Consider the following 230686-nt stretch of genomic DNA (forward strand, 5'->3'; position numbering starts at 1 on the left):
ATTATATAAAGGGACTGTTGATGTTGATTGGAAATCAAAAGAGATTGAAGAACAGCAATTTGTTACTGATTATATTTTAGAAAAGTTATTACCTCATACTACTAAAATTATCAGCTCTGAGTTGAGAACTATTAAAGCTGGTAATTTGCTTCATTTACAAACTAAAATTGAAGGAATTCATAAAGGAAATATCAAAAAATTAATTAACAGTTTACATCCAACTCCCGCAGTGTGTGGCTTGCCAAAAGAGATTTCAAAGGATTTTATTACAAAAAACGAAAATTATCACCGTAAATTTTATACGGGTTTTCTTGGTGAATTAAACGTTAATAAAACAACAAACCTATTTGTTAATTTACGTTGTATGGAAATCCATAAAAATTCTGCTAACTTATTTATTGGAGGAGGTATTACAATAGATAGCATTCCTGAAAAAGAGTGGCAAGAAACAGTTAGTAAGACTTCAACTATGAAAAAAGTTTTATAGAGAGCATTCCTCTTACAACAACAAAACATCTATAAAGTAAAAAACCACTAACTTAAAATAAGTCAGTGGTTTTTTGGTTGTGTAAATTGAATTTGAATTGAAATCGTGTTTATCAAGCAATAATATTCGTTTATTGCTCAAAGTTTAGATCGTAAAAACGTATCTTAAATATCTTCAAAAGAAACATCTGTAAAGCTATCGGTAGTAACTCCAGCAACTGCTTCTTCTTTTTTGTAGTCTTTTTGATGGCGCTCACTTATTACTTCAGCTCCTTTTTCGTTTACAATAAACTCGGTAGCTTTATTAAGCATCTCTTTAAAGTCAGCAAAATCTTCTTTGTATAAATAAATTTTATGCTTTTGATAGTGGAAAGATCCATCATCGTGCGTAAATTTCTTACTTTCTGTAACTGTTAAATAGTAATCGTCAGCTTTGGTTGATCTAACATCAAAAAAATAGGTTCTTCTTCCAGCTCTTAAAACTTGTGAAAAAATTTCTTCTTGCTCTACTCTCTCGCTCATAATTCTTACTTTAAATACTAGTTGGTTGTTTAATATTTACTCAACAAATCTAACAAAATATTTTTCTTGGCAATAAAATTTGCTAAATTTCTTTTTCTAAAAGCTGCTGTTCGTACAATTCTTTATAAAAACCTTTTTCTTTTATTAACTGATTATGAACCCCTTGCTGAATTATTTTTCCTTCATCTAAAACAATAATTTTATCGGCATTTTTAGCAGAGGAAACTCTATGACTAATTATAAACGTAGTTTTATCTTTTGAAACTCGCTCTAAATTCGACAAGATTTTCTCTTCAGTTTCTGTATCTACTGCCGACAGACAGTCATCGAAAATTAAAATTTTAGGATCTTTAATAATTGCTCTAGCAATAGATGTACGTTGTTTTTGACCTCCAGATAATGTGACGCCTCTTTCTCCCAAAACAGTATCGTAACCATCTTTAAAATCAATTATATTATCATGAATAACAGCATTTTTAGCAGCTTCTATTATTTCTTCTTTGGTTGCATTCTCTTTTCCGAATTTTATATTGTTTTCTATAGTATCTGAAAACAAAAATGGGTCTTGAGGTACAAAACCAATTTGGTCTCTTACACTGTATAAATTACTTTCTTTTATTGGTGTATTATCAATAAGAACAGTTCCTTTTGTAGTATCATATAATCGAGCAACTAAATTAATAATAGAAGATTTTCCACTACCTGTTTTTCCTAAAATTGCTAACGTCTCTCCTTGTTTAACAGAAAAACTAATGTCTTTTAATGCTGTTATATTAGTATCATCATAAGTTAAACTCACATTCTCAAATACAATGTTTCCACCAATTTCAGAAGGCTCTTCCACTCCATTTGTAATTTCTGGCTCTACTTTTAAGAACTCGTTAATTCTTTGTTGAGAGGCTTCTGCTTGTTGAATCATAGATGTTACCCAACCAACCACAGCAACTGGCCAAGTTAAAATATTAACATACATTACAAATGCTGCAATTGCACCAATTTGAATCTCTCCTGCTATAAATTGCATTCCTCCTACGTATAAAACAATAACATTACTTATACCAATAAGTAGAATCATTAATGGAAAAAATAACGCTTGTACTTTGTATAAATCTATATTCTTGTCTTTGCTTTCATTAGCTACTTTATCAAAACTTTCGATTACCTCATTCTCTATAGCATAAGACTTTACTACATTTATACCTGAAAAAAACTCTTGATTAAACGTTGTTAACTTCGATAAATACTGCTGAACAATAACACTCTTTTTATTAATCTGCTTGCTCAACACAAAAATTGAAACCGATAATATTGGAAAAGGTATTAACGTATATAAAGTTAACTTTGGAGATATGTTATACATTTGAGTAAACCCGATGATAAACGATATCAACATGTTCAAAGAATACATTATTGACGGACCAACATACATTCTTACTTTAGACACATCTTCGCTAATACGATTCATTAAATCCCCCGTTCTATTCTTTTTGTAAAAATTAATTGAAAGACGTTGGTATTGCTGATAAATTTCATTCTTTAAATCGAATTCAATCTTTCGAGACATCACTATTATTGTTTGCCTCATTAAAAAGGTAAAGAAACCTCCGAGAAGTGTAACTCCAATTATTAATAATATATTCTGAAGTAAGATAGATTTTACCTCAGACAACTCAGCTATTTTACCTGTTTGATAGTCTTCAACCACATTGAGCGAGTTACCTACAAAATCAGGAATTTTTAAAGTTAAAATCTTAGACAACACTGTTATTAAGACGCCTAATAACAACCTCCATTTATATTTTACAAAGAATTTATTTAAGTATTGTAAAGCTTTCAAATGCTATATTATATTTATCGTAATTATACTTTATTTTATTAAAAAAAACATAATTCAAGCTTGTTTTTTTGATTATGTTTTAGCAATTTCTTACTTTTGCCCTGCAATTTTTGAGATTATGCAAATAACCTCAAATTAAAAAACAACTAAAAATGACATCAGAAATCATTGATACTAAAGACCTTAAGAACGACCCAGTATTTGGTCAATTATCTTTTGACAATCACGAACAAATCGTTTTTTGTAACGACGAAGATACAGGTTTAAAAGCAATTATTGGTATTCATAATACAACTTTAGGACCTGCTTTAGGAGGTACTAGAATGTGGCAATATAAAAGTGAATGGGAAGCGTTAAACGACGTGTTACGTTTATCTCGTGGTATGACCTATAAATCAGCAATTACTGGTTTAAACTTAGGTGGTGGTAAAGCTGTTATTATTGGAGACGCTAAAACTCAAAAGAACGATGCTTTAATGCGTAAGTTTGGAGAGTATGTTAACTCTTTAAGCGGAAAATATATTACTGCAGAAGACGTTGGTATGGAAACTCGCGACATGGATATTATCCGTGAAGTAACTCCTCACGTTACTGGAGTTTCTGAAGCTATTGGAGGTTCTGGAAATCCTTCTCCTGTAACTGCTTATGGTGTTTACATGGGAATGAAAGCTGCTTCTAAATATAAATTCGGAACTGAAAAATTAGAAGGTAAAAAAGTACTTGTACAAGGTGTTGGACACGTAGGAGAAACTTTAGTAAAACACATTACTGAAGAAGGAGCACAAGTAATTTTAAACGATATTAACGAAGCTCGTTTAGAAGAGTTAAGTAAAAAATACGGTGCTAATGTAGTATTAGGTAATGATATCTTTGGTTTAGATATCGATATCTACGCTCCATGTGCTTTAGGTGCTACTGTTAATGACGAAAGCATTTCTCAATTAAAAGCTAAAGTAATTGCTGGTGCTGCTAACAACCAATTAGCTAATGAATTAAAGCATGGTAAAATGCTACAAGAAAAAGGAATTGCTTACGCTCCTGACTTCTTAATTAACGCTGGTGGAATTATTAATGTTTACGCAGAAGTTGTTGGTTACGACAAGGCTGAAAGCTTAAAAAGAACTGAAAACATCTACAATACTACATTAGAAATTTTCGAAATGGCAGAGAAGGAAAACATTACTACTCACCAAGCTGCATTTAACATTGCACAAGCTAGAATTGATGCTCGTAAAAAAGAGCAAAATAGCTAGAAAAAAAATAAAAAAGTTTTACTTTTGCAGAGCGTTAGAAATTATTCTATCGCTCTTTTTCTTTAAAGAGAAAAACGTTAACAAAAACAAATATTACCCAATAAGGTATTTTCAAGTTCTTTATAATGATTAATAGAAGACACATTCGAGTTAAAGTAATGCAATCTATCTACGCTATGCAACACTCAAACAATAGCGATTTAGTAAAAGAAGAAAAATTCTTAAAGCATAGTATTCAAAAAATGTACGATTTGTACGTTACCAACCTTCAATTAATTATTGAAGTGCAAAAATTAGCTCAAAAGAAACTCGAGTTATCTAAAAAGAAAATACTTGCTACGAAAGAAGATTTAAATCCTAACACAAAATTCATCAATAACCGTTTAATTAGTATACTTGCTCAAAGTGTAAGTTTAGAAGGTTATGTAGAATTAAACAAACTTAACTTTTGGGAGTTAGATGATGAATATATTAAAATACTTTGGGATGAATTACAAAAAAGTGATTTGTATCAAAGATATATGAACACTGTTGAAGATTCATATAACGTAGACAGAAGTTTTGTTATTGATTTCTTCAAAGAAATTGTAGCTCCGAATGAAAAGTTATCTGAATACTTTGAAGATAAAATGATTTCATGGTCAGATGATATTCCTTTTGTAAATACTTGGATTGTTAAATCTTTAAATAAACAAAAGCCTACGAATCCATTTATCCTAGGAAGTTTATATAAAGATAATGATGATAAAGAATTTGTTTCTAACTTATTCAACAAAACAATGCTTCATCAACATAAATATGAAGAAGATATTGAAAGTAAAACTCCAAACTGGGAAGCAGATCGTATTGCCGATATCGATATGATATTAATAAAAATGGGAATTACTGAATTCTTACATTTCTCTTCTATTCCTACAAGAGTTACTATTAATGAGTACATTGAATTAGCTAAAGATTACTCAACAAAAAATAGCGGTCAATTCATCAATGGAGTTTTAGATAAACTATCAAAAGAATATAATTCTTCTAAAAGAATGGTTAAAATTGGTAGAGGATTATTATAAATTATTATTTTTACCAACCTTTTAAATTTAATACAATGAAAAAATTAGTTATAGCATTAGCATTTTTAGTAGCTGCAACAGCTTTAATTTCTTGTGGTAAAGGTAACGCTGCCTCAAAAATTAAAAGCGAGAACTTAGAAAATGCAGTAAAAAGAGATAACGATATTAGCAAAGGAGCTCCTGTTGTAAAATTCGATAGAGAAGTACATGACTTTGGTACTGTCCCAGAAGGTGAATTAGTTGAAACTACTTTTACAGTTACAAACACTGGTAATTCTAACTTAGTAATCACAAATGCGCAAGCTACCTGTGGTTGTACAGTTCCTGTTTGGCCAAAAGAACCAATTGCACCAGGTAAAACTGGAGAAATTAAAGTTTCTTTTAACACCGCTGGTAAACCAAACAAACAATCTAAATCTGTTACTTTATACACAAACACAGCAACTGGAAGAGAAGTTGTTAAAATTTCTGGTATGGTAACTCCTAAAGCTAAAAAACCAAACGCATAATGTTCGAATCAATTTTCTTACAAGCAGACTCTAGCACTTTAATGAACATGGTTCCTTTTATTGCTATGTTAGGTGTTTTTTATTTTTTAATTATTCGTCCGCAGATGAATCGTCAAAAAAAGGAAAAGCAATTTCAAACCAACATTAAAAAAGGAGCAAAAGTTGTTACATCAAGTGGAATTCATGGTAAAATTGTAGAAATGAACGATAACGACAATACTGTTGTTATTGAAACTGGAGCTGGAAAAATAAAATTTGAATGCTCAGCAATTTCAATGGAATTAAGTAAAAAGTATCTTACCGAAAAATAAGATATTACTAAAAGATATAAAGTGAGCTTTTTTAGCTCACTTTTTTTTTGGTAGATTGCATTAAAATGTAAAACACTCAATTTACAATTATAGTGAATAAAATTAGTGACATACCTAAAGCTTTTTTCGGATTTCTATTAGCAGCATTTTTAATGTGGCTTTTAATAAATCTTTCTAAAAAGTACACTACTCAAGTAAGTTATACTCTAAATTACATTAATCTTGCTCAAAATAAAATTTTTGAAAAAGAACCTTTAAAAGAAATTCCAATTACAATTAAAGGAACAGGTTTTAAGTTGTTAGCGGCAAACTTTTCTAATAAATCATTAGATGTAAATCTCGATAAAATATATAAAACCAAAAACAACGGATATTATTTACTCTCAAACAATTTGAAAGCTAATTTTCAAAAACAATTAGCAAACGGAATCGAATTACAACAAGTTGATATAGACACACTCCATCTTAATTTAGGATTATTGGCTTCTAAAAAAGTCCCTTTAGTTGCTGATTTAGATCTTAATTTTCAATTAGGTTATGACCTATCGAAACCAATTCTTCTACAACCCGATAGTATTAATGTTTCAGGAACTAAAAAGTTGTTAGACAAACTAACTCATTTTAATTTACAGAAAGTTACACTAGAGAACATTTCAGAAAACTTAACTACAACTTCCAAAATCATTCTACCTGAAGAATTCAATCAATTAAAACTAAATACTACTAACACTACTATTCAACTTTTTGTAGATAAATTTACTGAAGGAGAATTTGAAATTCCTATACTGGTTAAAAACGTTCCAAATTCAATAAAACTTAATATTTTTCCTAAGAAAATTAAAGTTGTGTATAAAGTAGGGTTAAAAAACTTTAATAAAATTACTGAAGATTCTTTTAGTGTTGAATGCGATTATTTACAAACACAAAAAAACAATGTTTCTTACTTAATCCCTAAACTTATTAATAAGCCAGAAATGGTTACTTCTGTAAGAATTATACCTAATAAAATAGATTTTTTAATTAACAAATAAACTTTTAATGATGGTTGTAGGATTAACTGGTGGAATTGGTAGTGGAAAATCTACCGTAATGAAAATGTTTTCTGAATTTGAAAACGTCGCTATTTATATTGCAGATGACGAAGCTAAAAAGTTAATGAACACTTCTTCAACCATAAAAACCGCTTTAATAAAAGAATTTGGGGAAGAAACTTACCTTAAGAATCAACTAAATAGACCTTATTTAGCTAGTATTGTTTTTAATAATAAAGAAAAATTGGCTTTTTTAAATTCTGTTGTACATCCTGTTGTACATCAACATCTTTCAGAATTTATTAAAAATAACAGCGATAAAGACTACATTCTGTACGAAAATGCTATTCTTTTCGAAAACGGTAGTAATAAAATTTGCGATAAAATTATTACTGTAACTGCTCCTATTAAAACTCGAATTTTACGAGTTGTCAATAGAGATAAAACGACAAAAGAAGCAGTTGTTAGTAGAATGAATAACCAATGGAATGATTATAAAAAAATGTTACAATCTCATTATGTGATACATAACATAGATTTAACAAAAACCAAAGCTCAAGTTTTAACTATCCATAATTCTTTAACAAAATAACCTAGTAAATCTATCAACTATTTAACTATTTTCTTAATTTTTTCTTAAAATAAAAGTATCTTTGTTAATGTAAGTTAAAACGAAACTCCCCTTCATTCTAATCACTTATTTTTGAGTAATGGGTAAGAAAATTTTTATTCTTATTGTTATTTTAATGAGTATTTCTTTAATAGGAATTATCTCTGTTCAAGTATATTGGATTAAGGACGCGATTAAGAATAAACAACAACGATTTGAAACTGATGTCCGTATTGCTTTAGCACGAACATCTGAACGTATAAAGGAACGAGAAGACGAAGATATTCTTAGAAAACATCAACCATTTATAGAGAGTAATCTATTTAGAACTCGTACAGGTGTTAAGAATTATTTATATAAATCTATCGACACGACCGGTAGAAAAAAGTTCATTTATGGCGCGTATATAGAAGAAGAACATCAAATTCCTTTAGGAAGTATTGACAATCCAAATTTTGACGAAACTAAGATTGTAAAAACAATTACAGCAAAGAAAGATTATAAGTCAGAATTAGTTATAAAAAGTTCGGAGAATTTTACTAATAAACATTTAAATAATAGGTTCACAACCATTAATGATTTTAGTGATTTCAACAATATGCAAATTATTGATTTCTTTTCAGAAGAGCGTAAAAGATTACCTCTAAGCAAAAGAGTTAGTAATAATGAACTAAACAATACACTAAAAGAAGAGTTTGAAAAACGAAATATAAAACAAGAGTTTAAGTATGGTGTATATGAAGACGGATTAGCAACCAAATTAAAGTCAGGATATTTTAAAATTCAGCCTGAAGATAATTTTTATTTTCCTTTGTTAATGGATAGAAACGGAAATAGTAAATACAAACTATACGTTAAATTCCCTAACAATCGTAAGAATTTATTATCAGAAATGACTCCGATTTTAATTTCATCTTTACTATTCATTGGTATTATTATTGCTGCTTTTTCTGTATCGTTATATCAATTAGTACGTCAAAAAAGAATTTCAGAAATAAAAACTGATTTCATTAACAATATGACGCATGAATTTAAAACACCTATTGCAACAATAAATTTAGCGTTAGACGCGATTAAAAATCCGAAAATAATAAGTAATGAAGATAAAGTAAAACGTTATGTACAAATGATTCGTGATGAAAATAAACGAATGCACGGTCAGGTAGAAAACGTTTTAAGAATATCAAAATTAGAAAAGAATCAAATAGATATAAGTAAGGATGCCATTGATATGCACGACATAATAGAAGAAGCTATCGAACACATTCAACTTATAGTAAACGATAAAGAAGGAAGCGTGTCAACACATTTTAAAGCAATTTCTTCGGAAGTATTAGGGAATCAATTCCATCTAACTAATGTAGTTGTTAACATGTTAGAAAATGCGATAAAATATTCTGAAAATGCTCCTAAAATTGATGTTTATAGTGAAAACACAAACAAATACTTCATTTTAAAAATAAAAGATGAAGGTATAGGAATGAGCAAAAATGCTCAAAAATATGTGTTCAATAAATTCTATAGAGAACATAAAGGAAATATACATAATGTGAAAGGTCATGGCTTAGGTTTAGCTTATGTAAAGGAAATTGTAACAAATCATCAAGGAACCGTTCATGTTGAAAGCGAAAAAGGAAAAGGAAGTACATTTACAATTAAATTACCATTAATATAAAAGAAGGGACAAAATGGGAACAAAGAAAATTTTATTAGTTGAAGACGATCCAAATTTTGGAACAGTATTAAAAGATTATTTAGCATTAAACGATTATAACGTTACACATGCTAAAGACGGAATTGATGGTTTAATTATGTTTAAAAACTCCGAGTACGACTTATGTATTTTAGATGTTATGATGCCTCGTAAAGACGGATTTTCACTAGCAGAAGATATTAGATCAACAAATAAAGAAGTGCCTATTATATTCTTAACCGCTAAAACATTAAAAGAAGATGTTTTAAGAGGCTATCAAGTTGGTGCAGACGATTATTTAAATAAACCTTTCGATTCAGAAGTTTTACTTCATAAAATAAAAGCTATTTTACAAAGAAAGGAAAACGAAAAATCTACAGAAAGTGAAGAATTCGAATTTAAAATTGGTAAGTTCGATTTTAATTCAAAACTACGTCATTTATCTTTCGACGGTGCTGAACCTCAGAAATTATCACCTAAAGAAAGTAAGTTATTAAGAATGTTAGCTATTCATAAAAATGATTTAATGCCACGTGAATTAGCTTTAACAAAAATTTGGAGAGACGATAACTATTTCACATCAAGAAGTATGGATGTTTACATTGCTAAATTACGTAAGTATTTAAAGAGTGATGAAAACGTTGAAATATTAAATATTCACGGAGAAGGATTTAGATTAATAGATAAATCTTAACCAACACTTAAATTAAAAGTTACTACGTTAAGAAGCTAAAGTTTTTAAAAACTTTAGCTTCTTTTATTTTTATTACCTTGTAACATTTACAACTCAAACTCGTCGAATACGTATAAATTAACTTAACCAAAAACGCTTTGGAAACAATTCTATCAATAAAAAACCTCAACAAAAATTTCGGAAAAATCCATGCTGTAAACAACCTTTCATTTGATATAAAAAAAGGGAATGTTTACGGAATTTTAGGTCCTAACGGAAGTGGAAAATCAACTACTTTAGGTATCATTTTAAATGTAGTTAATAAAACCTCTGGGGAATTTAGTTGGTTCGATGGGTCTATGTCGACTCACGAAGCTCTAAAAAAAGTAGGGGCTATTATTGAACGTCCTAACTTTTATCCTTACATGACTGCAGTTCAAAACTTACAATTAATTTGTAAGATTAAAGGAGTATCATACGATAATATTGAAGAAAAATTGAAAACTGTTAATCTTTATGAAAGAAGAAATAGTAAATTCAGAACATATTCATTAGGTATGAAACAACGACTTGCTATCGCTTCAGCTCTATTGAATAATCCTGAAATTTTAATTCTAGACGAACCTACCAATGGTTTAGATCCACAAGGAATACATGAAATTCGTCAAATAATTAAAAATATTGCTCAAAACGGAACTACAATCTTATTGGCCTCTCACCTACTCGATGAAGTTGAAAAGGTGTGTTCTCACGTTGTTGTGATTAGAAACGGTATAAAATTGTATAGTGGTAGAGTTGATGAAATGACAGCTTCAAACGGATTCTTTGAATTAAAATCTGAAAACTCTTCTAAATTAATCGAAACTTTACAAAGTCATAATTCAATTGGTACAATCAAAGAAGAAAATGAACTACTTATTGCTCAATTAAATACTGAAATGTCTTCAGTAGAAATTAATAAGTTTCTTTTTGAAAAAGGTATTGTACTTTCTCACTTAGTAAAAAGAAAACCAAGTTTAGAGCAACAGTTCTTAGATTTAACCAACAATAACAACTAATCAAAAAATTATGCTACGATTAATAAATATTGAATTCCACAAGCTCAAACATAACAGAGCAAGTAAAATATTATCTATTATATATTTCGGTCTTTTAACATCTATTGCATTAATAGCTGCTATAAAGTTCGACATTGGACCTATTAAATTTCACTTAGCCGAACAAGGAATTTTTAACTTTCCATATATATGGCACTTTAACACATATATGGCTGCCATATTAAAATTTTTCTTACTGCTTGTAATTGTTTCAATGATGGCCAATGAATACAGTTATAAAACTCTGAAGCAAAATCTGATTGACGGATTAAGTAAAAAAGAATTTATACTCTCAAAATTCTATACAGTAATTGTATTCGCATTAATCTCAACACTTTTTGTATTTATAGTTTCATTAATATTAGGATTAGTGTATTCCGATTTTAATGAATTATCTATCATTTTTTCTGATTTAGAATATCTTATTGCTTTCTTCATAAAATTAGTTGGTTTCTTCTCTTTCGGATTGTTTTTAGGTATTTTAATAAAACGTTCTGCTTTTGCAGTAGCTGCAATGATTGTATGGCTTATAGTAGAAAGTATTTTCAAAGGATATCTATATTGGACATTTAAAGATTTAAAATCTGGCACAGAAGAAGCAGTAAGTTCAATCATGCAGTTCTTTCCCTTAGAGTCAATGGCGAACCTAATTAAAGAACCATTTACAAGATTAGGAGCGGTAAAATCTGTAGCGAATCAAATAGGAGAAAATTTCACAAAAGACTACTCCGTTAACCTTCTTAATATACTTATAGTGCTATTTTGGACATTTATTTTCATTTATGCATCATATGCCTTGTTAAAAAAACGAGATTTGTAATACTTTTTACATAAATTTGGGGTTTCTTTAAGAAACCCTGAATTATAATGAAAAGAATACTATCATTACTCCTTACATTTTTTACCTTAACTATTTTCTCTCAAAAGGAAGCCAATATTTGGTATTTTGGAGAAAACGCAGGTTTAGATTTTAATACTACACCACCTACAGCTTTAACAAATGGATCATTAAGCACTTTAGAAGGATGTTCTTCTTTTTCAGATGTAAATGGAAACATTTTATTTTATTCAGATGGTACTATAGTTTATGATAAGAATGGTAATATCATGACCTATACTAATGGAAATCCTGCTACTAATTTAAAAGGAAATCCTTCAAGTACGCAATCTGGTATGATTATACCTAAACCAAAATCGACTAGTATTTATTATATTTTCACAGTTGGTGATAATGGTAATCCTACGTTTGATTATTACACTGTAGACATGTCTTTAAATGGTGGATTAGGTCAACTAATAGATGAAGATGGAGACGGTATTTTCTTTACAAATTTATCTGGAACTAATACAGCTAATTGGACTGAAAAAGTAGCCGCTGTTAGAGGAAAAGAATGTAATACTTTTTGGGTAGTATCGCATTTCAATAATAGATATCATTCATATAAAGTTACTGAAACTGGAGTTGATCCAACACCTGTAGTATCTGTTGTAAATCATTTCACAAGTGGTAGTGGTGCAGTAAGAGGGTATTTAAAACTATCTCCAGACGGTTCAAAATTAGCAATGACAAATCAAGGTGACACTGCATTATTGTATAGCTTCGACAATGAACTTGGAACCGTAAGCAATGATGGTGTACATTTGTTAAGCGGCTTTAGTGATGGTCAAGCCTATGGAGTTGAATTCTCTAGAGACTCAAAAAAACTATACATATCGACAACTTCAGGTTTTAGAAACAGTCTATCTGATCCAGAAACAACATACAAACTATTTCAATTTGATTTAACTCAAACCGATATTCCTGCTTCAAAAAGTTTAATACACGAACAAATTGGGTTTAGGGGTGCTTTACAGTTAGGTCCTGATGGAAAAATTTATGCAACTATACCATTAACTTATAGTGACCCTAATGGCTTTGCTACACGCTTAAGCATCATTGAGAATCCATCTGCTAATGCAGCTGATGTTGTTTTTACTCAAAACGGATTAGACCTTAATGGAAGAAGATCCACTCAAGGACTTCCTCCTTTTATTTCTTCTCTATTATTACCTATAGAAATTAAAGACCAAACAAATAATACAGTAGTTAATAACCAGACTATTCAATTATGTGTTGGAGATTCTAAAACTATTGCTCCCGATCCAGTTACTGGTAATAATGTAGATTATTTATGGAGTTTTAACAACGGAACAACCACAACTACAGTTTCAAATACTATTAACTTAGTCTTAACCAATCTTGCAACTACTGATGCAGGTACTTATAAATTAACAGTAACTCTTACTGACGATTGTGGAAATAAAGTTGAACGAGAAGCTGATTTTAAATTAGAAATATATCCTCCAACTGTAGCTACAAAACCATCAGATATATTTTTCTGTGATGTAGATAATGACGGATTTAATGCTTTTGATTTAGAAACTTTAGTTACTCCAGAAGTCTTAAATGGGCAAAGTAATACCACTTACCAAGTAAAATATTTTACTTCTATGGCAGATGCTACTGCTAATACAAACGAATTACCTAACCCTTATACAAACCCGACAACATTTAGTAACCAAACTATTTATGCACGTATGCATAATACTGTAGCACCAAATGCTTGTTTCGATATACAAACATTTACGTTGGCAGTTACAGGAAAACCTATTCCTCAAACTCCTACAAATTATGAAGAATGTGATGATACTTCTAACGGTGGAGACACTGATGGTTTTTTCAATAACTTTATTTTAAGAACGAAAGATAGTGAAATATTAGGAACACTACCAGCTAGCACATATCATGTAAGTTACCATACTACACCAACGGGTGCGCAAACCGATAGAAATACTGACGTTATTGACAAGAACGCTCCATTTAGAAATCAAACAGTAAATTCACAACCCATCTATGTACGAGTTGAAAACAATAACAATGCTGCATGTAATGATACTTCTATAATTTTTAACTTAGTTGTAAATTCGTTACCTGTAATTGCTAATAACCCTGTAGAAATTAGGCATTGTGACACTGATGCTGATTTAAATACAAATATTAATCTAACACTTGCTCAAATTAATATTTCAAATAATCACGCTAACGAAACATTTAAGTATTATCCTACTGAAAATGATGCTATAAACGACTCTAATGAAATTACAAATCAAACAGCTCATCCCGTAACTAACGGAGATTCTGTTTGGGCTCGCACAATTTCTAATAAACAATGTTATAGAATTTCTAGAGTAAACATTGTTGTTGGTTTCTCTGCTGATGTCGCTTATAATAATCAATTTGAAGTTTGTGATGACTTTTTAGATGCTGATGGAAATGACACTACCAATAATAACGACACAGATGGAATCACAACTTTTGATATTAGTTCGGTTGTTGATGATGTAAAAAATCTACCAATCTTCCCTCCTGCATTAAGACCAGATTTAGATGTTTTAATTTTTGAATCAATTGCAGATAGAGACGCTGTACAAAACGCTATTACTAACTTAAGTAATTATAGAAATAAAAATGTACCAGCTAAAACCCCTCAGCCTTTATATATCAAAATAATTAACACTGTTAATAATGATTGTACTGGTATAGGTCAGTTTACTATTTGGGCTCAGCAACCACCAATAGCTAATAAACCATCGGACATTATTGAGTGTGACGACTTTGATAGTGGCTCTTTTGATGATGGAATGAATGTTAATATAAATTTAAGAGATAAAGTAAGTGACATATTAGGTCCTACACAATCTCTAGCAGATTATACTGTTACTTTCTATACTGATGAAAATGACGCCAATACAGGAAACAACCCTATTCCTAATGACACTAATTATACAAATCAAACAAGAGATAAGGAAACTATTTATGTAAGGGTTCAAAATAATGCAACAAATTGTTTTAACGATCATGTCAGTTTTGATATTATTATCAATCCAATACCAGTAATATCTAATACTATACCTCCATTAGCTGTTTGTGATGTACCAACAGCAATTGATAGTGACCCAAGAAATAGAGTTGCGCAAAACATACCGTTAGGCAGTAGAGATGTTGATGTTTTAAATGGAAGAGATGATACTAGATATGTGGTATCTTACCATAGAACTCGACAGAATGCTTTAGATGGAGTTTCTCCTCTTTCTAAAACAAATTATTCTAACGACCCAACTACTACTACTTTCCCAGCTAATTTAGGCGGAGATGATCCTGCTACTGAAATACTTTTCATTAGTTTATTAGACACTACAACTGGTTGTAGAAATGGAATAACAACTTTACAACTTATCATTAATCCAGAGCCAAATATTCCTGTTAACATTACAAATTATGAAGATTGTGATAATGAAACTGATGATCAATTAAGTGATACAAATGGAATTAATGGTGATATTACTTTAAAAAATAAGATTCCAGAAATTCTTGCTAATTATCCAACTGCTGAACATAGTTCATTTAAAGTAACTTTTCATGAAAATCAAGCAGATGCACAATCTAGTAATGCTCCTTTAAATGAAGATAAATATCAAAATACAACTAATAATCAAACTATATATGTAAGGGTTCAAAATTTAAATACATCTTGCGTGTATGATGATTTAACTTTTAGTATTATAATTAATACTCTACCAGATTTTACTGTAGATACTCCTCGTATTGTTTGTAAAGGAGAGCAAATAAGATTAGAAGCTATAAATCCAGCTGCTAATTATGATTATAAATGGATTAAAGATGGAGACCCAACTAATGTAAGAAGTACTGAGGCATTTTATGATATTACAGAAGCTGGTGATTATTTAGTTACCGCTACAACTAAGGATGGAAACAACTGTGAAAGAACATTACGAATCCATGTTGATCCATCAAGTAAACCAACATTAACTGAAGACCACATTATTATTGAAGATGATACTAATAATAACGGGTTAGATATTTATTCTATAAAAATAAACACACAAATAAGCTTAGGAGACGGTGATTATGAATTTGCTATTATTGATGAAAATAACATTCAATCGAGCTTCCAAGATGAACCTGTTTTTGAAAATATAAAAGGTGGTGTTTATACTGTAGTAGTACAAGATAAAAATGGATGTCAACCAAATGCTACTTTAGATATATCAGTAATTGAATATCCTAAATTTATAACTCCAAATGGCGATCCTCATAATAGTACTTGGAAAATTAAGGGAGCCAATTCAAGTTTTTACCCAACAAGTAGTATTCATATTTTCGATAGATTTGGAAAAATTGTAGCGATAATTCCTATTGATAGTGAAGGATGGGATGGTACATTTAACGGTAAAGTTCTTCCTTCTAGCGACTATTGGTTTAAAGCTGTTTTAGTGAACAGAAAAGGAAAAATGTTCCAACATCAAGGACACTTCTCTCTTATTAGAAGATAATTATATCTCAAAATAATTCGAAAAAGCCGACATATTTGTCGGCTTTTTTTATTTAGTTTTTCCACCATAAAAAAATAAGGAAAAACACTGTTTTTCAAAACCTTACACTTTAAATCTTCATAATACGTTCTCTTTTTAAGTAAATTTGTAATAGGGGTTAATTATTTAAAAAATGAAGAATATAATAAACATATTAATTCTTCTTACTTCAATAGTTACAATAGCGCAAAATGAAGCAAACAATTGGTATTTTGGTAGAAATGCAGGTATAAATTTTAGCGCCGGGAATCCTGTTGCCCTTACTAACGGACAATTAAATACTCTCGAAGGATGTGCTTCAATTTCAGATATTAATGGAAACCTTCTATTTTATACTGAAGGAACTCAAGTATGGGACAGAAATAACAACTTAATGCCTAACGGTACTAACTTATTAGGTCATGAATCTAGCTCACAATCGGCATTAATTGTTCCCAATCCAACTAATTCAGATATATACTATTTATTTACGGTAGATGCTCAAGAAGTAGATACCAACGGGTTACGCTATTCTATCATTGATATGAATTTAAATGGAGGTAACGGAGATGTTACAACCAAAAACATTCAATTAGCTCCTTCTGCCTTAGAAAAAATTACAGCAGTTGTTGGTAGAACATGCGATTCTTTTTGGGTAATAAGTGTAGATAGAAGTAACTTTTATGCTTATGAAGTAAATTCTGCAGGTGTTAATACAACTCCTATTACCTCTCCGCTTGGTTTTTCTAGCCTATTTAGTACTAGAGGCTATATAAAACTGTCTCCCGACGGTACAAAATTAGCACTAGCTAGTTCAGAAAGTGGTACTTATATTTATGATTTTGATGCCAGTTCTGGAATTGTTAGCAATCGAAGAACTTTAAATTTAGATGGATTTATAGGATATGGAGTAGAATTTTCAGTTTCAGGAAATAAATTATATGTTGCAACTGGACCAGCGATTAATGATAACACAGGCAATCAAAGAGCTCGTATATTTCAATTCGACCTTAATAATCCAGATATAAATGATATTAACAATTCTAGAGGAGCACCAATTTATGATTATCTCGGTACAAGAGGTGCTTTACAATTAGGTCCAGATGGAAAAATATATTATGCTATTTTTGATAGACCTCAACTAGGAGTAATTAACTCTCCTGAAAGTGATAGAAATAATGTTAATTATGTACATAACGGTGTTAATTTAAGTGGTAGAAGATCTTCGCAAGGTTTACCCCCATTTATTCAATCATTCTTCTTACCCACCACAATATTGAATGCAGATAATAACGAAGTTATTAGTACTTCTAAACAGTTTTTTTGTTCAGGTAGAGATTATATTCTTAAAGCAGGAAGAATAGAACCTGGAGCAACTTATAGATGGGAAAAAGATGGTAACATTATTGGGACGGATTCTATACTAACCACTAACGATGTAAATTTTGGACCAGGAATTTATAACCTAACTATTGAATTAAGCAGTACTTGTAATACTACTTTATCGGCAGATGCTGATATTGAATTCGTTCCTTCTCCAGTAGTCAACACAGTTCCTACTTTCATTCAGTGCGATCAAGATAATAATCCCACAGATAATCAAACTACTTTCGACCTTACCACTCAAGAAGCAGCATTAACTAATAACGTTAGTAATGTAAGTGTTCAGTTTTTCTTACAGTCAGATACTACCTTTTCTAATCCATTACCAAAATCCAGTTACGTTAATACTTCAAATCCAGAAACCTTAGTAGTAAGAGTTAGTGTAAATTCATCTACAAATTCAAATTGTTTTACTTTAGGAAGTCTTACCCTGCAAGTTATTAATTCTGGAATTACGAACACAAATATTACAAATGTTTATGCTTGTGAACTAGATGCAAATGCAAATACTCCAAATGCAACTAATAGTCAAGGTACTGGGAATGGTTATTATGATTTTAATCAAAAGATCAATGAAATTATAAACTTAAACCCATCTATATCCTTAAGCTCTCATGATATTGAATTCTATAGAACTCAAAACGATGCAAATAACCAAACGAACGAAATAACACCTCCTTATGAAGATGATTTATTTGTTAATGATTCTGATGTTTTTGTTCGAATAGTTCCGAAATCTGATACTAGCTGTTTTACAATCATAGGTTTTAAATTATTTGTTGAACCGTTACCAATTCCACAAGGTAGCACCACACCTTTAAACTTATGTACCGCTAATGATTTAACTTCAGAAAGTGTAATTTTAAATGCTGATACTGGGAATGCAAACCACACCTATCAATGGTATTTAAATAATACGGCTATTACAAATGCTACTCAAGCAAGTTATACAGCTACAGAAATAGGCACTTATAAAGTAGAAGCTTATACTAATAATAGTCAAATGACAAACTCTTGTGCTGGTTATAATACATTTCTCGTAACTAAAAATGAAGTTGCCAATGTACCTACGTTTGAATTATGTGACACAGATGCTAATCCTGCAGATCAACAAACTATTTTTAATCTTACAACACAAGAAAATGCTCTAACAAATAATAATTCAAATGCTATTGTAGATTTTTTTCTTGAAAGTGATACTACTTTTTCTAATCCATTAAATAAGACAAATCATACAAATACCACAAATCCAGAAAGGTTAATAGTTCGTGTAAATTTTGATCCAAGCGTACCTAACTGTTACAGTTATGGAAGACTTACGCTACAAGTAACTAATGCAGGAATAACCAATGCAGCTATTAGTGATATTTATATTTGTGAAATAGATGCCAATGCTAATAATTCAAACGCAACAAATAGTATAGGTACAGGAGAAGGTTCTTATAATTTTTCTAACACATTTAATGAAGTTCTTGCACTTAACCCTGCAATTAATATCTCTACTCACAGCATAAATTTTTATTCAAGTATAAACGATGCAAACACACAAAACAATCCTATAGTCCCTCCCTATAGCAATTATCTCTTTACAAATAATTCTCAAATTTTCATTAGAGTAAATGCAAACTTTCTCCCCAATTGTCCAACTATAATTCCTATTACAATTTTCGTAGAACCATTACCGATTCCCCAAGGAAATCTAACCCCAACTCTACTCTGTATAAATTTACCTAAAGGAAGTTTACCTTTAGCTACAGTAACTTTAGATGCATCTACTGGTAATTCATCCGATACGTATCAATGGTATTTAAACAATGAACCAATTGTAAACGCTACAAATGCTATTTATCAAGCAACTGAAAAAGGAACTTATAAAGTGGAGGCTTATCGAAGTCATAATCAGATAAACTCTCCTTGTGCTGGGTACAATACTTTTATAGTTACCGAATCTAGCAAAGCACAAATCATAGAAATTATTCCTTCAGATGATACTATGAATAATAACAGTATTTCAATTACTATTGAAGGTGAAGGAGATTATGAATTTGCTCTTAATTCAGATGGAAATTTTATTAAAGGAACTAACAATTTATCTTATATTTTTGATAATTTACCCATAGGAATTTATACCATTCGTATTCAAGACACAAACGGATGCGGAATTACAATCTCAGATGAAATTCCTATTATTTTTTTCCAACGACATTTTACCCCTAATGAAGATGGTAACTTCGATACATGGAAAATACTCGGAGTAGATAATGATTTTTATCAATCTGTTTTTGTTAGAATTTATGACCGATACGGAAAACAAGTCGCAGAAATGCCTAGTAAAGACCATCCTGGTTGGGACGGAATGTACAATGGAGAACAACTACCTTCTACAGACTATTGGTTTAATGCAACATTACTCGACAAAAACGGAAAAGTGCGAATTAAAAAAAGCCATTTTAGTTTACTACGGAAATAATTACTTATCTTTATGGGATAAATAATCTTTCTGCTATGAGATTTAAACTTACCATTATAATATCTTTTTTCTCTCTATTAACTTTTGCTCAAAATGAAGTATCAAACTGGTATTTTGGTGAAAAAGCTGGGCTAAAATTTGAAAACGGTAGAGTAAATATTCTAAATGATGGAAAAATAAATGCTCCTGCTGGTTGTTCTTCTATCTCAGATGAAAATGGTAATTTATTATTTTACACTAATGGAAATACTATTTGGAATAAAAATCATGAAATTATGGAAAATGGTGAAAGTATTGGTGGTGATATAAATATTTTCCAAAACTCTATTATAATTCCAAAACCAAATGATAACTCTACCTTTTATGTTATATCAACCTTATCTAAACCTTCACAGTCTCCTCTTTTAACTCCAGGACTTTTTATTTCTGAAGTTATTATTAATAATCTATTTCCTTTAGGAAAAGTAATTTCAAAATTTTCTAGAATAAGAGGTAATACAACAGAAAGAGTAACTGCGATTCATAAAAAAAATGGAAAAGATATTCTACTAATATCATTTGGTAAATTATCATCTAGTAGTGAAAAAAATGATACTTTTTTTATTTACGAGATAACAGAACTAGGCTTTAATAGACAACCTAAGATCATTAAAATTGATGATGAAATTTCAGAAAAGGGCTCTATGAAAGTATCTCCTGATGGTAAAACTCTAGCAATAGCTGATTATAATGAAAGATACATCCATCTATATAATTTTAACACAAACACTATTAATCTAGAATTTAGAAAAAAATTTAGTACTGATTTGTTTGGTGTACCATTACCCCCTTTAGGAATAGAATTCTCCCCTTCAAGTAATTCTTTATTTTATTCTGCTTATGGAGTAATAATGCAGCATCCTTTTTATTTAGTTGATCCTAATGACCCTTTCTCAGACAGTAATAGAATTGTTGGTACTTTCCCATTTAATCAATTTGGAGCTTTACAGTTAGGTATTGATAATAGAATTTATGTTTCTACATATCAAGATAATAATGGAGTAATATCTTCTAACCCTAAAATAGGTGCTATTGAAAATAGCGATTCTTTTTCACCTACTCTTAAATTTAATAATACACAAATAGATTTACAAAATGGTAAATCATTAAAAGGTTTACCTAATTTTATAGTTTCTTTTTTTAGAAATAGAATTATCACTGAAAATAAATGTGTATTTGAAGCTTTTGATTTTTCTTTTGATTCGTATGTTGAAGTATCTTCTGTTAAATGGGATTTTGGAGATGGAATCACTTCAAAAGAACGAACTCCCTCACATATTTATACGATAGCAGGTCAGTACACAGTTAAAGCAGTATTAACCACTATTTATAATAAAAAAATACAAATTTTTAAAAGAATAAAAGTTCATCCTTTGCCTGAACTTATTAAAAATCAAGAATTAAATCAATGTGATGATAATGATGATGGAATCAGTATATTCAATTTAAATAATATAACTCCAAAAATTTCAAACAATAACTCCTTAACATATAAATTTTACTCATCACTGAGTGATGCTCAAAATGAAACTAATGAAATTTTAAACCCCGAGAATTATACCAATATATCTAATCCTCAAACTTTATATATTAAAGCTTATTCAAATTATAACTGCTCAGAAATAGAAAGTTTTAGTATTCAAACATTATACAAACCATCAATAAACCTTGACCCTATAATTGTTTGCGAAGATTCAGACTCTGATTTAAATAATCTAAAAGGTGATTTTGATTTAAGAAGAAAGAGAGACGAAATAATAAACCTATTAAACTTACCTAACACTGAAAAGATTTCTTTTTACCCTACCAAAAACGATGCTTTGAAGTCTACTAACAAACTACCTATTAGGTTTAACTCAGGCTCTACAACTATCTGGGTAAAAATAGAAAATAACAATGGATGTTCTGGAATTTCTCCCATAGAGTTAATTGTTAACAACTTACCACCTATAGACCTCAAAGATTTATATACTATTTGTATAAATCCATTTGATCACCCACCAATTATTATATCTGCAGATAATGAAAATAATAGATATGAATGGGTCGATGACAAAAATAATGTTTTGAGTGTAGAAAGAGAATTTACATTAACAAGAGCTGGAGATTTCCGACTAAACATTTATAAAACAGAAAATGGTTTAGAATGTACAAATAGTAAAAAATTCTCTGTTAAATACCCAACTCCTCCTATTTTTCAATCTATAGAAGTTGAAGCTAATAACGAAATAGACAATAGTATATTTATTACAGTTGAAGGAAGTAGTTCGTATGAGTTTTCTTTAGATAATATTAACTATTTTGGTAATGGACAATCACATACATTTAATAACATTTCTCCCGGTCTTTATAACATTTATGTTAGAGATTTAAAAAAGTGCGAAGCCTCTATAAGTTCGCAAGCTAGCATAATTGGCTATCCAAAGTTTTTCACTCCTAACTCTGATGGAAAAAATGATAGTTGGATTGTATATGGTGCCAATGCTAAATTATTTAAAAATATTAATATTCGAATTTTTAATCGTTTTGGAAAAACTCTATATGTAATCAATAATAATAATACGGATTATGGATGGGACGGTACATATAATGGAAAAATATTACCTTCAGATGATTATTGGTTTTATGCAAAACTTATAGATTTAAACGGTAATCTAATAGAAAAAAAAGGACATATATCTTTACAAAGAAATTAGTTATATCTTAACTACACTATCCGTATTTTTGCTCCTATGGATTTTCAAATTGTTTCAGAGTTTCAACCTACGGGTGATCAACCTCAAGCTATCAATCAATTAGCTAATGGAATTACAGATGGAGAAAAGTTTCAAACTTTATTAGGTGTTACCGGTTCAGGTAAAACATTTTCAGTGGCAAATGTAGTCGCTAAAGTAAACAGACCTACCCTAGTTTTGGCCCATAACAAAACCTTGGCAGCACAACTGTATTCGGAGTTTAAACAATTTTTCCCAAACAATGCAGTAGAATATTTCGTTTCATATTATGATTACTATCAACCTGAAGCATATATCCCAGTAACAGGAACTTATATTGAAAAAGACTTATCTATAAATGAAGAAATAGAACGTTTACGAATCAGCACCTCCTCTTCTCTACTTTCTGGACGACGAGATGTATTAGTTGTTGCTTCGGTTTCTTGTTTGTATGGTATTGGAAATCCAACCGAATTTAAAAAGAACGTAATTCCTATTGAAGTAGATCAACAAATATCAAGAACAAAATTTTTACACCAATTAGTTACCAGTTTATATGCACGTACCGAAACGGAAATTAAAAGTGGTACTTTTAAAGTAAAAGGCGATGTTGTTACCATCTATCCTTCTTATGGAGATAGTGGATATCGTGTGCATTTTTTTGGAGATGAAATTGAAGAAATTGAAACTTTTGATATTGAAACTAATAAAGTAACTGATAAGTTAGATCAACTAACTATATATCCGGCGAATTTATTTGTTACCTCTCCTGATGTCTTACAAAATGCCATTCATCAAATTCAAGAAGACTTGATGAAACAGTATGATTACTTTAAAGAGATTGGTAAACATTTAGAGGCAAAAAGATTAAAAGAGCGTACCGAGTTTGATTTAGAGATGATTCGAGAATTGGGCTATTGTTCTGGAATTGAAAATTACTCTCGTTATTTAGATGGACGTGAAGCTGGGACCCGACCTTTCTGTTTATTAGATTATTTTCCAGATGATTACTTAATGGTTATTGATGAAAGTCACGTAACCGTACCGCAAGTTCATGCCATGTATGGTGGTGATAGAAGTCGAAAAGAGAATTTAGTAGAATACGGTTTTAGATTACCTGCTGCAATGGATAACAGACCTTTAAAATTTGAAGAGTTTGAAATGCTACAAAATCAGGTAATTTATGTCTCTGCTACTCCTGCGGACTATGAATTACAAAAAACAGAAGGACTATTTGTAGAACAGGTAATTCGACCAACAGGACTATTAGATCCAGAAATTGAAGTACGCCCAAGTTTAAATCAAATAGATGATTTAATTGAAGAAATTCAAATTCGCGTTGAAAAAGACGAACGTACATTAGTTACTACATTGACTAAACGAATGGCAGAAGAATTAGCAAAATACTTAACACGAATTCAAATTCGTTGCCGATATATACACTCAGATGTAGATACATTAGAACGTGTAGAGATCATGCAAGATTTACGTAAAGGATTGTTTGACGTTCTTATCGGAGTAAACCTTTTAAGAGAAGGATTAGATCTTCCAGAAGTATCTTTAGTAGCTATTTTAGATGCTGACAAAGAAGGATTTCTGCGTTCTCATCGTTCATTAACGCAAACCGTTGGTAGAGCAGCTCGTAATGTAAATGGTAAAGCTATTATGTATGCGGATAAAATTACCAATAGTATGCAAATGACCATTGACGAAACCACTCGTAGGAGAGAAAAACAAATCAATTACAATACGGCAAATAATATAACTCCTAAACAGATTAATAAAAAAATAGATAACACTTTATCTAAATCTGCAATTACCTCATATCATTACGATAATGCAACCCAAAAAGCTGCTGAACAAGATTTAGAATATTTACCAAAAACTGAAATAGAAAAACGTATTCGAAACAAACGTAAACAAATGGAAGAAGCTGCAAAAGCTTTAGATTTTATGGCTGCAGCTCAATTACGTGATGAAATTGAAATCTTAAAAGAAAAACTTTAATAAATATGGAAAATAGAAAATGTAACAAATGTGATTCTAACAAAATAATTGATAAAGTTAATATCACAGATGTTGGTCATTATAACGAAAAACATAATTTATCTATTCAAATTCAAACTACAAATCGTGTATTATTCAACAGATCTGTTAAATCTAGTTTATTAGCAACTGTATGTTGTAATTGTCGTAATGTAGAATTATCAATTGACAACCCAAATGAATTATGGGATGCTTATATTCAAAAACAAAAAAATAATCAACTTTAATACGAAAAAGCCTCTGTTTTAAGACAGAGACTTTTTTATTTCTAAGGATTTATATGGTAATTAAGCTTTCTTTTTATTTAATTCTAAGTTGATTACAAGTTCAACTTCTTCCCCAATAGAACCGCCTTTACCACCTACTTTAAAATCAGTACGTTTAATAGTAGTTTCTAACTTCACTCCTGCTTTCATTCCGTATTTAGTAGCAACTACCCCATTAATTTTTCCTTTTAAAACTACTGGTTTAGTAATTCCTTTAATAGTTAAATCTCCAGAAATTTCCATCTTCTTTCCATCTAACTTTTTAAAGTCTTTTTGAACGAATTGAATACTTGGATAAGTTTCAGCATCAAAAAAATCATTGGCTCTTAAATGCTTATCTCTTCCTTCATTTTTAGTATTGATACTTGCTGTTTTTATGCTTACAGAAAAAACCGGACTTTCAAAATTTTCTTTAGAAATCGCAGAAATATCAAAACCATCAAAAGAACCTGTCGTTTCAGAAATCACTAAGTGAGATACTGCAAAATTAATTGATGAATGTGAAGCATCTACTGTCCATTTTTCTTGTGCATTTACTCCTAATGTTACTAATACAACTAACGCTAATATTACTTTTCTCATTTTATTTAAATTTATATGGGTTTATTGTTATTTATGTTTTAAAATCTTTTTCTCGCTGAATACTCCATAGCCTCTCCTTTTCCAAAGCCATAACTAATTCCAAATGTTACAAAACGACCTCTTTGACGACTGCTACTACTAAAGAAATTAGTCCCTTCTTGGGTAGATTCAAAAATTCTTGATGCAAACAAATCACGAATACCTAAGTTTAGAATTACTTTTCCTTTAATAATTTTCTTTCTCAATCCTAAATTGGCAAAGGCATTTTTTGAAACGGTTCCCTGTGCTGTTTTGTATTTTGAACGATAATTACCAGACACTTCTAAATCAAAACTCTCAGGTAATTTAAACTTGATAGTTGACTTTGTATCCCAACGACTTCCTTCAAAATCAAAATTATTGTTGGCATCAAACTGCCCTTTTCTGTTGAATAAATTGTAGTTGAAATCTCCATTCCAAGAAGCCCACTTTGTCAAATTCACTTTATAGTTTGCTTCGAATCCAGTTATTTTACTGGTACCAAAATTTTGTGGCATTCTGGTAGTAACTCCTGTACTGGTATCAAAACTAGACACATCTTCAATTACATCAGTAGTATTACGATAGTAGACTCCTAAGTTTAGGTTAAGTTTTCCTATTTTATGAATAGAAGTTAACTCATATGAATCTGTAAATTCAGGTTGTAAATTCGGATTTCCAGTAAATATATTGAACTGGTTTCTGATATTAAAAAATGGATTTAAATCCCATAACCTTGGTCTATATATACGCTTTGAATATCCTGCTTGAATAGAAAAATTGTTGCTTACTTTATATGAGGTATGTACACTTGGAAAAAAGTTTGTATAGTTTTGAGCATTCTCCTGACTGGTAGTTTGTAAAACTGTATTTAAGTCTGTGTTTTCTAAACGACCTCCAAGTTTAACACCCCACTCTTCTCCTTCATAGGCCGCTGTTGCATATATCCCAAGTACATTTTGCTTATAATCAAAAATATTTGTCAAACTAGCATCATTCACCCAAGTACCTCCTTGAAAATTGTCTACAGCATAGTCATTTGTTACATCGTTCAGTACATATTGAGCACCAGTTTCAATAGTATACGTTTCGCTTATTGGATGTGTATAATCTAGTTTAAATGTATATTGTGCTTCTTTAAAATCTGTACGTGTTTTTTGATTAGGATCTGCAATTCCTACAATTGCTTCATTTTTAAACTCTGAAGATTGATCTTTACCAAAAAAACTACCTAAAGCACTAAACAACAAGCTTTGCTCTTTATTATTTTTAAAATCCTTTTTATACTGAAGTTCATACTGGTACTTCGGATTTGTTGCTTCAGTAATTTCGAATCGGTTGTATGAGCTATTTAATGTTGCATTATTTCCATCAATTTGATCAAATTGCGTTTTAGAATCTTCATCTTCTATTTCATAAGCAAAGTTTCCAGAAAGTGTAATTACATTGTATTGATTTATATAGTAATCTGTTCCTAAGGTAATGTTGTAAAACTGTTCGTTCTTGTCTCCCTCTCCTTTAGATAAAATCTCGTTATTATTAGTTCTATTTATATTATAACTCTTTGATTCATTCGGAAAAGTACGCTTCCCTACTCCAACCTGACTAAAAATATTAAACTTCTCTGTTCTTTTATTAAGACTTACCCCAATACTATGATTATTAGGGATACCCGTATTCAAACTGATAGAACCATTCCATCCTTTTTTATCATTTTTCTTTAAAACAATATTAATAATTCCTGCGGTTCCCTCAGCTTCATACTTAGCAGAAGGGTTTGTGATTACTTCTATTTTTTCTATTTGATCAGCTACAATTGTTCCTAATGCATTCCCTTCTTGACTGGCAATAACCGAAGGTTTTCCATTAATTAATATTTGCGCTCCTTGTCCACCTCTTAAAGTAATTGCTCCTTCAATACTTACATTAACAGAAGGCACATTATTTAAAACTTCCATCGCACTTGCTCCAGTAGAACTTAGGTCTTTTCCTACATTAAAAACTCTTTTATCTAATTTAAATTCAGTAGAGGACTTTTCTGCTCTCACAACAACTTCATCTAGTTGCTGTGCATCTTCTTCTAATTCAATAGTATTTAAATTAGCAACGTCATTCTCTTTTTTAACAGTATTTATCTTGATGGTTTTAAAACCAATAAAGCTTACTTCAACATTTATATCTTTTTCTTTAGTCTTTAACTCAAAAGTTCCATCAATTCCTGTAGTTACCCCAGTTATAGGTTGATTTGTTTTATTACTATTTATTATTACCGATACAAATTCTAGGGGTTTCTTAGAATTTGCATCAACAATTTTCCCTCTAACTGTCAACGTATTTTGTGCTATACATAATTGTCCTATAAATAGGAATACAACGAGTAGATTTAATTTCATTTGTATATTTTTAGTACAGCAAAAATCAATTTTATAAAGAGCTTGTTATAATATTTTCTTTAAACTACCATTTTTTTAGGGTAAACGTAGAAATGTCGTTTACCTTCTAAAAAGTGTCGAATACAGAATTCTATGAAGATTTTTAACATTTACAGTATATTTTTGATACCAGTTTATTTCATTCACAAAACATAAGAACATGAAAGTCAATTTTAAAGCTAAAGAATTTATATATCAAGCCTTATTTGCTGTTGTTTTGTTTTTGATTTACTCTTTTGACAAACACAATAAAAGCTTTCATTTATATTCTGTTTTTTTCTTTAGTTTTTATCTTTCTGTCTCCTTATTTATTAGTTATGTTTTAATACCAAGGTATTTTTATCAAAAGAAACTCATTACATTCTGGGTACTTATATTAATTATTCTCTTAGGACTATACTATGCTGAAGAATACGTACTTGAGCCTTTACTTGTTGGTGGTGAACGAGCAGAACATGTTTCCAATATTTATTATACCTTATTAAGTATATTCCCTATTGTCTTTATGATGGTTGCCTTTAAAATTGCTTGGGATATAGTGAAAAAACAGCAAGAATTAGAAACCATGCAAACTGCAATAAATGAAAGCGAGCTACGCTTCTTAAAGTCTCAAATAAACCCTCATTTTTTATTCAATAATCTAAACAACCTATACTCTTATGCTTTAGATAACTCTCCTCAAACACCCTCTATTATTTTAGAGTTATCTTCTGTACTACGATATATGTTATACGACTGTAAGGAAGATTTTGTTCCTTTGGAAAAGGAAATTGAACATTTAAAGAACTTTACAGCTTTAAATGAACTTCAAATAGAAGGACGAGGAAAAGTTAGCTTTAATACAAAAAACTGTAGAGGGAGTTACAAAATTGCTCCATTAATTTTAATGGTATTTATCGAGAATGCCTTTAAACATAGTACTGCTAGTCAATCGGAATTAATTGACATTGACATTGATTTAAGTATTAGAAATAATCAGTTAATTTTTGTGTGCAAAAACACCTTTTTAGAAAATACAAATACTCAAAATTTATCGAAAGGTATTGGTTTAGAAAATGTCAAAAAGCGTCTACAATTATTGTATCCCAAAGCACACAAACTTAAAATATCTACAGATAGTAATTATTATATTGTAAATTTAACTCTTAACTTATCTAGCGAATGATTTCTTGTATAATAATTGAAGATCAGGCTCCTGCTCAGCGCATTTTACAGAAGTACATTAGCGATGTCAATTTTTTAGATTTAAAAGGTACGTTTTCGGATGCACTTCAAGCATTTCAGTTTTTAAAAACAGAATCGATTGACTTATTATTTTTAGATATTCATTTACCCAAAGTATCTGGTATTGATTTTATTGAAATTTTAGATGAAAAGCCTCATATCATTCTAACAACTGCATTTAGCGATTACGCCATAAAAGGATATGAATTAGATATTGTAGACTATTTGTTAAAACCATTTTCTTTTGAACGTTTTCTAAAATCAGTAAATAAGGTAAATAGCATTATTCAAAAAAATGAAGTTAGTTTAGATTCTAAAAAGACAGATAAAACCTACATTTTTATTAAGTCAGGTCATGAATTGATTAAACTTCATTATAAAGAACTTTCCTATATTGAAGCTTCTTCTGACTATACCGAAGCATACTCACAAGATAAAAAAACACTTACCTCTTTATCACTGAAAAACTGGTTGCTTAATTTACCTTCCAATTTTGTTCAAATACATAAATCATTTATTATCAACATTGAGTTTATTGAGAAAGTTGCAGGGAACTTAGTGTATTTAACAAATGGTAAACAAATACCAATTGGTAGAGCTTATAAGGACAATTTCATATCGAACTACTTATAAACTACACTTTTAATCTTCACTACCCCAAGGTGCACTTGGAGTTTTAACTTCTTTTGTTAAATCAAATTTTACAGAGAAAAATCTATCTGTTCCTATTCTTCGTAAATTATAGGTAAAACTTGTTTTATCTATGGTTACCCACCAAACATTATTAGATGCGTACGGTATTAAATTTGCCGTCTCTTGATCTGCAGGAAAAAATTGAATATGCGCTAAACCTGTATTAGGATTTGAACCTCCGTATTGTGTTATTTTATCTTCAGAGCCATCTTTATGTCTATGATCATGCTTCAAACCAATCAATTTATTCTCATCCATCGTAAAAACCCAAGTACGAGACTTGTTTTCTCCAACAAAAAATGGAATTCTAATGGTATTTACCCCACAAGAACGAACATGCATTATTAATTTTTCTCCTACAAAACCATCTCCTTCTTTTCCTCCCGCAATAATTTGACCTTCATAAGCTTTTCCGCAATGTTCTTTTAGAGTATTCCAAAACTGTACTGAGTTTGGAGTTTCTTGAGCCATCAACTGTAAAGGCAATAAGAGTAGTATTAAAATCTTTTTCATCTTCTCTATTTATTTAAGTTAACAATATATAAATCAAAAAATAAAAACCTCACTTTAACAGTGAGGTTTTTAAATATATTACTAAGAATTAATTAAAAAGTTTTATGCTTCTAAAACTTCTTGTACTTTATCAGCAGCTTCTTGGAACTCTGTTGCAGAGATAATTTCCATTCCACTGTTATCAATTAATTCTTTTGCTTCTTTAGCATTAGTTCCTTGTAAACGACAAATAATAGGCACATTGATTTTGTCTCCCATATTTTTGTATGCGTCTACAACTCCTTGAGCAACACGATCACAACGAACGATTCCTCCGAAGATGTTTACTAAGATTGCTTTTACGTTAGGATCTTTTAAGATAATTCCAAAAGCAGTTTCAACACGTTGTGCATCAGCAGTACCTCCTACATCTAAGAAGTTTGCAGGATCACCACCAGCTTGTTTAATTAAATCCATAGTACCCATTGCTAAACCAGCTCCGTTTACCATACATCCAACGTTACCATCTAAATCAACATAGTTTAATCCAGCAGCTCTTGCTTCAACCTCAATTGGGTTCTCCTCACGCTCATCACGCATCGCTGCATAATCTTTGTGACGAAATAAAGCATTGTCGTCTAAAGTCACTTTAGCATCAACTGCCATGATTTTATCATCAGAAGTTTTTAATACTGGGTTAATTTCGAATAACGCAGAATCTGACTTGTCATATGCAGTATATAATGCTGTAACGAATTTTACCATTTCTTTAAAAGCAGCTCCACTTAAACCTAAGTTAAAAGCAACTTTACGAGCTTGGAATGGTAATAATCCTGTAGCAGGATCAATTTCTTCTGTAAAAATTAAGTGTGGAGTTTCTTCAGCTACTGCTTCGATATCCATACCTCCTTCAGTAGAGTACATAATCATGTTTCTACCAGTAGCACGATTTAATAAAACCGACATATAAAATTCATTTGGCTCGCTATCTCCTGGATAGTAAACATCTTCAGCAATTAAGATTTGGTTTACTAATTTTCCTTCAGCAGAAGTTTGAGGAGTAACTAACATCATTCCTAAAATATCATTAGAAATACTTTTTACCTCATCTAAGTTCTTAGCTAACTTAACTCCACCACCTTTTCCACGACCACCTGCGTGTACTTGTGCTTTAATTACATGCCAACCAGTTCCTGTTTCTTCAGTTAATTTCTTTGCTGCTTCTACAGCTTCTTCTGGTGTATTTGCTACAATTCCGCGTTGAATACGAACGCCAAAACTGTTTAATATTTCTTTACCTTGATATTCGTGTAAGTTCATTTCAGTTATGAATTTTAAAAGTCGAACAAAAATACAAATTCAAATGAAACTTTAAGTTAATTTAAGGTTTAATTTATTTAGGAATTCATTAGAATAAATTTTTATCACAAATTACTTTCACATTTCTTTAACATTAAAAATGTAACGGTGTAAAAATTAACAGGTCTTTATTGTAATTAACATCAATTTAGCATATAAAATATCTATTTCAGCTATTTTTATATTAAAATTTACACAAACAACTAATAATGTTAAAAATTGCATTAAAACTAACTATTTTTCTACTTTTTGTTTCACTTCAACTTTTTTCACAAGAAGTAAATAAAAACAGGAAAAAAAATCAGGCTATTAGAGTAGAAAATCCACCTACTATTGACGGAGAATTAGACGACAACGCATGGGCAAATGTAAAAGTTTCTAAAGACTTCATTATGATGCGACCAGACAATGGTAAGCCTGAGCAAGAAGGTTATCAAACTGAAGTTAAACTAGTTTATGATAACGATGCGGTTTATATAAGTGCTTTAATGCACACTCCAAATCCTGATAAAATTCCGAAAGAATTTGTAAATAGAGATAATGTTGGAAATGCAGATTTTTTTATGATTCTAATCAACCCAAATGATGATGGACAAAACCCATTTGCTTTTGCAGTTACTGCTGCTGGAGTGCAATTTGATTTTAAAGTTTCTAACGGAGGAAGAGAAGATTGGAACTGGAGTGCAGTTTGGGAAAGTGCCCATAAAATCACAGACAAAGGTTGGGTAGTTGAAATAAAAATACCGTACAGAGCTTTACGCTTTGCAAATCAACCCATTCAAAGTTGGGGTATGAATTTCCACAGAGAAATAAGAAATATAAATGCTCGTTATACATGGAACCATATTGATAACACCCAAGGAAGCTGGACGCAATACGATGGTTTAATAGAAGACTTTAGAGATATTAAACCTCCTACTCGATTATCTTTTTATCCGTATGCATCAGCTACAACTATTACTCACAAAGGAAATACAGATTTTGATTGGAGTGTTGGAATGGATGTTAAATATGGAATTACTGAAAATTTTACTTTAGATGCTACGTTGATTCCAGATTTTAGTCAAGTTGGTTTTGATAATGTACAGTTAAACTTAGGTCCTTTTGAGCAACAATTTACAGAACAACGTCAATTTTTCACAGAAGGAACAGAGTTATTTAACAAAGGAAGATTATTCTATTCAAGAAGAATTGGAGGAAGACCTATTGATGAATTTTCGAACGAACGAGTATTAAGAGATGACGAAGAATTTAATAATAACATTAAGGTTAATGAAAAAATAACAGATAATCCTAATGTTAAAATGTTAAATGCCATTAAAATATCTGGACGTACAAAAAGCGGTTTAGGTATTGGTTTTTTTAATGCAATAACTGATAAAACAGAAGCCACTATAACTCGAACTGAAAAAACTATAGAAGGGTTAGACACAATAACAAGAGTATCTAATTACAAAAGTTTAACGAATCCTATAGCAAACTATAACATTTTAGTTTTAGACCAACAATTCAACCAAAATTCATCTGTATCTTTAATTAATACTAATGTAATAAGAGAAGGACGCTTTAGAGATGCAAATGTAACAGGAGCCTTATGGCATATTGAAGATAAAAAAAGTACCTATAACATAGACGGTTCATTTAAAATGAGTAATATCTATGAACAAAAAACCTCAGAAAATAATGGTCAAACCAATACATATAAAAGCACAACTACTGGATATGCTTTTGATACAAGTATAGGAAAACATGCCGGAAAATGGCGTTGGGAAATAGGATATCAATTCGAAAACAAAGACTACAACCCTAATGATTTAGGAATTCTATTTAGTAACAACGAACAAGGAGTTTATGGTTTCTTTGGTTACAGACTTTTAAAACCCAAAGGAATTTTTAACAATTACGGTGTAAACTGGTATTATAATGTAAACTTTTTACATAACCCAGGAACATTTACAGGGGTCAACTCAGGCTTATCATTTTGGGCAAATACAAGAAACAGATTTAGCTTTGGAGGAAACTTAAACTTAAGCTCTAAGAGAAAGGATTTCTTTGAACCGCGTCAAGGCAGCATGAGTGGTATTTTCTTTGAAAGACCTTTTAGAGTAAACATTAATCATTGGGCTTCTACCGATTACAGAAAAAAACTTGCAATAGATTACAACTGGTATTATACTTTCTTTAAAAATATTTCTAAACAGTCATACGGATTTAGAATTGGACCTCGTTATCGTTTCAATAATCAATTTTCGGTTTCTTATGCTTTTAGATTTAATAATACTGATGACGATTTAGGATATGTAGATAAAGTTAATGGCGATATCATCTTTGGGCAACGAGATAGAAGAACCTATGATAACTCATTATCCGGAAAGTATAGTTTTAGCACCACTTCTTCTCTATCAATTACCTTCCTTCATAACTGGACAAAAGTTCCTTATAAAAGTCAGTTTTTTAAATTGAATACTTCTAACGGACAATTAGAAAACACTTCGTATTCTGATAGTTATGATGTAAACTTTAATAACTGGAATTTAGATATTAATTACGTGTGGCAATTTGCACCAGGAAGCCAATTAATAGCTTTTTACAGAAATTCAATTTTTAGTAGAAACGACAATACTAATGTTAATTTCTTTGACAATTTAGACAACTTATTAAACGACGCTCATAAACACACCTTCTCTCTAAGACTCGTTTATTTTATAGACTATAACAATATTAAGAATATTTTTTAGGGATAATATTCTTAATTAAAATCAGGTAAATCTTCTGTAGATTTATCTGATTTCTTTTTTATACTTTCGTTATACTGAAATATTCACGATGATTGTTGCTAAAAATATTCATAAACACTACGGAGAAGTAGAAATTTTAAAAGGTGTAAATCTTCATATTAAAAAAGGAGAAATTGTTGCTATAGTTGGTCCTTCTGGAGCAGGAAAAACTACTTTATTACAAATCTTAGGAACTTTAGATAAACCTTTAAAACAACAAGATTACGAATTATTTCTTAACGGAATTTCAGTAAAAGATTTAAGCGACAAAGAAGTTTCTGCTTTTAGAAACAAACATATCGGATTCATTTTTCAATTTCATCAATTATTACCAGAATTTACAGCGTTGGAAAATGTTTGTATTCCAGCCTTTATTGGTGGAAAATCAAAATCTGAAACAGAAAAAAGAGCTAAAGAATTACTTTCTTTCTTAGGTCTTTCACATAGAGAGAATCACAAACCAAGTCAGTTATCGGGTGGTGAGCAACAACGAGTAGCTGTAGCCAGAGCATTAATCAACAAACCAGCAGTTGTTTTTGCCGACGAACCTTCTGGTAATTTAGATTCTGCTTCCGCCAAAGAACTTCATGAGTTGTTTTTTAAACTAAGAGATCAGTTTAATCAAACCTTTGTATTGGTTACTCACAATCAAGAATTAGCAGATATGGCTGATCGAAAATTAACAATGAAAGACGGTATTATTATCTAAAATGTAACGTTTTATATTTCTTTACTACTTATATAAAGAATAATAACCAATCTCAAATGCAAGAAACTTTTAACGAACTTATAAGCTATTTAAAAAATCCTGTTTTAGAAAAAGATACAAATACAAATACAGGATATCGATTTAAAAAATTCTTTCATCTATTTGTCATTAGTATTATTACTGGAGCGGTCTTAACACCACTATTTTTTCTTATTGAACATTTAGGGTGGGTAAATATGAACGATCATGCTATGGAAGAGTTAATGAATAGCATGCCAAAAATTGCAATTTTTCTTCTAGCTGTAATTGCTGCACCTTTAATTGAAGAATTAATATTTAGAGCTCCTATCACTCTTTTCGATGATAAAAAAACGTTTAAAATTTCGTTTTATGTATTTGCTATAATTTTCGGATTAGTACATTTAACAAACTTTAAAATTACAACTAACGTTTTACTTTTAGCACCAATATTAGTAGCTCCGCAAATAATTTTAGGAGGTTATTTAGGCTTTATAAGAGTTAAATTCGGTTTAGTTTGGAGTATTTTATTACATGCTTGCTATAATGCTTTCTTCATGTTAATTACCTTTGCTAGCGATTTAACATAAATACTAATACGTGAAAAGAAGCGAACTCAAAGAATTTTTAGACGAAAAGGAACAGAAATACAACACGTTAGATTTTATTTCTAGCGATCCTATTCAAATTCCACATCAGTTTTCTAAAAAAGAAGATATTGAAATTTCAGGATTTTTAGCCGCAACTATTGCATGGGGTAATCGAAAAATGATTATAAATAATGCCACTAAAATGGTTCAGTTAATGGACAATGCTCCTCATGATTTTATAATGAATCATTCTGAAGAGGATTTGAGTAATTTCGACGGATTTGTTCACCGCACTTTTAATGCTGAAGATTTTAAATTTTTCGTTAAATCACTCCAAAACATTTATACAAATCATAACGGTTTAGAAGCTGCTTTACATCCTAAACAAGAGGATAATTACAAATTAGCTATTCATAATTTTAAGAAATTATTTTTTGAAATTCCACATTTAGACAGAACTTTAAAGCATGTTTCCGATCCTGTAAAAGGTTCAGCGTCTAAACGAATTAACATGTTTTTACGCTGGATGGTTCGTGACAATACTTCTGGTGTAGATTTTGGAATTTGGAAAACACATTCACCTGCTAATTTACATTGTCCGCTAGATGTTCATACTGGTAATATTGCTAGAAAACTTCAAATATTAAAACGTAAACAAAACGATTGGAAAGCCATTGAAGAATTAGATATAATTCTTCGTGAGTTTGATAAAAACGATCCTGTTAAATACGATTATGCACTCTTCGGATTAGGTGTTTTTGAGAAGTTTTGATATTTTTAAACTTCAAATCAAACAACCATAATGAAAAAACAAATTTTCGTAATCGCATTTCTATTTATTAGCCTACAAATATTTTCGCAAGACATTCGAGTTCCGTTAGACACTACAGTAGTTACAAATAACACTGTTGTTATTAAAGGAAAACGAATTTCATACAAAGCTCAAACAGGTACACAGCCGGTTTACGATGCTAAAGGAAATCCAAAAGCAACACTTTTTTATACATATTATTATAGAACAGATGTTACTAATAGAGAAAAAAGACCTTTGATAATGTCTTTTAATGGCGGACCAGGTTCTGCCTCTGTTTGGATGCACATTGCTTATACAGGTCCAAAAATATTAAAGATTGATGATGAAGGAAATCCTGTTCAACCTTATGGAATCAAAGACAATCCTTATTCTATTTTAGATGTTGCAGATATTGTTTTTGTAAACCCAGTAAACACAGCTTACTCTCGACCAATTGTGCAACCTAAAAAGAAAGTTGATAAAAAATATTTCTTCGGAATTAATGCCGATGCTAAATATTTAGCTGATTGGTTAAACATGTTTATTACTAGAAACAACCGATGGAATTCACCCAAATATATTATTGGTGAAAGTTACGGAGGAACTCGTGTTATGCAGCTTGCTTACGAATTACAAAGCAAACAATGGATGTATTTAAACGGAGTTATTATGGTTTCTCCTGCCGATTATCAATTATTAAGAACAAAAAGTTCTGAAGATTATGCTATAAACTTCCCTTATTTTACTGCTGCTGCATGGTATCATAAAATGTTACCCAAAAAATTACAGCAGCAAGATTTACTAGATATTTTACCAAAAGCTGAGCAATTTTCAATCAATACTTTATTACCAGCATTAGCAAAAGGCGGTTATATTTCTTCTGCTGAAAAAAATGCTGTTGCAGAAAAAATGGCGTATTATTCCGGATTAAAAAAGCAGGTTATTTTACAACATAATTTAGAAGTTCCTAATAGGTATTTTTGGAAAGAATTATTACGAGATGCTAACGGAAAAACTATTGGTCGTTTAGATAGTAGATATTTAGGGTTGGATAGAAGAGAAACTGGTGATTCACCAGATTATAGCCCTGAATTAGTTTCTTGGTTGCATTCTTTTACTCCAGCTATCAATTATTATATTCAAAATGTATTAAACTTTAAAACAGATGTAAAATATAATATGTTTGGTGCTGTTCATCCTTGGGATTTTAGCAAAAATAATGCTCGCGAAAATCTTCGTAAAGCTATGGCTCAAAATCCGTATTTAAATGTATTAGTACAATCAGGTTACTACGATGGGGCTACAACGTATTCCGCAGCAAAATATACTCTGGGAAAAATTGATCCTAGCGGAAAACTAAAAAACCGTTTAAGTTTTAAAGGTTACAGAAGCGGACACATGATGTATTTAAGAAAGATAGATTTAGAAAAAGCGAACGACGACTTAAGAGAGTTTATTAAGAATAGTTCAAAGAATATAGGACCTGCTAAATACTAATCTTGGTAATGCAAACCTTTGTTCATTATTTTTTACACTTTGGATTTCCAATACTCTTAGCCTATATTTTCTTTAAAAAAGATTGGAAAAAAGTGAGTTTAATTCTGCTGGCTACCATGCTTGTAGATTTAGATCACTTACTTGCTACACCTATTTTTGCTCCAAATAGGTGTAGTATTGGTTTTCATCCTCTACACACAGTTTATGCTATTGTAGTATATGTTTTTCTACTTTTCTTTAAGAAACCTTTTAACATCATCAGCATTGGTTTGCTACTACACATGCTTACCGATTTTATAGATTGTTTATTTATGTATAATACTTGTAAAAGTTGTTTAGAAAATAGCCCTATTAAAGATATTTTAGAAAATGTCAGTAGTTTATTTTAGGTGCAAATCACAATACCAAAAGCTAGTATCATAGCTCTTAACTTTTTCTTTTGTTGAAGTATGGCAGTTTTGAGAATCGTCTTTATTTAGAGTATACGATCTTTTTACCTTCTCTCCTATTTCAAATTTGATTGGAGTTTTAAAAATTGGTCCATCATAACAAAACGTGTGAAACTCTCCATTTTCTCCACAAACATCAATGTTTTCTGGTAAATCTTTAATGAAGTCTTCATCTATAATTCTACCTACAAATTCTTCTCCCAATAATTTAGCATTGACACACACAGTAATAGTTTTAAACCCTAATTCTAAAAATTCGTACAATAGTTTCTTTGTATCCTTTTTCCAAAGTGGATATACTCCTGCTATACCAACTTCCTTTAATTTTGAATCTCGATAATTACGTAAATCTTCTAAGAAAATATCTCCAAAAACTGCATGTTCATATCCTTGCAATTGCAATTCTGAAGTTTTCTCTTTCATTTTTTGATTGTACAAATCCATGGTAACATCAGCAGGAAATTCTATTTTTTCTAAGGCAATTCCAATACTTTTAGCTTGAGCTTCTAACAAACTTTCGTGCAAACCATGCATAGAAACTCGTTGATAGTCTTTATTAATATTGGTTATTAATTTATCTACCTGGTATTCTTTGTATTGTAATACTTTATACAGCGCTAATGAAGAATCTTTACCAGAACTCCAATTAAAATAAGCTTTTTTCAATCCTACTACTTTTTACCATGTAGAAGTGTTTATGTATAAAAACACTTCCGCTGAATTTATGCTTGCTAAAATAAACGTTCTACTTATTCTATGACACTTTTAAACTAATTATCTTTAGTCAACTCTTTTAAAATTGTTGTTATTTTTCTAGCATTTTCTATAGAATTACAATAAACAGATACTTTGTTTGTGTAATTTTTTATTTGTCCGTCTTTGTAGGTTTTAATAATTTTCTCTTGATAATTAGTTGAAAAATCTACCAAAACTTTTTTACTAGAAACCTTCATTTTTATAGAGTTCGGGTCAATATCCGACAGTTTAAACTCTTGTATATTTTCTTCTTCTTTTTTACTTGTTCTTTTTAAAACAGTAAGTTTTACAATACCGTCATCTAATTTTTCAAGCTTTTGATTGTAACTTACATTTCCATAATCTACTTCTTTAATTTCTGCTATTAAACTGTTAAATGTTAGAAGTGTTTTTATAGGTTCATCTTTACAAAAATCTACCATTTGTTGTAAAACACTCTTACAAATAATAGCATCTCCTACCGAATTACAAGCCAAACTTATTTTGTTAACATAGTTTAGTTCTCCATCTTTTAGCTGTTTAATAAAATTACTCTTTGCTTTTGTTTTAAAAGGAACAAATACCTTTCTACCTGATATAGCAATATCGATACTCTGTTTGTTTATATCTTTAAAATTGAACTGATATTCGTAATCTGTTTTCTTTTTTTCAGTAGTAAGAACTTGGGTAAAATCAATCAAACAATCTCCTGTTATTTTTTGACTAATCTCTGTTTTATCTGTATTTATTTTCAAAGATTTTTTATTCAAAATTTCTATTCCTTCAACCAATGACTTTATTTTAGGAATACTAACTTCAAATTCTTTTTCAGCAAGCGGAACAATGTCTTGTAATACTCTTTGAATCTGTCTTGCTTCTTCTATGGAATTGCATTCAATATCTAATAAATTCGAGTAATTCTTTTGCGTTCCATTTTCACTTACCTTAATCATTTTAAGTTTTCTTTTTGTGTAAAAACTTACCACTAAGTTGCTTCCTTTCGTTTTAAACTCAATAGAATTTGAATTAATTTTAGACAAGTTAAAAGCATACTTCTTTTGAATAGATCCTTTTTTATTCTCTACTGTCTTAGTAAAAATAACACTCGCAGGATGTTCTTTATTCTCTGCCAAATTTTGTACGAACTTAGCTTTAGGAGAAGTTACGTTTTTTACATTCTTAATTAACCAATCTAATCGATCATCATAAGACGTTAAAGACAATTTACTTTCAGTAATTTTATCCGATACTTTAATTATTTTTTTGATGGAAGAAACCAATTCTCTAGCATTACTAATATCTTTAGCTATAAGATTAAATTGTTTTTGATAACTAACTTTTTCTGAATTAACCGTTTCTTTTAGTAATTTTTGATTCTTCTTAGTGTTTACAATAACTTTTATAGCATCTTTAGATGTTTTATAATGAACAGTATTTGCATCGATATCTGCAAAATTGAATTGATATTTTTTAATAGTTTCTTTTCCTTTTTTTGAAATCTCTTTTACACTCACTTCAACAACTGGAACTTCTTGAACAATTAAACTTTGTGCAAATGAGCTTTTAGAAGTTTCAACTGTTTGAAGACCTGTTGAAATTTCTTGAATTAAACTATCAAAACTTTGACTGTGACACCAAGTAGTAGCCACAAAAACGTAGAAAAATACACTTAAAAAAAACCTCATAGCTTATAATATTTGAGTTCTATCAAATTTAAGTTTTTTTTATTTATCGATTTCCTTTTTAATAAAACTTGAGGTTTTTTCTTGTATTAACAAACATTTCAAACCAAAATGTTTTTTTTATTTTTTTACATTTACACAGCTATCAAATTAATTACAATGAAATACAAATTATTGCTCCTTTTTTTAACAATAAATATTACACTCTTTGCTCAAAAAATTAAATCTCCAGAAGAGTTTTTAGGTTATAAATTAGGAGAACGCTTTACCAGACATCATAAAGTAATAGACTATTTTAACTATGTTAGTAAAAATTTAAACAATGTGATTCTCGAAAAATATGGAGAAACCAACGAACATCGTCCTTTGAACGTTGCCTTTGTCTCTTCTCAAAAAAACATTGACAATCTAGAACAAATTAGACAAAACAATTTAGCACAAGCAGGAATTTCTAACAACATTAAAAAAGATAATAATATTGCCATTGTTTGGTTAAGTTATAATGTTCATGGTAACGAAGCTTCGAGTACAGAAGCTGCAATGCAAACTTTGTATGAATTGGTTACCAATAAAAAAAGTTATTTAGAAAACACACTTGTTATTATAGACCCAGCAGTAAACCCTGATGGAAGAGATCGCTATGTAAACTGGTACAATCAAGTAAGTAGTTCACCATATAATACCAATCAAGAAGCTAAAGAACATAGAGATCCATGGCCTACGGGTAGACCAAATCATTACCTTTTTGATTTAAACAGAGATTGGGCTTGGGCAACTCAAGTAGAAACTCAACAACGTTTAAAAGTATATAACAAATGGTTACCTCATATTCATGTAGATTTTCATGAGCAGTACATCAACAATCCATATTATTTTGCTCCAGCAGCTGAACCATTTCATGAAATTATTTCCGATTGGCAACGTGATTTTCAAACTCAAATAGGAAAAAATCATGCAAAACATTTCGACAGAAACAATTGGTTGTATTTTACTAAAGAGAGTTTTGATTTATTATATCCAAGTTACGGAGATACCTACCCTACTTTTATGGGAGCTATCGGAATGACTTATGAACAAGCGGGTCACGGAATGGCAGGTCTTGGAATAGATACTGACCATGGTTACGAACTTACTTTAGTAGATCGTGTAAAACATCATAATACAACAGGACTTTCTACTATTGAAATAGCTTCTAAAAATGCGGAAAAACTAAATAGTGAATTCAAAAAGTTTTTCGAAAATAAAAACTTAACCTATAAAAGTTATGTATTAAAAAACACAAATGACGATAAAATTAATCGTTTAACTGAATTGTTAGACAAGCATGAAATTGCATATAATTACGCTAAACCTGCTAAGGTTTCAGGGTTCGATTATACTACTTCTAAAAAAGGAAGTATGCAAACAACTGCTAAAGATTTGGTAATTCATACAGATCAACCAAAAGGAAAAATGGTTAAAGCACTATTTGAACCAAACACTAAATTAGCAGATTCATTAACATACGATATCACAGCTTGGGCTTTACCATATGCGCACGGTTTAAAAGCAATCGCTTCTAAAAACAAAATTGCTTCTGAAAAAAAGAACAAGATTCAAAAGAAAAATAACACCGTATCTCCATCGTCTTATGCTTACATTTCAAAATGGAATAGTTTAGAGGATGCTACTTTCTTGGCAGAACTTCTTCAAAAAAACATTAAAGTGCGTTTTTCTGAAAAACCGTTTTCAGTTGGAGGAAAATCTTATAAAAGAGGAAGCTTAATCATTTTAAGACATGATAATAAAACTGTAAAAGATTTTGATGCAAAACTGATTGCTATTGCTAATGATAACAACCGTGAAATTAATCCTGTTAATACTGGTTTTGTAAGTTCTGGGGTTGATTTTGGTTCGTATAGTGTGAAACCAATCAATAAACAAAAAGTTGCGGTTTTATCAGGAAAAGGGACTTCATCACTAAGTTTTGGGGAAATTTGGCACTTTTTTGAGCAACAATTAAAATACCCAATAACTATTTTAGATTCAGAAAGGCTAGGTCAAATTAACTTAAATAACTACGATGTTTTAATTATTCCGAATGGATATTATGGAAGTATTTTAAATAAAGGAGCTTTGACTAAAATAAAAAAATGGATAAGTTCAGGGGGTACTACAGTTGTTATTGGTAATGCTTTACGCAGTTTCGCAGATAAAAAACAATTCGCATTAAAAACAAAAAAAGGAGATACCACTAAGGTTAAAAAAGCAAATTTAACTCCGTATGCACAATTAGAAAGAGAAAGTACCAACAACTTAATTACTGGAGCTATCTTTAAGAGTAAGGTAGATGCTACGCATCCGTTAGCTTTTGGCTATGACGACACGTATTTTTCTTTAAAACTAGGAAACACAAGCTATAACTATCTTAAAAAAGGAGGAAATGTAGCTTATTTCACAAAAGATGCGAAAAACATATCTGGTTTTGCCGGTAAGAAAGCATTGAAAAACATTCCTAAATCACTATTATTCGGAGAAGAACAAATTGGGCGCGGTAGTATTATTTATATGGTAGACAATCCACTATTCCGTTCTTTTTGGGAAAACGGAAAATTATTTTTTGCCAATGCAGTTTTCTTTAGAAACTCATCTGTAATAAAAAAGTAAACCATATTTCACATAACAAAATAAAAAAATCCTGCTAATGCAGGATTTTTTTATTTTGTATTTTTATTTATTCCTTTGATTCATAGGAACAGGTCTTTCTTGTTTTACCAGCGGAGTTCCGTATAAATCGAAATCACCAGCATCGTATATTTCAATATCAATAAACTCTCCTAGTTTAATATAATGCTCGCGAGCATCTACAATCACATCGTTATCTACATCTGGTGAATCAAATTCTGTACGTCCGTAGTAATATTCTCCATCTTTTCTATCAAATAAACAACGGAAGGTTTTTCCAATCTTTTCTTGATTTAATTCCCAAGATATTTGCGATTGAACTTCCATAATTTCATTTACTCTTCTAAACTTCACATCTGCTGGTACGTCATCTTCCAAAGCATATGCCCCCGTATTTTCTTCATGAGAATATTCAAAAGCTCCTAAACGTTCAAAACGCATTTCTTCTACCCAATCTTTCATTTCTTGAAACTGCTCTTCCGTTTCACCAGGGTATCCAACAATCAACGTTGTTCTGATTGCCATATTAGGTACGTATTCTCTAAACTTATGAATCAATGCCGTAGTTTTTTCATGGGTTGTACCACGTTTCATTGATTTTAAAATTTCTGTATTGATATGCTGTAAAGGAATATCTAAATAGTTACACACTTTAGGTTCTTCTTTCATTACATCTAATACATCCATTGGAAATCCTGAAGGGAATGCATAGTGCAAACGAATCCACTCTATACCTTCTACTTTTACTAACTCTTTTAATAAATCTGCTAAGGCTCTTTTTTTGTACAGATCTAAACCATAATAGGTTAAATCTTGAGCAATCAACATGATTTCTTTAATTCCTTTTTCTGCTAACTTCTTAGCTTCCGTAACTAAATCTTCTATTGGAGTTGACTTGTGTTTCCCTCTCATTAATGGTATTGCACAAAACGAACAAGGACGGTCACAACCTTCTGCAATTTTTAAATAGGCATAATGTTTTGGCGTAGTCGTTAAACGTTCACCAATTAATTCATGCTTATAATCAGCTTCTAAAACCTTTAATAATTCTGGTAAATCATGCGTACCAAAATATTGATCTACATTTTTTATCTCAGCTTCTAAATCTGGCTTATAACGTTCACTTAAACAACCAGAAACAAATACTTTATCTACTTCTCCTCGCTCCTTTTTTTGCGCATAATGTAAAATGGTATCAACACTTTCTTCTTTTGCCTTACCAATAAACCCACAAGTATTTATTACAACGATGTTACCATCATCATTTTCATCTTCATGAACAACATTCTTTCCGTTCGCTTTTAGTTGCCCCATTAATACTTCACTATCGTAAACGTTTTTAGAACATCCTAAAGTAACTACATTAATCTTATTCTGTTTTGTTGTTTTTGTGCGCATATCTTAAAAAAAATCGGTGTGCAAAGATACGTTTTAATTCAGCTTTTTATATGGTTTAAATTGTGAAAATTTAGTTTGATTTTTAAGCTTGTTTTCGATAACTTCACTATCGGTGAATATAAGCCATTGAAACGGCACATATTCGAAAATACGTTACATGCAATCTTAACCACTTAATTAAATATTGAAAAAGAAGATTAAAGGAATTTGCCGAATTTGTAAAGAGGAAAAAGAATTATCATTTGAACATATACCTCCAAGATCATCTTTTAATAAAGGAAGATGGCAATCCATTCCTTCGTCTAAATACTATCAAAATCTTGAAAATTTCTTAAAAGAGGATTTCAAATATAAAGGAAAGATAAAACAAGGAGGAATTGGTGAATATTCTCTATGTATTGAATGTAATAATCAATTAGGAGCTAATTATGTAAATGAATATAAAAAGTTTTCACATATAGCAATGTCTATAATCTCAGAAGAAAAACATTCAAAAGTGAAATGCTTCCAGTTTGATATTTCAGATATTAATCATTTATATTTTTTGAAACAAATAATCGCAATTTTTGTGAGTGCTAACTCTCCTGAGTTTACAGAAAGCTATCCTGAATTATTAGACTTCATAAAAGACAAAGAATCTAATCTACTACCTAACAGGTATCGAATTTATATGTATTTGAATAATGAGGGACAAATCAAAAACGGAAAGTTTTCTTTTACTAACAAACATGGAGTTATATGTGAATTCACTTATCCTCCTTTTGGTTTTGTCTTGAGTATTGATAACCCTAATAGAATCATGGAAGTTAGTGAAATAACTAATTTTAAATATTATAATGAATATATCAAAAAACTCGAAAAGGCACCGATAATGTTAAATAAATACCCAACTTACTATCCATTTCCTTTAGATTTTAGAGAATTAAACGAAAGCATGTAACAACGGCTAAACTTAATGTGAGATTTTAGGTTTTCTTGAAGTTTAGTTCTTATTTATTTTGTCTGATTAAACTTATTTGATTGGTTTTAAGCTAATAAATAAAAATCATAAAATAAGTCTAAGCTAAGTGGCTAGTCCGATAATTAGCTGACATTAAGCTTAGCCAAACCGATAGCTAAACATTTGAAAAAGCCATAAAAAAAAAACTCCACTAAATAAATAGTGAAGCTTTTTTATATATCAAACTGTAGCTTCTTATTTAAAAAATGAATCTACAAACTCGTGTTTATTGAAAACTTGTAAGTCGTCTATTCCTTCTCCAACTCCAATATACTTTACAGGTATTTGAAACTGATCTGAAATACCAATTACAACTCCTCCTTTTGCTGTTCCGTCTAATTTGGTTACTGCTAATGAGGTTACTTCTGTTGCTTTGGTAAATTGTTTTGCTTGTTCGAAGGCATTTTGTCCTGTAGAACCATCTAACACTAATAATACATCATGTGGTGCATCTGGCACTACTTTTTGCATTACTCGTTTAATCTTAGACAATTCATTCATTAAGTTTACTTTATTGTGTAAACGTCCTGCTGTATCTATGATAATAACATCTGCATTTTGGTTAATTCCTGATTGTACTGTATCAAAAGCTACCGATGCCGGATCAGATCCCATTTCTTGACGCACAATAGGAACATCTGTTCTATCTGCCCAAACTTGTAATTGATCAATTGCTGCTGCTCTAAACGTATCAGCCGCTCCTAAAACTACCTTTAAGCCTTTCTTTTTAAATTGAGAAGCTAACTTACCAATAGTAGTTGTTTTTCCAACTCCATTTACTCCTACTACCATTAACACATAGGGTTTGGTATTCTTTGGAATGGTAAAATCAGTTTCGTCTCCTGTATTGGTTTCAGAAAGTAATCCTGCAATTTCTTCTCTAAGTATTTGATTTAATTCATCAGTTCCTAAATACTTATCACGAGCAACACGTTCTTCTATTCTATCTATAATTTTTAAGGTAGTATCTACTCCTACGTCTGAAGAAACCAAAACTTCTTCTAAATTATCTAGTACATCATCATCAACCTTAGCTTTACCAGCTACCGCTTTTGATAATTTTGAGAAAAAACTTGTTTTGGATTTTTCTAAACCTTTGTCTAAGGTTTCTTTTTTTTCTTTTGAAAAGATTTTTTTAAAAAAACTCATTCTTAACTTTTATAATCGTTTGGTATACGTTAAAAATTGTACCATTTTTTAAATACAGTCAAATTGTCATTTAACCTTTATATTTGCGTTAGGGATTGCAGCTAGCTACCATGTAGCGTGTAAAGCCCGCCCCAAAGGGTAATGCCCAAAAATACAGTTTTTTAAAACATAAAAAAAGCTACTCTCATTAGAAAGTAGCTTTTCTTTAAACTGTATACAAGAATTACTTTTTAGCTAAAAAGTCGTTTACTTGTGTAGGATCCATAATAGCTTCAACAAATGTATAAGCTCCTGATTTTGGAGACTTTACCATTTTGATAGCTTTAGTTAATCTTTTCGAACCTGTTTGTAACGTTGCTACTGATTTCTTTGCCATTTTATATAAAATTTACGCCGTAGCTAATTATTTAATTTCTTTATGAACTGTCATCTTCTTTAAGATTGGATTAAATTTCTTTAATTCCATTCTATCAGGAGTATTCTTTTTGTTCTTTGTTGTGATATAACGAGAAGTTCCTGGTTTACCAGTCGCTTTGTGCTCAGTACACTCTAATATAACTTGAACTCTGTTTCCTTTTTTTGCCATCTCTCTAAAATTTTATCTAGTAAGGAATTACTTAGTTAAGAAACCTTTTTCTCTAGCTTCTTTAAGAACTGCAGAGATTCCTTTTTTATTAATATTTTTTAATGCAGAAGCAGATATTTTTAAAGTAATCCACTTATCTTCTTCTGGAATATAAAAACGCTTGGTCATTAAGTTAGCGTTAAATTTTCTTTTAGTTCTGTTTAAAGCGTGAGATACGTTGTTACCTACCATCGCTTTTTTTCCTGTTAATTCACAAACTCTAGACATCTTCTTGACAGTTTTATAGTGTTATTTCTAAACGAGGTGCAAATTTATGCATAATATTTTATTGCACAAAAATATTCTCGATTAATTTTTTAATTATTTTAACCTGATTATCGACTAGGCTAAGCATCTAACCTATTTGGAAGCATAACGGCTGCAAAATTACTACTTTTTTAGTAATAAATCTTGCAAAAGCTGTAAAGATTTATTTACCGTTCTATTAATCACTTTTTCTCTTGGCTGCCCAAAATTAAACTCATGTACTTCTACTCCTTTTTTACTAGCAATAGCAATAAAAACCAAACCTACACTTTTATCGTTATTATCAGTAGTAGGGCCTGCGTTTCCTGTAACTGCAATTGCATAATCTGTTTGTAATTTTTCTATCGCGCCCACTGCCATTTCACTAGCTACTTCTTTACTTACAACTGTATGCTCTTTTATAACTTCGGAAGAAACACCTAATAACTTTTCTTTAAGCTCAGCAGTATATGTTATAAAACTTCCTTGATAATACGATGAAGAACCAGGTATAGACACCAAAGTAGCTGCTATTTTTCCTCCTGTTAAACTTTCAGCTGTACATAAAGTTTTTCCTTGTTCTTTTAATAACTCTCCTACTTTCTTTTCTATAGAGGCATCTAATTCGTGTCCTACTGAAATATCAGCAATTAATGGCTCTAAGTTTTTAAGTTGATTGTTCAACTCATTTTCTAAAACTTCTTTATTAGTTCCTTTGGCTGTTAAACGCAATCGGACTTTACCAAAAGATGGCAAATACGCTAATTTTATATAAGAAGGGAGTGCATCTTCCCAATCGGAAATTCGTTCAGCAATTACACTTTCTCCTGTACCTAATGTAACAATAGTTTTATGAGTGATATATGGAAGTTGAAACTGCTTTTGTACCCTTGGCAATACTTCGTATGTCATTAATCCTTTCATTTCGTAAGGAACTCCAGGTAATGAAACAAACACAGTATTATTCTCATAAAACCACATACCAGGAGCAGTACCAAATCGATTCATTAACAAGCTTGCTTTCGAGGGTAGCTGTGCTTGATAGCGTTGTACCTCGTTAAATGGATGATTTACCTTACTAAACAACTGTTTTATATGCTCAATAACTTCTGGATATTCAATTATTTCATTATCACTAAAATATTCAGCAATTGTTTTTTTAGTAATATCATCTTTAGTAGGACCTAAGCCACCAGTTACAATAACAATATCTGCTCTACTTTCGGCTTCTTTTAAAGCATTCAATATATGCTGTCTTTCATCTTGAATAGAAGAAATTTGATATACCGAAACACCTATTTTATTTAGCTCTTGACCAATCCATTGTGAATTTGTGTCAACAATTTGCCCAATAAGTATCTCATCTCCAATGGTTATTATTTCTGCGTTCATAATTCTTTTTAAAAAAGAATCCCGCCTAAGCGGGATATTTATTTACTTCACTTTAATTTGAAAAGCTTGTTTACTTTCTATAACCCCTGTTAAAATATCGTTCTCTTCAACCTTACCTACACCTGCAGGTGTTCCTGTAAAAATTAAATCTCCTTTTTTTAACGTAAAATATTGAGATACGTAACTTATCAATTCATCAATCTTCCATAACATGTTTGAAGTATTTCCATCTTGAACTACTTCCTCATTCTTCTGTAATTGGAATGATAAATTTTCCAAGTCAAATTCTTCTTTTGGAAAAAATTCACCAACAATAGCACTACCATCAAAAGCTTTGGCTTTTTCCCATGGCAATCCTTTTTCTTTACATTTTGCTTGTACATCACGAGCTGTAAAATCAATTCCTAAACCTATAGTATCATAATACTTGTGTGCAAACTTTGGTGAGATATGTTTACCAACCTTATTTATTTTAACTAACACCTCAACTTCATAATGCACATCATTTGAAAAAGGTGGAATAAAAAAAGGCATTTTTTTAGGAAGAATAGCAGAATCTGGCTTTAAAAACACTACCGGATTCTCTGGTTTTTCGTTAGCTAACTCTTCTATATGTTTCGCATAATTGCGACCAATACAAATTATTTTCATTCTATAAAAACAAGACGTCATTACGAACAAAGTGAAGCAATCTTTAAAGAGATTACTTTGCTTCCATTTCGACTACGCTCAATGTCTGCTCGTAATGACAAGGTTAATTATCTATGGAATCCACTTCTTTGGGAAGTTTGGCTTACGTTTTTCTAAAAATGCATCACGACCTTCTTTTGCTTCATCTGTCATATATGCTAAACGTGTTACTTCTCCTGCAAAAACTTGTTGACCTACCATTCCGTCATCAGTTAAGTTCATTGCGAACTTTAACATTTTAATCGACGTTGGTGATTTTGCTAATATTTCTTGTGCCCAATCAAAAGCAGTTTGTTCTAATTCATCATGAGGAATTACTGCATTTACCATTCCCATTTCATACGCTTCTTGTGCTGAGTAATTTCTTCCTAAGAAAAAGATTTCACGTGCTTTCTTTTGACCTACCATTTTTGCTAAATATGCTGATCCATATCCTGCATCGAATGAAGTTACATCAGCATCTGTTTGCTTAAAAATAGCATGTTCTTTACTTGCCAACGTTAAATCGCAAGTAACATGTAAACTATGTCCGCCACCTACTGCCCAACCAGGAACTACGCAAATCACTGCCTTTGGCATAAAACGAATTAAACGCTGAACTTCTAAAATATTTAATCGGTGGTAACCGTCTTGACCAACATATCCTTGGTGACCTCTTGCATTTTGATCTCCTCCAGAACAAAAACTCCAAACTCCATCTTTTGTAGAAGGTCCTTCAGCAGATAATAACACCACTCCAATATCGGTATCTTCATGTGCATCGTGAAATGCATCTAACAATTCTGAAGTTGTATGTGGACGAAAAGCATTACGTACATTAGGTCTGTTAAAAGCTATTCTTGCAACATTATGACTCTTTTTATAGGTAATATCTTCGTATTCTTTAGCGGTTTTCCACTCTGGTTTTATCATAATTCCAAAATATTATCGTTATATATTGAGCAAAAATAACATAATAACTTTACATTTCTTTTTTATATTTGAAACTCACAAAACATCCCCTATGAAACGATTACATTTATTACTAGTTTTACTCATTAGCTCGGTTGCTTTTAGTCAAAAAATTGTAACAAAATCATACAATTCAAAAGAATTAGGCGCTCAGAGAAATTTAAAAATCTACATTCCGAAAAAGTATGATGAGAATGAAAAACTAAAATACCCGATAGCTATTGTTCTTGGTGATCAATATTTATTTGATTTATATGTTGGAAACGCAAAGCTTTTTGCCGATACCGATAAAGCACCTCAACAAATTGTTATTGGTATTGATATGGAAAAAACATACAGTAAAGATGTTTCTATTATACCTTCCAATGATGCTTTAACAAGTGTAGGTAAGAAATTTTACAACTTTATAAAAAAAGAAATCATTCCGTATGCAGAAGCAACCTATAGAACTTCACCTTTTATGGCAATTGCTGGAGAAGGAAAAGCAGCAAATTTCATTACTCACTTTTTAAAGGAAGAAAAGCCAATTTTTAATTCGTACGTTTTGGCTTCACCTCAATTTTCTGATTTAGCTTTAAATACTATAGAGTCTTATTCATTATCTAGACTAGGTAATATTGATAATACTTTCTTTATTTATGCAAGTAACAATAAGGAATTTATTCCGAAGGAACAAAATGATAAGTTCAAACAAATAGGTACATACTTATCTTCTTTTGAAACAAAAAATTTACATATTAAGTTTGATGAATTTAATACTGCACCTAATTTACTATCGGTTATTAGTGAAACCTTACCAAGAGCTTTCACAAAAATGTTTGCCTTATACGCTAAAATAACTAAGTACGAATTTGAAGCCAATGTTAAAGATCTTGAACCTTTAGAAGCTATTAAATATTTAGAACAAAAATATTTAGATATTGAATACTTATATGGAAACAACCTTAATGTGAGGTTAGACGATATTTTTACTATTGAAGGTATTGTAATCGACAAACAAAATGGAGATTATTTACGTGTATTAGGTGATTTTGTAATGATAAAATATCCTGAATTACATTTAGGTGATTATTATGTAGGTAAATATTACGAAATAGGAAAAGATTACGAAAAAGCAGATTTTTATTATAAAGCTGCCTATGGAAAAATGGATCCTTCTGATCCTTATGCAAATGCTTTTTACGAAAACATTAAACGTGTAAATGATTTAATGAAAAAACAAAAACCTGCTGAGGAAGAAAATTTAGATCCAGAAGAAGACAACAATAATGAAGATGACGATAATTAAATAAAAAAAGCTCTAGTTAAACTGGAGCTTTTTTCGTTTATAAATTAGATATCTATTTCTTTAAAACTATTCTATCTTTTTCTAATTCAATTCTTTTACTTTTATATAGATTTCCTACAGCTTTTTTAAAAGCTTTCTTACTCATTTGTAAATGAAATTTGATAGACTCAGGCGAACTCTTATCTGTTAATAACAAATAACCTTTCTCTTTTAATTTCGATAAAACTTTATCTACATCTTCATCGATTACATTTCTAAAACCTTGCGGACGTAAAGACACATCAATCTTTTCGTCTTCCCTTATTTTTTTGATGTAACCAACAGTTCTAATCCCTTCTTCTAAATCTTTAAAGACTTCATTATTATATAACAATCCTTCATAAGATTCATTAATCAACACTGTATATCCTAGTGCGGTTTGAACTCCTATTATTAAATCAACCTTATCACCTTCCTTTAATTCCATCTTATAAGTTTTTAAAGTAGTTCTTTAAAACTACATCATTAATTTCTTTTGGAGTAAACACCTCCATTATTTTTGGCTGTTCAGATTCTGTATAGAAGCTGTTCAGCTCTTTTTCTAAAGTTACACTGTCTTTTACAGAGACATATTCAAAATTATACATTTTAGCTAAATGCTCTGCTGTAAGATTATGTGGAGTTTCAAAATATTCTGCAGCGTTTGTAGTTAAAGGCCCAGGAATAAATCTAAAAATCCCTCCACCAGCATTATTCAGTATAATTATTCTGAAATTCTTCGGAATATTATTATTCCATAAGGCATTACTATCGTAGAAGAAGCTTAAATCTCCTGTGATAAATATAGTTTGCTCATCCTCTGCAAAAGCTGCTCCAATCGCTGTACTCGTACTTCCATCAATACCGCTCGTTCCTCGGTTACAGAATATTCTTAATGTTGGGTTTACATCAAATAATTGTGAATAACGGATCGTAGAACTATTACTTATCTGTACCTGACTATTATCTGGAATAGTTTTTAGAACAGCTTCAAAAATTTTTAAATCTGAATATTCACAATCTAACAAATACTCTTGATGCTTAATAGCTCTTTCTTCCTTCTTTTGTAACCATTTAAATTGATAATTACTATCTACTTTCTCAGTGAACTCTAAAAACTGATTTAAAACCTCAACAGGATTCTCTCCAATAAATTCGTTTAAAGTAAAGTAAGTATCAAAAGCTCGTAATTTATCAATATGCCAATGATGCTTTGGTTGATATTTTCTTAAAAACTGCTTGATTTTTTTTGAAATTACCAATCCGCCTAAAGTTATTAAAACCTCAGGTTGTAATTCACTATAATCATCATTCGTAAGTGGAAATATGAGTTTATCAATTGAATTGATAAACTTTGAATGATACAAATTAGAAGTAGTTTCAGTAAAAATTAAAGTAGATTCATCTTCTATATACTTTTCTAAGACTTCTTGCAATTCAACATCAGGATAATTACTTCCTACTAAAATCATTTTTTTAGTGGAAATATTCCAAATTGAAGCTAATTTTTCAAAATCTACAGATTGCTTTGTTTCATTCGCAATGGTAATAGGAAAGTCAAAAGTTTTTAACTCTTCTACGGTTTCATACAAAGGCTCATCAAAAGGAACATTGATATGTACGGGTCCCATTTTCTCTTTTGAAACTTGCAATGCTTCCGTTATTAAAGCTTTATTATTCTCAGTTTCTCCTTCAACTAAATTCGCTGAATATAAAATATGATTTTCAAACACATTTTCTTGACGAATAGTTTGTCCATCACCAACATCTATTAAATGTTTTGGTCTATCTGCAGAGATAACAATCAATGGGATTTGGCTATAAAAAGCCTCAGCAATTGCAGGATAATAATTCAACAAAGCAGAACCAGAAGAACACACAATGGCAACTGGTTTTCTTTTTTGTTGTGCGATACCCATAGCAAAAAAAGCAGCACATCGTTCATCAACAACACTTAGTGTTTCTATTGCAGGATGATTTGAAAACCCTATCGTTAATGGAGCGTTTCTTGATCCTGGAGAAATAACTACGGTATCAATTTCAAATTGATGACATGCTGAAATTACGAGTTGTGCTAATTCTTTTTTTGGGTACATATGTTTAAGCTAAAAAATGTCATCTCGGAAAACGAAATGACATTTAGTATATAAAATCAACTATGTTGATTAGTTTCCTTTTTTATAATCTGCTAAGAATTTCTCTAAACCGATATCTGTTAATGGATGCTTTAATAATCCAGAAATTGCACTTAAAGGTCCAGTCATTACATCAGCACCAATCTTCGCACAATCAATAATATGCATCGTATGGCGAACAGAAGCTGCTAAAATTTCTGTATCAAACATATAGTTGTCATAAATCGTACGGATTTCTTCTATTAAGTTTAATCCATCTGTAGAAATATCATCTAAACGACCAATAAATGGAGATACGTATGTTGCTCCTGCTTTTGCCGCTAATAAAGCTTGACCAGCTGAAAACACTAATGTAACGTTTGTTTTAATTCCTTTATCAGAAAAATACTTACAAGCTTTTACTCCATCAGCAATCATTGGTAATTTCACTACAATTTGTGGGTGCAAAGCTGCTAAAGCTTCTCCTTCTTTTACCATTCCTTCAAAATCAGTAGCAATTACCTCAGCAGAAACATCTCCATCAACAATTTCGCAAATAGCTTTGTAGTGATTAATAATGTTTTCTTCTCCTGTAATTCCTTCTTTAGCCATTAATGATGGATTTGTTGTAACTCCATCTAAAATACCTAAAGCTTGTGCTTCTCTAATCTGATCTAAGTTTGCAGTATCAATAAAAAATTTCATGTAATATATTTTGTTAAATAGTTGTGTTCGATTAATAGAATAATTTAAAAGGCAAAGATAAATACTATAAATATTAATTTAGTATTTCACTAACTAAAAAGTTTTATCACATCACCAACATTTGCTAAAATTATGTATGAGAACAAAAGAAACACACTTCCATTAATAATCATACCTACTACTTTATAGACTGTATTAGGTTCTTTTAAGCCTTTAAAAGACTGAATAGTTCCATACATAGATAAAAAACCTATTACAAATACCAACAGACCTACAATTACCAAAAAAATATCATTTCGATTATTTACTTTATACGCTAACATTAAGTAAATAATTATCAGTAATAAAATTATAATTCCTGAATAATATGATTTTTTAGAATTCATTTTATAATTTATAATGATTCATTAGGAGTTTTTCATAAACTTTATCTGGCAATGCTCGTTTTAAAACAATTGAGAATTTCTCCATAAAAGCGCCTATTTTATAATGAATCTTCGGGTTCTTAGCTTCTATAATTTGTTCAATTACCTTTGCCATAATAATAGGATCTTTTCCCGAATCTACGTGTTCATCCATCAAAGCTAAATTTTCAGCGTATTTTTCTTTGTAAGCAGATTCTTCAAAAACAGGTGTATGATATCTTCCTGCTGCGATATTAGTTGCAAAATCTCCAGGAGCTGCGTTTACCACTCTAATTCCGAATTGTTTTACTTCCATACTCAACGCTTCGGTTACTAATTCTAAAGCTCCTTTACTTGCAGAGTAAATTCCTCTAAAAGGTAACCCCATATATCCTGCAATTGAAGTCGTATTGATTATTAATCCGCTTTTTTGAGTACGCATTGTTGGTAAAACTGCTTTCATCACTTCTATGGCTCCGAAGAAATTAGTTTCAAAATTCGCACGCATTTCATCGGTTGGTGTATCTTCAATCGGACCTGTAATTCCTTTTCCTGCATTATTAATTAATACATCCAACTTTCCTTCTTTAGTAACCACCTCTTCAACTGCTTTTTGAATAGATTCTGGACAAGTTACATCTAAAGCTACCATAGAAAATGGAACAGATACATTTTGAGGATTACGACTCGTACCGTAAACTTTATAGTTTTTAGTGTGTAAATAACTTGCAATAGACTTTCCTATTCCTGAAGAAGCTCCTGTTATTAAAACTACTTTCGACATTGGCATAATTTTAGACAAATATCTAAAAGTTAACATCAATAAAAAAAACTTTAAACACTTATATTAGCACCTCAATATTGAACTATGCAGAAAAGACACCTACCCCTTATTATTGCTATTTTTAGTACAATTGCTTCATTCTCTCAAACATCGTTGTTCGATCATAGCAAAACATTTACACGTCAAGACAGCCTTAGAGGAACGATTACTCCCGAAAGATCTTGGTGGGATTTAACCTATTATCATTTAGATATTTCAGTAAATCCAGATAAAAAATTTATTAAGGGTAAAAACACCATTCAATATAAAGTTTTAAAACCTCATCAGGTTTTGCAAGTCGATTTACAAAAGCCACTTCGTATAATAAAAGCTATTCAAGACGGAAAAGAATTAAAAGTAAAATCGGAAGGAAATGCACATTTTATTTATTTGAAAGAACCTCAAAAAGTAGGCACAGTAAATTCTATTGATGTGTATTATAAAGGACATCCAAAAGAAGCTATTAGAGCTCCTTGGGATGGTGGTTTTTCATGGAAAAGAGACTCAAACGGAAATCATTTTGTTGCTACTTCTTGCCAAGGTTTGGGAGCAAGTGTTTGGTGGCCAAATAAAGACCATATGTATGACGAGGTAGATAGTATGGCTATTAGCGTGCGCGTACCTGAAAACTTAATGAATATTTCTAATGGTAGATTGAGAAAAGTTGAAAAACACAAGGACAAAACTACAACTTATCATTGGTTTGTAAACAACCCAATCAACAATTACGGAGTTAATGTAAATATTGGTGACTATGTTCATTTTTCTGAAAAGTACAATGGCGAGGATGGAACCTTAGACATGAATTATTATGTTTTACGAGATAATTTAGAAAAAGCGAAAAAGCAATTCAAAGATGCTCCTAAAATGATGAAAGCTTTTGAGCATTGGTTTGGAAAATATCCTTTTTATGAAGACGGATTTAAGTTAGTAGAAGTTCCTTACTTAGGAATGGAACACCAAAGCTCGGTTACTTATGGAAATCAATACAAGAACGGATATTTAGGTCGTGATTTATCTGGAACTGGTTGGGGGTTAAAGTTCGATTTTATTATTATTCATGAATCAGGCCACGAATGGTTTGCTAACAATATTACCAATATTGATATTGCTGATATGTGGATTCACGAAAGCTTTACCGCATATTCCGAAAGTTTATTTTTAGATTATTATTATGGTAAAAAAGCAGCTTCAGAATATGTAATTGGAACTCGTAGAAGTATTCAAAACGACATCCCAATTATTGGTCAGTACAATGTAAATTCTGAAGGTTCTGGAGATATGTATTACAAAGGAGCTAATATGTTGCACACCATTAGAACTTTGATAAATGATGATGAAAAATGGCGACAAATTTTACGTGGATTAAACAAAGATTTCTACCACAAAACAGTTACTACACAACAAGTTGAAAACTATATTATTGATAAATCTGGATTAGATTTAACCAAGGTTTTTGACCAATATTTACGTACAGTAAAAATTCCAGTGTTTGAATACAAAATTGAAAACAGGAAACTATCATATCGTTGGAATAACGTAATCAAAGATTTTAATATGCCTATAAATATTTTAGTTGATGGAAAGACACAACAGTTAAAACCAACAACAAATTGGCAGATAAAAAAGGTAGATTCTAACTCGATTAAAGTTGATAAGAACTTTTATGTAAAGACAGAAAAAACGAATTAAATTTAGTTTGTTTCTAAACTTAAAATTAACTAGCTTTTACTAACTTCATATATAACGAATTAAAATTCGGTATATGCGAGAATACGTTAGTAACTATTACTCGCTCAAAATCTGAAATTTGAATAAGTCTCAAAGAAAATATTTACAAAACCAAATGAAAGGTTCGAATAATATTAAGAAATTAATTTTGGTCATATTAGCAATATGGATTACTTCTTGCTCTTTGAACAATAAGACCATAATTGACGCTGACTTTGAAAAATTATTAGAAAATTATATTAAAAACAATCCTATACCGAAATATTTGGAATCAAATGTGAATGGAAAATTTGCAGTTCCATCTTACCATCTTTTTTTTGGAAAAAAAGAATCGGACTCAATTATTCAAATTAAACTTCTTCCATTTTTAGTTAGTTTTAACCCACTAAATTCTGAAATTGACAACGAAGGAGAAGAAATTATTACAGAGGAAATTCCAAATGGTTATTTTAAATTTAAGGAAAATATAATAGTAGTTTTTGACGAAAACAATTTCGGAATAAACGTCATTAATAAAAATAAATTAATCAATAAAATTCCAGATAGTTTAAAATGGGATTTTGACAAGTATAATAATCATTTCAAAAGTAAATCGAATTATTACAATATATCAAAACAAAAAATTGAAATTATTGAATAAAAAAACAGTTGCTAACACAGTATAAACTTTATTGCTGCTAAATTTTTCCTTCGGAAAAAAACGCAGGCACAAAGTTGTTTAATATTTTGCTTACTTTTAGCATAACAAAAACGCAACAAAGCTTATACCAAAACGTTAGCGAAAACTAAAATTTTTCTTCCAAAACAACTTTCAAACAACCGTAACATTTTTGTATCTTGCTCCACTGCTTATGATACAATTTATATTAAATAATCAACTAATTAAAACATCTGCACATGCAGGTATAACATTACTTGATTTTATTCGAGATTACAAACAATTAAAAGGTACAAAAATAGGATGTAGAGAGGGCGATTGTGGAGCTTGTACAGTTTTAGTTGGAGAATTAAAAGACAATAAAGTAACCTACCAAAGTAATACATCATGTATTTCTCCTTTAGGAAATGCGAATGGTAAACATATTGTTACTGTTGAAGGAATTAATCTTCCTAATGAATTAAATACGGTACAAAAAGCCATGACCGATAACTATGCTACCCAATGTGGCTTTTGTACTCCTGGTTTTGTGGTTTCTATGACTGGTTATGCTTTAGAAAATAATAAAGGAACCACTTGTAACGATGCTATTAGTGGAAATATTTGTAGATGTACAGGATATAAATCCATAGAAAAAGCTGGATTAGCGGTTGAAGAAAAACTACAAAACAAAGATGACAATCATCAAATAGCTTGGTTAATCAAAGAAGGTTTTGTTCCGAATTATTTTGACACTATTCCAGATAGGTTAGTACAACTTCAACCTAAAGCTTTTGAAAAAACAGGAGTTAAAGTGGCTAATGGTACTGATGTATATGTGCGCTATGCCGACCAAATGGCAGAAGAGGATGTACATTTATTAACCGATCAAAATGCACTAAAAGGTATTTCTTTTTCAGAAGGAGTATGCACTTTAGGAGTAAATACTACGGTTACTGAAATAGCAGAAAATAAAAGGTTACAAACTGTGTTTCCAAAACTAAATCAGTTTTTAAAATTAGTTTCTTCAGAACAAATTAGAAACATGGGAACTATTGGAGGTAATTTTGTAAACGCTTCTCCAATTGGAGATATGTCTATTTTCTTTTTAGCTTTAAACGCTACCTTGACTATTCAAAAAGAAGATGGAAGCCAAAGACAAATTCCTTTCCAAGCCTTCCATCAAAATTATAAAGTATACGATTTACAAGATGATGAGATTTTAAAAGAAATTTCTTTTAAAGTACCTCAATCAAACGATAAATTCAACTTTGAAAAAGTAAGTAAACGTACACATTTAGATATTGCCAGTGTAAATGCTGCTGGAAGAATAACATCTGAAAACAATATAATTTCTGACGCCCATTTTTCTGTAGGAGGTGTGGCCGCTGTTCCTAAATACTTAACTAAAACCAATGAATTCCTTATTGGAAAAATGATCAATTCTGAAACGGTTAAAAAGGCAGAAGCAATTTTACAATCAGAGATTTCACCAATTAGCGATGTTCGAGGTGCTTCAGAATACAAACGTTTGTTAGCAAAACAATTGTTCTTTGCACACTTTATCGAATTATTTCCAAAGCAAGTTGAACTTAAAAAATTGATGGCCTAATGAAAACAATGAAGAATATTGACAGTTTTACACATGTTCGAGGAGAGTCATTGTTTGTTGATGATTTAATGCTACGTCAAGACACCTTATTTGGATTGGTATTTGATTCGCCAAAAGCACATGGAAAAATAACATCGGTAGACTATTCTAAGGCAGAAGCTTTAGAAGGAGTTGTAAAGATATTTACCTACAAAGACGTTTTAGGAGAAAACCAAATTGGAGGAATTATTCCTGATGAACCTCTTTGGGCAGAAGATGAAGTACATTTCTGGGGACAACCTATTGCCTTTATCGTTGCAGAAAGTGAAGCTATTGCCAAAAAAGCAAGAACTTTAATTAGTATCGATATTGAAGAACTTCCTGTAATTACTACTGCAAAACAAGCGAAAGAAAAGCAAAGTTTTATCAATGCTCCACGTTCTTTTAAACTAGGAGATGCTACTACGGAATTTACGAATTGCGATTATGTATTTGAAGGAGAAACTTTTTCAAACGGACAAGAGCATTTATACCTTGAAACGCAAGGATGTTACGCAGTACCTCAAGAGAACGGCAACATCAAATTAACCTCATCTACTCAAGGACCAACGGCTGTTCAAAAAACAGCTGCTAAGGTATTAGGAATACCAATGCATAAAATTGAAGTAGATGTAATTCGTTTAGGTGGTGGTTTTGGTGGAAAAGAAGATCAAGCAACGCCTTGGGCAGTAATGACTGCGGTTGCTGTACAACACCTAAATCGCCCTGTGAAATATATGTTGAATCGACATGATGATTTACGAATGACTGGAAAGCGTCATCCATATTCATCGTTCTATAAAATCGGTTTAACCAAAGATTTAAAAATAAAAGCTTTTGAAGTAGAGTTTTTACAAAACTCTGGAGCAGCAGCAGATTTATCTCCTGCAATTGCCGAGCGAACTTTATTTCATGCTACTAATAGTTATTTTATTCCTAATGTAAGTACTACGGTATATAGCTGTAAAACAAACTTACCTCCTAATACCGCTTTCCGTGGATTTGGAGGTCCGCAAGGAATGTTTGTTATAGAAAGTGCTATTGCAAATGCTGCAGCGCAAATTGGAATTAATAGACGAGAAATTCAAGAAGCTAATTTATTAGCAGAAAATGACGAATTTTCGTACGGACAAATCGCTACAGAAGTACAAGCTCAAAAAGCTTGGTTCTCTGCCAAAGAGCAATTTGAATTTGAAAAATTAGAACAAGAAGTAGCTCAATTCAACCAAGAAAATGAATTATTTAAAAAAGGAATTTCTTTAATGCCTATCGCATTCGGAATTTCTTTTACAAATACACCAATGAACCATGCCAGAGCCCTAATACACATCTATCAAGATGGTAGTGTAGGTGTGTCTACAGGAGCTGTTGAAATGGGACAAAGTGTAAACACAAAAATGTTACAAGTAGCTCAATCGGTTTTAGGTATTTCTGCAAACAAAGTAAAACTAGAAACTACCAATACTACCCGTGTTGCCAACACCTCTCCTACTGCAGCTAGTTCTACTGCCGATTTAAATGGTAAGGCTGTTGAAATTGCTTGTAACTCATTAATTGAAAGATTAACTACTGTTGCTGCAGACATGCTTTCTACACAAGAAAGTAATATTTCTTTTAAAGAAGATGCTGTTTTTGTAGATAACACTAAAACAGATATTACTTGGGAAGTACTTATTGCAGAAGCGATGCTACGTCGTGTAGCTTTATCTGAAAATGCGCATTACGCAACTCCAATCATTCATTTCGATAAAACCAAAGAAAAAGGACATCCTTTTGCCTATCATGTATACGGTACAGCAATTACAACAGTAACGGTTGATTGTATTCGTGGGAACTATGAAATAGACAGTGTGAAGATTGTACATGACTTTGGAAAATCAATGAATATCGGAATTGATGTTGGTCAAGTAGAAGGAGCTTTAGCACAAGGTATTGGTTGGATGACGATGGAAGAGATTGCCTATAATGATGATGGACGTTTATTATCAAATGCTCTATCAACCTATAAAGTTCCTGATATCTTTTCTGCACCTAAAACAATAGATACCATTCCATTAGAAACAGAAGGGAATCCTTTAGCTATTCAAAAATCGAAAGCTGTGGGAGAGCCTCCATTAATGTATGGTATTGGAGCTTATTTTGCCATTCAACAAGCGGTTAAAGAATTTAATCCGAATTATAAATTAAAATTCCATGCACCTTTTACTCCTGAAAAAGTGTTGATGGGATTGTACGAGAAATAGGAAAGTTATCAAACTACAATACACGCGACATAATATAATTAGAGGTGCTATTATTTATAGTACTGGTGATACCATTGCTTCATTGTTATTAAACGAATTTTCTATCTATAGATTACTCGGAATGATACTTATTGGAGCAACGGTATATGCTTTTGAAATCCCCAATTATTTTGCTTGGATTGATCGAAAAACAGGTAGTTTAAATGGTATTCAAAAAACATTGGCTAAAACAGGATTGGCAATTGCTTATTTCAATCCGTTATGGATATTCAGGCATTTAGCTTTTATTAAACTATTTTCTGGAAATTACGAGCAAATAAATAGCGGATTACTATTAGTTGCCCTTTGGTCTTTTTTAGCAAATATTCCTATTTCGTTTATAGCGAATTTTATCATTCAAAATAAAATAAAACTAGATTGGCGCTTTTTAGCCAGTGCAATATTCTCTGCACTAATGGCTATTTACTACGCCCTAAGTGAAACAATTTTTAATTAACTTGTCATTACGAATGGACACTGAGCGTAGTCGAAGTGGAAATGAAGTAATCTCTTTATTGATAAGATTGCTTCGTCATACTTCCTCGCAATGACAATTGTATAACAATAATGAAATTCTGGCAATACATACACGATAAACTTCAACAACAACAAAAAGTATTTGTTTTAACAGTAATTGAAAACTTTGGGAGTTCACCAGGGCGCAAAGGTTTTAAAATGTTAATTGCTGAAGACGGATTTATATATGGTTCTGTAGGTGGTGGTATTATGGAATTTGCTTTGGTAGAAGAAGCTAAGGAATTATTAAAACAAGACAACTCTCCTCCTTTTATCAAAAAACAAATTCATAAAGGAAACATCAAAGATGGATCAGGAATGATTTGTTCTGGAGAACAAACGGTGGCTTTTCATTGCTTAAACAAGCACGATATTTCTGTTGTTGAGAGCCTTATTACTTGTTTAAAAAATGGAACAAAAGGAACACTATCTTTAACTCCGAACACTTTTGATTTTAGTACAGCCCAAATCTCTGCACAATTTGAATATCAAATAAACAACAAAGAAGATTGGTTTTTTAAAGAACATATCGGATTTAAAGAAACCCTTTATATTGTAGGTGGCGGACATGTTGGAGTAGCCGTTTCAGAGCTTTTTGTGAAGTTAGGGTTTTATGTTGTTGTTTTTGATAATAGAGAAAACCTCAACACTTTAGAAAATAACCAAACTGCTCATAAAAAATTGGTGATTGACTATAACGATATTGAAAACCATATTGAAGTTTCTTCAAGCAGTTATGTAGCCATTATGACCAATAAGTATACCGATGATAAATTGGTATTAAGTAAATTAATACATCATAACTATGGTTTCTTAGGTGTTTTGGGTAGTAAGGCTAAATTACATATCATGTGGGAAGTTTTACAAAACGAAGGTGTTACGCGAACGCAATTAGAAAAAGTACATGCGCCTATTGGACTCTCTATAAAAAGTGAAACTCCAGAAGAAATTGCGGTTAGTATTGCTGCTCAGGTTATTCAGGTAAAGAACAAGATAAAATCTTAAACTACTTCTATTATAACAAAAATCCTTTATCTTAAAAAACAAAGGATAAATAGTTATTTTTAGTCGTATAACAACAAATTATAGCTAATTAAAACAAGTGTATGAAAAAAAGAATATTAATAACAGGTGGATTTGGTAAAATAGCTCAATACTTCGTGAAAAAATTTTGCGATAATTATGAGATAACCGTTGCTGATATTGTTATTAAAGAAGAAATTTACCCTGAAAACATTAAAATTATAAAAGCTGACCTAACGGATTTAGAGGTGTGTAATAATTTATGCATAGGAATAGATACAATTATACATTTAGCAGGAATTGCTAATCCAGATTCTAGTTTTAACGAAGTACTAAATGCAAATATAATTGCCTCTAAAAATATTTTTGAGGCTGCCACTAAAGCAAATTGTAAAAGAGTAATTTATGCTAGTAGTGCTCAAACTATAGAAAGCTATTCAGAAGACATTCAAATTAACAAGAATATGCCCGTAAGACCTAAAAATCTCTACGGAGTTTCTAAATGTTTTGGAGAAGCATTAGGGGCTTACTATGCTTTTCAAGAGAATATTTCTGTAATATGCTTAAGGATTGGAGCATATGAATTTCCCAATGACTTTACAGAAATGAACGCTAGAGATTTAAGTGCATTTCTTCATCCAGATGATTGTAATCAATTATTAGATAAATGTATTAAAACAGAAAATTTGAAATACGAAATTCTAAATGCAATATCAAATAATAGATATAAAAGACTAGATATTACAGAGACAATTGAAAAAGTTGGCTATAACCCAAAAGCAAATGCATTTGATTTGTTTAAGCTGAAAGCAGAATAACTAATCAATTAATTGCCTTAAAATTGTCTTATCAACAACTCATAATCTAGAGCTCATCAAAAAAATAAAACTATAAAAAAATTACTTTACATATTATTCCTGGTTAGCTTTACTATTAAAGCTCAAAATATTTTGTTTGTTGGTAATAGCTTAACGTATTCTAATAATATGCCTGAGATATTAGAATATATTGCTAAACAAAATGGAGTTCAACTTAAAACAACTAGTCTATGTTTTCCTAACTATGCAATTATTGATCATTTAGATAGTGGAAAACTTCAAAAATTATTAGAAAAACAATCTTTTGATTATATAATTATTCAGCAAGGTCCGTCTTCGCAACCTCTAGGTAAACAAATGCTTTTAAACGATGGAGCTAAAGTGAAAAAGCTTTGTGATAAATACAATAGTAAACTAGGATACTATATGGTTTGGCCATCTGTACAGTATTATTATACTTTTGAAAAGGTTATCGAAAACCACATCTTAGCTGCGCAAAAAAATAATGCGTTATTATTTCCTGTAGGAGTTATTTGGAAAGATTATAACACTCACAAAGACAAGGAATCTTTATATAGTTATGATGACTTTCATCCTTCTATAGCAGGAAGCTTTTTAGCTGCTCTTACAATATTTCACACTTTATATCCAGAAAAAAATCTTCAACAATTACAATTTAAAAAGTATTCCAATTGGGTAACCGATGAAGATTCTTTTAATTTAATTATCCGTTTGATTGAAAAAAACTAAGCTAAAGTTATTTCATACATTGTTTTAATACTTTTTCTGCTCTATTAACATCAAACCTTGGGTAATACTTAATATCAATTTTTTCTTTTTTCCCTAAATCAATCGCCTTTTGAATACTCTTACAAAACGGTTTGGTAGACTGACCGAAAAAGCGTGCTGCTCCCATATCAGATTCTGCTTTACTTAAAATTACACGCGGATTTTCTGGTGCCAACTCAAAAGCTTTTTTATACAAAGCCGCATTTTTCATAGACATGCTCATTCCGTATTTTTGTCCATCAAAAGCCATATAAGCCACATTTAATAAGGCTTGACGAATTAATATTTCTGGATTATTTGGAGATAATGAATTTGCCGCGTCTAGAAACTTCTGTGCTTTCGTTAACTTAGCTATTAATTTAGGTTCTTCTTTAATTTTAAAAGCATCAATAATTTCTATAGTAGCAGCATAATATGGTGGTAACCAATTTTCTTTTTCGGCATTAGCAATTCGTTCAAATAACTGACTTGCCTTTGTGGTCTTATTAGCTCCCCAAAGCTCAAATGCTTTATTCATTCCTTTGTCATACTGTGTTTGTGCCGATACTTGTATTGTAAAAACAAATACAATGAATGTGATAACTTTTTTCATTTTTTAATTGATTTTAGGCATTACATATCTATTAAAGTAATCTGTATTTTTTAAGACTACTCTGCAAATTGTTCAGAAAACCGAACAAATTAATTGTAATAATGAGTGATTAAATTATGTTAGTTTACATTGATTGCTAATTCTATGTTTTTATCTACTAAAAACTTAGCATCCTTATATTTTGGAGGCCCCATAAAACCTTTAGCATCGTTAGATATCCCTACTGGTTCTTTAGGTATTCCGAATATTCTAGTATCCATTTTTTTATTATTATTTTCATCATGAAATGCAGATATTGCATATACTCCAGATGGAATATCTTTAAAAACAACTGTTGCTTTTTTATCTTTAACAGATACAATATCTCCTTTAAAATCTTTCTTTAAAAAAGTTTCTTTACTATCATATAACGCCACATAAAGTTTTCCTTTATCAGATTCCATTCCAGAAAAATTAACTGTAATTGTATGTTTATCTTGCCCAACAGCACATAATACTGTCGTTGTAAAAAGAATAAGTGTTAGTGCTAGTTTTTGCATAATTGTTATTTTTTATTGTTGGTTCAAATATCTTTCAATTTATTATTAGTCCATCAAAAAACAAACCGAGTTGTTATTTTTTAATGACGAATTGTTAAAAGTTTATCTATTTCTTTAAGTACTTTTTTAGTTTCTATTTTAAGTGCATTTAAATGACCTACTTCTGAAACAAAAAATGCTTTTGGTTTTTGTGCATTTGTAAACACAATTTCAGATTGCTTTATTGGTATTGATCTATCTACCTTACCATGAATAATAAGTTTTGGAATGTTTTTGATTTCTTTAATTTCTGTTTTAGAAGGATACATATTCCCCAATGCTTTGTTTATATACACATGAACATTCTTTGGCGCATATAGTTTAGCTACATCTGCAAACGATGCAAAACCTCCATCTAAAATTAATGCATCTACTTCATCTTGATGTTTATTTGTAAAATGAGTTGCGATTTGGCATCCTAATGAAGCTCCATAAACCAACAACTTAGAGTCTTTAATTAGTTTATTTTCTTTCATTTTTGAAAATACAATCTCAATATCTTCGACAATATTAATATGTGTTGATTTTCCTGATGATTTTCCGTACCCTCTAAAATCTACAGCATATACTTGATAATTATTTGCTACCAAAGGCTCTATCATATACATGTATGTAGAAATATTTCCTCCAGCTCCATGAAAAAACAAGACCGTTGCCTTTGGTGTTGATTTGGGTTGAAAAAATACCGTATGAATTATGTCTTTTTCAACAGGAATAAATTCTTCTGAATATGGAATTTTCACTTCTCTCCATTCTTTTTTGGGGAAATAGAATTTCTCTTCAAATTGCGCTTTCGATTGAGTCACTATTCCTAATAAAAACAGTGTCAATATAATTTTAAATACTTTCATTGTAACTTATTTTATAAATTATTAAGCTGATTGTCTTTTTTATTATCACTAATTGTCCAGAAAAAGCCTACAAAAAAGAATCTATCTGCTGCTGGAGTAATCGCTTGTCTTTCAAACATTCCGTTAGGGTTGGGGGTATTTTTATAGTTATAACCAAATACGTTCTCGGTACCTAAGACATTGTTTACAGAGAAATACAAAATCTTTTGCTGGCTCAATAAATAAGCCCAATTTAAACTAACCGAATTGTAGTTTTTAGTCTGTTCGTTTAAAAATCCGTTGATATCTTTATTCGGATTTGTATAATTTCTCCCCGAAGCAAAATTGTAGCTAAAACCTACTTGACTTTTCCAAGATTTAATAAAATGCTTTGCTACTACCGATAAATTATGAGTGTTTGCAAAATTTGGAGTTGCTTTAACGGGATAGTTTCTATAATCTCTCTCAGTATCTAAGTATGAATATGAAATCCAATAATCGGTATTTTTAATATTCTTATTATCTCTCCAAAAAACATCTACTCCTTTTGCAAATCCACTTCCTAAATTCGAATAAACTGATGTTGGCAATGGCATTTCAGTATTAAACTTTACTAAATCATTATACTTCTTATAATAGGCTTCAATCCTAAAAATTTGTTTGTTTTTTACATATTGATAATTAGCAATATAATGCGATGTATTAGGTGCAGTAAAATCTTTATAAAACTTCAAAAATTCATTATTCGGATTTTGGTAAAAACGTCCGTATGCTAAAGAAACCTGTGAACTCTCTCCTGTTTTATATGACAATGATGCTCTTGGAGATATTGTAAACTCATCTAATAATTCTGAATATTCTGCTCTCACTCCTATTTTAGATGCTAATTTTTTAGAGAAGAAAATATCTGTTTCTACATAACTCGCCGCTAAATTATTATTGAAATTATAATTAAATGCTCCATTAGAATTGTTATTAAAATCTTCATTGAAATTGGTTATAAAATATTCTCCACCAAAGCTTAATTTAAATCTATTCGAAAACCTTTTCTTAACAGCTACTTTAATATGTGCAGAGTTTTCGTTATCTACTACTTCATCATTTTCAATATTTATATTAGAATGATCGTTTGTAAAACTTAGTCCAGTAGCTATTTTCCAACCATTACCCAGATTATTTTTATAAGAACCATTTAGGTATAAATTTCTGTTTTCTAAACCAAATCGAAATCCGTTACTAAAGTTGATATTTTCTTGAATCAAATCGAAATCAGTATAACTAAAAGCTCCGTAAATTTTTAATAACGATTCATCTTTAAATTTAAATCTATACACAGCTTCTCCATTCAAAGATTGAATAGGATCTTTCCACGTATTTCTATCAGGAAACAATTCTAAATATGGAGCTAGATTAATATAAGAAGCATTTACACTTAATGAATTTTTACCGAACATTTGAGTATTTCCAACTCCTACTCCAACAGTCATAAACTGTAAATCGGTTTTCTCTTGGATAGGTTCATCAATAGTATTTAACAAAATTACACTCGACAATGCTTGACCATATTCAGCTGAATACCCTCCTGTTGAGAATGTAATTCCTTTGAATAAAAATGGTGAATATCTACCTCTAGATGGTATATTATTTGTTGTTGGTGTATAAGGAGTAAACACTCGTATTCCATCAATAAAAAATTGAGTTTCATTCGCTTCACCACCTCTTACAAACATTCGTCCATCTTCTGCTACTGTCGATGTTCCTGGTAATGTTTGTAAAGCCCCTACAAAATCGCCTAAAGCACTTGCTGTAGTAACAACATCTAAAGGTTTTAATGCGGTTACCTTTGCATTATCACCAGCTTCAAAAGTACCTGCGTTAATCGTTACAGCATCTAACGTATTTACATCTTCTCTCAGTTTAATTTTTAAATCATTTAATGCTGATATTTTAGCTGTTTTACGAAAGGTTTCAAAAGAAATAAATGAAACTACTAATGTCTGCGTTCCGTTTTCTGTAGTTTGAAAAGAAAAAGCTCCTTTTGCATTTGTAGAAGCTCCGTCGTAGGTTCCGTCTAAATAAACATTGGTTCCTTCAATAGGATTTCCTTTTGTATCGGTAACTATTCCAGAGACTGTAGTTTGTGCTATTGAGAAGAAACTGGTTAGTATAAGTAGAATGCTAAGTATGGTTTTCATGAGTGTGTTTTTTTCGTTTTGATGATACAAAGGTGCTTTCATCCCTCGATTTTTTCTAAAAAGAAATACTCAACTGTTCAATTTCAAAGACGAATTGTAACTAGTACAAAAAAACATAGATTCAGTTTCTTTCTCTTGTCAATTATTGCTTTCATGTTTACAAATCTTGCTATTTTCAACAGAAAACTCATTATTAAAAAGCAGTAAAAGTTGTATTTTTACAGCAATTAAACACCTAATATGTCACACGACTTAAGCCATCATAGAAAATCTTACGAAAAGCAAGAACTCTTAGAACAAAACTGTCCTGAGAATCCTATTGAATTATTTAGAGATTGGTTTTTTAATGCTGATGAATCAGAAATGGTAGATGAAGCTAATGCAATGACCATTTCTTCAATCGGATTAGATGGATTTCCAAAAAGTAGAGTCGTATTATTAAAAAAATACACTTGGGAAGGGTTTATTTTTTACACCAATTATAATTCAGAAAAAGGAAAAGCAATTCAAGCAAATAACAATGTTTGTTTATCGTTTTTTTGGGCAGGATTAGAACAACAAATCATTATAAAAGGAATTGCAGAAAAAGTACCCGAAAATATTTCTGATGGATATTTTGAATCGCGACCTGATGGTAGTAAATTAGGTGCTTGGGCTTCAAATCAAAGTGAAGTTGTGAGTTCTAGAGATGAATTAGATACAGCTTTAATCAACGCTGAACAACAATTTGAAGGTAAAGAAATTATACGCCCTAATCATTGGGGTGGTTTTATTGTAAAACCTGTTTCTATTGAGTTTTGGCAAGGTCGCCCAAATCGAATGCACGATAGAATTCGATATAGTTTACAAAAAGATTTTTCATGGAAAATTGAACGATTAGCTCCGTAATTTTTTATATTTACACAACGTTTGATAGTATAAATGAAAACACTTTATATAGTTCGTCACGCCAAATCATCGTGGAAATACGAAAGCGTAAAAGACATTGACAGACCTTTAAAAGAAAGAGGTATTAACGATGCGCATTTAATCTCTAAGTTTTTAGCGAAGAACATTAAACGTCCAGATGTTTTTGTTTCAAGTAGTGCTAACAGAGCCTTACACACTGCAGTAATCTTTTGCGAAAACTTTGGCTACCCTCTTGCCAACCTACAAATTAACAGACAATTATACAGTTTTAGCGATGGTTACTTAGTAAAAACTGTAAAAGCTTTAGATGATAATTTTGATAGCGCTATTATCTTTAGTCACGATCATGGTATCAATACTTTTGTTAACAAGTTTGGTAACAAACCTATTGCACACGTAACTACTTGTGGTGTTATTGGAATTCAATTTGACGAAAAACACTGGAAAAACATAAAAAAAGGAAATACCATTTTAACCGAATTTCCTAAAAACCATAAATAATTTAACACTTGAAAATAACAAAATACGGAGCCATAGATATTGGTTCAAATGCTGTAAGATTATTAGTTGCCAATGTTATTGAAGAAGATGATAAAGAGCCAAAGTTTAAAAAATCTTCTTTAGTTCGTGTTCCTATTCGTTTAGGAGCAGATGCTTTTGTTAGTGGAAAAATTTCAGAAGAAAACACTCATAGAATGATTGATGCTATGGAAGCTTTCAAATTAATTATGAAAGTACATGGTGTTCAAAAATATAAAGCTTGTGCTACCTCAGCAATGAGAGAAGCCGAAAACGGAAATGAAATTGCCAATACCATTTTAACTAAAACTGGTGTTGAAATTGATATTATTGATGGTAAAAAAGAAGCAGCCATCATTTCTTCTACAGATCTAAACCAACTCATCGAATCTGATGCTACTTATTTATATGTAGATGTAGGTGGTGGTAGTACCGAATTTACTTTATTTTCTAGTGGAAAAATCATCAACTCTAAATCTTTTAAAATTGGTACAGTTCGATTAATCAACAATAAAAAATCAGAGAATAAAGCTATTTTTAAGAAAGTACAAAAGTGGATTGAGGAAAACACCAAAAACTACAAAAGAATCTCTTTAATAGGGTCTGGAGGAAATATTAACAAGATATTTAAAATGTCGGGAAGAGAATTAGGCAAACCTATCTCGTATATTTATCTAAATGCCCAATATCAGTTCTTAAAAAAGATGACTTATAAAGAACGAATTTCGGAATTAAGTTTAAATCCAGACAGAGCCGATGTAATTGTTCCTGCAACAAAAATTTACCTTTCTGCCATGAAATGGAGTGGCGCACGTAAAATTTTTGTACCGAAAATAGGGCTTTCCGACGGGATAATTAAAAGCTTATACTACAATAAGTTATAAGCATTTTTAACACAATTTAACATTCGTTTTTTTTTCTTATATTTGAATAAATGTGACTTTCCCCCCCTTAGAGGGTCATAGTATTAAAGCTATTATAATCACAAACAAATTTTATTCATTATGAAAAAACTATTATTATCTGGAGCTTTATTAGCTATGGGTATGTCTGCGTCTGCGCAAGATTTACCAACAAATGCTGAACCGGGGAAATGTTATGTTCGATGTAAAACTCCTGAAGTATGGAAAAATCAAGATGTAACTATTGAAGTAGCACCTGCTTACAAAAGAATAGTTACGCATCCTGCGCAGTACAAAACTGTTACCGAAAGAGTTTTAGTAGACGAAGGAAGTCAAAAATTAGTATTAGTACCTGCTAAGTACAAAACCGAAACTTTTACTACAGTTTCTGAAGAAGCAAGTGAAAGATTACGTAAAATTGCTGCAAGAACTAGTACCGAAAATGTAACTGTAGTTACTAAAGAAGCAGCTAAACGTTTAGCAGTAATACCTGCAAAATACGAAATGAGAGACGTAGTGGTTACTGTTAAAGAAGGATACAAAAGATTAGTACCAGTAGCTGCAAAATATGAAATGAGAGACGTAGTGGTTACTGTTAAAGAAGCTTCACAACGTTTAGAAGTGGTTCCTGCTAAAATGAAAACTGTTACTGAAACAGTTGTTACCAAAGAAGCATCTCAACGTTTAGAGGTTGTACCTGCAAAATATGAAATGAGAGACGTTGTTGTTACTGTTAAAGAAGCATCGCAACGTTTAGAAATGGTTCCTGCAAAATATGAAATGAGAGACGTAGTGGTTACTGTTAAGGAAGCTTCACAACGTTTAGAAGTGGTTCCTGCTACTTATGGTACAGAAACTATTTCGTATAGAAAAAGAACTCAAGGATCTTCATTAAGAGTTATTCCTGCTTCATTTAAGAGAGATAGCGAAGTTATTGAAGTAAAAGCAGCATCTGCAAGATGGCAAATGAGTGAAAAAGCTCCTGATTGTGAATCTTCAGATCCTAACGACTGTCGTTACTGGTGTTACAAAGAAGTACCAGCTCAATTTACTACAGTTGCAAAAACTGTTTTAGATGCTGATGCTTCTGTAGTTGCCAATCCTGGTAAATGTATTGAAGGTTCAGATGATCCAAGTTGTTTTGCTACTTATAGAAAAAGAGTTTTAAAAACTCCTCCAACAACAAGAGTAATTGAAATTCCTGCAGTAACTAAAGTAGTTAGAAAGAGAGTTATGGTAACTCCTCCTGCTACGAGAACTATTGATATTCCTGCAGTAACAAAAATAGTTAAGAAGAGAGTTATGGTAACTCCTCCTTCTACAAGAACAATTACTATTCCTGAAGTTACTCAAACAGTAAAAAGAACTGTAGTAGATGTACCAGCTTCAACAAGAATTATTGATATTCCTGCAGTGACTAAAATTGTAAAGAAAAGAGTGATGGTTACACCTCCAACTACTAGAACAGTTGAAGTACCAGCAATCACTAAGGTTGTAAAGAAGAGAGTTATGGTGACTCCTCCTTCTACGAGAACTATCGATATTCCTGAGGTTACTACTACATTTAAGAAGACAGTAGTTTCTCCAGAAACTGTTGAAACTATTAAAATTGATGAGAAAATAGCTACTCATAAGAAGACTGTGATGGATACTCCTCCAACTTCAAGATTAGTTAAAAATGAGCCTCGCTATGCTACAATTAAAAAGACTGTATTAGTAAAAGATTCTTGGAAAGAAGAAATTACTGTACCAGCTAAATATAAAACGGTTACTAAAGAAGTTTTAGTTTCTAAAGGTGGATTAACATCATGGAAACCTGTTGATTGTAAATTAGTTGAAAACACTCCATTACCAATTAACTGGAACTTAGGTAGTGCAACACTAACTCCAGGTGCTAAACGTATAATTGATTCTAGATTATTACCAATCTTAAAGAATGGTGTTGCTGTAGCTATCGAATCTCATACAGATTCTAGAAGTTCTAAAGAATACAATCAAACTTTATCTGAAAGAAGAGCTCAATCTGTTGTTAATTATTTAATTTCTAAAGGAATTAATCCTAGCCAATTAACTGCAAACGGATTTGGTGAAACTAAATTAACAAACAGATGTGCTGATGGTGTTTCTTGTACTGAGCGTGAGCATGCTGCTAACCGTAGAACAACATTTAGAGTTATTAACCAAAAGTAAACTCTAGTTACTACTAAACTCTAACAATTATCAAAAAAGGAAAACCGAGCAATTGCTCGGTTTTTTCTATTCTAAAATTTGATGTAAATGATACTCCAGATGATTTATATAATCTTCAATTAAATATTCTAAAGTCACTTATTCTACCTTCATTTACAATTATTTCATAATCTAGTTCTTCTTTTGAAAATTGATTGACAACAAACTCAATTCTCATATTTAACGAACACCATAAATCAATTAAATCACTAGAATTTGATTCTTGATACAAATTAACTCTCACTAATTCGTTCTGATTATATTTTCTTATTCGATATGGTTTTTCTTTGAATTGAACCTCCGTAAACCGTTGTAGGTTGTTGATAGCAGAATCTATTAAATGTCCTAATATTTCTTTTTTAGATCATTTATCTACATTCACTTTTTGTTTTAAGATTGATTCATCAGAATTCTTAAAATAGTTCTTTCCAACTTCTAAAAAAACTATTAGCTTACTATTCTCCTGCATTTTATATAAAATTAAAACCTCAATATAATCATATATTGAGGCTTTCTAAAAAGTTATTTACTCTACAATTACTTTAATCGTTGAATATATAAAGTATCTAATTTTAATTCTTTCTGCATCCAGTTTCTTAATTCTCTTTGTTTTTTAACAACAACAGAATCCTTTAACTTTTTATCCCAAGTAACTGTAGCAACCGGAATCGTATCAATTTTTATAAAGTCTTTTGACGATAATAAATTTGCGAAACCTATTTCTTTAATATCACTGTACCTAATCTTAGCATCTTTAGCAATAGTACTAAATGCTACTTTATTTCCGTTACTAGCATCTTGCTCTATTCTTTGATTTAATGTAGTAATAGTAGCTTTTAAACCCTCTATTTCCTTTTGTAAACCAGCAATTACATTTTTACTTTCTTGTAATTCTTGACGTTTCTCTTTATACGCTGTCGTAATCAAATCAAAACTCTTAGTATCACTTCCTTTTATATCTAATTTGAAATCACTTATATACTTATACTGAGCATTATTTCTTAGTTGATTATATAGCGCATTAACAGTACTCTCTGGCACCTCATTAAAGAAATTAAGTTTTAATGTTTTTTTTCCAATTAAAGGTTCATTCTCTATTAATTGTAAATCTTTGTTTGATTTAATCTCTGTCGTAACAAAACGCTTTAATTGAGAACTCATTCTACTTTCATTCAATGTAGTTATAAAAGTATAAACTGCAGGAATCATAACAGCAATACCTAAAATTGTTGCTATGGTAGCATATCTTTTTCGCTTAGCTGTGTTAGCGTATTTATGCATTGGAAAACTTAACAACTTCAATACTAAAAATGTTGCTAAAGCAATGAAAATAGTATTTATTGTAAATAAATACATTGCTCCTAATGCATATTGAAAACCTATAATGTTCCCAGAAAATCCTTTAGCTAAACCGTAACCTGCTGTACATAAAGGAGGCATTAATGCTGTTGCGATTGCTACACCAAATATCACAGAAGCAATAGTTCCTTTTTTGGTTCTTGCTACCATTAATGCTAGACCACCAAAGAAAGCAATTAAAACATCCCTAACATCAGGCTTAGTTCTTCCTAATAATTCTGAAGTATCTTCACTTAGTGGAAAAAAGTAAAAAAACACAAATGAGGCAAGTAAGCTTAGTACAATCATTGTTATTAAACTTACTCCCGATTTTTTAAAAGTTTCTATATCGTTAATAGCAAATGCCATTCCTATTCCTAAAATAGGTCCCATAAGTGGGGAAATTAACATGGCTCCAATTACTACTGCTGTTGAATTTGCATTTAAACCTATAGAAGCTACAAATACTGCAAAAATTAAAATCCATGCAGTTGCTCCTTTAAATGGAATATCATTTTTAATAGCATCTATAGTAGCTTCATGATCAGTATCTTCTCGAAAGTCTAATAATTCAACCAAATACTTTTTTACGCTCTCCCACAAACCCTTTGCTCCTTCTTTAACTTCTTGCTTCGATTGTTCTACTGCTTGCTCTTTTTCATTCATTTCTTCCATGTAACTTGATTTTTTGTTGCAAGCCGAAAGATACGAAATTCATTAGTTAAAAATCTACTATAACTCCAATTCTTGGTAGAGCTCTACCCGTTGTACTTTCTACTTCTTCTAACAAATATCTTGAAACATCATTTGGATCTAACAAGCGATTTCCATTTGCATCTTCCATAGGTAACAAAAATGGTCGCTGCTTAGAACTACTTGCATATACATTTTGAACATCTAAATACAAATTGATTGCCATTTTTTTTAAAAACCATGTTTTATCAACTCTAAAATCTAATTGCGTATACGTAGCTAGTCGTTCGCCGTTTAAGTTAGAATAATCTAGAACTCCTCCATTTTTCACATCATAATTTGCGACTAATGATGATGCATTTCTATCGTAAGGAGTAAATGGTCTTCCTCCTACTAACCTAAATTTGGTTCCGATTTCCCAATTCTTTTTTAACTTTTTTCCTGCGGTAATGGTTATTAAATGTCGGTTATCCCAAGTTGAAGGAATATAATTACCTACTGCATTTTTAAACTCACTACGAACAAAGGTATAGGTTGCTATTCCGTATAAACCATCATACGATTTCTTTTGAGCTAACAACTCAAAACCATAAGCTCTTCCTTTTGAATTTGAAACTACCTCTTCATTTCCTACAACACCAAAATCTGCTCCAAGATTCGCTAAACTAATTTGATCTCTTACCGAAAACGGATAATTGTTATAGGCTTTATAAAATCCTTCGAAAGTAATCTTTGAACTCGTATTGGGTTTATATGCTAAACCTCCAACTATATGATCTGACTGAATGTATTTTAACCCTTCTTTATTTACAAACTCTCCAGCATTGTTCTGAAATCCTAAAACGGTATACGATGGTAATTGATAATAACGACCTACTGATGAATTAATCGTCCATTTTTCATTTAATGAATAACTTAAAGACACTCTCGGTGAAAACTGATTTAGTAAATTTTTCATTTCTGAATTGTAGTCAATTCCATCTAATCTAAATCCGAAAGAAACCCCTAATTTATTATTCAAAAATTCTTTTGATACTTGTCCGAAAACTCCATATTTAAAGAAGTCTATTTCTGAATTGAATTCATCTTGAAAAACTCCTTGAGAATTTGCTACTCTTCTAAAAGTTGAATTTAAGTAGGTAGTTTTTTCTGCATTGACCCCGATATTTAATCTGTAATTATTATTCAACTCAATATCGCTCTCGTAACGGAATTTAGTTTCTGTTTCTTTAGAATCATAGTTCAATAATAAATTTTGAGGCAGTTCTTCATTCATAAAATACTTAATTGCTTTATTTTTTAGTTCATTTCGACTCAAAACAAATAAGTGACTAGCATTTTCTTCAAACACTTTATAACTTGCTCCAACTGTGTAATTCCACTGACTATTAACAGGCACAGTATTTAACACAACCTTGTTTCTTTTAATCGTTTCCTCATCAGTTTCTCCTTCATTAACCGATTCATTCAATTTAAAATCATCAATAGCTCCCAAGGCAATAATAGATAATTCACTATTCTTGGTGATTTGAGATTTAAGATTTAATTGAAAGTCATTATAGGTTGGTAAAAAAGGAAGTTTTAATGCTTTAAATAATAACTGAAGATACGATTGTCTTACTGAAAGCATAAAGGTTGTTTTCTTACCTATAGGACCATCTAATGTAATTCCAGCATCAGAAGTACCTAAGGTAGCTCGAGTATTTAAAGATGTCGGGTTCCCTCTTTTTTGTGTAAACTCTATTACCGAGCTCAACGTATTTCCTCTATTAGCAGGAAAAGCACTCGAATAAAAATCAACTTTACGAATTAAATCGGCATTCATTATTCCTACTGGTCCACCCGTAGCACCTTGCGTTTGAAAGTGATTTATTACAGGAACTTCAATTCCATCTAAATAAAATTTATTCTCTGAAGTTGCTCCTCCTCTAATAATAATATCGTTTCTAAATCCTGGATTAGAAGCTACTCCAGGAAAAGATTGTATAACTTTCAACACATCTCTGTTACCTCCAGGATTTCTTTCAATCTCTGTAACTCCTAAGGTTTGTAATGATAACGGACTTTCTAATGACTTTTTAAACAAACTAGCTCTTACCTCAACTTCTTTAAGTTGCGTAGTATTCTCTCTAAGCTCTATAGTAATAAATGGAGAATTATCTTTTGTCACTAGATACTCATCAGATATTAGAGTTTCATAGCCTACAAACGAAACTTGCAATTTGTTATAACCTAATGGCACATTAGTAATTTCAAAATTCCCTTGCTCTTTTGATGAAGCTCCTACAGAAGTACCAAAAACCAATACATTAACAAACGGAATAGTTTCTCTTGTTTTAGCATCAATAACTTTTCCTGTAATTTTTCCTTGATTTTGGGCAAACACAGAAAATACTTGTAATAAAATAAATAATAGCGCTAATTTTTTCATATCTGAATTGTTGATGCCTTACAAAAATACAATTTGTTTAATTAAAAAACCATTTTATTAAACAAAATAACATTTTCATAACAAAAAAACCTCAATCGTTTGATTGAGGTTTTTTGTGGGGAGAGCAGGATTCGAACCTGCGAAGTCGAAAGACAACGGAGTTACAGTCCGTCCCATTTGGCCGCTCTGGAATCTCCCCAAAAGCGTTTAAAAAAGCTTCTCTTAGAGAAGCTTAAAAAGTGACCGGGCTGGGGCTCGAACCCAGGACCCTCTCCTTAAAAGGGAGATGCTCTACCAACTGAGCTACCCGGTCATTTTTGCTTTAGCATTTCTGCGTTTGCGGGTGCAAATATAGAAGCTTTTTTCGTTTCTACAAATAAAAAAGTGAAGTTATTTTATAAAAATTTCATCTTTTTTTTTAGTCACTTATAAAACAGTGTTTTACAAATTAAAAAAAATCAAATTATTTTTCTTGTAAATACGCTTCACGTACTTTCTTAAACAAATTAGAGGAGTATACGAAGTTTACCACAGCTTCATTATCTGTTTTAAAAATCTCTTTATTGCTTCCTTCCCATGCTTTTTTCCCATTTTTTAAGAAAACAATCTTCTCTCCTATTTCCATAACCGAATTCATATCGTGGGTATTAATTACTGTTGTAATTTGATATTCATCAGTAATTTCTTGAATTAAGTTATCAATCACAATAGCTGTTTGCGGATCTAATCCTGAGTTAGGTTCATCACAAAACAAATATTTAGGGTTCATAACAATAGCTCGCGCTATGGCTACACGCTTTTGCATTCCTCCGGATAATTCTGCTGGGAATTTACTATTCGAGTTTTCTAGATTTACTCGTTGCAATACAAAATTTACCCTGTCTAACATTTCATCTTCTGGTTGCTTTGTAAACATTTTTAGAGGAAACATTACGTTTTCTTCAACCGTTTGAGAATCAAACAAAGCGCTTCCTTGAAATACCATTCCTATTTCTTGACGCCATTGTCTCTTTTCTTCAGTAGTAAATTCAGTATTTATTTTTCCGTCAAAAGCTATCGTTCCCTTTTCTGGAGTGTGCAATCCAATTAATGATTTTAAAAATACAGTTTTACCAGAACCACTTTGACCAATTATTAAACTTGTTTTTCCTGGATGAAACGATGTATTAATTCCTTTTAATATCTCAACTCCATTAAATCCTTTATGTAAATTCTTTACTTCTATCATCTAGGTTAATAACATTTGGGTTAATAAATAGTTGGCGATTACAATAATTACGATTGTCCACACTACAGATTGTGTACTTGCCTTACCAACTTCTAAAGATCCTCCTTTTACATAATAGCCATGATAAGAAGGCACCGTAGCTATTAAAAAGGCAAATACTAAGGTTTTAATAATGGCGTATTCTACTAAAAACGGATTGAAATCTAATTGAACTCCTTCTATAAAGTCTAAATGTGAGAACATTCCTGAAGTTATTCCCGCTACCCATCCACCAAAAATTCCAAGAAACATTGATAACACGATTAAAAACGGATAGAAAAATACCGTAGCAATAATTTTTGGCAATACTAAATAGTTAAGTGAATTAATCCCCATAACTTCTAAAGCATCTATTTGCTCTGTAACGCGCATTGTTCCTATGCTAGACGTTATATAAGAACCTACTTTACCTGCTAAAATGATAGAACAGAATGTAGGTGCAAATTCTAAAATTACCGATCGTTTCGTTGCAAAACCAATCAAGTATTTTGGTATAAACGGGCTTGTAATATTCAACGCTGTTTGTAAGGCAATTACTCCACCAATGAAGAACGATATAAACACAATAATTCCTAAAGATTTATGACCTAATTCTTCTATTTCTTTAAACAAAGCTTCTCTAAATACTCGAGCTCTTTGTGGTTTCTTAAACACTTGTTTAAGCATTAAAAAATACTTACCAACATGTTCTAAATAATTCATCTAAATTTTCTTTTTTGCTAAAGTATTAAATTATGACTAACTATAAGAACTATTCTTATTTTACTAGCAAAACTCCTCATAAAAATTACAAAACTAAATTGATTCTTTAAGTTTTATTAATATCGTTTATCAAGTAAAATTTGTAGTTTTGACAACTACAAATTAATATACTTTCATGAAAAATAACATCCTTTTTACAGCTTTAGTTTGTTTAACCTTATTTAGCTGTAAAGTTGAAAAAAAAGTAACTCAAAAAACCAAATTAGTTGTTGGTGTTGTTGTAGATCAAATGCGTTACGATTACCTTACTCGTTTTGCAGATAGATATGGTGAAGGAGGTTTTAAAAGATTATTAAATGAAGGATTTTCTTTAGAAAATGCCCACTATAACTATATTCCTACATATACAGCGGTTGGACATACTTCTATTTACACAGGAACTACTCCAACAAACCACGGAATTATTAGTAACCATTGGTATGACAAATATTTAAAGGAAACTATTTATTGTGTAGATGATAGCAAGTATAAAACTATAGGTAATGATGGCGATGGCGGAAAAAAATCTCCTTATAGAATGTTAACCACAACAATTACCGACCAGTTGAGGTTAGCTCAAAATATGAAAGGAAAAACCATTGGAGTTGCTATTAAAGATCGTTCTGCAATTTTACCTGCTGGTCATACAGCAAACGCTGCTTACTGGTTTGATGGTGGTAGCAAAGGTGAATGGATTTCTTCTTCATATTACATGAATGAATTACCTACTTGGGTAACAGAATTTAATGCTTCTAAAAAAGCCGATGAATACTTAAGTAAACCTTGGGAAACTTTATATGATATTGATACGTATACTGAAAGTATTGCAGACGATAATAAGTTTGAACAACCTTTTAAAGGACAAGATAAACCTGTTTTTCCTCATAACATTCCAGAATTACGCAGTAAAAACAATAACTATAGTATTTTAAAAGCAATACCAGCAGGAAACTCTTTTACAAACGATTTTGCCAAAGCAGCTATTATTGGTGAAAATTTAGGAAAAACAGATTACACAGATTTCTTAGCTGTAAGTTTTTCTTCGACTGATTATGTTGGTCATCAATTTGGAGTTGCTTCTAAAGAAATTGAAGATACTTATTTACGTTTAGACAAAGACCTAGAAGATTTATTCAACTTTTTAGATACTGAAGTTGGCGAAGGAAACTATACCTTATTTTTAACTGCAGATCATGCTGCTGTTCAAGTTCCAGCCTATTTGAAATCGGTTAAAATTCCTGCAAATTATATCAGCTATAAAAAGTTTACAGCGTATGTAAATGAAATCACTAAAAAGCATTTTAATTCAGATGAATTGGTTGAGAATATTTCAAACTTTCAAATCTTTTTAAACAAAGAGAAAATTGCTGAATTAAAACTTGATGCAAATACTGTTGCTCAAAAAATTGCCGATGAAGTTATTAACTACAAAACAATTTATAAATCGGTAACTGCAAGAACTTTACAAAGTACTTCATTTACCTCAGGTATTTTAAATTCTTTACAAAACGGATACAATCAAAAGTTATCTGGTGATGTATTACTAATTCCTAATCCATCTACTTTAAGTACGTATTATAAAGATGGAGGAACATCGCATGGTTCTGGATATTCGTACGATACACATATACCTATGATTTTCTACGGAAATGGAATAAATCAAGGAAATTCAAAAAAGAAATATGAAATTACCGATATAGCTCCAACTCTAGCTAATCTTTTACAAGTTGAGTTTCCTAACGGAACTACAGGTAAAATAATTACTGAAGTTATAGAATAACAAAAGCGCTCAATTGAGCGCTTTTTTATTTGAATAATTAAGGGTATAATAAGGGGGTTATCTTCTTTTCTTTTGCTGTACTTTACAATACACTTTACTCATTTTTCGCTTGTTCAACTTCATCAATCCATTAAGAGTAAATAGTAATAATACAGTAGTAAAAATATAAATCATGTCTTTATAATTTTGGTTTCTAATAAATTAGACACAGCCAAAAATAAAAAGTCACACCTTTTTAGAAAAAAATTATTTTGGATTGTTCAAAATCACCAAAGCCCCAATAACTCCAGGAACCCAAGCACATAATGTTAATAAGAAAACAATTATAAAAGAACCACATCCTTTATCAATTACAGATAAAGGTGGAAAGAAGATTGCTAATAAAACGCGTAATAAACTCATAGTATTTTTTGGTTGATTAATGTACTATAAAGACGAACTATCTTACGTTTTGTTACACTTTAGTTATTGATAATCACTCTCGAATTATTTGGATCACTTACTTCATACTCAATAAAAACATCATTATAAAAGCTTGAATCTTGAGGACTATAAACTTTCAATATTGTTGGCAAAGTATAATAAATACTATAATCAGCTTCTTTAATTTTATATTTTATATAAACTTTTTGTCTATATAAACCTTGACCAATATGATACAAACTAGATTTATCAACCTTTCCTTTAACTATTTTAGTCTCTTTTCCAAAAAACTGAAAACTACTTTTAAAACTAAAATACGTAAACAGGAGTACTAGCATAATAATAGAAAAGCCAAAAGTTACACGAATTAAATACTTCTTCTTATCTTGTTTTTTCTTTTCAAGAAACTTGACTTTCCATTTTTCTGTTTCATTCATGACAAAAACTACTACATCAATTTTCCAAAGAAAATAGCATTCATAAGTAACTTATTAGTACCGTACCAAAAAGCTCTAAAATTAGTGTTATCTGTAAAAACAATAACTCTTCCAGCTCCTAATCGTTGTACTACAAACGGAACTGTATTCTTTAATTCTTTTAAATTTTCTTTTGAAATATATCCACTTAACAATGGATTGTTAGTATACTGAATAGGATTATTATAACTCTTTTTATTTGGTTGAATAAATTGACGTGTATTTCTAAACAAGGCTATTTTATCATTCTTATACCCAAAGTTTACAGGATGAGAACGATCTATTTTCGCTTCAAAAATAGCTCCTCCGATTACCTGTGCTCCAGATTGTAATGAACGATTTTCAAACGATACATTTTCTACAGTGTCAATCTTAGTTTTATTAAACTTAACATTGATAAACTTTTTATTAGACAACCAACTCACTGCATTTCTATAACCAATCAATACACCTCCATTTTTAACCCAAGTTTTTAGTTTGGTTTCTAATCTACTATCTATCGAATAGCTATTCGGTACAATAATCGTAGTATACCTACTTAAATCTACTCGTGTAGCGTAAGACATATCTAACTTAGTTAGTTTCATATCGAAACGTTGGTCTAATAAATGCCAAATTTCTCCTGCATCGTAACTAGTAATACCATTACCAACCAACATTGCTACTTTAGGTTGTTTTATTGCTCTAAAATTTCTACTTCCTAAATCAATTCCTTCATTTAAACCTGTTGAAACTCCTTTCATTTCTATATGATTTTCTTGAGCAATCTTTTCTAGAAACTGAAATAATTCCGTTCCATTTAATTTTTGATTTTGAGCTGGAATAAAAATAGTTCCGTAATCGTACGAATTACCATCGTTTTTAAACTGTTTCATCGCAACTTTAGCTCGCAACCCTCTTTCTAAAATTGTATTCAATGCTTTTGGGGTATAATACTCATTCCAAGGAAATAAATACCCAACAGAACTCTTGTTACTTACTTCCCTTACTTTTTCTTTTAATTTAGTGACTTCCTTTCCTGCTTTAGATAATGAAATATTATCAGCAAAATCTACTCCAAAAGCGTGATTGAATGTCCATGCAGAAACATCGTAAAACAAACTATCTTTAAACGTTTTTCTTACATCAAACATCGCTTTTACCAATCGTTGATTTTTCTGATTCATAGGAACCACATAACTGTATCCTTTTTTAAATTTCTTTCCGTTTGATGAAAAATCAGTTTTTAATTCGTGAATTTTTATTTGATGTCTTTTTAAAACCTCAGCTAAATGATTCGTTTTTGCAGCATCTTTTTCATCTCCAAAAACAATCGCTTTATTTTCTCCAGAGTTTCTTGAATTCTTATAAAAATCTTGTTGGTACTTTTTAATTTTAGTACGCATATTTTTAGCAGCTTCTAAAGTAGATAACGCAGCAGTAAACTGATTTCGAATTGTAAATGGAAAAGTTAAAATTCCGTTTTCACTTTCTTGCGCATGTCCGCGAGAACTTCCTTGCTCAAATAAAATCCCAATACTTCCATTAATATCTGGAAAGGTTGATCCTTTTCCATAGTAAAAATCATCAAAACTTTCTTCTGAATAATACGTTGAACCAATTTTATCAAAAGCTTTTGCGTGATAACCTGCAATTTCTTTTGTTAAATCTTGATTCATTTGTGGAGTTAACGGATTTGTTCTACTCGGTATTCCTGGTTGAAAAAAGAAAGTAGAGTTTGTTCCCATTTCATGATGGTCGGTTAAAATATTAGGCAACCATTTATGAAAAGAAGCAATTCTTGCTTTACTCTCTGGTAATTGCACTGGTAACCAGTCACGATTCATATCAAACCAATAATGATTGGTTCTTCCCCCAGGCCAAACTTCATGATATTCTCTATCATTCGGATCAGGGTTAATATTGTTTGCTTTGTTTGTATTTGCCCAATACGCAAAACGTTGCAATCCGTCTGGATTTAACGATGGATCAAATAAAATAACGGTATTTTTTAATAACTCATCTATTTTAGAACCTTCAGCCGCAGCTAAATAGTACGCAGCAGCCAATGCCGCATTAGAACCGCTTGCTTCGTTACCATGAATTGAAAATCCTTGATACACAACTATAGGTTGATTTGAAACATCAATAGAACTATCATTAGTAGCTTTTATGTGATTTTTTCTTATTTCTTCAATTTGCTGTTGATTCCCAGGTGAAGTAATTGTTAGTAATAATAAAGGTCTTCCTTCATAGGTTTTTCCTCTATCTTCAATAGTAATTCTATTTGAAGCTTTTGCTAAAGTTTTCATATACTCAACCAATTTATCGTGAGTTATATGCCACTCTCCTACTTCATGACCTATAACCGATTTTGGTGTAGGAATATTTTTATTATATGTTACATCTGTTGGTAAATAATACGATAAGTCTAATTTCTTTTGTGAAAATGTTGAGACACAGAATAAAAGAAATAATACAGTTAGTTTTTTCATTTAAAATATTCGTTTGATAGTCAAACAAATATATTGATTCCTTTTTTCTATTTTTGAGACTATAACATAATATTAACGTATGTACATTAAAAGAACCTTTCCGCTTAAAGGAATGTTACGTTGGACTCGTAGAAACATTTATTTGTTTGTTATTTTGGCAACCATTCCTGTTTTTTTATTTGAAATTGTTGGTTTAAAATGGCTACATGTGCCCTGGCTTCCTTTAGGGGTTTTAGGTACTGCTATTTCATTTTTAGTCAGTTTTAAAAATAATGCTTCTTATGATAGACTTTGGGAAGCTCGTAAAATTTGGGGAGGTATCGTAAACTCTTCTCGTTCTTGGACTATAATGGTTAAGGATTTTATCAATAATGATCATGCGGAAAACAAACTTTCTAAAGGAGAATTATTTAAAGTACATCAAGAATTAGTACACAGACATGTTGCTTGGTTAACTGCTTTACGTTATCAACTACGTAAAGATAAACCTTGGGAAATGCATTTAAAAAAAGATAAGTCTAATATAGAATTCAGAAAGCAGTTATTTGTTCATGAAGATGAAATTCCTATTGAGGGCTTTATTAAAAACTATATTTCTGATGAAGAGTATAACGAGTTATTTGCTAAAGGAAATCAAGCTTCTCAGATTTTAGGAATTCAATCTCGCAGGTTACGAGAATTAAAAGAAGCTGGCTATATAGATGATTTCCGTCATATGGAAATGGAAAATATGTTAGTGGAGTTTTATACATTACAAGGAAAAAGCGAACGCATTAAAAACTTTCCATATCCACGTCAGTATGCAACTATGAACTTTTACTTTGTTTGGTTATTTATTATTTTATTGCCTTACGGAATTATGCAAGGTTTTGAAAGCATTGGAGATCATATTGTCGAAGAATTATCTCATCATCAATCAAGAACAGATTGGGGACACAGAATTCAAGAATTTATTGCAGATAATTTTGTTTGGTTTTCTATTCCTTTTAGTGTGATTCTCTCTTGGGTTTTTAACACTATGGAAGCTATTGGAGAAAACTCAGAAAACCCATTTGAAGGCGGACCAAACGATGTGCCTATTACTAATATGAGTAGAGGAATAGAAATTGATATTCGACAATTAATAGATGATACAGATATACCTCAACCATATGAATGGAAAAATGATATTGTTTTGTAATAAATAAATATTTTTTAAACCTTTTCAATTTTTCTAGGTCTAACAAGTAGACAATTTAAAAAATTAGTAATTATGAATGTAAAAGTTTTATTTTTAGTTATCGGTTTTGCTTTTAGTGGAATAGCATATAGTCAAACTCCTAAAGTAGATAAAAGACAAAACAAACAAAGAACAAGAATTGTAAATGGTGTAAAAAGTGGTGAATTAACCGCAAAAGAGACAAAACAATTGGCTCAACAGCAATCCAACATCCGTAAAATGGAAAGAAAAGCTAAGAGAGATGGAGTTGTAACTAAAAAGGAAAAGGTAAAATTACAAAAGGCTCAAAACAAAGCTAGTAGAAATATTAAGCGTAAAAAGAATAATAACAGATCAAGATAATATGTAGAAAAGGCTTACCGATTGGTAAGTCTTTTTTATTAGACAATATTTCTTAATTCTTTTAAAAGAATAGAATATACTTTAAAGTACAAATAAAAAAATAGAAGGTATTAATTAATAGCCTAAATAATTCTTAATCAACTACAAAGTCAAATTGATTTTTTTAAAGCTATTTTTTAATTAAAATAGCTTTTTTGTATTTTAAAACAATTATCTGAAAAACTAAAACAACACAAAAACATCTATTTTAAAGTAAAATTTATCTTTTAGAAACACACTAAGCATAAAATTCATTTATTTTGCAATAAAAATCAATTAATTATGTCATCAAAAAACATAGTAGAAAAATCGAGAAATACTGATAAGGCATTTGTATCACCAGAATATATCCGTAACCGTTTCTCTACGATTATGTCTGATATGTATAAGAACGAAGTACCTCTTTATGGTGAATTACTAGATTTGGTTCATGATATTAATAATGATGTACTTTCAAAATCGGAAGAAATAAAAGAGCAGCTAGAGAATACTGGAGAAATGACTCGTTTAAATATGGAACGTCATGGAGCAATTCGTTTAGGTAAACCTTACGAGTTATTTACTATGAGACGCTTGTTTAAAGTCATGGGAATGTTTCCTGTTGGGTACTATGATTTAGCAACAGCTGGTGTTCCTGTACATTCTACAGCTTTTAGAGCTATTGAAAACACAGCACTTAACCAAGCTCCATTTAGAGTTTTCACCTCTTTATTACGTATCGATTTAATTGATAATGAAGAGCTTCGCAATAATGTTGAAACAATTTTAGAGAAACGTCAAATCTTTACAGAAAAAGCATTAGAACTAATTGACAAATCTGAAAAAGAAGGTGGATTAACTAAAGAAGATGCAGAAATCTTTGTGCAAGAAGCATTAGAAACATTTAGATGGCATGATACTGCTACGGTAGACCATGAAATGTACGAAGCTTTACTAGGTCAACACAGATTAATTGCTGATGTGGTTGCTTTTAAAGGACCTCACATCAACCACTTAACACCAAGAACTTTAGATATCGATAAAGTCCAGGTAAGTATGGCTTCTCGTAATATCCCACCAAAAGACAATATAGAAGGACCACCTACAAGAAAATGTCCAATTTTATTACGTCAAACTAGCTTTAAAGCATTAACTGAAAAAGTTACTTTTAAAGGTGAAATCGGAAACGGAAAAATAGGAGAACATAAAGCTCGTTTCGGTGAAATTGAACAACGTGGTGTTGCTGTTACTCAAAAAGGATTAGACTTATATAATGAGTTATTAGGTAAAACTCGTAAAGCCATTGGAGGATCTCCAACTGCTGAAAATGCAGCTGAATACAACCAATTATTAGCAGAGAATTTTAAAGCTTTTCCAGATAATTACAACGAATTACAATCAGAAAAATTAGCTTACTTCCATTACTTTACTACCGATAAAGTAAAAAACATAGCTAAAGATAAAGCGTATACAAAAGCAGATATAAACCAATTACTAAAAGACGGTTATTTAACTATAATGCCTATGGTTTATGAGGACTTTTTACCAGTAAGTGCTGCAGGAATTTTTGCTTCAAATTTAGGTACTGATGATGCAAAACGTGAATACAAAGGAACTTCTAATCAATCATTATTTGAAAAAGATTTAGGTGAACCTGTTTATGTGTTAATGAAATGGTATGAAGATATGCAAGACGAAACTATTCAAAAGTGTTTGGCAGAAATAAATGCTTAACTAAAATCTTAAAACTTTATAGCCGCAAATATCAATATGCGGCTATATTTTTTTATAAAAGAAATTATCTTTGCTTTAAAGTATCATTCTGACAATAACATCACAAAATTATTCTTTTGAAAAACCAATTTGATTATATAGACCAACAAATTTTATCAAAATTACGTTCAGATGCTCGAAAAGCATATTCACAAATTGCTGAAGAGCTAAAAGTATCAAACTCTCTTGTCCATCAACGAGTAAAAAAGCTTACGGATGCTGGTGTAATTCAAAATGCTGAGTTTATTTTAGACGAAAAGAAGTTGGGGTATAAAACCAAATCGTATACTGGTATTCGTTTACGAGAAGCTCGATTTGCAAAAGAAGTAATGAAAGAACTAGAAAAAATTGAAGAAATTACAGAATGTAATTTTGTTTCTGGTAATTATGCAATTTTCATTTTAATTTACGCCAGAGATAACGAGCATCTTCAAAAGATATTATACGACAAAGTTCACTTAATAAATGGTGTTGCTGGTACTGATACTTTTATATGTTTCGACACATGTTTTAAGCGTAATATTCCTATCGAATAATGATGAAAAGTACTGCAGCAGTTTTATGGACTGGAGGAAAAGATTGCGCTTTGGCTTTTTACAAAGCTCAAAAAAAAGGGTATAACATCACACATTTAGTAACCTTTACTCCGGAAAGCCCAGATTTTAAAGCACATAACTTAGCTTTAATACAAAAACAAGTTGATGTTATCGGATTACCACATTTGCTGTTAACCGTAAAAGCTCCTATGCAAGAGAGTTACGAAAACAACATAACTACCTTGAAAAAGCAATATCAAATTGACACTTTAATTACTGGTGATATTGATGAAGTTCAAAATCATGATAACTGGATTGAGAAGTGCTGTCAAAAATCGGGAATGTTGGTATACAATCCTCTTTGGAAAAAAAACAGAAACGAATTACTCAACCAATTAATAAGTGAAGGTTTTAAAATTATTTTCTCACTAGTTAAAAAACCTTTTTTCAATCAAGACTGGGTTGGAAAAGTTATAGATACCGCTATTATTGATGATTTAAAGAAATTAAATATTGATATTTGTGGAGAAAATGGAGAATATCATACCATGGTATTAAACGCTCCTTTTTTTTCAAAGGAATTAAAAATAGATTCGTATACAATTACCGAACATGAACACTATTTTTACCTTAACAAACAACTAACAACATCATAAGGTGTAAACCATGATACAGAAAGCACAATTACAAAGTTTAGAAAAATCGTTAATTGGCGAATTATTCTTTGACGATTTACATAAAAACATATATGCTACCGATGCTTCGGTATATCGTAAAATTCCTTTAGCTGTTGCGTATCCCAAAAACAAAAAGGATATTCAACAATTAATTGAATTTGCCACCAAACATCAAACAACGTTAATTCCACGAACCGCAGGAACTTCATTAGCAGGTCAATGTGTTGGTGATGGAATTGTAGTAGATGTTTCTAAGCATTTTACCAACATTTTAGCTTTTGATGAACAAGCTAAAACAATTACTGTTGAACCAGGAATTATTAGAGATGATTTAAATCGTTTTTTAAAACCGTTTGGGTTGTTTTTTGGTCCCAATACCTCAACATCTAATAGATGTATGATTGGTGGAATGGTAGGTAATAACTCATCTGGTAGTACTTCTATTCGATATGGAGTTACTCGTGATAAAGTATTGGCTATTGACGGATTGTTAAGTGATGGTTCTGAAGTTACTTTTGAAGAAATTTCTTCTCAAGAATTTAGAACAAAATCCTTACAAGATAATCTTGAAGGTAACATATACAAGTCTATTTTCTTTGAATTAAGCTCGAAAGAGAATCAAGATGAAATCAAAAAAGAATTTCCAAAGGAAAGTATTCATAGAAGAAATACAGGATATGCTGTAGATGAGTTCTTAACTTCTAATTTATTTGGAGGAACAGAAGAAACTATTAATCCAGCAAAATTCTTATCAGGAAGTGAAGGTACTTTAGTTTTCTCAACAGCAATTACTATTCAATTAGACGACTTACCTCCTACGCAAAGTATTATGGTTTGTCCGCACTTTACAAGCGTAAATGAAAGTTTAAAAGCTACTGTTACTGCCATGAATCATAAGTTATATGCTTGTGAATTGATGGATAAGGTAATTTTAGACTGTACCAAAAACAACCGAGAACAAGCGAAAAATCGCTTTTTCTTACAAGGAGACCCAGAGGCTGTACTCATGTTAGAAGTTTCTGCAGATACTATTGAAGAAGCAGAAACTTTAGCTGATAGACTCATCGAAGATTTAAAGCTGAATAACTTCGGATACCATTATCCGAAAGTATATGGTGAAGATATTGCCAAAGTACATTATTTAAGAAAGGCTGGTTTAGGTTTATTAGGAAATATTGTTGGTGATATGAAAGCCGTAGCATGTATTGAAGATACAGCAGTAGCCTTAGAAGATTTACCAGAATATATTGAAGAGTTTACCCAAATTATGGACAAGTACCAGCAAGATGCTGTGTATTACGCACATGCTGGAGCTGGTGAATTGCACTTACGTCCTATTTTAAATCTTAAGAAACAAGAAGATGTAGTATTATTCAGAAAAATCACTACAGAAACTGCCGAATTGGTTAAGAAATATCAAGGTTCTTTTAGTGGTGAACATGGAGATGGAATTGTACGTGCTGAGTTTATTCCATTGATGATTGGGGATAGAAACTACCAATTGTTGAGACGTATTAAAAAAGCTTTTGACCCTCATAATGTATTTAACAAAGGAAAGATTACAGACGCTTTCCCAATGGATCAAAGTTTACGATATGAAATTGACAGAAAAGAACCTGAAATAGAAACCATTCAAGATTTTTCAGATAGTGAAGGTATTTTAAAACTTGCTGAAAAATGTAATGGTTCTGGTGATTGTAGAAAATCTCCAGAGGCAGGAGGTACTTTGTGTCCTAGTTATAGAGCCACGAGAAATGAAAAAGAAACTACAAGAGCAAGAGCAAATACTTTAAGAGAAGTACTTACCAATAATACTGCTAAAAACAAATTTGATTCTAAAGAACTAAAAAAGGTCTTAGACCTTTGTTTAAGTTGTAAAGCCTGCGCTACTGAATGTCCGAGTAATGTTGATATTGCTTCAATGAAAGCAGAGTTTTTATATCAATACCAAGAAACAAATGGATATTCTTTTAGAAGCAAACTCTTTGCAAACAATGCAAAGTACAATAAACTAGGAAGTAAGTTCCCTACTCTAACAAACTTCTTTACCAATACAATCGTTGCAAAAAAAGTAATGGGAGTAACTACTGAACGTTCCGTTCCTAAACTTGCAAAACAACCTTTAGAAACCTGGTTAAAAAATTATCAAACAAAAGCTAGTAATAAGACTGTTTATCTTTTTAACGATGAGTTTACCAATTATTATGATGCCGAAATTGGAAAAGATGCAGTAATTGTATTAGAAAAGTTAGGATATGAAGTTAAAACGATAGCTCATGAAGAAAGTGGACGTAGTTATATTTCTAAAGGATTTTTAAAAGAAGCCAAAGAAATTGCAAATAAAAACGTAGCTACATTTAAAACTTTAATTTCAGATCAAACTCCTTTAGTTGGAATTGAACCTTCTGCTATTTTAACTTTTAGAGATGAATACTTGCGAATCGCAAATGATAAGGCAGCTGCCAAAAAACTTTCTGAACACTGCTTTACCATTGAAGAGTTCTTAGCCTCAGAAATTGAGAAAGGTAATATCAATTCAGATATGTTTACCAAAGCGTCTAAGACGCTAAAAATACATGGACATTGTCATCAAAAAGCATTGTCTAGTACGCACGCTTCTTTTTCTATTTTAAATATTCCGAAGAATTATAAAGTGACCATTATGAATACTGGATGCTGTGGAATGGCAGGTTCTTTTGGATATGAAAAAGAACATTATAAGGTAAGTATGCAAGTTGGTGAAGATACCTTATTCCCTAAAGTTAGAAACTGTTCAGAAACTACAGAAATTGTAGCCGCAGGAACCAGTTGTCGTCATCAAATCTATGATGGAACCAAACGCATTGCTAAGCATCCTATTACAATTTTGAAAGAAGCCTTATCTTAGGCAAATGCAAAACAAGAACAAAATTACATCTATGCTTTCTCTGATTATTGCAGGGGAAGCTATTTTTTTATTGCCTTTTATTTTAATGCGCGTTTTTAAACCGGTAATTAGAGAAGCTTTTTTAATTACAGACGCACAAATTGGAGAAGCTCAAGCACTATATGGTATTACAGCTGTCATTTCTTATTTCTTTGGAGGTTTTATTGCTGATAAATGGGAAGCCAAGAAACTTCTTACACTTTCATTAGGGCTTACTGCACTCGGAGGAATGTGGATGCTTTTGATTCCTTCTATTACTGGATTAAAATTCTTGTATGCATTTTGGGGTGTATCTACCATTCTTTTATTTTGGGCAGCTTTAATTAAAGCTACCAGACAATGGGGCAATGAAAACAATCAAGGATTGTCGTTTGGATTATTAGATGGAGGTCGAGGTTTTTTTGCGGCAACTACTGCCCTATCTGGAGCTGCCATTTTAAGCTTTTTCTTTCCTAAAAGCGGAACAATAACTCTTGAGGATAAAATAACCACCCTACAATATATAATTGGAGTTATTACCATAATTGTAATAGCTGTTGCGGTATTTGTTTGGTTTTCCTTACCTAAAACTGAAGTACAACCTGAAGGCAAAAAAGAGTTTCAATTCGACTTTAAAAAAGCCTTATTACTCATTATTCAACCTAAAGTAATTTTTCATTCATTGATTATTTTTTGCGCTTACTGTGCTTATAAACTTACAGGCACCTATGGTACCTATGCCAAGGATGTTTGGAACTATTCTTTAGAAGAAGCTACTTATTTTGCCGTATTTATTCAATATTTAAGGCCTATTGCCGCTATTTCTATTGGCTGGGTTGCAGATAAGTTTATTCCATCTAGATTAATCATTCCTTGTTTTACTGTTTTAGTAATCATGTCTTCTATACTAGGCTTTATAGGGAACGTTCCTTTTTATGTATCGTTTACCACTTTTGTTTTTATGGCTTTTGGAACTTATGCTTTAAGAGGTTTATATTTTGCTATTATTGAAGAGACCAAAACTCCAATACAACTAACAGGAACTTTGGTGGGGATTATTTCCGTTATCGGGTTTACTCCTGATATTTTTATGTCGCTCTTTATTGGTTATATGCTAGGTGAAAATCCAACAATTACCGAATATCAAAATTTATTTTCTTATTTCTCAATTATTCCTATCGTAGGTTTATTAGCTACCATTGGCTTTAAAAAAACTTCAATTAGACTATAGAAGAGTACCACCAAACTTTTTTTATAATTGATTTTCAGTAAGTTATTTCGTATTTTTATACAAACCTTAATCCTTAAAGATTTGTATTATGAGTACGACTAAAATTATTATAAAAAATGCGCTGTTAATTTTTGGCGGAATTGTTGGCTTCTTTCTTTTAATGAAGTTAATTGGGTTAGACAGTACGTCTGAACTTCGTTTACTAAACTTTGTTTTTGTTTTTTGGGGAATTAATAATGCTATTAAAGCTAATATTAATCAAAACAAAGACACTTCTTATATTAATAACTTAACCATTGGTATTGGTACTTCTGTAATTGCTGTAGCTCTAACAATTATTGGTTTAATGGTATATGTTGGATTTTTTGATACTAACTTTTTAAGCATATTAGAGAATTCTTCTTTTTGGGGAAGAAACTTAAACTTAACACTAATAATTTTTGCTTTAGCTATTGAGGGCATTGCATCATCTGTAATATGTTCTTTTATTTTAATGCAGTACTACAAAAATTATAAGTTGGCAGAAACAACATCAGTTTAGTTATTCTTTGGTAGAAAAACTTCTGCCATCATACAACGAGCACTTCCTCCTCCACAAGTTTCTATAGTCTCTAGAGATGAGTGGATTATTGGGTTGTGCTTTTCCATTTTTTTCAACTGTTCATTTGTTAAACTCTTATATGCCGAAGAACTCATAACCAAATAAGACTTATTACCAGCTCCTTTTACTTGTAACATATTACCTGCAAACTGATGTACTTGTTTTTCTGATATTGCAATTACTTCTTTCCCGTCAGATTTTAAATGTTTTAATAGGTTTTTCTTTTCCTTTTTATCATCAATACTATCTAAACAAACTACAGCAAATTTGTCTGTAACACACATCATAACATTCGTATGATAAATAGCTTCTCTTTTTCCTTCTACCGATTGATTAGCAGTAAAAATCACTGGAGTAAACTCAAAATCTTCACAAAATTCTATAAATAATTCTTCATCGGCACGAGGTGATAAAGCACAATAAGCTTTATTATTTACTCTATCTAAAACCATACTTCCTGTACCTTCTAAATAGATTTCTTCGTCTTCTGCTTCGGTATAATCTATAACATCATTAATTATAAATCCTTTAGATTCTAATATGTCTAATACATCTTCTCTTCTTTCTAATCTTCTGTTTTCCGCAAACATAGGATATACAGCTACAGTACCATTTTTATGAAAAGAAATCCAGTTATTTGGAAATAATGCATCTGGCGTATCTGGCTCTTTTGTATCTTCAACAACAATAATTTCTATCCCATGCTTTTGTAATTCAACAACAAAAGCATCAAACTCATCTTCTGCTTTTTTCTGAATCGCAGCAGGTAACATTTGTTGTAATTCTTTTTGATAATAATTGTTAACCGCTGTTTGTTCGTTCATTCTAAAAGAAGCAGGACGAACCATTAGTATTGTATTAGTTGCTTGTTGCATTTATATAATGAATTAAATTGCTAATGTAGAAATATACTTGTTTTAAACAAGTATTTACAATAATTTAGTTTTGAAATTAAATCTGTTAACTATGAAAAATGATATCAAACAAATGAAATCTTTAAATTTCTTTGTTAACACATGTAATGCTGAAACTTATAACACAATTAAACCTTCTTTACAAGTTCCAAAGAAAATAGAAACTCCTTTATTAAGTTGGGATATTCATCAAGAAAATCATTATAAAAACCTTGAGGGTTTAGATAAAGAAAATGATTTTAAGGAACTTAAATTTTATATTGACAAATACCAATGGAAAAATGATTTAAAAACATTAATTGATTCATATAAATATGATGCATTAGTTGTTACCGATTTAAATAAAAGAATTTTATGGGTAAGTAAAGGTTTTACTAAAATGACTGGATATCCAAGAAAGAAAGTAGTTTTAAACACTCCATCATTCTTACAAGGAGAATTAACTGAAGAAAAAGTTAAAAAGCGTATTGCTAAAAAAATACAATTAAAAAAACCTTTTAAAGAAGTAATTATTAATTATAAAAAAGATAAAAGTCCCTACAAATGTGAATTATATATTATTCCTTTAATAAATGATGTAACTACACATTTTATGGCTTTAGAAAGAGCTGTATAAATAAAAAAGCGAACCAATTAATTAATTGGTTCGCTTTTTTATTTTGATTTGTTATATAAATCTACAAGTTCTCTATAGTCTTAGTAACAGCATCTAAAACTTCAAAAGCTGTTTCTGCCATTTTATTTCCTTTTAAATCTAATAGTGGGTTTACCTCTACAAATTCAACACAAACTACTTTTTGGCTATTTAAAAGCTGATTTATAATTGTTATTATTTCATACTGATCAAAACCTTTTGGTACTGGTGTTCCTGTTCCGTAAGAAATCATGTCGCAATCCATTGCATCAACATCAAATGACACATAAATTACATCACAATCAGATAGTTTTTCTAAAGCTTCACTTACACAAGTTTCTAATCCACGATAGCGAACCTCGGCTACCATATAGTTTTTGATTCCGTACTTTTCTATTTGCTTATCTTCTGGCTCTTCTGTATCTCGAACCCCAAAGAAAACCACATCTTCTGGTAAAATTTTTTGCCCTGGAATTCCTATGTTTTTCATACGATCCCAATATTCGGCTGTTTCTCTGTCAATATCGTTTATTTGACAATCTAAATTATCATCATTAATTGCGGCTCCTAAAGGCATACCATGAATATTACCCGACGGTGAAGTATATGGTGTATGTAAATCACCATGAGCATCAATCCAAACCACACCTACTCTTTTATTAGGATAAGCTGCTTTGACACCACTAATTGTTCCTAATGCAGATGAATGATCTCCTGATAATACCAAAGGAAAACGACCTTCTTGTAGATTAACCTTTACATGATTACTTAGTCGTTTACATTGATTAAATACGCTACCTATTTGCTTTCCAAAAGAATTATTTACTTTATTATAAATAGATTCATTTTCAGTAATAACATCTTCGAACTCGAATCTATTAAAATAATCGTTTTCTTGATTAATTGCTGCAATCTCAATGGCATCAACCCCCATATCAGAACCTCGAGTACCAGCTCCAATATCTGATCTGTTTTTTATTAACTTAATTTCTTTCATAAATGCTGAATTTTGTTCAGTATTAAAAAGCTTTTAATAAAAAATGTCATTTAAAATTTAAATGACATTTTTCTCTTTTTTATCTATCTTCTAATTTTACAAATGGTCTGTAATTTTCACCAGTGTAAATTTGACGTGGACGTCCAATTGGCTCTTTACGTAAACGCATTTCTCTCCATTGAGCAATCCAACCTGGTAAACGACCTAAAGCAAACATTACTGTAAACATTTCTACAGGAATTCCCATAGCTCTATAAATGATTCCTGAATAGAAATCTACGTTTGGATATAATTTACGATCTACGAAATATTGATCACTTAATGCTTCTTGCTCTAATCCCTTAGCTATATCTAATACTGGATCGTTAACACCTAAGTCAGCTAATACTTCGTCAGCAGCTACTTTAATGATTTTTGCACGAGGATCGAAGTTCTTATAAACTCTGTGTCCGAATCCCATTAAACGGAAAGGATCAGATTTATCTTTAGCTTTCGCCATGTATTTTTTAGTATCTCCACCATCGGCTTTAATACCTTCTAACATTTCTAATACTGCTTGGTTAGCACCTCCATGTAATGGACCCCAAAGTGCAGAGATTCCAGCAGAAAGTGATGCGAATAAACCTGCATGAGAAGAACCTACAATTCTTACTGTAGAAGTAGAACAGTTTTGCTCATGATCTGCGTGTAATATTAATAATTTATCTAATGCATCTTTTACTATTGGATTAATCTCATACTCGTCATTAGGTTTTTGGAACATCATTGTTAACACATTCTCTACATATCCTAATTTTCTAGAACCGTAATGTAATGGCATTCCTTGTTTTTTACGCATTGTCCAAGCTACTAACACAGGAAATTTACCCATTATTTTAACGATAGCATTGTACATTTCTTCTTCCGAATCTACATTTACAGAAGAAGGATTAAATGCTGTTAATGCTGAAGTTAATGACGATAAAACTCCCATTGGATGAGCATTCTTTGGAAATGCATCAATGATCTTTTTAATATCATCATCTACGATAGCTTCATCTAAAATATCGTTGTAAAATTTATCTAACTGAACTTTTGTAGGTAACTCACCAAAAATTAATAAGTAAGCTACTTCTAAAAAGTCTGCTTTTTCAGCTAATTCTTCAATAGAATATCCTCTATAACGTAATACTCCTTCTTCACCATTTAAAAATGTAATAGCACTTTGGCAAGAACCTGTATTCTTATATCCAGGATCAATAGTTACAACTCCTCCAGTAGCTCCTCTTAAAGTTTTAATATCGATTGCTACCTCATTTTCTGTTCCTTTTATTAATGGAAATTCATAACTGTTTTCGCCAATTTGTAATTTTGCTATATCTGACATTTTTTTATTAAAATTTTTATTTATTGAAGTGAGTTGCGAAGATACCATTTTTTAAAATATTTTAAAAATTGATAACCATAGATTTTTAATATCTGAAAATAAGGTTTTTCAATCTAAAAATCTCCTAAAAAAAAAAAAAACTCGCTAACTTAATTAACGAGTTTTCAATAACTTTTATCTAATTATTTTACTTTATTTTAAACGCATTTTCTTGCGGATAATATGCTACATCAGCCAACTGTTCTTCAATACGCAATAATTGATTGTATTTTGCCATACGATCAGATCGTGAAGCAGAACCTGTTTTAATTTGCCCACAATTTAAGGCTACAGCTAAATCTGCAATGGTATTATCTTCTGTTTCTCCAGAACGGTGACTCATTACAGAAGTATATCCTGCATTATGCGCCATATTTACCGCTGCAATTGTTTCTGTTAAAGTTCCTATCTGGTTTACTTTAATTAAAATTGAATTTGCAATTCCATTTTCAATTCCTCTTGATAAACGCTCTACATTTGTAACAAATAAATCGTCACCGACTAATTGTACTTTATCTCCTATTATTTCAGTTAAATATTTCCAACCATCCCAATCGTTTTCATCCATTCCATCTTCAATAGAAATAATTGGATATTTAGTAGCTAATTCAGCTAAATAATCTGCTTGCTCTTTACTTGTACGAACTTTTCCTTTTGCTCCTTCAAACTTGGTATAATCATATTTCCCATCAACAAAAAATTCAGCTGCAGCACAATCTAAAGCAATCATTACTTCTTCACCGAATTTATATCCAGCATTTTTAGTTGCTAAAGCAATTGTTTCGATAGCATCTTCTGTCCCCTCTAATGTTGGAGCAAATCCTCCTTCATCACCAACAGCAGTAGATAAGTTCCTATCGTGTAAAACCTTCTTTAAGTTATGAAAGATTTCAGAACCAACTTGCATTGCTTCTGTAAAATTCTTTGCTTTTACAGGCATTACCATAAATTCCTGAAATGCAATTGGTGCATCTGAGTGTGAACCTCCGTTAATGATATTCATCATTGGAACTGGTAAAGTATTTGCTGAAACACCACCAACATAACGGTATAATGGCAATCCTAATTCATTCGCAGCAGCTTTTGCAGCAGCTAACGAAACTCCTAGAATAGCATTCGCACCTAATTTAGATTTATTTGGAGTTCCATCTAAATCAATCATCATTTGATCAATCATGTTTTGTTTAAATACAGATACTCCTAATAGTTCTTCAGCTATAAGTGTATTTACATTTTCAACTGCTTTTAACACTCCTTTACCCATATATGTATTTCCTCCATCACGCAACTCTACAGCTTCATGTTCTCCAGTAGAAGCTCCCGAAGGTACAGCAGCTCTACCTACTACTCCATTTTCAGTAGTTACATCTACTTCTACAGTTGGATTTCCTCTAGAATCAAAAATTTGACGCGCGTGAATGTTGATTATAATACTCATAGTTGTTTATTTTTAATATAGAAACCCGTGAATAAACATTCACGGGATTTGAATTATTTTCTTTGCTAATTTACTTATTTGTCTTGTTTTTTAACCATGAATACATGATTAATTACGAAAACGTTTACGCCTCTACTTTTGCTTTTTTGATATTCTCAATGAATTGATCAAATAAATATTCTGCATCATGTGGTCCAGGGCTTGCCTCTGGGTGGTATTGTACTGAAAATACATTTTTAGATTTCATTTGAATACCTGCAACCGTATGGTCATTTAAGTGCACATGTGTAATTTCTACATCTGGATGTGCTTCTGTCTCTTCTCTATTGATTGCAAATCCATGGTTTTGTGAGGTTATTTCACCTTTTCCTGTTAGTAAGTTCTTTACAGGGTGATTTATACCTCTATGTCCATTATGCATCTTGTAAGTAGAAATTCCATTTGCTAAAGCAATTACTTGGTGTCCTAAACAAATTCCAAATAATGGTAAATCTTTCTCTATGATCTGCTTTGCTGTATTTTGAGCATCTACTAAAGGTTCTGGATCTCCAGGTCCATTTGAAATAAAATATCCATCAGGATTGAAATCACTCATTTGCTCAAAACTTGAATTGTAAGGATATACTTTTATGTAAGCTCCTCTTTTAGCTAAGTTTCTTAAAATGTTCTTTTTGATTCCGATATCTAATGCAGATATTTTAATTGGCGCATTTTCATCTCCAACATAATAAGGTTCTTTAGTTGAAACTTTTGAAGCTAATTCTAAACCTTCCATATTTGGAATTTCAGCTAATTGTTTTTTAAGTTCATCAATCTTCTCTACTTCTGTAGAAATAATAGCATTCATCGCTCCATTATCTCTAATGTACGATACTAAAGCACGTGTATCTACATCTGAAATTGCTACTAAATTATGCTTCTCAAACCAGTCGAATAAATTTCCGTCAGAATCAACTCTAGAATGTGTGAAACTAAAATTACGACAAATTAATCCTGAAATCTTAATTCCTTCTGATTCTACTTCTTCGTTATTAATTCCATAATTACCAATATGTGCATTGGTAGTTACCATTAATTGTCCAAAATAAGAAGGATCAGTAAATACTTCTTGGTAACCAGTCATTCCTGTATTAAAACAAATTTCTCCTGTAGAAGTTCCTTCAATACCTATAGACTTTCCATAAAAAATAGTTCCATCTGCTAATAAAACTAATGCTTTTTTACGCTCTTGATATTTCATTTAGTGTGTTGTATAAAGTTGATTGCAAAATTATATAAAAAAAAGAGACTAAAGTTAACTTAGTCTCTTTAAATTCATTTATAATGTATTAACGTATTTCAGAATTTTTATTACTCCTTTTTCTTTTTTACAAGATAGATTATTTTCTTTTGCATAACGTTTAATTAAATTTAGTTTTTCATCATCAAAGTACTTAAATAAGTCATTCTTTTTAAGTCTTAATTCTTGTAAATAGTTATTTTTCAATATAAAATACTTTTTTCTCATAACTATTTTATCCTTAGAAATTTTTTCTTTAGAGAATGGATCAACTTTTCCTTTTCTTATTTTATAAGTAAATCTCTTATAAAAAGAAATGCTTCCTTTGGTTAAAACCTCATAGAAATGATTTGTAGATTTATATACTAGCTTTTTAAAAGTTTTATTATTAAGTCTAACAAATTTAATTCTATCATTATTAAAATTAAATACAGAATCTTTAGATATCATTATAGAAAAAGCATCTTCAACAAAATCATAATTAGAATTATTAAACCTATATGATTTATTATCAGTCGTATATAACATTAATTTGTTATTCCATTCTTTATATAAAAATTTGTCCCCCTCTAATATCTCTTTTTTAGTTTTATTTTTTACTCTAAACCCTATAATTTGACCTCTAGTTAAATCATCAATAAAGCCTACAGTATTCTCATCTATAACTCTATTTGATGAACTTTCTTGAGAAAAAACACTTGTGCCAATTAGTAAAATTATAATTCTTAATAAGATCAGGTTCTTTTTCATTTTTATTGTTTTTTGGATTCATAAGTTCTCTAAATATACAAAAAAAGGGACAAACATTAAATGTTTATCCCTTTTGATATTTGTTGAAAGAATCTTCATTCTATTCTTCTTCTTGTGAAGTTTGAACATCAGCTGCAGGAGCAGTAGCTTTCTTACCTCCACGACGACTACGACGTGTAGTTTTCTTAGCTTTGTTTCCTTTAGGATCGTATAATTCGTTGTAATCAACTAATTCAATCATTGCCATAGAAGCGTTATCTCCTTGACGATTTCCTAATTTGATAATACGAGTATAACCTCCTGGTCTATCTCCTACTTTTACTGAAACTTCTTTGAATAATTCAGTAACTGCAAATTTATTACGTAAGTAACTAAATACTACACGACGATTGTGAGTTGTGTCGTCTTTAGACTTAGTAATTAAAGGCTCTACAAATTTACGTAAAGCTTTTGCTTTAGCTTCTGTAGTGTTAATACGCTTGTGTTCAATTAATGAACAAGCCATATTAGCTAACATTGCCTTTCTGTGTGCAGTTTTTCTTCCTAAATGATTAAACTTTTTTCCGTGTCTCATGACCGTTTGTTTTAGCTCCCATCTTGCTACTACTCTTTACGAGGAGCAAACTATGGAAGGGTTAATCTAATTTTAATTAATCTCTATCTAATTTGTATTTGCTTAAATCCATTCCGAAGTTTAAGCCTTTTACATTAACTAACTCTTCTAATTCAGTTAATGACTTTTTACCGAAGTTTCTAAACTTCATTAAATCGCTTTTGTTGAAAGATACTAAGTCTCCTAATGTATCTACTTCAGCAGCTTTTAAACAGTTTAAAGCTCTAACCGATAAATCCATGTCTATCAATTTAGTCTTTAATAACTGACGCATATGTAACGATTCTTCATCGTACGTTTCAGTTTGTGCAATCTCATCTGCCTCTAAAGTGATACGCTCGTCTGAGAATAACATAAAGTGGTGGATTAAGATTTTAGCAGCCTCTGTTAAAGCATCTTTTGGTGCAATAGAACCATCAGTATCGATATCGAAAACTAATTTTTCGTAATCTGTCTTTTGTTCTACACGGAAATTTTCAACAGCATATTTTACATTCTTAATTGGAGTGTAAATAGAATCTGTAAAAATAGTTCCTAATGGAGCACCTGCTCTTTTGTTTTCTTCTGCTGGTACAAAACCTCTACCTTTTTCAATAGTAATTTCAGCATTTAAATTTACAGACTTATCCATGTTACAAATAACTAAGTCTGGGTTTAATACTTGAAATCCTGAGATAAATTTTTGTAAATCTCCAGCAGTTAACTGCTCTTGCCCTGAAATTGCGATAGATACTGTTTCTCTATCAGACTCCTCGATTTGTTTCTTAAAACGAACTTGCTTTAAGTTTAAGATGATTTCTGTTACGTCTTCTACAACTCCATTAATAGCTGAGAATTCGTGATCAACTCCATCGATTCGTAATGATGTAATGGCAAAACCTTCTAAAGAAGATAATAATACTCTACGTAGAGCGTTACCTACTGTTAAACCAAATCCTGGTTCTAGAGGTCTGAATTCAAATCTTCCTGAAAAATCAGTAGATTCAATCATTATTACTTTATCCGGTTTCTGAAAATTTAAAATTGCCATAGTTTTTTTCTTCGTTTTAATTGTTATTTAGTTGCGCGGTTTATAAGATTGAAGAATTTCGAACAAACCCTTTGGCTAAATACCAATATGGTTAATTTATTACTTAGAATATAATTCTACGATTAATTGTTCTTTGATATTCTCTGGAATTTGTAATCTTTCTGGAGCTTTGATGAAAGTTCCTGATTTTTGATCAGCATTCCAAGATAACCACTCATAAACATTTGAATTTGCTGCTAAAGCATTTTCAATAGCTTGTAAAGATTTCGATTTCTCTCTTACTGCTACAACATCTCCAGCTTTTAATCTGTATGATGGAATATTTACGATATCACCATTTACTGTAATGTGACGGTGAGAAACTAATTGACGTGCACCTCTACGAGAGTTTGCAACACCTAAACGATACACAACATTATCTAAACGAGACTCACATAATTGTAATAAAACCTCACCAGTAATTCCTTTAGAAGCAGATGCTTTTTTGAATAAGTTACTGAATTGACGCTCTAAGATACCGTAAGTATATTTAGCTTTTTGCTTCTCCATTAATTGGATTGCATATTCTGATTTTTTACCTCTTCTTTTACCAACACCGTGTTGTCCTGGAGGATAGTTTCTTTTCTCGAAGTTTTTGTCATCTCCGAAAATTGCTTCACCGAATTTACGAGCAATTTTAGTTTTTGGTCCTGTATATCTTGCCATTTCTAATTGAATTTAAGTAGGGATTATGAATTAAGGCGTACTCCTTCGATAATCTTGCTCCTACTTTGTTAAAATATTTTTTTAATTGTAAGCCAAATTCCCAAAGAAAATTTCAATGGGAATTAAGCTTAAGAATACTTTTAATTATACTCTTCTTCTCTTTGGAGGACGACATCCGTTATGAGGAATTGGAGTAACATCAATGATTTCTGTTACTTCAATACCAGCATTGTGGATAGAACGGATAGCAGATTCTCTACCATTACCTGGTCCCTTAACGTAAACTTTTACTTTACGTAAACCAGCTTCTTTAGCTACTGCTGCACAGTCTTCAGCTGCTAATTGAGCAGCATAAGGAGTGTTCTTTTTAGAACCTCTGAATCCCATTTTACCTGCAGATGACCAAGAAATAACGTCTCCGTTTTTGTTAGTTAAAGAGATAATAATATTGTTGAATGATGCAGTAACGTGAGCTTCACCTACTGATTCAATTACAACTTTACGCTTTTTTGTTACTTTAGACTTTGCCATAATTCTTTACTATTGTAAAAAACAATCGGGTTAACGATTATTTTTTCTTGTTAGCTACAGTTTTTCTCTTACCTTTTCTTGTACGAGAGTTATTCTTTGTTCTTTGACCTCTTAATGGTAAACCAAGTCTGTGACGAATACCTCTTTGACATCCGATGTCCATTAAACGTTTAATGTTTAATTGAACTTCAGAACGTAATTCACCCTCGATAGTGAAGTTTCCAACTTGCTCACGAATTGCTGCAATTTGATCATCAGTCCAATCTTGAACTTTGATACTTTCGTCTACTTTAGCAGCTGCTAATACTTCTTTAGCTCTGCTTCTTCCTATTCCAAAAATGTATGTTAAAGAGATAACTCCTCTTTTGTTCTTTGGAATATCAATACCTGCGATTCTTGCCATATATTGTTATAGTTTTTAGCTGTTAGCTTTTAGTTGTTAGAATCCTAAACATTTCTATTTCAAGCAGATTCATCTAACCACTAATTACTATCAATTTTTACCCTTGTCTTTGTTTAAACCTTGGGTTCTTTTTGTTGATTACATATAAACGCCCTTTTCTGCGAACGATTTTGCAGTCTGCGCTTCTTTTCTTTAATGATGCTCTTACTTTCATCAGTGTTATTTTTTAATATCTGTAAGTAATTCTTGCCTTAGTTAAATCATATGGACTCATCTCTAACTTTACCTTATCTCCAGGTAAAAGTTTAATATAGTGCATACGCATTTTACCTGAAATGTGTGCCGTAACAATATGTCCGTTTTCTAACTCTACACGAAACATTGCATTTGATAATGCTTCTGTAATAGTTCCGTCTTGTTGAATTGCTGGTTGCTTAGCCATATTATTTTAATGATTTTCTGTTACTGTTACCTGTTTTCATTAAACCGTCGTAACGACTATTTAATAAGTACGAGTTAATTTGTTGAATTGTGTCGATTGCAACACCCACCATAATGATTAAAGAAGTACCACCATAGAATAATGCCCAATTTTGTGTTACACCAAACTGAACAATAATTGCTGGTAAAATAGATAAAGCTGCTAAGAATAAAGATCCTGGAAAAGTAATCTTAGATAATACTGAATCTAAGTAATTTGCAGTTTCTTCTCCTGGCTTATATCCTGGAACAAATCCGTTACTTCTTTTTAAGTCTTCAGCCATTTTATTTGTAGGAATTGTAATTGCCGTATAAAAATAACTAAACACAATAATTAAGATGGCAAATATAACATTGTACCATAACCCGTTAATATCAGTTAAACTATTTAAGACTGGGTATTTTTGACCTAAAGCTACTGGTAAAAACATAATAGCTTGTGCAAAAATAATTGGCATAACTCCAGCTGCATTCAATTTTAATGGAATGTACTGACGAGCTCCGTCAACATCTTTAATATTTGTAACTGCTGTACGACGTGCATATTGAACTGCAATTTTACGTACTGCTGTAACTAATAACACGGTTAACAAGATTACTACAAACCAAACGATTAATTCGATTAAAATCATCATTATACCACCTCCACCTTGCTCGGTTTTAGATACAACTTCTTGTAAAAATGCTACTGGAAAGTTAGCAATAATACCTACAGTAATTAATAATGATATACCATTACCAACTCCTTTGTCTGTAATACGCTCACCTAACCACATAGCAAAAATTGTACCTGCAGTAAGTAAAATCATAGATGATATCCAGAATGTTGCGCCTCCTACTAAGAAAGCAGATTCTGGTAATCCCATTTGAGTTTTAATAAATGTAATATACGTAGGTCCTTGTACTAATGTAATTAATATAGTTAACCAACGTGTAATTTGTGTAATCTTCTTACGTCCACTTTCTCCATCTTTTTGTAGTTTTTGTAAATATGGTACAGCAATACCCATTAACTGAACTACAATCGATGCAGAAATATAAGGCATAATACCAAGTGCCATTACTGACGCTCTAGCAAATGCTCCTCCTGTAAATGCGTTTAATAAACCTAAAAGACCACCATCGGTATTGTTCTTTAACTCAGCTAACTGAGTAGGATCAATTCCTGGTAACGGAACTGCAGCCATAAAACGGTAAACCGCGATTAAACCTAATGTTAAAAGAATTTTTTCTTTTAACTCTTCAATCTTGAAAATGTCTCTTAAAGTATTTATAAAATTCATCTTATTTTACAGGGATTATAATGTTACTGCTTCTCCTCCTGCAGCTTCGATAGCTGACTTTGCAGATGCAGTGAATTTATGAACAGTAATATTTAATTTAGCTTTTAACTCTCCACGACCTAATACTTTTACTAAATCGTTTTTACGAGCTAAACGGTTTTCTACTAAAACTTCTAAATTAACAGTATCTGTAATCTTTCCGTTATCTACTAAAGATTGTAATGTATCTAAATTCACACCAACATATTCCTTACGGTTAATGTTAGTAAATCCGAATTTAGGAACACGTCTTTGAAGTGGCATTTGACCTCCTTCGAAACCAATCTTACGAGAATAACCAGAACGAGATTTAGCTCCTTTGTGTCCTCTTGTAGAGGTACCTCCGTGACCAGAACCTTCACCACGAGCGATACGCTTACCGCTCTTTGTAGATCCTGCTGCTGGTTTTAAGTTATGTAAACTCATGTTATAATATCTTATTTAATTTCTTCTACAGAAACTAAGTGTTGAACTTTATTTACCATACCCAAAATTGTAGCCGATGCTTCGTGCTCTACAGTTTGGTTCATTTTACGTAATCCTAACGCCTCTAACGTTCTTTTTTGATTTTTAAGGCGACCAATTTGGCTTTTTACTTGTGTAACTCTAATTTTACTCATCGTCTTAAATTTTATCCGTTAAAAACTTTCTCTAAAGAAATACCTCTTTGCTTAGCAATAGTTGCTGCGCTACGTAATTGTAATAAAGCATCGAAAGTTGCTTTTACTACGTTGTGAGGGTTTGAAGATCCTTGAGATTTTGATAATACGTCTTTAATACCAACTGATTCTAATACTGCACGTACTGCACCACCTGCTATAACTCCGGTACCATGTGAAGCTGGCTTAATAAATACTTTAGCTCCACCAAATTTACCTTTTTGTTCGTGTGGTAAAGTTCCGTCTAAAATAGGAATACGAACTAAGTTTTTCTTTGCGTCTTCTACTGCTTTAGCAATTGCAGAAGAAACATCTTTAGATTTCCCTAATCCGTGACCAATAACACCGTTACCATCTCCTACAACAACAATTGCAGAAAAACCAAAAGCACGACCACCTTTAGTTACTTTAGTAACACGTTGTACACCAACTAATTTATCTACAAGCTCTAATCCGCTTGGTTTTACTCTTTCTACGTTTTTATATCCTAACATAATATAATTTCTTAAAATTTTAAACCAGCTTCTCTTGCAGCATCTGCTAATACTTTTACTCTACCGTGGTATAAGTAACCATTACGATCAAAAGCAATAGTTTCGATACCAGATTTAGTAGCTTTTTCAGCGATAGCTTTTCCAACTGCAGCAGCAGCTTCTGCTTTAGTGCTTGTTGTAATTTCTTTATCTCTTGATGATACTGAAGCTAAAGTTACTCCATCTACATCATTTATGATTTGAGCATAAATTTCTTTGTTACTTCTAAATACTGATAACCTTGGTTTAGCAGCTGTACCAGTAACAATTTTTCTAATTCTATGCTTAATACGTTGTCTTCTTTCAAGCTTTGATAATGCCATAATACTATAAATTATGCAGATTTACCTGCTTTTCTTCTAATTACTTCTCCTACAAACTTAATTCCTTTTCCTTTGTAAGGCTCTGGCTTACGGAAACCACGGATTTTAGCTGCAACTTGACCTACTAATTGCTTGTCATGTGAAGTTAACTTTACGATTGGGTTCTTACCTTTTTCAGATACAGTTTCAACCTTAACTTCTGGAGCTAATTCTAATACAATATTGTGAGAAAATCCTAAAGCTAAATCTAATTTTTGACCTTGATTAGAAGCTCTATATCCAACTCCAACTAACTCTAACTCCTTAGTGTAACCTTTACTAACTCCTTCAACCATGTTATTGATTAAAGCTCGGTATAAACCGTGAGCAGCTTTGTGTTCTTTACTATCAGATGGTCTTTCTAATGAAAGCGTACCATCTTCATTCTTTAAAGTAATATCAGAAGTTAACTTTTGAGTTAATTCTCCTAATTTACCTTTTACTGTTACCACGTTTCCGTCTACTTTTACTTCAACACCTTGTGGTAATGATATTGGGCTTTTACCTATTCTACTCATCTTACAAAATGTTTTTTAGTAAACGTAACATAATACTTCTCCACCTACGTTTTCTTGACGTGCTTTTTTGTTCGTCATAACTCCTTTAGAAGTTGAAACGATTGCAATACCTAAACCATTTAATACTCTAGGCATTTCTTTAGCACCAACATACTTACGTAAACCTGGTGTAGAAATTCTTTGAATTTTTCTAATAACCGATTCTTTTGTATCACGGTCGTATTTTAAAGCTATTTTAATAGTTCCTTGAACTTTATCGTCATTGAACTGGTAGCTTAAAATATACCCTTGATCAAACAAAATCTTGGTCATTTCCTTCTTCAATTTTGAAGCAGGAACTTCTACAACTCTGTGATTTGCTGCGATAGCATTTCTCACTCGAGTAAGAAAATCCGCGATTGGATCTGTGTACATAATTAATTAATTTGCGGTTTTGGTTTTTAGTTTTTTACAAGCTTTTTCGTAAAAAACTAAACCTGAAACCAGTTAATATTCTTTTTTTGTTTTTCAGAATAAATCTCATAAGCATTATACGTTTTCTTAGTATTTACTTATAAGGCATAATTTACCCTACGAAAAACAGAGTGCAAATATACATAAACTTTTCGGATTTCAAACCTTTTTCTTTATTATCATTTTGACTATTAATTTATTGGCTTTTTTTGAAATAAAATGTACCTCAAATACATTTATTCAATCCACTTTCTAAATTCGCTTGTAGTAGATGCGCTGGTGATTAAATGTTGCTTGTAATTTTTAATTGAAATAGCCAATCTATCACCAAAATAAGGTTCTATTTTTTCAATAAAATTGATGTTTACGATTTCACCTCGATTAATTTGAAAAAACTCTTTTGGGTTGAGCTCTTTTATTAAATCTGATAATTTATAACGAAACTCATTTTCTTTTCCGTTTTCATCAATAGCAATACATTTTCCTGAATTAGATAAAATTGCCCCGATATTTTTCGTGCTTAAAATTTTTATTTCGGTCTTGGTTTTAATGATGACTCTCTCCTTATAATCAGGGTTCAATCCATGAATAGTTTCCGATATCTTCTTCCAATCTACCTCTTTGTTTTGTAAGTTTTCAAACTTCTCCATCGCTTTACTAAATTTGTTATAACTGATAGGTTTTAGTAAGTAAGCGATTCCGTTTACATCGAAAGCATCTTGATAAAAAGTATTATAGGCAGTTGTAAAAATAATTGGAGATTTTATAATATTAGTTTTTAATAGAGAAAACACATTTCCATCTAACAATTCAATATCAGAAAACACTAAATCTACTTGTTCATTAGTTTGGTACCATTTTTCTACTTCTTCTTTACTTTGTAATGACGCTATAATTTCAATTGTATCATTGTAGCGTAAAATATGATCTGTAATAATTTCAATATTTATGCTTTCGTCTTCTATGATTAGTACTTTCATATTTCTGAAATTAAAGGGATTTCAACAATAAATTCTTTATCAGTTTCTGTAAAAATCACCTCTTTGTTAAAGTTGATTTGGTATTGACGTTTTAAATAATTATTTCCTGTGCCTGTTCCTAATGTAAAATCTACTTTATTTAATTCATTCTTTATCACAATTGTATTTTCTTCTCGTGAGATCGAAATTAATAGTGGATTTTCTTTACTAGCTTTGTTATGTTTTATGGCATTTTCTAAACATAATTGTAGAGAACAAGGAATAATAAATCCGTTAGTGTTTTCTATTTTATTTTCTATTTGATAAGCATTTCCAAAACGTTTATCCATCAAATTCATATAACTTTTTAAAAAAGATAATTCTTCTTTCAATTCAACTAATTGTTTTTTTCCGTGTTTAAGATAATAGCGATATACATCAGAAAAATCATCAATGAAATCATCAATTTGTTCTGGTTGCTTTCTTGCTAATCCTGATAAGACACTTAAATTATTAAACAAAAAATGAGGCTCTAAATTCTTTTGTAACATTTGAGAGTGTATCATTGCTTTTTCTTTTTCGGTTTGCTCTAATTCTATTGCAATTTTTTGAGATTGTTTGAAATATAAAAATGCAGAAGTAAGTGCAAAGATATCAACAAGTATAAAAGCAACTGACATTGTATTTATAAATCTAATCAGATAATTATATTCTGTATTATTCATTATAATTCTTATAAGAATATAATCGACAACAATACCTATAACAATAAATATTATGAAAGATAAAATATAAACCTTTAGAAACTTTAGAATTGTATTTGCTGCATCTATTCTATTAATAAATTTCCAAGAAACAAGTACAGATATTACTGCAACTACCGAAAATAGAAAAACAGAAAAGTGATCGAAATAGTCATAGAAATCAATATCGCTTTTAGTTCGTATGTTATGTAAAAGATACATTTTTCCAACATTTCCTAATAACAATAGCGCAACTACTATTAAAACGTATTTTAGATTTATTTTTTGGTTAAAGATTTTCACTTGGCTACAATTTTTAGATGTACAAAATACATTTTTAGTTTAAAATAAAACTCCTTAAAGCTTCTATTCTTTAAACAGTTTTTATTTATACAATTAATTATTCTTTGCTCTGTTTTGTTCGTCTTGGTTTCCTGAATTACGCCGTTTAATTTTTATCTTTCTATTACCAAAACTATAATTTAAACTAATTTTAAAGCTTCTTGTATCAAAATAATTATAATATGTTTGATCTATTCCGTTCGTTTTAGTGTTTACACTTGTTGCTTTACGCTTTAAAATATCATTTACAGATATTGTACAATTTAATTTTTTATCAAGTAACGAAAATTTTAAACCTAAATCTAAACTAATCATTTCTGATATTGAAAAATACATTAGCTTTTGTGGTGAAGCATAAATTAATGTAGTTTCTGCTTGTATAGTTTTCGCCTTATTTAAATGGAATGTATTTCGGTTATAAAGTTGAAAATTCCATTGACTCAATAATTCTGCATCTAAGTTAAACCCGTCTTTGTAACGCGTGTCCATTTTTGATAGCGTAGCTTGCGTAGTAGTATTCCACCATTTTGTTGGATTGTATAAGAAAGTTTCTGTTAATCCGTAATTATAAGCGGTATAAAAATTATCGAATGTTACTACTATTCTTTGTTGCGCTCCATCTTCTGCTTTAATAATATTGAAATATCCATCATCTACATAACTTACAAATGCTTTACTAATCAGTTTTCCTTTATAAATATGCTTGAACTCAAGGTTTTCAGAAATCTGAGGTTTTAAAAACGGGTTTCCTTCTTGATATGAAATTGAATTGATATAAAAACGAAATGGGTTTAAACGTTCAAAACCTGGACGTCGAATTCTTCTGCTATAACTCAAATTAAACATATTTTTTCTACTCGGATTATATCCTATAAATAAAGATGGAAACAATTTATTATATGAATTAATATCGGTTTGATTGTTTGTTTTAGAAACTCCCTTTGTTCGCGTGTTTTCAAAACGAAGTCCAATTTTTGTTTGCCATTTTTTACCTAATGATTTAGACATATCTGCATATACTGCATTAATATTTTCAGAATACATAAATTCATTACTTTGTGCTGGATCAAAAACTGGTGTACCTGTTGAGCGATTATAAAACGAAACATCACTATCTGTTTTTGTATGTGTTATTTTTGCTCCGTAAGAAAAATTAGCCCACTTAGTTGGGTGTTCCACATCTATCTTTGCACTATAATTTTTAATGTTTTGATTGGTACTATTTTCTGCATCAAAATAATTTGGGTTTGTAATAAATTGTTCACTACTAAAATTTCTGGTATTAGAATTTTTGAAATTGAAATAATCTATGTCAACAGATAATTTTCTACCCAATGTATCTAACTTTTGAATGTAATGTGCGTTAATTGAGTGGTTTTTATTTGTTAGTTCTGCATTACCTTGGTTGATTGTATATGTTCCGTTTCCATCATTTGTTAATGTTCTTCCTCCATCATTAATACCTTTATCTTCAAATGAACCTGAATATGAAATTCCGACAGTAGCATTATCTGTTAATTTATAATCTAAACCAAGTCTTCCTGAAATCATATTTTCTTTATTCTTCATATCAAGCGTTGTAGCTGTTGATGCAGACGGATATATAATATCAAATTCATTGAATTGTGCTGTATTTCCTTGAGTAGTATTTAAACTTGCTACTAAACTCACTTTATTTTTATTGTAGTTAAACGTATTTCCAAAATTTAACAAAGGGTAAGTAGCTTGTGTATACGAAGTCCTTATTTGATTATTCCAACTATTTTCTTTTGACTTTTTTAGAACAATATTAATAAGCCCACTATCTCCTTCTGCATCATATTTTGCTGGTGGAGTTGTAATAACTTCAACATTGTTAATATCATCTGAGGCAATCGTATTTAAATAAGCGATTAATTCGTTACCTGATAGTTGAATAATTCTATCATTTACCATTACTCGAACATTCCCTTTTCCTACAATGGCTAAATTATCGGTATCTACATTTACGCTTGGAGTAACTTTTAGTGCATCAAGCGCAGTACCTCCAGTACCAGCAACTGTATTTTCTACATTAAATACTAATCGATCTACTTTTTGTTGAATGAATTTTTTACGAGCAGTTATTACAACTTCTTTTAGTTGTTGTCCTTCTTCTTCTAAAACAATTGTTCCTATATTAGATTGAGTTGGATTTATTTTTTTTGTAGTAAACCCAATAAAACTAATTTCTAAATACACATTTTCTTTCTTTGAATGAATAGAAAACGCTCCATTTTCATCAGAAATTACTCCAGTAATAAGTGAATGATCAGTAACATTTTTGGCAACTACATTAGCAAATGAAATAGGTTGATTTTGTTTATCTATTATTTTTCCTTTAAACGTTTGTCCAAAACTAATTGAACAAATTAATGCAATTAAAAAAGTACTTATAATTTTCATAGTATATAAAATTTCAAGATTTATTATACTCAAAAGTACCTTGAGAGTATAATTTTTGAAATAGCAATACAATGAATTGAGGGAAAATTGAAGTGAATTAGGGGTAAAAAAAAAGGTGTTTAACAAAATTGTTAAACACCTTTTATATATTCTTAAAAACGTACTGTTACCAGCTTGCTTTTTTAACTCCTGGAATTAATCCTTGGTTAGCCATCTCACGGAAAGTAACACGTGAAATTCCGAACTGACGCATATATCCTTTTGGACGACCAGTTAATTTACAACGGTTGTGCATTCTAATTGGCGATGCGTTTTTTGGTAACTTTTGTAATGCTTCATAGTCTCCAGCTTCTTTTAAAGCTTTTCTCTTTTCTGCATACTTTGCAACCATTTTAGCTCTTTTGCGCTCACGCGCTTTCATTGATTCTTTAGCCATCTTATTAATTCTTTTTAAATGGTAAACCTAATTCTCCTAATAATGACTTAGCTTCTTTATCAGTGTTAGCAGATGTTACAAAAGTAATATCCATACCACTAATTTTCTTTACTTGGTCAATATTAATCTCTGGGTAGATGATTTGTTCAGTAATTCCTAAGTTGTAATTACCTCTACCATCAAAACCATTTGCTTTAATTCCGTTAAAATCACGAACACGTGGTAACGAAGCAGTAATTAATCTGTCTAAGAATTCGAACATAATATCTCCTCTTAACGTAACTTTTGCACCAATTGGCATACCTTTACGTAATTTGAAGTTTGCAACGTCTTTCTTAGAGATTGTAGGTACAGCTTTTTGACCTGTAATAGTAGTTAACTCTTCTATTGCGTATTCAATTAATTTTTTATCAGCAATTGCAGCACCAACACCTTTAGATACAACGATCTTTTGTAATTTAGGTACTTGCATTACGTTTTTATAACCGAATTCTTCAGTAAGAGCGCTAATTACTCGGCTCTTGTACTCTTCTTTTAATCTTGGTACGTAACTCATGGTTATATAGCTTTATCTGATTTTTTTGATACTCTTACCTTCTTATCTCCTTCCATTTTGTATCCAACTCTTACTGCTTCACCGTTTTCGATTAATGCAACGTTTGATATATGTAATGGAGCTTCTTTCTTTACGATACCTCCTTGTGGATTAGCAGCGCTAGGTTTAGTGTGCTTAGACACCATATTTACACCTTCTACAACTACTCTATCCGCATCTTTTAAGATACGTAATACCTTTCCTTCAGATCCTTTATGATCTCCTGCGATAACTTTAACAGTATCTCCTGATTTAATTTTAAATTTCTTCATCTTAAAATCTGTTTTTATAACACCTCTGGTGCTAATGATACTATTTTCATAAATTGCTTATCACGTAATTCACGAGCCACAGGACCAAATACACGTGTACCTCTCATTTCCTCTGAAGGATTTAATAATACACAAGCATTATCGTCGAAGCGGATATATGAACCGTCTTTACGTCTAACTTCTTTCTTAGTACGAACAACAACTGCACGAGATACTTGACCTTTCTTTACAGTTCCGTTTGGAGTTGCAGATTTTACCGTAACTACGATTTTATCTCCAACGCTAGCGTAACGCTTTTTTGTTCCTCCTAAAACTCTAATTACTAAAACTTCTTTTGCTCCAGTATTATCTGCGACTTTTAATCTTGATTCTGTCTGTAACATATTATTTAGCTCTTTCTAGGATTTCTACTAATCTCCAACGCTTAGATTTACTTAATGGACGAGTTTCCATTATCTTAACAGTATCTCCAATGTTGCAATCGTTATTCTCGTCATGAGCAACGTACTTTTTCGTTTTTAATACGAACTTACCGTACATCGGGTGCTTAACTCTTTTTACCTCAGAAACAACTATAGATTTCTCCATTTTGTTACTAGATACAACACCTATTCTTTCTTTTCTAAGATTTCTTTTTTCCATCTTTAAAATGACTAGAATTATTGTAATTCTCTTTTAGTTAATTCTGAGGCAATTCTTGCCACAGTTCTTCTTAAGGTTCTTAACTGCATTGGGTTTTCCAATGGAGTAATGGCGTGAGCCATCTTAAGATCTGTATAATTATTCTTCAACGCCCCTAGCTTTTCTTGTAAGTCAGCTGTTGATAATTCTTTAATTTCTGATTGTTTCATGTTCTATAGAATTAAGCGTTATAATCAAAATCTCTAGCGATGATGAATTTAGTTTTAACAGGCAACTTTTGTGCTGCTAAACGTAAAGCTTCTTTCGCTACTTCCATTGGTACACCACCAACTTCAAATAAGATTCTACCAGGTTTTACTACTGCTACGAAATGATCAGGTGCTCCTTTACCTTTACCCATACGAACCTCTAAAGGCTTCTTAGTAATAGGCTTGTCTGGAAAAATTTTAATCCAAAGTTGCCCCTCTCTTTTCATATAACGAGTTGCCGCAATACGAGCTGCTTCTATTTGGCGAGATGTAAGTAAGTTCTGGTCTAATGATTTGATACCAAACATTCCGTTAGAAAGTTGTGTACCTCTACCAGAGTTTCCACTCATGTTCCCTTTACCTTTCTGAACTCTACGGAATTTTACTCTTTTTGGCTGTAACATGTCTAATTTCTTTTAAAAATTATTTTCTTCTGCGAGGTTGACGCTTTCCTCCTCCTTTGTTTCCACCACCTTTTTGCTTAGATAGTCCAACTAATGGAGATAATTCACGCTTTCCATAAACCTCACCTTTCATAATCCATACTTTAACTCCGATACGACCGTAAGTAGTATGAGATTCAACTAATGCATAATCGATGTCTGCTCTAAAGGTAGAAAGAGGAATTCTCCCTTCTTTGTAATGCTCAGAACGTGCCATTTCTGCTCCATTTAAACGACCAGATAATTGTACTTTAATTCCTTCAGCATTCATTCTCATTGCAGCAGCGATAGCCATTTTAGTAGCACGCTTGTAAGAAATTCTGTTTTCGATTTGACGTGCGATACTAGCTGCAACTAATCTTGCATCTAATTCTGGACGCTTAATCTCGAAAATGTTAATTTGAACTTCTTTACCAGTAATTTTCTTAAGCTCTTCTTTTAACTTGTCTACCTCTTGACCTCCTTTACCAATAATGATACCTGGACGTGCAGTAGTGATAGTAACGGTTACAAGCTTTAAAGTACGCTCAATAATAACTCTTGATACGCTTGCTTTAGATAATCTAGCATTGATATACTTTCTTATCTTATCATCCTCAGCAATTTTATCTCCGTAGTCATTTCCACCATACCAGTTAGATTCCCAACCTCTGATGATTCCTAAACGATTTCCTATTGGATTTGTCTTTTGTCCCATTTCTACTTTGATTAATTGCTGTTATTTTTAGTTCCTAACTCTAAAGTAACGTGGTTAGAACGCTTACGAATTCTGTGAGCACGCCCTTGTGGAGCTGGTCTTAATCTCTTTAACATTCCTGCGCTATCAACACAGATAGACTTTACATATAATCCAGCGTCTTCGATAGATGCATCTTCATTTTTAGCTTGCCAGTTAGCAATAGCTGATAATAATAACTTTTCTAAGTTACGAGATGCTTCTTTTGGACTGAATTTTAAGATTTGTAAAGCTTTTTCAACCTCTACTCCTCTTACTAAATCTGCTACCAAGCGCATTTTTCTTGGTGATGTAGGACAATTAGTTAATTTAGCGAAAGCTCTAGACTTTCTAGCCTCTTTTAACTGTGTTGCCATGTTATGTTTACGACTTCCCATAATTTCCTACTATTTTTTTCCTTTATTTTTTGCACCAGCGTGTCCACGGAATGAACGAGTTGGTGAAAATTCGCCTAATTTATGACCTACCATGTTTTCAGTAACGTATACTGGTACAAACTGACGTCCATTGTGAACAGCGATTGTTTGTCCAACAAAATCAGGAGTAATCATACTTGCTCTAGACCAAGTTTTGATAACTGTTTTCTTTCCTGACTCTACGTTAGCTAACACTTTTTTCTCTAACTTATAGTGAACGTAAGGTCCTTTTTTTAATGATCTTGCCATGGTTTATTATTTCTTTCTACGTTCTATAATATACTTGTTACTAGCTTTGGTCTTAGATCTAGTCTTAAATCCTTTTGCAGGGATACCGTTTCTAGACCTTGGATGTCCTCCAGAAGAACGTCCTTCACCACCACCCATTGGGTGATCTACTGGGTTCATACGAACAGCATTCGTTCTTGGTCTTCTACCTAACCATCTAGATCTACCAGCTTTACCAGAAACTAATAATTGGTGATCTGAGTTAGATACAACTCCGATAGTTGCCATACAAGTTAATAAGATTAATCTTGTTTCACCTGAAGGTAACTTTACTGTAGCATACTTACCGTCTTTTGCCATTAACTGAGCGAAAGAACCTGCAGAACGAGCCATAACAGCTCCTTGTCCTGGACGTAATTCGATACAAGAAATTGTTGTACCTAATGGAATATTTGCTAAAGTCATAGCATTTCCTACGTCTGGTGTAGCTCCTTCTCCTGACACGATAGTTTGACCTACTTTTAATCCGTTTTGTGCAATTACATAACGCTTTTCTCCATCAGCATAAACCACTAAAGCGATAAACGCAGTACGGTTTGGATCGTACTCGATAGTTTTTACTGTTGCAGGGATACCAGCTTTATCTCTTTTAAAATCGATAATACGGTATTGTTTCTTATGACCTCCTCCGATGTTACGAGTTGTCATACGTCCCTGATTGTTTCGACCTCCAGATCGTTTTTTCGGAGCTAATAAAGATTTCTCCGGCTTATCAGTAGTAATGGTGTCGAACCCATTTACAACTCTAAAACGCTGACCTGGTGTTATTGGTTTTAATTTTCTAACTGACATTGTTGTCTTTCTTAAAGATTGTTATAAAAATCAATAGTTTCTCCTTCAGCTAACTGAACGATTGCTTTCTTATATCCACTATTTAACCCTGTTACTAAACCTTTCTTAGTGTACTTAGTTTTACGTAACGCAGGGTAGTTCATAGTTTTTACAGACTCAACCGATACTCCATAAGCAGCTTCTACAGCTCCTTTGATTTCTAATTTGTTAGCTTTCTTATTTACAACAAACGCAAAACGATTGAATACCTCGCTATCGTTTGTAGCTTTTTCCGTAATAATAGGTTTTACTAAAATGCTCATTTCTTTCCCTATTTACTTAAATTAGACTGAATTCCTTCTAAAGTGCTTTCAGAAACAACAACTTTTGCAGCGTTTAATACGTTATAAGTGTTAATTCCTGTAGCATTTACTACTTTAGAACCTTGTAAATTACGAGAAGATAAGTATACGTTCTTATTTTCTTCAGCAATTACGAATAAAGATTTCTTAGTATCTAATCCTAAAGCTTTTAATACATTAACAAATTCTTTTGTTTTTGGAGCTTCGAAATTGAAGTCTTCAACAACTACTAAATTGTTATCTTTTGCTTGAATACTTAAAGCTGATTTACGAGCTAAACGCTTCAAGTTCTTGTTTAATTTGAAAGAATAGTTACGTGGTCTTGGTCCAAAAATACGTCCTCCTCCTCTAAAAACAGGTGACTTGATAGATCCTGCACGTGCAGTACCTGTACCTTTTTGTTTTTTAATCTTTCTTGTAGAACCAGTAATCTCACCTCTTTCTTTAGCCTTGTGAGTACCTTGTCTCTGGTTAGCTAAATATTGCTTAACATCTAAATAGATTGCGTGATCGTTAGGCTCTATACCGAATACTTCGCTAGAAAGTTCAACTTTTCTACCAGTATCTTTTCCTGTGATATCTAATACAGCTACTTTCATTATTTCTCGATAGTTACATAAGAGTTCTTGTGTCCTGGAACCGCACCTTTTACTACGATAAGGTTCTTATCAGCAACCACTTTTAATACTCTTAAATTTTGAACTTTAACTTTATCTCCTCCCATACGACCTGCCATACGCATTCCTTTGAATACTCTTGCAGGGTAAGAAGCAGCACCAATAGAACCTGGAGCTCTTAAACGGTTGTGTTGACCGTGAGTAGCTTGCCCAACTCCGGCAAATCCGTGACGTTTAACAACACCTTGAAAACCTTTACCTTTAGAAGTTCCTGATACATCAACGAACTCTCCTTCAGTAAACATTTCAACAGTAATTGAGTCACCTAAATTGTACTCTCCATCAAATCCTTGGAATTCAACAACTTTTCTTTTAGCAGATGTACCAGCTTTTTTAAAGTGACCATCTAAAGCTTTATTAGAGCTTTTTGCTTTTTTGTCATCGAAACCAAGTTGTAAAGCATTGTAGCCATCAACCTCTTCGGTTCTGACTTGGGTAACAACGCAAGGACCTGCTTCGATTACTGTACAAGGAATATTCTTCCCGTTCTCATCGAATAAGCTGGTCATTCCTACTTTTCTTCCTATTAACCCAGACATATTTGTTTGTTTTAGACGATAGATATTTTATCCAGCGCGTCAATTAATAATTATTATTTGAAACAAAAGTTTCATTTTTTGACTTATCTAAAGTTTTTCTCAAAAAAAAGAGCCAAAAACACCTTGTCGCTTAGCTCTTTAGTGTTTTACCGTTTTTCCTTCGCGAAACCCTCCGGACATGTCGACTGAACCTAAATTCAGTGTAAAATATTTACACCCTGAATCTTAATTCGGGTGCAAAAGTAAAAAAAACTTTCGGTTTAACAAAATTAAACCGAAAGTTATTAATTATGATATACTTATACCTTGATTTCAACTTCAACTCCACTTGGTAACTCAAGTTTCATTAAAGCATCGATAGTCTTAGATGAAGAACTATAAATGTCTAATAAACGCTTGTAAGCAGATAATTGAAATTGCTCACGAGATTTTTTGTTTACGTGTGGTGAACGTAATACTGTAAAAATCTTCTTATGAGTTGGTAAAGGAATTGGTCCGTTAACAACCGCTCCAGTACTTTTTACTGTCTTTACGATTTTTTCAGCAGACTTGTCTACTAAATTATAATCGTAAGATTTTAATTTTATTCTAATTTTTTGACTCATCTTAATTAACCTTTAGCATTAGCGATTACTTCTTCTGAAATGTTAGATGGAGTCTCTGCATAGTGAGAGAATTCCATTGTAGATGTTGCTCTACCAGAAGATAATGTACGTAAAGCAGTTACATAACCAAACATTTCTGATAATGGTACGATTGCTTTTACTACTTTAGACCCAGAACGATCACTCATATCGTTTACTTGACCACGTCTTCTGTTTAAGTCACCTACGATGTCACCCATATTTTCTTCTGGAGTTAACACCTCTAACTTCATCATTGGCTCCATGATTTTAGCTTTTGCAGCTTTTGCAGCAGCTTTATAACCTAATTTAGCAGCTAATTCGAATGATAATTGATCAGAATCTACAGGGTGGAAAGACCCATCTGTTAAAGTAACTTTCATAGAATCCATTTCGTAACCTGCTAATGGACCATTCTTCATTGCTTCTTTGAATCCTTTTTCTACTGAAGGAACAAATTCCTTAGGAACGTTACCACCTTTAATTACAGATTCGAATACTAAACCTTGAGTACCTTCTTCTGCAGGCTCCATTTTGAATACGATATCAGCAAACTTACCACGTCCACCAGATTGCTTTTTATAAACCTCTCTGTGTTCTGCCGCAGCTGTAATAGCCTCTTTGTATTCTACTTGTGGTTGACCTTGGTTAACTTCTACTTTAAACTCACGCTTTAAACGATCTACAATAATATCTAAGTGTAACTCACCCATTCCTGAAATTACTGTTTGACCAGAAGCTTCGTCAGTTTTAACTGTAAATGTTGGATCTTCTTCAGCTAATTTTGCTAAAGCCATACCTAACTTATCTACATCTCCCTTAGTTTTTGGCTCAACAGCGATACCAATTACTGGATCTGGGAAATCCATAGATTCTAATACGATCGGTGCTTTTTCTGCAGATAAAGTATCACCAGTTTTGATGTCTTTAAATCCTACAGCAGCTCCGATATCTCCTGCTTCGATAAAATCGATAGCATTTTGCTTGTTAGAGTGCATTTGGTAGATACGTGAGATACGCTCTTTTTTACCAGAACGGTTGTTTAACACGTAAGAACCTGCATCTAAACGACCAGAGTATGCACGGAAGAATGCTAAACGACCTACGAAAGGATCTGTAGCGATCTTAAATGCTAAAGCTGAAAATGGCTCTTTTACATCTGGCTTACGAGCAATCTCTTCTCCTGTATCAGGATCAGTACCAATGATTGCTTCTTTATCTGTTGGAGAAGGTAAATAACGACAAACAGCATCTAATAAGAACTGAACACCTTTGTTTTTAAATGCCGATCCACAAACCATAGGAATGATAGACATATCCATTACAGCAGCACGTAAAGCAGCGTGCACTTCCTCTTCTGTAATAGAGTCTTCATCTTCCATGAACTTCTCTAATAAATTCTCATCATAAGCAGCAACCTCTTCGATTAACTTAGCTCTTAACATAGCTGCTTCTTCTTTTAAATCTTCTGGGATATCAACGATATCGAAAGTAGATCCGAAGTTGTCATCATGCCATACAATAGCACGGTTCTTTACTAAATCTACAATCCCTTTAAAGTCTGCCTCATCACCAATGTTCAATACGATTGGCACTGCATTAGACTTTAACATATCTTTTACCTGCTGACATACTGCTAAGAAGTTAGATCCTTGACGGTCCATCTTGTTAACAAATCCAATACGAGGTACTTTATAGTTATCAGCTAAACGCCAGTTAGTTTCTGACTGTGGCTCTACACCATCAACCGCTGAGAATAAGAATACTAAACCATCTAATACACGTAAAGAACGGTTTACCTCTACAGTAAAGTCAACGTGACCAGGAGTATCAATAATATTAAAGTGATATCCTTTAGTATCAGGAGTTGGTTGTCCATTCTCGATTGGGAATTTCCACTCACAAGTAGTTGCAGCAGAAGTAATTGTAATACCTCTTTCTGCTTCTTGCTCCATCCAGTCCATCGTAGATGCACCGTCGTGAACTTCACCAATTTTATGAGAAACTCCTGTATAAAACAAGATACGCTCAGTAGTTGTAGTTTTTCCTGCATCAATGTGAGCAGCAATACCTATATTTCTTGTAAATTTTAAATCTCTAGCCATTGTAATTAAAATCTAAAGTGTGAGAATGCCTTGTTAGCCTCAGCCATTTTATGAGTATCTACTCTTTTCTTAACAGCAGCTCCTTCTTCTTTAGCAGCAGCTAAAATCTCTGATGCTAAACGTTGCGCCATTGTTTTTTCATTACGCTTACGCGCATAAGAAATCATCCATTTGATCGCCATTGAAACTTTACGATCTGGACGAATTTGCATTGGGATTTGGAATGTTGCTCCACCAACACGACGAGAACGTACTTCTACGTGTGGCATTACATTTGACAAACCATCTTTCCAAACTTCTAAAGCTGACTTTTCTTCGTCAGTTTTCTTTTCATTTACGATATCCATTGCATCGTAAAACACTTTGAATGCTACAGATTTCTTACCGTCCCACATTAAGTTGTTTACAAAACGTGTTACTAATTGGTCGTTAAACCTTGGGTCCGGTAACAAAACTCTTTTTTTAGCTCTTCTTTTTCTCATGTTTCTACATTAAAAAAGTTACTAATTATTTTTTTACTTCTTGTCTTTTGGGCGTTTTGCACCGTACTTAGATCTACGTTGAGTTCTTCCCTCAACACCTGCAGTATCTAATGCACCACGTACAACGTGATATTTAACCCCTGGTAAATCTTTTACCCTTCCACCTCTAACTAATACTATCGAGTGCTCTTGAAGGTTGTGCCCCTCACCTGGAATATACGCGTTAATCTCATTACCATTTGTTAACCTAACACGCGCTACTTTACGCATTGCTGAATTAGGTTTTTTTGGTGTTGTAGTATAAACACGCGTACAAACTCCACGTCTTTGAGGACATGCCGTCAAAGCAGCCGATTTACTCTTCTTAGTTATTTTGGTTCTTCCTTTTCGAACTAATTGTTGAATAGTTGGCATACTAAAATGTTACTAATTTTCGTTTGTATTTTAAATTATACTCTTTTTTAAGAGTGTGCAAATGTACGATTATTTTCTAATTATTCAAATATCAGCGAGTTATTTTAAACAAGTAATTTTTCAACAACCTTACTTTACATGTTTTCGTGTACTTTAGCCAAAAAGTTTTAGCAATTGAATAAAGTTTTTATACCTTATATATATATAGTCTTATTTTCTCTTTCCTCTATTCAGAGTTTTTCACAAGTATATTCTTTAAAAATATTATCTAAAGACTCAATAGAAAACTCTTTTTTAAAGAAAGTAAACTTCAAAACTACGCACAGCACAAAAGAAAAAACCATATCAGAAACAAAAGTTATTTCAAACAAACTGAAAAGAATTGGTTTTTTTTTAAACTCTATTGATAGCATCAAAAGGAAAGACTCTTTATACACATCATATTATTCACTTGGTAAAAAAATTGACTCAGCATTTATTTTTAACACAAAAGATAAATCAACACATAGTATATCAATTGAAAAACTCCCAGATTTTTTATCATCAATATCTAACAAACTTGATTCTAAAGGAAAATCTTTTTCAAAAACTCAGTTAAAAAACATAAGAATCAATAACAATAAACTTTTTGCAGATATTTTTAGTAACGAATCTAAGGAAAGAATTATCAATAAAATAGTAATAAAAGGCTATGACAATTTTTCTAAATCTCATATTAAACATTTTCTTAAAATCAAGAAGAACACAATCCTAAGCAAAGATAAGTTAACACAAATATCTTCTTCAATCAGAAATTTAGATTTTGTTTCAGAAATAAAACCTCCTGAAGTTCTTTTTACAAAAGATTCTACATTCTTATACTTGTACCTTAAAAAGACAAAAAACAACAGCTTCGATGGATTAGTCAATTTTTCTTCAAATCAAAACGGAAACGGATTATCTTTTAACGGCCATTTGGATTTAAAACTTAACAACATACTAAATACTGGTGAAAAATTTGAGCTTACATGGAACGCTAACGGAAACGAAAGGCAAGATTTTAATTTAAAAACAGAAATTCCATATATTTTCAATTCTCCTATCACACCATCATTACATTTCAATATTTACAAACAAGATTCTACCTTTTTAAACACTGAACTTAACACTTCATTAAAATATAATATCAACCAACGGTTTTCAACATCTTTAGTATATAATTCAATAAACTCAACTAACTCTTTACAGACGACAACTAACAATCTTGTAAAAGCATATTCTAGTTTTTTCACTGGTATAGAGGCCGTTTACAAAACAAAAAGTCTAGACTTTAAAAACCAAAATAAATTTTTCGTTAGACTACAGCCTTTAATTGGAAAAAGAACACTGAACAACACGAATACCAATCAATTTAAAATTGAATCAGAAATTAATTATTTATTGAAATTAAATCCCCGAAGTTTTATTTATTTAAGAAACCACACAGGATATTTAGAATCAAATAATTATCTACAAAATGAATTATTTAGAATTGGAGGAATCAACTCTATTAGAGGTTATCTCCCTCAAAGTGTTTTTATTGATAAATTTAGCTATTTTAATATTGAATACCGTTTTAAAACTTCAAACAACAACTACCTATACTCTATAACAGATTTTGATTTAATCAAAACCAATAATCAATTACTTACTATTGGTGCTGGCTACAACTTCTCTTTAAATTCTTCTTTAATAAACATTAACCTAACCTTTAATTACACAAGCAACAATCTCTCACACCCCACACTAACTTTAATATTCAAAAACACCTTCTAGCAACTCAATAATTTTAACGTTTTTTTTGTTTTTATTAACATTTTTATTGCTTATTTAATATAAATTTAAGATTTTAGCTGCAATTAATTCAAATAATTACACAATGAAAACAAAGTTTAATGGAATTTTAACGCTTTTTTTAGCGTTTGTTGTGCATATTTCTTTTGCACAAGACCGAACAATTTCAGGTACTGTTTCAGATGAATCTGGCCCATTACCTGGGGTTAACATCGTTAAAAAAGGGACTTCTGTTGGTACAGAAACCGATTTTTACGGAAAGTATTCTATCAAAGCTAAAACTGGAGACATCCTTATTTTTAGTTTTGTTGGAAGTAAGACAATTGAAAAAACAGTTGGTTCTAGCAACACATTAAATGCTACAATGACATCTGACAATGTACTTGACGAAGTTGTTGTTACTGCTTTAGGTATTGAGAAAAAGAAAGATGAAGACTTAAGTTCATCAACTACTGTAAAAACAGAAGTTTTAACTAAATCTGGAGAAACAGGTTTAATACAAGGTTTAGCAGGTAAGACTTCTGGTTTAAAAATCACTAGAAACACTGGAGACCCAGGTTCTGGAGCTTTTATTCAGATTCGTGGGCAAAACTCGATTAATGGAGCTTCTCAACCATTAATCATTATAGACGGTATTCCTGTTTCTAACTCAAGTGTTGGTTCTGGTACTGCAGGTGTAGCACAGCAATCAAGACTTAACGATATTAATGCTGAAGATATTGCTAACGTAACTGTATTAAAAGGTGCATCTGCTGCTGCAGTTTGGGGTACAGGTGCTGCAAACGGTGTTATTGTTATTCAAACTAAAAAAGGTAAAGCAGGGAAAGTTTCTGTAAATGTAAAATCACAAATTTCAATAGACGAAATAAATGTTGAGTTTGAAAAACAAAATAAATTTGGACAAGGTGTTCCTGACTGGTGGAACGGAGGTACTGACTACTCTTCTACTGCCGCTAGTTGGGTTGCAAACACTCCTTTTTCTTGGGGTGATAAAATTTCCTTACGTTCAGGAGCTCCAAATGCAGTAACTGTAGGAAATAATCGTTTTGTTTCTTCAACTACAGGAAACATTCATTATCCTATTACATCTAAAAATGATAGAACTGTTTATAATGACAGCAACAGAAACCAGGTGTTTGGCAATGGTTTAACTGTTAACAATAGTGTTGGAGTTAGTTTTAGCTCAGGCAAGAGTAATACTTTTGTTAGTTTTTCTAATCTAGACCAAAATGGTATTATTAAAGGACAATCTAGCTACGAAAGAAACACAATTAGATTAAACCATGAAGTTGAACTAAAGGAGAACTTCAAGTTAAGATTCAATACATCATATATTAATATTGACTCTGATAGAATTCAACAAGGTTCTAACCTACAAGGTTTATATTTAGGATACTTAAGAACAGCTCCTGATTTCGACAATACTGACTATATTGGTACATATTACAATACAAACAATGTTCCTACATTTAACTCTCATAGAAGTTACAGAAATTATTTAGGTAGTGCTCCTCCAACATATGGTAACCCAGGATGGACTATTAACGAACAAGAAAACCCAAATAAAGTAGAAAGATTTACTGTAGCTCCTCAAATTACTTGGGAATTTATTGATAACTATACTTTAACCGCAAGATATGGTCTAGATTACTTCACTGATCATAGAGAAACTTTCTTTCCAGTAAACTCTCCAGCTGGATTAGGAATTGGTTCTTTTGGTCAAACTGATATTTTTGAAAAGTTTCAAACTTATAATGCATTCATCCAAACAAACCAAGACTTAACCGATGACATCAATTTAGATGTAATTGTTGGAGCTACATTTGAGCAGTTTAAACAAAGAAGATTCTTAGCTGGTTCAACTAATTTCTCAAACCCAATAGTTGGAGATGTAAGGATTTTAACTAACTCTGCAGTTGCAGACAGAACTTTAGGAACACTTATAACTGAAACAGCTAAATATGGTTATTATGGTGTGTTAAACGCTACACTTTATGATCAATTCTTAGTAGAATTATCAGGTAGATACGACAAATCTTCTACTCTTAAAGAAGGTAATTTTTACCCAAGTGCTTCTTTAGGTTGGAAATTTTCAAAATTATTAGACGATTCTTCGTTTATTAATTTTGGTAAAGTTAGAGTTTCTTATGGTGAAGTTGGTATAGAACCTAGTCCATACCTTAATGCTACAACTTTTGATCCAGGAGGAGCAGTCTCTACTTGGGGCGATGGTTTTGCTGCTGCTGCTTACGGAAATCCATTTACTAGAAATGGGTTAAAAGGAAATCCTGATTTGACAATTGAAAAAGTTAGGGAGTATGAAGTAGGTACAGATTTAAGAATGTGGGACAATAGAATTAACTTAGGAGTTACTTATTATAATAGAAAAAACACTGATGTAATTCTTAACTTAAATTCTGCACCATCTACAGGTTTTACACAAACAGTACAAAATGCTGCAGTTATTACCAATAAAGGTTTAGAAATTGATTTAGGAGCAACTATTATTAGAAATGAAAATTTAACTTGGAAAATTGATGCCAACTTCTCTCAAAATAAAAATGTTGTAGAAGACCTTAAAGGTGTTGAATCAGTTTTCTTAGCTGGTTTTACAGGAACATCTTCAAGAGTAGTTGAAGGCCATGCAATGGCAACACTTTGGGGTGGTAGATTTGCTAGAGACAATAATGGTGCTTATGTTTTAGATTCAAATGGCTTCCCAACTATTGCTGCAACTGAAGGAGTTATAGGTGACCCAAATCCTGATTGGATAGGTGGTTTAGGGACTACTGTTCAATACAAAGGTTTCACTTTATCAGCTCAGTTTGAAACATCTCAAGGTAATGATCATTGGACTGGAACTGAGGGTGTATTAAAATTCTTTGGTATTCACCCAGAAACTGCAAACGAAACTACTGCTCCAGCTGACTTAAGAACTTTTGACGGAAGAACTATTCCTGCTGGTACCACATTTAGAGGAAATATTGGTAACTTCGGTGGTAACGATGTAGCTTTAACTGAAGAATGGTATTTAGCAAATGGTGGAGGATTTGGTAGTCAATCAGAAACCTTTGTTCAAGATGCTTCATGGACTAGATTAAGAGAAGTTACTTTAGCGTATAGCTTTCCTAAATCTGTAACTGATCAATTAGGGGTTTCTAATTTAGAACTTTCTTTAAGTGGAAGAAACTTAGTATTATGGACAGGTATTGAAGGATTTGATCCTGATATAAACTTAACAGGTCCTTCTAGAGGTAGAGGTTTAGATTATTTCACTAATCCTGCTACCCGTTCATATATAGCAACTTTAAAATTCGGATTCTAAAAAACATTAAAGATGAAAAAAGTATTATTAATATTTTTAGCTCTTACTACAATTTATTCTTGTGATGATTTGATTGAAGGAGTTAACGATAATCCAAATAGTTTTACTGATGCTCCAGCCCATTTATTACTGGCGCAATCAGAATTAATTGCAGCAAAAATTAGTGAAAGCCAATCTTCTAGATTATCAAATATTTTCACAGATCAATTTACTGGTGCAGATAGACAATATATCACATTAAATAATTACACAATTACTTCAGCAGATTTTGACGATGATTGGTCTGATGTTTATGCAGGAGTTACTCAAGCTAGACTAGCTCGTGAAAAAGCTATTGCTACTGGAGATGCAGCTTTAGAAGGTGTTTCATTAATCATGGAAGCTTTATTATTTGGTGAAGCTGCAGCTTTATGGGGAGATATCCCTTACACTGAAGCTCTAAGACCTGATGAATTTCCTGACCCTAAGTATGACGGACAAGCTTCTGTTTTAAGTGCTATTCAATCAACTTTAGACGAAGGAATCTCAAAAGTTGGCTCTTTAACTGTTAATGGCGGTTATGGTGCCCCTATATTTTCAAGTTCAGCTTCTTGGGCTAAAGTTGCTCATTCTTTAAAGGCAAGGTATTATTTAGTAGCTAAAAATTATCCTATGGCCTTAGCAGAAGCAAAGTTAGGATTATCTAGTAAATCTGAAGACGTAATGATTCAACATGCTAATGAAGCTGGTAAAAGAAACCTTTACTATCAATTTGGTGTTGAGCAAAGAGAAGGATATTTACAAGTAAGTGGACCTTCTCACTTAAAAAACCTTTTAGATGGATCGACTCCAAGACTTTTAGCTACTCCTGGTGATTCTGAAAGAGCTTCTAAATATTTTAATGGAGTTCAATTAAATTATACTCCTAACGGTTATTTTGCTGTAGACGCTTCATTCCCATTAATTAGTTATTATGAAGTAAAACTAATTGAAGCTGAATGTGAACAACGCGGTGGTCAAGACGGTAATGCTCAAACTGCTTTAAATGCTGTTAGAACAGAGTTAGCTACTGAGTATATGGCTTCATTCCCTTCTTCAACTGCCACTGGTCAAGATTTATTACGTCAGATTTTAGAAGAAAAGTACATTACTTTAATTGGTTCTCTACAAGTATATCACGACGTAAGAAGAACTCAAAATTTAATAGGTGTACCTGTTAAAAACACTTCTGCTGGTAATACTGTTATTCCTCAAAGGTTTTTATATCCTCAAGTTGAAGTTAGTGCTAATAAAAATTTCCCTGGAGTTGTAGATAGGTTTGTTCCTACTCCAATCAATAACTAGTATAGTAAATACACAACATTTTAATTATACTAAAAAGGTCTAAGCATAATGCTTAGACCTTTTTTTGTTAAAAAATTGGTTATTTAAGATAAAATTAAGACTTTAGCAGCTGATTAATTCAAATAATAACATAATGAGAACAAAGTTTAATGGAATTTTAACGCTTCTATTAGCGTTTTTTGTGCATCTAACTTATGCACAAGACAGAACAATTTCAGGTACTGTGTCTGATGAATCAGGACCATTACCGGGTGTTACTGTTTTAAAAAAAGGTACTACCCAAGGTACTGAAACTGGTTTTAATGGGGACTACTCAATTAAAGCTAAAACTGGTGATGTTTTAGTATTTAGTTTCGTGGGTATGAAAAATGTTGAAAGAACAGTTTCTTCTTCAAATCAAATTAACGTAACACTTGAAAATGACAACCTTTTAGAAGAAGTTGTTGTTGTTGGTTATGGTACAGCTACGAAACAAACATTTGTTGGTTCAGCTAAAACTGTAAAGAGTGAGAACTTAGAAACTAAATCTTTTTCAAACGTCTCGCAAGCTTTAACTGGAGAGGTAGCTGGTGTTAGTGTAATAAACACTTCTGGACAACCTGGTTCAACATCAACAGTAAGAATTAGAGGTTTTGGTTCTGTAAATGGTAACAGAGCTCCGTTATATGTTGTTGACGGTGTTCCTTTCTCAGGAAGTTTAAACTCTATAAACCCTGCAGATATTGAATCTTCAACTGTATTAAAAGATGCATCTGCTACGGCTATTTATGGTGCACGTGGTGCAAATGGTGTAATTATAATTACAACTAAATCAGGTAAAGCTGGTACATCTAGTATTGAAGTAGATGTTAAAACTGGTGTTAACTTTAGTTCAATTCCAAGACAAGATGTTATTAAAAACCCTGATACATTTATAGGTTTAGCTTGGGAAGCTTTATACAACAGAGCAAATGCAACAGGAAATCCAGACCCAACAGCTTTTGCAAATTCAAACTTATTTAGTGGAGCTGGTATTGGTCCTGCATATAACTTTTATGCAACTAATGATGTTTCTCAAATCGTAGATCCTGCAACAAGAACAGTCAGATCTGGAGTAGCAAGAAAATACACTCCTGAAAACTGGGCTGATTATGCTTTTCAAACTTCTATACTACAAGAAGCTAATGTTAGATTTAGTGGAGGTGATGAAAAAAGTAAGTATTATGCTTCTTTTGGTTATTTAGATAATAAAGGGTATATCAAGAACTCTGATTATAAAAGATATTCTACTCGTTTAAATTTATCTTCTGAAGTTAAACCATGGCTTAAACTAAACACTAATATTGGTTATGCTATTTCTACTACAAATAATAATGGTCAAACAAATGACTCAGGATCAATATTTTGGTTCGCAGATAATATTCCATCAATCTACCCTTTATTTTTAAGAGATGCTAATGGTCAGATAGTTCCAGATCCTATTTTTGGAGGTAACCAATATGACTATGGTGATCAAGGACGTGATTTCGGTGCACTAACCAACTCGATTTCTGATGCTTTAAGAGATGTAAGTAGAACTCAAAGACATGAAATAAATGGAAATGTTTCTGCTAACATCGATTTATTAGAGGGATTAACTTTTGAAACTAAACTAGGTTTAATGTATCGTTTTAACGATTACATTAGCTATAACAACCCATTTTATGGATCAGCTGCTTCACAATTTGGTTCTTTATTCAATAGAGATACAGAAAGTTTAACATTAAATTTCTTAAACTTAGTACGCTACAAAACAAGTTTTGGAAGACATAACTTAGAAGTACTTGCTGCACACGAGACTAATAAAAACAAGTCTGAAATTGAAACAGCTAGTAAATTTGGAGCTATTTTACCTTTCGGAGGCTTATATTTAGACAACTTTGTTAACACTTCTGGTCAACCAAGTGGATACATTGATGAGTCTACTTTAGAATCTTATTTCGGTCAAGCTAATTACAATTTTGACGGTAAATATTTCTTATCAGCATCTATCAGACGTGATGGTTCTTCAAGATTCGTAAATAATAAATGGGATACTTTTGGTTCTATTGGTGCTTCATGGATTTTAACTAAGGAAAGTTTTATGGACGATGTTAACTGGTTAAAATACTTAAAAGTTAAAGCTAGTTATGGTTTAATCGGTGAGCAATCTGGTGTAGGTTTATACCCTGGTTATATCTTAAACAACGCGAGTCCTACTCCTGACCCTGCTACAGGGAACAACACTATCTCTATTGCAGAATCTGTTGTAGGTAATCCTGATTTAACTTGGGAAACTTCTAAAATGTTCCAAACTGGAATTGAATTTTCTGTTGGAGATTATTTAGAAGGTAATTTAGATTATTATGTTAAAAACACTGATAACTTACTATTTGATAGAGAGCAGTCAATTGCTACTGGTTTTTCAGTATTAACTGTAAATGATGGTCAGCTAAGTAATAGAGGTTTTGAATTTGATTTAACTGGTCATATTATCAATACTAAAGATTATGGTTTAGATGTGACTGTTAACGGAACATTTTTAGATAATGAGTTAACAGCAATGCCAATAGACCCTGCTACTGGGCAACAAAAAGTAATTGATATTGCTGGTGCTTATGGTAGAAGTGTAGGAAGATCTTTATTTGATTTCTATACTAGAGAATGGGCAGGTGTAGATCCTGCAGATGGTAGAGGTATGTGGTATCAATACTATGATGATAAAAACAATAATGGTACATTAGATTCAGGTGAAGAATCATTTGCTTTACCTAATGCTACTACTGGTAATGATGATAATCCTTCTGGAACTTTACACGGGTATCAGCTAGCTAACTCTAGTGCTAACATTAAAAGAACAACTACTAAGACTTATGCAAATGCAACTGAAGTATTTAACGATAAGTCTACAATTCCTACTGTACAAGGTGCATTCCGTATTACTGGTAGAATTAAAAACTTTGATATTTCGACACAGTTCTTATATAGTTTAGGAGGATATGCGTATGATGGAGCTTATGCTACATTAATGAACAATGGAAGTATTGGAAACAATAACTGGCACAAAGACATCTTAAATAGATGGCAAAAGCCTGGTGATATTACTGATGTTCCAAGATTATCAGACGGAGTTACAACTAATGACCCTATTACTGGTCAAAGTACAGTAGCTGAAAATAGTGTTAACCGTTTGTCTACTAGATTTATTACTAGCTCAGACTTCTTATCATTAAACAATGTTAAAGTTGGTTATACATTACCTAAATCATTTATTGAAAAAGCTGGTGTAGATTATGTTAACTTATGGTTAGCTGGTGATAACTTATTCTTATTATCTAAAAGAAAAGGGTTTAATCCATCAACATCTGAAACTGGAGCTTCTAGTGTATATAGATATGCACCTTTAACAACAATAACATTTGGTGTTAGAGTTAAATTTTAATAAAAAATAAAATAATTATGACAAAAAAAATAATTTATTCTTTAAGTCTTGTTGCTACAATGTTATTTGTAGGTTGTAGTGACGACTTTTTAGATGTAAAACCGACTCAACTTTTATCTGATGATCAGTTAGGTGAAGCTGCACAATTTAACCCGGCTATTGTTAACGGTAGTGTTCAGGGACTATATACATTATTATTTCAAACTGGTACTGGTAACTTACCTGGGGCTCGTTTAAGACACTATGATTTTGGTCAAAAAGCTTATGACATTTTTACCGATATGTTAACTGGTGATATGGCTTTATCTGTAAACACTTATGGTTGGTATAGAAGATTTACTGAATTACAATCTACAGTTGATTTTACTCAAGAAGAAAATGTTTTAGCTTGGAGGTATTACTATAGATTAATTAGAGCTGCTAATAAAGCTATTGCTCAATCTGGAGGTAATGATTTTACTCCTACAAGTCAAACTACTAGACATTTAATGGGGCAAGCAAAAGCAGTAAGAGCTTGGTTATATTTTAATCTTTTACAAAGTTATACTAGCTCATATGTACCTGCTGATCCAGCTTTACCTTTACATACTGATCCAGCTCAAGGTAGTCAACCTAAGAGTACTCAAGCTGAAGTTTATGCTCAAGTAGTTAAAGATTTAACTGAAGCTATTGATTTATTACAAGGTTTTAACAGATCTGGTAAAAATCAAGTTAATCAATGGGTCGCTAAAGGTATTTTAGCTTACACTTATGCAGCAATGGGAGATAACCAAAAAGTAAAAGATTTAACTTCTGATATAATTAACAACGGAGGATTTACTTTAGTAAATAGAACTGAAGCTTTAGGAGGATTTAATGACGTAAACACAGCTGGATGGATGTGGGGTCAAGATATTACTGCTGACTTAGGACTTGATCTTGTTTCATGGTGGGGACAAATGGATTTATTTACATATAGTTATGCATGGGCTGGAGATAGAAAAGCTATTGATCAGACTCTTTATAATGCAATACCTAATGATGATGTAAGAAAAGGTCAATTTTTTAATAACCCTGGTCATACCTATCACTTAATGCCATTTAGAAAGTTTTATGCTCCAGCAAGAACAATAGGTGGACAAAGAAATGTGACTACAGACTATATTTATATGAGAGTAGCAGAGATGTATCTTTTAAATGCTGAAGCTAATGCTAAATTAGGAATGGATGGTGATGCTCGTACTTCACTAAAAGCTCTTTTAGGAGAGAGATTACCTAACACTAACTATATAGATGCTTTAAGTGGTCAGGCTTTACAAGATGAAATTTATTTACAAACAAGAATAGAATTATGGGGAGAAGGTAAAGTTTACTTTAGCTTTAAAAGAAATATGAAGAGCTCTGTAAGAGGTTCTAACCATCTTTCTTTAGTTGGTGAAGTTATACCTTCTACAGATAATAGATTATCTTTTGAAATTCCTCAAGGGGAAATCCAAAATAATCCATTTATCTCAGATCAAAATAAATAATCTCTAAGAGCTCTCCGACTATTATATGTTGGAGAGTTCTTTATTTTAAACTTCCTTATTATTATGAAAAAAAATCACTTTTTTATTTTATTATTCCTTAGCTTATTCATAGTAAGCTGTAGTGAAGAAACTCCAACTCCCACAAACATTAATTATATAAGTTTCCAAGCATCAGATTACAGTTTTGGTGTTGATATAGGTGCTGAAAATACTCGAACTGTAAAAGTTTACACTGCAAATGTTTCTGACTCAGATAGAACTTTTAATATAAAGGTTGATACTGATGCTACAACAGCTGATGCAACTGCATATACTGTTCCTGAAACTTTAACTGTTCCTGCTGGGAAAAATTTAGGTGAATTAAATGTTAACATAAAAGATATTAGCATTGGAGACGGGAAAAAATTAGTTTTATATATTGAAAACACTGATGATCTTTTAACCGGAGGTAAAATAACATTAAACATATCTCGAATTTGTCCTGAGAATGAAGTTGTTTTAAAAATTGCTTTTGATTCTTATCCTGAAGAAGTGTCATGGACTTTAAAAGACTCTAGCGGTACTATTGTTGAAGAAAGTAAGGCTGGTGCTTATGATGGTATGACAGGCGAAACAGAAAAGAAGTTCTGTTTAACAGATGGTACATACACTTTTGAAATTTTAGATGTATATAGTGATGGTGCTGGTGCTTACTCTTTATCTTATAACGGAGGTTATATAGTTAATAGTGATGGTACTTATGGTGCTGGTGAATCTACAACGTTTACTGTTCAAAAATAATTTATCATTATTGTATAAAAAAACCACCTCAATTGAGGTGGTTTTTTTATACAATAAATTCTCCTACATTTGCAGCATGGAACAATCAACAACAATATTTGGTATTAGAGCTATAATTGAAGCTATAGAAAGTGGATCTTCAATTAATAAAGTATATCTTCAAAAAGGATTACGAGGTGATTTATATTTTCAATTAGAAAAATTGATTAAAAAGAATAAATTATCAACTAGTGTTGTTCCTAATGAGAAATTAGATAGACTTTCTAAACATAACAACCATCAGGGAGCAGTTGCTAAAATTTCTCCCGTAGAATTTTATGATTTGGAAACTTTAGTTGAAAAAACTATTGAATCTGAAGTGACTCCATTATTTTTATTATTGGATCAATTATCTGATGTTCGAAATTTCGGAGCAATAATTAGAACAGCAGAATGTACTGGAGTAAACGGAATAATTATTCAAAAGAGTGGTTCTGCTCCAGTAAATGCTGAGACTATTAAGACATCAGCTGGTGCTGCTTTTAAAGTGCCAATCTGTAAAGTAGATCATATAAAAGATGCAATTTTTCAATTAAAAGCATCTGGTATTAAATTGGTAGCAGCAACTGAAAAAACCGACGATTCTATTTACGACGTAAACATGAATCAACCTATAGCAATTGTTATGGGATCTGAACATAAAGGAGTAAGCAATTCAGTATTAAAGATGGTAGATTATAAAGCTAAACTACCTTTACTTGGAGAAATTGAATCTTTAAATGTTTCCGTAGCCTGTGGAGCATTTTTATACGAAACTGTTAGACAAAGAATGAGTTAATCCTCATTCTTTTTTATTTCATACAGAAATGTGATGTCTTGCGTTGTATTTGTCACCTCTTCTTCTTCGCTCTCCTGAGGTGGCACATAATTTCCGTTTTCATCGAACATGTCATCAAATTCTGTTTTCGTAAAAACAAATTCTTCTTTTACAATTCCTGTCTTTCTGTATAAAAAGGCAAAAAATAATCCAACAAGAAAACCAGATAAATGTCCTTCCCAAGACATTCCTTCTTTAACAGGAAATATATACCAAATCATACTTCCATATAAAAAAATAATGATTAGTGATAAAGCAGTTAATCTAAAGTGCTTTTTTATGATTCCACTAAAAAAAACAAAACTGAATAATAAATATACTACTCCACTCGCTCCAATATGATAAGATTCTCTACCTATTACCCAAGTAAAAAAACCTGTTATTAAAGCCCCATAGATTAAAACTTTACCAGCGACTTCTCTATAAAAATAAAAAAGACTTGTTGTAAGAACAAATAAAGGAACAGAATTATTAAAAAGATGTTTTGTACTACTATGGATGAAATGCGTAAAGAAAACACCTTTAAAACCGTTTAATTTTCTAGGAAAAACACCAAACTTATTAAAATTCCAACCAAAACGAATTTCTAAGTAATAAATAAGCCAAATACTAAATACCAATAAAAATGGTATTAAAAATATTGAATTCGAATATTTTAATTTTCCTTCTGTTTTCATCAAACTAAAAATAACAAAAACATTTCCAAAATTAAATTTCGGACGCTCTGTCATAAATCTTTTCTATTTTTACAGTATGAATCAACCTTTGGCAGAACGCATACGCCCAAAATCTTTAGATGACTATATTAGTCAGCAGCATTTAGTTGGTAAAAACGGAATTTTAACCAATCATATTAAACAAGGTATTATTCCTTCTTTGATCCTTTGGGGACCTCCTGGTATTGGAAAAACCACTTTAGCAAATATCATTGCAAGCGAATCTAAAAGACCTTTTTATACCTTAAGTGCCATTAGTTCTGGAGTAAAAGATGTACGAGAAGTTATAGAGAAAGCAAAACAAAACAGTGGTTTGTTTACCCAAAAGAATCCTATTTTGTTTATTGATGAGATTCATCGATTTAGTAAATCACAACAAGACTCTCTTTTAGGGGCTGTAGAGCGAGGTTGGGTTACTTTAATAGGTGCAACTACAGAAAATCCAAGTTTTGAAGTTATTCCAGCTCTTTTGTCTCGCTGCCAAGTTTATATTCTAAATTCTTTTGAGAAGGAAGATATGCTAGCATTACTAAATAGAGCCATGGAAAAAGACGAGATTCTTTCAAAAAAGAAAATAACGATAAAAGAAACTGATGCCTTATTCAGAGTTTCTGGTGGTGATGCTCGTAAACTTTTAAATGTTTTTGATTTATTAGTCGCTTCGGAAGATAAAGTTGAAATTACCAATAAACTTGTTTTAGAAAAAGTTCAAAAGAATACGGTTAGGTATGATAAAACTGGTGAGCAACATTACGATATTATTTCAGCATTTATAAAATCTATAAGAGGAAGTGATCCTAATGCAGCTGTATATTGGTTAGCTCGTATGATTGAAGGTGGTGAGGATGTAAAATTCATAGCAAGAAGATTATTGATCTTAGCTTCTGAAGATATTGGTAATGCAAATCCAACAGCTTTAATCTTAGCCAACAATACTTTTCAAGCAGTAAGTACTATTGGTTACCCTGAATCGCGAATTATATTAAGTCAATGTGCAATTTATTTGGCTAATTCTGCTAAAAGCAATGCTTCTTATATGGCTATTAATAATGCACAACAATTAGTAAAACAAACAGGTGATTTATCTGTCCCGTTAGCAATAAGAAATGCACCAACTAAATTAATGAAAGATTTAGACTACGGAAAAGATTATAAATACTCGCATAATTATCCTGGTAATTTTGTAGAGCAAGAATTTTTGCCAGAAGAAGTATCTGGAACAAAGTTATATGAACCTGGAAATAATTCCAGAGAGAATAACTTTAGAGAAATTTTAAAACAACGTTGGAGAGAAAAGTATAATTATTAAAAAAGAGAGCTTAAGCTCTCTTTTTCTTAAAACTTAATTTGATAAGTTTCTGTTTTTTTTGCTCCTTCTAAATTATATTCTGCAATCCAACTAGAACCACTTTTATATATAACTCCGTTTTTATCTTTAATTACAAATACATCTTTTAAATTAGTTTTAAGTACCTGAAAAACAACTTCTGGTTTGGTATTCACCAACTGAAATCCATTGGTAATTGGTTGTGCATATAAAACATTCTCAGTCTTTTTAACCTCAACTGGTTTACTTCCAACAACAACTTCTGGAGTTTTTACTATTGCTGGTGCGTTTGTCATAACATCAACATTTTCTTTAATTTCTGGTAAATACTTGTAGTTTAATTTTTGAACTGATTTAAAAGCTCTTTTTATAGCTTCATGGTATGCTCTTTTATATTCTTTGATTTTACTTTTTCCTTCAATTGAAGTAAATAATATATTATTACTACAGTCTTTTAATTCTATAAAATTCTTTGTCGTAAACATCCCAGAATTACTTTTAACATCTGCTATAATTGCTAAACATCTATTTTCAGCTAAGTCTTTAGGTAATTTTTCATTTGCTAAAAAAGCTTTAAATCCATGCTTATTAAATAAAAATTTTGTTAACGAACTCGTTTTATACTGATCTGTTGACTTTAAAAAATCAAACTTAGTTGGAACAATTACATACTTATAATTATTAATTGATTTCTGAGAAAACACAGATGTAGTTAATGTTAATAAAATAATAAATAATAGTCTTTTCATATTAGTTAAAAATTAAGTTCATTCCGAATTGAAATGAAGCTCGATTTGCAGATGCAATATCGGTTAAATTAAAAATATTATCAACTGTTCCGTATAAATGAAACTTACCCACTCTGGCAGACAATCCTAAACCTATATTTGTAGCAGAGAAGTCATCAACTGTATAAGTAACTTTTGTATTAAAACTTTTAGATAATCTACCTTCATAAAATCCAGTTAAGGCAAATTTTGGCCCCGTAGGTCTCATTACAGTGAATATCTGTGCTCCTACAGCATTATTAAAATAATCTTTATAAGAAATATCACTACAATTTTCCATATTCCTGCTTCTACCCCAACTATATTTATATGAACCATTAAATTTAATAGGTCTCATTACAGTATAAGATTCCTTATTTTCTGAACGTGGAACTTGTGCTTCAAAATCACTATTTAATTGTTCCCAATAATTAACGTTATTTCCATCGTATTGAAACTCAATACCAGAAAAAGTGTAATCTCCAACTATAGTACCATTTCTTAAATCTTCAGAATAACTTACAAACCCTATATCTAATAAACTCGCAGTAATTTCTGTTTGTCTATCAATTTTATATGTAAACCCAACATCAAACCCCAGTCCTAAATTACCTCCAAAGAATGCTTTTCCAATAAATGTTGATGCAGACACATCATCTTCAAAATAAATTCCAGAACTATATCCTGCTACATTAATATTATTTAAATAATGTGTGTATATATTATTTTGTCCCAAACGAGTAGTAAAGCTACCTGTATTATTTGCAGATAAAATATTTGCTATTCCTGAATAAATCTTAAATCTACCTCCTACTGTAAAGTTCTCGTTTATCTTTCTAGAAATTCCTGCATGAAGCACCCCAAGAGCTTCTGCTTTAACATTTACCTGAGATAATAAAAAAGTACGATTTAAATTAGATGCATTTCCGTCATTTATAAGTTCAATAACATCTTTAGGAAAGTTTGCAAAGACATCTAATTCCGTATAAAAACCAGCACTTAAAAAATCTCTATCATTAAGTCTATAACTTCCGCTTAAAATTTCTATCTGTTGATTCATACTTATGTAATCATCTACCGAAATTCTAGAAATAGCATTTCTAACCTTGGTTGTAAAATCTATATTATCATTCTTAAACAAATCTGATACTGTAACTTCTGAAATACCAGCATCTACTGACAAACCAGATAGCAATGGAATTCCAACATGATATTTATAACTCGGCTGCACACCAGGATTCAACAACATTGTTTGAGGTATTTCATCAAACCCATACAACACTTGTCTATTTTGCGCTTGCACAAAACATACTGTCATTATTAATGACACAAAACACAATAACTTTTTCATTAAGAGGTAATTTTGAAAGTAAATGTTCCTGCAGATTTAAAAATAAAATCTTTTATTTCGTTTGGATTAATTGGAGTTCCAGTAGCTGTTGACATTCGTATAGTAACCTTAATTTTTTTTGAATTCAAAAACTGAGGTGAATCCGCTACAACTATAGTTCTTTTTTCGGTTAAGTTAGGCGAATTAGCAGGTACATTTATTGTAGGAATTGTGTGCATTAAATTATTATTTTCATCTAAAAACTGAAAATCAATCGTAAAATTTCTATCAAAAGGGTTAGTAATTTCAAAATCTAACTCAGCTTCTACCAATTCTTTTGTAATTATATTATCAATAATTGTTTCATCTGAAATTTCTGTAACTTCATTATCGTTCGTATCAATAAAACCTCTACTTGGTATTTTAAAATACACTAAAGAGGCTATTGCTTTAGGTTCTAGAGTAAAGTTTTCAGCTTGATTGAAGTCTAAATCTTTAACACAAGATGTTAAAGAAAGAATTGTAATTATTAGAAAAATATACTTGTTTACTTTTTTCATGGAGGTTTTAAAAAGTTATTAAATACTTAACGTTTTGGTTTTATAGATATTGCTTTAAATCTAATAATGAATTAACGCTCACAACACCCGATTCTTTTTCTGAATTTTGATTAAAATATATAGCTAACATTCCCGTTTCTATCGCTCCCATTATATCTGCTTCATAACTATCTCCAATCATTATACTTTCTTCTGGTACGGCTTGAGTAATTGACAAGGCGTATTCAAAAATTTTCGGATTTGGTTTCTTTACTCCTACACTTTCAGATGTAACGATTTCTTTAAAATATTTTGCTATTCCAGACTTTTGAAGTTTTAGGCTCTGTACTTCCTCAAATCCGTTTGTAATTATGTGTAACTGATATTTTTCCTTTAAATAATCTAACACTTCAATTGTATCTTCAAACAAATAATTATGATTTGGCAAATACTTTATATAATCTTCAGAAATTGTATTAATTAATTTGTCAGAAGCATTAAAATTCAACTTATCAAAAACATCTTTTAATCTTTTATAACGTAATGTTTTTTTATCTATTTTATCTTCTCTATACAATCTCCAATAAGATAAGTTTATAGGAATATAAACTTCTAAAAAATCATGGAGCGCTATTGGTAATTTTTGCTCTTCAAAGATTTGCTGAAATGTAAGTCTAGAGTTTCTATCAAAATCCCACAAAGTATGATCTAAATCAAAAAAAATATTTTTTACTTGCATCATGCTTCAAAAATAATGGTTATTAACTCTTAAAAAAGTATTTTAGCGTTAATATTTTCGTTATGTCTCCTAATAAAAAACTTCATATTCTTTTTTTGTGCGGTTGGTATCCTTCAAGAGTACTTCCAAACAATGGAGATTTTATTCAACGACATGCCGAAACTGTTTCGTTACAACACAATGTTTCTATTCTTCACATAATTTCAGATATCAATAACACAAAAAATATTGAGTATACTACTGAAGTTATTAATCATGTCAACACACATATTGCTTATATAAAACCAAGTTCAAACCCTGTAATCAAAGGTTATCGATTTTATATAGCTTTTAAAAAGTTACTTGCAAAAATTGGTAAGTTTGACATTATACACCTTAACAAGTTATACCCGTTTGGTTTGTTTACTTTTCTATTGAAACAGCCTTATATAATTTCTGAACATTGGACTGGATATTATAAATCACATTCTAGTAATATTTCTTTTTTTGAACGTTTTGTATCAAAAAAAATAATTAAAAAAGCTTCATATGTATGTCCTGTTTCTAATGAATTAAAAAAATCAATGGAACAACTAAGATTTAAAGGAAACTATAATATTGTAGGAAATGTTGTTGATACTTCTGTTTTCAAACCATTGACGAGAAAAGAAAATGATACTTTTACAATCATACATATATCTAATATGAATGATAAACATAAAAATGTTAGTGGTATCATTTCCGCTTTTTCAAAACTTGAATTTAAATCAAAATTAGTATTAGTTGGTGAAAATTCTTCAAAGTATATGAGCTATGCTAATAAACTTAATTGTACTAACAACATTGAGTTTATAGAACATATTCCACATTATAAAGTAGTAGAATATTTACAAAGCTCTGATTTATATATCTCCTTTAGTAACTACGAAACTTGGGGAATTGTAATGATAGAAGCTCTAGCTTGCGGCACACCTGTAATATCTACAGACACAGGAATTTTAAACGAAATTGATAAAAACAATTCTTTTGAAATTATAAAAACTAATGATGTTAAAGGATTAGTAAACACAATTAGCTCTTTTAAAAATAACCGTAACATTAATAAAAATGAAACACATGATTTTATAGCTAAAAACTTTAGCCCTAAAACAATCGCAGAACAATTCATCAATCTTTATAAAAATTCATTAAATTGAAAGGATTAACAAACTACATACAAAGTTTTTTAAACCGATCAGGAGGAGAAATTTTCATTGCAACTGTTCTAGCTCGTGTATTTTCTTTTATTGCGTCTTTTATTGCCTTAAAATTAATACCTAATAAAAATTTAGGAGTAGTTTTATTTTCTTGGAATATTATCAGTTTTCTAATGCCTTTTATTGGTTTTGGCTTACATCAAAGTTATATTAGATACGGAGCTTTACTAAAAGATAAAGACGATAAAAAACACCTATTAACTTACGTTATAAAAAAAGGATTTATGGCTTCCCTTCTACTTTCTTTAGCTGTAATCGTCTTTGCGCAATTATATCACTTCGAATTTGAAAAAACCAGCACTTATTTAAGCTTATTTTCGCTTGTATTTATTCCTTATTATTTACTTGAAATTATTAAAATAAAAAGCAGACTATTTCACGATAATAAAAGTTTTGCTTTTATTGAAGTTACTTATAATATTATATTACTTTTTAGTGTATTTATTTTAAGCTATAACTTTACCGAAAAAGGTTATATAGCCGCGTTACTTTTTACTCCATTAATAACCTCAATCTTTTTTATAAAAAAGTTAGATTTAGATTTTAGTTACAGTAAAAAATTAACAATAATAAATAGAGCGTTTTGGAAGTTTGGCTTTTTTGGAGGCTTATCTAATGTAGTAACAATGCTCCTTTTTGCTATTGATATTTTATTAATTGGTCACCTAACTCAAAATTCAGAAAACGTAACTATTTATAGATATTTATCAATAATTCCTTTTAGCATTTTATTTTTACCCAGAGTACTTATAAACACCGATTTTGTAAGCTTTACAGAAAGAATAAAAGACTCTACTTATATAAAAAATTATATAAAAAATTACATTTCTCTTTTTAGCTTGATTAGTATAATTTATCTAATTCTATTCTATCTTTTTGATAATTTTATCTTACAGTTTTTTGGTTCAGAGTTTCTTTACTACAAAGATTCCTTTTTAATATTAAATATTGGTGTTTGCGGAATTCTAATTCTCAGAGGATTATTTGGAAACTTATTATCTTCAATTGGTAAAGTAAACATGAACTATTATATAAGTTTAACCGCACTAGTAATTAATATTATTAGTAATTATATCTTAATTCCAAAACTAGGAATTAAAGGAGCTGCTATAACTTCAGCTAGTTTAATGTGGTTTACAGGAATTGCTTCTTATGTTATTTTCAAACACTATTATTCATCGTTTAAACAATCGTAATATTTTAGGAAGATTATTATAATGAAGGTGAATATACTTTTCGTCTGTAGCACCAAAACTTCTATAATATTTAGCTATATTTTTCATAGATGATCCTCCAAAATCAAATATTTTAAAATGAGGTTGATATTTAAAAATAGCTCTATCGTTCATAAAAGTGTTAGCCCCATTAGATCGGTTTGAGAAATCTGAAGAACAAACTACTTCTGTTACTCTATTTTTTAATTTTACGAAAAATGCTGAAGATACTAATTGGTTATTTTTATCGTAAATAGATAAAACTTCTCCTTTCTTTTCACATTTGCATATTTTTATTAGTTGAAATAAATTATTGTAATCTCTTTCTCTAATTCCCTTACCTAAACGCTTCCCTACATTTTGTTTAAATAATTCGATTAGGTTCTCAGGAGCGTCATTCCATTTTTCAACTAAATCAAATTCTTGAGCTTTTTTAAGTTCTCTTTTTCTATTTCTATTATAATTCCTAAAAATAGTATCGTAATTCGTTTCTAAAGACAAAACTTGCATAGTTTTCTCTAGTTGAAACTTCTCAAACATACTAAATGAGTTTTTTGAATTTGTACGTTGTTCAACATACTTAAATTCATGAAACACCTCTATTAAAAATTCATTTTCATCAACTACTTCTGTAGAAAAAACACCTAATTGTAATACCCATAGTGGTGGATACACATATTTTATTCCTAACTTTTTTCGCCAAGGAAGTGGCATAACAGCAATATAATCTTCTAAAACCAACACACTCCAATTATCACAGGCAATATCTAAATACCAAGAAAAAACAAAAATGTTTCCTTGTAATGAATTCTCTATACAATTATCATATTTAACAATATCAAGATCTTTTCTCTCAACTAAAAAAATCATTAGCTTCTTACTATTTTTAACATCGAACCATATACTCTACCCCAACCTTTCCAGCGTAAATAATTACTTAAGCTTTCGTTATGAAAAAGCGTTATAAAAGTTCCATTAACTCTACGTACTTCATTTTTTAAATCTCTTATTTTTCCTAACGATTGCTTTGGAGTCAATTTCATATAATCATTCAAAGTAGTATCCATTAATGCGAATGGAAAAATCTTGAGTGGAGTTTGAATTTCAAAATCTAAATCGTAAAAATAAAACGGAGTACAAGTACTTGCTCTAAAGCCTACATGACTTGCGTATCCCATAGAATAATCTTCTTCTATCTCTAAATCGATTAATTTTTGATAAGTTTCTGGTAAAGAAAATCGAAGATAATGCTGTCGAGATCGTTTCATTGGCATATTCGTAATTCCTTCTAAACGTTCTTTTTCTTTTTTTATGATGGTAGCATCTTTCATACTGTAATAAGAAGGATGTAATCCTACTCGAGCATAATCTACCATTTCTTTAATCAACAATCTAAACTTTGTTTTAGATGCCGAAACATTCGTGTCGAACGTAGTATAATCTCCTATTAAAAAGAAAAAAATAGTGCGTACATCTAATTCTTTTTTAAATCGAAGTATTTTATCAAATGTGTTAAATGGATCTTTTTTAATGTTGAATCGTACCGCAAAACGATCCCACATATTAAATATTTTAAATTGCGAAGTGTCTTTTAAAAATCCTGCAATCGTTCTAACAATTCCTTTGTGTTTGTAGCAATAGGCATTATCTACATCAATAGTAGAAATATAGTTATAAAAACGTTTTTTATATTCATAATCTGGATATTTTTTTTTAAGTTCCTCTAACAATCTGTAAGCCCAAATATCTACAACCGGTTTTTCTAAAAACTTATGCTTAAATGCTAAACTTTCGGTAGCCATAAAACGTTCGTGGACATCTTTTATATGCGGTAAATATTCTTCGTATCTTGTAATCAAATAAAAACTAGCTCCAAATATATCGTAAGGAATAACCGATTTTTCTCCTGCTGAAAAAAAACAAGATACTCCTTTCCATTTTTCAATCTTAATTTCAACATCATTCACTCCTTGCTGAAATAACAAATCGTGGCTTCTAATAAAAAACTCTTTTCCTAAAGGTAATTTTGTATATGACATTTTGGGTCCGTTATATGCAACAAACTCTTCTACTTTCGAAGTAAAATCTATGTCAATTAATAAAATTCGAGTAAAAACATGTTTGAATATATAACGAACTCTAGGTGTTACTTTATGGGTATAAATTAAAATCATTTAAAAAAGTTAACTACAAAATACCTTCATCTGCAAAGCTAAAGTACGCTTTTTCGGTTACTATTAAATGATCTAGTAATTTAATATCTAAAGTTAATGAAGCTTCTTTAATTTTCTTTGTTAATTCAATATCAGAAGAACTCGGGTTTAATTTTCCCGAAGGATGGTTATGACAAATTAAAATTCCTACAGAAGACAATTCTAACGCTCTTTTAAACAACAACCTAACATCTACCAAAGCACCAGTCATTCCTCCCTTACTTAATTGTTGCTTAGTTATAACTTTATTAGCGTTATTTAAATGAAGCACCCAAAATTCTTCATGAGATAAATCTCCTAAAACTGGTTGAATAATTTTAAAAGCATCTTTAGAACCAGAAATTTTTGGTAATATTTCTCTTTCTTCAAACTGCCTTCTTTTACCAAACTCTAAAGCGGTAACAATACTAATAGCTTTTGCCTCTCCTATTCCTTTAAATTTCATTAACTCTTCAATCGATAATTTTGAGAGCTTATTCAAATTATTATCAACAGATTGTAATATTCTTTTCGCCAATGCTACTGCGCTTTCTTCTCTATTACCAGAGCCTATTAAAATAGCAATCAATTCTGCATCAGAAAGTACATTCTTTCCTTTTAAAATTAATTTCTCTCTAGGTCTATCATCTAAAGCCCATGATTTTATAGATAGCTTGTTCATTAACCAAAAGTATTTACTTATAAATATAATTCATTTTTTGCACAACACAAACAAGCACAGTATCTTTGCGTTCTATTCCCATTTTTAAAGTATTATGAAAATAATCATCGCCGGAGCTGGAGATGTTGGATTTCACTTAGCAAAACTCCTTTCATACGAATCGCAAGACACGTATATTATTGACTTTGATGGCAACAAATTAAATTACATTAACAATCATTTAGATGTAATTACCAAAAAAGGAGATGCTACTTCAATAAAATTATTAAAAGAAATAGGTATTGATAATGCTGATTTATTATTAGCTGTTACCGAAAATCAAAACACAAACTTTACAATCTCTGTAGTTGGAAAAGCTTTAGGTGTTAAAAAAACTATTGCACGAATTAGCAACCCTGAGTTTCTTAAAAACGATGATATCGATTTTAAAAACTACGGTGTTGACTTTATGATTTCTCCAGAAGAATTAGCTGCCGAAGAAATTAAATTGTTATTAAATCAATCTTCTTTTAATGATACAGTAGCTTTTGAAAACGGACTTTTTAACGTTATGGGAACTTCTTTAGGTTATAAATCACCGATATTAGATTTAACCGTAAAAGAAGCTAAAGAAAAATTTTCAACGGTAGATTTTATTACCATAGCTATTAAACGAGAAGGTGTTTCTCAAACTATAATTCCAAGAGGAGATACCGTATATAAACTTAAAGATCAGGTTTATTTTTCTGTTCCAAATTATAGTATTGAAAAATTGTATCCTATTATTGGAAAAGAACAAGTAGACATTAAAAATGTAATGGTTTTAGGCGGAAGTAGTATTGGACAAAAAACTGCCAGAAACCTTTGCAAAGACAACTTTAATGTAAAACTAATTGAACGCAACAAAGAAAAAGCGCTAACTATTGCTGAAGATTTAAGACACACTTTGGTAATTAATGGTGATGGTAGAGATATAGAACTTCTTGAAGAGGAAAATATAAGAGAAATGGATGCTTTTGTCGCAGTTACAGGAGATTCTGAAACAAATATCATGTCTTGTTTAGTAGCAAAATCTAAAGGAATTAAAAAAACTGTTGCTTTAGTTGAAAATATGGATTACATCAATATTTCTCAAACTATTGGTATTGATACTCTTATTAACAAAAAACTTATAGCTGCTAGTAATATCTTCCGTCATATTAGAAAAGGAGAAATTTTAGCTTTAGCAAATCTTCATAATATCGATGCAGAAGTATTTGAATTTGAAGTTCAGCCAAATGCTAAAGTTACCGAAAAGCCAATTAAAGAATTACGCTTCCCTAGAGAAGCTGTATTTGGAGGTGTAATTAGAGATGAAAAAGCACATATGTCTTTCGGAGATTTTCAATTACAAAGTGGTGATAAAGCTATTGTTTTTTGTTTACCAGAAGCTATTTCAATTGTAGAAGATTTATTTAACTAATGCAAAATCTTAATTACAAACTTATTTATCGTTTTTTAGGTATAACTGCAACCCTTAACGGATTGTTCATGTGGTTAGCTGTTCCATTTAGTATTTATTATGACGAAAAAGCTCGTTGGGGTATTTTAAATGCTGGAATAATAACGGTTACTCTCGGATTAATTCTTTACTTTTTCAATAAACCTACAAACAAAAATATTCAAAAAAAAGAAGGATATTTAATTGTAACTGCTGGTTGGTTAATACTTACCATTACAGGAATGTTACCTTATCTTTTTACTGGAAGTATACCTAATATTACTAATGCGTTTTTTGAAACAATTTCAGGATATTCTACCACAGGTTCATCTATCTTAACTGATATTGAATCTATGCCAAAAGGAATTTTATTTTGGCGATCTGCAACGCATTGGATAGGTGGTATGGGAATTATTGTTCTTACTATTGCTATTCTTCCTTTATTAGGAATTGGGGGAATGCAGTTATTTATGGCTGAAGCTCCTGGTCCTTCTGCCGATAAGTTACATCCTCGAATTACTGATACTGCTAAAAGATTATACTTAATATATATTGCTTTAACTTTAGTTGAATTTTTATTATTGAAAATTGCTGGAATGACTTGGTTTGATGCACTTAATCATGCCATGGCTACAGTAAGCACAGGAGGATTTTCAACAAAAAATGCTAGTGTTGCGTATTGGAATAATATGCCATTAGTACAATATATAATTATCGCTTTCATGTTTATTGCAGGTACTAACTTTGTACTTACTTATTTTGCTTTAAAAGGAAAAGTGAGAAAAGTAATTCAAAGTGAAGAGTTTAAATATTACTCTATTGGTATTCTATCAATTTCTTTAATTGTAGCTATTTTTATATTGTTTTTTCAAGACCCAACTTTAAAAACAAGTATTGACCATCCTTTTGTTTACGGAAAAACTGAAAGTGCTATTCGTCATGCATTATTTTCAGTAATTTCTGTAGTTACTACAACTGGTTTTGTTACTGCTGATTTTACTATGTGGAGTTATTTTATTACTACTTTATTTTTTTCACTCTTTTTCTTAGGAGGATCAGCAGGTTCTACTTCGGGTGGGGTAAAAATTGTAAGACATATTGTGATGTTAAAAAATAGTTTTTTAGAGTTTAAAAAATCACTACATCCTAACGCTATAATTCCTGTACGTTACGACGGTAAAGCTATCGGACAAAATATTGTCTTCAATATTTTATCTTTCTTTATACTATACATGCTTATTTTTATCATTGGCTCTGTTATCTTAGCCTTTTTAGGCTTAGACTTTTTATCGGCTGTAGGAGCTTGTGCTTCTTCTTTAGGTAATATAGGTCCTGCTATAGGAACAGTTAGTCCTGTGGATAACTTTTCACATTTATCCGTAGGAGCAAAATGGTTTTGTTCTTTCTTAATGCTTATTGGTCGTTTAGAGTTATTTACTGTTTTAATTCTATTCACACCTTTCTTTTGGAGAAAAAACTAAACACTTAACCTACTAGTAACAAAATACATAAAATTATTTTTCATACATTTAAGGATACTAAATTCCTTATTTATGAAACAAAAATATTTTTGGTTATTTTGCTTTTTAAGTTTCTATTTAAATACTTTGGGGCAAGATGCGTTAATAACTACAATAGTAGATGGCACATTAAATTCTTCAATAGATTGTTCTAGCCCTTCTAATGGTTCAGACCCAAGGTTTGTGGAAATTTATGTAAGCGGTACAATAGATTTTAGCGGATATGATTTAGATGTAGAGACTAATGGCCCCAACTCTAGTGCAGGAGATTGGGTGTCTAAAGACATTTCAAGCTTAGGTTCAATTTCTAATCAGTTTGTTTATTTGGTACTAACTGCTGACCTCCCAACATTTGATGCTGTTTTTCCTGGAAAAACTAGAATTGGCATCGCTTTAGGTACGATAAATGGTAACGACTCTTTTAGAATTGAAGATGGGAGCGGTAATATTTTAGATATTTTTGGTAATCCAAGTGAAATTACTAGCTCTTCCACATATACAGGGTGGAATTATCAAGATAGTTACGCTAAAAGGAAAAATGGTTCAACCCCAAATAATGGAGTTTTTCTTGAAAGCGATTTTACTTACCCTGGCGAAGATGCTTTAGTAGGTACTGATTGTACTAGTTTTGCTAATACTGTAAACTTAGGGTCATATATTGCTTGGACTGGTAACACAGATACTAATTGGTCCACAAATACTAATTGGTCTACAAATGCAGTTCCTCTAACAACAGATAAAATTGTAATACCAAATGGACTAACAAATTACCCTATAGTTTTATCTCCAATTACTGTTGATAGTATTACCATGGAAGCTGGTTCTTCTCTAGTTGCTAATGCAACTATTACAGGTAACGTAACCTATAACAGAACTTTAACTTTTGTTTCTGGAAATACAAATGGTTGGCATTTAGTTTCATCACCCGTTTCAAACCAAACATTTAACAACTCATATGCAACTACTAATAACTTAGCAACAAGCGGTACAAAAAGAGGACTTGGAATTTATAATACAAATAGCAATTCATGGACTTATTTAGAAGATAATGATAGTAACTCTGGTACTTTTAATTCTGGTACTGGATATTCTATGAAAAGAGCGTCTACTGGTACTGTTTCCTTTACGGGAACAATTAACACAGGAGATATAAATGGAGTTAGTGTTTCTTCTGCTGGAAATGGATTTAACTTATTAGGAAATCCATACACTTCCTATATGAGTAGTCAAACTTTTTTAAATGCAAACACAAATACTACTGGAGAAATTTGGACTTGGTCACACGGTAGCGGATATACATCTAGAACAGCAAGTGAAAATTTTATAATTGCTCCAGGTCAAGGTTTTTTTGTAGATGTTAATAGTGGAACAACAGTTAATTTTGCAGAATCAAATCAAAGTTCTGGAACAGATAATTTTCAAAGATCTAACAAAACAGAAGTTAAACTTATAATTTCTGATGGTACTAAAGAAAGATTATCTAAATTATATTATTTGAATGACAATAATGTTACTAAAAGTTTTGATTGGGGATATGAAGGTAAATTATTTGGCGGAGTATCTCATTCTTTAGCTATATATTCTCATTTAGTTAATAATGATCAAGGAACAAAATATCAAGTTCAATCATTACCTATAGATGATATGGAAACTACAGTTGTTCCTCTTGGAATAAAAGCTGAAGCAGGTAAAGAAATTGAAATTTCAGCTGTTGCACAAAATCTTCCTACTGGAGTTAAAGTAATTTTAGAAGATAGAACAAATAATACTTTTACAGATTTGTCTGACTCAAATTTTAAAATAACATTAAGTGAAAATTTAGATGGTATTGGTCAATTTTATTTACATACTACTTCTCAAAAATTAAGTACCGATAATAATACAATTCAAAATGTTAGTATTTATAAATCAGGGACGAATACTATTACAATTGCAGGATTAAATGCTCAAAAAATTTCTTTAAATGTATATTCTATTCTTGGTAAAAAAGTAATAGAAAAGAACTTTTCTTCTAACGGAGTGTCTAGAATTTCAATTCCTTCTTTAGCAACTGGAGTTTATATTTTTGAAATATCCTCAGAAATAGGAAAAGTGAATAAGAAGATTATTTTAGAATAATTAATACCTTACAATTATGAAAGAACAAAATAACGATAAAAATATATCAAGAAAAGACGCTTTAAAGAAAATTGGTAACTATAGTAAATATGCAGCTTTAACAGCTTTAGGAACTTATATGATTTTAAATCCGCAAAAAGCACAGGCTTCTAGCCCTCCTCCTAATCCTGGAGATGATTTTTAATAAAAAACTATATTCAATTAATAAAAACTCAGATTAATCTGAGTTTTTTTATTTATCAAAACAAAAAACACTCATTACTAAAATGCGCACACTTATCACTTAAAATACTTCGTTCAATCCTTTTTGAAGAAAATCTCAGTAATCGAACAATATTTTTGTATTAGAAATTATATAGAATATAAAAATTACTAACTACAAACCAAATGATTATGAAATCTCTCAAAAAAATTATCGGATTATTATTTATTTGTTCAATATCAATTACAAAAACCTACGCTCAACAAGAAGGTTTTCTCGGTGAAGTTAAAATGTTTGCTGGAAATTTCGCACCCAGAGGATGGGCTTTTTGTGAAGGGCAAATTTTACCTATTTCTCAAAATTCTGCTTTATTCTCTATATTAGGAACTATATACGGCGGTGATGGTCGGACTACCTTTAGATTACCGGATTTTCGTGGTAGAGTGGCTATGAGTGCTGGTAGACATCCTGGATCAAATTACGATTATAGACAAGGACAAACAGGAGGTGCCGAATCAAGAGTTCTTACATTGAATCAAATGCCACAACATAATCATACTGCTACATTTAGTCAAACTTCAGGAAACGTAATAATACCCGCTGTAAGTAGTGAAGGTAACTCTGACATACCAACTAATAATGTTTTAGCTATCCCTAATATCGGAGGTGCTAATCAAATATATAGTACTGCCACTAATGATACTCAATTAAAAAACGGTACTGCGACAATACAAGGTAATGTTACGGTAGGAAACAATGGAAATAATCAAGCCTTTGATAGCAGACAACCTTATACAATAATTCGCTACATAATTTGTATACAAGGACTCTTTCCTTCTAGAAGCTAGTTAATTATTTTTTAACAACATGTCATGATTATGAAAAAAAACTACATAATACTTCTTTTCAAATTTATATTTATCTATTCATTTGGATTTACATCAATTAAAGCACAGACAAATTTAAGTGATGGAGATATTGTTTTTACTAGAATTGATATAAGTAGCGATCAATTCTCTTTTGTGTTTTTAACTAAAGTTGAAGCTGGAACTGAATTTTTTATTACTGATGAAAAATGGAAAAACACTAACTTTGGAAATAATGAGAGCACTTTAAAAGTTTCTGTTAATTCAACTATTAATGCTGGAGAAGAGTGTCATATTAACCCCAATACATCTCCTATCGATATCAGTTTTACTTCAGGAGCAACATCATTAATTACTCTACAAAGTGTAGGAACATATTTACCTTATCCAAATAGAAACATGTTAGGTAGTGCAGGTGATCAACTTTTTATTTATCAAAATAGTAGTGGAATTAAGGTTATTTCAGGAATTAATGCCAATGAAGGTAATATAGGTAGCTCAGATAATGCTTGGAATACTTCTATTACTTCAATTTCAAACTCCCCATTGCCTACAGGTAAAAGTAATGCTAATAATGGTTTTTTAGGATTATTTCAAAATGGGATAAACCCAAAAGTATACAATGCTCGTTATAAAGAATCCGCCTTGCATACAGGAGATAAAGGTACTATTTTAACTAGTATTATGAATTATCAAAATTGGGATTTCAGTAATACAGTATCTTTTACTCCTTCAACTAGCCCCTTTAACGTAATTCCTAACAAATATACTTGGACAGGAACTAACAATAACAATTGGAATACTGCTGCTAACTGGGATACTAATTCTATTCCTATTTCAAGTTCTGATGTTACCATACCTAATGGTTTAACAAACTACCCAACTATTTCTTCAGCAGTAGCAGTTAATTCAATTAGTATAGCTTCAGGAGCGTCATTAATTGCGAATGCTTCTGTTACTGGTACTACTACTTACACAAGAAACTTACCAACAACAAATTGGTATTTAGTATCTGCTCCAGTTTCTGGCGAAACACAACAAGATATAATTGCTAATCATACTTTTGCTTCAGGTTCTGGTAGTAATATTGGTATTGGTGCTTACACAAATAACGGCACTACTCCATGGGTATATGCTACAGCAGCAACCACTGGACCTTTAGTATCTGGTGTTGGAGTTTCTATGAAATTAGCTGCAGCTGGAGATGTATCCATTACTGGATCTGTAAATACTTCTAACGTAAGTTTTCCTGTATCTACTGGTACACGAAACAATTTTAATTTAATAGGTAACCCTTTTACATCTTATGTTAGTTCTAGTGATTTTGCTACTGCTAATACTGGTTTACTTAGCGAAGAAACTGTTTGGTTATGGAATGGTTCTCAATATGTAACGTATAATAATATGACTCCTATCCAAATAGCTCCTGCTCAAGGTTTCTTCGTAGAAGCAAGTGGTTCGGGGAATGTAACATTTTCAACAGCTAATCAAAGTCATCAAGGTACTGATACTTTTCATAGAGGAGCTACTATTCCTTCTTTGGAATTATTTATACAAAACAATTCTGACAATAAACAATCTACCAAAGTATTTTATGTTGATGGAAAGACTAAAGGTTTTGATAACGGATACGACTCTAAAATGTTTAATGGAGCAACACAAAATTTTACTGTTTTTACTCATTTAATTAGTAATAACGATGGAAGAAATTTAGCTATTCAAACATTACCTAATTCAGATCTTGAAACTATGGTAATTCCTGTTGGTGTTATTGCTGAAGCTAATAAAGAAATAACATTTTCTATAAACTCACAAAATTTACCTTCTGGTATTAAAGTGTATTTAGAAGATCGAATAAATAATAAATTTATCGACCTTTCAGAAAATACATATTTAATTACTTTAGCTAATAATAGTAACGGCACAGGTCAATTTTATATTCATACTACTTCACAAAAATTAAGTACCGGAGATTTTAGAAATAATCTTGATAATGTTAGTATTTATAAATCTGCATCTAAAGAAATTACAATTAGTGGATTACAAACCAATGCAAACATTACAGTGTATTCTATATTAGGAAAAGAGTTAATTAAGACTCAAATTGTGTCTAATGGATCTAGTCAAATCAACTTACCTTATTTAGCTCCTGGAGTTTACATTGTAAGACTAAGTTCTGACTTAGGAAATATGACTAAGAAAATCATTTTAGAATAACCTAATCCTCCATTATCATGAAAGACACAAAACAACATAAAGAAGAAATTACTCGTAAAGAAGCACTTAAAAAGATTGGAAGTTATGGAAAATACGCTGCTTTAACTGCTTTAGGTACTTATATGATTTTAAATCCGCAAAAGGCACAAGCTCAAAGCCCTGAAGATCCTGGTGAAGGGTTTTAAAAATAAAATTAACTAGTATTAAAACCTCGATACATTCGAGGTTTTGTTATTTTTACATATCATGATTATAAAAAACTTAGAAGATAAATCTATAGTCTGGTTTAACGATACTAATGAATATTTGGTCGTAGAACCTATAGTAGCCGAAATACTTTCTTTGACAGAAAAAAATAAAACTAAAGAAGAGATAAATAACGCAATCTCAAAAAAAATAAATATTCCTAAATCTGAGCTTAATAATTTAATAGAAGATGTAACACTTTTAACCCAAACTACAGTTGCTAAAAAAAATGATGAAATTATTCCTATTGAAAAACCAATAAAGTTTTTAAAAACTATTTTTTACAAAATAAATAATATTATTTTTAAAGTTGATTTTTCATCAGAATATGAACTTTCATTAGTTCACCCAAAATTCGCACATCTTCAAATTGAATCAACTGATAAAATCAATCATTATTTTAAAGTATATAGCGATACAAATTTCATCAGTTTTATAGTTGACAATGTAAATATAGGAGTATGGAAGCTTAATGAAGCTCATTATTTTCAAGGAAAATTTTCTATGAAAATCGTTGAGCTAATGCATCAAAAATCTGAAAACAACTGGTTAGGAGTTTTTCATGCATCTGCCATAAGCAATGGTAAAGATGCAATGTTATTTCTTGGTGACTCTGGGAATGGCAAAAGCACTTCTCTTGCTTTACTTCAAGCAAATAACTTTACATATTTAGCAGATGATTTCGTTCCTGTAGCTGCAAAAAATCAAGAAGTTTATAGTTTTCCTTCCGCTATTTCTATCAAAAAAAATAGTCTAGAAACATTACTTCCTATTTATCCTGAACTCAAAACATCTGCAGAATACCATTTTAAACGACTCAATAAAATCGTTAGGTATTTACCTCCAAAAAATTCTGACTACACTAAACATCTTCCTTGTAAAAACTTAGTCTTTATTAAGTATAAAAAAAATAGTAGCCTTCAATGTAATCGTATTTCAAACATTAATGCTTTTGAACAATTAGTTCCTGATTCTTGGTTATCTCCACTTAAAGAAAATGCTGAAATATTTTTAAATTGGTTTACAAATTTAAACTGTTATCAATTAACATATTCTGATAATAACAAGATGGTTGCAATCGTATCTAAAATCTTTAATAATGAATTATAAAGATACTCTCTTTTTTATCGGAAAATGTTTAACCATAACTCATGAAGAACATAATTGTGTTTTAGTTGAAAAAGAGCTTAAAAAAGGAAATATTGATTGGGATTCTGTAGTAAAAGTAAGTACTTCTCATTATGTTTTTCCAGCTTTGTATTGTAATTTAAAACATGCTGATTTTTTACATTATTTACCTAATGACTTAGTCGAATATATGAAGCATATTACCGACTTAAACAGAGAAAGAAACCAACAAATTATTGAGCAAGCTAAAGAAATAAATGAACTATTATTAAGTCACAACATAACACCTATTTTCTTAAAAGGAACAGGAAATTTATTATGTGGATTATATAAAGATATTGCTGAACGTATGGTTGGAGACATTGATTTTTTGGCAGATAAAAATGAAGCTCAAATTTGTTATGATGTTATAAAAACTTCAGGATATACTAAAAAAATTTCAGATTTATTTGATGACCATAGACATTTACCTAGAATTACACACCCAAACAAAATTGCTGCAATTGAGATACATAAAGAAATTTTAAGAGAGGAAAAATCTATTTTTTTTAATTATCAATCTGTAGAAAATTCTTTAATTAAAGTAAATAACTACACCCTTTTGTCTTATAAAGATCAAATTAAACTAACAGTGTATTCTAAATTAATCAATGATTATCAGTTTATAAAAAAAGGAATAAATTTAAGAGCTGCTTATGATTTTTATCTACAGGGTAATCGATTAGAAAAAAAGGAAATATTTACAGATAAAGAATTGTCAAAAGAACTGAATGCTGGAATAAGTTTATATTCAACAATTTTAGAAAAACCTAAAAAAATAGAGTTCACTACAACTAAGCTGTCTGAGAAATTTATTCATGAAGCAATAAAAAATCTTAATATAAATTACAAAACCCAGTTGTTTAAAAAGCTTACCAACTCATATATTTTCTTTTATCAAAGAATTAAAATCTTACTCAGAGCTTTTTACAAAAAAGATTATCTCCTCTTTATTACTTCAAGAATAACAAATATAAATTGGTACAAAAGAAAACTAGGAATCTAAACCAAACTCTTAACCTCATTAAAATCTAAACCTCCATAATTACCAGAGCTCATTAATAGCACTGCTTTATTTTCTAAGTCCTGATTAAATAAGAATTCCTTAAACTCTTGTGGATTCGTATAAATAATCAAATCATCACGTTCAAAAGCTTGCGCTATTTGTTGTTCAGTTACCTCATCTAGTTGCTTAATTTTTACAGCATGCGGTGAATAAAATACAACAGCTTTATCAGCATCATCTAAAGCTCCTTTATACTCTGCCAAAAACTCAGCATTTAAACTAGAATAGGTATGTAATTCTAAACATGCTAAAACTTCTCTTTCAGAATATTGATTTTTAACTGCAGTAGTGGTCGCATTAACTTTACTTGGACTATGAGCAAAATCTTTAAAAATTACAGTTGAATTGTTTTCTGCAATTTTCTCTAAACGTTTACTTGCTCCTTTAAAACTAACAATTGCTTCATAAAACTCATCTTCTTCAATTCCCATATGCTGGCAAATCCATTTTGCTCCAGCTAGATTCTGTAAATTATGCTCTCCAAAAATTTCTAAAGGTAAATCTCCTTCTTCCGTTTCAATAAAAGTAGTTCCGTTATCAATAAAATACTTTGGAGTTATGTATGGATATTTTTTAATCGGATGAGAACTCTCCTCCACTACTCTCTTTACTTCTTCATCTTCTTCATTATACACCATAATTCCACCATTAGTAAGTGAGTCTGTAAAGATTGAAAACTGTTCTACATAATTTTCAAAAGTTGGGAATACATTAATATGGTCCCAAGCAATTCCACTTAATAAAGCAATATTCGGTTTATATAAATGAAACTTTGGTCTCCTATCAATTGGTGAACTTAAATATTCATCTCCTTCTAAAACTATGAATTCATTTTCTTCAGTGAGCTTTACCATGGTTTCAAAACCGTCTAACTGAGCACCAACCATATAATCTACTTCTCTATCATGATAATTCAGCACATGTAAAATCATAGAGGTAATCGTAGTTTTTCCATGAGAACCACCAATAACCACACGAGTTTTGTCTTTAGATTGCTCGTATAAAAATTCTGGATACGAATAGATCTTCAATCCTAACTCCTGTGCTTTTAATAATTCAGGATTGTCTTTTTTAGCATGCATCCCTAAGATAATGGCATCTAAATCAGAGGTTATCTTTCTAGGAAACCAACCAAACTCCTCAGGTAAAAGATTATATTTTGCTAACCTGCTTTTGGATGGGTCGTGAATCGTATCATCGCTTCCTGTAATTTGGTATCCTTTTTGGTATAATGCAATCGCTAGGTTATGCATTGCACTTCCTCCGATAGCTATAAAATGAATTTTCATGCTTTAGTAATCTATAACGAAAGTCAAAAATACAAAACCAAGCTATAATTTAAGTATCTTTAAATCGAAACTCATTGAAAAGTTCAGTTTACTCACTCAAAAGCTCTATTAACAAATTAATAGTTGTGTTACAACACAAATTTTGGGTGATTTGAATATCTAAATGAATCTAGTTATGAAAAAATTCACATCGATAGTATTAATGATTTTATTTTCAACTTTACTAAACGCTCAAGAAAACTATAAAAGTTTGTGGGAAGAAGTCCATAAATTTGAAATAGACAACTTACCTAAATCTGCATTAAAAATTGTGGATAAAATTTATGATAAAGCTGAAAAAACACAAAATTCACCTCAACTCATAAAGTGTCTTTTATACAAAAGTAAGTTTGCATTGATTTTAGAAGAAAATGCACAGTTACAAATCATTAATCAGTTTAAAGAACATATTTCTACAAGTGAATTTCCTACGAAAAATGTTTTAGAAAACATCTTAGCTAATTTATATTGGCAATATTTTCAGCAACATCGATGGCAATTTTATAACAGAACCCAAACTAAAGAAAAAGTAGACAAAAACGATTTTAGAACTTGGGATTTAAATACGTTATTTTCTGAAATTCATCATTATTTTGAAGCATCTTTAAAAAACGAAAACAAATTACAGCAAGTTGATGTTTATAAGTTTGGAGAAATTTTACACGCTGTAAAAGACTCAAAAAAATATCGTCCAACACTATACGATTTCTTAGCTCATAATGCACTTGATTTTTATAAAACATCAGAAAGCAACATTACAAAACCGGCGTATCAATTTAAGATAAACAACCCTGCTTTTTTAAGTGATTTATATTCTTTTTCTAAATTGAAATTAGAAACAAAAGATATTGAATCTCTTCAATTTAATGCTTTACAAGTCTTTCAAAAGTTAATTCTATTTCATTCAAACAAAAAAAACTATCTAGCCTTAGCTAATGTCGATTTTGAACGATTAAATTTCGTAAAACAGCATGCTACTTTTCTTGATAAAAACAAAGTTTATTTAGCAACCTTAAAAACATCAGCAAACAACTTCAAAGACAACGAAATTTCAGGGTTATATAATTACGAAATTGCACAATTGTATCATCAACAAGCTAACTCGTATTTATCAAATAAAAATGCTGATTTCCGTTTTAAAAATAAAGATGCTTTAGCTATTTGTAAACAAGTTATTCAGCTGTTCCCCAAAAGTATTGGCGCAAAAAAATGTAAAGTTTTACAGAATAAAATTACTCACAAAACACTGTCAATTCTTTCGGAAAAGTTTGTTCCAATCAACACAAATTCTAGACTTCTAATTACCTACAACAACGTAAATCATTTATACTTTACATCTTATAAAATTAGTAAAGAACAGTTAATAGAGTTCAATAAAATATATGAAGATAAAGAACGAATTAAGTTCATAAATTCTCTTGAAAAAGTAGTTTCGTGGAACAATAAACTTCGAAACGAATTTGATTATTTAACACATACTACCGAAATAGTAGTTCCTAAACATAATCAAGGAAGTTATCTTATTGTTGCTAATCAAGAAAATGATTTACAAGACAATCAACTTTTTGCAACAGCCAATATTCAAGTAACAAATTTAGCTTTGGTTGAAAATAATAATAACGGTATTATTACTTATCAAGTTGTTGATAGGAACAATGGAGCTCCTATTAAAAACGCTACATTATTACTGCAAAACAAAAAACGTAGACACGGTAAGCAAATCAACAAAAAATTGACCACCAATAACCAAGGTTTTGCTTACTACAAAAGTTCTAATAACTACAATAATGTTTATGTTACAGTTTCAACCAAAAATGATAAAGCTGTTTTTGGAAACTTCTACATTAATAAATATTATAAACAAGCCAAAGAAGACAACAATGAATACATAAGAATTAAACCATTTATTTTTACTGATAGAAGTATTTACAGACCTGGACAAACTGTTTACTTTAAAACGATTTGTATTCAAAAAAACAATGATACTTCTAAACCTTTCACTAATGAATTTATTGAAGTTTCACTAAACAATGTTAACGGTGAAGAAGTTAGTAAACTACAGCTAAAACTAAATGAATTTGGTTCTGCATCTGGTGAGTTTAAATTACCAAATAACGGATTAACTGGTGAGTACAGTTTTTCAATTGATGAAAGTGATGAAAAAGAAAGTGAGTTTTATGACAATGCAGATTTCGATTTTGATCAATTCGACTATGTTTCACGTATTTCTGTAGAAGAATACAAGCGCCCAAAATTTGAAACCAAATTCAAACCAATTACTGAAACGTTTACCATAAATGATAGCATTACAGTAAATGGTTTTGCCAAAGCTTTTTCTGGTACTTCAATTATTGATGCTAAAGTAGTGTATCGTGTACACCGTAAAGTTCAATATCCTAGTTGGTGGTATTGGCGTCGACCTCATTTTTCTTCTGAAGCGCAAGAAATTACTCATGGAGAAAGCACCACAGATGCTTCTGGTAATTTCAAAGTTAAGTTTAAAGCTATTCCTGATGAAAGTGTAAACAAGAACGACTTACCGATTTTTTCTTATGAAGTTACCGCTGATGTTACCGATATAAATGGTGAAACAAGAAGTACTTCAGTAATAGTAAAAGTTGGTTATCATGCAATGGTAGCTAATATTCAAATGCCTTCTAAATTAAATAAAGAAGAAAAAAATCAAGCTATAGAAATTACCACGAAAAATTTAAATGATGAAAATGTACCTGCAAAAGGAACATTACAAATTTTCAAATTACAAGCACCCAATAATCCGTTAAGAAAAAGACCTTGGAGTACTCCAGATTATCAAGACATTTCTGAAGCTCAATTCAGAAAATTATTTCCTCACGATGCCTACACTAAAGAAGAGACAGATGAAAATTCATGGAAAAAAGGAAAATTAGTTTTCGAAACTACTTTTAATACTGAAGATTCTAAGAAAGTTATATTAAAAAACATTAAAAAATGGATTTCAGGTAAATACATTGCTATTGTATATGTTACCGATAGATTCAATCAAAAAGTAACCGATAAAAAGAAATTTACGGTTAGTAATACTACTGAAAAATCAGTAGCTGACAATACCTTTTTCGTCTACAATGTTAATAAACTAAATTATGCTCCTGGAGAAAAAGTTTGTTTACAAGTAGGATCAGCCTCCAAAGACGTTACTGTAGTTGTACAAGTTGAAAAAGAACAAGAAATTGTTTCAACTAAGCTAATTAAACTTAGTGATAACATTAAAAATATTGAAATTCCTGTTACAAAAAAGGACATTGGCGGATTCGCTATAAAATACTATTTCGTAAACTATAATAGCTTTACTAATGGTAGTATTCCAATCTTTGTTAGCCTTCCTCAAGAACAAATTAGCATTACAACTAGTACTTTTAGAGACAAGCTTCAACCTGATTCTGAACAAACTTGGAGTTTTACTATTAAAAATGACAAAAACAATAAAGTTGCGGCAGAAGTTTTAGCAAGTATGTACGATGCTTCTCTAGATCAATTTAAACAACATCAATGGCAGTTTAACCCTATAACTACGCCTAGTTATTATTCCTACGGAAACAATGCAAATGCATATCAAAGTTTTGGTCAAGAAAACTTCAGAATTTTCAATAGAAACTATCCTAGAGGTTATTATCATCATCAAAATTATGATCGTTTAAATTGGTTCGGATTTAGTTTTAACAATCAGCAATGGGTTCAAAGACAGTTTACTCGTGATCTAAAAGCAAAAGAAGATAATACTCGTAAAGAATATGATAGGATTATCTCTGGTGTTGTTGAAGACGAAGGAGGTCCGCTACCAGGAGTAACAGTACTAATTAAAGGAACTCAATTTGGTACAGAAACCGATTTTGACGGGAACTATAGTATCAAAGTGAAAGATGGTGATATTCTTGTATTTAGTTTTGTAGGAATGGATACTGTTGAAAAACACATTACTGACGCTTCTAAAATAATGTTAGAAGGAAATAACTTTCTAGAAGCCGTAGTTGTAACTGAATTAGGAGTTAAAAGAAAATCCGCTCCTCCAGCTTATAGCAATTTAATGGGAAAGGTTGCTGGAGTTGAAGTTATGGAAGAAAGCGAACAAGCAGATGCTTCTTCTATAAGAATTAGAGGAAAAGCTTCTTTAAATTCATCTGAAATTCCTTTATATATTGTAGATGGTAAAATTGTACCTTCTTTTGATGTAAATGCCAATACTATTATTTCTTCAACTGTATTAAAAGCCAATGAAGCTATCGCTTTATACGGAGAAAAAGGAAAAAATGGTGCAGTAGTTATTATTACCAAAGATGGTCAAAATGAATTAACACAAGTTAAAGCACGTAAAAACTTTCAAGAAACAGCTTTCTTTTATCCGCATTTAACAACCGATAAAAAAGGAAATATAACATTTAGTTTTACAACTCCAGAGGCTTTAACTCGTTGGAAGTTGCAATTACTCGCACATACTAAAGAGTTAAACGTTGCCACTAAAACGTTAACTGCCATAACTCAAAAAGAGTTAATGGTTATTCCTAATGCTCCAAGGTTTTTAAGAGAAGGTGATAAAATTACGTTAAGTACTAAAATTGCAAACCTTTCGAATAACAACTTACAAGGTTTAACACAATTAATTTTAACTGATGCTTTTACTGGAAAGCCTTTAGACTTATTAGTAAATAGTGAGCAAACTCAATCCTTTTCAGTTAATAAAGACGGAAATACTAATATTTCTTGGAATCTTTCTATTCCAGAAAGTCTACAAGCTGTGCAATACAAAATAATTGCAAAAGCTGGTGATTTTTCTGATGGTGAACAAAACGTACTACCAGTACTATCAAACAGAATGTTAATTACCGAAACCTTACCATTATGGGTAAACTCAAATCAAACTAAAACATTCAGTTTAGAGAAGCTTAAAAATCAAAACTCAAATACGCTTAGTCATCATAAACTAACCTTAGAGATTACTTCTAATCCTGCTTGGTACGCTATTCAGGCTTTACCTTATTTGATGGAATATCCTTATGAATGTTCAGAACAAACCTTTGCTCGTTATTATGCAAATACATTGGCAACTCATATCACGAATTCTAATCCTAAGATTCAGAAAGTATTTAACCAATGGAAATCAAGTGATGCCTTACTATCTAATCTAGAAAAGAATGAAGAATTAAAATCATTAATTATTCAAGAAACTCCTTGGTTACGTGACGCTCAATCTGAAACTGAACAGAAGAAACGCATTGGGTTGTTGTTTGATTTAAATAAAATGAAAAACGAACAGCAGAAATCACTTAAAAAACTAAGTGATATGCAATTGAGTTCTGGAGGCTTTCCTTGGTTTAAAGGAAGTGATTATCCAAATATTTATATTACGAACTATATAGCTTCTGGTTTTGGTCATTTGAAAAAACTTGGTGTTACTAAGTTTGACAATAAAACTCAAGACGTACTTACAAAAGCTATTCAGTTTTTAGATACTGAAATTACACATCAATATGAAAAGCTTTTAGAGCAAGCTGAAATCATCAAGCAAAAAAACGGAGCAAAAAAAGCTAAGGAATATTTAGACAAGAAACATATTGGTTATTTCCAACTTCAGTATTTATATATGAGAAGTTTTTATAAAGAATATTCTCATAAAAGAAAAGTTACAGAAACTGTCAACTATTATACAAAACAAGCTACAAAGTATTGGAATGATTTCAACCTACAAGCAAAAGGACAAATCGCGCTAATTCAATTTAGAAATGGAGATACTAAAAACTCAACTAAAGTTTTAGCTTCTTTAAGAGAAAACAGCATTACTTCAGAAGAGTTAGGTATGTATTGGAAAGCTAACAAACCTAGTTGGCGATGGTCTGAATCTCCAATTGAAACACAAGCTTTATTAATTGAAGCTTTTTCAGAAATTGAAAATGACGCAAAAACTATAGATAACTTAAAAGTTTGGTTATTAAAAAATAAGCAAGTAAATAGATGGAATACTACTAAAGCAACTTCTGAAGCTGTATATGCTTTACTATTACAAGGAAGCGATTGGATTTCTGTTAATGAAAGTGTTGATGTTACTTTAGGTACTATTAAAATAGAACCTAACAAAATGCCTTCTGTAAAAACCGAAGCAGGTACAGGGTATTTTAAAACTTCGTGGAATGCTACCGAAATAACTTCTAAAATGAGTGATGTTACTATTTCTAAAAAAGGAAAAGGAATTGCTTGGGGCGGATTATATTGGCAATATTTTGAAGATTTAGATAAAATAACCTCAGCAAAAACCTCTCTTAAATTAGAGAAAAAATTATTTAAAAAAGTAAATTCTGATACTGGTAAAAAGCTAATTGAAATAACTGAAAATACTTCTTTAGAAATTGGTGATTTAATTACTACTCGAATTGTTTTACGAAGCGATAGAGATATGGAATTTATTCATATGAAAGATATGCGTGCTAGCGGTGTAGAACCTGTTAATGTTTTATCTCGATACAAATGGCAAGACGGATTAGGTTATTACGAAAACACTAAAGATGCTGCAACAAACTTCTTTTTTGACCGTTTACCTAAAGGAGTTTATGTTTTTGAATACGATGTAAGAGTTAATAATGCTGGTAATTTCAGCAATGGAATTACAACAATTCAAAGTATGTATGCTCCTGAGTTTAGTAGTCACTCTAAAGGAGAAAAAATAAATGTAAAATAGAATTGTATATTTGCCGCCAAACAAAAAACAAAAAATGAAAAAAGTATTTTTAACTATCGGTTTATTTTTAGCTGTATTTTTAACTGCCAATGCTCAAGAAATTTCAGAAAACGCAATTGGAATTCGCTTTGGAGATAACAATGGTTTTGGTGGAGAAATTTCTTATCAAAGAAAATTAAGTGATAATAACCGATTAGAAGTTGACTTAGGTCTTAGAAAAGGTAGTGCTTTTAAAGCAACAGGTTTATACCAATGGGTTTGGCAATTAGAAAACCAATTTAACTGGTATGCAGGTGTTGGTGGAGGAATCGCTTCTGGAAGTGGTAGTACTGCTTTATTTGGTGCTGGAGTAATTGGTATTGAATACAACTTTGACATTCCTTTAATGATTTCTTTAGATTTCAGACCAGAAATTGGATTCAATGATTTTTATGATGGTTTTCAATCTGACTTTGGTTTAGGTGTTAGATATCAATTTTAATATCAACTCATAAAAAATAAAAACCTCTAAATTAATTTTTAGAGGTTTTCTTTTTACTTGATTTTGCTAGCGGGTTGTACTCTAAAGCTAGGTTTAACCAATGATGTAAATCTTCATCTAAATCTGTTGCTTCTTCAGTTAGAAACACAAAACCTTTCATAGGCCTTCCTGTAAAATTCATTTCTTTACAGCCTTTTCTAGTCAGAGATACTTGATAAATATCTGGATTAATTCGTGCCATTATTTCATCTCTGTTTACTCCCACACACATCTTATCATCAACCATAAAACACAAGCCACCAAACATTTTCTTTTCAAAAAAGTTAACGTTTTTCTCTTTTAAAAACTGAGAAACTCTATCAGCTAAAAACTCGTTATATGGCATACGTTATTTTTTCTTTGGCGGATATCCTTCCATAATTTTTGTTAGAACTTCATTAAAAAACAAATCTCTTTCTTGTGGAGAAGTTCTTTCTTTTAACTTTTTATCTACAATACCTTGCCAAAAAAGTTGGTTATTATCTGCTTCAACAAAATCTACTGTCAGCTGCATTTTAACTTCTTTATTCCCTACTGGGATTCCTCCAGAAATACCAAAACCAACATTACCACCACCGCCAATTCCTACACCTATTCTAGGTCTGTCATCTACTTTAATTTGCTTTGATAAATAGTTTACATAAAAACTTGGTTTTTCAGTATTCCTTGTAATTTCTTGAAGTTTTAACTTACTTGTAATAACTCTTTCTATTCTTTTTTTATCTAATTCACTTAGTCCTTCTCCTGCATCTTCAAAATAATCAAACGTTGTGTACTTAGAAAAGTTTGTTTTAGAATCATAATCATAAACTACTTTAGGTGTAGAGCAACCTATACATAGAATTAGTAAAGCAAATACTATTTTTTTCATATTTAAAAATCGTTTAACTGATTAGCTCAATAATTGTTCCTAAAGTTAAAAAAACAAAAAAAGCCTTACAAAATTGTAAGGCTTTTAAATTGGGTTAGTTAATCTATAGATTATTGTACTGCTTTTAAAGCATCAATATTTCCATATCCGTATTCAGAATTTTTATTAGGATAAAACTCTGCTGATTGTCTCATTTTTTGAAGTACTTGATCACGTGTCCAAGTTGGATGCTTTGCCCATACTAAAGCTGCAATACCTGCTGTTGTTGCAGTAGCAACAGAAGAACCTCCAACGTAATTTGCTGCATTGTTATAATAACTTAATACTGGAATTTTGTTATCTGTACCGTTGGTACGTTGCATTTGAACTGTAAAATCGATCTTAGAACCAGAGTGACATACATCACATTTAGAATATTGACCTTCTTTAACACCAGTTACAGCTACAGTTTCATTCATACTAGCTGGAAAAATTACTCCATACCAAGTAGTAAAAGAAGTAGATGTTCCTCCTGCTGCTAAAACCATTTTCCCTCTACTGTGAGCATACTTAACTGCATCAGATACATTACCAATACTAAACGGGTATCCTAAAGACATTGAAATAATTTTAACATCACTTCTATTTCCTAAAGCAGTTAATGCTTCTGATACTCCTCTTTTTTCATGGTAATCATCAATTACTACATTTTCTACCGCTCTATAACTCACCAAATTTGCATTATAAGCAACACCAACAGGTAAATTATCATTATTTCTTGGTGCAGTAGCTACTGCTGCCATTTTTGTTCCGTGACCACATTTGTCATCTACACCATCATAATTATTTGACCAAGCCCACCATGAATCAACAAATGTTCCATATTTCTGTACTGTTCTGCCAGAAGAATATCCATCATTAAAATATTGATTCATCCATTTTTGTTGTGGAGATAAACCTGTATCTACAATTGCGACTGTTACACCAGCTCCAGTACTATGATTCCATGCTTGAGGAATGTTATGCGCATCAAAAGACCAAGGTACTCTAGCTCCTGGAGCCACAGTTCTATAGTCATTTGAATTTAAGTTGGCAGTTCCGTATCCACATCCTGAACCAGATGAAGAGTCAGATCTTCCTTGAGTATTTTCTTCCTGAGTAAATAAACTATAACCTGTTGGTTCTATATAACGAACTCTAGAGTCATTTAATAAAGCTTTTATAGTACCTAAACTTGTTACTTTAATATCGAAAACATTAATATTTTCATATTCAAAAAGTTCATCACTATCTCCTTTAGCAGCAACCTTTTCATTCGTTCTAATATAATTGATTAATTCATTTTTAATTGAATTAGAACTGTTTGATCTTGCAAATTCTGACTTATTAGTACCATAACCTACTGTTAAAATACCATTACTTAATTTTAATGCACTAAAAATTGTATTTGCATCTGTATTACTCCAAGAGAAGTCTCCGTTGTCTTGTAATGACGTTTCTATTTTTTGATTAATTTCTTTTCTCGATAGTAATTCCTGCTGTTGTTCTGCTTGTTCAATATTTTCATCTTTAGAACACGAAAACAACATTAACGCTATTGATGCGCTTAAAATTAGTTTTTTCATTTTTTGAAGGATTTAGATTAAAACTTTGCGAATATAGTATTTTTTTTATTAATTTTTTAACACAACCATAAACTAACAAACAATACACTAATAAGTTATCAATTCAAAAAACAAAAAAAAGAGGAGTTTTAAAACTCCTCTTTTCCTCCTTATAAATAATTTTACTATTCTTTAATTTCTACTCTTGTAGGAGTATCTTTCCCATTAATAATACTCTCTGTTCCTCTGGCTACAGCTTTAACTGTTTCCGTTAAAACACCAATATCTAATGTTTCTGCTTCATCAGAAACTTTATGATAATCTTTATCAACATCAATTGGTGTTGTAGAAAATGTATGAGAAGGCACTCCTAAACGTGCTAATGAGGCATTGTCTGATCTAAAAAATAAATTGAATTTTTTATATGGATCTGGAAATAACTGATATCCAGTTCCTTTTAAATTTTGTTGTACAATCTTACCAAAACTCGAACGCTCAAAACCTGTTAACCAAGCAGTATTTGGTCCAAAACTTGGTGTTTTCCCTATCATTTCTAAATTAATTCCTGCTACAAATTTTGTAGGATCAATATCTTTTCCGAAGTATTTAGAACCTACTAATCCCATTTCTTCCGCAGTAAAACATACAAAAACAATGCTCCTTTCATTTTCTCCTTTATTAGCAAAATATTCTGCTAAAGCTAATACTCCAACAACTCCAGAAGCATCGTCATTTGCTCCATTAAATATTCGATCTCCTTCTCCATCTTTTTTCATTCCTAAATGATCGTGGTGAGCAGAAACAATTACATATTCGTCTTTTTTAGATTTTCCTTCTAAAACTCCAATAATATTACTCATTTCAATTCCTTTATGAGTAAAATTTTGACGATAGCCTTCTAAACCTTTAAAAGGTTTTAAACCAATTCTTTTATACTCATTTTCTATATACTGAGTTGCTTTTTCCATACCCTCAGTACCAGGTTTTCTACCTTGCATTTCATCCGACGCCAATGTATATAAATGTTTTCTTACAGTAGCAGAATCTATCGAAGTAACTTTTTTTTGTTGTACTTGTTTAACAACTACTTTTTCTTTTGCTTTTTGTGCTTGCATACACGATACAAAAGCCCCCATAACAGCTAAAGAGAATACTATTTTTTTCATTTGTTTATTAAATTTTGAATGTTTAAAGATAGCCAATTTAATTTCTTAATTTTGTTCAAATTTTTTACTGATGGATTTAAACTTAATACCCCATATAAAACACACAAATTCTAACAACTTTTTTTTACTAGCAGGTCCTTGTGCAATTGAAGGAGAGGATATGGCACTTCGTATCGCTGAAAAAGTTGTAGAAATTACTAATAAACTTGAAATTCCATATATTTTTAAAGGGAGTTTTAAAAAAGCTAATCGTAGTAGAATTGATAGTTTTACTGGTATTGGTGATGAAAATGCTTTAAATATTTTACGCAAAGTATCTGAAACATTTAATGTACCTACTGTAACTGATATTCATGAAGTATCAGATGCTGAAAAAGCTGCTGAATATGTAGATATTTTACAAATTCCTGCTTTTTTAGTGCGTCAAACAGATTTAGTAGTTGCTGCTGCAAAAACAGGTAAAGTTGTAAACTTGAAAAAAGGACAATTTATGAGCCCAGAAGCTATGCAACATGCTGTTAAGAAAGTACATGATGCTGGTAATGAAAAAGCGTGGATAACCGATAGAGGAACTATGTTTGGTTATCAAGATATGATTGTAGATTTTCGTGGAATACCAACGATGCGCCAATTTGCTCCTACGGTGTTAGATGTTACGCATTCATTACAACAACCTAATCAATCGAGTGGAGTTACTGGTGGTAGACCCGATATGATTGAAACTATTGCTAGAGCTGGAGTTGTAAATAAAGTTGATGGACTATTTATGGAAACTCATTTTGATCCTGCAAATGCAAAATCAGACGGAGCTAATATGTTACATTTAGATCACTTAGAAGGTCTGTTAAGTAATTTGGTTGCTATACGTAAAACTATAAATAATTTATAGGCACAATTTTTGAAGATAAAAGTTGTTTCTAATGTAGAACTTTTCAAAATGAAGCAACTTTTATTTTTATTCATATTCTTTTCACTTTCGGTATTCAGTCAAAACTTTTCTGACATTGAAACAAAAGTTAATTCTTACCCTAAATTAATTTCTGCCGAACAATTAGCACAACGTATTGCAAAAGATTTTTCTACAAAAGAGAATCAAGTTAAAACAACTTTTTATTGGCTTACTCAAAATATTCGATACGATTTAGAATCTTACTATAACCCTAAAAATAAACGAATTGGTTTTAGGTACCGTAACGAAGAAGAGCGTAAGCAAAAACTACAAGCTATAAAAGATAATATTGTAAAAGAAACCCTTCAAACACGTAAAGCTGTTTGTGAAGGTTATGCACAATCACTAGCAAAAATCTGTAACTTATTAGACATCGAAAATGACGTTATTAAGGGATATATTAGAAATTCATCTAGAGATATAAATAAACCTAGTAGGAGCACAAACCATGCTTGGAACGCTGTAAAATTAAATGGTAAATGGATTTATATAGATCCTACGTGGTCAGCAGGAGCAGTTATGAATGGAAGATGGCAGCGAAAGTTTAATCCATATTATTATGATATTCCTTTAAAAAATTATTTCAAGACTCATTATCCTGAAGATAATCTTTGGCAATTACGAGTTGAACGATTAGAAATTGAAGACTATTTTAATCAGCCAATTTACAGTAGTTCTTTTTTAAACTCTACTGTTGAATTGGTAAAACCTTTAAAAGGTATACTTACATCAAAAAACAATACGATAGAAATTCAACTAAAAAATTTAAAAAGTACTGATAGAGTTATGTGCGGTTTTTTAGGTTCTCAATACGCTCAAAAACCTACTATAACAAAAAGTGGAACTATTACAACCGTTCGTATTTCTCCGCCTCCTAGAGCTAAAGAATTATTTTTGATTATTAACCGTGAGGTTGTTTTGGAGTTTTTGATTGAATAAAATAGCTATTTCTTCCAAAAACCTTTATGATTATGTTTACTTACTTCAGTAGCTACTTTAAGTAAAATCTTTCCATTAATATCTTCTATTGAAGTATATCTTAATGATTTTACAACTGTCCTACCTTCAGAAACTAAGTAAGTTTCGTATTCTTCTAAAATACCTTTTGCCCAAAAACCAACATCTATATAACCTTTTTTATGAGATGCATTTAAGTAACAGAGTTGTTTGCCATTTAGATAATAAACCGGAATTCTCCACTTGTACTTCATTTCTATATCAGGAAAATGAGTCTCTAACAATACCTGAATATGTAACAATATTGATTTAAATGGTTCTGGTTGTTGTAAAATGTATTCTTCAGCTGGTTTCATAGAGTTCGTAATTTACGAAGAATATCCTCTAATCCGTTTATTTTTAACTCATAAACCAAGCCTAACATTTTCCCTAATTTCCCTTTAGGAAAACCTTGATTTTTATACCATATAATATAGTACTCTGGAATATCTATTAAATAAGTTCCTTTGTACTTGCCAAATGGCATTTTCATATTAGCGGTATCTACTAAAAATTGTTTATCTGGAATCATATATAAAAAAATCCCGCATTAAGCGGGATTAAATTTAATGTTTATTCTTTACCATCTACATAGTCTTGTAAATATGCATATCGTTCTGCTAACTTTCCTTCGGAAGTAGTCATTTTAGCTCTTTCTAAAATTCCGTCTTTATCATTATTATAAAACGCAGGAATTACATGTTCTAAGAACATATCTCCAAACCCTTCACTAGCGTCTTTTGGTAACTCACATGGTAAATTATCTACTGCCATAACCGTTATGGCTTTTTCATCTCTAAAATCAACTTCTGATTCAGTTTCAGGATTATATCCATAAATTGGATCTGCAATCGTTGAAGGTCTAATTGTACATGCTACTGGCCCATCAATATCACAAGAAACATCGGCCACATACTTAATCTTAAATTCTGAATGCTTAGCGTCTTCTCTTGTAAATAAATACGGAGCTCCATCTCCATAAAAGTGCCCTGCAATAAAGAATTCAGTCACTTTAGCATAGGGCATAAAGTTACTTTCATAACCAGTCGGATCGTTATAAAAAGCATACTTATCTCCTACTTTACCATCTTTTCTCTTTGCATATTCCATAACATCTGCTACACAATATACTGGCTCAGAAAAATCTGCTGTTAAGTACAAAGCGTCACTTACTTGTTTAATTTGTAAATGATCTAAAATCTCTTTAGCTCCTTTAGCAACTTTACCTGTTCCTGTAAGTAAGATTTTAATATTTGGCAAGCTGATTTTGTCTAACTCTGCTTTTACTGCATCTAAATCTGGTAATGTTTCTACTTTAGGTAACTCAAATAATTGTTCTCTTAAACCAAAAGCTCTAAAACCATTATAAGCTCCTACCAAACCTGCATAACGACCAAAACCTATTAATCTTGCTCCATTTTCTTTAACAATAGTTTCATGGTCGTACATTTCAATATTTTTCTCTAACATCGCTTTTAACAACTTACGATTGTATGGCTGTTTTTTTATGGTATGCGAGAAATAGAAATACTTTTTATTCGGAATTAAATTTTCTACAGGAACTTCTTTTACTCCTAATAAAACATCACAATCTGAGACATCATTCGTAACTTCAAATCCTGCTTCTTTGTATGCTTCATCAGAAAAAACTCTAATATCTGAACTTTCAACTACAATTTCAGCATCTGGAAATTGCTGCTTAAATTCTTTTAATTTTTCTGGTGAAAAAACTACTCTTCTATCTGGTGGATTTTTACGCTCTCTTATGATTCCGAATTTCATAATAATCTGTATTAAAATTAAACAATTTACACACTTATTGTTGTAAATTATAACAAGTTTTGCGAAAATACTTGTTTTAAAATTACTGCACAAATAGTATTTTTATATATTTGTTGCCCGCAAATTAAAAGAAAAAATTGCAATAATTTGTATTGGTATATTTTTTGATTTTGTTTGCTGTCTTTGACATATTGGGGACGACTGGTTTTGACAGCGAGATCAGTGATAATGTAAGCATACCGAGGAGTGAAATGACGACTCGTAAAACTTATTTCAAACATTTAAACGGCGAAGATAACTACGCTTTAGCTGCTTAATCTGAATTATAGTAAGATAGAGCCTCGGCACACAAGGTGTGCAAGCTAAATGTCCACGAAAAGCCTTGGTTTACGGCGTTTCATTTATGGGCATCGTAAAAGTAAACATAGAAGACTTAGCACTCCGATAGGTTTTCGAAATTTAAGGAGATAAGCTAAAAGTGGGTCGTTTTGAATCAGCTTTTAGTCGACAATTAAATCAAAACTAAGTATGTAGAAAGCTTTTGAGCTGCTTGTTTGGACCCGGGTTCGATTCCCGGCGTCTCCACTTTAAACCCTTATAAACCCAACGTTTGTAAGGGTTTTTGTTTTGAGTTGATAATAAAGTTGATATTTTAACTTTTTTAAAAATGTCAAAACTTTTATTCCAAAATGTCAAAACTCCAATTTGGAAATCTCCACATATTATAACAATAGTCTATAATTTTACCCTTGTTAAACCTAATACAAGTTAAAATTATGAAAAACTATTACAAATCTCTCTATCTACTACTAATTTAATTATTAAATCCAAAAAATAATTTGAATAATCACTCAAATATTCAACTCTACAAATTTTTAATAAAAAAGAAAAGCTTATAATAATGACTAAATCTTACATCGACCCTTTCGGGCAAATATTCAATCAATTAAACGAATTAAAAAAAATAGTTCTTGAAATAAAAGAAAAACCTAAAGACTATAGTCTTAACTATTATACTAGAGCAGAAGCAGCCCAACTCTTAAAGTTGTCAAAACAATCAATTGACAATTACATTAATGATGGACGCATCGAGGTTCAAGAAGTTGGACCTAAAAGAAAACTAATTCATCACTACCAAATTTTCAATAAAGATCAATCATTGAAAAACTTTAAATACAAAAGAAAAGCATGATTGCTTCTACCAATCACGCTTTAAATATTTTCCAGAACAGTATTAACTACCGTATAGTTCAAATATACGGATTAAAATCTATTTAATAAAATGGATAAAAAAGAACTGTATATTAATAACGAGTTGAATGATGATACAATTTATGATCAAATTGATAAATATCTAAAAAACAGATATAGTATAGTATTTAATACCATATCCCATGAATATTATATCAAGTTTAAAAAAACTAAAGAATGGTATAGACTAAACGATAAATCTTTATTAATTGAATTAACAAAAAAGGGGATTAAAATAAAAAAAGGAGAACTAGAAACATACTTAGGTTCAAACTTTATAGAACATGTAAGCCCTTTTGAGGAGTATTTTAAAAACCTTGATAAATGGGACGGAGTAGACCATATAGAAAGATTAGCCTCTTATATCTATACTGAAAATGATAAGTTATTCAAATACCATTTTAAAAAGTGGTTTGTAAGAGCAGTCAAATGTTCTTTAGAAGAAGAATATTACAACAAAAGTTGTATCGTTCTTGTCCACGAAACAGAAAACTCTGGAAAATCAACTTTTTGCCGATTTCTTACTCCAAAAGAATTAAAAAACTATTCTTCTGAAAACATAAGCTACGATAAAGATGGACTTAGCCAGTTATGTAAAAATATAATTATAAACCTTGATGAAATAGATCAAATAGATCATAGAGCAATTAAAGCCTATAAATCTATGCTCTCAAAAACACATATAAATATTAGGCTACCTTATCACAAAGTTCATTCTATTTTTTCAAGAACCTCTTCTTTCATCGGATCTACAAATAAGATTAATTTTTTAAAAGCTTCATCTGGTGATGTTAGATGGATTTGTTTTGAACTCACCGACATTATAGATTTCAATTATTCTAAAGAAATAGATATTGACAAAGTATGGTCTCAAGCGTATTTTCTTGCATATAAAGATGAAAAATACAACTGTGATTTAACCCGAAAAGATGTTATTGAAAACAAAACACGGAACGAAAAATATAAGTCTTTCTCTATTGAAGAAGATTTAATCAATCAATTATTTGAAAAGTCAGAAAACCGAGAAGAGTTTTTAACTGCTAGTCAAGTTACTAACATTATAAAAAAAGAACACCCCTATGTTAATCACATTTCCATTGGCAAAGAACTTAGCAAACTTGGTTTTAAGAGAATCAATGGTTCAGAAACAGGAAACAAAGGCTACATGATTAGGTTGAAAAAAAAATAAGTTTATCAAAAACATCTTACCCATCTTACCTTTTTTACAAAAAAGGTAAGATGGGTAAGATGAAAACTGAAAAAAAAAAAAAAAAATGAACTGTAAAACTGCTAATAACATAAACCTTGTTCATCTTTTACTTAAACTTGGTTCTAGCCCTAAAAAAATTAACTCAAATAACACCTGGTTTTTATCTCCCTTTAGAGCAGAAAAAACACCATCTTTTAAGGTTAATACAAATAAAAATCTATGGTACGATTTCGGCGAAGGTAAAGGAGGAACTGTGATAGACTTTGTAATAATGTATTATAACTGCTCTATTAACGAAGCCTTAAAAAGTCTTGAAAAAAATGATTTTTCATTTCACCAGCCTAAAAACTTACAAGAGGCTGAAGTCAAACCCAAATACTCTATCAAAAAAGTAGGAGAATTAACTAACCCTTTTTTGATAGAATATTTGAAATCAAGGAAAATAAACATTGAATTTGCTAAGCGTTATTTATTTCAAGTCCACTACTCTTTTGATTCTGAAAAAGAATATTATGGAATTGGATTTATGAATGATTTTGGAGGTCTAGAAATTAGAAACAAATTCTTTAAAGGATGCTTAGGTAAAAAAAGTATTACAACTATAAATAATAACTCTCATGTCATATCCTTGTTTGAATCTTGGTCTGATTTTCTTTCTTATTTGACTTTGAAAACAAAAGTTCCAAATGAAAATTTCATCATTTTAAATTCTACAGCTCTTATTCTAAAGATTCCTGAACTAATTAAAGATTATTCTAAAACCAAATGTTTTTTTGATAATGATGAAGCTGGAAACAAAGCATTAATTCACTTACAAAAAAATACAAATAAAGAAATAACAGACTGTATTATTTACTACAAAAATTTCAATGATTTAAATGAATATTTAGTTTCAAAGTGTACCTAATTTAAGGTAGCAAGTTGAACAGGGGCTTCTCCCCTATTATTCAACTTGCTCTGCGAGGCTTAACTACTGTAAATGTGAACATTATATCTAAAAACTAATTATAAAATTTTATACCCTAACCATAAAAAAAACTTAACAAATTGAATATCAGTACCAAAAATTATAAAATGAAGAAAAAAAGTATCATTATTGATGAATTCCACCATAAAGAATTAGTAAAAATTTCTAATGTATTCGGCGCTAAATATGGAGACTTTACTAAATCTATGATTCTATATTTTAAAAAGACAGGTATTAACCCGTTAGAAACTTCAAATGATAACCCTGCTACAATGATAAAGGTCTTAGACAAACGAATTGTTTCTTTCTTAAAAGTTCAAGAAAGAGATATTCTTAAACCTCTAAGAAATGAAATTTTCGAATATTCTAATGAACAAAAAAAACAATACGAAAACTTATCAAAATGGATACAAGATGCAATTATAAAAGTAAATCATTTTGACAAAGAAAGAACACAAAAAATCAATCAAGAGCTTAAAAGTGTATTCCAAAAAATAGAACACATTGAGAAAAAAATAGAAAAACAACAAGAAGCTTTTTATACTATATGTGAATTGATAGATCAAAAAAACAAATCTGGTCTTAAAGGTAAATTAAACTCAATATTCAACAATGCCAATTAGTAAACCTCATAGTACATTAGGAGCTACTAATACAGGCAGCTGCTCTAATCTTGCGCTGTATTTAGAAAAAGAAAATCATGATTTAGATAAATTGTTTTCAGTTCAAAACTCTTCTGAAGCTAAAAGAAACACTGAAGCTAGAAAACAATTCTTTTTTTCACACAATGAACAAAATATCAGTACAAATGAAGTTATTAATTCCATAGACACTAACATCAAAAAACTAGGCAAAAATGATGCTAAATATTTCGCTCCAACTATTAGTTTTAGTCAAGAAGAGCTAAAACATATTCTTAGTCTGATTTCTAAAAATAAAGAAATAAAAGATATATGGCAACTAAGCATAACTCAATACAAAGAGTATAACCGTATTATAATAGAATATGCTCGAAAAGTAATGACTAACTATGCTGTAAATTTTAACAGACAGGAAAAAGGGTTAGTTTCTGGTGATGATTTAGTTTATTTTGGAAAAGTTGAACACTTCCGAAAATTTAAAGGAACTGACGAAGAAGTTACAAATGGAAACTATAAAACAGGTGAGTTTAAACCTGGGATAAATACCCACATGCATATCATAGTAAGTAGAAAGTGTAAAAATCAACGATTAAAACTCACCCCCACTACAAAAGAAAGAAAAACAGACAGGTCTATTGGAGGAAATAAATATCGTGTAGGTTTTGATAGAATGCAATGGATTAACACAAACGAAGCAACTTTCGACACATTCTTTAACTACAAAAGAAAAGAACTCGAAAAATTTCAAAATCAATACATACTTAAAAATGGCTCTCCTAAAGAGATAAAAAAACTAAAAGAGCATATCAAATTAAACGAAACTTTAATCACAAAAGAAAACATCCATGAGCAAAAAAATACTTATCACACATCAAAAGGGAGGCGTAGGTAAATCGACACTCACATTCAATCTAGCTCAAAATATATCTGAAAACGCCTCAGCAGCTATTCTTGATTTAGATTTACAAGGTAGTTTATCTCAAGTTAAAGAATTAGCTTCTGGTTTTGATATTATCTCTTACAAAGGGAGGATTAATGAAATTCAAAATCTGGATTATGATTTTATTTTTATAGATACTCCTCCTTACCTATCCAATCAATTACCCGAACTTATTCAATTAGCTGATTTAATCATTATACCAACCAAAGCTGGTGTTTTAGATTTGTTAGCTATTAAAAGTACTATAGAACTAATTAAAAATGAAAATAAAATCAATAATTCAATGATTATTTTCAACATGATAAAACCTAATACCACTTTAACATTAGATATTTTGATTGGTTTAGAAGAATACAATTTTCCTATTGCCAAAACTCACGTATCTGACTTAGTAGCTTTTACTCGTTCGGTTTTAGTTGGTGGTGTTCAGAATGATAAAAACGCTCAAAAGCAATTAGATAACCTAACAAAAGAAGTACTAACAAAACTGATATAATTCTATATATATTTATATAAAACTACAATTCTAGCATTATGGAAAAACAAAATTTTAATGATTTAATCAATAAAGCTAAAGCTAATAATCAACCCAAAACGATTCAAAAGGTAGTTCCTATTCCTACTAAAGAAACTGAAGAAGTTCAGTTTTCTTTTTACCTAGATAAAAACCTACTTAAAAAAATTAAACAACACGCTTTAAACGAGAATAAAAGTATCAAAAACATCATTAATAAAGCTTTAGAAAACTATATTAAAACAACCTAACATTAAAAAAAACTGTGGTATATTGCAATAGAATTACAGATGTAAAAAGACATATTAATTTATAAAGCGTTTAGCTTTTGATTTGGTTTTAGAAACTCGCCAGGTTATTAAATCCTCCAATATCAAAGTTAAGACGCCCACGTACTGCGTGGGCTGTTCTTATTTGGAGGAAAGGTTTCTGGCGAGACCCCTAAAACCGATGAGATTCAGTTCCACGCTTTACTTTTATAAAAAATTATGGACAATATTTACAAACTAATTAATGAATTTTCATTACCAGAACTATTCACTGAACACAAAATACTTGACAAAGAAATAGAAGAATATAGAGATGTGTTATCAAATTCCTATAAATATAAAGCTGTTACACTTGAATTTATAGCTCTAAAACACCAAAATTTAGAAATCAACAGAGATATTATATTAAATACTTTGAAATTTTACCAAAGCCTTACTAACTTGTAACTTCTAAATTATACATAAAATGGACTTAAAAGAATTACTACCATATGATATAACTCCTTTTTTAGAGAAAGGAGAGTTAAATAATGAGCTTGACTTCCATAGAGCCAAAATTGCAAACCATCGATTACGTATCTTATCTAAAGAAATCCCTGAATTGAAAAATATTCGTAAAAATTTAAAAACACTTCTTCTAAACTATGAAACAAAACATTGGAGTGATGTTTCTAAAATAACAGAGGAACAAATTAGAGAAAGTGATTTAGCAGAACTAGTAGCAGAAAAAGAAAGATTAGAATTTTTAAACAAATAATTTTTTGAAATCACTTGAACCTAACTAGCTTCATAGCTCAATCACATAGAAAAAACCAAATGTCTCACAAATATTAGCACATTAAACTCATGCAGTTTTAAATATAAAAAAAGAAAATCAAACAACTTCATTAAAAACTAAACTCTCCTTACCATCAAAAGAAGATGTTTTTTATTCTATATTTATATAATAATAGAATTATATTTTTTAAATTTATGCCAGTTAACTTGCTATGTTTAACTTCTTTTATTGATATACAAAAATTGCTAGACTCTAATACTCAAATTAAATCAAACATTGATGGGATAAGTAGTCTTGTATTTTTATTTATTTAATAAAGAATATACTAAGTTAGTAATAACTAAATAAGGGGAAGTCTAGGTAGAAACTCTCTTATCACGAAATATTAACCAGATAAACAAACTTTTTGTTTGTATATAAAACGTTGTACACAAGCTGTGAAACCAGCCGCACAAACAGCACATTTGGTTTTTGCCGACACAAAAGCCAACACTTAAAAAACCAAAAGAGCTATTTTTTGCCAACGCTTAAATGAATTGAGAAAAACCGTACTTGAAATTAAAATAAAGAGCGTATTTTAATCGGAAAAACAAACATAGAATATGGAGATAACCGAAAAGCTACTAACCGAATTACAAAACCGACTTAAAGTTGGTAGCCGAAGAGGTGTTCACCTAAATGCAATTACAGGACGTTCAAGATATAAATTTGACATAACCAGACTTTCTCACATTGACGAAAACCTTCCTCAAAATTTTATCAATGCTTTACTTTCTGAGCTACCATTAAAATTTAAAGTAAGTTGGAAAAACAACGTTCCAGACTTAAATTCCTTGTTCGAAGAAGACCAAACACAGTTAGTAAGGATTACAAAATCATTCGAAAACCTTATCAATCAAACAGATGCAATTGAATCGGAGAAAGGAATAAATACTTTTGGATTCGGTTTCCCAATTCTTGTGCGTAGAGACCAATCTGACAACAAATTAACAGTTGCACCAATTCTAATTTGGTCATTACGAATCAAAAGAACAAAGGATTTTAATACTTGGGAAATTCTGAGAAATGATGAAGACCCAATTTACATCAACGAAGTTTTAATTAACCATTTACAAAGCGATTCTAAAATCGAAATCGACCAAGTTTCGAGTGAATATACGGATGATGGTTTAATAGACAGAAACGAGCTTTTAGAAATTTGTGTTAATCTTATAGAATCCATTAACACTTCAACACCAAGTGACCTTAGAGAAACATTTGAAAAGAAATTGGATGAAATAAAACCAATTTCAGATAAGAAACACTACGAAAAATTGCCATTAACATCTAATAATTCCTTTATTGATTTTGGTGGTTTATTTTCAATATTTGAGGTACAAAAGCAAAACATTATCAATGATTACGGAAATCTTTTAGAACTAAAAGGAACTGAAATTGACCTTGAAGATATGGAAGAACATTCTTTCCAGCCAATATCCTCTGTAGAAACAGACCCTTCACAACAAGGTATTTTACATTCGCTAAATTCTTCAAGAAATATTCTAATTCAAGGTCCACCAGGGACAGGAAAAAGCCAATCACTTACCGCTATTCTTGTAAATGCTCTAGAAAACAAAAAGAAAACTATCGTTGTTTGTGAAAAAAGAACAGCATTAGAAGTTCTTTACAATGCTTTGAACGAAAAAGGATTGAACTATCAGACAATATTAATCAAAGACATTGTAAAAGACAGGCGTAAAGCTGTTGATTCTGTTAGAGATAGAGTTGATAATTCTGCATATCGAAGATATAGATACACGCATTCAAAAGAGACATTAGATAACATTATAAACAAGTCAAAATCTCTAATCGATGCCATAAACAAAAGGCATAAAAAATTAGGAGAAAACTTAATCGGTAATAAGAATTGGACAAATATTGTCGGTTCACTTCTATCTGAATTAAAAGATAATTCAGAGGATTATAACCTTGATTTAGGCAAAGACACCTTTTCGTATGAATCATCAGAACTCAACGAACTACTTGAATTAATTAGAAAAGGACAGAACCTACATAAAGATTATAAACCGGTTAAGAATTTATCATTTCTTAACTCTTCAAAATTAGTTGGAGACAATCCTTTCATTATTGAACAAGATATTAATGATGATTTCAACAATTACAAAAGGGAAATTGAATCAATTGAGCAGCTTCTCTCGAAGTATGAGCAAGAGTATTACGATATAAGAAAAGAACAACTGAATCACCAAGAAAACGAGGTAAAATCGATTATTGGTGAACTAAATAATATCTTTTCAAAATACAGTTCAGCAGATGATTTTTACAATGAAGACAAGACAAACGGTTTCTTTTTTAAAGCCACCTCTGTCTTCTCAAAATCAAAAAAAGAAACACTTAATGACCAAGAACTTATCAATTCATATTTCGATAGCTTAATCGATAGAACAACAAACTGCAATGATTTTAAGTCAATCTCAAATTCTACATCTATTGCAAATAGAGAATCAACTATAAATGAATATATCAAGGAAATTGAAAGATTGAAAAGTGGTTTTCAAGACAAAATTGAAGACGAATATGACAACTTAAATCTTTTAAATTTAGAAAACAAAGACTATAACCCTGAGACATTAGTTTCGATACAATCTAGTCTTCAATCCCTGAAAGAAATAATTGATGAGCAAAGTTGGACAAAACTAACTTTGGATGATTCAAATCATAAATTACTCTTATCCAGCATAAGGTCAATAATTGCGTCCAAGGAAACCTTTTTCAACAATGAAAATGACCTTTTTTCGATAGAATTTAAATGGTTTCAGTATTACAACTCACTTTCTCAAGAAAAGAAAAATATAATTGACAAACTATCATCAAAAGAAAATTGGCGTAAAACATTTTTGATTTATTATTTAAACTCTTTGCTTGTAAATTCTGCTAATATAGATTTACCAACCGATGATAAAGACCATATTGAATTAACTCAATCATTATCACAACTCGAAAAAGAACAAATTAAATACATAAGAGAATATTGGTTTTCAAAACAAATTGATGCAACAAGAAATTTTGATATTAACAATCCAAATATTGCTGTAGAAAACCTTTATAACAAAAGAGCTAGTAAAAAACATAAAAGGCTTTCCTTACGAGAAATCGTGAAGTTGGATATTGAATTATTTACTACGTTTTTTCCTATAATCTTAACAACACCAGATGTTGCAAGTAATCTTTTTAAAGGGAAAAACAAATATTTTGACATTGTAATGTTTGATGAAGCAAGTCAATTAAAGCTTGAAGATAACCTTCCAGCCTTACTAAAAGGTAAACAAATTGTCATTGCAGGTGATGAACACCAAATGCCACCTTCAAACTATTTCAGCAAAATTTTTGACGGTACAATTGATGACGAAGACGAATTTGAAGATGAGATAGACAGAATTAAAAGTGATGCTAGTAATTCGTTATTAGATTGTGAGTCGTTATTAGATTTTGCTTCTGAACTTGGCTTTGATAAAAGACATTTAGATTTTCACTATCGTTCGCGTCATCCTTATTTGATTGATTACTCGAATTATGCTTTTTATAATCAAAGACTTAAACCGCTTCCAAATGATTTTGACTACGTTCCAATAAAATATATTAATGTAAATGGTACTTATTCTAACACTTCAAACGATTCGGAAGCAGAAACTATATTGTCAATCATTGAAAATAATATTTCAAGATTACCTAATGGAGAATATCCAACTGTTGGAGTTGCAACATTCAACATAACCCAAAGAAATCTTGTTCTTAGTAAAATTAACGAGCGAAGAAAGTTTGAACGTTTCAAAGAATTTAACGATAAAATACTTGAACTTGAAGAAAATGGATTTTTTGTAAAGAACTTAGAAAATATACAAGGTGACGAAAGAGACGTAATAATTCTTTCAACAACTTATGGCATTAATAAAGAAGGAAAATTCAATCAACGTTTTGGTTCTATAAATCATCAAAAAGGTTACAAATTGCTAAACGTAATTGTAACTAGAGCAAAATATAAGGTTTATGTTTGTTCCTCAATTCCACAAGAGGTTTTCTTAAATTATAAAGAACATTTATTGTCAGAAGGCTCAAATAATAGAAAAGGTGCATTTTATGCATATTTAGCATATGCCAAAGCAGTTAGTGAACAAGATGCTGAATCAAGACTTTCGGTTTTAAACGCATTAGCAGAAAACTCATCAAACAAAACAACAATAGACAACTTTAATAGCGATTTAGAATCGCCTTTTGAAGAAGAAGTATATGAGGCATTAACTGAACATTTTGATGAGGAAAAAATAATTCCTCAATTACAATTTGCAGGCTTTAGAATTGATTTGGTTTACGACACTAAAAAAGTTGGTATTCCAAAAATTGCGATTGAATGTGATGGTGCAGCTTATCATTCAAGTCAAGAAGCATATTTACACGACAGACATAGGCAAAAAATATTGGAGAGACACGGTTTCTTTTTTCACAGAATTTGGAGTACAAATTGGTGGAGAAATCCCAAAAAAGAAACTCAAAAATTAGTTGATTTCATTAATAATATTGAAAATAGTAATCCATCAATTTTTGAAGACAAATCAAAAACAAGTCTTGCTTTTACCGATAATATTACTGTAATTGAAAATGAGATAGCCAATGTATCACCTTCATTGAGAAAAGATTTAAAAGAAACAATAGAAGCTGTTTCAAAAAACGACAGAGTTCAAACAGAACTTTTTAAAGAGACTGTAAAACTAAACAACAAAGTGAAAGTTAAGTATTTAAATATTGATAAAGATTTAAAAGTTCAACTTGTAGAGCAAACTTCTAATAGTCCAATAAAATCAAATGGAATTCAAAAGATTAACATTAAGTCACCATTGGGAGTAGCTTTAAAAGGGAAAGCTGTAGGAGATACTGTTAAGATTGGTAACCTGGATAAATATGTACGGATTTTAGAAATAGTTAAATAAGCCAACGCTAAAAGCCATACACATTTGCAATTCGCTACAGCCATACACAAAGCCAAAATTGCAAAAGAGTATGTCTTTGCCAACGCTGAAAACCAAGCTGAATAAAAAAGCCAGTGTACAACATTGTATAAAAATAATAGCGGGTTAATCGCTAAAACGAAAGTAAGTAAATATAAAAAAGGTCTGTTAGTGCGTAAAAGTCCGCCACTATTCTTATATTAGACCGTTTTACTACATTATAAAAGAAATAATGAAAAACATATTAACTATCATTCTTTTACTGACTACTTTAATTAGTTATAGCCAGAATTTTAATAAGACTACTTCTCCAAAGTTACTTGCACAAAAAGCAATACTCTCCTTAAAACAAAATGATAAAGAATCTTTTAAACAATGCCTTGTCCCAATAGACCTTTTTATAGAACAAGATATTAATACAACTGAAAAAACATATGCAGATATAACTAACAAATGGTTTAAAGAACAATTAAACGCTTTTCATAAAAAGGGTATTAACCTAAATGATTATAGAATATACAAAGTTCTTGAACCAAATTGGGAATATGAAAAATTAGGATATAAACATATTAGGTTTAAAGTAGTACTTAAAAATACTGATAAAAAAAATATTATCTTGACTTTTAATGAGATCTTATTTTACAAAAATGAATATAAAATAGGAGAACATTTTTCAATCAAAATCTAATGACAGAAACTCAAGAATACTGGAAAAAACTAATTCAAGTTTGGTGTATTGAAGACGATAAATACGGTTTAACAATTCCATTTATTATTGGTGCAATAAGAGAAAATACAAGTGAAACGAATTATAATATTTCAGATTTTTTTAATGACATACTAATATCAGAAAATGAAATAATAATAAAAAATTGTGGTGACTTAGAAGAATTAGTTATAGGTGTATTCAAAAAAGAAGATGCTCCAAAAGAATATTATCAGAATATTAACTCAGTATTTTATTCAGATACAGACTTTAAAAATAAGTTATCAACTTATGAAAACTTAATTGAGTATTTTGAAGAAAACTACTCAGATAAAATTAATGAAAATTTATTCTCAAAAGACTACTATACTCATAAATGGAGTGGAATGACAAAAGAAGATAGTCTATTTTTAGAAAAAGTAAGTGGAAATTAAGGCATAAATAATATATAACCACAATTACGGCGGATTCGACTACGTCTGAATCCACTCGGAATTACTAACGTCAGTGCTAAAACGAAAATTACCCCATAACTGACCGTTACACCAAACTGTTGTAATCAATTTAACTAATCAGCACGAAAAAAATAATGAAAAATTGTCCTAACTGTAATTTTGAAGTTAAAGATTCTTATAAGTTTTGTCCATCTTGTAAAATCTCATTTGATAAATTTAAACCAAAAGAAAACAAATCAAGTTTCTGTACTGATTGCGGAACAAAAGTTTCACCAGATTTTAAATTTTGTAAAAATTGCGGAAAAGAAATTCCGATAGACAAATCTGAAAATAAAATTGACAAATCAATAGGTAAGGTTAAAACAGGTATTTCTGTAATACAAAAAGAAGTTTCTAATAGCAAAACAGTAGAAAACATAACAAAAAACACGAAAGAGATAGCAAAAGAAACTACTAAAAAAGTTAATACAATTGGAAACAAATTATTAAAATTTTCAGGGATTGTTGGAATTATAATTTTAGTAATTATGATTCTTTCACCAATGATTACAGAGAATGATTTTGTTATTGAAACAGCATATAATAGACATCTAAAAAATCGCTTTTCTATTTCAAAGTTTTTTTCTGGATTTATTGCAGAATTGATTGCTCCTATAATTCTTCCTATAGTTTTTATTTATTTGGGTTTTAAAAAAAATAACGATGTAAAAGGTTGTCTCTTACTTCCTATTATAATTTGTTTAATTGGATTTACGATTATGTTATTTATGAAATAAAACTAGTTACAACAATGTAAAACCGTAATTACGACGAATTCAACTATGTCCAAATCCACTCGGAATTACTAATATCCTTGCTTAACCGAAAAGTAATAACTTAAAATCTATAACTGACGGTTATACGAGACCGTTGACAAACATTATGAAAATGAAAAACATATACTACCTATTATTTATTTTTCAATTAGTGTCATGCACAAGCGATAAAAATGAAAAGCATTTTCTTGACTTTAAATTAGGAATGAAAAAAAATGAATTTACTAAAGTCAAATACACTCTAAAAAAGAATAAAGTTATCAATTGGGAATCATATGATAACGAAGACGCCTACAAGCATATAATGAATTTCGAGGGCCAAAAGATAAAAACATCTTTAAATTTCAAATTTGAAAATGACGAATTATCTAAAATAGAAATCAATATTGGAAATTGGAGGAAACCAAATAATTGGAGAGAGAAGCAATATTTCATGTATTTCTATAGCTCCGATAAAAGTGAAGTTAACAAATTGTATGATTTATATAAATCAAAATATGGTGAACCAACAAAATCTGAAGATTATCATAATCCCAATCAAATAAAAGTCTGGGAATTTGAAAATTTTCTTATTAAGTTTAATATTGGTGAACAGAAAGGAAATTCTTCATTAGTAGAAAATGCTAAAATAGAATATTGTTTGTCTGAAAAATATTTAAAAAAAAGAAAAAATGAATTGAAAGAAAAATCTAGAACAGAAAACCTAAAAAAGATTTAACGTTAGCAAACAATCGATATAATCTATTATAGAGATTTTCCTAATCAGAAAATCCTTGTATTTTTACTAAGGTAATTGTTATAATGGAAAAATAATAGCTAAGACCATTATCCCCAATTTAAGAACTGAACTATGAAAAAATATTATATCATTGAAAATAATGAAAAGAAAGGTCCTTTTTCAATTGAAGAATTAAGGGAGTTTGAAATTTCTTTTGATACATTAATTTGGACAGAAGGCTTGAACGATTGGACAGAAGCAAAAGGTATAGATGAATTAAAAGCTTTTTTGAGCAAAATACCACCACCGCTTCCAAAAAGTAAAAAAAGAAAAATAAATACATCAAAAAAAACTGTTAATTATTCAAAAAGGATATTTATTGGATTGATTTTAGGAGTATGTTTCTTTGGAATTGGACATTGGTGGCAAAACCTTGCTTCTTTAGAAAAACCTTTTATCAGTTTTTTGCCTGATTACAGTGAATACGATGTTGCTGTTACTTTCACAGTAATCTTTACTTTGGGTAGCTTTTTTCTATCCCTATTCTTGAATCCAATAAAGAGTCAAATTACAGAGATTATCGAAAATTCTAAAAAAGGAATTTAACATTTGTATCGAAAAGTTATCGATTGGAACAATAGTAGATTACTGATACGGAAAAATCAACTATAAATATAAAATCATCAGGAATGAAGTCAAAGACAATAAAGTTGATAATTTATTTTTCTAAAAAGATGGAAATGGAAACATCTTACACACAGCAACTGAAAATAAATTTAAAAGAAATATAACTTACTCTGAATATGATATTAAAAACAAGGTATAACATTATATAACTGTAATTATAGTAGATTCGACTACGTCCGAATCCAATCAAAATCACTACTACATAAGCAAAACTGAAAAGCTAACAAAAATTAAAAAAAGTATATTAACTACTCATCCTTTAAAACCTTATGAAAACAAGCTTTAATATCTTAGAGATAATAAAAGCTAGAGAAATAAAAAGTCAGATTGCTGAACAAATAGTTAAAAAAGAACTATTTTAAAAACGGATGTTATGGTAAACCCAAATCTTATGCCAACCAATTTCATAAATATATTATGAATTATAAATGTGATTGCTACTAACTTTTTTATATAAGATCTATATTTATATAATTCTAGAAATCCATAATTATATATTAATACATTTTAGTACTTTAGTCTTTAAAAATTGATCTTGAGTTCCCAAGAAATTTCTTTTCTCCTAGTACTAGCCTACAGGTAAAATGTTTGCGAACAAAAAAACAGCTATTGAATATGAAAACTAACTTTAATTTTTTAAAAGAGAACTATCTTAATCTATTTCAACTAGTTGTATTAGCGGAACGAAATTGTTACATAGACCCAAGCACAACCCTATCAAAACTTAGAATATTAACCGAAAAACTGGCTAGTATTTTAATTGACTTTGAACAATTAGAAGAGCCTTACGATAAGAAACAAATTAGCAGATTAGCTTTATTAGCTAATAAATCTGATACCCCTTTAGAAGTAATTTCTATTTTTCATACCATTCGAAAATCTGGAAATAAAGCTTCACATTCTGGAGAAGGCACACAAGCTGAAGCTCGTTATATGCTTAGACAAGCTTATTATTTAACTAAATGGTTTATCGAAGTATATGAAAATGAAGATGTTTATAGTGATTATGAAATCCCTCAAGAATCTTGGTTTACTAATGAAGATTCAAGAGCAACTGAGTTAGAACAGCAAATAGAACTGTTAAAAAACGAAGTTTATAATTATAAACAAAAAATAAAAGAACAAACCCAGCTATCTGCCGAAGCAAAAGAACAACGAAAAGAACGCGCCTATACTAAAGCTCGTAAAACAGAAGAAACAGAAGCAGAAACTAGAGATCGTATAGACAAGCAATTGCGTGACGCAGGATGGGAATGTGACACACAAACATTAAATTCTAAAACAAAAAAAACACTTCCTCAAAAAGGAAGAAAAATAGCTATTGCCGAATGGAAATGTGGAACTAAATGGGCAGATTATGCTTTATTTAACGGTTTAAAATTAATAGGAATTGTTGAAGCTAAAAAGCATATTAAAAACGTAATGAGCGATTTACAACAAGCCAAACATTATAGTGAAGTTATTAGTATTACTAACAACATTAATTTCCCAGAACACACAAATAGCAATAATTATAAAGTTCCTTTTTTATTTTCAACCAATGGTAAACCCTATTTAGAGCAATTTAAAACAGCTTCAGGGATTTGGTTTTGGGATGCTCGAGATCAAAAAAACATTGCTAAACCACTACCCAATTGGTTTTCACCAAGAGATTTAATAGAAAAATTAAACTATGACGAAAATAAAGGTATTGAAAAACTTAAAAACACCGATTACGATTTATTATCTGACCCTAATGGGTTAAGTTTAAGAACTTATCAAATTGATGCTATTAAAGCAGTAGAGAACAAAATTCTTTCAGACACTGAAGAAAAACGTGCTTTATTAGCTATGGCTACTGGTACAGGTAAAACACGTACTATGATTGGTATGTGTTATCGTTTAATAAAATCGGGATGTTTTAGAAGAATTTTATTTTTGGTAGATAGACGCATGCTAGGTAAACAAGCCTCTGATGCTTTTAAAGAAGTTCATGTAGAAGGCTTACAAACTTTTGCCCAGATCTACGACTTACAAGACCTAAAAGATAAAACTGCAGAATTAGACACTAAAATTCATTTTGCTACCGTACAAAGTATGGTACAACGTATTGCGTATTCAGATACTCCTCCTAGTGTAGGAGATTACGATTGTATTGTGGTAGATGAAGCCCATAGAGGCTATACTTTAGATAAAGAAATGGATTATGAAGAAGTTTTACTTCGTGATCAGTTAGATTTTCAAAGTAAATACCGTATGGTATTAGATTATTTTGATGCTTATCGTATTGGATTAACAGCTACACCTGCTCTACATACTAAAGAAATTTTTGGAAATCCTGTTTTTACCTATTCGTATAGAAAAGCTGTAGTAGAAGGATACTTAATAGATTTTGAACCACCGTACGTTTTTCAAACTACATTATCTAAAGAAGGTATTGTGTGGAACAAAGGAGACGAAGTAAAAATTTACGACCCAGAAGAGAATCAAATTAAAGATATTGGAGTAACCGAAGATGAAATCAAAGTAGAAATAACTGGTTTTAATCGAAAAGTAATTACTGAAAATTTTAACCGAGTTATCTTAAATGAATTAATTTCAACCTATGGTATTTTACCAGAGAACAAAGATAAAACCTTAATTTTTGCTGCCACAAATGCTCATGCAGATACTATTGTAAAACTACTATATGAAGAGTATGCTGAGTTAGGTGAAGCTGTAGATGCTAATGCAATTGTTAAAATTACTGGTGATGTTTATAACAGAGAAGACCTATTACGTAAATTTAAAAACGACCAATACCCTAGTATTGTAGTTACTGTAGATTTATTAACTACAGGTATCGATGTTCCTAACATTTCAAATTTAGTGTTCTTACGTCGTGTAAACTCACGTATTTTGTACGATCAAATGATTGGTAGAGCAACAAGACGTTGCGATGATATTGGTAAAGAGGTATTTAAAATTTACGATTGTGTTGGTGTGAGTGAAATTATGGCTAAAGAGCAAGTTATGAAGCCTGTTGCTCCATTAGTTACAAAAACCTTTGCTAATTTAATTGAAGAAATAGCTGTTATTGAAGATGAATATTCTAAAGAAGCTAAATTAGACCGAATTATTGCAAAAATACAACGTAAAGTATCTAGCTTTAGTGAACAGCAAAAAGAACAATTTCAAACATTAGCTGGTGAGCCTACTGTAAGAGACTTTGCTCAGAAATTAAAAAGTATTGATTTACAAAACTTAGATAAAGCCATAGAAGAACATAGTCATTTATGGGAATTTTTAGATAGAGAAAAGGGAAGAGGAATTAACTATACTACCTTGTATAGTAACCATGAAGATAAAGTAGAAGAAGTTACTAGAGCTTACGACAAAAGTTTAAAACCTATAGATTATATTGAATCCTTTACAGAATTTGTTACCAATAATAGAAACAAAATTACAGCATTAAATATCGTATGTACTAAACCAAGTTCACTTACAAGAAAAGATCTAAAAGAACTCCGCTTAATATTGGATACTGAAGGATTTAATAAAAACAAACTAAATACTGCCTATAAAGAAGTAACCAATACTGAAATAATTGCCGATATCATTGCACATATACGTACATCCGCTTTAGGTGAAAATTTAATAAGTCATAAAGAACGTATTTCTAATGCAGTTACTAAGCTTAAAACCACACATAACTGGAATCAAATTCAATTAAAATGGTTAGCTAAAATAGAAGCGCAATTACAAAAAGAAACTATTATTACTCTAGAAGATTTAAATAAACCTCCTTTTAGTGTAGATGGCGGGTTAAAAAGATTAGATAAAGTTTTTAAAAATGAAACTGCTGAAATTATTAAAGAATTAAATGAGTATTTATATGCATAATACTTTAGAATCGCAAATATCGATAAGTAATCAATACCCTATTAGGAGAGATAAAGAAGAAATAGAACGTAAAAACAATTCTTTAAGACCTGAAATTAAAAAACTAAATGATTTATTATTTATTCAAAAACTGAATATTCCTGAATATCAACGACCATATAAATGGCAAGTAAAACATGTAAAGCAATTAATTGAAGATATCGTTTTACATCAAAATAAATCAGCATATAGAATTGGAACTGCAGTTTTACATTTAGAAGATGATAAACTGAATGTTGTTGATGGACAACAACGTTTAATAACACTATCACTTATCGCATATGTCTTATGCACTAATGAAAAAACAAAAGAATTTGCTTTTAAATATGGGAAAAACACAGCGCTAACTTTAATAAACAATTCAGTTAATAATAGTATTTCTAAAAAAAACATAGTCACTAACTTTAACGAAATTGAAAGAGAAGTAAGGAATTTCACAGAAGATGAAATACGTTTTTTCTTTACTAAATGTGAATTAGTATGCATTACACTAACCAGTATCTCTGAAGCCTTTCAATTTTTTGATTCTCAAAATGCACGAGGTAAAGATTTAGCACCCCATGATTTATTAAAAGCTTTTCATTTAAGAGAAATGGGGGAGCTTTCTGAAAAAGAAAGGCAACAATGTATACAAGATTGGGAAAATAAAAATGATGATGATTTAAATGAAGTTTTTAGTCAGTATCTATTTAGGATTAGAAAATGGTCTAAACGGAAACCTGGTAGGTATTTAAACAAAGCTAATGCCGCTATTTTTAAAGGTATTAGTTTAAATAAAACTCCTGACTTTCCTTATATATACCCTCTAAAGATCAATAATATTTTTACTAATGAGTATAATCAACATATACATAGAAAGGTAGATAACAATAAAAAAAAATATCCTTTTCAAATAGATCAGGTTGTTATAAACGGACAACGCTTTTTTGAAATGATAGCTTTTTACCAAGAAAAGATTAATAATATCAAACAAACACACAAAATAAAGTGGGTTAAAAAAGACAATAACACATGGGAAATTGATGAAAATGATTTTTTAAAAAAACTTAATTTTTTAGACATCAATTTAACAAACTGTACTTCTTTTAAAATATTTAAAACATTAGCTAGCTACGAGGGGCGTAAAAGATCGGGTGACCAATACGTAAGAACATTATTTGATTGTGCTTTACTCTATTATACCGATAAATTTGGAAACCAAGATTTAGACAGAGTTCTTATAAAATTATTTATTTGGTCCTATAGTTTACGTTTAAACCATCATTCTGTTCAATTAGCTTCAGTTGATAATTATGCAATACATTGGAACAGTATTTTTTGGGTAATTAGAGATGCCATACAACCAAAAGAAGTATATCAAATATTTATTGAAAACATTGATACTATAAAGTCTTCTAAAACAAGCAGCATCAATGAAATGTTTACCGAATTAAAATATTATAATGGAAAGTAAATTAGATCAGTTAAATATTCAAGAAGTATTTTCTAATAATAAATACACTATTCCTGTATATCAACGAAACTACGCTTGGAAAGAAGCTCAAGTGAGTCAATTAATTCAAGACATTTATGATTATGCTATTAATGAGAATACGAATTCTCAAAATTATTATATAGGAAGTTTAGTTGTTTTTGAACGAAAAGCAATTGACGGTAGTATTATTTATGAGACTATTGATGGACAACAACGTTTAACAACACTTAACATTTTACTATCTGTATTAAAAAATGAATTTGATATAAATATTGATAATTATAAAACTAATCTTCATTTTGATAGTAGACCAATGTCTTCAAAAACATTAGAACACATTTATAATAAAACTAAAAATGAAGATATCAACAAATCAGAAAAAGATTTAAACACAAGAATTACAGACGCTTACACAACAACAACCAATCAATTAAACAAATTAAAGGCTAACAATCATTTAAAAAAATTTGTAACTTATTTAAAAGACAAAGTAATTCTATTAAGAGTACCAGTACCTCATGATACAGATTTAAATCATTATTTTGAGATTATGAATAATCGTGGTGAGCAATTAGAAAAGCACGAAGTGTTAAAAGCAAAAATGTTAAAAGTTTTTAAAGACGATAAAAAAGCAACAAAAGCTTTTAATAGTATTTGGGAAGCTTGTGCTAATATGGAAAAGTATGTACAATATGGTTTTAAACCTAACGATCGTGTTGAACTATTTGGTGGTGATTGGAATAATTTAAAAGCAACTAATTTTAACGAGATACTAAGCTGTTTCAAAAATGAAGAAGACAACATTAATCAAGATGAACTTAGTATTCAAGAGCTATTAAAATCTACCTATACAGTAGATTTCCAAAACAAAAACGAAGAAGACTCTCCTGAACGCTTTAATTCTGTAATTAATTTCTCTAACTTCTTACTACATATTCTAAGAATATTAGTAAACCAATATGACGCATATACTACTTTTGACAAAAATATTCCTTTAGATGACAAGCGTTTATTAGATACGTTTGAGTATTTTTTAAGATTAGATGAACAACCTAAAAAAGAATTTGTAGAAGACTTTGCATTTCTCCTTTTAAAAGGAAAGTTCTTTTATGACAAATATATTATCAAGCGTAATTTAAAAAATGATAAATGGAGTCTTAAATACCTTAAAGGTGTTGATAAAAAACCTAGATATTTAAACAGCTTTGGAAATGAATTTGATAACGACTTAAACGGTTTAAACAAAAAAATTTTAATGTTATTATCTATGTTTCATGTATCTGCACCCACATTAATATACAAACACTGGTTAAATGCTTCCTTAAATTACTTACTAAATCAGGAGGTTTTATCTGACGAAGCATATATACAATACTTAGAAAAGTTAAGTGATGCCTTTTTATATGATCGTTTTTTAGCTCATAATGAATTAGATTATTATGAAATCATTTATACAAACAATGGTATTCCTACAAACGAGACTAAAGATCTTGCATTAAATAAATTAAATCAGGGAACACAAGTTGAAAACTTCATTTTTAATCGATTAGATTATTTACTGTGGAAAAAAGACCAGCATAGTGAGAAAAAAGAATTTTCAGATTTTATTTTTTCTTTCCGTACTTCTGTAGAGCATTATTATCCGCAAAACCCTTTAGAAGGCCAAGAAAAAATAGAAAAGAATACCTTAGATAATTTCGGTAATTTGTGTTTAATTAGCCGAAGTAAAAACTCTAAGCTGAGTAATTATATGCCTACTGCTAAAAAAGAGCATTATAAAAACAAAGACAGTATAGAAAGTATTAAACAACAATTAATGATGCGGAAAGAATTTTGGAATGTTTTTGAAATACGAGAGCATTCTGAAAAAATGAAGAGCATACTTATTCAAAGAACAAACTAACATGCCACTAACCACCCAAGAAATAGTAAACAAACTCTGGAATCTTTGTAATGTATTACGAGACGACGGAATTACCTATCACCAATACCTTAACGAGCTTACCTTTATTCTGTTTTTAAAAATGGCAGAAGAAACCGATTATAACAATAAGTTACCAGAAGGTTACCGTTGGGTAGATTTAAAACAAAAAGAAGGGATAGAACTGTCTACTTTTTACCGTAAACTGTTATTACATTTAGGTACAGAAAGTACAGGTAAAATTCAAAAAATATACAATAACGCACAAACCAGCATACAAGAACCAGCCAACCTACGTAAAATTATAAAACATATTGATGAACTAGATTGGTTTGAAGCCAAAGACGAAGGCTTAGGTGAAATGTACGAAGGCTTGTTAGAAAAAAATGCAAGCGAAAAAAAATCTGGAGCAGGACAATACTTTACCCCTCGCCCATTAATTAACGTAATGGTACGTTTAATGAACCCAAAAGTAGGCGAACGTTTAAACGATCCTGCTTGTGGCACCTATGGTTTTATGATTGCTGCACACCACCACATTTTAAACAACAACGATATTTACAATCTAACCGAAGCTGAAAATAAACATTTACAAACCGAACAATATAGTGGTTGCGAATTAGTTGGAGACACTCACCGTTTAGCTATGATGAATGCTTTTTTACACGGCATGGGCGGTAATATTGCTTTAGGCGATTCTTTAAGCAGTTTTGGTGAAAACATTAAAAACAAAGACTTGGTATTGGCAAACCCTCCTTTTGGAACCAAAAAAGGAGGAGACAGACCCACAAGAACCGATTTAGTATACCCAACCAGCAACAAGCAATTAAACTTTTTACAAAGTATTTATCGCAGTTTACATACACGCGGTGGCGCAAGAGCTGCTGTAGTATTACCAGATAATGTATTGTTTGAAGATGGTGACGGACAAAACGTACGTAAAGACCTAATGGATAAATGCAACCTACACACTATTTTACGTTTACCAACAGGTATTTTTTACGCAGCAGGTGTAAAAACAAACGTGTTATTTTTTGACAGAGGAACAACAGACAAAAGTAACACCAAAGCGGTATGGTTTTACGACATGCGTACCAACATGCCAAAATTTGGAAAGCGTACGCCATTTACCGAAAGCTATTTTACAGATTTTGAAAAAGCATATAATGCCAATGACAGAGCCGAAGTGAAAAACGAACGATGGTCTTGTATTACACGCGAAGAAATTACTAAAAAGAACGACTCTTTAGATTTAGGATTAATTGCCGATGATAGTATTACCAAAGCCGAAGATATTGGCGAACCAATAGACATTGCTAAAGAAGCTCTAACCGAATTAACTAGCATTACAAAAGAGCTAAATGCGATAATTAAAGCATTGAACTAGATGGAAAAGAATTTGCCGAAAAATTGGAAAGTAGTTAATGTTTCTGACTTCGTTAGTTTATTAGAAATTGGAGGAAGACCAAGAGGTGGTGTAGGTAAATTAACTGAAGGTATTCCAAGCATTAGTGCTGAGCATTTTAATTACGGAGGAGGTTTTAAGTTTGAAAAAATAAAATTTATCACTAAAGAGTTTTATGAAAAATTAAAAAAAGGAAAAATTGAAAAAGGAGATGTTTTAGTTGTAAAGGATGGTGCAACAACAGGTAAATCAGCATATATTGACAATAAATTTCCTTTTGATAAAGCTGCTGTTAATGAGCACACTTTTATTATAAGAACTTATGAAGGTTTTGAAAATAAACTTTTGTTTTACTTCACCTTAAGTGTAGATTTTAATAATTACATATTAAATACTATTGGTGGTAGCACAATTGGCGGAATAAAAAAAGGATTCATAAATGAACTAAGGTTTAATCTCCCACCACTAGCAGAACAAAAACGTATAGTAGCTAAGTTAGACGAAGTATTTGGGCATTTAGATACTTTAAAGACGCGTTTAGAAAAAATACCAAACCTGCTAAAAAACTGCAAACAAGCCATTTTAACCCAAGCAGTAACTGGTAAACTTACCGAGGAGTGGCGAAAAGGAAAACAGTTGGAGGAATGGTGCAATCAAAAAATTGGAGATCTTATTGATTCTATAGATGTAGGTAAGAGTTTTAAATGTCCAGAATACCCAGTAAAAAAAGGACAAGTGGGTTTAGTTAAAATAAGTGCAGTAACTTGGAATGTTTTTAATTCGAAAGAAACAAAAACAGTAACTGATAAATCTAAAATTAATAAAAATTATTTTATTAATTCAGGAGATTTTTTAATTTCTAGAGCAAATACATTAGAATTGGTTGGTGCTTCTGTAGTTGTAAATGAGATTGAGTTTGATATAATGTTAAGTGATAAAGTATGGCGAGTTAATTTCATAAATGATACAATTAAGCTTTATGCTCACAGATTTTTAAAATCACCCAAAGGTAGAAAAGAAATTGAATCAAGAGCAACAGGAAATCAATTATCAATGAGAAACTTATCTCAAAATAATTTTAAAGATATAGATATTCCTATTCCGCCCAAAAAAGAACAAACCGAAATCGTAAAAAGAGTAGAAAATTTATTTGCTAAACTAGATACAATAGAGCAACAATACCAAAACCTAAAAACAAAAATAGACCGCTTACCACAAGCTATTTTAGCCAAAGCTTTTAAAGGTGAGTTGGTAGCACAGTTAGATACTGATGGTGACGCAAAAAAGTTGTTAGCTGAAATACAACAACTAAAAGCCTCTTTAACAATTAAGAGAAAGAAAAAAACATAACGTCATTGCGAGGTACGAAGCAATCTCTCAAATAAAATTAAACCATGAACTACGTTTACTATTTAACTTCGTTTAACGACCTAAAACAAAAAGTAAAAAACAATGAAAACGATTACTACGAAAGAGATTTTTACGCCTTAATAGATGAAATAAATGCAGAGTTACCTCAAATAACAGAGCGTGTATTTAATCATCCTAAATACAATTTTATGCCCACTAAAGAGGTGCCAGAATCGTTACTTTTAAACAATTTAGAAATACTAATAGAAGATATTGATACTTACGTAAAAAAGCGTCGTATACAATTTTAACCACTCCTCTACTTTTTACCAACCCATGGGTTTAATCTATCTCGTAGTTTACTTTCTATTTGTGTAATTAAAAATTGTTTTATTTCTGGGCTACATTTTTCTAGTTCTGTTGGTAACTTCCAATAAGAAAAAGTAATAGTTTGGTTATTAAAATACTTTCTCCCTTCTAATTTTAAGCTATATGTACTAGTTTTTCCAGAATGAGTAATATGTTCTTTGATTCTTGTTTTTAATTTTTCAGATTTACCAATATAAAAAGGATATTGACTATCTAACTCTATATTTTTATGTTTAAGAAATCGTTTTTTAACAACTTTTGGGTAATTACTATAAATATTATCCTCCCAATCTTTTTGTAAGGTTTCTAGGGTATATGTTTTTGTAGGTTTTATATAAAAAACATACACACCAAAATCATTTTTTATAGCCTCAAAATCAACTTTAGAAATTGATTTTTTAGTATTTGCTAACTCATCTATTATAACTGCTATTTGTTCGGTTAAATCTATGTTATTCCAAGCAGTATTCAATGCTTGTAATTCTTGTATCATATTTTTCTCTTTTAAAAGTATTTCTTTAGAAAACTACTTAGCTTTTATTAGATGTAAGTATATAATAAATTAGCTCTGAAACAAAAGTTTTATTTCCAAAACACATACGAAATGAAATCAAAAAAAGATTGAAAGTTAGTTTAAAGAATCACAATAAATAATTTGTACACCGACCTAAAACCTAAATGTTTTTTTATAATTCTTAATCATATATACTAGCCATATCCTTTATTTCATTAGCTATTTGATCTCTAAGACTTAATGGTTCTAACACTTTTATTCTACTTCCATACTTTAAAATTTGTTGACGCAATTCAACCGTATTACCAACAAACATTTTTAAAATAAAAAAATTTGTTTCTTCTGCTATTATTTCTTGATTAATAAATATCGGAGTCGTTTTAACATACTCTTTCTGACTATTATCTATTCTTAGTTTTATTATCTGAGGTTTAATTGTTTCATCATTAAAACTCACACCTACAACATTACTCAATTCATCAACTATTCTATCTAATTTTATATCAATACTATTCGCTGTAATACTTAGGTCTGAAATTCTATCAAGAGAAAATGTTCTATATCCTTTTTCTGTCTCCCCTACTACATACCAACGGTTTTGATATTCTTTTAAAGCATAAGGTTTTAAAATATATGTTGTAATTGTATTATTCTTTTGAAAATGAACATGCTTAAATTTAACTTCTTTTTTTTGCTGAATAGCTTCGAACATATCATTAAATACATCAATATTAAATTCTAATGCATTGGGTTCAAACAATATATATTGCATATACTTTTGAGGCATATTTAATGCTTTTTGATAAGCAATTGCCATAGACTGATACTTTATAAAATGAGAGTACAATTCATTACACCCATCTAATAATAAAGTATAATACCCTTTAACACTATCATCTATTTTAAAACCACTATCTTTTAAACTTTTTATATCATTACTTAAAGTACTTGTACTATTACTATGCCCTTTAAACTTTAAATGATTTAATAAATCATTACTTCTTTTAGTTCCCTCCTTTAAAAAATTTAAAATTGTTATTTGACGTTGAACTTTCTTACTTATTGTATTTTTTTTCTCACTCATTATTTCCTTTTTAACAAAAGTAACAAGTAATTTTCCAACAAAATGGGAAAATAAATACTATTCCCATTTTCGTGGAAAATGATGATTTTACTTTGAATCGAATAAAAAAATATATAATTATGATTTTGGTATTACTGGTGGTTACACCTATTTTATTAGTAGTTTTTGGTTATTTTTTATGGCAAAGTGCTATGAACAATTATGGATATAACATATTCGGATGGGGAGTTTTAATTAGACTACTTTTAGCTGTAATAGCTTGCTTTTGGTCTATAGAAATTGGAATATTTCTATTAATTATTTTTTCTTTATGGAACTTTATTACTACTTGGAAAAACACTTCGCTTTTCATAGCTCTTTTTTCTATTCTATTTCAACCAGTTGCTCTTTGGTTTGCTTTTGTAGCACTGAATAAACTTGCTAAAGAAATTAATGATTAATATATTGCCTATACCTAACTAGTAAAAATTGATTATGAATAGAGAAAAAATGAAAATTGAGCTTGATGAAAAAGAGTTTAATTTAATTAATGAATTAAATCAAATTCAAGATAAAATTTCTGACCTAGACACTAAAAACTTAAGTAATGATTTAATGGAGTCAATAAAAATAAAATCTATTGAAACCATCACTACCGCCTTAGGTCTCTCTGATATTTTAGAAAACACAATACACAACACCAAGGCTACAGCTTTTGAAAATGAGATGAAAAACTATCAAAAGTGGGAAAACATGCCTAAATCTGAAAGACCTGTTAACTATATTAATAAATATACTACAGGTAATGAGTTCAAGCAATTATTAAATAAAACTAAAAAACTTTCTTATAAATCAAAAGAGCATAGAAAGTTACTAGCAGGTCGAGAGTTTGATTTAAAGAAAAAAGAAGTATACAAAAATAACCCAACAGGTGAATTCACATGCGGATATACTGGAGATAAAATTTATCAAAACAGTAATATCGATAATAAAAAAGTATCGTTTGAGCATAAAATCTCTGTAAAGGAAATTTATAACGATAAAGTTATGAACTATACGTCTACTCTTGAAGAAAGAAGAGAGTTTACTAATTCAGATAAAAATATAGAAACAGTTAGATTAGATGTAAATAAATCTCTCAACGACACATCCGTAAATGACCTTAAAAACTGGAAAGAAAAGCAGAATAAAAAAGATCCAAATAAAAACAACGCAGAGTATTACGAAATAGATGATAAATTAATGGATGATACTATTAATGAGGCAAAAGACGCTCGTAAAAAGTTTTTAGATGATAAGAAAAAAATTAGAACAGCAAAAGAAAAAATTAAAGTTGCAGGAGCTAATGCCCTTAAATCAGGAGCTAAAGCAGCTGTTGGACAATTATTAACGATTACTATAACAGAGACAATCAATGAGTTCAAAAAGGAAAATTCAGAAGATGGCATTAAAATAAAAATTACAAACATTAGTAAAAAAATTAAAGAAAAAGCCAAAGAAATAATTAACACGTTTAAAGACTTCTCCATAAATTCTTTTATTTCTACTTTTTTAGATGCTCTATTAAATAGTATTTTCAAAATATTTAAAAACATTTTGAAGTTTATTAAGGCAGCTTTTTATTCTATAATGAAAGCTTTTAAAGTATTATTTTCTAGTAAATACACTAAAGAAGAGAAATTAATTGAGTGTAGAAAAATTTTAGGGGCAACAGTAGCTACATTAATAGGATTAGCCTTAGAGGAAATGATAGAAAAAGCATTACTTAGTTCATTTCCTTTTTCAGTTTCTTTTGCTGGTTATGTGTCTCCCGTACTAGCTGGACTTATTGTTGGAATTGGTTCTGTATTATTAATGCAGGGTTGGGAGAAATACAAAGACAATATCGAGTTAACTAAGCTTAAGAAGAAAGAAAGTTCTTTACTTGAGAAGTCAGCAAAAATAAGTTCTATGAAAACTCAAATTTCAGATTTGGAAGCAACGGAATCTATTAAGGTCACTTTTTCTATTTTTCAAGACACTCTGCCTTTAATATCTTCATTTAGAGATAGTATTGATGAATCTATTGAAAACATAAGAGAAACTAAAAACAAAATAACAACAAAATTAGAAGAGATTAATAAGGTTAACAATGAGAATGATGATTTGTTAAATTTATTAGATACTTTATAAAAATAATAATATGAAAGATATTGTGATTTCTGATACAGCTAAAGGAATTGTCAGTGCAGGAAAAATAGTTAATAGTTTAGAGAAGTTAGATCAACGAATTGAACAATCTAAGTCTCAAGCAAAAAACCTTTTTAAAGACTTAGATAAATCTTCAACCTCAATTCATAAAACAGAAGAAAAGCTTTTTGGAGGTTATAAAACTAAGGATTTATTTAATTTAATTAGAGACAATCACAAAACAGATGTAAAAACAACTCGAATAGTTAATAATTTAATTAGAAATAATAATGATAATATAAAGGACATATCTAAAATGATAGGAGCTTTAGCTATGCTTTCTGGCTTGTCATTTGAAAAATTATCTGAAAACACTACTGAGTTAGAAGAAATTTCTAATCAGCTTAAAAATGGTCTCGATCACTCAAGTGATAATTCTAAAAACCTAAAAAGAGTTATTATTTCTCAAATAGATAGGGTTAAAGAAGAAAAGAAAAAACAAGAAAAAAACGATTATAATATTGGCGTTTTAAATGATAACTTTAAAGAATTACAAGTCGATTTTATAGAGTATAAAAAGAATAACGAAAAAAAACTAAAAGAGATCAGACAATTATATCAAACAAGTTCTGAAGATCATTTTATTAAAACTTTAAAAAGACAAAAAATCTTAATTTATTGTCTTTTCTTTTTATCTATGGTTTCTATTATCACACATATAATGATGGTTGCAAAAACCTTATGAAGTAAATAAAAAAGAGGCTTAAAATAGCCTCTTTTTTAGTATTAAAACTTTTCAAATACAGATTTTACTGCATCAATTTTAGCCTTATTGTCAACTTGATGATACATATTAAAAGTTTTCAAATCTTTATGTCCACTTATGCTCATAATAGTTTTATCTGCTATTCCTTTATTTCTCATAATAGTTATAAAAGTCCTTCTAGCTGTATGTGTTGAAATACGCTCATAAAATGGTTTAATAAAAGTTTTCTGTTCTACTCCTTTAGTTCTTGTATACTCAACATCATTAGTAAATCCTGCTTCCTTTAAAATATCTTTGATATAATCATTTTGCTTTTGATTAGATATTAAAGGCAACTCATAGTTATATTTCTCTAAAATTGAATTAGAAATCGACATTAAAGGTACTTCTCGAGTCGGTTTTGTACTATCTTTTTCTTCTTTTAATACCACACAACCATTACTGTTGATTGTTCTTTTATTTACTCGTTTCAACTCTCCATAACGCATTCCTGTTAAACATTGAAAAATAAAGATATCTTTAATTTTATTTAGCTTTTTATCTTCACAACTGAATTTATAAAGTTTTTTAATATCATCAAAAGACAAGGCTTCTTCTCTAGTTAAAACTCGTTTAGGTTTCTTAAAATCAACAAATTTATTATTATAAGTATATTCTTTTTTCAAAGCCCAAAACATAAATGTTTTGAATAGCCCTAAATTCCTATTAAACGTATTAGTATAGTGATCTTTATATTCATAACAGAAATCAATAAACTCAGTGTAAAAGGCATTATTAATTTTACTGAATGTTAGTTTGTATTTCTTAACTTTTTCAAATTCTTGTAATAAGTTCTTAATATTTTTGTATCGTTTTATTGTCGAATGCTTCCATTCTTTTCTTTTAACTTTCTCTTCCGTGAATTGGTCATATACTTCAAAAAATGAAGTTTGAGTTAGCCTAAAATTATTAAAAGTTGTATCTAAATACTCTTTTAACAATTGACTTGTAAATTCTGTTTTACTTAATTCGCAACGAGAATGAAACGTATAAAACTCATCAGTATATTTATTTAATATATTAGTTATACGCTTTTGATCAATTGATATATTCTTCCCTTTATTTTTTGGTTTCTTATTTTCAAAATCCCAATGAATTGGAAGAATAGATTCTCTTGTTGAATAAACAAATTGTTTTTGTTCATTTTTAAAATAACAAGAAAATAGAATTAGTGTTTCTTTTTCTCCCTTTGGCTTCCTTAAAAAAAATGTATGCTTCATAATTTTTACTTGTTTTTTATGCGTTGATAATTGAGTTGATAATTTTCTTATGTCTTATTAGTATAAAAGTTATTAACAAGGCATAAAAAAAGCCACCAACCTCCTGTTTTTAAACAACATATAAAGATTTAATGACAAATAAAAATTAAGCTAAAGTATATCCGGCGTCTCCACAACATAAAAAAAAGCAACCTATTAAGGTTGCTTTTTTTATTTAATCTTCTGTCTTAAATTTTTGCTCTACATAAGCTGCCTTTTGAACTTGTGCTCTCTTTGCAACTGATGGCTTAGTAAAATGTTTACGTTGTCTAAGCTCTTGTAATATTTTTACATTTCTAAACTTTCGTTTATATCTTTTTAAGGCTCTATCAATATTCTCACCTTCTTTTACTACTACTTTTAACATATCTCTCTGATTTATTATTTATTCTAATTAGGCTTATTTATCTTATTTTACTTTAAAAACTCTAAAATTTCACCTAAAAACTGAAAATAAATATTCATTTAAAATTAATGAGGATATATTATATAGATTTTTTCAAATATCACCTTAAATTATACTATTAAAATTTAATATAACTAATTGGTAGTTATTTTATAAAACTAGATTATTAAATTGTTTCTCCTAACTCTTTCAGTTTAGAAGTATTTTCTGCTAACATTAATTCGTCTATAATTTTTTGAATATCTCCGTTAACAATATTTTGTAAATCGTATAATGTTAATCCGATTCTATGGTCAGTTACACGACCTTGCGGATAATTATACGTTCTAATTTTCGCAGAACGATCACCAGAAGTTACCATACTTCCTCGTTTTGCAGCATCTTCAGCTTGCTTTTTAGCCAACTCTAAATCGTATAAACGAGAACGTAATACTTTAAACGCCTTCTCTTTGTTTTTATGCTGAGACTTTTGATCTTGACATTGAGCAACCAATCCTGTAGGTATATGCGTTAAACGCACCGCAGAATACGTTGTATTTACCGACTGACCTCCTGGACCAGAAGAACAGAAATAATCGATACGTACATCTTTTGGATTAATCTCTACATCAAACTCTTCTGCTTCTGGAAATACCATACAAGTTGCTGCCGACGTATGTACACGGCCTTGAGTTTCGGTTTGCGGTACACGTTGTACACGGTGAACTCCAGCTTCAAATTTTAAGGTTCCATACACATCTTCTCCTGAAACTTCAAACTGAATTTCTTTGAATCCTCCATTAGTCCCTTCAGAGTAGTCTACTACAGATACTTTCCAACCTTTACCTTCACAGTATTTATTGTACATTCTAAATAAGTCACCAGCAAAAATACTCGCCTCATCACCTCCTGTACCAGCACGTAATTCAACTACAGCATTTTTACCATCTTCAGGATCTTTAGGAATCAATAAAAACTTCATTTCCTCCTCTAAAGCAGGAATACGCTCTTTAGCTTCATCCATTTCCATTTTTGCCATTTCTACCATTTCAGCATCGCTTCCATCGGCAATAATTTCCTTAGCTTCTTCTATATTATTTAATAAAGTTTCGTACTCATTGGCTTTTTTAACCACTTTTCCTAAATCTTTATATTCTTTATTTAGCTGAACATAACGCTTCTGATCAGAAATAACATCTGGTTGAATGATTAAATCTGAAACCTCATCAAAACGTTGTTTTACTATTTGTAACTTATCTAACATTTTACTCTTTTCTTGGAGTGCGAATTTACAATTTTTTATCGGATTTTAATTTTAATACTTCTTTTAAGTATATTTGGTTTTAAACTTTTTTGCTTTGAGAAAACTTAAACTTTATTTTCTTTTTTATAAAACTAAATTTTTCCTACCGTTAGCTTTCTCCATATTTATCTTATTTAAATTTCAACTTTTTTTATGGAGCTTTGTTGCTTTAACTTCATCATTACTTATGATTTGGTTTTATCAACATTTTATCAATGATCCAAAACAACAACATCTTTATTTTTATTACAACTTTGGATTATCTGCGTTAAATTTATATTCATTCATCCTTTTTTTAAATTCCATTATTTTAATTAATCTAAATCTCCTTATACAATGGAACGTATAGAAATTGATAATGTAGAATTAAGTTTTGGATCTTCTGAAACTTTAAAAGCTGTATACCTTAAGGCTAAAAAAGGTTATATCACTGGAGTTTTAGGGCGAAATGGCTCTGGTAAATCTTCATTATTACGAATTATTTTTGGAGAGCTAAAACCACAAAACAAATTAATTAGAATTGATGGAACGCCTATACTCACTCCTTTATACAAAAAAGGACTCATAAAATACCTTCCTCAATTTAGCATTATACCCGAAAACCTTTCTTTAAAAGAAGCTATTTCTTTTTTCAATAGCTCATTAGATAATTTTCTTATAGATTTTCCTAATTTTAAAACAAAAGAGAGTATTCTTTTTAGAGATTTTTCAGGAGGAGAAAGAAGACTTATAGAAACTTATATTATACTAACCTCCGATTCTAAAATAGTTTTATTAGATGAACCCTTTTCTTATTTAGCTCCACTATACATAAGTAAACTAAAAGAAATTTTATCTCGTGAAAAACAAAACAAAATGATCATTATAACAGATCATTTTTATAAAGAGATTATAGAAGTGTCAGATTCTTTATATTTATTAAAAGATGGTTGGAGTAAATTAATAGAATCTCCAAAAGAACTTATACATCACAATTACATTAATTCATTATAACTAGATTCTTTATGAGACAATTAATTCTAATATTATTAATAAGTATATTCACTTCATGTAAAACTCAAAAAGAAGAATTAAAACCAACTTGGTTAATAGGCAAATGGAAACGAGTTAACGAAAAACCCAATAAAGAAACTTTTGAATTTTGGAACAAAGACTATACTGGAAAAGGATTTACATTAAGAGATAATGATACTGTTTTTAAAGAAGTTTTGAGCATCGTTTCTATAAACGATTCATTAACCTTAAAAGTTGAAGGAGTTAATAAAACTGCTACATTATTTAAAATAACACAACAAACAGATACTTCTTTTATAGCTGAAAATCCAACACACGATTTTCCTACAAAAATTAAATATTGGAAACAGAATAAACAACTAAAAGCAAAAGTATCTAACAATAAGTTTGCTATTGATTTTACATTTAAAAAGCTAGAGGATTAATCAATTTCTAGCTTATAACCAACACCATGTACATTGGTTAACCTAATAGAAGTATCTTCTTTTAATTTTTTTCTTAATTTAGAAACATACGTATCTAAACTCCTACCTACAAAAACACCATTATCTTCCCATACTTTTTTAGTAAGTTCTTCTCTAGTTATTATTTGATTAGGTTTTGAAACAAAAACTTCTAATAACTCACATTCTTTTTTAGACAAACTAATTTCTTCTGATTGTTTTACAAGTTTATTTTGGTTTGGGTAGAATGTAAAAACTCCTAATTTAGATACTCCATCTGTTTTTTTAACTTCATTCTCCACCACTTTAGGTTTTGAGAATATATAATCTAGTACAAATACCATTAACAAAAACAATAAAGCAAATAGAAAAAACTGTTTAGAGAAAATGAAAGAGGCAGTATGTGTAAACTTTAATTCTACAACATAACAATCTATAGGTAAAACTCTTCCTTTACATGGTATAATATCTTTCTCGGCAGAGTTTTTTATTTCATAACTATATGCAACCTCATTATCTACACATTGTTTAACCTCAACTCGATAATAATTATATAAATCAGCTTTTTTAAAGCTATTTTTAACTGTATTAATAATAATACTTGGTTCAAAAGAAAGTGGATTTTGAAATGATAATTTATATCTAAATCTACCTAATTCTTCAATAGGCAACACTAAAGATGTTGAGTCTTGATTTGATAGCAACAACTGATTTCCTACATCACGAAGTGATACTTTTACACGTTCAGAAAAATCAACACTAGTTGTATTTGGTTTAGAAAACATCCATCCTAAAAAAACTATAATTCCTAAACTAACGTAAATATAAATTTTCTTTCTACTCATAATTAATAACAAAGAACATACAATTTCTTTAAATTTTACAAGCCTTTGCACTTCTTTTACACTTTTTTGACACTTTTTTTCGGCTTCTGAAATAGTTTTACTCAAAATTTTAAAAACTATCTATAATGAATAAAATCATAATTACTTTCATCACAATTCTATTCTTAACAAGCATTAGTACGGCTCAAGAAAAAGTAGAAATTAATATTGAAAAAAGCACCATTAAATGGATCGGTGAATATACTTTTTACTTTGGAGGTCATGATGGGTTTATTAACTTTAAAGAAGGGTATTTTATAAAAACTGACAAGGTAATTACTGGCGGAGAGTTTATAATTGATATGAATTCTATTGTAAACACAGATATTAAAGAAAAATCTCCTAGAGAAAACTTAGTTGATCATCTTAAAAAACCTGACTTCTTTGATGTAAAAAAATATCCTTTGGCTAAATTGGTTATCACAAAAGTGGAATATTCAGACAAAACACATGCTAGAATAGAAGCAAACTTAACTGTAAAAGAAATTACAAAACCTATTAATTTTAGAGTAGAATTTAATTATGATAAAAAAAAAATGAAAACACGATTTAAAATTGATAGAAAAAAATGGAATGTTAATTATCAAAGTAAATTTAAAGATAGTGCCATTTCTGATGCTATTGGTTTTGAAGTATCTATAAAACTGTAATTATGAAAAATGCAATAACTATTGTACTAGTATTCTTTCTAATTTCATCTATGTTCTCACAAGAAAAAGAAGAATTAGTAATTTTTAAAAATTCTAAAAATTGGAAACGAGAAATTATCAAATTTCCAATTGATTGGGCACCAAAACTAACCATAACAGGTTTTGAAGAATTGCTATTTTCTCCAAAGTGGAAAGATAATAAAAGTGACGATTTTTGGTCTTTACTTATAGGGTGGAAAGTAAATACAGCTTTTGCATTATCTTTAAGAGATATTGAACATAATTTACATAGTTATTTTGATGGCTTGATGAAACCTAATCATTGGGCTCAAAAATTTCCTCAACCAATAATCCATTTAAGAAAAAACACATTTGGTTTTTATGGTACAATGACTTTTTTTGATGGTTTTCATACAGGAAAAGTAATTACAGTAAATATTTTAGGTGAGCAAAAATTTGACAAAAGGTTTCATAAATCTATCATCACGTTTCGTTTGTCTCCAAAAAGCTTTCATCATAGAATATGGAAAAACCTTACTAGTATAAAATTAAAGAAAGACAAATTCAACTTAATAGATTTAGATAGTACCTGGGGAAAAGAAGCATTACGTTTTCCTGCAAGAAACATGAATTACAGAGGAACTGGTGAAGTTAGATTTCCTCCTAAAGGATGGATAAAACCTAAGCACGATAATTTCTGGTCTTATACCTATGCTTGGAGCATCAATATAGATAGAGAAATTCCTGAAAAAGAGTTGGAAATAGATTTAGTAAAATACTTTAATAGTTTGAATCGTATTAATATGAATGATGTAGAAAACAAACATTATAGTTCTGCAACGGTTACAAAAACTAAACAAAATAAATCTACCATATTCTATAAAGGAAAAGTAAACATATACGACAGGTTTGCAACTAAGAAAATGATAGCTCTAAATATTTTAATTGAAAGTTATTATTGTAAAGAAAAACAAAAAACTGTGATTTTATTTAAATTCTCTCCAAAAGATTTTAATCATAAAACTTGGGGAATGTTAGGAAAAATAAAACTACACACAGATTCATGTGAATAGCAATAAAAAAGCCTCAGTTAAACTGAGGCTTTTTTATTATATAGTTAGTATTTACTAATATTCAAAAATACCATATTCACTTTTAATAGTTAGTTTTTTAGAAGAAGACTCTTCTACTCTACCAACAACTTTAGCATTAACATTAAATGATTTAGAAATATTGATAATATCTTCTGCTATTTCTGGAGAAACATATAACTCCATTCTATGTCCGCAGTTAAATACTTGATACATTTCTTTCCAATCGGTTTTAGATTGTTCTTGTATCAATTTAAATAATGGTGGAATTGGAAACATATTGTCTTTTACAATATGCAAATCATCTACAAAATGTAAAATTTTAGTTTGCGCTCCACCCGAACAATGAATCATTCCGTGAATAGAATCTGAAGTATATTTTGAAAGAATTTCTTTTATAATTGGTGCATATGTTCTTGTTGGCGACAATACCAATTTACCAGCATCAATTGGAGAATTTTCCACTGAATCTGTCAATTTTGTATTTCCAGAATACACCAATTCTTCTGGAACTTCAGCATCAAAACTTTCAGGATATTTTTCAGCTAAATATTTATGAAACACATCATGGCGTGCAGATGTTAGCCCGTTGGAACCCATTCCTCCATTATATTCAGTTTCGTAAGTTGCTTGTCCGAAAGATTCTAATCCAACAATAACATCACCTGCTTGTATATTTGCATTATCAATAACATCAGATCGTTTCATACGAGCGGTTACCGTAGAATCTACAATAATTGTACGAACCAAATCACCAACATCGGCAGTTTCTCCCCCGGTGGAATGAATAGTTACTCCAAACTTTTTTAAGTCTTCAATTAACTCTTCAGTTCCATTAATAATTGCTGATAAAACTTCTCCTGGAATTTTGCTTTTATTACGCCCAATAGTAGATGACAACATAATATTATCTGTAGCTCCTACACATAATAAATCATCAATATTCATAATTAATGCATCTTGAGCAATTCCTTTCCAAACAGATATATCTCCTGTTTCTTTCCAGTACATATAAGCTAAAGAGCTTTTTGTTCCTGCTCCATCGGCATGCATTATTAAACAGTAATCTTCTTCATTTGTTAAATAATCGGGAACTATTTTACAGAAAGCTTTTGGAAACAATCCTTTATCAATATTCTTGATAGCATTGTGTACATCTTCTTTAGATGCTGAAACACCACGTTGTGCGTAGCGCTTAGAAATTTCTTGACTCATTTTGTTGTGTTGTTGTTGGTTACAAATTTAGTTTTTCTAAAATTGTGAGCATAAAAAAACCGAATGATTTTTACATTCGGTTTTAATAAAGTTTTGTTAGTTAATATGTTTTATTCCCAATCTGGCATAGTAGCATTTTCAACTACTTCTTCCTTAGCTGCAGAAGTAGAGTTTAACTCCATTTTATATATTGTTTTTACTGAAATACCATCGTTAGATGTATTTACAAAAATTACTTCTGCTTCGTTAGGAGAAAAACGAGGGTCTAAATCGTTTGTTCCTGATTCTTTTCCGTTAGAAGCTTGTGAAATAGTTGATGTTTGAAAATCATACAAAAACATTACATTATCTAACCTTCTATAGTTTACAGATTGAAAGTTAGAAACATCTCTTGTAAACAGCAACCTCATTCCATCTACCGAAATATTTAAACCTCCTAATGCTCCTACATTATTACTTACTATTGTATCTACCAAATTTCCGTTTACATCAATTGTATATATGAAACCATCATAACCACTAGAGTTATTAGTTACTAACGCTATTTTTGTACCATCATTACTCCATTCGCATTCAGTAATTAAATGACCATTCGTTGTCTGATGTATTAGTTGTAGTCCACTTCCATCTTTATTAATCATATATAATTTATCATGATGTGGATATATTAATTTTTCTCCATTTGTTGACCACGAAAAATCTACTTGATTCAAATTAAATGCAGTAACTGGTACTGTAGTGGTAACTCTTTTTACATCTTCTCCATTGGGCTCCATAGTAAAAATATGCGTCTCATTATTAAAAGTTCCAAGGAAAGCTACTAAATTAACTGGATTGTTTTTACGTGGTCTCCATGAGTTTTTACTAGAGTCTGTTAATTTAACTTCATTAATTAAATTACCATTTACATCTAAATCTCCAGAATAAATAATATTATTTCCATTTTCTTTCCTTACATAAAAATATCTGTTCTCTGGGTCTGTTTTTATTGTAAAAGCACGTACATTGGTTTGTACCTCTGGATTGATATCATCTGACACTGCAATATGCCAAAAGTATTTCGCACCAAATTTTAAATTATTTACAGTATATGTTGTATCCGTTAAGTTTTCTATTTTAAGTACATCATTATTAAAATCGTTTCTTAACTCTATTTTATACTTTATTTCATCTTCTTCTGGATCTTTTGATTGTCGCCAAACAATTTCTACCGAGTTATCTAAATCTGTTACACCATCGTCTGGAGAGACTATCTCTGGTACAGATGGAGGTTTATTTAATGCTGTAGAAATTTGCATTTCAAAATTAATACTTAAAGTTGCTCCCGATTGTAAGTCAGCAGGTTCAAACTTGTCTAAAAACCCTTCTTTTTCAGCCTGAACAGAATATTGATTTACCGCAACTTCTTCAAAAAGAAACTCTCCATTATCATCTGTGAATGTTGAGTTATTTGTTGGAGATAGAGTTACTTTAGCGTTAGAGATTGGTTCAAAACTCTTTGCTTTTACTACTCTACCTTTTATTTTTCCGAATTCAACTGGACCTAAAGTACTATCTTCTCCACAACCTAAAAAGGTAAAAATTGTAATAATACATATAGCTTTTAATAAAATTTTCATAGTAAATTATTTAAAAATAAAAGTTTAAACCTAATCTAAAATGCCAAATCTGATCATTCTTATTACCTCTTGTTACTTGATCTAATTGATCACTTCCAAGTAATTGGTGTTCTGCATTTAACAGAATACCCCATCTATCTGTTAGTAAATACTCTAATCCTCCTCCATACTGAAACTTAAAGAAGTTATCACTAAGATTTTTAGTTAAAACCGTACCAACTCCAACATATGCATATGGTGTTAATCTATCATATGGAAGTATGTTGTATTCAAAATTTACTGCTGAAGTTAAATATGCTTGTTTAAAAATACCGGTATTCTCTAATTCAAAGCGACCTATTGAGCCTCCAAATCCAAAATGCGGATCTTTTTTAAAGAGATATCTAAATTTTAAATCAAACCCAAAAGCATAGGCACTATTAGAATAATCACCAACAATTTTTGATGCTCCTGCCATAGCACTCATAGCATTTCTACCTCTTCTAATTTTCATTTCTCTATTGAATAACTTAGTAGAAGTCGCTTGCTCCTTTTCTTTATTATAACTCTCTTTTATAAGGTTTACAACTTCTGGCCCTCCGTCTGGTTTCCATATACCATCAACGATACCCTCAACAATTAAAAGCTCCACAGCTTTATCAATAGCCTCTTTAACAGCTAATTGTGCGGGTTCATTTTTGGTTACTCCAGTCTCTACTTCTAACAATCTTCGTACAGATACAAATCGATACAAGTTAGCAGTAATACCTTGAGATAAAATAGTTTTAGATGTGTAAACGCTTTTTAAAATTCTACCAGTTGTAGTTGAAACTGCTCTTAAATAAACCGTAATTCTATCTTGACGATATTGATTTGAAGCTCCAGCACCGAAATAACGCAAACCTGAACCTCCTGTGATTATATTAGAATCATAAGACACAACACCTCCTTCTATAATTACTCCCGCAAATAATAAAGGTGGTAATTTTACAGGTCTATTATCTTTAGAATGTTCTTGTCTTGTATTCCGAATTATCTGCCGTTCGTTTAGTAAATTCCCTATATTTTCCCTCTCTATAGGTACAAACCACCCCGATTCTTCGAGTGATTTTAATAAAATTGAAGTTCCTCCTTGCGTTACAGCTGTACTAAATGTAGATCCAGTTTCGACAGGCTTATATTGACCAGATTGGTCTCTAAATTTGTACACTCCTACTACCGTTTTCTTTTTAGGCGGATATTTTAAAACATTAGAGATTACCGAAGTATTCTCTCCTATTCTAGCCCTTGTGGTATCTAAAGGCTGATTAAAATATGCTCCGCAGCTAGTAAATAAATAAGTAGAAAAAATGCATATGGCCCCTATCCATTGTTTTTTCATAAGTTAATATATCTAAGTGTGTGTTGATGTTTTCTAATTATTAGGAATAATTATTTGTGTTTGTTCTCCTGTCTCTGTGTTTAATATACTTACATTTAATCCTCCAACCGCTGGTGTTACTTCTACTACTAATGAACCAAACACATATGTTCCTACGGTTAAGTTCTCTGCTCCTCCTATTTGCTGTTGAAATAAACTCTGAGACAATGAGTTTAATAATTGTCTGTTAAGATTGTTTGTGAAATTCTCAATCTCAGACGGTTGTTCAAATTGATTTTGCGATGTTTCCTTAAAATCATTTTGAAGACTGGCTGTTGCTAAAGCTTGTTGATAACGAAATGCATCATTCCCCCCAAAAAATACGCTAATAGGTTTGTAAACTATATTTTGAGAATACAATGCAGATGTTACAATAAAACTAAGTGCAAATATTATTTTCTTCATTTACAATTTATTTTTATTAATATAACTTACTTTTTTTCAATAACTTTTCACGCTTACGAGCAAAAAGATATATTTTTCCTAAGGCAACATTAACCTGTGCTCTAAGATGTTCTTCATCTGGTTTAGAAAAAAATTCATACAGTACTTGATCTTCTACATTAATTGATAAAATACTAGACCTCCCCATACCAGGTTTTTCTTTAATTTTAATAACAAAAGGAAACTTCTTACCTCCTAACAAGTATTGTTGATAAAAATAATCGTGAAAGTCTTTACCTATTTTAGTTATCGTTTCATCGGTAACAATTCCTTTTATTAAAAAATCTATTTCTCTATTGTTTCTTCTAGTATTTAATCCTAAATCGTTAGGAAGTATAAAAAGTGAATCTTTAGTAACTAGTTTATTATTTTTTCTAACAAAAAGGTAAACTTTCAGTTCTTCTTCTTTATTAACATTCAACCTTATTTGAGATAATAGCTTCTGTTCTTTTGGCGCTATTGAAAACTCTCCTGACTGCTTATTGTTAGAATAATTCTTTTTAACATCTTTTTTTAAAGCAATGAATAAATACTTTAATTCATCTACATACAATAAACCTTGATTCTCTATTTGAGCTCTTAAGATAAGAAAATTATCTTTTTTCTCCATATTAATTTTTGCTTGTATATCATTTTTTTCCTGACTAACAGAGTTTTGAATGAATACAAACAACAATATGACTGTACTTATCTTATACTTTAGCTTTTTCAAATAAAGAGGTTTTTATTTATAATTTTTGATGATTATATTTTGATTATTTGCTCTTTGGAATACTTGGATGCCATCCATCATTGAATTAGTTCCGTAAATTTGTAATGAATTAGAGCTTCCTTGTTGTAATACATGCATTTTAACAGATAAACCGCTACTGTAAAAATCATTAAAGCTGTAATAATTGTCTTTACCTAATTGATAAACTTTTTGATTTGAAAGTGATTCTTGAGAAATCTCTGAAACATTGTTAAATCCGTATTGGTTTAGATTTACAACATTATAATTCTGAACTTGCTCAACATCTACCAAAGAACTTAAACTATTAGATGTCACTAATTTAGCATAAAAACTATTCTCTTTTACATTAGAAAGGTTTAAATTTTCATTTTTTGACTGTGAAAAGACTCCAACAGCAAGAAACCCTACAACTAAACAGGCAATATATTTCTTAAAACTAACCATAACTTTTAAGATAAAAAACAAGAGAAAGATTAAATCTTTCTCTTGTCTTAGTTCATATAACTTATTAAATCCCTCCTCCTGTTTGAGTAACAGTAGCAGTATTTGTACCAAATTGATTAACAGTACTTACGTTAGATCCTGATAAAGCAGTTTGAGTAACAGTAGACATGTTTCCTCCATATCCCATATGGTTATTTTGGTTCACAAAACTTAAGTTATTTCCTCCTCCTAAAAGAGTAGTTTGTGTAACATTAGATGTGTGATCGTCTCCAAATTGAGCAGTAAAAGAAGCATTCCAATTACCTCCACCTGGTGTAGAATATTGTCTTTCTCTAGAATAGTTATGATCACCAACTTGTAAAGCAGCTGCTAAGTTATTGCTACCTCTTTGTCTCTGAATTGCACGGTTATCGTGACCACCTTGAGCTATAAAAGCCGCACTACCATTAACGCCGTTTGCTCCACTTCTTTGATCTTGTCTAGCATAGTTGTTATCTCCTCCTTGAGCTACAAGAGCTAAGTTGTTATCGAAACGTTGTTTTTGGTAAGATTTATTGTGTTCTCCAAACTGTATAACACCAGCAACATTATCTTCTGCATAACCAACTCCAACATCTTGCTTAGCGTAGTTATCGTGTCCAATTTGAAGTACACCTCCTAGGTTTCTATCCCCCAATTGTTTGATATCAGCTTCATTTTCATCTCCCCACTGAATTACAGTAGCTTGGTTCATATCTCCTCCTGGTCCTCCAATACTACCATTTTGTACAATTGTAGATTTATTGTCATAACCTGTTTGAGTTACATCAACATCATTGGCATAACCTGTTTGAGTTGATAAGTTAACATTCTGTGCAAATGCTCCTGCTGTTGCTAAAGAAATAGCTAATACTAATAATTTTTTCATGATTAATAATTTTAAAATACGTTAGTTAAAAATTACGCACATTAATATCCTATTCCATAGGTTAAATCCTAGGACATAAGGGCGTAAAAACTTTAAGGGTAAAATAAAATTACAAGGGTAAAATGTAAATAAAAAGGAGTGGTGATTTACATTTTCATCAACCCGTTGTGGGCAGTTGTTAAACTATATATAGTTGCTTCGTTTAAACACTGCTAATATAAGAACAATTCTTTTACATCACAAAAAATATACTGACGTTTTCATCTAATACTTAAAAACAAAACATCTAAAAAAACAACTAACACTAACAAAAACAAGACATTAACACTTATAATTATTTGAAACACATTTCTAAAATACAGGAAAAACCCCCATGAATCACACAGGGGTTTTTCCGAAATATAAAACAGTATAAAATCTGTTGTTTATCTTGTAAAAAGTAGTTCTCTATACTTAGCTAAGGGCCATAAATTGTCATCTACCAAAAACTCAAGCTTATCGCAATGGTATCTTATTGATTCAAAATATGGTTTTACATTTTTATTATACGCATTAGCTCTCTTTTCAGAATCGTTAATTGAATTCGCTTTTTTTCTCTCTTCAATCATTTCAAGAACTTGCTTATTTATTTCTTCTATATGTAATGAAATTCCTTCAATTATAGACATCTGCTCTTTAGCAACCTTTTTAAATCCTTCTCCATAAATTTCTTTTAAGCCCTTTACATTTTCAATAAGTATATTTTGGTATTTAATTGCTGTCGGCACAATATGATTTCTTGATAGATCTCCTAGTACTCTAGATTCTATCTGCAATCTTAATGTATATTCTTCTATCTCTATTTCGTACCTAGCTTCAACCTCTACCTTATTCATTATATTCATTTCTTCATATAAATTAATAGTAGATTTTGAGATTTTTGATTTTAATGCTTCTGGGGTAGTCTTGTAATTACTTAGCTTTCTTTTTTTTGCTTCCTTCTCCCATTCTTTCCCGTATCCGTTTCCTTCAAAACGAATTCTTTTTGATGCTTTTATATATTCTCTTAGTACATTGAAAATCGCATCATCTTTCTTTACTTCATGCTTTTTAATATAAGCATCAACTTCAATTTTAAATTCTTTTAATTGTTTAGCCACTATAGTATTTAACACTGTCATTGCATTTGCACAGTTTGCCATAGATCCAACAGCTCTAAACTCAAATTTATTTCCTGTAAATGCGAAAGGAGATGTTCTATTTCTATCTGTATTATCTAATAAAATTTCTGGAATCTTTCCTACTACATTCAATTTTAAATCTGTCATTTCTTGAGGTGAAATTTTCCCTTTGGTTACATTTTCTAACTCGTCTAAAACCGAAGAAAGTTGAGAACCTATAAATACAGATATAATTGCAGGCGGAGCTTCGTTAGCACCTAAACGATGATCGTTACTAGCACTTGCGATCGATGCTCTTAATAATTCTTCATAATCATTCACCGCTTTTATCGTGTTAATAAAGAAAGTTAAAAATTCAAGATTTCGCATTGGGGTTTTTCCTGGACTCAATAAATTCACTCCAGTATTTGTTGAAAGCGACCAGTTATTGTGTTTACCAGAACCGTTAACTCCAGCAAATGGTTTTTCATGAAATAGCACTTTAAATGAATGACGCTCTGCCACTTTCTTCATAACATCCATCAATAAAGCATTATGATCTACCGCCAAATTAGCTTCTTCAAAAATTGGTGCTAACTCAAATTGATTTGGAGCCACCTCATTGTGACGTGTTTTCACAGGAATTCCTAAAACAAGACATTCTTGTTCTAAATCTCTCATAAAACTTAATACTCGTGATGGAATTGTTCCAAAGTAATGATCATCTAATTGTTGTCCTTTAGCTGACGAGTGCCCTAACAAAGTTCTCCCCGTTAAACTAATATCTGGTCTAGATTTTGCTAAGGCTGCATCTATTAAAAAATATTCTTGCTCCCAACCTAAAGTTGCATTCACCTTAGTTACATTTTTATCAAAATATTTTGCTACAGCTGTAGCAGCTTTATCTACTTCTTGTAAGGCTCTTAATAAGGGTGTTTTATAATCTAAAGCTTCACCTGTATAAGCTACAAAAACCGTTGGAATACATAAAGTTGTTCCATACACAAAAGCCGGTGATGTAGGATCCCAAGCGGTATACCCTCTCGCTTCAAAAGTATTTCTTAATCCTCCATTAGGAAAAGACGATGCATCTGGTTCTTGTTGCACTAATTCACCTCCACCAAATTTTTCTATAGCTGCTCCATTTCCTATTGTTTCAAAAAAAGCATCGTGCTTTTCTGCTGTAGCTCCTGTTAGTGGCTGAAACCAATGCGTAAAATGTGTAGCTCCTTTTGAGATTGCCCAATCTTTCATAGAAGCAGATATTTGATTAGCAATACTCCTACTAATCTTTGTCCCTTTTTCAATAGCATCCATAACACTATCGTAAGCTTCCTTAGTTAAATATTGCCTCATCGCTGTTTCATTAAACACATTTGCAGCAAATAACTCAGAACGTTTAACCTTCTCTTCAATAATAATTGGTTTTCTATTCATTGTTTCTTGAATAGCTTTAAATCTTAACACAGACATACACTTTTATTTTAACACAGTCAAAAATACAAAATACATACTAAAATATTATCAACCCCTAAAAAAAATAGGGTTGAAAATATTTTTTACATATTTTAAACAAAAAACCCCCTTAAAAAAACACCTTAAAAGAAAAAAGTACATATATTTGTTTCATCAATTATTCGATGAATAAACTTAAAACTATATAATTATTCTTATGGCTAAATCTAAATTAGAGTACATTTGGTTAGATGGCTACTATCCTACTCAAAACATGCGAAGCAAAACTAAAGTTATTGATGACTTTAGTGGAAAATTAGAAGACTGTCCTATCTGGTCTTTTGACGGATCTTCAACCAGACAAGCCGAAGGCGGTGATTCTGATTGTTTATTAAAACCAGTTGCTATTTATCCAGATCCAGCTAGAGATAATGGATTCTTAATAATGACTGAAGTTTTAAATGCAGATGGAACTCCACACGTATCAAATGCAAGAGCTAAAATTGATGATGATGATAATGATTTTTGGTTTGGTTTTGAGCAAGAGTACTTTATTATGGATACACACACTCAACTTCCTTTAGGGTTCCCTATCGGAGGATACCCTGGACCACAAGGAATGTACTACTGTTCTGTAGGCGGTAAAAATACTCATGGTAGAGATTTTGTTGAAGAGCACGCTGACTTATGTATCGCTGCTGGTTTAAACTTCGAAGGAATTAACCAAGAAGTAGCTTCTGGTCAATGGGAATTTCAATTATTTGCCAAAGGAGCAAAATTAGCTGGAGATGAAATTTGGGTAGCTCGTTACTTATTAGATAGATTAACAGAAAAATACGGATATTATATTGAATACCATCCAAAGCCAGTAAAAGGTGATTGGAATGGATCTGGAATGCATGCTAACTTCTCTAACACATTATTAAGGACTTGTGGTAGCAAAGAAGTTTACGAAAAAGTATGTGAAGCTTTTAGACCAGTTACTAAAGAACATATTGCCGTTTATGGTGAATATAACGACCAACGTTTAACTGGTTTACACGAAACTGCTTCTATTAACGATTTTAGCTACGGAGTTTCTGATCGTGGAGCTTCTATTCGTATTCCAATTATCACAGTAGAAAAAGGATGGAAAGGTTGGTTAGAAGACCGTCGTCCTGCATCAAACGCGGATCCATACAAGGTTGCTGGTCGAATTGTTGAGACTGTAAAAAGCGCCAAGTTAGATTAATAAACACACACAACACAACTAAAAAAGCCGCTAATAGCGGCTTTTTTCTTTTCAAAATCTATTTCTTTATAAAAAGGCTATATATATAAAAGCTATATAACTTATAAACAATACAGCTCCTTTTAACCTTCCTAATTCAAACCTTTTTGGCAAAAAGACTAACGGAAGAATTATAAATGCAAATGCCAACATCCAAAAAATATCTCTAGTTAATATTTGTGGTTCAGTAACAGGAATTTCTTTTACCAAAGCTGTTAATCCTAAAACAGAAGCTATATTAAAGATATTAGAACCTATTAAATTCCCTAAAGAAATTGCTTTTTCTCCTTTTACCACAGCAATTACTGATGCTGCCAATTCAGGAACACTCGTACCAATTGCAATCATAGTTATAGAAATTACTCCTTCACTTACACCAACACTTTGTGCTAATGATTTTGCTCCTCTCACTAACAAATCAGAACCAAAATACAATGCTACCCCACCAATTAATAACCACAACAGTATTTTTCCATAACCTACTGTAGCTAATTTTTCATCAACCTCACCATTATTAACTTCATCAGATTTTGCTGATCTTATTAACACTATCAAAAATACAACAAGAGCAAGCACTAATACAACTCCTTCAATCCTGGTAATTACTTCATCATTCCATAGAAAATAATAAATCAGCAACGAAAAAACCATCATTACTGGCCAATTTAACTTATAGAAATCTTTACTAACAGCAATTGGACCAATTAACGCTGTAATCCCCAACACTAAACCTATATTAGCAATGTTTGACCCTATTACATTATTGATCGCAATTGCAGGAGATCCATCTAACGCAGCCTGTAAACTCACTAATAATTCTGGTGCTGAAGTTGCAAAAGAAACTACTGTCATACCAATTACCATTTTAGAAATATTCAACTTAAATGATAATCCTACTGAAGAACGCACTAAAAAATCTCCTCCAAATACTAACAACAATAACCCTATTATTATATAAGCTATACTCATAAAATATTTTTTTGCGAAGATAGGATTTTTAACACTTCAGAAAACCGATTCCGTTTCTAATTATTTTAACTCCAAAAAATAGAAATCTTAAAAATTAGCTATTCACACAACTATTTTTCCTTTACTTTTTTTAAAATCACAAAAAAACCACATTATTTACCTACAAAAAACAACCATAAACTCAAATAACAACTATAAATAAAAACCAAAATAAAGAAAAAGACATTTTAATTTAAAACACAAAACATTATTTTACATTATAATTAAAACACAAAAGTATTATTTATTAAAATTTTATTTGGTGGAAAGTTTTACAACCACTTATATTCGAAAAACAATTCCGGAATTAATTAAATTATTAACTAAAAAACTATTAAAAACTAATGATTACTATTGTTTTAAAACTTACTGTTCTTGCCCTGAACATAGCTATTAATTTTATTAGCTTATTCTTTTAAGAAAATTATCAAAAATCAACTATTATGAACACAGTTAACATTTTATTTAAAAAGGAATTTTAGAGGGAAAATTGCTACGACAACAAAGGTTATGTAAAATTTAGAAAAAGAAACATTTTAACAGGTCGATCATAAATATTCAGCCTGTTATTTTTTTTCATTATTTTTGATTATAAATCAACTACTTAATGAAAAAACAATTATTTAAAATATTAGCTAAACTTAACAAGACACTATTACCGTCTTTCACAAAAAGACAGTTGGATATTGCTAAAGCATCGAAAACACAATTGGCTATTATAGGTTGGAGAGCTTTTGTTACTAAAAATTCATTAGACTAATTTTAAAACTTAAAATTATGAAAGAGCATATTAAAATTTTTACTGGCACTTCTATTCTTGTTAATAGACTCGCTTATTTATTAGATCAAATAAATATACCTTCAATCATAAAAGATGATAGAGAGTCTGGAAGATTAGCTGGCTTTGGAACTTTTGGAGATTCTTCAGAACTTCATATTTTTAACACTGATTTAGAACAAGCTACAAATGTTATTGAAAATTTTCAAAAAGAAATTAAAAAATAGTTTTTGAAATTGAAAAATAACTGTATATTTGCACCCGCAAACGCATTAAGGCCTCGTAGCATAACTGAATAGTGCACTTGATTACGGCTCAAGAGGTTGCAGGTTTGAATCCTGCCGAGGTCACAAAAACCCGTTAAAACTTAGTTTTAACGGGTTTTATTTTTCAATAAACTTTATAGATATCTTATTATCTTCTATAAAGAACAACTCACAGATATTATTCAACCTCATTAAATCAAGAATACATTATTAATTTTTTGTTAAATAATATTTTTACACATATGTTTAATAGTATTACTATTAAGTTTGCAAATAAATCAATTATCTATGGATAGACTACTTTCAAACTTTAAAATAGAAGTCCCAAAAGGTATATACATAAAGGATCCAGAAACATCAGATTTGGGAAAACGAATTGTAGGTAATAGTATTGAGCTAATTAGTGATATTGGCTTTGAACAATTCAATTTTAAAAAATTAGGTCTAAAAATTGGCTCGAATGAAAGTTCTATTTATCGATATTTTGAAAGCAAACACCATTTATTAATGTATTTAACTTCTTGGTATTGGGTTTGGATAGAATATCAATTAGTTATAGAAACATTCGCTCTTAAAAACACGAAAGAAAAACTTTTAAAAGGTATAGAAGTAGTAACTCGTACAATTAAAACAGATAGTAAATTTAGTCATATCAACGAAGTTTTACTTAATCAAAATATAATTAACGAAAACTCAAAAGTTTATTTAACAAAAAAAGTAGACAGCGAAAATAAAGATGGTTTTTTCTTTCCATTCAAACGAGTCGTAAAAAGAATAGCAGAAATAATTTCAGAACACAACTCTACATACAAACACCCTTTAAGTTTAGCTAATACTGTTATTGAAGGCGCTTTACAACAGCACTTTTTTAAACAACATTTTACAACAATTACCAATTGTAACAAACAAATTTCTGTAACTGAATTCTATACAGATTTAATCTTAAAAATATTATGCAATGAAAAATAACACTCCTCTAACTCCATGGAAACGTTTTTTAGGACTAGTAGAATTAGAGCGTAAAGACATTTTTCAAATTTCTTATTTTGCTATTTTTGAAGGAATTGTCGCCTTAACATTACCGTTAGGAATCCAAGCTATTATTAACTTACTACAAGGCGCACAAGTATCTACATCGTGGATTGTTTTAGTAATCTTAGTTACCATTGGGGTTGCATTTGCAGGTGTTTTAAAATTTGCTCAAATGCGTATTATAGAAACCATTCAACAACGCATATTTACTAGAGCTTCTTTTGAGTTAGCATATAGATTTCCTAAAATAAAAATGCAGGAGCTACGCAATTATTATTTACCAGAAATTGCCAACAGATTTTTTGATACGCTAACAATTCAAAAAAGTTTATCTAAAATTTTATTAGACGTACCTTCAGCTTTCTTACAGATTATTTTTGCATTAATCTTACTTGCATTTTATCATCCGTTTTTTATTGTATTTGGCTTTCTATTATTAGCTCTTATTTTTGTTTTATTCAGATATACTACGGAAAGAGGATTACAAACCAGCTTAAAAGAATCAAAAAATAAATATAAGGTAGCTCACTGGTTAGAAGAAATTGCAAGAACGGTTATCAGTTTTAAACTATCGGGACGTACTAGTTTGGCAATGAAAAAAAGTGACGAATTAGTATCAGATTATATAGATTCTAGAGAAAGTCATTTTAAGATTTTGATACTTCAATTTCAACAAATGATAGGCTTTAAAGTCATTGTTACCGCTTCTTTACTTCTAGTTGGTGGTTATTTGGTATTAAATCAGCAAATGAACATTGGGCAATTTGTTGCTTCTGAAATCATTATAATACTAGTTATTAACTCTGTAGAAAAACTAATTTTAGGATTAGAATCTTTTTACGATGTACTAACATCTATTGAAAAATTAGGTGAAATTGTTGACAAGGAAATTGAAAAACAAACTGGAGAAAAAATTCAGGAAAACATTCCTTTTACTATCGAATTAAAAGATATTATTTATAGTACTTCTGAGCGCAGTTTACCTATTTTAGATGGAATTTCACTTACTATAAATCAAACCGATAGAATTTTAGTACAAGGTGAAAGTGGTTCTGGTAAATCGAGCTTATTACAATTAATCTCAGGACTTATCGAACCAAATTCAGGCTTTGTTTACATCAACAATTTATCACTTAACAGCTTACATTTAAATCATTATCGAGCAAATTTAGGTTTACTACTTTCAGATGAAACTCCTTTTGAAGGTACTATTCGTGAAAACGTAACTTTTGGCGATAAAACTATTTCCGATAGTCAAATTATAAAAGTGTTTGAAGATACTGGTTTAACTCAATTTTTAAAACAACAACCTAACGGATTAAGTACTTTTTTAAAACCCGAAGGAAAACAAATACCCTACTTAATTGCTAAAAAAATTGTATTAGCTAGAGCTATTTTAAAGCAACCAAAAGTATTGATTTTAGAAGATCCGCTAGAGCAATTTAACAAAGATGAAACCCAAAAAATTATTAACTATTTATGTGATGTAAACCAACCTTGGAGCATTATTGTAGTAAGTGATAAAGACATTTGGAAATCGAAGTGTAACAAACATATTTCCCTTGAAAAAGGTCAAATGATTAAACAGTAAGCTATGTTAAACATTTCTCATAATTCTATTTCAGAAAACGTCGATTTATCTAAATTTAAATCGGGTAAAAAAATATTCAATATCGAATATCATAAGTACTTTAAACGTTTATTATTAGTGTTTTCAGTATTGCTTTTAATCATATTATTTTTACCGTGGACACAAACCATTTCGAGTAAAGGTAATGTCACTACCTTAAAACCAAATCAACGACCACAAACATTACAGTCTCAAATTCCAGGTCGTATTGAGCAATGGTTTGTGCAAGAAGGTGATTTCGTAAAAAAAGGCGATACCATTCTTCGTATATCAGAAATTAAAAGTGATTATTTCGATGATAAATTAACTGAACGAACAGATGACCAAATCAATGCAAAATCTGCTTCTGTAAATGCATATAAAAGCAAAGTATCGGCTTTACAAAATCAAATAAACGCATTGAAACAAGAACGCAATTTAAAGTTAGAACAAGCTAAAAACAAATTGATACAAGCACGTTTAAAGGTTAAGTCTGACAGTATTGATTTAGAAGCTGTAAAAACAAAATCTAACATTGCTAAAACTCAATTCGATCGTACGGTAAATCTTCAAAAAGAAGGATTAAAAGCAGTAAAAGATGTAGAAGAATATCGCAACAAATTTCAAGAAGCTAATGCAAAATTGATTTCACAACAAAATAAATTATTGGTCTCTAAAAACAATATTATTAATAGTGAGTTAGCAATTTCAACCATAAATGCTACTTATGGCGATAAAATAGCCAAAGCACAAAGTAATTTATATACTGCACAATCTAGCGCATTAGATACTGAAGCACAAGTGTCTAAGTTAGAAATAAACTTGGCTAATTATAAAAAACGTAGCAGTTTATTATACATTACTGCTCCACAAGATGGTTACATAAACAAAGCTATAAAAACAGGTATTGGAGAAACTTTTAAAGAAGGTGAAAAACTCGTAGGAATAATGCCTGCGAATTACGAATTAGCGGTAGAAATGTATGTGCGACCAATAGATTTACCTTTAATTCATATTGATGAATCTGTACGTGTTCAGTTTGATGGATGGCCAGCAATTGTATTTAGCGGTTGGCCAAATGCTTCTTACGGAACTTACGGAGCAAAAGTTGTAGCTATTGAAAATTTCATCAGTGATAATGGAATGTATCGAGTATTAATTGCTCCCGATAAAAACTCAGAACCATGGCCAAAGGCCTTACGTGTTGGTTCTGGTGCTAAAACAATTGCATTATTGGAAGACGTTTCTATTTGGTTTGAAGTTTGGAGACAGATAAATAGTTTTCCTCCTAATTTTTATCAACCTAAAAACAAGACAAACAATAAAAGTAAAGTTTCAAAATAACTAAAGAATAATGAGATTATTAATCTATTCAATCATTTTTCTATTCGGATCTATTAATTTTTTACATGCACAAACCGATAGTATTTTATCTCTACAAGAATACTTAGGGTATGTAAAAAAATATCATCCTATTGTAAAGCAAGCTAGATTAACTGTAGCGCAAGGTGAAGCTAAATTATTAAAAGCTCGTGGAAGCTTCGATCCAAAAATAGAGGTAGATTACGATCGAAAGAAGTTTAAAAACACCGAATATTACGACAAATTAAATACGTCGTTTAAAATTCCTACTTGGTACGGAATTGAGTTAAAGGCCAATTACGAAAGGAATGATGGCACATATTTAAACCCAGAATTCACAACACCTACAGACGGTTTATATAGCGCTGGGGTTTCATTATCTTTAGCAAAAGGACTTCTTACAAACAGGCGAATGGCTACGCTAAAACAAGCAAAACTGTATACTCAAATTAGTAATGCTCAACAACAATTACTTATTAATGATATACTGTACGATGCAATTGACACTTATTTTTTGTGGCTGAAAAACCATCAAGAATTAAAAGTTTATACTGACTATAAATCAAACGCCAAAATAAGATTACAAAACGTAATTAAAAGTTTTAAAGCTGGTGACAAAGCCGAAGTAGATACATTAGAAGCAAACATAAATTACAAAAACAGATTACTCGATTTAGAGAAAGCTAAAATTAGTTTTATAAAATCAATTTTTGAAATTTCTAATTATTTATGGTTAGAAAATAATTTACCTATCGAGTTAAACGACAATATTTTTCCTGATGATGATACACTTAACACGATTGATGTTGTTTTAAATTCTTCAATATTAAATGTAAATGAAGATTTTATTGAAAATCATCCTAAGGTGAAAATGTTAGAACTTAAAAAACAACAATTAAACGTTGAACGAAAATTAAAACTAAACA

Annotated in this window: 210 protein-coding genes, 3 tRNA genes, 1 other RNA gene and 1 pseudogene (2 of these 215 running past the window's edge); 109 read left to right on the forward strand and 106 right to left on the reverse strand. The window is 30.6% G+C overall.

The window, feature by feature from the left end; translation table 11 throughout:
- Positions 1-487, forward strand: the 3' end of a protein-coding gene (locus WH52_RS06340) for an isochorismate synthase (RefSeq protein ID WP_086030103.1). The gene continues 554 nt to the left of window position 1, outside the view; only the last 487 of its 1041 coding nucleotides appear in the window; its start codon lies beyond the left edge, outside the window; the stop codon is at positions 485-487.
- Between the two features lie 164 nt (positions 488-651).
- Here the strand turns inward: WH52_RS06340 and WH52_RS06345 are convergent, their stop codons facing one another.
- Positions 652-1008, reverse strand: a complete 357-nt coding sequence (locus tag WH52_RS06345) for a PUR family DNA/RNA-binding protein (protein WP_086030104.1) — start codon at positions 1006-1008, stop codon at positions 652-654.
- An 82-nt stretch (positions 1009-1090) separates the two neighbouring features.
- On the reverse strand, positions 1091-2845 hold the full coding sequence (locus tag WH52_RS06350) for an ABC transporter ATP-binding protein (protein ID WP_086030105.1): 1755 nt from the start codon (positions 2843-2845) through the stop codon (positions 1091-1093).
- 152 nt (positions 2846-2997) lie between these two features.
- Between WH52_RS06350 and WH52_RS06355 the strand changes: the two genes are divergently transcribed.
- The 15 genes from WH52_RS06355 to WH52_RS06425 all read left to right on the forward strand — a co-directional run bounded on the left by WH52_RS06355 (position 2998) and on the right by WH52_RS06425 (position 25377).
- Positions 2998-4098 carry a Glu/Leu/Phe/Val family dehydrogenase gene (locus WH52_RS06355; protein WP_086030106.1) on the forward strand — a complete coding sequence of 367 codons (1101 nt, stop codon included), beginning with the start codon at positions 2998-3000 and terminating at the stop codon, positions 4096-4098.
- A 125-nt stretch (positions 4099-4223) separates the two neighbouring features.
- Positions 4224-5162 carry a transcription antitermination factor NusB gene (gene nusB, locus WH52_RS06360; protein ID WP_086030107.1) on the forward strand — a complete coding sequence of 313 codons (939 nt, stop codon included), beginning with the start codon at positions 4224-4226 and terminating at the stop codon, positions 5160-5162.
- Between the two features lie 35 nt (positions 5163-5197).
- Positions 5198-5671, forward strand: coding sequence for a DUF1573 domain-containing protein (locus WH52_RS06365; protein ID WP_086030108.1), 474 nt, complete (start codon positions 5198-5200; stop codon positions 5669-5671).
- Positions 5671-5982: a preprotein translocase subunit YajC gene (gene yajC / locus WH52_RS06370; RefSeq protein WP_086030109.1), complete on the forward strand. Its 312-nt coding sequence runs from the start codon at positions 5671-5673 to the stop codon at positions 5980-5982. Before WH52_RS06365 ends, yajC begins: the two co-directional genes overlap by 1 nt.
- Before the next feature lie 92 nt (positions 5983-6074).
- Positions 6075-7013: a YbbR-like domain-containing protein gene (locus tag WH52_RS06375; RefSeq protein WP_143592090.1), complete on the forward strand. Its 939-nt coding sequence runs from the start codon at positions 6075-6077 to the stop codon at positions 7011-7013.
- A gap of 7 nt (positions 7014-7020) precedes the next feature.
- Positions 7021-7605: a dephospho-CoA kinase gene (gene coaE, locus WH52_RS06380; RefSeq protein WP_198938391.1), complete on the forward strand. Its 585-nt coding sequence runs from the start codon at positions 7021-7023 to the stop codon at positions 7603-7605.
- Between the two features lie 118 nt (positions 7606-7723).
- The gene (locus tag WH52_RS06385) at positions 7724-9298 is read left to right on the forward strand and encodes a sensor histidine kinase (RefSeq protein WP_086030111.1); all 1575 of its coding nucleotides are present in this window, start codon (positions 7724-7726) and stop codon (positions 9296-9298) included.
- 13 nt (positions 9299-9311) lie between these two features.
- Complete coding sequence (locus WH52_RS06390; protein ID WP_086030112.1) at positions 9312-10010, forward strand: response regulator transcription factor; 699 nt, start codon at positions 9312-9314, stop codon at positions 10008-10010.
- A 137-nt stretch (positions 10011-10147) separates the two neighbouring features.
- A complete protein-coding gene (locus WH52_RS06395; protein WP_086030113.1) occupies positions 10148-11047 on the forward strand; it encodes an ABC transporter ATP-binding protein in 900 nt (299 codons plus the stop codon).
- A 10-nt stretch (positions 11048-11057) separates the two neighbouring features.
- The gene (locus WH52_RS06400; RefSeq protein ID WP_086030114.1) at positions 11058-11906 is read left to right on the forward strand and encodes an ABC transporter permease; all 849 of its coding nucleotides are present in this window, start codon (positions 11058-11060) and stop codon (positions 11904-11906) included.
- Positions 11907-11953: 47 nt separating this feature from the next.
- Positions 11954-16480 carry a T9SS type B sorting domain-containing protein gene (locus WH52_RS06405; protein WP_086030115.1) on the forward strand — a complete coding sequence of 1509 codons (4527 nt, stop codon included), beginning with the start codon at positions 11954-11956 and terminating at the stop codon, positions 16478-16480.
- 172 nt (positions 16481-16652) lie between these two features.
- Positions 16653-20351: a T9SS type B sorting domain-containing protein gene (locus tag WH52_RS06410; RefSeq protein WP_086030116.1), complete on the forward strand. Its 3699-nt coding sequence runs from the start codon at positions 16653-16655 to the stop codon at positions 20349-20351.
- 35 nt (positions 20352-20386) lie between these two features.
- Positions 20387-23086 (forward strand): T9SS type B sorting domain-containing protein, encoded by a 2700-nt coding sequence (locus tag WH52_RS06415; protein WP_086030117.1) that lies wholly within the window; start codon positions 20387-20389, stop codon positions 23084-23086.
- Between the two features lie 36 nt (positions 23087-23122).
- On the forward strand, positions 23123-25111 hold the full coding sequence (gene uvrB / locus WH52_RS06420) for an excinuclease ABC subunit UvrB (RefSeq protein WP_086030118.1): 1989 nt from the start codon (positions 23123-23125) through the stop codon (positions 25109-25111).
- A 5-nt stretch (positions 25112-25116) separates the two neighbouring features.
- The gene (locus WH52_RS06425; protein ID WP_086030119.1) at positions 25117-25377 is read left to right on the forward strand and encodes a hypothetical protein; all 261 of its coding nucleotides are present in this window, start codon (positions 25117-25119) and stop codon (positions 25375-25377) included.
- Positions 25378-25437: 60 nt separating this feature from the next.
- Here the strand turns inward: WH52_RS06425 and WH52_RS06430 are convergent, their stop codons facing one another.
- Both WH52_RS06430 and WH52_RS06435 read right to left on the reverse strand, forming a co-directional pair.
- Complete coding sequence (locus WH52_RS06430; protein ID WP_086030120.1) at positions 25438-25998, reverse strand: YceI family protein; 561 nt, start codon at positions 25996-25998, stop codon at positions 25438-25440.
- Positions 25999-26036: 38 nt separating this feature from the next.
- Positions 26037-28409, reverse strand: a complete 2373-nt coding sequence (locus tag WH52_RS06435) for a TonB-dependent receptor domain-containing protein (RefSeq protein ID WP_086030121.1) — start codon at positions 28407-28409, stop codon at positions 26037-26039.
- Between the two features lie 199 nt (positions 28410-28608).
- Between WH52_RS06435 and WH52_RS06440 the strand changes: the two genes are divergently transcribed.
- Both WH52_RS06440 and WH52_RS06445 read left to right on the forward strand, forming a co-directional pair.
- Positions 28609-29613, forward strand: coding sequence for a sensor histidine kinase (locus tag WH52_RS06440; protein WP_086030122.1), 1005 nt, complete (start codon positions 28609-28611; stop codon positions 29611-29613).
- A complete protein-coding gene (locus WH52_RS06445) occupies positions 29610-30305 on the forward strand; it encodes a LytR/AlgR family response regulator transcription factor (protein ID WP_086030123.1) in 696 nt (231 codons plus the stop codon). Before WH52_RS06440 ends, WH52_RS06445 begins: the two co-directional genes overlap by 4 nt.
- Before the next feature lie 9 nt (positions 30306-30314).
- Here WH52_RS06445 and WH52_RS06450 read toward each other — a convergent pair whose 3' ends face one another.
- Complete coding sequence (locus WH52_RS06450) at positions 30315-30878, reverse strand: hypothetical protein (protein ID WP_086030124.1); 564 nt, start codon at positions 30876-30878, stop codon at positions 30315-30317.
- A gap of 102 nt (positions 30879-30980) precedes the next feature.
- On the reverse strand, positions 30981-32177 hold the full coding sequence (gene sucC / locus WH52_RS06455; protein ID WP_086030125.1) for an ADP-forming succinate--CoA ligase subunit beta: 1197 nt from the start codon (positions 32175-32177) through the stop codon (positions 30981-30983).
- A gap of 248 nt (positions 32178-32425) precedes the next feature.
- On the opposite strand from sucC, the gene WH52_RS06460 reads away from it, so the two are divergent.
- The 6 genes from WH52_RS06460 to WH52_RS06485 all read left to right on the forward strand — a co-directional run bounded on the left by WH52_RS06460 (position 32426) and on the right by WH52_RS06485 (position 38989).
- Positions 32426-34954: a DUF5916 domain-containing protein gene (locus WH52_RS06460; protein WP_086030126.1), complete on the forward strand. Its 2529-nt coding sequence runs from the start codon at positions 32426-32428 to the stop codon at positions 34952-34954.
- 88 nt (positions 34955-35042) lie between these two features.
- The gene (locus tag WH52_RS06465; RefSeq protein WP_086030127.1) at positions 35043-35702 is read left to right on the forward strand and encodes an ABC transporter ATP-binding protein; all 660 of its coding nucleotides are present in this window, start codon (positions 35043-35045) and stop codon (positions 35700-35702) included.
- A gap of 56 nt (positions 35703-35758) precedes the next feature.
- Positions 35759-36310 (forward strand): CPBP family intramembrane glutamic endopeptidase, encoded by a 552-nt coding sequence (locus WH52_RS06470; protein WP_086030128.1) that lies wholly within the window; start codon positions 35759-35761, stop codon positions 36308-36310.
- A 10-nt stretch (positions 36311-36320) separates the two neighbouring features.
- Positions 36321-37082, forward strand: coding sequence for a TIGR02757 family protein (locus tag WH52_RS06475; RefSeq protein ID WP_086030129.1), 762 nt, complete (start codon positions 36321-36323; stop codon positions 37080-37082).
- Positions 37083-37112: 30 nt separating this feature from the next.
- Positions 37113-38600, forward strand: coding sequence for a S10 family peptidase (locus WH52_RS06480; RefSeq protein WP_086030130.1), 1488 nt, complete (start codon positions 37113-37115; stop codon positions 38598-38600).
- 8 nt (positions 38601-38608) lie between these two features.
- Positions 38609-38989, forward strand: coding sequence for a DUF6122 family protein (locus tag WH52_RS06485; RefSeq protein WP_086030323.1), 381 nt, complete (start codon positions 38609-38611; stop codon positions 38987-38989).
- Here the strand turns inward: WH52_RS06485 and WH52_RS06490 are convergent.
- Positions 38981-39715: a Dph6-related ATP pyrophosphatase gene (locus WH52_RS06490; protein ID WP_086030131.1), complete on the reverse strand. Its 735-nt coding sequence runs from the start codon at positions 39713-39715 to the stop codon at positions 38981-38983. The genes WH52_RS06485 and WH52_RS06490 overlap by 9 nt on opposite strands.
- A gap of 104 nt (positions 39716-39819) precedes the next feature.
- Positions 39820-41469, reverse strand: coding sequence for a hypothetical protein (locus WH52_RS06495; protein WP_086030132.1), 1650 nt, complete (start codon positions 41467-41469; stop codon positions 39820-39822).
- A gap of 156 nt (positions 41470-41625) precedes the next feature.
- Between WH52_RS06495 and WH52_RS06500 the strand changes: the two genes are divergently transcribed.
- A complete protein-coding gene (locus tag WH52_RS06500) occupies positions 41626-44112 on the forward strand; it encodes a M14 family metallopeptidase (protein WP_086030324.1) in 2487 nt (828 codons plus the stop codon).
- Positions 44113-44175: 63 nt separating this feature from the next.
- Here the strand turns inward: WH52_RS06500 and rimO are convergent, their stop codons facing one another.
- A complete protein-coding gene (gene rimO, locus WH52_RS06505; RefSeq protein WP_086030133.1) occupies positions 44176-45528 on the reverse strand; it encodes a 30S ribosomal protein S12 methylthiotransferase RimO in 1353 nt (450 codons plus the stop codon).
- A gap of 184 nt (positions 45529-45712) precedes the next feature.
- Here rimO and WH52_RS06510 point away from each other — a divergent pair, with 184 nt between their 5' ends.
- Positions 45713-46468, forward strand: coding sequence for a hypothetical protein (locus WH52_RS06510; RefSeq protein WP_086030134.1), 756 nt, complete (start codon positions 45713-45715; stop codon positions 46466-46468).
- A gap of 255 nt (positions 46469-46723) precedes the next feature.
- On the opposite strand, the gene ftsY is transcribed toward WH52_RS06510, so the two are convergent.
- The 7 genes from ftsY to WH52_RS06545 form a co-directional block, all read right to left on the reverse strand.
- Positions 46724-47677, reverse strand: coding sequence for a signal recognition particle-docking protein FtsY (ftsY, locus tag WH52_RS06515; protein ID WP_086030135.1), 954 nt, complete (start codon positions 47675-47677; stop codon positions 46724-46726).
- A gap of 223 nt (positions 47678-47900) precedes the next feature.
- Positions 47901-48053 carry a DUF4295 domain-containing protein gene (locus WH52_RS06520; protein ID WP_086030136.1) on the reverse strand — a complete coding sequence of 51 codons (153 nt, stop codon included), beginning with the start codon at positions 48051-48053 and terminating at the stop codon, positions 47901-47903.
- A gap of 27 nt (positions 48054-48080) precedes the next feature.
- Positions 48081-48263 (reverse strand): 50S ribosomal protein L33, encoded by a 183-nt coding sequence (gene rpmG / locus WH52_RS06525; protein ID WP_029034962.1) that lies wholly within the window; start codon positions 48261-48263, stop codon positions 48081-48083.
- 27 nt (positions 48264-48290) lie between these two features.
- A complete protein-coding gene (gene rpmB, locus WH52_RS06530) occupies positions 48291-48530 on the reverse strand; it encodes a 50S ribosomal protein L28 (RefSeq protein WP_086030137.1) in 240 nt (79 codons plus the stop codon).
- Between the two features lie 162 nt (positions 48531-48692).
- The gene (locus WH52_RS06535; protein ID WP_086030138.1) at positions 48693-49940 is read right to left on the reverse strand and encodes a competence/damage-inducible protein A; all 1248 of its coding nucleotides are present in this window, start codon (positions 49938-49940) and stop codon (positions 48693-48695) included.
- Positions 49941-49982: 42 nt separating this feature from the next.
- Positions 49983-50591 (reverse strand): fumarylacetoacetate hydrolase family protein, encoded by a 609-nt coding sequence (locus tag WH52_RS06540; RefSeq protein ID WP_086030139.1) that lies wholly within the window; start codon positions 50589-50591, stop codon positions 49983-49985.
- Between the two features lie 111 nt (positions 50592-50702).
- Positions 50703-51542 carry a 1,4-dihydroxy-2-naphthoyl-CoA synthase gene (locus WH52_RS06545; RefSeq protein ID WP_086030140.1) on the reverse strand — a complete coding sequence of 280 codons (840 nt, stop codon included), beginning with the start codon at positions 51540-51542 and terminating at the stop codon, positions 50703-50705.
- Between the two features lie 91 nt (positions 51543-51633).
- On the opposite strand from WH52_RS06545, the gene WH52_RS06550 reads away from it, so the two are divergent.
- Complete coding sequence (locus WH52_RS06550; RefSeq protein ID WP_086030141.1) at positions 51634-52869, forward strand: alpha/beta hydrolase-fold protein; 1236 nt, start codon at positions 51634-51636, stop codon at positions 52867-52869.
- Positions 52870-52921: 52 nt separating this feature from the next.
- Here the strand turns inward: WH52_RS06550 and WH52_RS06555 are convergent, their stop codons facing one another.
- From WH52_RS06555 to WH52_RS06575, 5 genes are all read right to left on the reverse strand, one after another.
- Complete coding sequence (locus WH52_RS06555) at positions 52922-53335, reverse strand: S1 RNA-binding domain-containing protein (RefSeq protein WP_086030142.1); 414 nt, start codon at positions 53333-53335, stop codon at positions 52922-52924.
- 1 nt (position 53336) lies between these two features.
- Entirely contained in the window at positions 53337-54983 is a 1647-nt protein-coding gene (gene menD / locus WH52_RS06560) for a 2-succinyl-5-enolpyruvyl-6-hydroxy-3-cyclohexene-1-carboxylic-acid synthase (RefSeq protein ID WP_086030143.1), read from the reverse strand.
- 69 nt (positions 54984-55052) lie between these two features.
- On the reverse strand, positions 55053-55706 hold the full coding sequence (gene fsa, locus WH52_RS06565; RefSeq protein WP_086030144.1) for a fructose-6-phosphate aldolase: 654 nt from the start codon (positions 55704-55706) through the stop codon (positions 55053-55055).
- 89 nt (positions 55707-55795) lie between these two features.
- Positions 55796-56092 (reverse strand): hypothetical protein, encoded by a 297-nt coding sequence (locus WH52_RS06570; RefSeq protein ID WP_086030145.1) that lies wholly within the window; start codon positions 56090-56092, stop codon positions 55796-55798.
- A 1-nt stretch (position 56093) separates the two neighbouring features.
- A complete protein-coding gene (locus WH52_RS06575) occupies positions 56094-56894 on the reverse strand; it encodes an SDR family oxidoreductase (RefSeq protein WP_086030325.1) in 801 nt (266 codons plus the stop codon).
- 84 nt (positions 56895-56978) lie between these two features.
- Here WH52_RS06575 and WH52_RS06580 point away from each other — a divergent pair, with 84 nt between their 5' ends.
- The 8 genes from WH52_RS06580 (at position 56979) to WH52_RS06615 (ending at position 66320) form a co-directional block, all read left to right on the forward strand.
- On the forward strand, positions 56979-58625 hold the full coding sequence (locus WH52_RS06580; RefSeq protein ID WP_086030146.1) for a M1 family metallopeptidase: 1647 nt from the start codon (positions 56979-56981) through the stop codon (positions 58623-58625).
- 118 nt (positions 58626-58743) lie between these two features.
- The gene (locus WH52_RS06585; RefSeq protein WP_143592092.1) at positions 58744-59304 is read left to right on the forward strand and encodes a hypothetical protein; all 561 of its coding nucleotides are present in this window, start codon (positions 58744-58746) and stop codon (positions 59302-59304) included.
- Positions 59305-59515: 211 nt separating this feature from the next.
- Positions 59516-60913: an FAD binding domain-containing protein gene (locus WH52_RS06590; protein WP_086030148.1), complete on the forward strand. Its 1398-nt coding sequence runs from the start codon at positions 59516-59518 to the stop codon at positions 60911-60913.
- Positions 60913-63174 (forward strand): xanthine dehydrogenase molybdopterin binding subunit, encoded by a 2262-nt coding sequence (locus WH52_RS06595; protein ID WP_198938392.1) that lies wholly within the window; start codon positions 60913-60915, stop codon positions 63172-63174. Before WH52_RS06590 ends, WH52_RS06595 begins: the two co-directional genes overlap by 1 nt.
- A gap of 121 nt (positions 63175-63295) precedes the next feature.
- Entirely contained in the window at positions 63296-63670 is a 375-nt protein-coding gene (locus WH52_RS06600; RefSeq protein ID WP_198938393.1) for a hypothetical protein, read from the forward strand.
- A gap of 110 nt (positions 63671-63780) precedes the next feature.
- A complete protein-coding gene (locus tag WH52_RS06605) occupies positions 63781-64734 on the forward strand; it encodes an XdhC family protein (protein ID WP_086030150.1) in 954 nt (317 codons plus the stop codon).
- A gap of 101 nt (positions 64735-64835) precedes the next feature.
- Complete coding sequence (locus WH52_RS06610; protein WP_086030151.1) at positions 64836-65570, forward strand: NAD-dependent epimerase/dehydratase family protein; 735 nt, start codon at positions 64836-64838, stop codon at positions 65568-65570.
- 168 nt (positions 65571-65738) lie between these two features.
- Entirely contained in the window at positions 65739-66320 is a 582-nt protein-coding gene (locus WH52_RS06615; RefSeq protein ID WP_198938394.1) for an SGNH/GDSL hydrolase family protein, read from the forward strand.
- A gap of 7 nt (positions 66321-66327) precedes the next feature.
- Here WH52_RS06615 and WH52_RS06620 read toward each other — a convergent pair whose 3' ends face one another.
- The 4 genes from WH52_RS06620 to WH52_RS06635 all read right to left on the reverse strand — a co-directional run bounded on the left by WH52_RS06620 (position 66328) and on the right by WH52_RS06635 (position 70554).
- Positions 66328-66951, reverse strand: a complete 624-nt coding sequence (locus WH52_RS06620) for a hypothetical protein (protein WP_086030152.1) — start codon at positions 66949-66951, stop codon at positions 66328-66330.
- Between the two features lie 119 nt (positions 66952-67070).
- Entirely contained in the window at positions 67071-67490 is a 420-nt protein-coding gene (locus tag WH52_RS06625) for a DUF2141 domain-containing protein (RefSeq protein WP_086030153.1), read from the reverse strand.
- Between the two features lie 80 nt (positions 67491-67570).
- Positions 67571-68380, reverse strand: a complete 810-nt coding sequence (locus WH52_RS06630; RefSeq protein WP_086030154.1) for an alpha/beta hydrolase — start codon at positions 68378-68380, stop codon at positions 67571-67573.
- Between the two features lie 11 nt (positions 68381-68391).
- The gene (locus WH52_RS06635; protein ID WP_086030327.1) at positions 68392-70554 is read right to left on the reverse strand and encodes a TonB-dependent receptor; all 2163 of its coding nucleotides are present in this window, start codon (positions 70552-70554) and stop codon (positions 68392-68394) included.
- 240 nt (positions 70555-70794) lie between these two features.
- Here WH52_RS06635 and pdxH point away from each other — a divergent pair, with 240 nt between their 5' ends.
- The 4 genes from pdxH (at position 70795) to WH52_RS06655 (ending at position 75074) form a co-directional block, all read left to right on the forward strand.
- Entirely contained in the window at positions 70795-71442 is a 648-nt protein-coding gene (gene pdxH, locus WH52_RS06640; protein WP_086030155.1) for a pyridoxamine 5'-phosphate oxidase, read from the forward strand.
- 33 nt (positions 71443-71475) lie between these two features.
- Positions 71476-71964 (forward strand): SixA phosphatase family protein, encoded by a 489-nt coding sequence (locus WH52_RS06645; RefSeq protein ID WP_086030156.1) that lies wholly within the window; start codon positions 71476-71478, stop codon positions 71962-71964.
- A gap of 8 nt (positions 71965-71972) precedes the next feature.
- Entirely contained in the window at positions 71973-72866 is an 894-nt protein-coding gene (locus WH52_RS06650) for a Ppx/GppA phosphatase family protein (protein ID WP_086030157.1), read from the forward strand.
- A 120-nt stretch (positions 72867-72986) separates the two neighbouring features.
- Entirely contained in the window at positions 72987-75074 is a 2088-nt protein-coding gene (locus tag WH52_RS06655; RefSeq protein WP_086030158.1) for an OmpA family protein, read from the forward strand.
- 576 nt (positions 75075-75650) lie between these two features.
- Here the strand turns inward: WH52_RS06655 and WH52_RS06660 are convergent.
- The 6 genes from WH52_RS06660 to WH52_RS06685 all read right to left on the reverse strand — a co-directional run bounded on the left by WH52_RS06660 (position 75651) and on the right by WH52_RS06685 (position 81544).
- Entirely contained in the window at positions 75651-77126 is a 1476-nt protein-coding gene (locus tag WH52_RS06660) for a DUF389 domain-containing protein (protein WP_086030159.1), read from the reverse strand.
- A 46-nt stretch (positions 77127-77172) separates the two neighbouring features.
- On the reverse strand, positions 77173-79575 hold the full coding sequence (locus WH52_RS06665) for a TonB-dependent receptor (protein WP_086030160.1): 2403 nt from the start codon (positions 79573-79575) through the stop codon (positions 77173-77175).
- Between the two features lie 116 nt (positions 79576-79691).
- Positions 79692-79774: transfer RNA gene (locus WH52_RS06670), tRNA-Tyr, on the reverse strand.
- A 41-nt stretch (positions 79775-79815) separates the two neighbouring features.
- Positions 79816-79888 (reverse strand) — tRNA-Lys (locus WH52_RS06675).
- A 150-nt stretch (positions 79889-80038) separates the two neighbouring features.
- Positions 80039-80803, reverse strand: coding sequence for an ABC transporter ATP-binding protein (locus WH52_RS06680; RefSeq protein WP_086030161.1), 765 nt, complete (start codon positions 80801-80803; stop codon positions 80039-80041).
- A complete protein-coding gene (locus WH52_RS06685) occupies positions 80804-81544 on the reverse strand; it encodes an MlaE family ABC transporter permease (RefSeq protein ID WP_086030162.1) in 741 nt (246 codons plus the stop codon).
- A 175-nt stretch (positions 81545-81719) separates the two neighbouring features.
- On the opposite strand from WH52_RS06685, the gene pafA reads away from it, so the two are divergent.
- Positions 81720-83363, forward strand: coding sequence for an alkaline phosphatase PafA (gene pafA / locus WH52_RS06690; protein WP_086030163.1), 1644 nt, complete (start codon positions 81720-81722; stop codon positions 83361-83363).
- A 246-nt stretch (positions 83364-83609) separates the two neighbouring features.
- Here pafA and WH52_RS06695 read toward each other — a convergent pair whose 3' ends face one another.
- Genes WH52_RS06695 through WH52_RS06705 form a run of 3 tightly spaced genes read right to left on the reverse strand, consistent with a single transcriptional unit; the run spans position 83610 to position 86736 of the window.
- Positions 83610-83765: a YqaE/Pmp3 family membrane protein gene (locus WH52_RS06695; protein WP_086030164.1), complete on the reverse strand. Its 156-nt coding sequence runs from the start codon at positions 83763-83765 to the stop codon at positions 83610-83612.
- A 59-nt stretch (positions 83766-83824) separates the two neighbouring features.
- Positions 83825-84223 carry a hypothetical protein gene (locus WH52_RS06700; protein ID WP_086030165.1) on the reverse strand — a complete coding sequence of 133 codons (399 nt, stop codon included), beginning with the start codon at positions 84221-84223 and terminating at the stop codon, positions 83825-83827.
- A gap of 11 nt (positions 84224-84234) precedes the next feature.
- On the reverse strand, positions 84235-86736 hold the full coding sequence (locus WH52_RS06705) for a M14 family metallopeptidase (protein ID WP_086030166.1): 2502 nt from the start codon (positions 86734-86736) through the stop codon (positions 84235-84237).
- Between the two features lie 79 nt (positions 86737-86815).
- Here WH52_RS06705 and WH52_RS06710 point away from each other — a divergent pair, with 79 nt between their 5' ends.
- The 8 genes from WH52_RS06710 (at position 86816) to WH52_RS06745 (ending at position 95978) form a co-directional block, all read left to right on the forward strand.
- Positions 86816-87916 carry a bestrophin family protein gene (locus tag WH52_RS06710; protein WP_086030167.1) on the forward strand — a complete coding sequence of 367 codons (1101 nt, stop codon included), beginning with the start codon at positions 86816-86818 and terminating at the stop codon, positions 87914-87916.
- 72 nt (positions 87917-87988) lie between these two features.
- A complete protein-coding gene (locus WH52_RS06715) occupies positions 87989-88297 on the forward strand; it encodes a hypothetical protein (RefSeq protein ID WP_086030168.1) in 309 nt (102 codons plus the stop codon).
- Positions 88298-88618: 321 nt separating this feature from the next.
- On the forward strand, positions 88619-90049 hold the full coding sequence (gene hglS / locus WH52_RS06720; RefSeq protein WP_086030169.1) for a 2-oxoadipate dioxygenase/decarboxylase HglS: 1431 nt from the start codon (positions 88619-88621) through the stop codon (positions 90047-90049).
- 116 nt (positions 90050-90165) lie between these two features.
- Positions 90166-90624, forward strand: coding sequence for an Lrp/AsnC family transcriptional regulator (locus WH52_RS06725; RefSeq protein ID WP_233131527.1), 459 nt, complete (start codon positions 90166-90168; stop codon positions 90622-90624).
- Positions 90624-91280, forward strand: coding sequence for a Dph6-related ATP pyrophosphatase (locus tag WH52_RS06730; RefSeq protein ID WP_086030171.1), 657 nt, complete (start codon positions 90624-90626; stop codon positions 91278-91280). Before WH52_RS06725 ends, WH52_RS06730 begins: the two co-directional genes overlap by 1 nt.
- Before the next feature lie 10 nt (positions 91281-91290).
- Positions 91291-94188 carry an FAD-binding and (Fe-S)-binding domain-containing protein gene (locus WH52_RS06735; RefSeq protein ID WP_086030172.1) on the forward strand — a complete coding sequence of 966 codons (2898 nt, stop codon included), beginning with the start codon at positions 91291-91293 and terminating at the stop codon, positions 94186-94188.
- A 4-nt stretch (positions 94189-94192) separates the two neighbouring features.
- Positions 94193-95437, forward strand: coding sequence for an MFS transporter (locus WH52_RS06740; protein ID WP_086030173.1), 1245 nt, complete (start codon positions 94193-94195; stop codon positions 95435-95437).
- An 88-nt stretch (positions 95438-95525) separates the two neighbouring features.
- Entirely contained in the window at positions 95526-95978 is a 453-nt protein-coding gene (locus tag WH52_RS06745; RefSeq protein ID WP_086030174.1) for a hypothetical protein, read from the forward strand.
- Here the strand turns inward: WH52_RS06745 and ctlX are convergent.
- Positions 95975-96913: a citrulline utilization hydrolase CtlX gene (gene ctlX, locus WH52_RS06750; RefSeq protein WP_086030175.1), complete on the reverse strand. Its 939-nt coding sequence runs from the start codon at positions 96911-96913 to the stop codon at positions 95975-95977. The two genes, WH52_RS06745 and ctlX, sit on opposite strands and share 4 nt — an antisense overlap.
- A 91-nt stretch (positions 96914-97004) precedes the next feature.
- Here ctlX and WH52_RS06755 point away from each other — a divergent pair, with 91 nt between their 5' ends.
- A complete protein-coding gene (locus tag WH52_RS06755; protein WP_086030176.1) occupies positions 97005-97568 on the forward strand; it encodes a PAS domain-containing protein in 564 nt (187 codons plus the stop codon).
- Positions 97569-97629: 61 nt separating this feature from the next.
- Here the strand turns inward: WH52_RS06755 and rocF are convergent, their stop codons facing one another.
- From rocF to rpsL, 40 genes are all read right to left on the reverse strand, one after another.
- The gene (rocF, locus tag WH52_RS06760; protein ID WP_086030177.1) at positions 97630-98583 is read right to left on the reverse strand and encodes an arginase; all 954 of its coding nucleotides are present in this window, start codon (positions 98581-98583) and stop codon (positions 97630-97632) included.
- A gap of 79 nt (positions 98584-98662) precedes the next feature.
- Positions 98663-99949 carry a citrate synthase gene (locus tag WH52_RS06765; RefSeq protein ID WP_086030328.1) on the reverse strand — a complete coding sequence of 429 codons (1287 nt, stop codon included), beginning with the start codon at positions 99947-99949 and terminating at the stop codon, positions 98663-98665.
- A gap of 187 nt (positions 99950-100136) precedes the next feature.
- On the reverse strand, positions 100137-101426 hold the full coding sequence (gene eno, locus WH52_RS06770) for a phosphopyruvate hydratase (RefSeq protein ID WP_086030178.1): 1290 nt from the start codon (positions 101424-101426) through the stop codon (positions 100137-100139).
- 124 nt (positions 101427-101550) lie between these two features.
- On the reverse strand, positions 101551-102666 hold the full coding sequence (gene carA, locus WH52_RS06775) for a glutamine-hydrolyzing carbamoyl-phosphate synthase small subunit (RefSeq protein ID WP_086030179.1): 1116 nt from the start codon (positions 102664-102666) through the stop codon (positions 101551-101553).
- Between the two features lie 78 nt (positions 102667-102744).
- A complete protein-coding gene (locus WH52_RS06780) occupies positions 102745-103455 on the reverse strand; it encodes a hypothetical protein (RefSeq protein WP_086030180.1) in 711 nt (236 codons plus the stop codon).
- 100 nt (positions 103456-103555) lie between these two features.
- Positions 103556-104029, reverse strand: coding sequence for a 50S ribosomal protein L17 (rplQ, locus tag WH52_RS06785; RefSeq protein ID WP_086030181.1), 474 nt, complete (start codon positions 104027-104029; stop codon positions 103556-103558).
- Positions 104030-104105: 76 nt separating this feature from the next.
- A complete protein-coding gene (locus WH52_RS06790) occupies positions 104106-105098 on the reverse strand; it encodes a DNA-directed RNA polymerase subunit alpha (protein ID WP_086030182.1) in 993 nt (330 codons plus the stop codon).
- A 99-nt stretch (positions 105099-105197) separates the two neighbouring features.
- Positions 105198-105803 (reverse strand): 30S ribosomal protein S4, encoded by a 606-nt coding sequence (rpsD, locus tag WH52_RS06795; RefSeq protein WP_086030183.1) that lies wholly within the window; start codon positions 105801-105803, stop codon positions 105198-105200.
- Between the two features lie 144 nt (positions 105804-105947).
- The gene (gene rpsK / locus WH52_RS06800; RefSeq protein WP_086030184.1) at positions 105948-106334 is read right to left on the reverse strand and encodes a 30S ribosomal protein S11; all 387 of its coding nucleotides are present in this window, start codon (positions 106332-106334) and stop codon (positions 105948-105950) included.
- 37 nt (positions 106335-106371) lie between these two features.
- Entirely contained in the window at positions 106372-106737 is a 366-nt protein-coding gene (gene rpsM / locus WH52_RS06805; protein WP_086030185.1) for a 30S ribosomal protein S13, read from the reverse strand.
- A gap of 97 nt (positions 106738-106834) precedes the next feature.
- Complete coding sequence (gene ykgO / locus WH52_RS06810) at positions 106835-106951, reverse strand: type B 50S ribosomal protein L36 (RefSeq protein WP_010181906.1); 117 nt, start codon at positions 106949-106951, stop codon at positions 106835-106837.
- Between the two features lie 12 nt (positions 106952-106963).
- The gene (gene infA, locus WH52_RS06815) at positions 106964-107179 is read right to left on the reverse strand and encodes a translation initiation factor IF-1 (protein ID WP_068206835.1); all 216 of its coding nucleotides are present in this window, start codon (positions 107177-107179) and stop codon (positions 106964-106966) included.
- Position 107180: 1 nt separating this feature from the next.
- Positions 107181-108500, reverse strand: a complete 1320-nt coding sequence (gene secY / locus WH52_RS06820) for a preprotein translocase subunit SecY (protein ID WP_086030186.1) — start codon at positions 108498-108500, stop codon at positions 107181-107183.
- 15 nt (positions 108501-108515) lie between these two features.
- Positions 108516-108965: a 50S ribosomal protein L15 gene (gene rplO, locus WH52_RS06825; RefSeq protein ID WP_086030187.1), complete on the reverse strand. Its 450-nt coding sequence runs from the start codon at positions 108963-108965 to the stop codon at positions 108516-108518.
- A gap of 11 nt (positions 108966-108976) precedes the next feature.
- The gene (gene rpmD / locus WH52_RS06830) at positions 108977-109159 is read right to left on the reverse strand and encodes a 50S ribosomal protein L30 (RefSeq protein ID WP_086030188.1); all 183 of its coding nucleotides are present in this window, start codon (positions 109157-109159) and stop codon (positions 108977-108979) included.
- 11 nt (positions 109160-109170) lie between these two features.
- Entirely contained in the window at positions 109171-109692 is a 522-nt protein-coding gene (gene rpsE, locus WH52_RS06835) for a 30S ribosomal protein S5 (RefSeq protein WP_394335047.1), read from the reverse strand.
- A gap of 11 nt (positions 109693-109703) precedes the next feature.
- On the reverse strand, positions 109704-110054 hold the full coding sequence (gene rplR / locus WH52_RS06840) for a 50S ribosomal protein L18 (protein WP_086030190.1): 351 nt from the start codon (positions 110052-110054) through the stop codon (positions 109704-109706).
- Between the two features lie 11 nt (positions 110055-110065).
- Positions 110066-110611 carry a 50S ribosomal protein L6 gene (gene rplF, locus WH52_RS06845; protein ID WP_086030191.1) on the reverse strand — a complete coding sequence of 182 codons (546 nt, stop codon included), beginning with the start codon at positions 110609-110611 and terminating at the stop codon, positions 110066-110068.
- A gap of 15 nt (positions 110612-110626) precedes the next feature.
- Positions 110627-111025, reverse strand: a complete 399-nt coding sequence (rpsH, locus tag WH52_RS06850; RefSeq protein ID WP_028890739.1) for a 30S ribosomal protein S8 — start codon at positions 111023-111025, stop codon at positions 110627-110629.
- Positions 111026-111300: 275 nt separating this feature from the next.
- Entirely contained in the window at positions 111301-112044 is a 744-nt protein-coding gene (locus tag WH52_RS06855; RefSeq protein ID WP_086030192.1) for a LytR/AlgR family response regulator transcription factor, read from the reverse strand.
- Entirely contained in the window at positions 112041-113069 is a 1029-nt protein-coding gene (locus tag WH52_RS06860) for a sensor histidine kinase (RefSeq protein ID WP_086030193.1), read from the reverse strand. The genes WH52_RS06855 and WH52_RS06860 overlap by 4 nt, the downstream gene beginning before the upstream one ends.
- Before the next feature lie 93 nt (positions 113070-113162).
- On the reverse strand, positions 113163-115532 hold the full coding sequence (locus WH52_RS06865; protein ID WP_086030194.1) for an outer membrane beta-barrel family protein: 2370 nt from the start codon (positions 115530-115532) through the stop codon (positions 113163-113165).
- Between the two features lie 166 nt (positions 115533-115698).
- Positions 115699-115968, reverse strand: a complete 270-nt coding sequence (gene rpsN, locus WH52_RS06870) for a 30S ribosomal protein S14 (RefSeq protein ID WP_028890738.1) — start codon at positions 115966-115968, stop codon at positions 115699-115701.
- Between the two features lie 4 nt (positions 115969-115972).
- On the reverse strand, positions 115973-116524 hold the full coding sequence (gene rplE, locus WH52_RS06875) for a 50S ribosomal protein L5 (protein WP_086030195.1): 552 nt from the start codon (positions 116522-116524) through the stop codon (positions 115973-115975).
- 2 nt (positions 116525-116526) lie between these two features.
- A complete protein-coding gene (gene rplX, locus WH52_RS06880) occupies positions 116527-116835 on the reverse strand; it encodes a 50S ribosomal protein L24 (RefSeq protein WP_086030196.1) in 309 nt (102 codons plus the stop codon).
- Positions 116836-116849: 14 nt separating this feature from the next.
- On the reverse strand, positions 116850-117218 hold the full coding sequence (gene rplN / locus WH52_RS06885; protein ID WP_086030197.1) for a 50S ribosomal protein L14: 369 nt from the start codon (positions 117216-117218) through the stop codon (positions 116850-116852).
- Between the two features lies 1 nt (position 117219).
- Positions 117220-117477, reverse strand: a complete 258-nt coding sequence (gene rpsQ, locus WH52_RS06890; RefSeq protein WP_075342609.1) for a 30S ribosomal protein S17 — start codon at positions 117475-117477, stop codon at positions 117220-117222.
- A 17-nt stretch (positions 117478-117494) separates the two neighbouring features.
- A complete protein-coding gene (rpmC, locus tag WH52_RS06895; RefSeq protein ID WP_086030198.1) occupies positions 117495-117686 on the reverse strand; it encodes a 50S ribosomal protein L29 in 192 nt (63 codons plus the stop codon).
- A gap of 11 nt (positions 117687-117697) precedes the next feature.
- The gene (rplP, locus tag WH52_RS06900) at positions 117698-118129 is read right to left on the reverse strand and encodes a 50S ribosomal protein L16 (RefSeq protein WP_075342607.1); all 432 of its coding nucleotides are present in this window, start codon (positions 118127-118129) and stop codon (positions 117698-117700) included.
- A gap of 19 nt (positions 118130-118148) precedes the next feature.
- A complete protein-coding gene (gene rpsC, locus WH52_RS06905) occupies positions 118149-118865 on the reverse strand; it encodes a 30S ribosomal protein S3 (protein WP_086030199.1) in 717 nt (238 codons plus the stop codon).
- 11 nt (positions 118866-118876) lie between these two features.
- A complete protein-coding gene (gene rplV, locus WH52_RS06910) occupies positions 118877-119281 on the reverse strand; it encodes a 50S ribosomal protein L22 (RefSeq protein ID WP_028890730.1) in 405 nt (134 codons plus the stop codon).
- Positions 119282-119290: 9 nt separating this feature from the next.
- Entirely contained in the window at positions 119291-119569 is a 279-nt protein-coding gene (gene rpsS, locus WH52_RS06915; protein WP_086030200.1) for a 30S ribosomal protein S19, read from the reverse strand.
- 6 nt (positions 119570-119575) lie between these two features.
- Entirely contained in the window at positions 119576-120400 is an 825-nt protein-coding gene (gene rplB / locus WH52_RS06920; protein ID WP_086030201.1) for a 50S ribosomal protein L2, read from the reverse strand.
- Between the two features lie 11 nt (positions 120401-120411).
- Positions 120412-120702 carry a 50S ribosomal protein L23 gene (rplW, locus tag WH52_RS06925; protein WP_086030202.1) on the reverse strand — a complete coding sequence of 97 codons (291 nt, stop codon included), beginning with the start codon at positions 120700-120702 and terminating at the stop codon, positions 120412-120414.
- An 8-nt stretch (positions 120703-120710) separates the two neighbouring features.
- On the reverse strand, positions 120711-121340 hold the full coding sequence (gene rplD / locus WH52_RS06930; RefSeq protein WP_086030203.1) for a 50S ribosomal protein L4: 630 nt from the start codon (positions 121338-121340) through the stop codon (positions 120711-120713).
- On the reverse strand, positions 121340-121957 hold the full coding sequence (rplC, locus tag WH52_RS06935; protein WP_086030204.1) for a 50S ribosomal protein L3: 618 nt from the start codon (positions 121955-121957) through the stop codon (positions 121340-121342). Before rplC ends, rplD begins: the two co-directional genes overlap by 1 nt.
- 299 nt (positions 121958-122256) lie before the next feature.
- Positions 122257-122562, reverse strand: coding sequence for a 30S ribosomal protein S10 (gene rpsJ / locus WH52_RS06940; RefSeq protein WP_075342599.1), 306 nt, complete (start codon positions 122560-122562; stop codon positions 122257-122259).
- Between the two features lie 5 nt (positions 122563-122567).
- Positions 122568-124685 (reverse strand): elongation factor G, encoded by a 2118-nt coding sequence (fusA, locus tag WH52_RS06945; RefSeq protein ID WP_086030205.1) that lies wholly within the window; start codon positions 124683-124685, stop codon positions 122568-122570.
- A 5-nt stretch (positions 124686-124690) separates the two neighbouring features.
- Complete coding sequence (gene rpsG, locus WH52_RS06950; protein WP_086030206.1) at positions 124691-125167, reverse strand: 30S ribosomal protein S7; 477 nt, start codon at positions 125165-125167, stop codon at positions 124691-124693.
- Positions 125168-125200: 33 nt separating this feature from the next.
- Complete coding sequence (rpsL, locus tag WH52_RS06955) at positions 125201-125581, reverse strand: 30S ribosomal protein S12 (RefSeq protein WP_086030207.1); 381 nt, start codon at positions 125579-125581, stop codon at positions 125201-125203.
- A 174-nt stretch (positions 125582-125755) separates the two neighbouring features.
- On the opposite strand from rpsL, the gene WH52_RS06960 reads away from it, so the two are divergent.
- From WH52_RS06960 to rlmB, 7 genes are all read left to right on the forward strand, one after another.
- Positions 125756-127375 (forward strand): POTRA domain-containing protein, encoded by a 1620-nt coding sequence (locus WH52_RS06960; protein ID WP_086030208.1) that lies wholly within the window; start codon positions 125756-125758, stop codon positions 127373-127375.
- 103 nt (positions 127376-127478) lie between these two features.
- Complete coding sequence (locus tag WH52_RS06965; RefSeq protein ID WP_086030209.1) at positions 127479-130718, forward strand: SusC/RagA family TonB-linked outer membrane protein; 3240 nt, start codon at positions 127479-127481, stop codon at positions 130716-130718.
- Positions 130719-130730: 12 nt separating this feature from the next.
- Positions 130731-132041, forward strand: a complete 1311-nt coding sequence (locus WH52_RS06970; RefSeq protein WP_086030210.1) for a SusD/RagB family nutrient-binding outer membrane lipoprotein — start codon at positions 130731-130733, stop codon at positions 132039-132041.
- 133 nt (positions 132042-132174) lie between these two features.
- Positions 132175-135480 (forward strand): SusC/RagA family TonB-linked outer membrane protein, encoded by a 3306-nt coding sequence (locus tag WH52_RS06975; RefSeq protein ID WP_086030211.1) that lies wholly within the window; start codon positions 132175-132177, stop codon positions 135478-135480.
- Between the two features lie 17 nt (positions 135481-135497).
- Positions 135498-136988: a RagB/SusD family nutrient uptake outer membrane protein gene (locus WH52_RS06980; protein WP_086030212.1), complete on the forward strand. Its 1491-nt coding sequence runs from the start codon at positions 135498-135500 to the stop codon at positions 136986-136988.
- A 63-nt stretch (positions 136989-137051) separates the two neighbouring features.
- On the forward strand, positions 137052-137768 hold the full coding sequence (locus tag WH52_RS06985; protein WP_086030213.1) for a DUF4843 domain-containing protein: 717 nt from the start codon (positions 137052-137054) through the stop codon (positions 137766-137768).
- A 76-nt stretch (positions 137769-137844) separates the two neighbouring features.
- Entirely contained in the window at positions 137845-138585 is a 741-nt protein-coding gene (gene rlmB, locus WH52_RS06990) for a 23S rRNA (guanosine(2251)-2'-O)-methyltransferase RlmB (protein ID WP_086030214.1), read from the forward strand.
- Here rlmB and WH52_RS06995 read toward each other — a convergent pair.
- Positions 138582-139301: a rhomboid family intramembrane serine protease gene (locus WH52_RS06995; protein ID WP_086030329.1), complete on the reverse strand. Its 720-nt coding sequence runs from the start codon at positions 139299-139301 to the stop codon at positions 138582-138584. The two genes, rlmB and WH52_RS06995, sit on opposite strands and share 4 nt — an antisense overlap.
- A gap of 76 nt (positions 139302-139377) precedes the next feature.
- On the opposite strand from WH52_RS06995, the gene WH52_RS07000 reads away from it, so the two are divergent.
- Positions 139378-140649, forward strand: coding sequence for a replication-associated recombination protein A (locus WH52_RS07000; protein ID WP_086030215.1), 1272 nt, complete (start codon positions 139378-139380; stop codon positions 140647-140649).
- A 26-nt stretch (positions 140650-140675) separates the two neighbouring features.
- Here the strand turns inward: WH52_RS07000 and WH52_RS07005 are convergent, their stop codons facing one another.
- Genes WH52_RS07005 through WH52_RS07020 form a run of 4 tightly spaced genes read right to left on the reverse strand, consistent with a single transcriptional unit; the run spans position 140676 to position 144045 of the window.
- Positions 140676-141416, reverse strand: a complete 741-nt coding sequence (locus tag WH52_RS07005) for a hypothetical protein (protein WP_086030216.1) — start codon at positions 141414-141416, stop codon at positions 140676-140678.
- Position 141417: 1 nt separating this feature from the next.
- Entirely contained in the window at positions 141418-142785 is a 1368-nt protein-coding gene (locus WH52_RS07010; protein ID WP_143592094.1) for a DUF5723 family protein, read from the reverse strand.
- Entirely contained in the window at positions 142785-143324 is a 540-nt protein-coding gene (locus tag WH52_RS07015) for a hypothetical protein (RefSeq protein WP_086030218.1), read from the reverse strand. The genes WH52_RS07010 and WH52_RS07015 overlap by 1 nt, the downstream gene beginning before the upstream one ends.
- Positions 143325-143364: 40 nt before the next feature.
- The gene (locus WH52_RS07020) at positions 143365-144045 is read right to left on the reverse strand and encodes a YjjG family noncanonical pyrimidine nucleotidase (protein WP_086030219.1); all 681 of its coding nucleotides are present in this window, start codon (positions 144043-144045) and stop codon (positions 143365-143367) included.
- A gap of 59 nt (positions 144046-144104) precedes the next feature.
- Between WH52_RS07020 and WH52_RS07025 the strand changes: the two genes are divergently transcribed.
- Complete coding sequence (locus WH52_RS07025) at positions 144105-145217, forward strand: glycosyltransferase family 4 protein (RefSeq protein ID WP_086030220.1); 1113 nt, start codon at positions 144105-144107, stop codon at positions 145215-145217.
- Complete coding sequence (locus tag WH52_RS07030; protein WP_086030221.1) at positions 145214-146473, forward strand: MATE family efflux transporter; 1260 nt, start codon at positions 145214-145216, stop codon at positions 146471-146473. Before WH52_RS07025 ends, WH52_RS07030 begins: the two co-directional genes overlap by 4 nt.
- Here the strand turns inward: WH52_RS07030 and WH52_RS07035 are convergent.
- Genes WH52_RS07035 through radC form a run of 3 tightly spaced genes read right to left on the reverse strand, consistent with a single transcriptional unit; the run spans position 146453 to position 149365 of the window.
- Positions 146453-147361, reverse strand: coding sequence for a hypothetical protein (locus tag WH52_RS07035; protein WP_086030222.1), 909 nt, complete (start codon positions 147359-147361; stop codon positions 146453-146455). The genes WH52_RS07030 and WH52_RS07035 overlap by 21 nt on opposite strands.
- On the reverse strand, positions 147361-148665 hold the full coding sequence (locus WH52_RS07040; protein WP_086030223.1) for a polysaccharide deacetylase family protein: 1305 nt from the start codon (positions 148663-148665) through the stop codon (positions 147361-147363). The genes WH52_RS07035 and WH52_RS07040 overlap by 1 nt, the downstream gene beginning before the upstream one ends.
- A gap of 13 nt (positions 148666-148678) precedes the next feature.
- A complete protein-coding gene (gene radC, locus WH52_RS07045; protein WP_086030224.1) occupies positions 148679-149365 on the reverse strand; it encodes a RadC family protein in 687 nt (228 codons plus the stop codon).
- A gap of 94 nt (positions 149366-149459) precedes the next feature.
- On the opposite strand from radC, the gene trkA reads away from it, so the two are divergent.
- The 10 genes and pseudogenes from trkA to WH52_RS07080 all read left to right on the forward strand — a co-directional run bounded on the left by trkA (position 149460) and on the right by WH52_RS07080 (position 160166).
- The gene (gene trkA / locus WH52_RS07050; RefSeq protein WP_086030225.1) at positions 149460-150806 is read left to right on the forward strand and encodes a Trk system potassium transporter TrkA; all 1347 of its coding nucleotides are present in this window, start codon (positions 149460-149462) and stop codon (positions 150804-150806) included.
- A complete protein-coding gene (locus WH52_RS07055; RefSeq protein ID WP_086030226.1) occupies positions 150806-152305 on the forward strand; it encodes a TrkH family potassium uptake protein in 1500 nt (499 codons plus the stop codon). Before trkA ends, WH52_RS07055 begins: the two co-directional genes overlap by 1 nt.
- Positions 152306-152377: 72 nt before the next feature.
- Positions 152378-154462, forward strand: coding sequence for a T9SS type A sorting domain-containing protein (locus tag WH52_RS07060; RefSeq protein WP_086030227.1), 2085 nt, complete (start codon positions 152378-152380; stop codon positions 154460-154462).
- A gap of 16 nt (positions 154463-154478) precedes the next feature.
- On the forward strand, positions 154479-154646 hold the full coding sequence (locus WH52_RS14965) for a hypothetical protein (RefSeq protein WP_198938396.1): 168 nt from the start codon (positions 154479-154481) through the stop codon (positions 154644-154646).
- Between the two features lie 308 nt (positions 154647-154954).
- Positions 154955-155098: pseudogene (locus tag WH52_RS15030) on the forward strand (phage tail protein); the annotation flags it as partial.
- A gap of 15 nt (positions 155099-155113) precedes the next feature.
- Positions 155114-155512 (forward strand): phage tail protein, encoded by a 399-nt coding sequence (locus WH52_RS07065; RefSeq protein ID WP_233131532.1) that lies wholly within the window; start codon positions 155114-155116, stop codon positions 155510-155512.
- A gap of 30 nt (positions 155513-155542) precedes the next feature.
- Positions 155543-157747: a T9SS type A sorting domain-containing protein gene (locus WH52_RS07070; protein WP_158091357.1), complete on the forward strand. Its 2205-nt coding sequence runs from the start codon at positions 155543-155545 to the stop codon at positions 157745-157747.
- A gap of 17 nt (positions 157748-157764) precedes the next feature.
- The gene (locus WH52_RS14970; protein WP_198938397.1) at positions 157765-157932 is read left to right on the forward strand and encodes a hypothetical protein; all 168 of its coding nucleotides are present in this window, start codon (positions 157765-157767) and stop codon (positions 157930-157932) included.
- A 61-nt stretch (positions 157933-157993) separates the two neighbouring features.
- Positions 157994-159103, forward strand: a complete 1110-nt coding sequence (locus tag WH52_RS07075) for a phosphoenolpyruvate carboxykinase (ATP) (RefSeq protein ID WP_086030229.1) — start codon at positions 157994-157996, stop codon at positions 159101-159103.
- Positions 159093-160166: a nucleotidyltransferase family protein gene (locus tag WH52_RS07080; RefSeq protein ID WP_086030230.1), complete on the forward strand. Its 1074-nt coding sequence runs from the start codon at positions 159093-159095 to the stop codon at positions 160164-160166. Before WH52_RS07075 ends, WH52_RS07080 begins: the two co-directional genes overlap by 11 nt.
- Here the strand turns inward: WH52_RS07080 and WH52_RS07085 are convergent.
- On the reverse strand, positions 160163-161515 hold the full coding sequence (locus WH52_RS07085) for a UDP-N-acetylmuramate--L-alanine ligase (RefSeq protein WP_086030231.1): 1353 nt from the start codon (positions 161513-161515) through the stop codon (positions 160163-160165). The two genes, WH52_RS07080 and WH52_RS07085, sit on opposite strands and share 4 nt — an antisense overlap.
- 175 nt (positions 161516-161690) lie before the next feature.
- On the opposite strand from WH52_RS07085, the gene WH52_RS07090 reads away from it, so the two are divergent.
- Together WH52_RS07090 and WH52_RS07095 are read left to right on the forward strand one after the other, a co-directional pair.
- Complete coding sequence (locus tag WH52_RS07090) at positions 161691-168260, forward strand: alpha-2-macroglobulin family protein (RefSeq protein WP_086030232.1); 6570 nt, start codon at positions 161691-161693, stop codon at positions 168258-168260.
- 34 nt (positions 168261-168294) lie between these two features.
- Entirely contained in the window at positions 168295-168741 is a 447-nt protein-coding gene (locus WH52_RS07095) for a hypothetical protein (protein ID WP_086030233.1), read from the forward strand.
- A 31-nt stretch (positions 168742-168772) separates the two neighbouring features.
- Here the strand turns inward: WH52_RS07095 and WH52_RS07100 are convergent, their stop codons facing one another.
- From WH52_RS07100 to WH52_RS07115, 4 genes are all read right to left on the reverse strand, one after another.
- A complete protein-coding gene (locus WH52_RS07100; protein ID WP_086030234.1) occupies positions 168773-169126 on the reverse strand; it encodes a TfoX/Sxy family protein in 354 nt (117 codons plus the stop codon).
- A gap of 3 nt (positions 169127-169129) precedes the next feature.
- A complete protein-coding gene (locus tag WH52_RS07105; protein WP_086030235.1) occupies positions 169130-169651 on the reverse strand; it encodes a DUF4136 domain-containing protein in 522 nt (173 codons plus the stop codon).
- 110 nt (positions 169652-169761) lie between these two features.
- On the reverse strand, positions 169762-171255 hold the full coding sequence (locus WH52_RS07110; protein WP_086030236.1) for a S8 family peptidase: 1494 nt from the start codon (positions 171253-171255) through the stop codon (positions 169762-169764).
- Between the two features lie 164 nt (positions 171256-171419).
- A complete protein-coding gene (locus WH52_RS07115; protein ID WP_086030331.1) occupies positions 171420-172400 on the reverse strand; it encodes a M28 family peptidase in 981 nt (326 codons plus the stop codon).
- Positions 172401-172470: 70 nt separating this feature from the next.
- On the opposite strand from WH52_RS07115, the gene kdsA reads away from it, so the two are divergent.
- On the forward strand, positions 172471-173289 hold the full coding sequence (gene kdsA / locus WH52_RS07120; RefSeq protein WP_086030237.1) for a 3-deoxy-8-phosphooctulonate synthase: 819 nt from the start codon (positions 172471-172473) through the stop codon (positions 173287-173289).
- Between the two features lie 48 nt (positions 173290-173337).
- Positions 173338-174288 carry a transglutaminase domain-containing protein gene (locus WH52_RS07125; protein ID WP_086030238.1) on the forward strand — a complete coding sequence of 317 codons (951 nt, stop codon included), beginning with the start codon at positions 173338-173340 and terminating at the stop codon, positions 174286-174288.
- A 5-nt stretch (positions 174289-174293) separates the two neighbouring features.
- Here the strand turns inward: WH52_RS07125 and WH52_RS07130 are convergent, their stop codons facing one another.
- Genes WH52_RS07130 through WH52_RS07140 form a run of 3 tightly spaced genes read right to left on the reverse strand, consistent with a single transcriptional unit; the run spans position 174294 to position 176127 of the window.
- Positions 174294-174662, reverse strand: coding sequence for a DUF1801 domain-containing protein (locus WH52_RS07130; RefSeq protein WP_086030239.1), 369 nt, complete (start codon positions 174660-174662; stop codon positions 174294-174296).
- Complete coding sequence (locus WH52_RS07135) at positions 174659-174877, reverse strand: DUF3820 family protein (RefSeq protein ID WP_086030240.1); 219 nt, start codon at positions 174875-174877, stop codon at positions 174659-174661. The genes WH52_RS07130 and WH52_RS07135 overlap by 4 nt, the downstream gene beginning before the upstream one ends.
- A gap of 41 nt (positions 174878-174918) precedes the next feature.
- Positions 174919-176127, reverse strand: a complete 1209-nt coding sequence (locus WH52_RS07140; protein ID WP_086030241.1) for an NAD(P)-dependent oxidoreductase — start codon at positions 176125-176127, stop codon at positions 174919-174921.
- A 193-nt stretch (positions 176128-176320) separates the two neighbouring features.
- Here WH52_RS07140 and ssrA point away from each other — a divergent pair.
- The 21 genes from ssrA to WH52_RS07250 all read left to right on the forward strand — a co-directional run bounded on the left by ssrA (position 176321) and on the right by WH52_RS07250 (position 201442).
- Positions 176321-176715: a transfer-messenger RNA gene (gene ssrA, locus WH52_RS07145) on the forward strand.
- A gap of 313 nt (positions 176716-177028) precedes the next feature.
- Positions 177029-177319, forward strand: coding sequence for a MerR family transcriptional regulator (locus tag WH52_RS07150; RefSeq protein ID WP_086030242.1), 291 nt, complete (start codon positions 177029-177031; stop codon positions 177317-177319).
- Between the two features lie 90 nt (positions 177320-177409).
- Positions 177410-178567 carry a VapE domain-containing protein gene (locus WH52_RS07155; protein WP_086030243.1) on the forward strand — a complete coding sequence of 386 codons (1158 nt, stop codon included), beginning with the start codon at positions 177410-177412 and terminating at the stop codon, positions 178565-178567.
- Positions 178568-178652: 85 nt separating this feature from the next.
- Complete coding sequence (locus tag WH52_RS07160; RefSeq protein WP_086030244.1) at positions 178653-179495, forward strand: CHC2 zinc finger domain-containing protein; 843 nt, start codon at positions 178653-178655, stop codon at positions 179493-179495.
- Positions 179496-179662: 167 nt separating this feature from the next.
- Positions 179663-180178, forward strand: coding sequence for a BfmA/BtgA family mobilization protein (locus WH52_RS07165; protein ID WP_086030245.1), 516 nt, complete (start codon positions 179663-179665; stop codon positions 180176-180178).
- Positions 180168-181088: a DUF5712 family protein gene (locus tag WH52_RS07170; RefSeq protein ID WP_086030246.1), complete on the forward strand. Its 921-nt coding sequence runs from the start codon at positions 180168-180170 to the stop codon at positions 181086-181088. Before WH52_RS07165 ends, WH52_RS07170 begins: the two co-directional genes overlap by 11 nt.
- On the forward strand, positions 181042-181632 hold the full coding sequence (locus WH52_RS07175) for a ParA family protein (protein WP_086030247.1): 591 nt from the start codon (positions 181042-181044) through the stop codon (positions 181630-181632). Before WH52_RS07170 ends, WH52_RS07175 begins: the two co-directional genes overlap by 47 nt.
- Before the next feature lie 38 nt (positions 181633-181670).
- Positions 181671-181901: a ribbon-helix-helix domain-containing protein gene (locus tag WH52_RS07180; RefSeq protein ID WP_086030248.1), complete on the forward strand. Its 231-nt coding sequence runs from the start codon at positions 181671-181673 to the stop codon at positions 181899-181901.
- Positions 181902-182385: 484 nt separating this feature from the next.
- Positions 182386-182676, forward strand: a complete 291-nt coding sequence (locus WH52_RS07190) for a hypothetical protein (protein ID WP_086030250.1) — start codon at positions 182386-182388, stop codon at positions 182674-182676.
- A 623-nt stretch (positions 182677-183299) separates the two neighbouring features.
- Positions 183300-187682: an AAA domain-containing protein gene (locus WH52_RS07195; RefSeq protein ID WP_086030251.1), complete on the forward strand. Its 4383-nt coding sequence runs from the start codon at positions 183300-183302 to the stop codon at positions 187680-187682.
- 250 nt (positions 187683-187932) lie between these two features.
- Positions 187933-188388, forward strand: a complete 456-nt coding sequence (locus WH52_RS07200) for a hypothetical protein (RefSeq protein ID WP_086030252.1) — start codon at positions 187933-187935, stop codon at positions 188386-188388.
- On the forward strand, positions 188388-188840 hold the full coding sequence (locus tag WH52_RS07205; RefSeq protein WP_086030253.1) for a hypothetical protein: 453 nt from the start codon (positions 188388-188390) through the stop codon (positions 188838-188840). The genes WH52_RS07200 and WH52_RS07205 overlap by 1 nt, the downstream gene beginning before the upstream one ends.
- A 155-nt stretch (positions 188841-188995) precedes the next feature.
- Positions 188996-189637: a zinc ribbon domain-containing protein gene (locus tag WH52_RS07210; RefSeq protein ID WP_086030254.1), complete on the forward strand. Its 642-nt coding sequence runs from the start codon at positions 188996-188998 to the stop codon at positions 189635-189637.
- A 151-nt stretch (positions 189638-189788) separates the two neighbouring features.
- The gene (locus WH52_RS07215) at positions 189789-190394 is read left to right on the forward strand and encodes a hypothetical protein (protein ID WP_143592096.1); all 606 of its coding nucleotides are present in this window, start codon (positions 189789-189791) and stop codon (positions 190392-190394) included.
- A 132-nt stretch (positions 190395-190526) separates the two neighbouring features.
- Positions 190527-191000, forward strand: a complete 474-nt coding sequence (locus WH52_RS07220) for a DUF4339 domain-containing protein (protein ID WP_086030256.1) — start codon at positions 190527-190529, stop codon at positions 190998-191000.
- A 696-nt stretch (positions 191001-191696) separates the two neighbouring features.
- On the forward strand, positions 191697-194942 hold the full coding sequence (gene hsdR, locus WH52_RS07225) for a type I restriction-modification system endonuclease (RefSeq protein ID WP_086030257.1): 3246 nt from the start codon (positions 191697-191699) through the stop codon (positions 194940-194942).
- Positions 194935-196434 carry a DUF262 domain-containing protein gene (locus WH52_RS07230; RefSeq protein ID WP_158091358.1) on the forward strand — a complete coding sequence of 500 codons (1500 nt, stop codon included), beginning with the start codon at positions 194935-194937 and terminating at the stop codon, positions 196432-196434. Before hsdR ends, WH52_RS07230 begins: the two co-directional genes overlap by 8 nt.
- Positions 196424-198358, forward strand: a complete 1935-nt coding sequence (locus WH52_RS07235; protein ID WP_086030259.1) for a GmrSD restriction endonuclease domain-containing protein — start codon at positions 196424-196426, stop codon at positions 198356-198358. The genes WH52_RS07230 and WH52_RS07235 overlap by 11 nt, the downstream gene beginning before the upstream one ends.
- 1 nt (position 198359) lies before the next feature.
- Positions 198360-199763 (forward strand): class I SAM-dependent DNA methyltransferase, encoded by a 1404-nt coding sequence (locus tag WH52_RS07240; RefSeq protein WP_086030260.1) that lies wholly within the window; start codon positions 198360-198362, stop codon positions 199761-199763.
- Positions 199764-201131, forward strand: coding sequence for a restriction endonuclease subunit S (locus WH52_RS07245; protein WP_086030261.1), 1368 nt, complete (start codon positions 199764-199766; stop codon positions 201129-201131).
- A gap of 44 nt (positions 201132-201175) precedes the next feature.
- The gene (locus WH52_RS07250; RefSeq protein WP_086030262.1) at positions 201176-201442 is read left to right on the forward strand and encodes a hypothetical protein; all 267 of its coding nucleotides are present in this window, start codon (positions 201176-201178) and stop codon (positions 201440-201442) included.
- 8 nt (positions 201443-201450) lie between these two features.
- Here the strand turns inward: WH52_RS07250 and WH52_RS07255 are convergent, their stop codons facing one another.
- Together WH52_RS07255 and WH52_RS07260 are read right to left on the reverse strand one after the other, a co-directional pair.
- Positions 201451-201993 carry a hypothetical protein gene (locus WH52_RS07255; RefSeq protein WP_086030263.1) on the reverse strand — a complete coding sequence of 181 codons (543 nt, stop codon included), beginning with the start codon at positions 201991-201993 and terminating at the stop codon, positions 201451-201453.
- Between the two features lie 202 nt (positions 201994-202195).
- On the reverse strand, positions 202196-203098 hold the full coding sequence (locus tag WH52_RS07260) for a helix-turn-helix transcriptional regulator (protein WP_086030264.1): 903 nt from the start codon (positions 203096-203098) through the stop codon (positions 202196-202198).
- A 119-nt stretch (positions 203099-203217) separates the two neighbouring features.
- Between WH52_RS07260 and WH52_RS07265 the strand changes: the two genes are divergently transcribed.
- Genes WH52_RS07265 through WH52_RS07275 form a run of 3 tightly spaced genes read left to right on the forward strand, consistent with a single transcriptional unit; the run spans position 203218 to position 205991 of the window.
- Complete coding sequence (locus WH52_RS07265) at positions 203218-203538, forward strand: hypothetical protein (protein WP_086030265.1); 321 nt, start codon at positions 203218-203220, stop codon at positions 203536-203538.
- A 34-nt stretch (positions 203539-203572) separates the two neighbouring features.
- Positions 203573-205249 (forward strand): hypothetical protein, encoded by a 1677-nt coding sequence (locus tag WH52_RS07270; protein WP_086030266.1) that lies wholly within the window; start codon positions 203573-203575, stop codon positions 205247-205249.
- A 10-nt stretch (positions 205250-205259) separates the two neighbouring features.
- Complete coding sequence (locus WH52_RS07275; RefSeq protein WP_086030267.1) at positions 205260-205991, forward strand: hypothetical protein; 732 nt, start codon at positions 205260-205262, stop codon at positions 205989-205991.
- Between the two features lie 41 nt (positions 205992-206032).
- Here the strand turns inward: WH52_RS07275 and WH52_RS07280 are convergent, their stop codons facing one another.
- The 3 genes from WH52_RS07280 to prfA form a co-directional block, all read right to left on the reverse strand.
- Positions 206033-207271, reverse strand: coding sequence for a tyrosine-type recombinase/integrase (locus tag WH52_RS07280; RefSeq protein ID WP_086030268.1), 1239 nt, complete (start codon positions 207269-207271; stop codon positions 206033-206035).
- Positions 207272-207485: 214 nt separating this feature from the next.
- Positions 207486-207677 (reverse strand): 30S ribosomal protein S21, encoded by a 192-nt coding sequence (gene rpsU / locus WH52_RS07285; RefSeq protein ID WP_086030269.1) that lies wholly within the window; start codon positions 207675-207677, stop codon positions 207486-207488.
- Positions 207678-207882: 205 nt separating this feature from the next.
- Positions 207883-208959 carry a peptide chain release factor 1 gene (prfA, locus tag WH52_RS07290; RefSeq protein ID WP_086030270.1) on the reverse strand — a complete coding sequence of 359 codons (1077 nt, stop codon included), beginning with the start codon at positions 208957-208959 and terminating at the stop codon, positions 207883-207885.
- Between the two features lie 375 nt (positions 208960-209334).
- On the opposite strand from prfA, the gene WH52_RS07295 reads away from it, so the two are divergent.
- Entirely contained in the window at positions 209335-209991 is a 657-nt protein-coding gene (locus WH52_RS07295; RefSeq protein WP_086030271.1) for an ATP-binding cassette domain-containing protein, read from the forward strand.
- A gap of 11 nt (positions 209992-210002) precedes the next feature.
- A complete protein-coding gene (locus WH52_RS07300; protein ID WP_086030272.1) occupies positions 210003-210437 on the forward strand; it encodes a DUF6265 family protein in 435 nt (144 codons plus the stop codon).
- Here WH52_RS07300 and WH52_RS07305 read toward each other — a convergent pair.
- The gene (locus WH52_RS07305; protein ID WP_233131528.1) at positions 210434-211405 is read right to left on the reverse strand and encodes a winged helix-turn-helix domain-containing protein; all 972 of its coding nucleotides are present in this window, start codon (positions 211403-211405) and stop codon (positions 210434-210436) included. The two genes, WH52_RS07300 and WH52_RS07305, sit on opposite strands and share 4 nt — an antisense overlap.
- Before the next feature lie 20 nt (positions 211406-211425).
- Between WH52_RS07305 and WH52_RS07310 the strand changes: the two genes are divergently transcribed.
- Both WH52_RS07310 and WH52_RS14870 read left to right on the forward strand, forming a co-directional pair.
- Positions 211426-211989: a YceI family protein gene (locus WH52_RS07310; protein ID WP_086030273.1), complete on the forward strand. Its 564-nt coding sequence runs from the start codon at positions 211426-211428 to the stop codon at positions 211987-211989.
- Positions 211990-211991: 2 nt separating this feature from the next.
- The gene (locus WH52_RS14870; RefSeq protein ID WP_086030274.1) at positions 211992-213062 is read left to right on the forward strand and encodes a hypothetical protein; all 1071 of its coding nucleotides are present in this window, start codon (positions 211992-211994) and stop codon (positions 213060-213062) included.
- 54 nt (positions 213063-213116) lie between these two features.
- On the opposite strand, the gene WH52_RS07320 is transcribed toward WH52_RS14870, so the two are convergent.
- The 8 genes from WH52_RS07320 to WH52_RS07355 form a co-directional block, all read right to left on the reverse strand.
- Positions 213117-214295, reverse strand: a complete 1179-nt coding sequence (locus WH52_RS07320; protein WP_086030275.1) for an AIR synthase related protein — start codon at positions 214293-214295, stop codon at positions 213117-213119.
- 110 nt (positions 214296-214405) lie between these two features.
- Positions 214406-215914 carry a carboxypeptidase regulatory-like domain-containing protein gene (locus WH52_RS07325; RefSeq protein WP_086030276.1) on the reverse strand — a complete coding sequence of 503 codons (1509 nt, stop codon included), beginning with the start codon at positions 215912-215914 and terminating at the stop codon, positions 214406-214408.
- A gap of 10 nt (positions 215915-215924) precedes the next feature.
- The gene (locus WH52_RS07330; protein ID WP_086030277.1) at positions 215925-217274 is read right to left on the reverse strand and encodes a CsgG/HfaB family protein; all 1350 of its coding nucleotides are present in this window, start codon (positions 217272-217274) and stop codon (positions 215925-215927) included.
- Positions 217275-217307: 33 nt separating this feature from the next.
- Complete coding sequence (locus WH52_RS07335) at positions 217308-217718, reverse strand: curli assembly protein CsgF (protein WP_086030278.1); 411 nt, start codon at positions 217716-217718, stop codon at positions 217308-217310.
- Positions 217719-217734: 16 nt separating this feature from the next.
- Positions 217735-218469, reverse strand: a complete 735-nt coding sequence (locus tag WH52_RS07340; RefSeq protein WP_143592098.1) for a CsgE family curli-type amyloid fiber assembly protein — start codon at positions 218467-218469, stop codon at positions 217735-217737.
- 12 nt (positions 218470-218481) lie between these two features.
- Positions 218482-218934 (reverse strand): hypothetical protein, encoded by a 453-nt coding sequence (locus WH52_RS07345; RefSeq protein ID WP_086030280.1) that lies wholly within the window; start codon positions 218932-218934, stop codon positions 218482-218484.
- A gap of 64 nt (positions 218935-218998) precedes the next feature.
- The gene (locus WH52_RS07350; protein ID WP_086030281.1) at positions 218999-219841 is read right to left on the reverse strand and encodes a hypothetical protein; all 843 of its coding nucleotides are present in this window, start codon (positions 219839-219841) and stop codon (positions 218999-219001) included.
- A gap of 425 nt (positions 219842-220266) precedes the next feature.
- On the reverse strand, positions 220267-222453 hold the full coding sequence (locus WH52_RS07355; protein WP_086030282.1) for a glutamine synthetase III family protein: 2187 nt from the start codon (positions 222451-222453) through the stop codon (positions 220267-220269).
- 199 nt (positions 222454-222652) lie between these two features.
- Between WH52_RS07355 and WH52_RS07360 the strand changes: the two genes are divergently transcribed.
- On the forward strand, positions 222653-223666 hold the full coding sequence (locus WH52_RS07360) for a glutamine synthetase beta-grasp domain-containing protein (protein WP_086030283.1): 1014 nt from the start codon (positions 222653-222655) through the stop codon (positions 223664-223666).
- A gap of 66 nt (positions 223667-223732) precedes the next feature.
- Here WH52_RS07360 and WH52_RS07365 read toward each other — a convergent pair whose 3' ends face one another.
- The gene (locus WH52_RS07365; RefSeq protein WP_086030284.1) at positions 223733-224674 is read right to left on the reverse strand and encodes a calcium/sodium antiporter; all 942 of its coding nucleotides are present in this window, start codon (positions 224672-224674) and stop codon (positions 223733-223735) included.
- 646 nt (positions 224675-225320) lie between these two features.
- Here WH52_RS07365 and WH52_RS07370 point away from each other — a divergent pair.
- The 7 genes from WH52_RS07370 to WH52_RS07400 form a co-directional block, all read left to right on the forward strand.
- Positions 225321-225473, forward strand: coding sequence for an SsrA-binding protein (locus WH52_RS07370; RefSeq protein WP_086030285.1), 153 nt, complete (start codon positions 225321-225323; stop codon positions 225471-225473).
- Between the two features lie 17 nt (positions 225474-225490).
- Positions 225491-225718 carry a putative signal transducing protein gene (locus WH52_RS07375; RefSeq protein WP_198938399.1) on the forward strand — a complete coding sequence of 76 codons (228 nt, stop codon included), beginning with the start codon at positions 225491-225493 and terminating at the stop codon, positions 225716-225718.
- Positions 225719-225767: 49 nt separating this feature from the next.
- A tRNA-Arg gene (locus tag WH52_RS07380) sits at positions 225768-225841 on the forward strand.
- Positions 225842-226045: 204 nt separating this feature from the next.
- Positions 226046-226726 (forward strand): TetR/AcrR family transcriptional regulator, encoded by a 681-nt coding sequence (locus WH52_RS07385; RefSeq protein ID WP_086030287.1) that lies wholly within the window; start codon positions 226046-226048, stop codon positions 226724-226726.
- Positions 226716-228380 (forward strand): peptidase domain-containing ABC transporter, encoded by a 1665-nt coding sequence (locus tag WH52_RS07390; protein ID WP_086030288.1) that lies wholly within the window; start codon positions 226716-226718, stop codon positions 228378-228380. The genes WH52_RS07385 and WH52_RS07390 overlap by 11 nt, the downstream gene beginning before the upstream one ends.
- Before the next feature lie 3 nt (positions 228381-228383).
- On the forward strand, positions 228384-229742 hold the full coding sequence (locus WH52_RS07395; RefSeq protein WP_086030289.1) for an HlyD family secretion protein: 1359 nt from the start codon (positions 228384-228386) through the stop codon (positions 229740-229742).
- Between the two features lie 10 nt (positions 229743-229752).
- A protein-coding gene (locus WH52_RS07400) for a TolC family protein (RefSeq protein ID WP_086030290.1) crosses the window boundary here: on the forward strand, positions 229753-230686 show its 5' portion. Its footprint extends 458 nt past the window's final position; the window shows 934 of its 1392 coding nt (coding positions 1-934); the start codon lies at positions 229753-229755; its stop codon lies beyond the right edge, outside the window.

Origin of the sequence: Tenacibaculum holothuriorum, from assembly GCF_002120225.1 — a bacterium.
GTDB lineage: Bacteria > Bacteroidota > Bacteroidia > Flavobacteriales > Flavobacteriaceae > Polaribacter > Polaribacter holothuriorum.

Coding starts and splice junctions, on each gene's coding strand:
- WH52_RS06575 (WP_086030325.1), bottom strand. CDS start 56,894: ATGTCGAAAGTAGTTTTAATAACAGGAGCTTCTTCAGGAATAGGAAAG.
- trkA (WP_086030225.1), top strand. CDS start 149,460: ATGAAAATAATCATCGCCGGAGCTGGAGATGTTGGATTTCACTTAGCA.
- WH52_RS07085 (WP_086030231.1), bottom strand. CDS start 161,515: ATGAAAATTCATTTTATAGCTATCGGAGGAAGTGCAATGCATAACCTA.
- WH52_RS07170 (WP_086030246.1), top strand. CDS start 180,168: ATGCCAATTAGTAAACCTCATAGTACATTAGGAGCTACTAATACAGGC.
- WH52_RS06345 (WP_086030104.1), bottom strand. CDS start 1,008: ATGAGCGAGAGAGTAGAGCAAGAAGAAATTTTTTCACAAGTTTTAAGA.
- WH52_RS06685 (WP_086030162.1), bottom strand. CDS start 81,544: ATGAATTATTTAGAACATGTTGGTAAGTATTTTTTAATGCTTAAACAA.
- rpsL (WP_086030207.1), bottom strand. CDS start 125,581: ATGCCAACTATTCAACAATTAGTTCGAAAAGGAAGAACCAAAATAACT.
- WH52_RS07195 (WP_086030251.1), top strand. CDS start 183,300: ATGGAGATAACCGAAAAGCTACTAACCGAATTACAAAACCGACTTAAA.
- WH52_RS07150 (WP_086030242.1), top strand. CDS start 177,029: ATGACTAAATCTTACATCGACCCTTTCGGGCAAATATTCAATCAATTA.
- WH52_RS06980 (WP_086030212.1), top strand. CDS start 135,498: ATGACAAAAAAAATAATTTATTCTTTAAGTCTTGTTGCTACAATGTTA.
- WH52_RS07395 (WP_086030289.1), top strand. CDS start 228,384: ATGTTAAACATTTCTCATAATTCTATTTCAGAAAACGTCGATTTATCT.
- WH52_RS06485 (WP_086030323.1), top strand. CDS start 38,609: ATGCAAACCTTTGTTCATTATTTTTTACACTTTGGATTTCCAATACTC.
- WH52_RS07330 (WP_086030277.1), bottom strand. CDS start 217,274: ATGAAAAAACAATGGATAGGGGCCATATGCATTTTTTCTACTTATTTA.
- WH52_RS06655 (WP_086030158.1), top strand. CDS start 72,987: ATGAAAAAACTATTATTATCTGGAGCTTTATTAGCTATGGGTATGTCT.
- rplD (WP_086030203.1), bottom strand. CDS start 121,340: ATGAAAGTAGCTGTATTAGATATCACAGGAAAAGATACTGGTAGAAAA.
- WH52_RS07105 (WP_086030235.1), bottom strand. CDS start 169,651: ATGAAAAAAATAGTATTTGCTTTACTAATTCTATGTATAGGTTGCTCT.
- WH52_RS06735 (WP_086030172.1), top strand. CDS start 91,291: ATGATACAGAAAGCACAATTACAAAGTTTAGAAAAATCGTTAATTGGC.
- WH52_RS07370 (WP_086030285.1), top strand. CDS start 225,321: ATGAAAAAACAATTATTTAAAATATTAGCTAAACTTAACAAGACACTA.
- WH52_RS07080 (WP_086030230.1), top strand. CDS start 159,093: ATGAATTATAAAGATACTCTCTTTTTTATCGGAAAATGTTTAACCATA.
- WH52_RS07125 (WP_086030238.1), top strand. CDS start 173,338: ATGAAGCAACTTTTATTTTTATTCATATTCTTTTCACTTTCGGTATTC.
- WH52_RS06965 (WP_086030209.1), top strand. CDS start 127,479: ATGAAAACAAAGTTTAATGGAATTTTAACGCTTTTTTTAGCGTTTGTT.
- WH52_RS14965 (WP_198938396.1), top strand. CDS start 154,479: ATGAAAGAACAAAATAACGATAAAAATATATCAAGAAAAGACGCTTTA.
- hsdR (WP_086030257.1), top strand. CDS start 191,697: ATGAAAACTAACTTTAATTTTTTAAAAGAGAACTATCTTAATCTATTT.
- WH52_RS07280 (WP_086030268.1), bottom strand. CDS start 207,271: ATGAAGCATACATTTTTTTTAAGGAAGCCAAAGGGAGAAAAAGAAACA.
- sucC (WP_086030125.1), bottom strand. CDS start 32,177: ATGAACTTACACGAATATCAAGGTAAAGAAATATTAAACAGTTTTGGC.
- pdxH (WP_086030155.1), top strand. CDS start 70,795: ATGTCACACGACTTAAGCCATCATAGAAAATCTTACGAAAAGCAAGAA.
- WH52_RS06865 (WP_086030194.1), bottom strand. CDS start 115,532: ATGAAAATTATAAGTACTTTTTTAATTGCATTAATTTGTTCAATTAGT.
- WH52_RS06740 (WP_086030173.1), top strand. CDS start 94,193: ATGCAAAACAAGAACAAAATTACATCTATGCTTTCTCTGATTATTGCA.
- ctlX (WP_086030175.1), bottom strand. CDS start 96,913: ATGCAACAAGCAACTAATACAATACTAATGGTTCGTCCTGCTTCTTTT.
- WH52_RS06470 (WP_086030128.1), top strand. CDS start 35,759: ATGCAAGAAACTTTTAACGAACTTATAAGCTATTTAAAAAATCCTGTT.
- WH52_RS07025 (WP_086030220.1), top strand. CDS start 144,105: ATGTCTCCTAATAAAAAACTTCATATTCTTTTTTTGTGCGGTTGGTAT.
- fusA (WP_086030205.1), bottom strand. CDS start 124,685: ATGGCTAGAGATTTAAAATTTACAAGAAATATAGGTATTGCTGCTCAC.
- ftsY (WP_086030135.1), bottom strand. CDS start 47,677: ATGAGTTTTTTTAAAAAAATCTTTTCAAAAGAAAAAAAAGAAACCTTA.
- WH52_RS07385 (WP_086030287.1), top strand. CDS start 226,046: ATGGATAGACTACTTTCAAACTTTAAAATAGAAGTCCCAAAAGGTATA.
- WH52_RS06465 (WP_086030127.1), top strand. CDS start 35,043: ATGATTGTTGCTAAAAATATTCATAAACACTACGGAGAAGTAGAAATT.
- rplV (WP_028890730.1), bottom strand. CDS start 119,281: ATGGGAAGTCGTAAACATAACATGGCAACACAGTTAAAAGAGGCTAGA.
- hglS (WP_086030169.1), top strand. CDS start 88,619: ATGTCATCAAAAAACATAGTAGAAAAATCGAGAAATACTGATAAGGCA.
- WH52_RS06615 (WP_198938394.1), top strand. CDS start 65,739: ATGCCTGAGATATTAGAATATATTGCTAAACAAAATGGAGTTCAACTT.
- WH52_RS07020 (WP_086030219.1), bottom strand. CDS start 144,045: ATGATGCAAGTAAAAAATATTTTTTTTGATTTAGATCATACTTTGTGG.
- rpsK (WP_086030184.1), bottom strand. CDS start 106,334: ATGGCAAAGTCTAAAGTAACAAAAAAGCGTAAAGTTGTAATTGAATCA.
- WH52_RS07260 (WP_086030264.1), bottom strand. CDS start 203,098: ATGAGTGAGAAAAAAAATACAATAAGTAAGAAAGTTCAACGTCAAATA.
- WH52_RS07060 (WP_086030227.1), top strand. CDS start 152,378: ATGAAACAAAAATATTTTTGGTTATTTTGCTTTTTAAGTTTCTATTTA.
- rplF (WP_086030191.1), bottom strand. CDS start 110,611: ATGAGTAGAATAGGTAAAAGCCCAATATCATTACCACAAGGTGTTGAA.
- WH52_RS07115 (WP_086030331.1), bottom strand. CDS start 172,400: ATGAAAAAAATAGTATTCTCTTTAGCTGTTATGGGGGCTTTTGTATCG.
- WH52_RS06435 (WP_086030121.1), bottom strand. CDS start 28,409: ATGAAATTAAATCTACTCGTTGTATTCCTATTTATAGGACAATTATGT.
- WH52_RS06705 (WP_086030166.1), bottom strand. CDS start 86,736: ATGAAAAAACTAACTGTATTATTTCTTTTATTCTGTGTCTCAACATTT.
- WH52_RS06445 (WP_086030123.1), top strand. CDS start 29,610: ATGATTTCTTGTATAATAATTGAAGATCAGGCTCCTGCTCAGCGCATT.
- WH52_RS07365 (WP_086030284.1), bottom strand. CDS start 224,674: ATGAGTATAGCTTATATAATAATAGGGTTATTGTTGTTAGTATTTGGA.
- WH52_RS07070 (WP_158091357.1), top strand. CDS start 155,543: ATGAAAAAAAACTACATAATACTTCTTTTCAAATTTATATTTATCTAT.
- WH52_RS07345 (WP_086030280.1), bottom strand. CDS start 218,934: ATGGTTAGTTTTAAGAAATATATTGCCTGTTTAGTTGTAGGGTTTCTT.
- WH52_RS06610 (WP_086030151.1), top strand. CDS start 64,836: ATGAAAAAAAGAATATTAATAACAGGTGGATTTGGTAAAATAGCTCAA.
- WH52_RS06555 (WP_086030142.1), bottom strand. CDS start 53,335: ATGGAATTAAAGGAAGGTGATAAGGTTGATTTAATAATAGGAGTTCAA.
- rpsJ (WP_075342599.1), bottom strand. CDS start 122,562: ATGAGTCAAAAAATTAGAATAAAATTAAAATCTTACGATTATAATTTA.
- WH52_RS06570 (WP_086030145.1), bottom strand. CDS start 56,092: ATGAATTCTAAAAAATCATATTATTCAGGAATTATAATTTTATTACTG.
- WH52_RS07390 (WP_086030288.1), top strand. CDS start 226,716: ATGAAAAATAACACTCCTCTAACTCCATGGAAACGTTTTTTAGGACTA.
- WH52_RS07230 (WP_158091358.1), top strand. CDS start 194,935: ATGCATAATACTTTAGAATCGCAAATATCGATAAGTAATCAATACCCT.
- rpmB (WP_086030137.1), bottom strand. CDS start 48,530: ATGTCTAGAGTTTGTGAATTAACAGGAAAAAAAGCGATGGTAGGTAAC.
- WH52_RS14870 (WP_086030274.1), top strand. CDS start 211,992: ATGAAAAATGCAATAACTATTGTACTAGTATTCTTTCTAATTTCATCT.
- WH52_RS06970 (WP_086030210.1), top strand. CDS start 130,731: ATGAAAAAAGTATTATTAATATTTTTAGCTCTTACTACAATTTATTCT.
- WH52_RS06365 (WP_086030108.1), top strand. CDS start 5,198: ATGAAAAAATTAGTTATAGCATTAGCATTTTTAGTAGCTGCAACAGCT.
- WH52_RS07220 (WP_086030256.1), top strand. CDS start 190,527: ATGAAAAAATATTATATCATTGAAAATAATGAAAAGAAAGGTCCTTTT.
- rpmC (WP_086030198.1), bottom strand. CDS start 117,686: ATGAAACAATCAGAAATTAAAGAATTATCAACAGCTGACTTACAAGAA.
- WH52_RS07000 (WP_086030215.1), top strand. CDS start 139,378: ATGAATCAACCTTTGGCAGAACGCATACGCCCAAAATCTTTAGATGAC.
- menD (WP_086030143.1), bottom strand. CDS start 54,983: ATGTACCCAAAAAAAGAATTAGCACAACTCGTAATTTCAGCATGTCAT.
- fsa (WP_086030144.1), bottom strand. CDS start 55,706: ATGAAATTTTTTATTGATACTGCAAACTTAGATCAGATTAGAGAAGCA.
- radC (WP_086030224.1), bottom strand. CDS start 149,365: ATGAACAAGCTATCTATAAAATCATGGGCTTTAGATGATAGACCTAGA.
- WH52_RS06715 (WP_086030168.1), top strand. CDS start 87,989: ATGAATGTAAAAGTTTTATTTTTAGTTATCGGTTTTGCTTTTAGTGGA.
- WH52_RS06410 (WP_086030116.1), top strand. CDS start 16,653: ATGAAGAATATAATAAACATATTAATTCTTCTTACTTCAATAGTTACA.
- WH52_RS06695 (WP_086030164.1), bottom strand. CDS start 83,765: ATGAGTTTATTACGCGTTTTATTAGCAATCTTCTTTCCACCTTTATCT.
- WH52_RS07250 (WP_086030262.1), top strand. CDS start 201,176: ATGAACTACGTTTACTATTTAACTTCGTTTAACGACCTAAAACAAAAA.
- rpmD (WP_086030188.1), bottom strand. CDS start 109,159: ATGAGTAAAATTAGAGTTACACAAGTAAAAAGCCAAATTGGTCGCCTT.
- WH52_RS06430 (WP_086030120.1), bottom strand. CDS start 25,998: ATGAGAAAAGTAATATTAGCGTTAGTTGTATTAGTAACATTAGGAGTA.
- WH52_RS06580 (WP_086030146.1), top strand. CDS start 56,979: ATGCAGAAAAGACACCTACCCCTTATTATTGCTATTTTTAGTACAATT.
- rocF (WP_086030177.1), bottom strand. CDS start 98,583: ATGAAAGAAATTAAGTTAATAAAAAACAGATCAGATATTGGAGCTGGT.
- WH52_RS07335 (WP_086030278.1), bottom strand. CDS start 217,718: ATGAAGAAAATAATATTTGCACTTAGTTTTATTGTAACATCTGCATTG.
- rpsU (WP_086030269.1), bottom strand. CDS start 207,677: ATGTTAAAAGTAGTAGTAAAAGAAGGTGAGAATATTGATAGAGCCTTA.
- WH52_RS06620 (WP_086030152.1), bottom strand. CDS start 66,951: ATGAAAAAAGTTATCACATTCATTGTATTTGTTTTTACAATACAAGTA.
- WH52_RS07295 (WP_086030271.1), top strand. CDS start 209,335: ATGGAACGTATAGAAATTGATAATGTAGAATTAAGTTTTGGATCTTCT.
- WH52_RS06520 (WP_086030136.1), bottom strand. CDS start 48,053: ATGGCAAAGAAATCAGTAGCAACGTTACAAACAGGTTCGAAAAGATTA.
- WH52_RS06645 (WP_086030156.1), top strand. CDS start 71,476: ATGAAAACACTTTATATAGTTCGTCACGCCAAATCATCGTGGAAATAC.
- WH52_RS07055 (WP_086030226.1), top strand. CDS start 150,806: ATGCAAAATCTTAATTACAAACTTATTTATCGTTTTTTAGGTATAACT.
- WH52_RS07240 (WP_086030260.1), top strand. CDS start 198,360: ATGCCACTAACCACCCAAGAAATAGTAAACAAACTCTGGAATCTTTGT.
- WH52_RS07035 (WP_086030222.1), bottom strand. CDS start 147,361: ATGATTTTTTTAGTTGAGAGAAAAGATCTTGATATTGTTAAATATGAT.
- WH52_RS06540 (WP_086030139.1), bottom strand. CDS start 50,591: ATGAAAATAATTTGTATTGGTCGCAATTATGCGAAACATATAGAAGAG.
- WH52_RS14970 (WP_198938397.1), top strand. CDS start 157,765: ATGAAAGACACAAAACAACATAAAGAAGAAATTACTCGTAAAGAAGCA.
- rplQ (WP_086030181.1), bottom strand. CDS start 104,029: ATGAGACACGGAAAAAAGTTTAATCATTTAGGAAGAAAAACTGCACAC.
- rpsC (WP_086030199.1), bottom strand. CDS start 118,865: ATGGGACAAAAGACAAATCCAATAGGAAATCGTTTAGGAATCATCAGA.
- WH52_RS06665 (WP_086030160.1), bottom strand. CDS start 79,575: ATGAAAAAATTAGCGCTATTATTTATTTTATTACAAGTATTTTCTGTG.
- rplN (WP_086030197.1), bottom strand. CDS start 117,218: ATGTTACAGACAGAATCAAGATTAAAAGTCGCAGATAATACTGGAGCA.
- WH52_RS07180 (WP_086030248.1), top strand. CDS start 181,671: ATGGAAAAACAAAATTTTAATGATTTAATCAATAAAGCTAAAGCTAAT.
- WH52_RS06495 (WP_086030132.1), bottom strand. CDS start 41,469: ATGAGGTTTTTTTTAAGTGTATTTTTCTACGTTTTTGTGGCTACTACT.
- rpsG (WP_086030206.1), bottom strand. CDS start 125,167: ATGAGAAAAAGAAGAGCTAAAAAAAGAGTTTTGTTACCGGACCCAAGG.
- rplC (WP_086030204.1), bottom strand. CDS start 121,957: ATGTCTGGGTTAATAGGAAGAAAAGTAGGAATGACCAGCTTATTCGAT.
- WH52_RS06855 (WP_086030192.1), bottom strand. CDS start 112,044: ATGAAAGTACTAATCATAGAAGACGAAAGCATAAATATTGAAATTATT.
- WH52_RS06595 (WP_198938392.1), top strand. CDS start 60,913: ATGAAAACAATGAAGAATATTGACAGTTTTACACATGTTCGAGGAGAG.
- WH52_RS06355 (WP_086030106.1), top strand. CDS start 2,998: ATGACATCAGAAATCATTGATACTAAAGACCTTAAGAACGACCCAGTA.
- WH52_RS07095 (WP_086030233.1), top strand. CDS start 168,295: ATGAAAAAAGTATTTTTAACTATCGGTTTATTTTTAGCTGTATTTTTA.
- WH52_RS06790 (WP_086030182.1), bottom strand. CDS start 105,098: ATGGCAATTTTAAATTTTCAGAAACCGGATAAAGTAATAATGATTGAA.
- WH52_RS06730 (WP_086030171.1), top strand. CDS start 90,624: ATGATGAAAAGTACTGCAGCAGTTTTATGGACTGGAGGAAAAGATTGC.
- prfA (WP_086030270.1), bottom strand. CDS start 208,959: ATGTTAGATAAGTTACAAATAGTAAAACAACGTTTTGATGAGGTTTCA.
- rlmB (WP_086030214.1), top strand. CDS start 137,845: ATGGAACAATCAACAACAATATTTGGTATTAGAGCTATAATTGAAGCT.
- WH52_RS07155 (WP_086030243.1), top strand. CDS start 177,410: ATGGATAAAAAAGAACTGTATATTAATAACGAGTTGAATGATGATACA.
- WH52_RS06710 (WP_086030167.1), top strand. CDS start 86,816: ATGTACATTAAAAGAACCTTTCCGCTTAAAGGAATGTTACGTTGGACT.
- WH52_RS07015 (WP_086030218.1), bottom strand. CDS start 143,324: ATGAAAAAAGTAAACAAGTATATTTTTCTAATAATTACAATTCTTTCT.
- WH52_RS07235 (WP_086030259.1), top strand. CDS start 196,424: ATGGAAAGTAAATTAGATCAGTTAAATATTCAAGAAGTATTTTCTAAT.
- rpsH (WP_028890739.1), bottom strand. CDS start 111,025: ATGTACACAGATCCAATCGCGGATTTTCTTACTCGAGTGAGAAATGCT.
- WH52_RS07265 (WP_086030265.1), top strand. CDS start 203,218: ATGATTTTGGTATTACTGGTGGTTACACCTATTTTATTAGTAGTTTTT.
- WH52_RS07275 (WP_086030267.1), top strand. CDS start 205,260: ATGAAAGATATTGTGATTTCTGATACAGCTAAAGGAATTGTCAGTGCA.
- WH52_RS06700 (WP_086030165.1), bottom strand. CDS start 84,223: ATGAATGAAACAGAAAAATGGAAAGTCAAGTTTCTTGAAAAGAAAAAA.
- eno (WP_086030178.1), bottom strand. CDS start 101,426: ATGAGTATTATAATCAACATTCACGCGCGTCAAATTTTTGATTCTAGA.
- WH52_RS07160 (WP_086030244.1), top strand. CDS start 178,653: ATGAACTGTAAAACTGCTAATAACATAAACCTTGTTCATCTTTTACTT.
- rplR (WP_086030190.1), bottom strand. CDS start 110,054: ATGGCATTATCAAAGCTTGAAAGAAGACAACGTATTAAGCATAGAATT.
- infA (WP_068206835.1), bottom strand. CDS start 107,179: ATGGCTAAGCAACCAGCAATTCAACAAGACGGAACTATTACAGAAGCA.
- WH52_RS07075 (WP_086030229.1), top strand. CDS start 157,994: ATGATTATAAAAAACTTAGAAGATAAATCTATAGTCTGGTTTAACGAT.
- WH52_RS06755 (WP_086030176.1), top strand. CDS start 97,005: ATGAAAAATGATATCAAACAAATGAAATCTTTAAATTTCTTTGTTAAC.
- WH52_RS07110 (WP_086030236.1), bottom strand. CDS start 171,255: ATGAAAAAACTAATTTTAAGCGCATCAATAGCGTTAATGTTGTTTTCG.
- ykgO (WP_010181906.1), bottom strand. CDS start 106,951: ATGAAAGTAAGAGCATCATTAAAGAAAAGAAGCGCAGACTGCAAAATC.
- WH52_RS06635 (WP_086030327.1), bottom strand. CDS start 70,554: ATGAAAACCATACTTAGCATTCTACTTATACTAACCAGTTTCTTCTCA.
- WH52_RS06550 (WP_086030141.1), top strand. CDS start 51,634: ATGAAACGATTACATTTATTACTAGTTTTACTCATTAGCTCGGTTGCT.
- WH52_RS07350 (WP_086030281.1), bottom strand. CDS start 219,841: ATGAAAAAATTATTAGTATTAGCTATTTCTTTAGCAACAGCAGGAGCA.
- rpsS (WP_086030200.1), bottom strand. CDS start 119,569: ATGGCAAGATCATTAAAAAAAGGACCTTACGTTCACTATAAGTTAGAG.
- rplX (WP_086030196.1), bottom strand. CDS start 116,835: ATGAAGAAATTTAAAATTAAATCAGGAGATACTGTTAAAGTTATCGCA.
- coaE (WP_198938391.1), top strand. CDS start 7,021: ATGATGGTTGTAGGATTAACTGGTGGAATTGGTAGTGGAAAATCTACC.
- rpmG (WP_029034962.1), bottom strand. CDS start 48,263: ATGGCAAAAAAAGGAAACAGAGTTCAAGTTATATTAGAGTGTACTGAG.
- WH52_RS06535 (WP_086030138.1), bottom strand. CDS start 49,940: ATGAACGCAGAAATAATAACCATTGGAGATGAGATACTTATTGGGCAA.
- WH52_RS06440 (WP_086030122.1), top strand. CDS start 28,609: ATGAAAGTCAATTTTAAAGCTAAAGAATTTATATATCAAGCCTTATTT.
- WH52_RS07270 (WP_086030266.1), top strand. CDS start 203,573: ATGAATAGAGAAAAAATGAAAATTGAGCTTGATGAAAAAGAGTTTAAT.
- WH52_RS07175 (WP_086030247.1), top strand. CDS start 181,042: ATGAGCAAAAAAATACTTATCACACATCAAAAGGGAGGCGTAGGTAAA.
- WH52_RS07100 (WP_086030234.1), bottom strand. CDS start 169,126: ATGCCATATAACGAGTTTTTAGCTGATAGAGTTTCTCAGTTTTTAAAA.
- WH52_RS07310 (WP_086030273.1), top strand. CDS start 211,426: ATGAATAAAATCATAATTACTTTCATCACAATTCTATTCTTAACAAGC.
- WH52_RS07190 (WP_086030250.1), top strand. CDS start 182,386: ATGGACTTAAAAGAATTACTACCATATGATATAACTCCTTTTTTAGAG.
- rplP (WP_075342607.1), bottom strand. CDS start 118,129: ATGTTACAGCCAAAAAGAGTAAAATTCCGTAGAGTTCAGAAAGGTAAA.
- WH52_RS06425 (WP_086030119.1), top strand. CDS start 25,117: ATGGAAAATAGAAAATGTAACAAATGTGATTCTAACAAAATAATTGAT.
- WH52_RS07375 (WP_198938399.1), top strand. CDS start 225,491: ATGAAAGAGCATATTAAAATTTTTACTGGCACTTCTATTCTTGTTAAT.
- WH52_RS07205 (WP_086030253.1), top strand. CDS start 188,388: ATGACAGAAACTCAAGAATACTGGAAAAAACTAATTCAAGTTTGGTGT.
- WH52_RS06545 (WP_086030140.1), bottom strand. CDS start 51,542: ATGATAAAACCAGAGTGGAAAACCGCTAAAGAATACGAAGATATTACC.
- rplO (WP_086030187.1), bottom strand. CDS start 108,965: ATGAGTTTACATAACTTAAAACCAGCAGCAGGATCTACAAAGAGCGGT.
- rpsE (WP_394335047.1), bottom strand. CDS start 109,692: ATGTTAGGATATAAAAACGTAGAAAGAGTAAAACCAAGCGGATTAGAG.
- WH52_RS07325 (WP_086030276.1), bottom strand. CDS start 215,914: ATGAAAATTTTATTAAAAGCTATATGTATTATTACAATTTTTACCTTT.
- WH52_RS07135 (WP_086030240.1), bottom strand. CDS start 174,877: ATGATTCCAGATAAACAATTTTTAGTAGATACCGCTAATATGAAAATG.
- WH52_RS07300 (WP_086030272.1), top strand. CDS start 210,003: ATGAGACAATTAATTCTAATATTATTAATAAGTATATTCACTTCATGT.
- yajC (WP_086030109.1), top strand. CDS start 5,671: ATGTTCGAATCAATTTTCTTACAAGCAGACTCTAGCACTTTAATGAAC.
- WH52_RS07165 (WP_086030245.1), top strand. CDS start 179,663: ATGAAGAAAAAAAGTATCATTATTGATGAATTCCACCATAAAGAATTA.
- WH52_RS07355 (WP_086030282.1), bottom strand. CDS start 222,453: ATGTCTGTGTTAAGATTTAAAGCTATTCAAGAAACAATGAATAGAAAA.
- WH52_RS06605 (WP_086030150.1), top strand. CDS start 63,781: ATGAAATTCTGGCAATACATACACGATAAACTTCAACAACAACAAAAA.
- WH52_RS06780 (WP_086030180.1), bottom strand. CDS start 103,455: ATGAAAAAGAACCTGATCTTATTAAGAATTATAATTTTACTAATTGGC.
- secY (WP_086030186.1), bottom strand. CDS start 108,500: ATGAATTTTATAAATACTTTAAGAGACATTTTCAAGATTGAAGAGTTA.
- WH52_RS06500 (WP_086030324.1), top strand. CDS start 41,626: ATGAAATACAAATTATTGCTCCTTTTTTTAACAATAAATATTACACTC.
- rplW (WP_086030202.1), bottom strand. CDS start 120,702: ATGAGCATTTTAGTAAAACCTATTATTACGGAAAAAGCTACAAACGAT.
- WH52_RS06390 (WP_086030112.1), top strand. CDS start 9,312: ATGGGAACAAAGAAAATTTTATTAGTTGAAGACGATCCAAATTTTGGA.
- WH52_RS07065 (WP_233131532.1), top strand. CDS start 155,114: ATGAGTGCTGGTAGACATCCTGGATCAAATTACGATTATAGACAAGGA.
- WH52_RS06480 (WP_086030130.1), top strand. CDS start 37,113: ATGAAAAAACAAATTTTCGTAATCGCATTTCTATTTATTAGCCTACAA.
- WH52_RS07245 (WP_086030261.1), top strand. CDS start 199,764: ATGGAAAAGAATTTGCCGAAAAATTGGAAAGTAGTTAATGTTTCTGAC.
- WH52_RS06765 (WP_086030328.1), bottom strand. CDS start 99,949: ATGTCAGATATAGCAAAATTACAAATTGGCGAAAACAGTTATGAATTT.
- uvrB (WP_086030118.1), top strand. CDS start 23,123: ATGGATTTTCAAATTGTTTCAGAGTTTCAACCTACGGGTGATCAACCT.
- WH52_RS06985 (WP_086030213.1), top strand. CDS start 137,052: ATGAAAAAAAATCACTTTTTTATTTTATTATTCCTTAGCTTATTCATA.
- rplE (WP_086030195.1), bottom strand. CDS start 116,524: ATGAGTTACGTACCAAGATTAAAAGAAGAGTACAAGAGCCGAGTAATT.
- WH52_RS07040 (WP_086030223.1), bottom strand. CDS start 148,665: ATGATTTTAATTTATACCCATAAAGTAACACCTAGAGTTCGTTATATA.
- WH52_RS06995 (WP_086030329.1), bottom strand. CDS start 139,301: ATGAAAACAGAAGGAAAATTAAAATATTCGAATTCAATATTTTTAATA.
- WH52_RS06975 (WP_086030211.1), top strand. CDS start 132,175: ATGAGAACAAAGTTTAATGGAATTTTAACGCTTCTATTAGCGTTTTTT.
- WH52_RS07360 (WP_086030283.1), top strand. CDS start 222,653: ATGGCTAAATCTAAATTAGAGTACATTTGGTTAGATGGCTACTATCCT.
- WH52_RS07005 (WP_086030216.1), bottom strand. CDS start 141,416: ATGAAAAGACTATTATTTATTATTTTATTAACATTAACTACATCTGTG.
- WH52_RS07255 (WP_086030263.1), bottom strand. CDS start 201,993: ATGATACAAGAATTACAAGCATTGAATACTGCTTGGAATAACATAGAT.
- WH52_RS07130 (WP_086030239.1), bottom strand. CDS start 174,662: ATGAAACCAGCTGAAGAATACATTTTACAACAACCAGAACCATTTAAA.
- WH52_RS06460 (WP_086030126.1), top strand. CDS start 32,426: ATGTTAAAAATTGCATTAAAACTAACTATTTTTCTACTTTTTGTTTCA.
- WH52_RS06745 (WP_086030174.1), top strand. CDS start 95,526: ATGAGTACGACTAAAATTATTATAAAAAATGCGCTGTTAATTTTTGGC.
- WH52_RS06630 (WP_086030154.1), bottom strand. CDS start 68,380: ATGAAAGTATTTAAAATTATATTGACACTGTTTTTATTAGGAATAGTG.
- WH52_RS07200 (WP_086030252.1), top strand. CDS start 187,933: ATGAAAAACATATTAACTATCATTCTTTTACTGACTACTTTAATTAGT.
- WH52_RS06405 (WP_086030115.1), top strand. CDS start 11,954: ATGAAAAGAATACTATCATTACTCCTTACATTTTTTACCTTAACTATT.
- rpsQ (WP_075342609.1), bottom strand. CDS start 117,477: ATGGAAAAAAGAAATCTTAGAAAAGAAAGAATAGGTGTTGTATCTAGT.
- rpsD (WP_086030183.1), bottom strand. CDS start 105,803: ATGGCAAGATATACAGGACCAAAAACTAAAATTGCTCGTAAATTCGGT.
- WH52_RS06400 (WP_086030114.1), top strand. CDS start 11,058: ATGCTACGATTAATAAATATTGAATTCCACAAGCTCAAACATAACAGA.
- rpsM (WP_086030185.1), bottom strand. CDS start 106,737: ATGGCAAGAATCGCAGGTATTGATATTCCAAAGAACAAAAGAGGAGTT.
- WH52_RS07010 (WP_143592094.1), bottom strand. CDS start 142,785: ATGAAAAAGTTATTGTGTTTTGTGTCATTAATAATGACAGTATGTTTT.
- WH52_RS06590 (WP_086030148.1), top strand. CDS start 59,516: ATGATACAATTTATATTAAATAATCAACTAATTAAAACATCTGCACAT.
- kdsA (WP_086030237.1), top strand. CDS start 172,471: ATGGATTTAAACTTAATACCCCATATAAAACACACAAATTCTAACAAC.
- WH52_RS07090 (WP_086030232.1), top strand. CDS start 161,691: ATGAAAAAATTCACATCGATAGTATTAATGATTTTATTTTCAACTTTA.
- WH52_RS06415 (WP_086030117.1), top strand. CDS start 20,387: ATGAGATTTAAACTTACCATTATAATATCTTTTTTCTCTCTATTAACT.
- nusB (WP_086030107.1), top strand. CDS start 4,224: ATGATTAATAGAAGACACATTCGAGTTAAAGTAATGCAATCTATCTAC.
- rimO (WP_086030133.1), bottom strand. CDS start 45,528: ATGCGCACAAAAACAACAAAACAGAATAAGATTAATGTAGTTACTTTA.
- WH52_RS06660 (WP_086030159.1), bottom strand. CDS start 77,126: ATGGAAGAAATGAATGAAAAAGAGCAAGCAGTAGAACAATCGAAGCAA.
- WH52_RS06385 (WP_086030111.1), top strand. CDS start 7,724: ATGGGTAAGAAAATTTTTATTCTTATTGTTATTTTAATGAGTATTTCT.
- WH52_RS07140 (WP_086030241.1), bottom strand. CDS start 176,127: ATGAAATTCGGAATCATAAGAGAGCGTAAAAATCCACCAGATAGAAGA.
- WH52_RS07320 (WP_086030275.1), bottom strand. CDS start 214,295: ATGAGTCAAGAAATTTCTAAGCGCTACGCACAACGTGGTGTTTCAGCA.
- WH52_RS06450 (WP_086030124.1), bottom strand. CDS start 30,878: ATGAAAAAGATTTTAATACTACTCTTATTGCCTTTACAGTTGATGGCT.
- rplB (WP_086030201.1), bottom strand. CDS start 120,400: ATGTCAGTTAGAAAATTAAAACCAATAACACCAGGTCAGCGTTTTAGA.
- WH52_RS07210 (WP_086030254.1), top strand. CDS start 188,996: ATGAAAAATTGTCCTAACTGTAATTTTGAAGTTAAAGATTCTTATAAG.
- WH52_RS07215 (WP_143592096.1), top strand. CDS start 189,789: ATGAAAAACATATACTACCTATTATTTATTTTTCAATTAGTGTCATGC.
- rpsN (WP_028890738.1), bottom strand. CDS start 115,968: ATGGCTAAAGAATCAATGAAAGCGCGTGAGCGCAAAAGAGCTAAAATG.
- WH52_RS06680 (WP_086030161.1), bottom strand. CDS start 80,803: ATGATAGAAGTAAAGAATTTACATAAAGGATTTAATGGAGTTGAGATA.
- carA (WP_086030179.1), bottom strand. CDS start 102,666: ATGAAATATCAAGAGCGTAAAAAAGCATTAGTTTTATTAGCAGATGGA.
- WH52_RS06600 (WP_198938393.1), top strand. CDS start 63,296: ATGATACTTATTGGAGCAACGGTATATGCTTTTGAAATCCCCAATTAT.
- pafA (WP_086030163.1), top strand. CDS start 81,720: ATGAAAAATAACATCCTTTTTACAGCTTTAGTTTGTTTAACCTTATTT.
- WH52_RS06625 (WP_086030153.1), bottom strand. CDS start 67,490: ATGCAAAAACTAGCACTAACACTTATTCTTTTTACAACGACAGTATTA.